Source organism: Telluria sp. ZB4P36, assembly GCF_059685865.1.
Genome location: NZ_JCASIE010000003.1, coordinates 339,737 through 503,181, shown reverse-complemented (window position 1 = coordinate 503,181; position 163,445 = coordinate 339,737). Strand labels below are relative to the sequence as shown.

Below are 163,445 nucleotides of genomic sequence, written 5' to 3'. Positions count from 1 at the left end.
CAGCTTCACGGCTTCTTCCTTGAGTTCCGGGGTGTACGTCTTCTTCAATGTCATCATAAAAGCTCCTGTTGGTGAACTTTACCAAACAAGAGTGTCCGAAAAAATCAGAGTACCTCAAAGGTACCGACTATTGCTTGGAAGGTGGAGGAGAACAGATAGTGTTCTTTCCCGGCAAGCGCGATGAAATGGTTGAAGCTTTGCCTAGAATTAATCGAGAGAATGGCGAGGTGATCGTAGATCATCGTGGCAACCTAGATCGTAGAGTGGAATATATAGACTTGGCAGGTGAGACGGCACCAGCGAAGCTACGGGCAAAAATTACAGATCCGCATATTAAAGGCCCGATTGAAACTGGTTGGGGAGCTACGGATTATACTCATCAGGAGGCCAAAAGAATCCTTTTGACTGTGCCAGCATTGAGATAAGGTTGACTAACTGGAGAGGTGTATGAGAGATTTAAACTTGGAAGCTGCTATCTGGTATTTATTCACTTCGAACAGCTTCTTTAAAGCTGCAGCCCAGGAATGTGAACAAACTATCGAATGGTTTGGAACACTAGCTGTATCTAAAGAAGTTTCGAATTTTGGCCGAAATAATCAGATTTTTGATACGTTCAAGGCGCTTGCTCGTGATTTCTATCGCGGTGCCGAAATGGCGGAACTTGGAGATTACAAGTTTATATGGGAGACAGCACGTTGCTTCAGAGGAGATGTTCGCGGAATGATGGAGCAGCCGCTTCATGGCTGGATGACCAAGGCTGAGTATCATGAGTTTAATGATCAAAGGATAGGTCTATTGATGACTTTTGCTAGGCAGATTTCCAATGCACTTAACAACGCAATGATAAAAGGAGAGAGCTTTTTCGATCCAGATCCGAATTGTCCTGAAAGAGCAAACGACGATGATGGATTTCCGGCGGAAGAGATTATTAAAACGTACAACTTCAACCTCAATCAGTATCAGCCACTTCCATCCTGGGATCTGCCAGACCCGCTGCCGGAATATTCCGTTGACAGATCAGTCACATGCAAGACGGGAGACGAAGTGCCTTGGACCGGCGTGTGGTATCCCGACACGGGACTGGAAAGGCACAGTCTGACTTTTGCCATCAAAGGGTTACGGATGCAACCGGCATTCCATATTGTAAAAACCGAGGAAGAGCTCGAAGCCGAAGGGGCTTACCTACCTAGTGCCGAAACAATTGCCGTTGCCACTACGTGGCATCCCCTTATTCCGTCCACACGTCAGCATGAGCAGAATTCTGAATTGCTTGCGAAAGCAGGTCAGCCCTGTCCGAAGGCAGGGGTTTGGCAGACGCAGGATGTGAACGCATCGGAACGGTTCTATGGATTGGATGAGCCTATGGGCAGTCTTGGCTCTGCCTATGGATTGACCATCTGGCGTTGGCTCAGGGATCGCTGAACCGAAACTACTCACTCGACATCCAGAGAGAACGTATGCGAAACCTGCACTTGGAAGTCACCGATTGGTGCGCGCGTATCCCTTCGTTCACCCAAGCGCCAGTAAATTACCCCGGAGGAAGACCGTGAAAGGCGTGATCCGACTCGGCGACGCTACCAGCCATGGCGGCAAGGTTGTCGCCGCTTCCGGTATGGCACGTGTGCACGGCATCACGGTGGCCCGGCAGGGAGACGCGTGCATGTGCCCAATCAAAGGGCATTCGCCATGCGTGATTGCCGAAGGCGATCCAGCGGTGCTTCTCGACGGCGTCCCGGTGGCCTTCGAAGGACACAAGACCTCGTGTGGCGCAACGCTGGTCTCGTCGGCGGCGACATCGGTCAAGGTGTGAGCAAGGTCATCCGCTGACGCTGCCTGCAGGCGAACAGCCGGGGCAGGGTACCAGCGCATCAGCACTTCGCCGCGAAAACGCCAGGCATAGGTCTGGCCCACCTTCAGCTGCGCCGCATGCTCGCGCAACTCGACCGTGAAGTTGCCCAGCTCAACGCGCCGGACGCGGGCGATGGCGCGCATGCACACCATGGAACCAAGGCGTCGACAGGGCCTGGAACCGTTGCCTGACCGTCTCCGCCGGGTACTTACCGCTGCGTTCAGCGGCCTTCCATCAATGCACGCGCCTTGCCGATGGACGCGTCCAGCCGTGGCTCCGAGACCAGGGCCGCCAACAGCGCGCGAACCAGCACGCAGTCCCCGGCAATCACCTCGTCCGGCATCCCGTTCCCGGCACTAAAAAATTTGCTTTTCATTAAGCACTTGTTCCGGTAATAATCGAACAAGTAATTCAAGCATTAAGTTTCATCATTCGGTCCGCCTGCAAACAGGCACAACACTTACAACGATATCGAGACCCGTCTGAACCCATGAAGCTCTCCGACCTGAAAATTGCGACCCGCCTGTACCTCGGCTACGGCGTCCTCATCGGCATTACCGGCATCGTGGTCGCCATCGCCTACGCCAAGGTCACCGCGCTCGACTCCGCCAACGACGCCAACGTCCACACCTACCGGGTGCTGGCCGAAGTCGATGGCGCCATGGAAGCGCTGGTGAATATCGAAACCGGCGAACGTGGCTATGCCCTGACCGGCCAGGAGGCCTCGCTGCAGCCTTACACGGCCGGCAAGCAGGACTTCCAGCAGCACCTCGAGCGGGCGCTTGCGCTCACCACCGACAACGCGGCACAGCAGGGGCGCCTGACACTGCTCGCGCAGCATCAGCGAAACTGGCTGGCGCAGGCAATCGATCCGGTGATCGCCCAGCGTCGCGCCGCTGTCGACGGCGACCTGTCGCAGGTCGTTGCAACGGTCCAGGCCGGCAAGGGCAAGGCCGGCATGGACGCCATGCGCGCGGTGGTGTCGCAGGTGAGGGCGGCGGAGGAGGAACTGCTGGCGCAGCGCGCGACGAATATCGTCGAGGCCCGCTCGGCCATGCGCCGCACGCTCGTCGGCGGCGGCCTGATCGCCGGCATCCTGGCGGTCTTCATGGCCTACCAGCTGGGCCGCAACATCAGCATCCCGCTGCGCCGCGCGGTCAGCCTGGCCAGCAAAGTGGCGCAAGGCGACCTGACCAGCGACGTCAAGGTCCGCACCAACGACGAAGCCGGCGAACTGATGGCGGCGCTGAAGGACATGAACGCCTCCTTGGTATCGATCGTGTCGAAGGTGCGCGCCGGTACCGGCGCCATCGCGACCGCGGCCGGCGAGATTTCGGCCGGCAACCAGGACCTGTCGAGCCGCACCGAGCAGCAAGCCAGCTCGCTGGAGGAAACCGCGTCCTCGATGGAAGAGCTGACCTCGACCGTCAAGCAGAACGCCGACAACGCGCGCCAGGCCACCCAGCTGGCCGCCAGCGCCGCCGACACCGCCGCGCGCGGCGGCGAGGTGGTGGTGACGATGGGCTCGATCAACGAAGCCTCGCGCAAGATCGCCGACATCATCACCGTCATCGACGGCATCGCCTTCCAGACCAATATCCTGGCGCTGAACGCGGCAGTCGAGGCGGCACGCGCCGGCGAGCAGGGCCGCGGCTTCGCGGTGGTGGCTGGCGAGGTGCGCAATCTGGCGCAGCGCTCGGCCGCGGCGGCGAAAGAGATCAAGGGCCTGATCGGCGACTCGGTGTCGCGGGTGGAAGCCGGTTCGCGCCTGGTGGACCAGGCCGGCCGCACGATGGACGAAGTGGTGTCCAGCGTGAAGCGCGTGTCCGACATCATCGGCGAGATCGCGGCCGCCAGCGAAGAGCAGCGCGACGGCATCGAGCAGGTGAACGGCGCGATCGCGCAAATGGACGAGGTGACGCAACAGAACGCCGCCCTGGTCGAGCAGGCCGCCGCGGCGGCGGCCGCGATGCGCGAGCAGGCCGGCGGGCTGGCGCAACTGGTGGATACCTTCCAGCTGGTGGAGCAGGCCCAGGTGTCGGCACAAGCGGCCGTCCAGCACCGGCCGCGTCCACCGGTCCGTCCGGCACTGCCGCGTGCCGCCAAGGCGCGCCCGCAGGTAGCGGATACAGCCGAGGTGGAATAAGCATCCCGGATGTGTCGCCATTTCCGCCCGATCCCCGGAGCATGCAGAAGACCTTGACCGTCACCCTGCTGCTCGCCATGGGCGTCTATGCGGCTGCCTGCCTGGCGCTGTTTTTCATGCAGCGCTCGCTGATCTATTTTCCGCCGGCGGTTGCCGCCTACACTGCGCCGCAGACCTCGATCCTCGAGGTGGCCGGCGCCTCCGTGAAGGTGTCCGAACGGCCGCTGGCGGGGGAACGGGCCCTGATTTACCTGGGCGGGAACGCCGAGGACGTGACGGCCAGCCTGCCCCTGCTGGACCGCGCCTTCCCGGAGCGCGCGCTGTATTTGCTGCATTACCGGGGCTACACCGGCAGCACCGGCAGCCCGTCCGAGGAGGCGCTGGTGGGCGATGCGCTGGCGCTGTTCGACCGGGTCGCGCGCGAGCACAAGGACATCGTCGTGATCGGGCGCAGCCTCGGCAGCGGCGTGGCGGTGCAGTTGGCCAGCCGGCGGCCGGTCAGCCGGCTGGTCCTGGTGACGCCCTTCGACAGCCTGGCCGGACTCGCCGCCCGCCAGTTTCCGTATTTTCCGGTACGCTGGCTCTTGCGCGACCAGTATGCGTCCGCGCAGCATGCGCCGCGCGTGACGGCGCCCACGCTGCTGGTCGCGGCCGGGCAGGACGAATTCATCCCGGCGGACAGCGCCCGCCGGCTGCTGTCGCACTTCCCCGCGGGCGTGGCGCAGCTGCGCGTCATCGACGGGACCGGGCATAATTCGATTTCCGAGAGTGCCGACTACATTCCCTCGCTGCGATGGGCGAGGTAGACCAAGCAATCACAAGGAGCCTCATGCCAGTCAACCAGATCCTGCGTCATGTCCTTCTGTTCGCGTCATGCCAGGTATCCGCGCATGCCGCCGACCCCGTGCCGGCGCACCTGGCCGGGGTGTGGGGCACTGCCGAGTCCTTACATGCCGGTACGGTTGCCCAATACGAACTGCTGTTGCTGCCCGATGGCTTCGGCTCATTCACCGGTTCGACACCGCCAATGACGATTACCAGCGGCCCGGACAAGGGCAAGCCGGCGCCGGGGCGCGTCATCATGGGCCTGCCGTTGCGGGCGGCGGTCGACGGCGAGGTCCTGAAGCTACAGCCCTTCATCCCGCGCTCGGTCGTGCGCCCTGGCGACAAGCTGCCGGCGCCGGAAGCGATGACGATCACCTGCCGCTACGAGGCCCCGGGACAGACCCTCACCTGCGTCGGCCCGGACCGCCCCGACATCGTGATGAAGCGCTATATCGAGAACGTGCCGGCCGAGACGATGGAGTTGCTCAGGCAAGTACAGGCCGCCGAGGATGGCGCTCAGGGGTGAAAAACAAAAAACCGCGGTCTGACCGCGGTTTTTCCTGGTGGGCGTACTGGGCGCCGGATGAATCTTACTCCTGCCATTCCTTCAGCGCGCTGATGGCCGCCTCGCCATTGCGGATCGCTTTCACGCGGCGCACGACTTCGTTGCGCCAGGCCTCGTCGGCATCCTCGTCGGGACCATCGATATCCTGGAGGAGCATGCGCAACAGGGCGTGCTTGTCATCTGCGCTCAGCAGCTGGATCTTTTCGGCGATCTCGGCAACCAGATTCGACATGATGTTCCTTCGGATAATATTTCTGAAATATTACCTGTAGTTTCAGGGGTTGTCGACTGCAACCATGTTATCCGTCGGTTTTCTGTCGATCAGCTTGTTATCGGGGTCGATTCCGGCCCGCGCCGGGCGTGCACCGACCACCAGCGTGACCGTCTGGCTGGCCCGGTCGACCAGGCGCCGCTCGCGCGCCAGCGGGTTGCCGTTGCGGTCGTCGACGCCGAATTCGATGTAGTCCTTCAGCGGCGCCGGCTTCTCGTCGCCCAGCTCGCCCGCGCGCACCTTGCCGGCATGCGCCTTGATCGTCACCTCGAACTTGCCGTCCGGGCGCCGCCGCACGGTGGCGCTGTCGGCACGGTTCTCGTACAGGACGATGTGCTCGAACAGGTCCTCGATCAGGTAAGCCTTGTCGGGGGGCGCCACCGCGCGCAGCCCGTCGACCAGCGCCAGCACGGTCGGGTAGGGCGCACCCTTCGATCCGTGTTCCTTCAGCAGGCCGCGCAGCACGCCGTTGACGGTGTCTTCGCCCAGCAGGTCGGCCAGCAGGTACAGCGCCAGGCTGCCCTTGCGGTAGTGGACGTAGTCCTGGTGTTCGTTTTGCGCCAGCGGAAGTTCCTTGCGGCGCTCCATGGCGCGGCCCATCAGGTAGGCGTCCAGGTTGTAGCGCAGGAAGCGGCGCATCTTCTGGCCGCCGTTGCTGCGCTTCATGACCATCAGCGCGGTGTACTCGGACAGGCTCTCCGACAGCACGGTGGAACCGCGGGTATCGGCGCCCACCAGCTGGTGGCCCCACCACTGGTGCGCCGCCTCGTGGGCGCTGACGTAGAACGGATAATCGATGTCCTTCGGCGAATCCTCGTCGATGCGGGCGATGAAACCCATGCTTTCCGAGAACGGGATGGTGCCCGGGAAAGCCTGGGCGTAGCTCGCGTAGCGCGGGAACTCGACGATGCGCAGCGCGTTGAACTGGTAGGGCCCGAAACGGCGCGAGGCGTAGTCGAGGCCGGCCTGGGCGCCGCCGATCATGCGCTCGACGTTGACCTCGTGGCCGGGGTGGTAGAACACGTCGATGGTCACGTCCTGCCAGCGGTCGTGCCGCACTTCGTAGCGCGCCGACTGGAAGGCATAGAAGTTGAGGATGGGCTTGTCCATCCGGTAGTGGAAGTAACGCCTGCCGCCGTGCATCCATTCCTTCTCCAGCGTGCCGGGCGCGATCGCCACCTGGTCCGGGCTGGTGCTGACCACCGCATCGAAATTGATCCAGTCGGCGTCCACGCCGACGCCGTTGTTGGCGCGCGCAGCCAGGTCCTCGCGCGCGGCCATCGGGTCTTTCGGCGGCAGGCCGCGGCGCTTGCGGTCGCGGTCATCCTGCAGCTCCACCGAGGGCTGGTAGCCGATGCGCGGCATGACCTCGTTGGTGAAGAAGCTGCCGTTGCCGACGACCGGGGTGTCGCGGCCCAGCCCCAGCCAGCCGCCCGGAGCGTACTTGAGGTGGAATGCGAGCGCCATGCGCGCCCCCGGCGCCAGCGGCTGGGCCAGGCGGTAGCGGTAGAAGCCGAGCTCCGGGTCGGCCGCCACCTGGCGCGCCGCCTGCGAGAAGCGCGCCGACAGCTCGGCCCCGCGCTGCTGGTACAGGACGATGTCCTGGATCGGGCCGCTGCTGCGGTTCTCCAGCTGATAGTAGCCTTTGACGAACAGGGCGCGCGTGCGCGGCCGGATGTCGACCTCCAGGTTGACGTCGGTGATGCGCGGCTGCGGCAGTCTGGCGAAGCGGCGGTAGCGCAGTTCGTAGTCGGCGCGCGCACGTTCCTGGCGGGCGCTGGTCTGGTAGCCGCCCGCATGCAGCTCATAGGCCAGCAGCGCGCCGGTGCCGGCGAAGACCAGCAGGCCGGCGCCGAAGCCGGCCAGCACCGGCCGCGAGAGGTTGCGGCGCGCCAGGCGCAGGCGCTCGCGCCAGCCGGTGTCGACGCCGCGCGCCCACAGCACCCGCGCGGCCACCATCAGCATCAGCGCCAGGCCGCTCCAGTAGAGCTGGAACAGGTACTCGCGCGGCAGGTAGTGGCCGAAGCCGTTCATCGCCGAATAGCTGAAGGACGGGGTGGCCCCGTAGACCAGCATCGGATGGTCGAAGCCGAAGCCGCGCGCGGTGCCGGCGACCAGATAGAGGGCGATCAGGATGAAGTAGGCCAGGTAGCGGTTGTTGACGACCACCTGCATCGCAACCGCCGCCACCGCCAGCAGCGCGTAGTGCGGCAGCAGCACCGTGAACAGGAAGCGCAGGTAGAGGCCGGGCTCCAGCCCGAAGTAGCCCTTGAACAGCTGGATCAGCATCCCGACCAGCATCGCCATCACCAGCAGCAGGGCCTGCAGGCCGACCAGGGCCAGGGTCTTGCCGGCGAGCGGCAGCCAGGTCGGCGCGGGCATGGCGTCGAGCATCTGCGACATGCGGGCCTCGCGTTCGCGCCATACCATCTCGCCGGCGAACAGGGTGGTCACCACCAGCATGTACAGCTCGAACACGTCGCGGATCAGGTCCAGCACCATGTAGGTGACGGGCAGGGTATTGGTGCCGTAGATCGAGCCCAGGTCGAGCGAGCTGGCGGCCAGGATCAGGGCGCCGGCGACCGCGAGGGCCAGGAAATACACGTTCTTGCTCGACTCGCGCAGGTTGTACCAGACCGACTTCCCCAGCAGGAAAGCCAGGCTGCGGCGTTCGAAGTCGGGCGCTTCGCGGGTGTCGACGGCGGCCTGGGACAGCGGCGCCGGCGCAGGTGCATCCGCCAGCTGCTGGCCCTTCTTGTGGCGCGGGTCGAGGTTGCCGGTGGTGTGGAAGCGCCAGTAGCCGAGCAGCAGGACCACCAGCCCGAACCCGACCCAGATCAGGCGGTTCACCAGGTAGACGCCTTCCAGGGTCACCGGGCGCGTGTTGCGCTCGGCGATCGGCCAGTATTCGGTGAGGCGGATCAGGGCCGTGGTGCCGAAGGGATCGATCAGCGCGGCGAGGGTCTTGTAGTCGAGGTCACGCGCCAGCGAGGGCGCGACGATGTAGCCGATCATCATGACGATGCTGGCCACGTAGACCGGCAGCATGCGGCGCGACAGCGCGGCCAGCACGAAGAACAGGGCGCCGAAGATGAAGGTATTCGGCAGCAGGGTGAGCAGCCAGGGCAGCAGGTAGGCCGCCACCCCGTTCGGCCCCAGGCGGTCGGGCTCGATGCCGGGGATGTAGCTGCCGAGCCAGGCGCCCAGCACGATGCTCGACAGGATCACCGCCAGCGTGACGAAGGCCCCGAGGAAGCGTCCCAGCACGTAATCCGCCTTGCGGATCGGCGCGCTGAAGAAGAAATGCTGCATCTCGTATTCGAAGTCCTGCTGCACCGAACGGCCCATCACGGCCGCCACCACGATCACGCCGAAGCAGCCGAGGAAGGAGGCGGTCAGCGCGATCTGGCGCGGCGCATTGATCAGGACCCGGCCGCCGAAGGTGACGATGGCGTCGCGGAAGGCGCCGCCCGCCGCCGCCATCCACAGCATCGCCAGCGCCAGGAACATGCCGAAGTAGATCCAGGTGGACAGCAGCCGCAGCCGCTGGCGCGCTTCGAAGCGGGCGATGGCGAACAAGGACCACATTGCTTAACAATTCCCCGCGGCGGCGTTGAATTTTCCGGCGATGGTGGCGAAGTACACGTCTTCCAGGCTGGCGCGGGCCGGCTCGAAGCCGTCGCCCGGGTCGCTCTCGGCATACACGTGGATCAGGGTGCGACCGGTGAGCAGGCGGGTGGAGATGACCTGGTGGCGCTTCTGGAATACCGGCAGCTCCTGCTTGGTGACGAAGCGCGCCCAGATATAGTCTTCGATTTCGTAGGTGAGATCCTGCGGGTCGCCGCACAGCAGCACGTGGCCCTTGTGGATGATCGCCATGTTGGCGCACAGGTCGGCCACGTCGGACACGATGTGGGTGGACAGGATGACGGTCTTGTCCTCGCCGATCTCGGACAGCAGGTTGTGGAAGCGCACCCGCTCCTGCGGGTCCAGGCCGGCGGTGGGTTCGTCGACGATGATCAGGCGCGGGTCGCCCAGCAGGGCCTGGGCGATGCCGAAGCGCTGGCGCATGCCGCCCGAAAAGCCGCCGAGGCGCTGGTTGCGCACTTCCCAGAGGTTGGTTTGCTGGAGCAGGCCGTCGACCACTTCGCGCCGACGGTGCTTGTGCGACAGGCCCTTGAGCTGGGCGAAATGGTCGAGCAGTTCGTAAGCGGTTACTTTCGGGTAGACGCCGAAATCCTGCGGCAGGTAGCCGAGCATGCGGCGCACCTCGTCCTTTTCGTCCAGCACGTCGATATCATCCAGGAACACCGAACCCGAATCGCATTCCTGCAGGGTGGCCAGGATCCGCATCAACGTCGATTTGCCGGCGCCGTTCGGACCGAGCAACCCGAACATTCCGGCCGGAATGTTCAGGGTGACACGGTCGAGCGCAACCACGCCATTCGCGTAAGTCTTCGACAAATTGCGGATTTTCAATTCCATCAATGCCCCCAAGCGTGCATATAAACCTTTTTCAACACTTGCATTGTATAAAATTGTCTTGGGTTTTGTGGTAACTCTGCGACGCGCGGTCGCTTCGGCCGCCCAGGCTGCATAATTTGATGACAGAACGCATGTCAGGGCGCACTTAATATTTCCGCAAGAAAACATTGCTCCCGTACTCGACGGAAATGTGGATAATGACAGCATGAACAAGGCCATCCAGGACAAGCTGTTGGCGCTGATGCGCGAGGGACGCGACCGCACCGAGTCGACCGACTGGTTCCGGGTGGCGCTGGGATTGTTCTACCTGGCGGCGTTGATGACGGAAGAGACGATCGACTTCAAGAAGGTCGACCGCGAGTTCAACCGCTTCATTTATCACACGCTGGGCAAGGGCCACACCATCACCAGCGTGCTGCAGTTCATGAGCGGCCAGAAGGTGATGCCGACCGTCGAATGCGGGCGCTTCATGGAGGCTTTCCGGCGCCACTGCCCGGAAGTGCCGGCCGCGTCGATCCCCTTCCTGCTCGAGCTGAACCTGGGGGTGGCGAAGAACATCTCCGGGCTGGAACCCAGCGGCCCGCTGGCCGACTGGATCGCGCGCCGGAAAGCCGAGGCGGGGGCAGCGGGCGCCTGAGGTCCGGCGCAGGGCCTATAATGATGTTTTCGGATTTGCATTGATCACATCATGAGCGCCTACCGTTCCAGTTCCCCCCTCGACCAGTTGATCACCGGCTTCGACAAGGCCCTGCGCGTGGTCGGCGGCGTCGCCGCCTCTGCGCGCCCGAATCCGGGCGCGCACGCCACCGACTGCGAACTGAGCGACGACGAGCGCCGCCACAGCGCGGGCCTGATGCGCGTGAACCACGTCGGTGAAGTGTGCGCGCAGGCGCTGTACGATGCGCAGGCGCGTTTCGGCAAGAGCCCGACGATCCGCACCCAGTTCGCGAAGTCGGCGCGCGAGGAAGAAGACCACCTGGCCTGGACGGCGGAGCGCCTGTCCGAGCTGGGATCGCAGCCCAGCCTGCTCAATCCGCTGTGGTATGCCGGCTCGTATGTCCTGGGCAGCATCGCCGCCAAGCTGGGCGATCCGCACAGCCTCGGTTTCGTGGTCGAGACCGAGCGCCAGGTCGAGGCCCACCTGAACCGCCACCTCGACGACCTGCCGCCGCAGGACGCGAAGTCGCGCGCGATCGTGGAGCAGATGCGGGTCGATGAAATCGCGCACGGCGCTTCGGCGCAGGCACTGGGGGCGGCCGATATGCCGGCGCCGGTCAAGATGCTGATGACGGCGATGTCGAAGGTGATGACGACCACCGCCTATCACATCTGACCTGCCAGTTACACTTCGACGATCTCCACCGAGTGGGTGATCTCGGCCGTCTTGGCCAGCATGATCGAGGCCGAGCAGTACTTGTCGTGCGACAGGCTGACCGCGCGCTCCACCGCCGCCGGTTTCAGGTTGCGCCCGGTGACCGTGAAGTGGAAGTTGATCTTGGTGAAGACCTTCGGATCGCTGTCCGCGCGCTCGGCCTGCAGCGTCACGTCGCAGCCGCGCACGTCCTCGCGGCCGCGCTTGAGGATCAGCACCACGTCGTAGGCGGTGCAGCCGCCGGTGCCGACCAGGACCATCTCCATCGGGCGCGGCGCCAGGTTATGGCCGCCGCCTTCGGGCGCGCCGTCCATCGCCACCATGTGGCCGCTGCCGGTTTCGGCGCGAAAACTCATGCCCGAGGGGCCGTTCCAGCTGACTTTCACTTCCATTCGATTTCTCCGCTGAGGATTGACTGCGGAGCATTGTAAGGCAGGCGGGGCGCCTTTGCCGGCGCCCCGGGATTCGACAGGCTTACACAGCGAGCACGTAGCGTTCGCTCTTCATGCGCCAGCTGGCGATGGCTACGACGACCAGCGCCGGAATCGCCGAGCACAGGAAGGTCATGGCGAAGGGCAGCACGCCGATGTCGCCGCCCTTCGACAATTCCTTCACGAGGGTCTGGTTGGACAGCATCGGCACCAGGTACATCCACTGCGCGGTCTTGAGGTCGAGCATGGACACGACCAGTCCCGGCACCAGCGGGGCGATCATCACGAAGCTCAGGACCGTCTGCGCTTCCTTGAAGGTCTTGGCGTTCATCGCCAGGGCCACGTAGAGCGCACCGGCCAGCAGCGACAGCGGCACCGTCACCAGGCATACCAGCGCCAGCTGGCCCCAGCCCAGGCTCCAGGACATGCCGATTTCCTCCAGCGGCAGCCACTTGAGGATCAGGTGGGCCAGCACCAGCTCGAAGGTCACGCCGACGATCGCCAGGATGCTCGCGGCCAGCCATTTGCCGCCCACCAGTTCCCAGGTGCGCGCCGGCTGCGCCATCAGCACCTCGAGCGAGCGGCGTTCGCGCTCGCCGGCGGTGCTGTCCACCGCGGCCGACATGCTCAGCATGAAGGCCGGGAAAAACAGGATGCCGATGATGCTGCCGATTAGCATGGCCGAGCGCGAGGCATTGGTGCCGGTGTCGTAGCGCTGGAGCTGGATCGGCGTCAGCGCCGCGGGCGATACGCCATGGGCCAGCAGGCGCGCGCTGGCGATGTTGGCGCCATAGGCTTCCAGCACGTCTTCCACATCACGCCGCTGGGCATTGCTTTCGGTGGCGGAGTCGAACCAGACCTCGAGCCGGGCCGGGCGCATCGCGTAGTAGCTCTCGGTGAAATCGTCCGGCAGGCGCAGCACCGCCACCGCCTTCTTGGTGCGCAGCAGCTCGCCGATGGCGTCTTCTTCCATCGGCGCGGTTTCCTTGACCGTGATGTTCTTCTGGCCCAGCTGCGCCATCAGGGTCGGGGCCTTGGCGCCGCCGATCACGGCCAGCTCGATGCCTTCGCGCTCGGTCTTGGTGCTCTTGTCGACCAGCTGGTGCAGCATGAAGCCGATCATGACGGGGTAGAGCAGGGTGAACAGGGCGAGCAGGGCCAGGGTGCGCTTCTCGCGCAGCGTCTCGCGCAATTCCTTGCGCAGGACGATCATCAGCTTGGATTTCATGCGATTCCTTCCTCGGTGCCCACCAGGCTGACGAAGGCGTCTTCCAGGTTGGCGATGCCGGTGCGCCGGCACAGTTCTTCGGGCGAGCCCTGGGCCACGGTGTGGCCGCCGGCGATGACGATCACGTCTTCGCACAGCGCGGTCACTTCCTGCATCACGTGGGTCGCCATGATCACGCAGCAGCCGTCGGCGCGCAGCGCGCTCAGGGCGGTGCGCAGCGCGCGCGTGCTCATGACGTCCAGGCCGCGGCTCGGTTCGTCCAGCAGCAGGTGGCGCGGGCGGTGCAGCAGGGTGCGCGCCAGCGCCACCTTGATGCGCTGGCCCTGGGAGAAGCCCTTGCTGCGGCGGTTCAGGATGTCTTCCATGCCGAGCAGCTCGGACACCTCGTCGATGCGCTTGCCGATCGCGGCGCGCTCCATGCCGTTCAGTTCACCGAAGTAGCTGAGGTATTCGCGCGTGCTGAGGCGCTCGTACAGCCCGAACTGGTCCGTCAAGAAGCCGATGCTGCGGCGCACCGCCATCGGATCCTTCTCCGGATCGATGCCGTCGATCGAGATGCTGCCGTGGTCGCGCTTGAGCAGCCCGACCAGGGTGCGCAGCAGGGTGGTCTTGCCGGCGCCGTTGGGGCCGAGCAGCGCGGTGATCTGGCCGTCGCGCGCGGTGAAGCTGACGCCGCCCAGCGCCTGGACGGCGCCGAACTTCTTGCGTACATCGTGGACTTCAATCATGTTCTTTGCCTTATGGTTGCGGGCCGGCGCTGCCGAGCTGGAAGGTCGGGGGCGGAATCTCTTTCAGGCAGGCGGCGTCCAGCTGGTCCTGCGGCTTGTCGAGGAAGCTGCGCAGCAGGCGCGGCGCGCAGCCGAGCTGCGAGACGCCGTGGCCGACGTTGTCGACCACCACGTGCTGGGCGCGCGCCATGTATTTGGCGGCGGTGGCGGCGCGGTGCGGCGGCGTGACCGGATCGAGCGCGCCGGACAGCAGCAGGGCCGGGGTCTCGATGCGGGCCGGTTCCTTGTACGGAATGGCCGGCACGTTCATCACCTTGCACAGGGCGGGCATCTGGTCGGCCAGGTTCTTGGTCAGCATGCCGGCGTCGGACTGCAGCAGCGCCGGCGTCATGCGCGGCACGTCCTCGGCGCAGACCACCGCGAGGTGCAGCAGGATGGCGATGTGGCCCTGGGTGCCGAAGTCGCCGGCCAGGTTCTGGCGCGCGACGAAGGGCTGCCAGCGTCCCTGCGCGGCATTGTGGATCAGGAAGGGCAGGCGGCGGGCGTCGGCCGGCGAATACAGGATGCCGTGCACGGTGCCCAGGAAGCGCGATGCCGTCATGGTGAACTCGACCGGCTGCGCGGTGCGCGGGTCGGGCAGCGACAGCTTGATGCCGCCCGCTTCGAGCTTCGCGACCAGGCCCTCGAATTCGGCGCGCAGCTTCGGGAAGGCCTTGTTGCAGGAAGCGTCTTTGGCGCATTGCTCGAACATCTTGTCGAGCGCGGCCTGGCCGTCGCGGGCGCCGGCCGGAATCACCTGGTCGGGCGCGGCCACGCCGTCCAGCACGAGGCTGCGCACGCTGGCCGGATACAGGCGGGCGTAGGCCTGGCCCAGGCGGGTGCCGTAGGAGCCGCCGAAGACGTTGACGGGGCCATAGCCGAGCGCGCGGCGCACCAGTTCGGTGTCGCGGGCGGCGGCCTCGGTGGTGTAGGCGGCGAATGGGGCCTTGGTGGCGGTGATGCAGGCATGCAGCTCCGCTTCCAGCTGCGTCTCGGTCATGCGCTCGTGTTCCGGCTTGCTCTTGCAGTCGAGCTTGCCGGAGCGGCCGGTGCCGCGCTGGTCGATGAACACGATGTCGCGGGTGGCACGCACCCGGGTGAAGGCGGTCGACAGCAGACCCACCACGTCGCTGCCGGCCTCGCCGGGACCGCCGGCCAGCACGAACAGCGGATCGCCGCGGGTGCCGGCGCGGTGCGCCGGGGCGACGGTCACATGGAGTTTCAGCTTGGCGCCGTCTGGTTTGGCATGGTCCAGCGGGACGTCGAGGCTGACGCAGCGCAGGGCGTCGACGACGCCGGGGAGGTGGCAGCCGCGGGTGGCGGCCGGCTTGGGGCCGGCAGTGGCATTGGCGGGTGCCGCTGCGCTTGCCGCCGCGCTTGTGGTAACTGCGGCCAGCCACAGGGCGGCAACTGGAAGTAACGATCTTGTCTTCACACAATCTCCTCAAAGGATGCACGCATAGTAGATTGGCATCGTTTTGATGGTCAATGCATAGTTGCACGATCGCACCAATTTATGCGAACGGGGAAAATGCGACAGCCTCCGTCACCCGCATTGACGGGCTAGCCTTTGTTCGGCTATCATCGTGGGCTTTCCCTTTGCTCGGGGAAGACAATAAGGCAGAGTCCGCTGCAGCAAGGGCGGAACCACCACAGTGAGCATTTAACCTATTTGGAAGTCATCATGAAAACTTTTTCCGCTAAGGGCCATGAAGTCCAGCGCGACTGGTTGGTGATTGACGCGACGGACTTGGTCCTCGGACGTGTTGCCAGCGAAGTGGCACTCCGACTGCGCGGCAAGCACAAGCCGGAGTTCACTCCGCACGTCGATACCGGCGACTACATCATCGTCGTCAATGCAGGCAAGCTGCGCGTGACCGGCACCAAGGCCACCCAGAAGACCTACTACCGTCACTCGGGCTACCCGGGCGGTATCTACGAAACCAACTTCCTGAAGATGCAACAGCGCTTCCCGGGCCGCGCCCTGGAAAAGGCTGTCAAAGGCATGCTGCCGAAGGGCCCGCTGGGCTATGCAATGATCAAGAAGCTGAAAGTGTACGCGGAAGGTTCGCACCCGCACGCAGCACAGCAACCACAAGCACTGACCCTCTAAGGAACTGACATGATCGGTAACTACAACTACGGCACTGGCCGTCGCAAGAGTGCAGTCGCTCGCGTGTTCATCAAAGCCGGCACCGGCCTGATCGTCGTGAACGGCAAGCCTGCGAACGAATACTTCTCGCGCGAAACCGGCCTGATGGTCATCCGCCAGCCGCTGGAACTGACCGGCAACGTCGAACGTTTCGACATCAAGGTCAACGTGCACGGTGGTGGTGAGTCGGGCCAGGCAGGCGCCGTCCGCCACGGCATCACCCGCGCCCTGATCGACTACGACGCAGGCCTCAAGGGCGACCTGGCACGCGCCGGTTTCGTCACCCGTGATGCCCGTGAAGTCGAGCGTAAGAAAGTCGGCCTGCGTAAAGCACGCCGCGCAAAGCAGTTCTCGAAGCGTTAATTCGTTTCTGCTGCTACCAGCGCCTCCGGGCGCTGGCTGCGAAAGCCGTCCTCCGCAAGGTGGGCGGTTTTTTGCTTTTCAGGCTTCCTCTATTCGATCTGGGTAATCCTGCTGCATATTCTTGTCGAATTCATCATTATTCGCCGATATTCATCTTCCAAGTCGTGCATGAATAGCAAAGAATACGGCTTTCCCAATCACTTCAGGAAAGCCCGTCATGAATTTTGGCGAACGACTCAAGCAACTCCGGACTGAGAAAGGGCTGACCCAGCCCCAGTTCGCACAGATGGCCGGTATCGAGCAGTCCTATCTGTCCAAGCTGGAAAACGACAAGTCGGTGCCATCGGCCGAGATGTTTTCCACCATCCTGTCCGGCCTCGGCATGGACCAGGCGAGCTTCCTGAAAGACGTGGACCAGGACGTGCTGGACACCACGCTGCGCCACATCCCCGCGGTCGCGCAGTTCAGCCAGGGTGCGGCCGTGGTCCGGGTCCGGCAGACCAGGCACTGGCTGTTCGGCGCGGCCGCGGCCTGGCTGCTCGGCTTCGCCATGATGCTGGCGGCAAACGACGGCATCTTTTTCCCGAACAAGCTGTACAAATACACCTCGCCCGGGGTGATCCGCGCCGGCGAGCCCGAGAACGTGTTCGACACGCGCAGGGAGATCCTGCAGCTCAGGATGGCCGCCAGGGTCATCACGCTCGAAGAGATGTCGAAGGAGCTGGCGGAGTTCTACGCCACCCGCCTCGCGCCGACGACGGTGGAACGGGCGGACAGCCGCGGCACGGTGTACTACGAACAGGCCGAAAACGGCCGCCGCCGTTTCGAACTGATCGATACCAGGCATATCCAGGCGCCCGGCAACCGCGTCCTGCAATACCTCGGCGCCATCGTGCTGGTGTCCGGCTTCATCATCCTGTTCATCGAATGGCGCCTGCGCCGCCTCAAAAACAAACCACGTTAATCACCAAGGAGACCCCATGTCGCAGATCCGCACCTTCCTCGCCGGCGCCACCACCATGGCCGCCGCCCTCGCCGCCGTCATGACCCTGAGCGGCGCTGCCGATCCGGCACGCCGCGCCAGTTTCGACGAGATCACCGTCGGCCGCATCAACATCGTCGAACCGGACGGCACCAAGCGCATCATCATCTCCAACAGGGCCCAGTTCCCGGGCGACTTCCAGCAGGGGAAGGAGGGCGCGCGTCCGGACCGCCGCAGCTTCGCCGGCATGTTGTTCGTCAACGAGGAAGGCACGGAAAACGGCGGCCTGATCCAGAAGGGCAGCATCGGCGCGGACGGCAAGATCGTCTCCGGCCTGTCGCTCACCTTCGACCGCTTCCGCCAGGACCAGGCCCTGCAGCTGATCAACAACGACAGCGCCACCCACCAGATGACCGCCCTGAAGATCAACGATGTCCCCTACTACGGCGTCACCTCGATGGGCGACATCAATCGCTTCCGCGAGGAGAGCGGCAAGCTGCCGCGGACGGAACAGCAGGCTTACTGGAAGAAGCTGGAGGAGGAAGGCCGCCTGAGCCAGAACCGCATCTGGCTCGGCAATACCGCCAGCAAGGGATCGGCCCTCCAGCTGAAGGATGCGAAGGGACGGACCCGCATGATGCTGCTGGTCTCGGCGGACGGCAAGGCCGAGATCCAGATGCTGGACGAGCAGGGCAAGGTCAGCAAGTCGATCACGCCCGGCTCGGGCGAGTAGACCTCAGTAGAGCGCGACGCCCTGCCTGAGTGCCTCGCGCTCCACACTGATCATCTTCAGGGCCGGCAGGCGGCCGCCGAGCAGCTGTTGCGTTTCTTTGCGATTGGTGTCCGTCGGCACTGCCAGCACCCGCACCGTCGCGGGATCGATCACGCCCCAGTTCGCGCCATCGTGGCAGCCCGAGCCGCCGCAAAAGGCCTGGAACACCACCAGCGGCCGGCCGTCGCCCGCGCTCACGCACCGGCCGCCGATGAAGTCGATGCCCCGGTAACGCAGGATGGTCTCGAGCCCGTTGCGGGAAACGGTCACCACGCCTTCCGCGCGCTCTTCAGGCACGCGGCTGTCGCGGGCCAGCACCTCGATCCCGGCGTCCGCGCCGCCGCAGGAGAAGCGCTCGGCGGCAAGGGCGGGCGTGGCGCCGATCGACAGGACGGCAAGGCAGAACAGGGCGGTGGTGCGCATGGGGTCTCCGTTTGAAGGTGGTGAAACAAGTCTGCATTCCGTCGCCGGCCTTGCCGGCACACGCATTTTTCACGGCTGTTAAAATGCAGCCTCGTCCTGAAAAGGTCATTATTACATCACGAAGGAACAGAACATGATCAAAGTTGGCATCGTTGGCGGAACCGGATACACGGGCGTGGAATTGCTGCGGCTGTTGGCCGTGCATCCCGACGTGCAGCTGACCGCGATCACTTCGCGCAAGGAAGACGGCCTGCCGGTGGCCGACATGTTCCCCTCGCTGCGCGGCGTCGTCGACCTCGCCTTCTCGAGCCCGGACAAGGCCGACCTGAGCCAGTGCGACGTGGTGTTCTTCGCCACCCCGCACGGCGTCGCCATGGCCCAGGCCCCGGCGCTGCTGGCGGCCGGCGTCAAGGTCATCGACCTGGCGGCCGACTTCCGCCTGAAGGACCGGGCGACGTTTGAACAGTGGTACAAGATCCCGCACACCGCTCCCGAGCTGATCGAGGAAGCCGTGTACGGCCTGCCGGAACTGAACCGCGAAGACATCAGGAAGGCGCGCCTGGTCGCCACTCCTGGCTGCTACCCGACCACCATGCAGCTCGGCTTCTACCCGCTGCTGAAGGCCGGCATCATCGACGCCGGCAACCTGATCGCCGACTGCAAGTCGGGCGTGTCCGGCGCCGGCCGCAAGGCCGAGATCGGCACGCTGTTCTCGGAATCCAGCGACAACTTCAAGGCCTACGGCGTGCACGGCCACCGCCACACGCCGGAAACCTCGGCCCAGCTGGCGCGCTATACCGACCAGAAGGTCGGCCTGATCTTCACGCCCCACCTGGTGCCGATGATCCGCGGCATGCACGCGACCCTGTACGCGCGCCTGACCAGGGACATCGACGACGCGGCCCTGCAGGCCCTGTTCGAGAACGAATACAAGGACAGCCAGTTCGTCGACGTGATGCCTTTCGGCTCGCACCCGGAAACCCGCTCGACCCGCGGCTCGAACATGCTGCGCCTGGCCCTGCACCGTCCGGAAGGCGGCAACACCGTGGTCATCCTGGTGGTGCAGGACAACCTGGTCAAGGGTGCATCCGGCCAGGCCGTGCAGTGCATGAACCTGATGTTCGGCCTCGACGAAGCGACCGGGCTGAAGCAGATCGCCCTGTTGCCGTAATCCTCTTCATCTCCCGCGCGGGCGCCATGCCCGCGCGCTCCCCGTTCGACTCACCCGATCTAGATCAAGGCCGCTCTTGTTGAGCACGGTAAATTGACCGATGCACAGGTTGATTTTTAGCGCCCTAAGGAGAGGTGAAACATGTTCGGTCGACAAGTAAAAAGCGAGATTGACAGCCTGGTCGGCATCTCGGCCCGGATCGAGGGCGACCTGTGCTTCACCGGCGGCCTGCGCATCGACGGCGAGGTGCACGGCAATGTGGTGGCGGCGGACGGCGCCGAGAGCATGCTGATCGTGTCCGAGCACGCGCGGATCGAGGGCGAGGTGCGCTGCGCCAGCCTGGTGGTCAACGGTTACATCGCCGGATCGGTGTATTCGTCGGAACTCCTTGAATTACAGCCGAAAGGCCGCATACATGGTGATGTCCATTACCGTTTGCTCGAGATGCACGGCGGCGCCCTCGTGACGGGGAAACTGACCCACGAACCCGCGGGCGAGCCGGTGTTTCATCTATCCGACGCCGAGGTCGGCTCGGCAGCATGAGTTGCGCCAAGGGTCTATAATGGACACCATAGCGTAATTCACGTATTTCACCAGGAGTGTTTCATGACCGCAGTCGCCGAAGTGCAAGAGCACGACACGATCCCAGTTCCGATCAACTTCACCGACAGCGCCGCACAGAAAGTTGCCCAGCTGATCGAGGAAGAGGGCAATCCCGACCTCAAGCTGCGCGTCTTCGTGCAGGGCGGCGGCTGCTCCGGCTTCCAGTACGGCTTCACCTTTGACGAAATCGTCAACGAAGACGACACCACGATGGAAAAGAACGGCGTCCAGCTGCTGATCGACTCGATGAGCTACCAGTACCTGGTCGGCGCCGAGATCGACTACAAGGACGACCTCGAAGGCGCCCAATTCGTGATCAAGAACCCGAACGCCACCTCGACCTGCGGTTGCGGTTCCTCGTTCTCCGCCTGACCTCCCCAGGCAGCCCGGTGATCCGGGCCGTTCCTTTGATGGGTCCGGTTTCCGGACCCGTTGTCGTTTACGCAGGGTAGAGTGCGCCCAGGATGCGCGGGCCGCGTGCGCCAGTGACGGCCGGCAGGTTGCCGGGCTGGCGTTGCAGGAAGCGGTAGCCCAGCCAGGCAAAGGCCAGCGCCTCGACCCGGTTCGGCGCGATGCCGAGCGCCGCCGTCGATTCCACCCGCGCGCCGCCCAGCGCCGCGCCGATCTCGCCCAGCAGGGTGGCGTTGTAGGCGCCGCCGCCGCACACGTACACCGCATCCACGCCCGCATGTTCGGCGCGGATCGCTTGCGCGATCGTCACGCCCGTCAGGCGGGTCAAGGTCGCCATGACATCGGCCGGTGCCAGCGCGCCGAATCCCTGCAGCTTGGCGTCCAGCCATGCATCGTGGAACAGGTCGCGGCCGGTGCTCTTGGGTGCCGGCTGGCGGAAATAGGGCTCGTCCAGCAGCGCATCCAGCAGCGGCCCGTGCACGCTGCCGCCGGCGGCCCAGGCGCCATCCTCGTCATAGGGCTTGCCCAGATGGCGGCCGATCCACAAATCCATCAGCACATTGCCCGGACCGGTGTCGAAACCGGTGACGCGGCCATCGCCATGCAATACGCTGATGTTGCCGATTCCGCCGATGTTGACGACCACGCGCGCCGTGCCCGGCTTGCCGAAGGCGGCCTCGTGGAAGGCCGGCACCAGCGGCGCACCCTGGCCGCCGGCGGCGATGTCGCGGCTGCGGAAGTCGGCGATGACGTCGATCCCGGTCAGTTCGGCCAGCAGGGCAGGGTTGTTGGTCTGGCGCGTGAAGCCGAGTTCCGGGCGGTGACGGATGGTCTGGCCGTGCACGGCCACCGCCGCGACCGGCCTGCCGGCGGCGGGCAGCAGCTGGCGCACGCAGTCGGCATAGCACAGGGCCAGGCCGTTCGCGGCCAGGGCCTCGCGCTCGAGTTCGTTCTCGCTGGCGGCCTGCAGCGCCATCAGCTCGCTGCGTAGTTCGGCGGGGAAGGGCGTGAAGGCGGCCGCGACGGTGCGGATGCTGCCGCCGGTAAAGTCGGCCAGCACGCCGTCCACGCCGTCAAGGCTGGTGCCGGACATCAGGCCGATGGTCAGGGAAGAGGTGTCGCTCATGTGTTCTCGATCTGGATGGGACAATGCAGTCTAAACGGTCGGGGCAAAAAGCGGAAGCGACGGGTCTGGCCGCCGAATGCGGGAATTGGTGAATTTTCGGAGCGGGACGCCGTGCTATCTTTGCGCCCTCATTATTGCCGCTATCATCATGAAGACAAGATTCCACGTATTTCTCGCCCTGGCACTCTGCGCCTCTTTCGCCGGCGCCCAGACGGCCAAGCAGCCTGCGGTCGTCCGGACCACGGCCACCTACAGCTGCGGCAGCGGCCCGGGAGGCGAATGTCCTTTCCTCCTGTACACCTCCGACTGCTAGGAAGCGGGCGTCAGGAACGGCTATCCCGCGCTGGTCTGCACCCACGAGGTGTTCGCTGAATTCCGCTTGAAAGAGGGCGAATCGAAGACCTTCGACCGGATGCCGCCCGGGGTCAGGCAATGCCAGGCGCGCAACGGCAAGCTGGCTTTCCCCGACTGCATGCGCTAGACAGTCTTACTTCTTGGCGCTGTCATTGTTAGCTATGGATGAGGATTGAACTGCTGAGCTCTCGCATGGTCCAAGCCCTGTCCGCATCGACAGGAACCGGCCATGAAAGCGCCCAGCTTCACTAAATGGTTTGCACAGCTGCCCGCCCTGAACGGGCCACAACGACTGCAAACGCTTGCAGCCCTGCATCCTGCCGCCGGGCTCGACCAGGTAATCGCCCTGATCGGGCAGATTGGCGCGGCTAAACGCCAATGTCCGCGCTGCGCATGCGAACGCTACTATCGGCATGGCCAGGCCAACGGCTTGCAGCGCTACCGTTGCCGGGAATGCAGGCGCACCTTCAACGACCTGAGCGGCACGCCATTGGCGCGGCTGCGGCTGCGCGAAAAATGGCTCGATTACCTTGCCGCAGTGCTCGATTCGAAACCGGTGCGCGCGGCGGCCAAGCAGGTGGAGGTGCACCGCAATACCGCTTTTCGCTGGCGTCACCGCTTCCTGGATCGGGTCAAGCACAACCGGCCACGGTGCCTGAGCGGTGTCGTCGAGGCCGATGAAATGTTCATGCTGGAGTCGCAGAAAGGCGCGCGCAAACTGGAACGGCCGCCGCGCAAACGAGGCGGACGGGCAAGCAGGCGCGGGATCTCACGCGAACTCGACTGCATTCTCGTCGCGCGCGACCGCAGCGGCCAGACCATTGATGCGCTCGCCGGACGCGGCGCCCTGACGGTGGCGCAGCTGGAGCGCCACCTCTTGCCCAAGCTCGACAGGCAAGTCTTGCTGGTCAGCGATGCGAACGCCGCCTACCGTGCTTTTTCCCGCAAACACGCGATCGCCCATCAAGCAGTGAACTTGAGCGCGGGCGAGCGGGTCCGTCGCGGCAGCGCCGGCGCCATCCATGTCCAAAATGTGAATGCCTATCACCAGCGCTTCCGCGAATGGCTTGCGCGTTTTCACGGCGTGGCCTCGCGCTATTTACCGAATTACCTGGGCTGGCGCTGGGCACTCGATGGCGGACGGATTACTTCTGTTGAGCAATTGCTGCGTATCGCAATCAGAGTCATCCATAGATAACGGTGACAGCGCCTACTTCTTTGGCCGCGGCTCCGGATTTTCTTCTGCTGACCAGGGTACCGCGGCAATCTTCCTTGTCCTTGTCGACGAGGGCCTTGCCGAAGGCCTTGATCACGGCTTCGATCTTCTGCCGCTTTCCACCGGGTTTTCCGCGAAGGCATGCGGCGGCAGGCCGGCGAACAGGGCCAGGCACAGCGTAGCGGTGGCGAGAACGGGTGTCATCGGGCCTCTCTATCGTGGTGGCGATGCGTATGGCGCTCACGGACGCGCCGCGAAAAACTGGCTACTGACGCTGTGGCGCGGCATGCCGAGCTGTTCGGGCTTCTTCAGCAGGTAGTCGAAGCCGCCCCGGTCGCCCTTCAGGGCACCGTCCAGGAAGTGCAGGACATAGCGCGCGCTCTGGCCATAGGACTGCGCCACTTCGTCGCGGGTGTAGTCGCCGAAGTCGAGAGGATCGAGGCGTAGGTAGCTGCTGCCAAAATACACGTGCTCCATCGCATACATCGTCAGCAGGTACACGTCGGCGCCCTTCATCTTCTGCAGGATGCTGCCGGACACATCCGGCTTGTGCTTCAGGCCGCGCTCGAAAGGCTGCGGCCGCTGGGCCAGGTAGAGCAGAGGCGTGCGCAACTGTTCCGGCTTCAGGTAGGGGAGCTTGTCCAGCATGGCATGGCGGTAGCGCACCGTGCCGTCCAGGCAGACCAGGGCCTTGATCCGTTCGTCCTGCGCCGCGGCCAGCACGTTCGCCATGCCGCCCCAGGAAAAACCGGCGACCGCCAGGCGGGAAGTATCGGCCTGCGGCAGCGACTGCGCGTAGCCGACCAGGAAACGGATGTCGGCCGCCTGGGCTTCGGCGTGCGCCAGGTCGTCCTTCTGCCAACGCCCGTCGATGCCCAGCGCCGGGCTGGCGATCACGATATAGCCGTGACTGGCAAGGAATTCCATCATCTCGGCATTCTCGAAGACATTGCTGCTCAGGCTGGGCGAGTAGATTACTACCGGATACTTGCCCGGCAGCGCCTTCGCATCGCGCACGGCCCAGCGCACATCCTTGCGCTCTGCGGCGACCTGCCCGGCGGACCTGCCTTCGGTGACGATCTTCAGCCAGTCCGCGAGTACCTTGGTCCGCTCGGCCGGCGTGCGGCTGAAATCGTCGTCCCAGCCCAGTAGTTGCAGGTAATCGTCGTAGCGCATCGGCTGTCCGCCTTGTTGCGCCGGATACCAGATGGCGGTCTGGATCGGACGCGGCTTGCCTTGCGCGGTGGAGGGATAGGAGCGACTCGCATCATGCTGTTGCACGACGCGGAAACCGATGGCCAAGGGGCCGGACTCGTTGTAGAAAGGGAAGGCCTGCTGGGCGAAGGCAGGCAAGCCGACGAGCACGAACAGGACGAATGCGATGAACCTGAGCACGATTGCCTCCTTAGGGTGGCGTTAATGTTCATTAACTCTAGCATTGAAGTGCAATCTAGATGCTGTCTTATAGAAGAAAAAGTGCTATTTGATAGAAATTATTTCTACCGCATATGTGAAGGGGAGAGAAAAAAGCAAACGCCCCGCGGCATGCAAGATGCGGCGGGGCGTTGAAGGGGCGGAAGCGCTTAGCGTGCCGCCATCGCGTTGCCGCTCGGTGCGAGCAGCGAGAAGCGGTGGTTCATCTCGGCGGCGGCCATGCGGAAGCGGGCCAGTTCAGCCTGGCTCAGCGGCTGCTGGGCCAGCGACTTGAACTTCTCCGGATTCTGGGCCTGGCCGGCAACGCGGAACTCATAGTGCAGGTGCGGGCCGGTCGACCAGCCGGTCGAGCCGACGTAGCCGATCACCTGGCCCTGGCTGACCTTGCTGCCCTTGCGCATGCCCGGAGCGAAGCGGCTCATGTGGGCGTAGGCGGTGCTGTAGCCCGACCAGTGCTTCAGGACCACCTGGTTGCCGTAGCCGCCGCTGTTGCCGGCGAAATCGACGGTGCCGTCCGCAGCTGCGCGGATCGGGGTGCCGGTGGTGGCGGCGTAGTCGACGCCCTTGTGCGCCTTCCACTTGCCCGACAGCGGGTGCACGCGCATCGAGAAGCCAGAGGAGATACGCGAGAATTCCAGCGGCGACTTGAGGAAGGCCTTCTTCAGCGCCTTGCCGTCCAGGCTGTAGTAGCCGCCCTGCTTGGTGACCGGGTCTTCGTACCAGACCGACTGGTAGGCCACGCCGCGGTTGACGAATTCGCCTGCCAGGATGCGGCCGGTCTTGACCAGTTCGCCGTCGAGCCAGAAGGTTTCGTACACAACATTGAACCGGTCGCCACGCTTGATGTCCGAACGGAAATCGATGTTGGTCGAGAACATCTCGATCATCTGGCTGACCACCGAGTCCGGCATGCTGCCGCCGTCCACGTTGGAGTCGGTCGCCGAGTACAGCGAGCTCTGGATTTCGCGCGAACGCATTTCGACGCGGCGTTCCAGCTTGGCCGGCGCGTCCAGGGCGACGAACTTGTCGCCCTGGCGCTCGACCGTCACCTGGCGTGCATCGCCACCCTTGGCATCGACGATCGTGGCGCGCAGGGACAGCAGCAGGCCATGTTCATCGGTTTCAGCCTGGATGCGCTTGCCGGTCTTGAGCGACAGCAGGCGGCGGGCGGTTTTATCGGTGCGGACGAACTTCTGGGCATCGGCGTCGTCGACGCCAAGGCGGTTGAAGAGGGAGCCGAGCGAATCGCCTGGGCGGATGCGCTCCTCGTGGATGAATTGCTGCTCGTCTTGCTGGAGGGCGGCGATCTGGTCTGCGAGATTCGGCAGTTCCAGGTTTTGCTCGATCGACTTGACGGGCATGTCTGCCACATCAGGGGAGATCGGGGCCACGCCGATGGCGCCAAAGGCGCACATGCTCATGAACGCAGCGCCGGCGCTGAGAATACGCGCCTTGCGGGTTCGGGGCACCAGCTGAAGCAGGTTTTGACGGGTGATTTTCTGTAAAGGGTTCATGCAATCAGTTAAAATTTGCGGCTGAACTTCCAGGACTCCATTTCTTATGCTTCTGCAAAGTTATCTGCGGGAAACTTAAAATGGATCGTGAATTATACCAAAAGAAGTGGTCCTACAACCGCTTTGGCTAATTTCCTACAAGAATTTATGACTTCTATTGCTTCGTCCGGTAGCGGCGCTCCGGTAAAATCTTCCGCTCCCCTGCCGTTGACGGACAAGGTGCTCGAGGCGCTGGCCATCACCAAGCGCGGTGTCGATGAACTGCTGATCGAAAGCGAATTCGCCCAGAAACTGGCGCGTTCGGAACAGTCGGGCAAGCCGCTGCGCATCAAGCTGGGCCTGGACCCGACCGCGCCCGACCTGCACCTTGGCCATACCGTGGTGCTCAACAAGATGCGCCAGCTGCAAGACCTGGGCCACCAGGTGATTTTCCTGATCGGTGATTTCACCTCGATGATCGGCGACCCTTCGGGCCGTAATGCCACGCGTCCGCCGCTGACTCGCGAGCAGGTCGAGGAAAACGCGATGACGTACTTCCGCCAGGCTTCCTTGGTGCTGGACGCGGCGCGCACGGAGATCCGTTACAACTCGGAATGGTGCGATCCGCTCGGTGCGCGCGGCATGATTCAGCTCGCTTCGCGCTACACCGTGGCCCGGATGATGGAGCGTGATGATTTCACCAAGCGCTACAAGAGTGGGACACCGATTGCGGTGCATGAGTTCCTGTACCCTTTGATGCAGGGCTACGATTCGGTCGCTTTACAGGCAGACCTGGAACTTGGGGGCACCGACCAGAAATTCAACCTCCTTGTTGGGCGTGAACTACAAAAAGATTATGGCCAGGAGCAGCAGTGCATCCTGACCATGCCCCTTCTCGAGGGCCTGGACGGCGTCGAGAAGATGTCGAAATCGAAGAACAACTACATCGGCATCACCGAAGCCCCGAACACCATGTTCGGCAAGCTGATGAGCATTTCGGACGACATGATGTGGAAGTACTACGATCTGCTGTCCTTCCGCTCGATCGCCGACATCGCCCACGTCAAGGCCGAGGTCGCCGGCGGCGCCAACCCCCGTGACGCGAAAGTGGCCTTGGGCAAGGAAATCGTCGCGCGCTTCCACTCGGTCCAGGCCGCCGAGGATGCGCTGGCCGACTTCGTCAACCGTTCCAAGGGCGGCATTCCGGACGAAGTGCCGGAAGTCAGCCTGTCCGGCGCACCGCTGGGCGTGGCCCAGCTGTTGAAGCAGGCCGGCCTGTGTGCCTCGACCTCGGAAGCCATGCGCATGGTCGACCAGGGCGGCGTGCGCATCGACGGCGCCGTGGTCAGCGCCAAGGGTCTGCAGGTCGAGGCCGGCACCTTCGTCATGCAGGTGGGCAAGCGTAAGTTTGCGCGCGTGACCCTGGCATGATTGGTCTGTTGCAGCGCGTCAGCGAGGCCAGCGTGCGCGTCGACGGCGAGACCGTCGGCGCGATTCAAGCGGGCCTGATGGTGCTGGTGTGCGCCGAAAAGGGCGACACCGAGCGCGAAGCCGAGGCCCTGCTGGCCAAGCTGCTGACTTACCGCGTGTTTTCCGACGATGCCGGCAAGATGAACCGCAGCATCACGGACACGGGCGGCGGCCTGCTGCTGGTGCCGCAGTTCACCCTGGCGGCGGACACGAAATCGGGCACGCGTCCGTCCTTTTCGCCGGCGGCGGCGCCGGAAGACGGGCGGCGCCTGTTCGACCATGTCGTGCGACAAGCCCGCGAACGGCATGGCATTGTCGAGACCGGCAAATTCGGCGCGGACATGAAAGTTTCGCTCGTCAACGACGGTCCTGTCACTTTCTGGCTGCAGGTTGATCCTGTCCCAATGGTGCTTGCGCAGCGTTGAAACCCGCGCCGCCATAACAGGTCAATAGCTAGAAGGCTGGGAGGGCATATGCGAATCTGGAGCGACTCATTTACCGAAGGCGGGGTGATCCCGCCGCAATGCGCGTTTGCGGTCATCGATCCCGGCAGCCACGTCAAGCTGTCCAGCAACCGCAATCCTCATATCGCCTGGGACGATGTGCCTACGGGCACCAAGTCCCTGGTGCTGATCTGCCACGACCCCGACGTGCCGTCCGTAGGCGACGACGTCAACCAGGAAGGCAAGACCGTGCCGGACGCACTGCCGCGGGTGGACTTTTTCCACTGGTCATTGATGGACATCCCGGTCGCGCTCAGATCCCTGGACGAGGGTGTGTTTTCCGACATGGTGACGCCACACGGCAAGCCGGGCCCGCTGCTCACCATCAAGAACGGTACCGAGTACCAGCTGCGCCAGGGCATTAACGACTACACCGGCTGGTTCGCGGGCGACCCCGACATGGCGGGCGAGTATTACGGGTATGATGGCCCCTGTCCGCCATGGAACGACGAACGGGTGCATACCTATGTGTTTACACTGTATGCGCTCGACATCCCGCGCCTGCCGCTGGTGGGCCGCTTCACCGGCCCCGAACTGCGCCTGGCGATCCGCGGCCATATCCTGGACGAGGCGCGCACCTTCGGGGTGTATTCGCTGAATCCCGACGTTGCATCCACACTGTCAACCTAGACGCCCCGAGGTTCGGGCGACGAACCTCATGCCTGTAAACGAACACACTGCCACGACTATCCTGTTGATCCGCCATGGCGAGACCGCCTGGAACGCCGAAAAGCGGCTCCAGGGGCATCTCGACATCGCCCTCAACGCCGAGGGCGAGCGCCAGGCCGCGCTGCTGGGCGCGGCGCTCGCCGCCGAGCGGATCGACCACATCGTCTCCAGCGACCTGCAACGCGCGCGCCAGACCGCCGACGCCATCGCCCGCACGCGCGCTGCCCAGGTCGGCACCGATCCTGCCTTGCGCGAACGCTGCTACGGCGGCTTCGAAGGCCTGCTGTACAGCGAGATCGCGGCCCGCTTCCCACTCGAGTTCGCGGCCTGGCAGGCACGCGACGTCGATGCCGTGCTGCCGCCGGGGAAGAACGCCGGCGAGAGCTTCCGCGCCTTCTATGAGCGGACCACCGGCGCGATCGCGGCGCATGCGGCGGCGCATCCGGGCAAGACCATCGCCCTGGTGGCGCACGGCGGGGTGCTCGAATGCGCCTATCGCCAGGCGCTGGGCTTGTCGCTGGAGACGCCGCGCGACTTCAAGGTGTCGAATGCGAGCGTGAACCGGTTCGTGGTGGAGGAGGGGATATTGCGGCTGCTGAGCTGGGGAGAGGTAGCGCACCTTCAGCCGGCCGTGCTGGATGATCTGAGCTGAGCCTCTACCCCCGGCAGGCACCCCTGCCAATATCACACACGCAACAATATCCAAAAATTCTGCCGCTATTTTGAGCAGCGAATGAGGTAAAATACTAGGTTCCCCGAGAAACTTTAGAACTTTTCCGCTGTGCAAATCGGTCCTTACATCCTGCGTAACAATGTCTTCGTCGCCCCCATGGCCGGGGTGACGGACCGCCCGTTCCGCCAGCTGTGCAAGCAGCTGGGCGCCGGTTACGCGGTGTCCGAGATGGCGGCCTCGAACCCGCGCCTGTGGGCCAGCGAAAAGACCTCGCGCCGCACCGACCACACCGGGGAAATGGAGCCGAAGGCGGTGCAGATCGCCGGCGCCGACCCGAAAGACCTGGCCGACTGCGCGAAGTTCAACGTCGAGCGTGGCGCCCAGATCATCGACATCAACATGGGTTGCCCGGTGAAGAAGGTCTGCAACAGCTGGTGCGGTTCGGCCCTGCTGCAGCATGAAGACCTGGTCGAGCGCATCCTGCACGCCGTGGTGGACGCGGTCGACGTTCCCGTCACCCTGAAATTCCGTACCGGCTGGGATCGCCAAAACAGGAACGCGCTGCGCATCGCCCGCATGGCGGAGCAGGCCGGCATCGCCATGCTGACCCTGCACGGCCGCACCCGCGCCGACGGCTACAAGGGCGAGGCCGAATACGACACCATCCGCGCCGTCAAGGCGGCGGTCGGGATCCCGGTGGTCGCCAACGGCGACATCACCACGCCGGAAAAGGCGAAGTTCGTGCTCGACTATACCGGCGCCGACGCCGTCATGATCGGCCGCGCCGCCCAGGGCCGGCCCTGGATCTGCCGCGAGATCGACCATTACCTGCGTACGGGCGAGCATTTGCCGGCGCCGCTGGTCGACGAAGTACGCGGCCTGATGAACGAACACCTGCCGGCGCACTATGCCTTCTATGGCGAATACGTCGGCGTGCGTACCGCCCGTAAACACATCGGCTGGTATGTGCAGGACTTGCCGGGAGGCGAAGAATTCCGCCAGCGCATGAACCTGCTGGAATCGACTGCCGAGCAACTGGCTGCGGTCGACGCCTTTTTCAAATTACAACTCCGGCATGGCGAGCGGTTACAATACCGGCCCGCTCATCCTGCCGATGAGGCGATGGCAGCATAAGCACAAGTAATAGCACCATAAAAAGCAGTCATAAGAACCAGAATAAAACGGGGACACGCCGCGTCAAAAACGCGGCGAGCAATCATTAACCAGGATGAAGCAGCAGAGAACATGAGCAAAGAAAGTATCCAGGAAGTCGTCCAGAAAAGCCTCGAGGACTATTTCAACGATCTGGGCGAGCAGAAACCGACGAACATCTACGACATGATGGTCTTGACGGTGGAAAAGCCGGTCCTTGAAGTGGTCATGACGCGCGCCGACGGCAACCAGTCGCACGCGGCGCAGATGCTGGGCATCAACCGGAATACTTTGCGCAAGAAACTCCAGGAGCACGGGCTCCTCTAAGCTCCTTTGCATGGCGTGGCCGTGCGTCTGGGCGCGGCCGGTTCACCGTCCGTGCGCCCGGCGTCAGAATTCTCAACCACAGGCCTCACCATGATCAAACAAGCACTGATTTCCGTTTCCGACAAAACCGGCGTCCTCGATTTCGCGAAGGCCCTGGCTGGCCTCGGCGTCAACATCCTGTCCACCGGCGGCACCGCCAAACTGCTGCAGGAAAATGGCGTGCAGGTTACTGAAGTCGCCGACTACACCGGTTTCCCGGAAATGCTCGACGGCCGGGTCAAGACCCTGCACCCGAAGGTGCACGGCGGCATCCTGGCGCGCCGCGACCTGCCCGAGCACGTCGCCAAGCTCGACGAGCACGGCATTCCGCAGATCGACATGGTCGTGGTCAACCTCTACCCCTTCCAGCAGACCGTTGCCAAGGACGAGTGCTCGCTGGATGACGCGATCGAGAACATCGACATCGGCGGCCCGACCATGCTGCGCTCGGCTGCCAAGAACCACCGCGACGTGGTGGTGATCTGCGACCCGGCCGACTACGGCCCGGTGCTGGCGGAGATGAAGGGCACCGGTACCCAGGCTGGCCCGGTCAGCTACGAGACCAAGTTCCGCCTCGCCAAGAAAGTGTTCGCCCACACCGCCCAGTACGATGGCGCGATCACCAATTACCTGACCAGCCTGGGCGAAGACCGCCTGCACGCGACCCGCTCGAGCTATCCGCAGACCCTGAACATGAGCTTCGAGAAGGTCCAGGACATGCGCTACGGCGAGAACCCGCACCAGGGCGCCGCCTTCTACCGCGACCTGGTCGCCACCGCGGGCGCACTGGCCAACTACCGCCAGCTGCAGGGCAAGGAACTCTCGTACAACAACATCGCCGATGCCGACGCGGCCTGGGAATGCGTCAAGTCGCTCGGCGGCCTGGGCCAGCCGGCCGGCTGCGTGATCGTCAAGCACGCCAACCCTTGCGGCGTGGCGATCGGCGTCGATGCGCTGGACGCCTACTCGCGCGCACTGCAGACCGACCCGACCTCGGCCTTCGGCGGCATCATCGCCTTCAACGTCGAGGTCGACGGCCGCGCCGCGGAAGCGGTGGCCAAGCTGTTCGTGGAAGTGCTGATCGCGCCGTCGTTTTCAGAAGAAGCACGCCGGGTCATGTCGGCCAAGCAGAACGTGCGCCTGCTCGAGATTCCGCTGGGCGAAGGCCAGAACGCGTATGACCTCAAGCGCGTCGGCGGCGGCGTACTGCTGCAGGCGCCGGACGCCAGGAACGTCGGCCTCGGCGAACTGCGCGTGGTCAGCAAGAAGCAGCCGACCCAGCAGCAACTGCAGGACCTGATGTTCGCCTGGCGCGTGGCCAAGTTCGTCAAGTCGAACGCCATCGTGTTCTGCGCCAACGGCATGACCCTGGGCGTCGGCGCCGGCCAGATGAGCCGCATCGACTCGGCCCGCATCGCCTCGATCAAGGCGCAGAATGCAGGCCTGTCCCTGAGCGGTTCGGCGGTAGCCTCGGATGCCTTCTTCCCCTTCCGCGACGGCCTGGACGTGGTGGTGGATGCGGGCGCGACCTGCGTCATCCACCCGGGCGGCTCGATGCGCGACCAGGAAGTCATCGATGCGGCGGATGAGCGTGGCGTCGTGATGCTGTACACCGGTACCCGTCACTTCCGTCACTAATTGTTGCAGGGTGGACGGCGAGGCCGTCCACCTGACGCGGCGAGCTCCACCACATCACTGTGTTTTTGCACAGTATTTTTCCCACGAACACCCGCCAGCCGTATATCATTCCACAATGATTATTCTCGGCATCGACCCGGGCCTGCGTACGACGGGGTTCGGCGTCATTGAAAAACACGGTACGAAACTGCGCTACATCGCGTCCGGCACCATCAAGACCGGTACCGAGGGCGCGCTGCCGCCGCGGCTCAAGCTCATCCTGAAGGGCGTGGGCGAAATCGTCAGCGCCTACCAGCCCGGCTGCGCGGCCATCGAAAAAGTCTTCGTCAATGTCAATCCACAGTCCACGCTGCTGCTGGGCCAGGCGCGCGGTGCGGCCATCACGGCCCTGGTCGGGGCCGACCTCGACGTCGCCGAGTATACGGCGGTGCAGGTCAAGCAGGCCGTGGTCGGCACCGGCAAGGCCGCCAAGGCCCAGGTGCAGGACATGGTCGCGCGCCTGCTCAAGCTGCCGGGCCTGCCCGGCACCGACGCCGCCGACGCCCTCGGCGTGGCGATCTGCCACGCCCACAGCATCGATACGCTGTCGATGATCGGCGCGCTGTCGCCGGCTACTGCGACACTGCGCATGAAACGCAGCCGCCTCGTCTAAAGAACAAAAGGAACAACGATGATCGGTCGTCTCTCCGGAATCCTGCTCGAAAAAGCGCCGCCGCACGTGCTGGTGGACTGCAATGGCGTCGGCTATGAAGTCGACGTGCCGATGAGCACCTTCTACAACCTGCCGCACACGGGCGAAAAAGTGGTGCTGTTCACCCACCTCATCGTGCGCGAGGATGCGCACCTGCTGTTCGGCTTCGGCAACGCCTCCGAGCGCGCGCTGTTCCGCCAGCTGATCAAGATCACCGGCATCGGCGCACGCATGGCCCTGGCCATCCTGTCGGGCATGTCGGTGGCCGACCTGTCGCAGGCGGTCACGCTGCAGGAAGCCGGCCGCCTGGTGAAGATCCCCGGCATCGGCAAGAAGACCGCCGAGCGCCTGCTGCTGGAACTGAAGGGCAAGCTGGGCGCCGACATCGGCGCGGTCGGCGGCGTCGTGCGCGACGACGCCCAGGTCGACGTGCTCAATGCGCTGGTCGCTTTGGGGTATTCTGACAAGGAAGCGCTCCTCGCCATCAAGAACATGCCGGCGGGTAGCAGCGTTTCCGACGGCATCAAGTTCGCACTCAAGGCCCTGTCCAAAGCATGAGCATCCAGACCGACAATTTCACCGAGCAGCGCGTGATCGACGCGGCCCCGGCCTCGCCCAACGAGGAGGCGATCGAACGCGCCTTGCGGCCGAAGCAGCTGGAGGAGTACGTCGGCCAGGAAAAGATCCGCGACCAGCTCGAAATCTTCATCCACGCCGCCCGCAAGCGCCGCGAAGCGCTCGACCATACGCTGCTGTTCGGCCCGCCGGGTCTCGGCAAGACCACGCTGGCCCACATCATCGCGCGCGAGATGGGTGTCAACCTGCGCCAGACTTCCGGCCCGGTGCTGGAGCGTCCGGGCGACCTCGCCGCTCTTTTGACCAACCTCGAGCCGAACGACGTGCTGTTCATCGACGAGATCCACCGCCTGTCGCCGGTGGTCGAAGAGATCCTGTACCCGGCGCTCGAGGACTACCAGATCGACATCATGATCGGCGAGGGCCCGGCCGCGCGCTCCGTGAAACTCGACCTGCAGCCGTTTACGCTGGTTGGCGCCACCACCCGCGCCGGCATGCTGACCAACCCGCTGCGCGACCGCTTCGGCATCGTCGCCCGCCTCGAGTTCTACAACGTCGAGGAACTGACCAAGATCGTCACCCGCAGCGCCGCGCTGCTCGAAGCGCCGATCAAGGAGGAGGGCGCGCGCGAGGTGGCCAAGCGGGCGCGCGGCACGCCGCGTATCGCCAACCGCCTGCTGCGCCGCGTGCGCGACTATGCGGAAGTGAAGGGCAACGGCGAGATCACGATCGAGATGGCCGACCGCGCCCTCAAGATGCTCGACGTCGACACGGTCGGCTTCGACGTCATGGACCGCAAGCTGCTGGAAGCGGTGCTGTTCAAGTTCAATGGCGGCCCGGTGGGCATCGGCAACCTGGCGGCGGCGATCGGCGAAGCGGCCGACACCATCGAGGACGTGCTCGAACCCTACCTGATCCAGCAGGGCTACCTGCAGCGCACCCCGCGCGGACGGATCGCCACGCCGCTGGCCTACCAGCACTTCGGCGTCACCGCGCCGCGCATCAGCCCGACCGGCGACCTGTGGGACAACCTGCCGCCGGGCTGAAACCGGTCAGGTGACAATTGTCATGACAAACCGATGGCGCCTGCTTCTTGCGGCGCCATCGTCGTTTCCGGATACTGGCTTCACACCAACCCATGCGAGGAACGTATGAAGCCCACCGCCCTGAAAGTCCTGTCCGCCGCCGCCATCCTGCTGCTGGCCGCTTCCGCCAATGCCGCACCGACCCTGGTACAGGACGTGCGCGTCTTCGACGGCGAGCGCGTGCACGAGCGCCGTTCGGTCCTGTTCGACCAGGGCGTCATCGTCGACGCCGATTTCCGCGGCGCCCCGCCGCAGGGTGCGCGCGTGGTCGGCGGGCAGGGACGCACCCTGCTGCCGGGCTTCATCGATGCCCACACCCATGCCTTCCGCTTCCATGAGCTGCCGGTGCTGTTCGGCGTGACCACCCAGATCGACATGTTCACCGACGTCCCGACCATGAAGAAGGCGAAGCTCGAGATGGCGCATGGCGGCAACAGCCGCCGCGCCGACCTGTTCTCGGCCGGCACCCTGGTCACCGCGCCGAACGGCCATGGCACCCAGTTCGGCATCGCCATCCCGACCATCACCAAACCGGAAGAAGCGCAGGCCTTCGTCGACGCCCGCATCGCCGAAGGCTCGGACTTCATCAAGATCGTCATGGAAGGCGGCCATGGCTTCAAGTCGCTCGACCTGGCCACCGCGAAAGCGGTGATCGCCGCGGCGCACAAGCGCGGCAAGCTGGCGGTGGTTCACATCGGCAACGAGAAGGATGCGCGCGCCGTGCTCGAAGCCGGCGCCGACGGCCTGGTGCACCTGTTCCCGGGCGGCTCGGCCGATGCCGAGGGCCTCGCCAGGCTGGCCGCCGGCCGGGGCGCCTTCGTGATCCCGACCTTCGCGGTCCTGGAGAGCATGGCCGCCTACCGCGGCGACGATTTGCTCGCCAACCCGGCCTTCGCCGCCTTGCTCGACAAGGATGGGCAGGCGCCGCTGAAGGCGCGCTACGGTAACGAGGCGAAACCGGCCATGCTGGTCGCTCCGAAGCAGGTGACCGCCGCGATGCTCAAGGCGGGCGTGCCGGTGCTGGCCGGGACCGACGCCGGCAATCCGGGCACCCAGTACGGCATCAGCATGCACCGCGAACTGGCGGCCCTGGTCGAAGCCGGCCTCACGCCATCGCAGGCGCTCACGGCCGCCACCAGCGCACCGGCCAAGGCCTTCAGGTTGGGGCAGCGCGGCCGCATCGAGAAGGGCTACAAGGCCGACCTGCTGCTGGTCGAGGGCAACCCTGCCGCCGACATCCTCGCCACCCGCCGCATCGTCGAGGTGTGGAAGGATGGCGAGAGCGCCAATGGCCTGCGTGAGGGGCAGCGCCTGCAGGTGGCCAAGGCGGCGGTCGAGGCGCAGAAGGGCGGCGGCGTCCAGGCCTTGCCGCTCGACGGCCGCATCAGCCACTTCAGCGAGAAGCGCCTGGCCAGTCCCTTCGGCATGGGCTGGGGACCGTCGACCGACAGCTTCGCCGGCGGCAAGTCCACCGTGAAGCTGGCCCCGCAGCCGGCGCTGCCGGACGGCCAGGTGCCGCTGGCGATCGATGCCAAGGTGGCACCGGGACTGCCGTTTGCCTGGTCCGGCGTGGCCTTCATGCCGGGTGCACAGCCGATGCAACCGGCCAACCTGAGCGGCGCCAAGCTGGTGCGCTTCAAGGTGCGCGGTGACGGCAAGACCTACCAGATGATCGCCATGTCGCAGGGCGTGCAGATGCCGGGCGCGAAAAGCTTCACCGCCGGGCCGGAGTGGACCGAGGTGACGATCCCCTTCAGCGAGCTGAAAGGCATCGATCCGGCGGCCATCGTCATGTTAGGATTCAACGCCGGCCCGCAGCCGGGCGACTACCGCTTCGAGATCGCCGACGTACGCCTGCTGGACCGCTAACCCTTACGATCGATCGCGATGAACAAGATCAGGCAAGTGCTCGCCGGGCCGTGGATCCCGTCCGAGCACGGCAAGATGCCGTACTTCTGGCTCGGCAGCCTCGGCTACCTGGGCTGGAAGTACGTCTACGTGGCGCCCGGCGCGCTGGAGCTGGCCATGCTGGCCTTGACGCTGGCGGCCTTCCTGCCGCTGTACTGCGCCAGTTACTGGGTGAGCGGCTGGCGCACGGTCGGCTGCATGCTGGCGAGCTGCCTGCTCGGCGCAGCCTGGGTGCGCTGGAACGTGGGCGCGGCGAGCTTCTTCATCTTCGCCGCGGCCGCCGCCGCCGGGTTCCGGCAGACGCGGCACGCCATGCTGGCGATCGCCGGCGTGGTCCTGCTTGGATTGCTGGCGTCGCTCCAGGTCGGCCACCCGCAGATGCGCATGATGTTCCTGATGCCGATCCTGACCATCACGCTGCCGGTGGGCGTCGGTGCCGTCATGGATGCGCGCCTGCGCCGCTCGCGCCAGGCGCTGCTGCGCAAGCAGGAAGAGGTCGAGCACATGGCCACCATCGCCGAGCGCGAGCGCATCTCGCGCGACCTGCACGACCTGCTCGGGCATTCGCTGTCGCTGATCGCGCTGAAGGCGGAGCTGGCGCGCAAGCTGGTGCACCGCGATGCCGAGGCCTGCGCGCGCGAGGTCGGCGACATCGAGACCAGCGCGCGCCAGGCCCTGGCCGAAGTGCGCGCCGCCGTGACCGGCTATCGCGAGAAGGGCCTGGCCCATGCGCTGGCGAGCGCGCGCGCCAGCCTGGCCGCGGCCGAGGTCAGGCTGGATGAACAGGTGGAGCGCTTCGACCTGGCCCCGGCCGCCGAGAACGTGGTGGCGCTGGCGCTGCGCGAGGCCGTCACCAACGTGGTGCGCCATGCCGGCGCCACGCGCTGCAGCGTCTCGCTGGCGCTCGAACACGGCGTGGCCGTGCTGCGCATCGCCGACGACGGCCAGGCGCGCAGCGAGGCCGATATCCGGCACGGCAACGGCTTGTGCGGCATGCGTGAACGCGCCGCCTCGGTCGGCGGCAGGCTGGCGGTACGCGCGCGCGCCGGCCTCGAACTCGAACTGCGCGTCCCCACGGGAGTCACTTCATGACGATTCGGATACTGCTGGCCGAAGACCAGAACCTGGTCCTCGGCGCCATGGCCGCGCTGCTGCGGCTCGAGCCCGACTTCGACGTCGTCGGCGCCGCCACCAACGGCAAGGAAGCCCTGGCGCTATGCGAAGAGCTGGCGCCCGACATCGTGCTGACCGACATCGAGATGCCCCTGATGACCGGGCTGGAACTGGCGGCCCAGCTGAAGGAACGGCGCCTGCCGCCGAAAGTCATCGTGGTGACCACCTTCGGGCGCAGCGGCTACCTGCGGCGTGCGCTGGAGGCCGGCGTGCGCGGCTACCTGCTCAAGGATGCGCCGGTGGATGCCCTGGCGGCCGCGATCCGCGCGGTGCACGGCGGCGGACGGGCGATCGCGCCCGAGCTGGCGCTGGAAAGCTGGAGCGGCGGCGCGGATCCGTTGACCGAGCGCGAACGCCAGGTACTGCGCCTGGCGGGGGAGGGGCGCAGCAGCGGCGACATCGCGCGCCAGGTGCACCTGTCGGAAGGGACGGTGCGCAACTACCTGTCCGAGGCGATCAGCAAGCTGAATGCGGCCAACCGGGTCGAGGCCTACCGCATGGCGCGCGACGCCGGCTGGCTGTAGCGCCCCAGGCTGTCAAATCTCCACCTGGGTGCCCAGTTCGATGACCCTGTTGGAGGGAAGCTTGAAGTAATCCGCAGCATCCCGTGCATTCCTCGCCATCGACGCGTAGACACTTTCACGCCAGGGCATCATGCCCGAGCCGGGCGTGGAAATGATGGTCTGCCTGGCGATGAAATACGAGGTTTCCATCGGTTCGAATACCAGGCCATGCGCGCCGCAGGCATGCAGGTCGGCGGGGACATTCCTCTCTTCGATAAATCCGTAAGACAGGTCGACCTGGTAGCAGTCATGACCCAATGGCGAGATCTTGACGCGCTGGTCCGCGGAGACCGTCGGAACGCCAAGCGCGTGCACAGTCAGGAAGATCACCCGCTCATGCAAGACCTTGTTGTGCGTCAGGTTGTGCAGTAATGCATGCGGCACCCCGTCACCTTCCGACCGGAAGAACACGGCGGTGCCGGGCACGCGATGCGGCAGGCTGAGGAACAAGGACTGCAAGAAATCCTCGAGAGGTATCAGATGTGCCCGCAGGTTCTCGAAGACCAGTTCCTTGCCCTTTCGCCAGGTCAGCATCAAGGTGACCAGTACCAGGCTGATGGCCAGCGTGAACCAGCCGCCGCTGACGATCTTCAGGCTGGTGGACGAAAACAGGGTCACGTCGAATACCAGGAAGAATCCGGTGGCGCCGACAGCAGCCATGATCGGGTAGCCCCAGCCGTAATACACGACGAAGAAGGTCAGCAAGGTGGTCGTCAGCATCGTTGCGGTGGCGGCGATGCCATAGGCGGAGGCCAGGTTGGTCGACGAACCGAAGGCGACGACGGCGAACACGACCGCCGCGAACTGCAGCCAATTGATGAGTGGAATATAGATCTGCCCTTTCTCCTGGTGGGAGGTCTGGACGATTTTCATGCGTGGCAGAAAACCAAGGGAGATGGCCTGCTGTGCAACCGAGAAGGCGCCGGAGATCGTCGCCTGCGATGCCACGATCGCGGCCACGGTCGACAGGGCGACCAGCGGGTAGATGCTCCACGCGCCGAGCTGGTTGAAGAAGGGATTGGACACGGCTGCGGGGTTCGACAGCAGCATCGCTCCCTGGCCGAGATAATTCAGCATCAGGGCGGGGAATACCACCGAAAACCAGGCCAGCCTGACGGGCTTGCGGCCGAAGTGGCCCATGTCGGCATACAGGGCTTCTGCACCTGTGAGGGCAAGCACGATGGCGCCCAGGGAAACAAAGGCCCACCAACCGTTGCGGGACAGGTAATCGGCAGCATGAAGCGGGTTCAGTGCGGCGAGAATCCCGGGATTTTCCAGGATGTTCACGACCCCCATGGCGGCCAGGGCCGCGAACCAGACGAGGACGATCGGTCCGAACCACTTCCCGATGCCGCCGGTGCCGCGGCGCTGCGCAAGGTAGAGCACGGTCAACACCACCAGGGCAAGCGGAACGACATAAGGCTTCATGGCCGGGGTTGCCACTTCCAGCCCCTCGATCGACGACAGGACCGTAATTGCGGGCGTAATCACCCCGTCACCGAAAAACAGCCCTGCGCCAACCATGCCCAGCAACATGACGGGATAGTACAGGCGCGCGTGCTTCGACACCGACTTCAGTGCGAGCGCCGTCAGGGCCATGATGCCGCCTTCACCGCCGTTGTCGGCCCTCAGGACCAGCGTGACGTACTTGAGTGAGATGATAATGATGAGGCACCAGAGAATCAGCGAAACGACGCCGAGGATGTTCGCCGGGGTGGCCGCAATCCCATGGGCAGGCGCGAACACTTCCTTCATCGTGTACAGCGGGCTGGTGCCGATGTCGCCATAGACGACACCGATTGCGCCAAGCGTCAGCGCTGCAACGCCGTTGCTTCCAGATGCTTTTTCGCTCATTGTTCTTCTCGATGATACTGGGAGCAATATTGTAACGCCGTTCTTCCAGTCATCTGGCGCTTTGTAATGACAGCGTGTGGAGGATCAGCCGTGGCGCAGCGCCGGCAGCCGTTGCTGGCGCCGTTCGCGGGCGCGCAGGCGGCCCGCACTCGGTCCCTGCAGCATCACGAGGGCCAGTGCGAGCGCCACGATCAGCGTGAAACCGAGCAGCGCGCCGCCCAGCCACAGGGTGGTCGGCTCGGCGCCGCGCCACAGCGTCGCCGCGCCGGCAGCGAAGGGCGCGAGCAGCACCAGGGCGCACAGGCGGGCAAGCGGGGGCGAGCGCTTGATGTGGTGTCCGGCCATGCCGACGAAGAAGAAGCTGGACGTGGCCAGCAGCTGGGCCGCCAGCAGGGCGGCGGAGCGGGACAGCTCGGAGCTCGCGGCGCCGTTCGGGAATAGCAGCATCGGCGGCACGACCAGGACCAGCATGCCGGCCATCAGGCAGGCAAAACGCAAGAAGAGCATTCGGGATTTCCTCGTAACAGTTCGTTGGGGACAAACCTCAATACGAAGAAGATATCCAAATTACAATTATTGCGGCGCGCGAATGAACGCTGCCGGACGGTCAGTCTCAGGCGCCCGGCAGTTCCTGTCCGATCATGATGCGGTGCCCGTCGGCCGTGCGCAGGCCGAATTCGCGCATGCCCCAGGCTTCGTCGCGCAGCGGCTTGACGAATTCGGCGCCGTTCGCCACGGCGCGCGCATGCCAGGCATCGACGTCGGTGACGTCGAGGTAGGCGAAATAGGAATGCTCGCCGGTCTGCGCCGCCGGCATCGCGTCCGGGCAGGCGCCCGCCATGATGCGGCAGCCGTCGCGGATGAACATGCGCCAGCCCGGATCGCCCATCTCGTGGATGGCGAAGCCGAGCACGTCGCGGTAGAAGGCCGCCGAGCGCTCGAGGTCGGGGACGGCCAGCACGTACAGGTGATCGCGGATCATGTGCCGGCCGCCGGGAGGCTTACTGCTCGCGGACCCAGGTCTGCGAACGGCCGAACATCGGTGCGCCGATGTAGCCGCGCACCTCGAGCTTGCTGCCATTGTCCTTCAGCTCGGCCTTGCTCTTGTAGGTCTTGCCCTTGGACGGATCGAGGATCTCGCCGCCTTTGTATTCGTTGCCGTCTTTCTTGAGGCCCGAGAGGATGGTCATGCCGATGAGCGGCTGGTCCTTGCGCGCGCCTTCGCAGGCGGTGCACTTCGGGTTCTGGTCCTGGTCGGCCGGGCGGAACAGCTTCTCGATCTTGCCGGTCAGGATGCCGTTGTCCTCGGTGATGCGTACCAGCGACTTCGGCTTGCCGGTTTCGTCGTCGATCGTTTTCCAGGTGCCGGCGGCCGAGGTGTTCTGTGCCATGGCAGCCGGTACGGCCAGGATCATGGCCATCAGGCTTGCGCCCATCAGTTGTCGCATATAGGTCTCCATTGTTGTGGTCTGACGGAACCAGTGTAGCAAACTGTATTCACGGCTGGGTCATCGAAATCCGAGGAAGTATTCGAATCGTCCGGCTTGCAACAAAAAACGCGGCCGAAGCCGCGTTGTTCGTGGGTGCCGCAGCTTAGGCCGCCGGCAGCTTGGCCAACTGCTCCTGCATCTTGGCCAGCGTGGCCGAGAAGTTCGCCACGCGTTCCTTTTCCTGCTCGACCACCGCGGCCGGGGCGCGGGCGACGAAGCTTTCGTTGGACAGCTTGCCGCTGGCCTTGGCGATCTCGCCCTGCAGGCGCGCGATCTCCTTCGACAGGCGCTCGCGCTCGGCGGCGACGTCGATCTCGACCTTCAGCATCAGCTTGGTGGTGCCGACGATCGACACGGCGGCCGGCGATTCCGGCAGCGCGTCGACGACCTGGACTTCGGCCAGCTTGCCCAGCGACTGGATGTAGGGAGCGAACACCGCCATGCGGGCGCGGTCTTCGGCGTTGCCCGGCTCGACGATCAGCGGCACGCGCACCGACGGCGACAGCGACATCTCGCCGCGCAGGTTGCGGGTGGCGTCGACCAGGGCCTTCAGCTGCTCCATCCAGGTTTCCGCCTCTTCGCTCACCAAGGACAGGTCGGCCAGCGGGTAAGGCTGGACCATGATCGAGTCGCCGGTCTTGCCGGCCAGCGGCGCGATGCTCTGCCACAGCGCTTCGGTCACGAACGGGATGATCGGGTGCGCCAGGCGCAGGATCACTTCCAGCACGCGCAGCAGGGTGTGGCGGGTGGCGCGCTGCTGTGCTTCCGTACCCTGCTGGACCGAGACCTTGGCCAGCTCCAGGTACCAGTCGCAATACTCGTCCCAGACGAACTTGTAGATGGCGCTGGCGATGTTGTCGAAGCGGTAGTCGGCGAAGCCCTTGGCGATCTCGAGCTCGACGCGGTTCATCAGCGAGATGATCCAGCGGTCGGCCGGCGACAGGTCTTCCGGGTTCGGCTGGCTGCAGTCTTTCCCCTCCGTGTTCATCATCACGAAGCGGGTGGCGTTCCACATCTTGTTGCAGAAGTTGCGGTAGCCCTCGCAGCGGCCGAGGTCGAAGTTGATGTTGCGGCCCAGCGAAGCATAGCTCGCCATCGTGAAGCGCACCGCGTCGGTGCCGAAGGCCGGGATCCCTTCCGGGAATTCCTTGCGGGTGGCCTTGGCGATCTTTTCCGCGGCGCGCGGGTCCATCAGGCCGGTGGTGCGCTTGGCGACCAGCGAGTCGATGTCGATGCCGTCGATCAGGTCGATCGGGTCGAGCGTGTTGCCCTTCGACTTGGACATCTTCTGGCCCTGCGAGTCGCGCACCAGGCCGTGCACGTACACGGTCTCGAACGGCACCTTGCCGGTGAAGTGGGTCGTCATCATCACCATGCGGGCGACCCAGAAGAAGATGATGTCGAAGCCGGTCACCAGCACCGAGGACGGCAGGAAGTGCTGCATGTCTTTGGTCTGTTCCGGCCAGCCCATGGTCGAGAAGGGCACCAGGGCCGACGAGAACCAGGTGTCGAGCACGTCGTCGTCGCGGCGCAGCGCGCCCGTGATGCCTTGCGCGGCGGCCTTGGCTTTCGCTTCTTCTTCATCGCGGGCGACCACGATGCGGCCTTCATCGTCGTACCAGGCCGGGATGCGGTGGCCCCACCACAGCTGGCGCGAGATGCACCAGTCCTGGATGTTGCCCAGCCACTGGTTATAGGTGGTGGTCCAGTTCTCGGGCACGAACTTGATCTCGCCGTTCGCGACCTTTTCCAGGGCCACGTCGGTGATCGACTTGCCCGGATTGAAGGTCCCTTCCGGCGCCGGCTTGCTCATGGCGACGAACCACTGGTCGGTCAGCATCGGCTCGATGACGACGCCGGTGCGGTCGCCGCGCGGCACCATCAGCTTGTGCGGCTTGACCTGCTCCAGCAGGCCCTGGGCGTCGAGGTCGGCGACGATCTGCTTGCGCGCGGCGAAGCGGTCCAGGCCCTGGTAGGGGCTCGGGCCGTTCTCGTTGATCTTGGCGTCGAGCGTGAAGATATTGATCGGGGCTAGGTTGGCGCGCTGGCCGACCGCGTAGTCGTTGAAGTCGTGGGCCGGGGTGATCTTGACGCAGCCGGTGCCGAATTCCTTGTCCACGTAGCTGTCCGCGATGACCGGGATCTGGCGGCCGGTCAGGGGCAGGGTGAGCAGCTTGCCGTGCAGGTGGGCGTAGCGCTCGTCGGTCGGGTCCACCGCCACGGCGACGTCGCCCAGCATGGTTTCAGGACGGGTGGTGGCGACGGTCAGGTGGCCCGAGCCGTCCGCCAGCGGGTACTTGATGTACCACATCGAGCCGTCTTCTTCCTGCGAGTCGACTTCCAGGTCGGATACCGCCGTGCCCAGCACCGGGTCCCAGTTGACCAGGCGCTTGCCGCGGTAGATCAGGCCCTGTTCGAACAGGCGCACGAAGACTTCCGAGACGACCTTGGAGCGGGTCTCGTCCATCGTGAAGTACTCGCGCTGCCAGTCGGGCGAGGTACCCATGCGGCGCATCTGGCCGGTGATGGTGTTGCCCGACTGTTCCTTCCACTCCCAGACCTTCTCGACGAAGGCTTCGCGGCCCAGGTCGTGGCGCGAGATCTTCTGGGCGTCGAGCTGGCGCTCCACCACGATCTGGGTGGCGATGCCGGCGTGGTCGGTGCCCGGGATCCAGGCGGTGTTGTAGCCGCGCATGCGGTAATAGCGGGTCAGGCCGTCCATGACGGTCTGGTTGAAGGCGTGACCCATGTGCAGGGTCCCCGTCACGTTCGGCGGCGGCAGCTGGATGCTGAACGACGGCTTGCCGTCTTCCATGCTGGCGGTGAAGTAACCGCGCTGCTCCCATTCGGTGCGCCAGTATTGTTCAATGTCTGCAGGCTCGAAAGACTTGGCTAATTCCATGATGTAGTGGCGTTGGTCGATAGTTAACGTTCGAAAACGACCATTATAGAGTAGGAGTCAGCCGGTGCGTTCGGCCAGGCCCACTGTCAGCCGACTTCGCCCATATGCTGTGGTTATGGATTGATAATCTTTACACATAAATAAACATGGGGCTATAATCCGCTCGCTGCCGACGGGCAGCAAACGCTAGGGGTCCTGCCGGCGCGCAAAGCGCCAGGCGGGTGAGAAATACCCTCTGAACCTGATCTGGATAATGCCAGCGAAGGGAAGCTTCAAAGACATCGGCCGTGTCCGCACGCGCTTGCCGTCTGCGCCTCCTTTGCTGGCTCCTCAACAAGGAGCCACATGAATGCACCACTGAACGCATCACTTCGATTCGACGCCGCGACCGCCATGGTCGACAGCGCCGCCATCGAACCCTTCCCGAACTCGCGCAAGGTCTACATCGAAGGCAGCCGGCCCGACATCCGCGTCCCGATGCGCGAAATCAGCCAGTCGCCCACGCCCGACAGCTTCGGCGGCGAGCCGAACCCACCGCTGTTCGTCTACGACACCTCGGGCCCGTACACGGATCCGACCGCCAGCATCGACGTGCGCCGCGGCCTGGCGACGCCGCGCCTGCCCTGGATCGTCGAGCGCGGCGATACCGAGGAGCTGGCCGGCCCCACCTCCGACTATGGCAAGGCGCGCCTGGCCGATCCGGCGCTCGAGGCACTGCGCTTCGAGCTGCAGCGCACGCCGCGCCGCGCGCGTGCCGGGCGCAACGTCACCCAGATGCACTATGCGCGCCAGGGCATCGTCACGCCCGAGATGGAATTCGTCGCCCTGCGCGAAAACCTGCGCCGCAAGGAATACCTGGCCTCGCTCATCGAGTCGGGCCCGGTGGGCGAGCGCATGGCCGGCCTGCTGGCGCGCCAGCATCCGGGCCAGTCCTTCGGCGCCAGCATCCCCTGCGAGATCACGCCCGAATTCGTGCGCGAAGAGATCGCCCGCGGCCGTGCCATCATCCCGGCCAACATCAACCATCCGGAAAGCGAGCCGATGATCATCGGGCGCAACTTCCTGGTGAAGATCAATGCCAACATCGGCAACTCGGCCGTGACCTCGTCAATCGGCGAGGAAGTGGAGAAGATGACCTGGGCGATCCGCTGGGGCGCCGACAACGTGATGGACCTCTCGACCGGCAAGCACATCCATGAGACGCGCGAGTGGATCATCCGGAACTCGCCGGTGCCGATCGGGACGGTGCCGCTCTACCAGGCGCTGGAAAAGGTCGGCGGCAAGGCCGAGGAACTCACTTGGGAGATCTACCGCGATACCCTGATCGAGCAGGCGGAGCAGGGCGTCGACTACTTCACCATCCACGCCGGCGTGCGCCTGGCCTACGTGCCGATGACGGCCAAACGCCTGACGGGCATCGTGTCGCGCGGCGGTTCCATCATGGCCAAGTGGTGCCTGGCCCACCACAAGGAATCCTTCCTGTACACGCATTTCGAAGACATCTGCGAGATCATGAAGGCCTACGACGTGTCCTTCAGCCTGGGCGACGGCCTGCGCCCGGGCTCGATCTACGACGCCAACGACGAAGCCCAGCTGGCCGAGCTGAAGACGCTCGGCGAACTGACGCAAACCGCATGGAAGCACGACGTGCAGACCATGATCGAAGGGCCCGGCCACGTGCCGCTGCACCTGATCAGGGAAAACATGGACCTGCAGCTGGAGCAGTGCAGCGAAGCGCCGTTCTATACCCTGGGGCCGCTCACCACCGACATCGCGCCGGGCTACGACCACATCACCTCGGGCATCGGCGCCGCCACCATCGGCTGGTACGGCACCGCCATGCTGTGCTACGTCACGCCCAAGGAGCACCTGGGCCTGCCGGACAAGGCGGACGTCAAGGACGGCATCATCACCTACAAGATCGCCGCCCATGCGGCCGACCTGGCCAAGGGCCATCCGGGCGCCCAGATGCGCGACAACGCCTTGTCGAAAGCGCGCTTCGAGTTCCGCTGGGAAGACCAGTTCAACCTCGGCCTCGACCCGGACAAGGCGCGCTCCTTCCACGACGAGACCCTGCCCAAGGATTCCGCCAAGGTGGCCCATTTCTGCTCGATGTGCGGCCCGCACTTCTGCTCGATGAAGATCACGCAGGAAGTCCGCGAGTACGCGGCGCAGGGGATGCAGGAAAAGGCGATCGAGTTCGTGCGCGGCGGCGCGAAACTGTACCGGGAGGTCTGATGACGGAGATTGAACTGAACGGCGCTCCCTACTGCCTGCCGGTCGGGCACTCGCTGCAGGACCTGACCGGCCAGCTCGGCGTCGCGGAACAGGCGGTGGCTGTCGCGGTCAACCGCGAAGTGGTGCCGCGTGCCCAGTGGCCGCATCACCGCTTGCAGGCCCGCGACCGGGTCGACATCGTGCGCGCCATCGGCGGCGGATAAGAAGGAGACAGAACATGAATGCAACGACTGAACAAGACTGCCTCACCATCGCCGGCCGCCGGTACGGCTCGCGCCTGCTGGTCGGCAGCGGCAAGTACCGCGACCTGGCGCAGACGCGCGAGGCGACGCTGGCGGCGGGCGCCGAGATCGTCACGGTGGCGATCCGGCGCGTGAACATCGGCCAGGACCCGAACGCCCCGAGCCTGCTGGATGTGCTGCCGCCCGACGAGTTCACCATCCTGCCGAATACCGCCGGCTGCTACACGGCCAAGGACGCGGTCTACACCCTGCAGATGGCGCGCGAACTGCTGGGCGGGCGCAAGCTCGTCAAGCTGGAAGTGCTGGGCGACGAGAAGACCCTGTTCCCGCAGATGCCCGAGACGATCAAGGCCGCCGAGACCCTGGTGCGCGACGGCTTCGACGTCATGGTCTATTGCAGCGACGACCCGGTGCAGGCGCGCATCCTGCAGGAGATCGGCTGCGTGGCCGTGATGCCCCTGGCCTCGCTGATCGGCTCGGGCATGGGCATCCTCAATCCCTGGAACCTGAAGCTCATCATCGAGAACGCGAGCGTGCCGGTGCTGGTCGATGCCGGCGTCGGCACGGCTTCGGATGCCGCCATCGCGATGGAGCTCGGCTGCGACGGCGTGCTGATGAACACCGCGATCGCCGCGGCGGGCGATCCGGTGCGCATGGCGCGCGCGATGCGGCATGCCGTCATCGCCGGCCGCGAAGCGCACCTGGCCGGCCGCATGCCGAAGCGCTTCGCCGCTTCGCCTTCGTCGCCTCACGAGGGTGTCGTCACCTGATGGTGCCGACCGTTCTCGTGTTCGCCGGGCTCGATCCGGGCGGGGGAGCCGGGCTGGCGGCGGACATCGCCGCCATCGGCGCGCTCGGCGGCCATGCGCTGCCGGTGGCGACCGCGCTGACCGTGCAGGACAACAACCGGGTGCACGAGGTGCAGCCGGTCGACACCGGCCTGATGGTGCGCCAGGCCGATGTCCTGATCGATTCCTTCAGCATCGATGCGGTCAAGATCGGCATTCCCGGCAGCCGCGAGAACGCGGCCGCCATCGCCCGGCTGCTGCGCCAGCTGCGCGCCGCCGACCCGGGCCTGCCGGTGGTGCTCGACCCGGTGCTGGCCAGCGGCCATGGCGATGCGCTCGGCAAGGGCGACGCCGTCGCCGCGCTGGCCGGGCTGCTGCCGCTGGCCACCGTGCTGGTGCCGAACCTGCCGGAAGCGCGGGCGCTGGGCGCCGTGCCCTGCGAGCACGTGCTGGTCACGGGTGGCCACGGCGATGGCGACATCATCATCAACCGCTGGCTGCGCGACGGGGTCGAGCAGCGCGTCTGGCACCTGCCGCGCCTGCCTCACAGCTACCATGGCAGCGGCTGCACCCTGGCCGCCGCCATCGCGGCGCGCCTGGCCCTCGGCGATCCTGTCGGGCAGGCGCTCGAACACGCCCAGGACTACTGCCATCAGGCGCTGGCGCACGCCTTCTGGATCGGGCCGGGGCAGCGTATCCCGCGCCGGATCCTCCATACCCATTGAGCGCACTGAAAGGACCACCTTGAAAAAGCACTTCCTACGCGGCCTGTACCTGGTCACACCCGACTGGGACGATACCGAACGCCTGCTCACGGTCACCGACCTGGCCCTGATGGCCGGCGCCTCGATGGTGCAGTACCGCCACAAGAGCGCCGGCCCGGCCTTGCGGGCGGAGCAGGGCGCGGCCCTGCTGGCGCTGTGCCGCAGCCATGGCCGGCCGCTGGTGATCAACGACCACATCGACCTGTGCCGCGACCTCGATGCCGATGGCGTCCACGTCGGCGGCCTCGACGTGCCTGTGGCGCAGGCCCGCGCCGTGCTCGGGCCGGACAAGATCGTCGGCGCATCGTGCTACGGCGAGCTGAAACTGGCCGAGGCGGCCCAGCAGGCCGGCGCCAGCTACGTGGCCTTCGGCGGCTTCTATCCCTCGCCGGTCAAGAAATACACCTTCGTCACGCCGCCGGAACTGATCGAGGTCTGGCGCGACCGGGTGTCGCTGCCGATGGTGGTGATCGGCGGCATGACGCCGTCGAATGCCGCGCCGCTGGTGCGGCGCGGGGCGGGGATGGTGGCGGCGATCACCAGCGTGTATGCGGCCGAGGACCCGGAAGCCGCGGTGCGCGAGTTCTGCGCGCTGTTCCGGCACGCCTGATCCTACAATAGCGGCGTCATCCATCTCATGCCGCCCCGCCCATGCGACCACCGCGCCTGCTCATCCATACCCGCCGCCACCCGTCGGCCATCCTGCTGCTGGTGCAGCTGCTCGGCATGCTGCTGTATCCCTTCATCGAGAATGCGACGGCCGGGCACACGGCCCTCAACGTGTTCGGCGTGCTGGTGCTGTCGCTGACCATCCGCATGGTGCGGCGCACACCCGGGGAAACCAGGATCAGCGTGGCGCTGGCGGTGCCGATCGTGATCCTGCTGGCGCTGCAGACCTTCTACGACCTGCGCAGCATGCTGCTGCCCTGGTCGTCCGGGCTGGAAGCGCTGTTCTACTTCTACGCCGCCGCCAGCCTGATCTCCTACATGATGGGAGACCGCCAGGCGACCACCGACGAACTGTTCGCCGCCGCCGCCACCTTCACGCTGCTGGCCTGGGGATTCACGCACCTGTACCTGATGGTGCAGGAACTGCAGCCGGGCACCTTCGCCGCCGCCGTCAACACGCAGGCGCCACGCTCGTGGAGCGAGCTGAATTACCTGAGCTTCGCGCTGCTGTCGAGCACCGGGATCGGGGACGTGATTCCGCTCACCGTCCATGCGCGCGCCCTGTGCAGCATCGAAATGCTGGTCGGCGTGATGTACCTGGCGGCCGTGGTGGCGCGCCTGATCGGCTTCACCACCCAGGGCAAGGTTTACCGGCGCCATCCGAACTCGCCGCGCGAGCCCTGGGAAGAAGACTGAGGCTATCCATGGCGGATAAAGTGCGCTCGCGCATACTGGGGTTAAGTCTTTAATAAGAGATCTGCATTAACTTGCTCGCATTCGCAGCCCCGGCATTCCGCCACCGCTGCCTTCAGCCCACGCGAGCATGAACCCGACAATCCGGATCGCCACCAGCACCAGCGCAAGCCGCCGCGTCTTCACCTTCCTGAGAACCGGCGTCGCCGGCCTGCTGGTGCTGGCGCTGGCCTACGTCCTCGCCGCCTCCTTTCCCAAGCCGATGTTCGGTTACCGTGTCGACTACCAGAATTACCAGGTATGGTCGGACAGGCCCATCCCTGACGAGATCAGCCATGTGCTGGACGACGTGACGCGGCGCTTGCGCACTTCGAGCCTGCACGACCGCGACACGCCGGTCGAGATTTTCTTCTGCAACGAGCCCTGGCGCCTGTGGCTCTTCGGCCGGCGCTTCAGTACGCGGATGGGCGGCGCGGCCGACGTCTGGGTGACCCGGCAGGTATTCATCCGCGCCTCCGACATCGCCGCCAACCGCATCCATACGCCGACCGGCGGGCCCTTGGCCGACGCCGCGCAGCGCCCGCTCTCGTACTACATCGCGCACGAGATCACCCACAGCGACGTGTCGCGCCGTTTCGGGCGGACGGTCATGCTGCGCTATCCGGAGTGGCTGCTGGAAGGCTATGCCGACTACGTGGGCAAGGCCGGCGACTTCGATTTCGAGGAGAACCGCGCGCTGTTCGGCGCCGGTGCAGCCGCACTGGATCGCGACAAGAGCGGCCTGTACCGCGAATTCCACCTGAAGGTCGCCTACCTGCTCGACAAGAAGGGCTGGACGCTGGAGCAGGTGTTCGCGAATCCTCCGGACGAGAAGGAACTGGACGCCCGGCTGCGCATGGACCAGTGAGCGCCCGCGCCAGGCATATGTATTAAATTGGGTTCCCGGCGGATTGACCGGGTGTGCCGCAGCATGCGATATTGCTTTTCTTGCCATTTCACTCGAGCTTATCGCATGCGTCCTCAGTTTCCTCACCTTGTTTCCGCCCTCGTTCTCGCCCTGGCCGGCGCCGGCTGCGCCCAAGTCCCCCAGGATGCCGCCATCTCGCCCGAGGTGCTGCGCACGCACGTGGCCTACCTGTCTTCCGACGAGCTGGAAGGCCGCGGCACGCCCTCGCGCGGGCAGGACCTGGCGACCGAGTACATCGCGGCCCAGTTCCGCAAGGCCGGCCTGGAACCGGCCGGCGACGACGGTTTCTACCAGACTGCGACCTGGCAGTACGCCGAGCGCAAGGCGGACGACGTGGCCCTGAGCGTGAGCGCGGGCGGCAGCACCATCACGGTGCCGGCCGGCGGCGCGACCGGCAACTTCCTCGATGCGCTCGCGCTGGCGTCGACGCCGGCCGTGTTCATGCCCTGGAAGGACGCGCTGGAGAACAGCGAAGCCGCCAACGGCAAGGTGCTGGTGGTGCCGGCCGCACCGATGCCGCGCGCCGCGCGCACCCTGCAGGAAAAACTCAAGAGCAAGCCGGCCCTGGTCGTGATGATCGACCGTGAGCGGCGCCACGGCGCCGGCACCGGCGGCTGGCTGGTCGATCCGGAGCAGGCTGCCGTAAAAGGCGCGCCACCCGTGCTGGTCTTGCATGCGCCGGACGCCGCCGCGGCCCTGGAAAAGGGCGGCGCCAGCGTGAGCGCGCGCGTCGCCGCCGCCGCGCTGCGCCCGGTCAAGCTGCGCAACGTGATCGGCGTGCTGCGCGGCGCGGATCCGGCCCTGAAGAACAGCTACGTCCTGATGACGGCGCACCACGACCACGTCGGCATCCGCGACGGCGAGGTCTACAACGGCGCCAACGACGATGCCAGCGGCGTGGTGTCGGTGATCGAGGCCGCGCAGATGCTGGCCGCGCGCAAGGAGCGTCCGCGCCGCAGCATCGTGTTCATGACCTTCTTCGGCGAAGAACTCGGCATGCTCGGTTCGAAATACTATGCGCGCCACCCGGTGTTCCCGCTGAAGGACACGGTGGTGAACATCAACCTCGAGCAGACCGGCCGCACCGACGACAGCGAAGGCAAGCAGCTCAATTCGGTCGCGATGACCGGTTTCGATTTCTCGACGGTGGGCGAGATGCTGAAGAAATCCGCCGAGCAGACCGGCGTCCGCCTGTGGAAGCATGCGGCCTTCAGCGACCAGTTCTTCTCGCGCGCCGACAACCAGTCGCTGGCCGACGTCGGGGTGCCGGCGCACACGCTGTCGGTGGCCTACGGCTTCTCGGATTACCACGGCAAGGACGACACCTGGGACAAGCTGGACTACGACAACATGGCGCGCGTGACGCGCATGCTGGCGCAGGGCGTGTACGACATCGCGAACGATAGCGCCCGCCCGGTCTGGACCAGCGCGCCGAAGGCGGCAGGCTATGCCGCCAAGGGACGCTCGCTGCAGGCCGCGCCATGATCGACGCGGGCACGGACACCCTCGTGATCCGGCGCCTGCGGCCGGACGAAGGCGCGGCTTATCGCGCCATCCGGCTGCGTGCCCTGGCCAATGCGCCGGAAGCCTTCTGCAGTTCGCTGGCGGAAGAGGAGGCGCGTCCGCTGGAGAGCTGGAGCGCGCGCCTGGACAATGCGGCGCGCTCCGGCATCGACTGCCCGCTGGTCGCCGAACGCGATGGCGAACTGCTCGGGATGGTCTGGGCCAAGGTGGATGGGGCCGATCCGGACACGGTCAACCTGTTCCAGATGTGGGTGACGCCGGAGTGCCGCGGACAGGGCGTGGCGCGCGCGCTGCTGGACGGCGCCGTCGACTGGGCCCGGGCGCGCGGGGCACGGACCGTGGGGCTGGGTGTGAACTGCGCGAATGCCGCCGCGGTCGCGCTGTACCGGCGCGCCGGCTTCAGCATCCTCGGCGAGGCCTATCCGATGGCGGGGGAGGCGGGGCGGATGGAATACGCGATGCGCCTGCACTTGGGGCCGGCAGCATAAAAAAGGGACGCCGAAGGCGTCCCTTCTTACATGCAGCGCAAGGCTTAGTTACCGCAGCCCAGCGAAGCGATGCGGTCGCGTGCGGCCTTGGCCTGCACCAGGCCGAAGCCGTACTTGGTGTCGCGGCCGGCGGTGCCCAGGTCGAGCGCGCTCTTGGTGAGCGAGGCGCGCATCTGTGCGGCGGTACAGGTCGGGAAGTAGCTCCACACCAGTGCCGCCACGGCCGACACGTGCGGGGTCGCCATCGAGGTGCCGTCGAAGTAGGCGTAGTTGCTGGCCTTGATGCCGACCGTCGCGTTCTGGCCCAGCTGCAGCTTCATCGCGGCGCCATCGGTATCGGTCGCGGTGACCGACGGGATGGTGGTCACGGTGGTGCCCAGCGTGCCGCCGAAGGCGCCTGGCGCGTTGTTGTACACCACGGCGCCGACGCCGCCGCTGTTCTGGCAGTTCGAGACCTTGGTCGCGAAGTCGACGGTGCCGCGCTGGATCAGGCAGACCTTGCCGGAGACGGCGGTGTTGACCGTGTCGCCGATGCCGAAGTCGGCCAGCGGTGCGGTCGCGGTCAGGACCGGCGAGCCTTCCATCGCGCCCGGGGCATAGGTGCTGGAGCCGACGGTCAGCACGGCTTCCTGGCCGGTGCCCATCGGGACGGTCGACAGGACGCTGACCCCAGGGCCGGCCAGTTCGACCTTGCTGTTGTACTGCGAGAAGGTGGCCCACTGCTTGTTCTCGTCGACCGCGCCGACCATGACCACGCTGGTGTAGCCGGCCGGGTAGGAGACCACGGTGTTGCCGTCGTTGCCGGCAGCGGCGAGACTCAGCACGCCTTTGGAATACAGGCTGTCGAAGGCCTTCTGCTCGGTCATGCTGCGCGCGCCGCCGCCCAGCGACATGCTGATCACGTTGGCGCCGGCGGCGCCGCACTTGTTGGCAGCCGAGGCCAGGGTCGAGGAATAGGCCCAGCCGTTGGCGCCGAACACCTTCACGATGTGCAGCTTGAGCGTCTTGTTGGATGCCACGCCGACGACGCCGGTGCCGGCATTGTTGATGGCGGCGATGGTGCCGGCCACGTGGGTGCCGTGGCTGTTCTCGTCGGTGTACCACCAGCCGGTGCCGGCGTCGTATTCGCCCGTGACGGCGTTGGCCGACAGGTCTTCGTGGTTGCGGTCGTAGCCCGAGTCGATGATGCAGACCTTACGGTTGGCCGCGGCGCTGTCCGACAGCAGGTCGGCCTGCACCTGCTTGATGCCGTAGGGGACCAGCTGGCCGGTGGCGTACGGGGTGCCGGTCGACGGCGAGGTCAGCGCGAACGGCTTGCGGACCACGTCTTCTTCGATGTATTCGACGTTCGGGTTGTTCTCCAGTCCTTTCAGCGCGACTGCCGGGACCTCGATGGCCATGGCGTTCATGCCGAAGATTTCGTGCTTGACCGAGCCCTTGGCCGCGGCGACGCTCGACTTCACCTTGGCAGCGGCGCCCGGCTTGAAGGCGACGATGACGCGGGTGGTGTCGGGAGCTGCGGCCTGCGCGTTGCCGAAGACGCCGGCAGCGACCAGGGCTGCCAGGCAAACGCGAAGGGAGGTTGCGCGAGTGTTTTTGTCTACCATTAATCTTCTCCGTTTGAAAAACAAGTTATGACGCCTTGGCTCTGTAGGCCTCGTGCGCTGTTGTAGCCGCGTTGTGCGCGGTTACATTTAGTGTATTTCAAAAACATCTACGTATGCATACGGAGTGCAACTGTGCGCAGGAAACACTTGATCAAGCACAGTTCGCTACCAATTCTCCATGCACGGCGTCTTTACGGCGTGTTATTTTTAATCCAAACGTCTGCAGTAAACAGAGTTTCCGGACTCTTTCTCTTCCCTCGAAGAGCAGGCCCGTGCCACGCATGCGCCAACTCCTTGCTATCATTCCAAGCTTTACAGCGTTGCAAATCCGTTGTCGTTACGCAACATTCTGGTTCAGGAAGGGAGCACATGAAGACCAAGGCTGCAGTTGCATGGAAGGCGGGCCATCCGCTCACGATCGAAGAAGTCGAACTCGAGGGCCCGAGGGCCGGCGAAGTGCTGGTCGAAGTCAAGGCCACCGGCATCTGCCACACCGACTACTACACGCTGTCGGGCGCGGATCCGGAAGGCCTGTTCCCGGCCATCCTCGGCCATGAGGGCGCGGGTGTGGTGGTGGACGTCGGCCCGGGCGTCACCAGCCTGCGCAAGGACGACCACGTCATCCCGCTGTACACCCCGGAATGCCGCCAGTGCAAGTTCTGCCTATCGCAAAAAACCAACTTGTGCCAGGCGATCCGCTCGACCCAGGGCCGCGGCCTGATGCCCGACGCGACCTCCCGCTTCTCGCTGGACGGCAAGCCGCTGTACCACTACATGGGGACCTCGACCTTCTCGAACTACATCGTGGTGCCGGAAATCGCGCTGGCCAAGGTGCGTTCGGACGCGCCCTTCGACAAGATCTGCTACATCGGCTGCGGCGTCACCACCGGCATCGGCGCCGTGATCTTCACCGCCAAGGTGGAGGCGGGCGCCAACGTGGTCGTGTTCGGCCTGGGCGGCATCGGCCTGAACGTGATCCAGGCGGCGAAGATGGTCGGCGCCGACAAGATCATCGGCGTGGACCTGAACCCGGAACGCGAAGCGATGGCGCGCAAGTTCGGCATGACCCACTTCATCAACCCGACCAAGGTCGAGAACGTGGTCGATACCATCGTCCAGCTGACCGACGGCGGCACCGACTACAGCTTCGAGTGCGTCGGCAACGTCACCACCATGCGCCAGGCGCTCGAGTGCTGCCACAAGGGCTGGGGCCAGTCGATCATCATCGGCGTGGCGGCGGCCGGCCAGGAAATCTCGACCCGTCCGTTCCAGCTGGTGACGGGCCGGGTGTGGAAGGGCTCCGCCTTCGGCGGCGCGCGCGGCCGTACCGACGTGCCGAAGATCGTCGACTGGTACATGGAAAACAAGATCAACATCGACGACCTGATCACCCACCACCTGCCGCTCGAGCGCATCAACGAAGGCTTCGACCTGATGAAGTCGGGCGAGTCGATCCGCTCCGTCGTCGTCTACTGATTCCGCCGGCAGGCCAGCATGGCCTGCAGCCGGGTTTCTTGCGCGGCCTCCGGGCCGCGTCTTCCATTCTGCACCGCGAATGTTGCCGTCTGTCGCAACAGGCTGGCCGGCAAGTCCCCGCACGCCTAGAGTCCAAGCTGGCCGGTAGCATCCGTCCAGAAGTAGAAAAAAAGTTCTAGACAAATTTATCTAGAACTTTTAATCTAGTTGCCAACGATGAGGGAGAGCACCCGATGAACGAACTGGTCGGCACTGTGGCCTCTAGCCTGGCCTGGGCACTGATCGATTTTCTGTGGCAAGGCCTGCTCGTCGGGTGGGCGGCCGCGCTGCTGCTGGCGCTGATGCGCAAGGCGCGGCCGCAGGCACGCTACCTGGTCGCCTGCGCCGCGCTGCTGCTGTGCGCGGCCCTGCCGCTGGCCGGCATGATCGAGCGTATCGCCGCGGCGGATGCCGGCGTGGCCACCAGCGCGCTGCCTCTGGGGGCGGACACGGTAGCAACAGCCGTGTCGGCGCTGCCGGTGGTCGTGATCGATGCCGGCCGTCTTGCGGGTTGGGAGTCGGCCTTGCAGGAACGCCTACCGCTGGTGGTGCTGTTCTGGGCAATCGGCGCAGGCTTTCTGGCCCTGCGCATGGTGTTCGGACTGGCCTGGGTGCGCCGGCGCAGCCGGCCGGGCGCATACCGGCTGGATCCCACGTGGCAGGCGCGGCTCGACGGCATGGCGCGGGCCATGGGCATCGTCCGCAGCGTCACGCTCGGCATCGTCGACGATCTGACCAGCCCGGTGACGGCCGGCTGGTGGCGCCCGGTGGTGCTGGTGCCGGCGGCTCTGGTGTCGGGCATGCCGCCCCAGCTGCTGGAAGCGCTGCTGGCCCACGAGCTGGCCCACGTCCGTCGTTGTGATTACCTGGTGAATTTGATCCAGAGCGCGATCGAGATCCTGCTGTTCTACCACCCGGCCGTGTGGTGGCTGTCGAACCGGATCCGCGAAGAGCGCGAACAGATTGCAGATGATGTAGCCGCAAGCACGCTCGGCGAACCGCGGCGCCTGGCACTTGCATTGTCCGAACTGGACCTGTTCCAGTTCACCCCGCAACTTGCCCCAGCAGCACATGGAGGAAATCTCATGTCCCGTATCAAACGCCTGGTTCGTCCCGAAGCCGAACCATTGAACTGGAAACTCGCCCTGCCTGTACTGGCCGTGCCGATCCTGGGCCTGGCCACCGCCGCGGCCTTCTATTCCTGGTCGACGCCGGTGCAGGCCGCCGCCGAGCAGCCTGCACCTGCGCCGGCGCCGCGTGCCGAGCCGGCACCGCGTCCGGAACCCCGTGTCGACGCGCCGGCCGAGCGCCGCGTAGTACGCAAGGCCGGCAGGGACAATCCCTATGCCGTCGTGCGCGCCAACGACAAGAACACGAGCATGAGCGGCAGCAGCGACGACTGGGACGAGATCAAGGAAGCCAAGCGCCGCATCGGCGGCGACTTCCTGTGGTTCCGCGAAGGCGGCCAGGCGTATTACATCCAGGACCCGAGCGTACTGGCCAGGGTCGACGCGGCCTGGGCGCCGATGAACAAGCTGGGCGCCCAGATGGACGTGCATGGCAGGGAGATGGACGTGCACGGCAAGAAGATGGATGCGCTGGGCAAGGAAATGGACGTGGCGGCGCGCGGCTTCAAGCCGGACGAGACCACGATGCGCGCCATCGAAGGCCGCATGAAGGCGCTGGGCGTAGAGATGGAGACGCTCGGCAAGCAGCTCGCTGCGACCGACAGCATCAAGGAGCGCGAGCGCATCCAGCACCGCATGGGCGAACTCGGCAAGCAGATGTCGGTCGCGGGCAGCGAAATGGGTCGGGTGCACAATGAGCCGGGCATGCGCCAGGCGCAAAAGTCGATGGACGAGATCGGCCGCCGCATGAGCGAGGCCGGCAAGCCGATGGATGCGATCGGCAAGAAGATGGGCGCACTCGGCAAGGAGATGGAGCGCGAGAGCAAGGCGGCCGACCAGACGGTGCGTGCCCTGATCCGCGAAGCGCGCGAGAAGGGCTTGGCGAAGCCGGTGCCGCAAGCGGGTTGAACAAGAAAAAACGGCCTGGCGCTTGACGCGGCAGGCCGTTGTTTTTTACCGCCTGGTCAAAAACCGGCGGCTGCGATCTCAGTGTTGCGCGATCGAGCCACGCCATGCGCCGGTTTCCGAACCGCGCTTCTCCAGCAGTTCCTTGAAGTTATGCAGGTTGCCGCGCAGTTCCATGCGCACGGCGCCCAGGGCGTCGCCGACGGCTTCCAGCGCGCCATCCGGTTCATAGTCCATCTGGACCATGACGCGGCAGCAGGTGTCCGAGATCTTGTGGAAGGTCGCGACGCCGCCGTTCTTCACGCCGGTGACGCTGCGCCATGCGATGCGCTTGTCGGGGATCTGTTCGGTGATCTCGACATCCCACTCTTTCTCTTCGCCGGCGACGTTGGCGCGCCAGTGCAGGTGCTTGTCGTCCAGCTGGCGAATTTCCTTCACGCTCTTCATGAATTGCGGGAAGTCTTCGAACTGGGTCCACTGGTTGTAGGCCGTCTTGACCGGGACGTTGATCTCGATCGATTCCGACACCGACGAGCTGGCGCCGGAGCCGCTACGGTTCGCTTTGAGTTTTTTGGACAGCATCATGCCGCCGACGGCAAGCGCGGCAACGGTAACTACGCGGTTCAGCATAAGAATTCTCCTTTGGTAGCAGCCATGTCGCATGCGCGATGTATCTGGCCCGAAACGTGGCATGCGAAGGCCAATGAATCGATAAATACTGGTCCGGCGGGCCATGCATTGTGTCGCAAGCATCTCGTGAATCTGTCATTAAAATAAGCGAAAAGATAATCGGGCGGCGCGCGGAAGGATGGGCCGCTTATACTGATGAGCTCGTTGTTGGCGGCCAGAAAGGAGACCGAATGGACTTGCAAGGAGGATGTTTCTGCGGTGCAGTTCGCTATCAGGTGACGGGCGACATATTCAACAGCACCCTATGCCATTGCACCGACTGCCGCAGGAGCTCCGGCGCACCGGCAGTGGCCTGGTTCAGCGCCCGCCGCGCCGATTTTCGCTTCACGCAAGGCGCGCCGCTGCGCTTCGCGTCGAGCGAACAGGTGCTGCGCGGTTTCTGTCCGCAGTGCGGCACCACGCTCAGCTTCGAGGATGCACGCTGGCCGGAAGAACTCGACATCGCCAGTGCCAGCCTCGACGATCCGGAACTGGTGCCGCCGGGGGACCACACCTTCGTGCGCAGCCGCCTGGGCTGGATGAAGATGGACGACGGCCTGCCCGAGTACCCGACCACCCGCTCTGCGGGGAAGTAAAGGACAGGTGCGATGACTGTTGCAAAGCTGGATGGGCATACAGTAATCCCGGCGTTATAATGGCCGGATGCAGAATCTCCTCCATAACCTCAATCCCGAACAGCTCGCCGCCGTCACCCTGCCGTCGCAGAGCGCGCTGATCCTGGCCGGCGCCGGTTCCGGCAAGACGCGCGTGCTGACGACCCGCATCGCCTGGCTGATCCAGACCGGGCAGGTGTCGCCCGCCGGCATCATGGCGGTGACCTTCACCAACAAGGCGGCGAAGGAGATGCTGACCCGCCTGTCCTCGATGCTGCCGATTAATACCCGCGGCATGTGGATCGGCACCTTCCACGGCCTGTGCAACCGCCTGCTGCGCACCCACTATAAAGATGCGGCGCTGCCCCAGGTCTTCCAGATCCTCGATTCGCAGGACCAGCTGTCGCTGATCAAGCGCATGCTGAAGGCGCACAATGTCGACGACGAGAAGTACCCGGCCAAGGCGCTGATGTACTTCATCAACAACGCCAAGGAGCAGGGCCTGCGCGCGAACCGTCTCGAGCCGAACGACCCGATCGAGCGCCGCATGATCGAGCTCTACGAGGTGTACGAGGGCCAGTGCCAGCGCGAGGGCGTGGTCGATTTCGCCGAGCTGCTGCTGCGATCGTACGAGCTGCTGGCGCGCAACGGGCCGCTGCGCCACCACTACCAGATGCGCTTCCGCCACATCCTGGTGGACGAGTTCCAGGATACCAACGACCTGCAGTACAACCTGTTGAAGCTGCTGGCCGGGCATGACGAAGAGGGCGGCGGCGCCATCTTTGCCGTGGGCGACGACGACCAGAGCATCTATGCCTTCCGCGGCGCCAACGTCGGCAACATGCAGGCTTTCGAGCGCGAATTCCGCGTCAAGAACCTGATCAAGCTGGAGCAGAACTACCGCTCCTACGGCCACATCCTCGACAGCGCCAACTACCTCATCGCGAACAACACCAAGCGCCTCGGCAAGAACCTGCGGACCGATGCGGGGCAGGGCGAACAGGTGCGCGTGTACGAGGCGGCTTCCGACCTGGAAGAAGCCCAGTGGATCATCGAGGAAGCCAAGAGCCTGATGGCCGACGGCCTCCCGCGCAGCGAGATCGCGATCCTGTACCGCTCCAACGCGCAAAGCCGGGTGATCGAGCACGCGCTGTTCGCGGCCGGCCTGCCCTACACGGTGTACGGCGGCCTGCGCTACTTCCAGCGCGCCGAGGTCAAGCACGCGATCGCCTACCTGCAGCTGATGGACAATCCGCACAACGATTCGGCCTTCCTGCGCGTGGTGAACTTCCCGACCCGCGGCATCGGCGCGCGCTCGATCGAGCAGCTGCAGATGGCGGCCGACTCCTACGGCATCTCGCTGTACGCGGCGGTGCCCTACATGACCGGCAAGGCCGGCACCTCGCTGGGCGCTTTCGTGAAGCTGGTCGAGTCGGCCCGTTTCGAAACCCAGCAGCTGCCGCTGCCGGAGCTGGTGCGCGTGGTGCTGGAACGCAGCGGCCTGCTGCAGCACTACCAGAACGAGAAAGAGGGCGCCGACCGCATCGAGAACCTGGAGCAGATGGTCAACGCCGCCACCCAGTTCGTGCAGGAAGAAGGCTTCGGCCAGGGCGCCCCGGCCCACCTCGGCCCGCAGGCGCTGCCCTCGGTGGGCGAAGCGATCGTCAACCAGGACGGCATCGAGATCCTCGATTCCGATGCGCCGCTGGCCAGCGTGATGTCGCCGCTGTCGGCCTTCCTCACCCACGCTTCGCTGGAAGCGGGCGACGCCCAGGCCCAGGCCGGCCAGGACGCCCTGCAACTGATGACGGTGCACTCGGCCAAGGGCCTGGAATTCGACGCGGTGTTCATCACCGGCCTGGAAGAAGGCCTGTTCCCGCACGAGAGCAGCGCGCGCGAACTCGATGGCGTCGACGAAGAGCGGCGCCTGATGTACGTGGCGATCACGCGCGCGCGCAAGCGCCTGTACATGAGCTTTACCCAGCAGCGCATGCTGCACGGCCAGACCCGCTTCAACATGAAGTCGCGCTTCTTTGACGAGCTGCCGGAGGAATCGATCAAGTGGCTGTCGCCGCGGGTGCAGACCCAGTGGTTCGGCGGCCGCAAGCAGGCCACGGCCTGGGACGACGCCGCCTTCCGCGACGGCTCGGACAACAAGATCGCGCAGCAGATCACGCAGAAGTCGGGCAACGGCTCCGGCTGGCGCGTGGGCGAGTCGGTGGCGCACGCCAAGTTCGGCGAAGGCGTGATCGTGAACATCGAAGGCGGGGCGGGCGCGGCGCGCGCCCAGATCAACTTCGGCGCGGCGGGGATGAAGGTGCTGGACCTGTCGATTGCGAAGCTGGAGCGGGTGGGGCGCTGAACCTGGCGCGCATGAAGAAAGCGGGCCATGCCCGCTTTCTTATTTGCACAACTTATTTGCCCAGATTGACCGACCCGGCCGGCGTACTGTCCACCGGCTTCCCGAAAATCTGCCGGTAGCCCGCATACATCGCACACTGCAGCAGCAGGATGAACAGGAAGATCAGCCACATGATCACCACCCGCGTCATGTTCGAGGCGCCCAGCAGCAGCGTGATCACCATGCAGATCCCGAAAAAGATCGCGAACCAGGCCAGCAGCAGCACGATGAACACGCGGGCGCTGCGCAGCACCGCGAAGAAGCTGTAGAACACCGCCTTGCCCGGCCCCATCTTCTGCCAGTAGGTCAGCGGGGCGGCGAAGCACAGCGACATCAGCGCCGCCACGTCCAGCCCGAAAATCATGAACATCGCCAGGATGTCCGAGCCCGCCACCTGCGGCTGGCCGCCTTCGCGGCCCTGGCGCGCCACTTGCTCCCAGAAGCCCGGATCGACCGCGAAGCGGGTGATCAGGGCCATCAGCAGCGACACGCCCAGGTAGATCAGGCCGACCTTGCACAAATCCTTGACCACCGGCTGGCGGAAGCCTGTCAGCAGTACGCCAGGGGTCACCCGTTCGCCGTTCTCGATCATCAGGCAGGCCTTCATGAAGGCCATCGAGAACGAGGGAATCAAGACCACCGCGATCATCGGGCCGAGCAGGGGCACGGCACTGATGCCGATGCTGATCAGGATGTTCGCGAACAGCAGGGTGGTGAGGGCGGCCGGCTGTTTGCGGAACAGGCCGGCGCCTTGCTTGAGCCAGTGCCAGCCGGTGATTGCGGGGATAGAGTTCATGTAGGCAGTTCGGGCGCGCCGCGTTCGATGCGGGCGCGCAGGATACGTTCAAAATGGGTGGGGTCGTGCGGCGTCAGCAATTCTGCCGCACGCGGAATATGGAGGTCGTACAGGCGCGACAGCCAGAAGCGCAGCGCGCCGGCGCGCAGCATCGGCAGCCAGGCGGCGTGTTCCTGGGGCGTGAACGGACGCACGGCGTGATAGGCCGCGAGCAGGGCCTGCACGCGCGCTTCATCGAGCACGCCCGAGGCGAGATCGACGCACCAGTCGTTGACGGTCACGGCGACGTCGAACAGCCAGGTGTCGACGCCGGCGAAATAGAAGTCGAAGCAGCCGCTCAGGCGCTCGCCTTCGAACATCACGTTATTACGGAACAGGTCGGCGTGCACCGGGCCGCGGGTGAGGGCGGCGTAGGTGGCGGTGGCGGCAAAATCGGTCTGGAAGCGCACTTCGTTGTGCAGCAGCTCCGCTTCCGGCCTGGATACCAGCGGCAGTACGGTGGGCGCCGTCGCCGTGATCCAGTCCAGGCCACGCAGGTTCGGCTGCACCAGCGGAAAGTCGCGCCCGGCCAGGTGCATGTGCGCCAGCATCGTACCGACTTCGGCGCAGTGCGGCGGCTGCGGATCCATCTGCGAGGCCCCGCTCAGGCGGCTGACGATGATCGCCGGCTTGCCGTGCAGGGTGACCACCAGTTCGCCGTCCGCATTCGGCACCGGCGCCGGCACCGGGATGCCGCGCTCGGCCAGGTGACGCATCAGCTGCACGTAGAAGGGCAGTTGCCCGAAGCCGAGGTTCTCGAAAATGGTCAGCACGAATTCCCCACGCTCTGTCGTGAGGAAGAAATTGCTATTGTCGATGCCGGAGGAAATGCCCTGCAGCGCGAGGGCGCGGCCGAGGGGGAACTGCTTGATCCACTGGGAAAGGTCGTCCAGCGAGACCGCGGTGAAAACTGCCATGAGCTAGCAACAAAGGTAAGGGTCGGCCACCGCGGAGGGCAGCGTCGGGATTATTTTTTTTCGACGGGTTCCAGTGGTGGCGGAGGCGGTGCATCGGCGCGCGGGGGCACACCCGGCTTGGCCGGCGCCGGCGACGGGGCCGCAGTCGCCGGATCGGCGGCCTGCTTTTTCGGATTACCGAAGTCGAATTCCATGACCTGCCATTGTGGGGCGCGGATCGCGCTGCTCTGGGTATCGCCGGGTTGGGCGTTTCCTGGTGCAACGTTGGGTTTCATGATGTAGCGGCTCTTGCCGCTTTGCACTTCCACTTCGGTGACCTGTCCGCTGTTGTTCCGCTTTTCGGTGATGCGGGTACGTTCTTTCGGCGGGATGGTGGTGGCCGGCACGTCGCTGCCCGGCTCGATGCGCTCGAGCTGGGGCGGCGTCTGGCCCGGACCTTGTTGCGTGGGCGCCTGCTGCTGGGATTGCGCCGCGGCCAGGCCGGCGTGCGCGATCAGGCACAGCGAAAGGAGTTTCAGGCGGGAAGATGTGCGCAACATGATGGTCACCTTGTGTCGTTTGGTTCATTGTAACAAACCGACACGCTTCCCTGTGAAAAGTGTGCGTATTTGAACCGCAGGGCCCGGCATCTCTTGTGCGTCGGTCAAGCTGATTCTGCGATAATGCCGGACACTTTTGGCGCGGCCGCGCCGGCTCACTTTTTTGTCGCCCTATGGAAAATACCCTGCTGCTCGTTGACGGTTCCAGCTATCTCTACCGCGCCTACCACGCGCTGCCCGACCTGCGCAGCCCGGACGGCTTCCCGACCGGCGCCATGCACGGGATGGTCAACATGCTGCGCCGCCTGCGCGCCGACTATCCGGCGGCCTACATCGCCTGCGTCTTCGACGCCAAGGGCAAGACCTTCCGCGACGACCTCTACCCGGAATACAAGGCCACCCGCGCCTCGATGCCGGAAGACCTCGGCAAGCAGATCGAACCGATCCACGAAGTGGTGCGCTACATGGGCTGGCCGATCCTGATGGTCGACGGCGTCGAGGCCGACGACGTGATCGGCACCCTGGCGGTGCAGGCGACCGCGCGCGGCATGAAGACGATCGTCTCGACCGGCGACAAGGACCTGGCCCAGTTGGTCAACGACAAGGTCATGCTCATCAATACCATGACCAACGACAAGCTCGACGAAGCCGGCGTGATCGCCAAGTTCGGCGTGCCGCCCAACCGCATCATCGACTACCTGACCCTGATCGGCGACACCGTCGACAACGTCCCGGGCGTGAACAAGTGCGGCCCGAAGACGGCCGTGAAGTGGCTGACCCTGCACGGTTCGCTCGACGGCGTCATCGAAAACGCGCACAGCATCACCGGCGCGGTCGGCGAGAACCTGCGCGCCGCGCTCGAGTGGCTGCCCAAGGGCCGCGAGCTGATCACCGTGAAGACCGACTGCGACCTGGTGAACCACGTGGTCTCGTTCGAGGAAACCCTGGTCGGCCGTCCGGAAAACGCGGAAGCCCTGCGCGACTTCTTCCAGCGCTACGGCTTCAAGACCATGCTGCGTGAACTGGGCGGCGGCAATGGGCGTGCCGATGGCGCGGTGGCGCCGGCGCGCGGCGCCGGTCCGGGCGGGGCGCCGCTGAATTCCCCCGAGGGCGCCTCCGGCACCCTGCCGGGCATGGCCATCATCAAGGGCGAGTACGAGACCGTGCTCACCGACGAGCAGCTCGACAAGTGGCTGGCCCTGATCGACGCGGCCGCGCTGACCTCGGTCGATACCGAAACCACCTCGCTGGACCCGATGACGGCCGAGATGGTCGGCATCTCGCTGTCGACCGAGGCCGGCAAGGGCGCCTACATCCCGGTGGCCCACCGCTATGCCGGCGCGCCCGACCAGCTGTCGCGCGAGCACGTGCTGGAGCGGATGCGCCCCTGGCTGGAGAACCCGGCCAAGCCCAAGCTGGGCCAGAACCTGAAGTACGACATGCACATCTTCGAGAACCACGGCGTCAAGCTGAAGGGGATCGTGCACGACACCCTGCTGCAATCCTACGTGTTCGAGTCGCACAAGCCGCACGACATGGATACGATGGCGATGCGCCACCTCGGCTACACCACGATTCCTTTCGTGGACGTGTGTGGCAAGGGCGCCAACATGATCTGCTTCGACCAGGTCGAGCTGGGCCGCGCCACCGAATACGCCGGCGAGGATTCCGACATCACGCTGCGCCTGCACCAGACCATGCTGTCCCACGTCGAAGCCGACAAGGGCCTGACTTACATCTACCGCAACATCGAGATGCCGACCATGGGAGTGCTGCAGAAGATCGAGCGCAACGGCGTGCTGATCGACGCCGAGCTGCTGGGCGTGCAGTCCGGCGAGCTGGGTGCGCGCATGCTGGAGCTGGAGCAGCAGGCCTATGAGCTGGCCGGCGGCCCCTTCAACCTCGGTTCGCCGAAGCAGATCGGCGAGATCTTCTTCGGCAAGCTCGGCCTCCCGGTGATCAAGAAGACCGCCACCGGCGCGCCGTCCACCGACGAAGAGGTGCTGCAGAAGCTGGCCGAGGATTACCCGCTGCCGAAGATCCTGCTCGAGCACCGCGGCATGTCGAAGCTGAAATCGACCTATACCGACAAGCTGCCGAAGATGGTGAATCCGACGACGGGCCGCGTGCACACGAATTATGCGCAGGCGGTGGCGATCACCGGCCGCTTGTCCTCGAACGAGCCGAATTTGCAGAACATCCCGGTGCGGAACGCCGAAGGCCGCCGCATCCGCGAAGCCTTCATCGCGCCGCCGGGCAGCGTGATCGTGTCGGCCGACTATTCGCAGATCGAACTGCGCATCATGGCGCATATCTCGGGCGACCCGGCCATGCTGAAAGCCTTCGCCGAAGGCGAGGACATCCACCGCGCCACCGCGGCCGAGATCTTCGGCATCGCCCCGGATGAGGTGCAGAGCGAGCAGCGCCGCTATGCCAAGGTGATCAACTTCGGCCTGATCTACGGCATGAGCGCCTTCGGCCTGGCCCAGAACCTGGGCATCGAGCGCGGCGCGGCGGCCAGCTACATCGACCGCTATTTCGCCCGCTTCGCCGGCGTCAAGCAGTACATGGACGAGACCCGCCTGCAGGCCAAGGCGCGCGGCTACGTCGAGACCGTGTTCGGGCGCCGCCTGTGGCTCCCCGAGATCAACTCCCCGAACGGCCCGCGCCGCGCGGGCGCCGAACGCGCGGCGATCAACGCGCCGATGCAGGGCACGGCGGCCGACCTGATCAAGCTCGCCATGATCGCGGTGCAGGGCTGGCTGGAAACCGGGAAGCTGGGCACGCGCATGATCATGCAGGTGCATGACGAACTGGTGCTCGAGGTGCCGGAAGCCGAGCTGGAACTGGTGCGCGTGAAGCTGCCGGAGCTGATGGCGGGCGTGGCCACGCTGAACGTGCCGCTGGTGGCCGAGACCGGCGTGGGGCCTAACTGGGAGCGCGCGCACTAAGCGGCAGCGTCACGCGCAGGCAGCTGCCGGCATCGCGCGGCATGCAGCCTGCCTCGCCGCCGTGGTGGCGCGCGATCTGGCGCACCAGGCTGAGGCCCAGGCCGACGCCGCCCGCCGCTTCGCTCGCACCGGGAATGCGGTAGAAGGGCTCGAAGATGCGCTCCCGTTCGCGCTCGGGGATGCCGGGGCCGCCGTCGCAGACATCGAGCCGGAGTTCCGCAGGGCCGCTTGCGGCGAGCCGCACCGTGACGGGAGAACCGGCCCCGTACCGGACCGCATTCTCGAGCAGGTTGCGCACCATGCGGCGCAGCAGCTTCGCGTCGCCCATGACGGTCAACGTGCCGGCGTCCAGTGCGGCGCTCGTGCGGGCGCATTCTTCTGCCAGCAAGCCGGTCAGGTCGACCTCTTCGAAACAAGGCATGGCGGCGCCAGGCGCATCGAGGCGGCTGGCCAGCAGGATCTCCTCGATCAGCGCGTCAAGTTCGCCGACGTTGCGCTGCAATTCGGCGCGCAGGGCGGGTGCCGCCTGCTCCGCCATCAGTTCGACCGCCATCCGGATGCGCGCCAGCGGCGAGCGCAGTTCGTGGGAGGCGTTGGCCAGCAAGGATTTCTGCGATGCGACCAGCGCCTCGATGCGCGCGGCCGAGTCGTTGAAGCTGGCCGCCAGGCCGGCTACTTCATCCTTCCCTTCGACGGCCACGCGGGTCGCGAGCCGTCCCGAACCCCAGGCTTCGACGCTGTCTTGCAGCCGCTCCAGGCGCCCGGTCAGGCGGCGCACGACCGGATAGGCGCACAGGGCCACCGTCAGGGCGATCACGGCCAGCAGCACGACGAAGCCCAGCGCGTGCCGGTTCGGGCCGATGATCGCCAGGCCCGCACGGGACGGATCGAAGTGCAAGTGTGCAAAGCCGAACAGGAAGGCGGCCAACAATAGGCTGGTAAGCAGCGCAAGATAGAAACGCACATACAGGCGGCGCCAGGGCGGGATCGTTCGCGATACGGCCTCAGGCATCGTGCACCTTCGCGAACACATAGCCGGCGCCGCGCACGGTGATGATGCGGCGCGGCTGCTTGACCTCGTCCTCGATCGCCAGGCGCAGGCGGCCGATGTGGACGTCGATCGAACGGTCGAAGGGATCGGTGGCTTGGCCCTTGACCGCCTCGAGGAGCTGGTCGCGCGACAGCACGCGGCCGGCCCGTTCGGCCAGGGCGACCAGCAGGTCGAACTGGTAGGCGGTCAGCGCGCGCGCTTCGCCATCGAGCCGGACGGTGCGCGCCCCGGGATCGATCTCGAGGCGGCCGAAGCGCAGCACCCGGGCTGCCGGCTCGGCCGCCATCGGCGGACGCCGCAGCACGGCGCGCAGCCGCGCCAGCAGTTCGCGCGGCTCGAAGGGCTTGGGAAGATAGTCGTCGGCGCCGATCTCGAGGCCGACGACCCGGTCCAGCGGATCGCCTTTGGCCGTCAGCATGACGATCGGAAGCGCGCACAGGGGCGCGGCCAGCGCCCGGATCCGGCGGCAGACATCGAGGCCGTCGGCATCGGGCAGCATCAGGTCGAGCAGGACCAGCCCGACGTCCTGTTCGCGCTGCAGGATGGCGATGCCCTCCTGCGCGCTCAGGGCATGCCGGACGATGAAGCCGTGCGGCGCAAGATAGGTCGCGACCATCCCGGCCAGGCGTTCATCGTCTTCGATCATCAGGACAGTCTGGACCATGGGGCATCTTACCTTAGAGCATCAGCTGCCTCAAATGCCCGGCGAAGCGAAGGCGCTGTTCGGGCGTGAGGACATCGGCGGCATCCGCGACCGCTTCCACGATGCGCCGGCTGCCGGCATCGACCTGCTGTACATGTCCGGCGCGCAGCTGCTCGAGTGCGGCCCGGTCGACCACGGGCGCCATCAGCAAGGCATGCGCACGCACGTGCATCTGGCGGCGCTGTTTGTGCGCCGGACGCAGGTCGGCCATCGCTTTTTTGGCGATGGCGGCGACCCGGGCTTGCTGGTCCGGCGTGGCGTCGCCGGCCAGCTGCGCCACCATCTTGTCGATATGCGCGTCCATGGCGGCTGGATCCATGGCCATGGGGCCTGCGTGCCCGGGATGATGCAGCCCCGGGGCGGCGCCGGCGAAACTGGCGCCGGCGCCGGCGCCGGCGGCTGCCACGGCGACGGCGACGGCGGCCAGCCAGCGTCTTGCCGGGCGAGATCCGCGCGCGGGGAGAGTATCCGCCTGGTGATCCTTGTGCGATTTCATGAGAGCTCCTCGAGGTTGTGAAGGAACTCCACTCTGGGGCCGGCGTTTGGCGCCAATGTGTGTGGCGGGTAAAGAATTGTAAAGCAGGCCAGGCAACGTGAAAATCATCAGCAGCCGTAGGTCTCAGCCAGCTGTCGGGCGATGCGGGCCATGTGGACGCGCAGCGCCTCCGGCTCGATGACTTCGGCCTCGGCGCCGAAGCGCAGCAGCTCATGCGCGGCGTGGTGGAGGGGGCCGACGGGGAGGGTGACGGTGCGCCATCCATCCTCCTCCGCTTCCGCGATCGTGGCGTGAGCGAGGGCATAGGGCGGCAGGAAGGCCTCCATCATCTTGATTCCCCAGGGCGAGAGCCGCAGGCTGGCCTGCTCCGGATGCTGCTCCAGCTCGAAGCGCCGTGCGTTCTCGGTCCAGTAGGCCGGCAGGTCGAAGTCGTCGGCCGGGCCGATGCGGCCGTCGAGCAGGTCGAGTTCGAGGATGCGCGAGACCCGATAGGTACGCACGCTCGTTCCCTGCCGGGCGACCAGGTACCAGGCACCGCCCTTGAGCACGACGCCGAGCGGGTCCAGTTCATGCTCCTTCTCTGCTTTCCAGCTGCGATAGCGGATGCGGACCGGCCGCTCGCCCCAGACGGCCTCCGCCAGCCGCGGCAGGCAGGCGGGGCGTTCGCTTGCGTCGAACCAGCCGGGTACGTCCAGGTGGAAGCGCAAGCGCATCCGCCCGGCGCCTTCGCGGATCTCGGCGGGGAGCGCGGACAGCAGCTTGTCGCGGGCGCTCGCGCAGGCCGCGCCGAGTCCGAGTTCGGCCGCCTGTCCCGATAAACCGCCGAGGAACAGGGCTTCGGCTTCCAGCGCCGACATGCCGTTCAGGCGCGTTCGATAGCCGTCCAGCAAGCGGTAGCCGCCAAGGTTGCCGCGCTCGCTGTAGATCGGGATCCCGGCCGCGCTCAAGGCATCGACGTCGCGATAAATCGTGCGCAGCGACACGCCGTACTCGTCGGCGAGCGCCCGGGCGGTCGCCTGGCCGCGTGCCTGCAGGGTGGTGAGGATGAAAAGAAGTCGACTGGCGCGCATGGGCCCAGTGTAATCCATACCTGACAGAAGATGTCAGCTTGGCAGGCTTACCATGCTGTGGGTCGACCGCGGATCGGCACACCGACAACCAGGCAACCATCGAGGACCGCCATGACCACACAGCGCAGCATCAGCTTCTTCCATTCGCCGCACACCCGCTCGTCAGCCACCTTCATCCTGCTCGAAGAACTCGGCGCACCCTATGAACTGCGGGTCTTGAACATGAAGGCCGGCGAACAGCGCCAGCCCGCCTTCCTGGCCGTGAACCCCTTGGGGAAAGTACCGACCATCCTGGACGGCGACACCGTCGTGACCGAGCAGGTGGCGATCTTCATCCACCTGGCCGACCGCTTCCCGCAGGCGGGCCTGGCGCCGTCCCTCGCCGATCCGCTGCGCGGCGCCTCCCTGCGCTGGATGGTGTTCTACGCGGCCGCTTACGAGCCGGCGCTGGTGGACCGCTTCATGCAGCGCGAACCGGCGTCACACATGAACACGCCCTACGGGAGTTTCGAGGCCATGATCGGCGTGATCGAAGCCCAGCTCCGGCAAGGGCCCTACCTGCTCGGCGACACCATGTCGGCTGCCGACATCTTGTGGGCATCGGCACTGGGCTGGGGCATGGCATTTGGCGGCGTACCGCACCTGCCCGTGTTTGCGGAGTATGCCGAGAGGCTGGGTGCCCGCCCGGCAGCAAAGCGTGTGGAGGAACGCGACAAGGTACTGGTTGCCGCGCATGAGGCTGCGCTGGCGGCTGCATAAGGCGCTTCACTTCCATCTTTGCAACATATCCGGTCGGACCAAATTTAAAATGGTCCGACCAAATCTGATTCATTTATGCTAACCTGCAAGCTCCACTGCCGAGTTCGGCAACTGGAGCTGAAGCGCTAGCACCACGATCGCTCCCCAGGCCAGCCCACGAGGCCGGCAAGGCCGTGCAGCGAGCATTTTCACGCTTCTCCAAACGACATTCATAGCGAAGAGCGCGCGTTTCCCAGCGGGGCGCCGCGCCGGCGCTCGCCTGTCGACACCATCACCTAGACCGATCAGGACCAAGAAATGAAAACAAAAATCATATTGGAGACACTGGTATTGGCTGCAGCGTTCACGGCAAGTCAGGCGGGCGCCGCACCGATTTCCCTGCAGGGCAGCATGATTACCGCCACCTACAACGGCTCGGCCGAGGGCATGCTGGGGCTGGACCACGGGTTCGCGGCGGAATTGGGCAGCAATACGACCGCTATCGATCCCAGCGACCAGCCAGGCGTCGAGTTCCTCAGCGCCGACTGGCTATTCGGCGTCGACTTCACGACCACCGGCCGGTTCACCGTGATCCTCAACGGGGTCCAGCCGAGCCCCGGCGACTACCGCATGGTCTTCGATTTCGGCGCCGGCCTGGGCCAGCGGATCGGCGGCTTCACGCTGCTGGACACCAGCGGCACCGGCATCTTGCCGGCCTTGTCCGTGCTGAACGACCACAGCATCGCGATCGACCTTTCCTCGGTCACCTGGAACAGCGCGTTCGGCGAGTTCTCCGCGCAGATCGATGCTGCGGCGGCAGTGCCGGAGCCGGGCAGCTTCGGCCTGGCACTGGCCGGCCTGGCCGGTCTTGCGCTCACCCGGCGCCGCAGCGGCACCCAAGGCTAACCCTTTCATCCTGTTCCAGGAGGTTCACATGAAACATCCAGGTTTCAAGGCACCGGCATGCGCCGCTGTCCTGCTGGCGTGCGTCTTCGGCGTGCCCGCAGCCGCGCTCGCCGAACCGGCACGGCAGGTAGCACCGGCAGACGGCTGGGCCGGCCAGGCCGGCGGCACGCTCGGAGGATCGGCAGCCAGCACCGAGCACATCTACACAGTCACCAAGCGCGCCGAACTGCTGGCAGCACTGAACAACGGCGGCGACAACCCCAAGATCATCAAGCTGGTCGGCACCATCGACATGAGCGAGGGCAGGCCCTACACCAGTACGGCCGACCAGGCCGCGCGCGCTGCGATCCGCCTCAAGAACAATACGACCCTGATCGGCGCCGACGCCAATGCGGGCATCGTCAACGGCAGCGTGCTGGTGTCGAACGTCGCCCAGGTCATCATCCGCAACCTCAAGGTGGTCGCGCCCTGCGACGTCGAGCCGGTCTGGGACCCGACCGACGGTGCCACCGGCAACTGGAATGCGGCCTATGATGCCATCGGCGTCTCCGGCTCGCACCATGTCTGGGTCGACCGCGTGAGCTTCACCGACCTGCCGCTGACCGACGACTTCCTGCCGATGGAAAACGGCAAGAAGAAGCAGTGCCACGACGGTGCGCTCGACATCACCAATGGCTCGGACTACGTGACGGTGTCGTACAACGTCTTCGGCCAGCACGACAAGACCACGCTGGTCGGCGGCAGCGATTCGGCCACCAGCGACGAAGGCAATCTGCGCGTCAGCTTCAGCAACAACGTGTACCGCGACGTGGTCCAGCGCTCCCCGCGCGTGCGCTTCGGCCAGGTCCACGTATTCAATAACTACTTCGTCGGCAGCAAGGCCGGGTCGCCATATGCGCACAGCTACAGCATCGGCGCGGGCAAGAACGCCAAGATCCTGTCGACCAACAACGTGTTCGAGATCGCCGGTGCGCCAGGCTGCGACCAGGTCGTCACGAACATGAGCAGCGCAACTCCCGGCGCCTTCAAGGACAGCGGTTCGCTCCTCAACGGCAAGGCGCTGGGCGCCTGTGCGGTCTCGAATGCCGTCACCTGGACCCCGCCGTACGCCTTCACCCCGCGTCCGGTGTCGCTGGTGAAGGCCAACGCACTGGCCCAGGCCGGCGTTGGCAAGATCACGACCACGATCAGCGGTACCGGCAAGGTCAGCGTGGACCAGAACCCGACCCTGGCGTGCCCGGCGACCGGCCTGTATTTCTGCGACGACTTCCAGGACGGGACCAGCGCCAAGTGGAACCTGCTGCCGCTGGCCGGCCCGAACGGCAGCTTCAGCGTCCGCTCCGAGATCGAGGGCGGGACCAACAAGGTGCTGCAATACACGGCCGCGAGTACCGGCGGCGTGCTCGCGCTGGTCAAGCCGGAGGTTTTTGGCGGCGTGCCTTCGGGCGACTACTTCGTCGAAGCACGCATCCGTCCGATGACGAACGGTACGACCGGCAACAAGTTCCTGTATCTCGTCACGCGCTACGTGAATCCGTCCAACTGGTATGCGGCCGGCCTGAATGTGCAGAACAGCACCACCAGCACGCAGGTGGAAATCGCCCGGATGCTGAACAATACCTTGAGCCGTCCGCGCCAGGTGCGCGCGCCGATCGCGATGGATGCGCAGTTCTACACGGTGCGCTTCGAGATGATCGGCAGCACGCTGACGGTTTATCTCGACGGCAAGAACCTCGGCTCGGTGACGGATGCCACGTTCGCGGCGCGCGGCCTGATCGGCCTGTACACCGCCAACAAGTCCTTCATGATCGATGACGTGCGCGTCGGCGATCCAGGCCTGAAGCCGGTGCAGCTGAACGTCGATCCTCCCGGCCTGGCCTGGTCGGCGGAAGTCGGCGACGCACCCTACCAGGTGAAGGTGACGGCGGTGGCCAGCGACGGCCAGCCGGACAGCTTCAGCGCCGAATCGAGCAACCCGGCCGTGGTGACGGCGTCCACCAGCGGCAGCACCGTGACCCTCACAGCAGTGGGCGCGGGCAAGGCCGACATCGTGTTCCGCAGCGGCTCCGCGCCCTCGATCACGCGTACGATCGCCGCCACCATCGCGCCGCAGTTCGTGCAGCCGACCCAGGTGTACCCGATGCAGGGGGCGAGCTTCCCGGCACCGCTGGAGCCGTCGGCGCACGTCGACACCTCGCTCAGGCTGGTCTTCGACAAGCCGCCGACCCTGGGCAGCAGCGGCAGCATCCGCATCTTCCGCAAGCTCGATGATGCGCTGGTCGACGTCATCCGCCTCAGCGGCGAAACCGATGCGCTGGGTTACGCAGGCCAGGCGCTGGTACGCAGGGTCAACACTGCGCCGATCAAGATTGCCGGCAACACGGTGACGATCAAGCCGCACAGCAGCAAGCTGGCCTACGGCACCGAGTACTACGTGGCGATCGCCGATGGCGTGTTCACCGGCACCAGCCTCGGCGGCACACCCTTCGTCGGCCTGGGCAAGGCGGCGGGCTGGACCTTCTCTACCCGAGCCAGCGCGCCGACCGGCAACAGCCTGGCGGTGGATGACGACGGCGAGGCCGACTTCCGCACCGTACAGGGTGCGCTCAACCATGCGATGCAGCACGTCGCGAAGGCGGACCCGGTCACGATACATATCCGGAATGGCCGCTACGAGGAACTCCTGTACCTGAATGGCAAGGACAATGTCACGATCAAGGGCGAAAGCCGCGATGGCGTGATGATCTCCTACACCAACAACGAGACCCTGAACCCGGGAACGGGCGGCAGCCAGCCGGGCACGGCGACCGGTACGCCTTCCGGCGGGCGCGCGCTGATGCTGGTCGAGGCCTCGGACATGCTCAGCCTCGATACCCTGAGCCTGAAGAACACCACCATCCGCTCCAGCAGCATCTCGGGCCAGGCCGAAACCATCTACTTCAACAGCGACGGCCGCCTGGTAGCGAAGAACGCCGGCTTCCACAGCGAGCAGGACACCCTGAACCTGAAGGGCTGGTCCTGGTTCTACCGCAGCCTGGTGGAGGGCAACGTCGACTTCATCTGGGGCAGCAGCCGGGCGGCGCTGTTCGAGGAAAGCGAGATTCGTTCGGTGGGCGACAGCGCCAACGCCGGCAGCGGCGGCTACGTGCTGCAGGCGCGGGTGGCATCCAGCAGCGATATCGGCTACGTGTTCCTCAACAGCGCGCTGACCCATGGCCCCGGTCCGGGGCCGCTGCGCGGCGACGTGCCGAACGGCGCCACCTACCTGGCGCGCAGCCCGGGCGGGACCGCCACCTGGGACAACATCGCCTTCGTCAACTGCAAGATGGACACGCACGTGGCGCCTGTCGGCTGGGCAGGGCAGGGCGTGAACGGGCAGCCGGCGCCGAACCCCGTGGTGGCCCGCGCCGATGCGGGCTGGCGCGAGTACGGCAGCACCGACATGGCCGGCAATCCGCTGAACCTGGGGGCGCGGGTCGGCGGTTACATCCTGAGCGACCTTGACGTGGCGAATCGTTTCGCGTCGCGCGCCCAGGTGTTTGCGGCGTATGGCAACGGGGCGGGGTGGAATCCGCAGCCGTGATGTAAGCTCGCGATATCTTCGGTAGTAAATGGCCGGCGTTCCTGGAAAGCGGGAACGCCGGTGTGCGCGTACACTGAATGGCCGAGATCGATATGAGCGCTGCGAAAAGAACGCTGCCTGAGCCGACGCTGTCCCGTCCGGTCGCCACGAAGCGCCTCCTGCCATTACTGTTGCTACTGGCCGCTTGCGGGCGGCAACTGGGGCCGCCAGTGCCGGGGGCAGGAGCCGATTCAGCCTCCTATCGCGCAGGGGCGACTTCCAGTGACGCCGTCTACGCAGTCGATCCGGATGCCTCGCTCCTGACGGTCACGGTACGCCGCGCGGGCCTGATGGCGCGACTCGGGCACGACCACGTGGTGGCCAGCCGCTTGCTGGCGGGCTATGTCGCGCCTGGCGCCGGCAGCGCAGATATCTCTTTCCGTGTCGACCAGATGACCGTCGATGAGCCGCAACTGCTGCGCGACGCGGGCATTGCCAAACAGCCGTCATCGCAAGCGGTCGAGGGCACGCGCGCGAACATGCTCGGACCGGTGCTCGAGGCGCAGCGCTTTCCATCGGTGACGCTGCATGCGGAGCGGCAGGCAGACGGCAGGCTGCGCGTTGCCGTCACGCTGCATGGCGCCACGCGCTGGCTGGTGCTGCCGGCCACAATCCGGGTCGATGCGGCACAGGTGATCGCGAGTGGGACGGCGCGCCTGAAGCAGACCGATTTCGGCATCACACCCTTTTCCGTAGGCGGCGGGCTGCTATCGGTGCAGGACGAGCTGGAGGTGCGCTACCACATCGTCGCAGAGCGCCGGAGACCATTCGCCGCCCCATAAGGTGGACTGGCCTGCGCTTGCCCCGCATGCTACGCTCGGCGGATGCTACATCGCATCGCATACACGCTGTTGCTAGGGTGCGCCTTGTTGGCCTGGGGCACTGCCTCGATGGCGGCGCAGCCCGGCGGGCCCAGGTTCGAACTGAACGTCGATCGCGTCGATGGCGCCGATGGCGGCAAGGTCTACCAGATCACGTCGAACGGCACGGTGGCGGCAACACCGGCCGCTACCTGGCGTGTTCTCACCGATTACGAGCATTTGGCCAGTTACCTGCCGAACCTGAAAAGCGCTCGCGTCGTGTCTCGCAATGGCGAACGCGCCATCGTCGAACAACTGGGCACCGCCCGCTATCTGTTTTTCAGCCAGACTATCCGCGTGGTGGTGCTGGTGCGCGAACGGGCGCCGGACCGAATCGACATCAGCCTGATCGAGGGCGACATGAAGGTCTACCGCGCCAGCTGGGAGCTGAGTCCTTTGCCGGGCGCCGCCGGCACCAGGATCGTGTACAACGCGACCATCGAACCGAAGTTCGACGTGCCCGGCATCGTGGGGGTAAGCGTAGTAAAGAAGGATATTGCCAAGATGATGGCGGCGCTCTTGTTGCGATTGGATCGGCAGGAGTAGTTGTATGACCCGCCAAGGCTGCTGGGTCCAAGCGTGCGCCCCTCCGGATTTTGCTAGTATAGCAAGCCTGTCCAACACAACCGGAGGGGTGCACATGAAAGATCTCATCAGCGATGCCGAAAGCCTGCTGTCCGCCAGCGCGTTCGACAAGGGCGTCGATCGCCGCGTCTTCCTGAAAGCCGCCGCCGGCAGCGGCTTCGCCGTCGCCGCGCTGCCGGTGGTGGCGCAGACCCAGATCCAGACCAGCGCCGAAGGCCTCGACGCCGGCGACCACATCGTCGTCGTCAACGGCCAGGACGTCCCGGTCTACCGCGCCCAGCCCAAGGACCGCACCAACCTGCCGGTGGTGCTGGTCATCTCCGAGATCTTCGGCGTCCACGAGCATATCAAGGACGTGGTGCGCCGCTTCGCCAAGGCCGGCTACCTGGCCGTGGCCCCGGACCTGTTCGTGCGCCAGGGCGACGCCACCAAGACTCCGATGCCGGCCCTGATGAAGGACATCGTCGCCAAGGTCCCGGATGCGCAGGTGATGACGGACCTCGACACCATCGTCAAGTGGACCAAGCAGCGCGGCGGGAATACCGACAAGCTGGGCATCACCGGCTTCTGCTGGGGCGGGCGCATCACCTGGCTGTACGCGGCCCACAACCCGGACGTGAAGGCCGGCGTGGCCTGGTACGGCCGCCTGGTCGGCGAGACCAATGCGCTGCAGACCAAACACCCGATCGACGTCGCCCAGAACCTGAAGGTGCCGGTGCTCGGCCTGTACGGCGCCAAGGACGGCGGCATCCCGCTGGAGTCGGTGGAGCGCATGCGCAAGGCCCTCGACGCCGGCAACAGCCGCTCGATGATCCACGTCTATCCGAATTCGGGCCACGCCTTCCACGCCGACTACCGCCCGAGCTTCAACGCCGACGACGCCAGGGACGGCTGGAGCAAGGCGCTGGGCTGGTTCTCGAAGCACGGCGTCGCCTGATCTTGCACGGACACAAACCGGGCAGGGTACAATGCTCGGTTTGCCGCTCCGCGTAAGACCAACAAGAGGTTTCAAATCGACCCCATTCTTTCTTCCATCCTGCTGGCGACCGTGATCGCCGGCGTCGCCAGCATCACCGGCGCTGCCGTGTTTTCGTTCACGCTGCTGTCGAAAGTGGTGGAACGGATGGTCAGCCTGTCGGTGGGCATCATGCTGGCCACCTCGCTGCTGCACGCGCTGCCGGAAGCCTTCGAGTCGGGCGCCGACCCGCGCAGCCTGTTCGCCACGCTGCTGGGCGGCCTGCTGGCCTTCTTCGTGCTGGAAAAGCTGGCGATCCTGCGCCACTCGCACCATCACGAAGGCGACGGCCACCACCACGCCCATGGCCATGACGCCCACCAGGCCGGCAAGTCAGGCTGGATGATCCTGCTGGGCGATGCGATGCACAACTTCACCGACGGCATCCTGATCGCCGCGGCCTTCCTCGCCAATCCGGAACTGGGCATCGTCACCGCGCTGGCCATCGTCGCCCACGAGATCCCGCAGGAGATCGGCGACTTCATTGTGCTGCTCAACGCCGGCTTCTCGCGGCTGCGCGCCTATGTCTTCAACCTGTTGTGCAGCCTGATGGCGGTGGCGGGCGGCCTGCTCGGCTACTTCACCCTGGACCAGGCCAGCGGCCTGATTCCCTATGTGCTGGTGTTCGCCTCCTCGGGCTTCATCTACATCGCCGTCAGCGACCTGATGCCGCAGATGCAGCGCCGCGCCACGGTGCGCGAATCGGTGCCCCAGGTCGCCCTGATCGCGCTCGGCGTGGCCATCGTCGTGACGCTGAACCACGCCTACTGAGATTCGCCGCACTGCACGCGTCCGCTTGTTGCGCCTCTAATGATAATGACTTATCATTACCGGAGTGCTCAACCAAGGATGCCTGCCATGCCATTTTTGCGCTTCGTCTTCTGATGAAGACCCTGATCCGGTTCGCCGACTATGCCGGCATGGCGGCGTCGGCCCTGTGCCTGCTGCACTGCCTGGCGATGCCGCTGCTGATCGCGGCCTTTCCTCTGCTGGGCCTGGGTGGCGAGCATCACGCGCTGCACGATGCGCTGCTGTTGGGCGTGACGGTGCCGGTGCTGCTGGCGCTGGTGCCGGGTTACCTGAAGCACCGCGATCCGGTGGCCTTGTCGCTCGGGATCGCGGGACTCGGCGCCTTCCTGGTCGCGGTGTTCACCGTCGGGCCGCAGTGGGGCGAGATAGCGGAGGCGGTGGCGGCGGTGGCCAGCAGCGTGCTGCTGCTGGCGGCGCATTGGCGCAATCACCGCTATTGCAGGGATTGCCGTACGGCGAAATCTACGCGCGGCAGTTGCTGCACAAGCCGTACAAGGTCAGCTCGTGCGATTCCAGCACGAAGCCTTCCGGCGTCAGCTTCTGCATATCCCCCGGGCAGGCGTGCACCTCATACACCTTGTCGCATGCGCGGCAGTGGAAGTGGTGGTGGTGGCCGTGGCCGGCGATCTCGTAGCGGTCGCCGCCGCCCGGCAGCGACACCGTGGTGATCTCGCCGGCCTCCAGCATCGACTTGATATTGCGGTAGATGGTCGCCATGCCGATGCCCGGCACCACGCCCTGGGCGTGTTCGAGGATTTCCTGCGGGGCCAGCGGACGGCCGGCGTCCTCCATGCACTGGTGGATGGCCTTGCGCTGGCGGGTATTGCGTTCCACGGCGGCTTACTTCTTCGCGCGCAGCGATTCGAGTTCGGTGCGCAGCGCGCTGCGCTCGGCGTAGGACTTGTCGAGCTGGGCGCGCAGGGACTTCACTTCCTTTTCGAAGTTGTCGCGTGCCGTGGTGGCGCCGACCAGCTCCATCTCGGCGGCCAGGCGCGCATCCGATTCGCTCGCCTGGGCCGCGACGTTGCGCTCGAGCTGGGCGCGCAGGTCGGCCAATTGCCGGTCCTTGCCGTCGATCGCCAGCTGGTCCTTGGCCTTGCTGACCAGCGCGTCGGTGGCGAGCTTGCGCGCATCGCGCAGTTCGGTGTTCAGGCGCTCGATCTCGGCCGCGTGTTCCGCGGAGGCGGCCAGGGCCTGGTCGCGTGCGGCTTCCAGTTCGGCGCTGGACTCGCGCAGGGCGGCCGCATCGGCCTCCACTTCGGCCAGCGCTTCGCGTACCGGCGCGGCGGCCTGTTCGGCGACCCGCTGCACCCAGCCGCTCAGGGCGGCGGCAACCGCTTCCGGGATCTCCAGCGCCGCGGCGCCCGCGTTCGTGTTTTCGTCGTTCGACATTGCTGCGTTATCTTTCATTGCTGCTTTTTTCATCAGGATGCCTCCTGTGCTCAAGCGTCGCCAGTGGCGACCGGACGATTCGCGTCACCGACCCATTCACTCCACGAACCCGGATATAGCGCCGCACCGGGCAGGCCCGCGACTTCCAGCGCCAGCAGGTTATGGCAGGCGGTCACGCCCGAGCCGCACTGCATGATCGCCCGCTTCGGATCATCGACCAGCAGCGCGAATTCGCCGCGCAGGGTTTCCGCATCCTTGAAGCGGCCGTCAGGCTGCAGGTTGTCCTTGAAGAAGCGGTTGCGGGCGCCCGGGATATGGCCGCCGACCGGGTCGATGGTTTCGTTCTCGCCGCGGAAGCGGTCGCTTGCTCGTGCGTCGATCACGATGCGCTCGCCCTTGTCCACATTCTCCAGGACCTCGGCTACCGTCACGGTCGGCACGAAGGGCGCGCGCACCGCGATGTCGCCGCGCGGCCTGGCGGCGGCCGCGGTGGTGAGCGGCTTGCCGAGCGACTGCCAGGCGGCCATGCCGCCGTCCAGCACCGCCACCGCTTCATGGCCGAGCCAGCGCATCAGCCACCACAGGCGCGCGGCGAACATGCCGCCGTGCGCGTCGTAGGCCACGATTTGCGAGTCGTCCTTGACGCCCCAGCTGCGCAGGGTCTCGATCAGCGCCTCTTTTTCCGGCAACGGGTGGCGGCCGCGGAACACGCCGTCCGGGCCATGCTTGGCGCCCGACAGCTGGGTCTCGATGTCGCCGAAGACCGCGCCCGGCAGGTGGCCGATGGCGAAGCCCTCGCGGCCGGCGGCCGCGTTCATCAGGTCGTGGCGGCAGTCGACCAGCACCCAGTGCGGGTCGTCGATGTGCGCCGCCAGGTCTTGCGCCGAAATCAGTGTCGTATACATTGTGCTCCTCAGGTCTCGCTCGCGATGGGATCGGTGTCCTTGACCACGGCGCCCTTGGCCGTGCTGCGTGTATTGTAGAACGTCGCGGCGATGCCGGACGCGAGGATCACGCCGATGCCCATCCAGACGTGCCAGCCGAAGGCATCGTTCCACAGCGCCAGGCCCCACAGGCTGGAAAACACGATGCCGGTGTACTGCAGGTTGGCCACCACCAGCACCTTGCCGACGCGGTAGGCGCGCGTCATCGCGATCTGGGCCATCAGGCCGAAGATGCCGACGCCCAGCAGCAGGGCGCCGCTGTACAGGGTATGGCTCTGGAACACGGCGCCTTCAGGGCCGTCGCCCGCGAGCGTACCGAGCAGGCCGGCCACGGCGGTGCTCAGCGAGAAGTAGAACACTACGCGGTATTCGGGCTCACCCATCTGGCCGAGCTTGCGCACCTGCATGTAGGCCATGGCCGAGATCACCGACGAGGCCACGCCGGCCAGGCCGCCCAGCCACTGGTTAGCCTCGACCGCGGGCTGCAGCACCAGGGTCACGCCGAAGAAGCTCATGGCGATCGCCAGCACCAGCGGCCATTCGGGCAGCTTGGTGCCGCTCCACCAGCCGTGGGCGAACATCCAGGCCGCGATCCAGATCGGCGCCATGTAGTTGAGGGTGACGGCAGTAGCCAGGGGCAGGCGCGAGATCGCGAAGAACCACAGCCACAGCGAGATGACGCCGACGACGCTGCGCCAGACGTGGGCGCCCGCAAAAGGCGTCTTGAAGGTCCCGCCCTGGTGGCGCACGGCCAGCAGCAGCACCAGGGTGCCGATCAGGCCGCGGTACATCAGGAGTTCGGAGGTGGAGTAGAACTCGGAAGCCAGCTTCACGCCCGCGCCCATGGCGGCGAACGCGAAGCTGGCGAACAGCATCCAGAGGGAAGCCATCCCTTACAGCTCTAGCTTGCTGCGGTACCACTCATGGAAATGCTGCATACCGTCTTCCATCGGCGACTGGTAAGGTCCGACTTCGTTGACGCCGCGGTCCAGCAGGATCTTGCGGCCGGCATCCATGCGCAGCGCGATCTCGTCGTCCTCGACCGCGGTCTCCATGTAGGCGGCGCGCTCGGCTTCGACGAATTCGCGCTCGAACAGCACGATCTCTTCGGGGTAGTAGAACTCGACCACGTTGCGGGTCTTCTGCGGGCCGATCGGCCACAGGGTCGACACCACCAGCACGTTCGGGTACCACTCGACCATGATGTTCGGGTACAGGGTCAGCCAGATGGCGCCGTACTTCGGCGGCTGTCCGTTGTTGAACTTCAGGACCTGTTCCTGCCACTTCTTGTAGGCCGGCGAGCCTGCTTTTTGCAGCGCGCGGTTCACGCCCACGGTCTGGACGCTGTAGTCGCGGCCGAATTCCCACTTCAGGTCCTCGCAGGACACGAAATTGCCCAGGCCCGGGTGGAAGGGCTCGACGTGGTAATCCTCCAGGTAGACCTCGATGAAGGTCTTCCAGTTGTAGTCGCACTCGTGGATCTCGACGTGGTCGAACATGTAGCCGCTGAAATCGAGGTCGCGGGTTGCCTCCATGTTCTTCAGCTTGTCGATGACGTCATAGCCGTTCTGCTCGAACAGCAGGCCGTTCCAGTTCTGCAGCGGCGTCTTCGACAGGTTCAGGCAGGGCGTCTCCGGGAAGTGCGGCGCGCCGATCAGCTGGCCCTTCAGGTCATAGGTCCAGCGGTGCAGCGGGCACACGATGGTGTTCGCATTGCCGCGGCCATTGAACATCAGCGCCTGGCGGTGACGGCAGACGTTGGACAGCACCTCGATGCCGCCCGCGTTGCGGACCAGCATGCGGCCTTCGTTCTCGGATGCAAGTGTCGCGAAATCGCCTACTTCCGGCACCATCAATTCGTGGCCGACGTAGCGCGGCCCTTTGTGAAACAGCTGCTGCAACTCGCGCTGCATCAACGCGTTGTCGAAGTAAACGTTTACCGGAAGCTGCGCGCACGAACGCGCCAGCTTGGCGTGGGTAGCCAGATCGGACATCCCAACCCCCCTTTAATTTAGCACTACCAAAGAAGAGAAAAAGAATCCAAAGACCAGTATCTTAGGAAGAGGAATACGGTATTTCGGACAGAACCGAAGATTATACCGTGGAAACAGGCTCAGGGGTCAGGGGCCGTCGCGCGCCAGTGACGAAACCGTGCAAATAAGCTGTTGAAAAATCAAGGTTTTCATGAAGGGAGGGCGCCAATGCACGACAAAGTTACATGCAGGCAAGTTGCGGATGGTGCAATGTGCACCCCTTGAGGGGAAGGATTGATCTAAAATACGCGATTGGACTGACCCTTGGCGCGCCCTTGCGCCTTTCCCCAAGCGAAACGCTATGTCAAACAATACGAATGCGCCCGAGTCCTTCGAAGGCGCGATGGCCGAGCTTGCGCAGCTCGTGTCGCAGATGGAATCCGGCCAGTTGCCGCTGGAAGCCTCGGTGGCCGCCTATGCGCGCGGCTCCGAGCTGGTGAAATTCTGCGCGGCCCAGCTGGAAAAGGTCGAGTCCCAGGTCAAGGTGCTCGAAGGCGACATGCTCAAGCCTTTCTCGGCCGAAGGCGAGGGCGAGCAATGACGGAACGGAGTTTCAGCGCCTGGATGCAGGACGTGCAGGCGGACGTCGAGCGCGCGCTCGATGCCTTCCTGCCCGCCGGCGGCACGGTGCCGCACAAGCTGCACGAAGCGATGCGCTACACCACGCTGGGCGGCGGCAAGCGGGTGCGCCCGCTGCTGGCCTACGGCAGCGGCGCGCTGTTCGGCGGCGCGCAGCCTGGTCATTCGCAGGCGCTGGCGCGCGTGGCTGCCGCGGTCGAAATGATCCACGTGTACTCGCTGGTCCATGACGACATGCCCTGCATGGACGACGACGACCTGCGCCGCGGCAAGCCGACGGTGCACGTGGCCTACGATGAAGCGACCGCGCTGCTGGTCGGAGACGCCCTGCAAGCCCAGGCCTTCGAGACCCTGGCCGGGATCGATACCCTGCCGCCCGCGCGCCAGGTTCTCATGCTGCGCCTGCTGGCCGAGGCGGCTGGTTCGGCCGGCATGTGCGGCGGCCAGGCGATCGACCTCGACAGCGTCGGGCTGGCGCTCACGCGCGAGGAACTGGAGCGCATGCACCAGCTCAAGACCGGCGCCATGCTGCGCGTCTCGGTGATCCTGGGTGCGCTGTGCGGCAAGGACCTGTCGCCGACCGAACTGGAAGCCCTGGGCGCCTATTCGAAGGCGATCGGCCTGGCTTTCCAGGTGGTCGACGACGTGCTCGATGCGACGGCCGATTCGGCCACGCTGGGCAAGACCGCGGGCAAGGACGCGGCCGACAACAAGCCGACTTATGTGTCGATCCTTGGGCTGGAACCATCGAAGGAACTGGCCGAGCAATTGCGGCGTGAAGCGCACGAAGCGCTGGCGCCATTTGGAGAACAAGCACTGCGGCTGCGCGAACTCGCGGACCTCATCGTGCAGCGGAAGGCATAAATGAACCTGCTAGAGACCATCAACGATCCCGCGGACCTGCGCAAGCTCCCGCGCACGCAACTGACCCCGCTCGCGACCGAACTGCGCCAGTTCCTGCTCGACTCGGTGTCGAAGACCGGCGGCCACCTGTCGTCGAACCTGGGCACGGTGGAACTCACCATCGCGCTGCACTACGTCTTCCACACCCCGCATGACCGCATCGTGTGGGACGTGGGCCACCAGACCTATTCGCACAAGATCCTCACCGGCCGCCGCGAGCGCATGCCCTCGCTGCGCCAGCTGAACGGCCTGTCGGGCTTCCCGAAGCGCGACGAGAGCATCTACGACACCTTCGGCACTGCGCACTCCTCGACCTCGATCTCCGCGGCGCTGGGCATGGCCAAGGCGGCCAAGCTGAAGGGCGAAGACCGCCACGCGATCGCCGTGATCGGCGACGGCTCGATGACCGCCGGCATGGCCTTCGAGGCCCTGAACAACGCCGGCGTCGAGGAAGACTGCAACCTGCTGGTGGTCCTGAACGACAACGACATGTCGATCTCGCCGCCGGTGGGCGCGCTGAACCGCTACCTGGCGCGCCTGATGAGCGGCCAGTTCTACGCCGCCGCCAAGAATGTCGGCCGCAGCGTGCTGCCTGGTCCGGTGCTCGACCTCGCGCGCAAGCTCGAGGAACATGCCAAGGGCATGGTGGTCCCGGCCACGATGTTCGAGGAATTCGGCTTCAACTACATCGGCCCGATCGACGGCCACGACCTGGAATCCCTGATTCCGACCCTGGAGAACATCAAGAAGCTCAAGGGCCCGCAGTTCCTGCACGTGGTGACGAAAAAAGGGCAGGGCTACAAGCTGGCCGAGGCCGAGCCGATCCTGTACCACGGCACCGGCAAGTTCAACCCGACCGAGGGCATCAAAGCCAGTGCGCCGGGCAAGATCACCTACACCGAAGTGTTCGGCAACTGGCTGTGCGACATGGCGGCTCTAGATTCGCGCCTGGTCGGCATCACGCCGGCGATGCGCGAAGGCTCGGGCATGGTGCGCTTCCACCAGCACTACCCGGAGCGCTACTTCGACGTCGGCATCGCCGAGCAGCACTCGGTGACCTTTGCGGGCGGCATCGCGACCGAAGGCCTGAAGCCGGTGGTGGCGATCTACTCGACCTTCCTGCAGCGCGCCTACGACCAGCTGATCCACGACGTGGCCCTGCAGAACCTGGACGTGACCTTCGCGCTCGACCGCGCCGGCCTGGTGGGCGCCGACGGCGCGACCCACGCCGGCAACTACGACCTGGCCTACCTGCGCTGCATCCCGAACATGGTCGTCATGGCCGCCTCGGACGAGAACGAATGCCGCCAGATGCTGACTACCGCTTACCACTATCCGGGCCCGGCGGCGGTGCGCTATCCGCGCGGCGCCGGTGTCGGTGCGGCGATCCAGGAAGAGCTGAGCTCGATCGAGATCGGCAAGGGCGTCGTGCGCCGCGAAGGCAAGGGCATCGCGATCCTGGCCTTCGGTTCGATGGTGGCGCCGAGCATCGCCGCCGGCGAAGAGCTGGGCGCGACGGTCGCCAACATGCGCTTCGTGAAGCCGCTCGACGTGGAACTGCTCAAGCGCCTGGCGAAGGAGCACGACTACCTGGTGACGGTGGAAGAAGGCTGCGTGATGGGCGGCGCAGGCAGCGCCGTGATGGAAGCGCTGGCGGCGGAAGGGATCGCCAAGCCGGTGCTGAACCTGGGCTTGCCGGACAAGTTCATCGACCAAGGGGATCCGGGGGCGCTGCTGGCGTCCGTGGGGCTGGATGCCAAAGGCATTGCGGCGTCGATCCGCCAGCGTTTCGCTGCCGGCGAGCCGCGCCTGGTCGTCAATAACACCTAAACTGTAACGTGGGCGGTTTTCCCGCCCACGTTACGCTCCCCCGAACAAGGCCTCCGCCCGCTGGAACAAAATCCACGAGGTCGCGATGTACTTGTCTCCGCTCCCCGACACATGCCCCTTGTGGGTATGCGTAAACCCCGCCGGCGCAATGATCAGCCGCCCCTTGCGCGCCTCGACCTTGCGCCCCTGGTACAGGAACTCCGTCTCCCCGCCAACCGCCACGTCGTTCAGGTAGAACTGCCACAGCAGCACCCGGTGCAGGGTCTCGCAGCTGGCGTTCTGCGGGTAGATCTCGGAATGCCAGTGGTGGTAGCCGCCGCTCCCCTGCAGGTACTTCTGCAGGTTGATGTTTCCGACCCGGTAGATCGACTGCATCAGTTCCACGACGTTCGGCTTGCCGCACTCGTCGAAGTTCTGCAGCGACAGGGTCACCGGCTCGCCGGTTTGCGGATGCGCCACCTGCGGCGACAGCGCGCCGATCAGCAGCATGCGGTACTTGTCCATGTACTGGGCCAGGTGGCGTGCCATGGTCTGGGTCAGCAGGGCGCCGACGTCGTCCCATTCCGGGTGCCCGTTGATGGTCAGGTCGTAGCTGTCCTTCTTGCTGACGTCGACGCCGTTGCCGGTGCGGCCGCGCGCGACCTTGCCGCTGGCGTCGAAACGCGCGCGGATCGCGTCGCACTGCTGGGCGCTGAGCGCCTCGTCGTAGATGCCGATGAAGTCTTCCATGGGCTCAACCCCGCCTGCGCTCGTGCTGCCACAGCACGTCGCTGCCGCCGGCGAAGCGGTTCAGCACGCGCGCCAGCACGAACATCAGGTCCGACAGGCGGTTCACGTACTGGCGCGGATGCGGCCGGATGGCCTCCGCATGCGACAGCGCCACGATGCTGCGCTCGGCACGGCGGCACACGGTGCGGCAGACGTGGGCCAGCGAAGCCGCGCGCGAACCGGCCGGCAGGATGAATTCCTTCAGCACCGGCAGGTCGGCGTTGTACTTCTCGAGCAGGCCGTCGAGGCGCGCCACGTGCTCGTCCTTGATCATCTCGTAGCCCGGGATGCACAGCTCGCCGCCCAGGTCGAACAGGTCGTGCTGGATCGAGATGAGTTCTTCACGCAGCTCGGCCGGCATGTCTTCGCACAGCAGCAGGCCGACGAAGGAATTCAGCTCGTCCACGTCGCCCAGCGAATGGATGCGGGCGCTGTCCTTGCCGGTGCGGCTGCCGTCGCCCAGGCCGGTGGTGCCGTCGTCGCCCGTGCGGGTGGCGATTTTCGAGAGTCGGTTGCCCATGATGTAGCCTTATGCAATCTGTTAAAAAAACGATAGGGCGAGCATACGACAAAATGCGGCAATTGTGCCTACAATGTGAGCATGAGCGTCTCTACCTCCACCCTCGCCGGACGGCGCGAACAGGTCGCGGCAGCCCTGCGTGCGCGCCTGCCCGAAGGCTGCGTCCTGTCCGACCCCGAAGACACCCGCCCCTACGAGTGCGACGGCCTGGCCGCGTACCGCCAGCTGCCCATGATCGTCGCCTTGCCCACCAGCGAAGAGCAGGTGCTGGCGATCCTGAACGCCTGCCGTGAGCTGGGCGTGCCGATCGTCCCGCGCGGCGCCGGCACCGGCCTGTCCGGCGGCGCCCTGCCGATCGCCGACGGAGTCGTCCTCTCGACCGCACGCCTGAACCGCATCGTGCGCGTCGACGCGTATTCACGCACCGCCGTGGTCCAGCCGGGCGTGCGCAACCTCGCCATCTCCGAAGCGGCGGCCCAGTACGGCCTGTATTACGCGCCCGATCCCTCGTCCCAGATCGCCTGCACCATCGGCGGCAACGTGGCAGAGAACTCCGGCGGCGTGCACTGCCTCAAATACGGCCTGACGGTGCACAACGTGCTGCGCGTGCGCGTGGCCACCATCGAGGGCGAGATCATCGAACTCGGCAGCGAAGCGCTGGACGCGCCGGGCCTGGACCTGCTGGCCGTGTTCATCGGCTCGGAGGGCATGCTCGGCATCGTCCTCGAGGTCACCGTGAAACTGGTGCCGAAACCTGCGGTGGCCCAGGTGGTCATGGCCTCGTTCGCCGACGTCATCACCGCCGGCAACGCGGTGGCCAGCATCATCGCAGCCGGCATCATCCCGGCCGGCCTCGAGATGATGGACCGCACCTCGGTGCGCATGGTCGAGCCTTTCGTGCACGCGGGCTACGATACCGACGCGGCCGCGATCCTGCTGTGCGAGGCCGACGGCACCGCGCTGGAAGTGGCGGAAGAAGTCGAACGCATGAAGGCCGTGTTCGAAGGCGCGGGCGCGACGGCCATCGCGGTGTCGCAGAACGAGGCCGAGCGCATACGCTTCTGGTCCGGCCGCAAGAACGCCTTCCCGGCGGCGGGCCGCATTTCGCCCGACTATTACTGCATGGACGGCACCATCCCGCGCAAGCAGCTGGCGCGGGTCTTGCAAGGCATCGAGGAAATGGAACAGACCTTCGGCCTGCGCTGCTCGAACGTATTCCATGCCGGCGACGGCAATATGCACCCGCTGATCCTGTTCGATGCCAACCAGCCGGGTGAGTTCGACCGCGCCGAAGCCTTCGGCGCCGCGATCCTGGCGCTGTGCGTCGAGGTGGGCGGCACCATCACCGGCGAGCATGGCGTGGGCATGGAGAAGATCAATTCAATGTGCGTGCAGTTCGATCGCAAGGAGCTCGACGCCTTCTTCGCGGTCAAGCGCGCCTTCGATGTGCCGATGCTGCTCAACCCGGACAAGGCGATCCCGACGCCGCACCGCTGCGCCGAATTCGGCAAGATGCACGTGCATGGCGGCGAGCTGCCTTTCCCCGACCTTCCGCGCTTTTAAACCATGCAGTCCATCGAACAATTCCAGGACCGGGTGCGCGGCGCCGCAGCCGACAAACGGCCGCTGCGCATCCGCGGCGGCGGCAGCAAGGACTGGTACGGCCAGCGCCTCGAGGGCGAGATCCTCGATACGCGCGGCTACCGCGGCATCGTCGACTACGAGCCGACCGAGCTGGTTCTCACGGCGCGCTGCGGCACGCCGCTGCGCGAGATCGAAGCCGTGCTGGCGGAACGCAAGCAGATGCTGGCCTTCGAGCCGCCGCATTTCGGCGCAGATGCCACGCTGGGCGGCGCGATTGCCGCCGGCCTGGCCGGCCCGCGCCGCGCGCATAGCGGCGGGGTGCGTGACTTCGTGCTCGGGGCCAAACTACTGGACGGGAAGGGCGACGTGCTGAGCTTCGGCGGCCAGGTGATGAAGAACGTGGCCGGCTACGACGTTTCGCGCATGCTGGCCGGTTCGCTCGGCACCCTCGGCCTGTTGCTGGAAGTCTCGGTCAAGGTATTGCCCCGCCCGTTCGCCGACATTACCCTGTGCCTGGACATGCCCGAGATCGAGGCGATCCGCCGGCTGAACGAGTGGGGCGGCCAGCCGCTGCCGCTATCGGGCAGCTGCTGGTACAAGGGCAGCCTGGCGCTGCGCCTGTCCGGCGCCCAGGCGGCGGTCGACGCTGCCGTGCGCCTGATCGGCGGCGACATCATGGCCAATCCCGATTGCTTCTGGGAAGAGCTGCGCGAGCAGCGCTTGCCCTTCTTCGGCGGCGAGGAGGCGCTGTGGCGCCTGTCCGTGCCCTCCGCGACGAGCGCGATCGTGCTCGGCGGCAGGATGGGCGCAACCCAGCTGATCGAGTGGGGCGGCGCCCAGCGCTGGCTGCGCACCGGTCTAGATGCCGCCACGATCCGCCGCAGCGTGAGCGCGGTGGGCGGCCACGCGACCCTGTTCCGCGGCGGCGACAAGTCAAGCGGCGTGTTCCAGCCGCTGGCGCCCGCCGTCGCGCGCATCCACGAACGCCTGAAGGCTTCCTTCGATCCGGCGAACATCTTCAATCCGGGACGAATGTACTGACATGCAAACCAATCTGGCCGACTTCATCAAGGGCACCCCCGAGGGCGACGAAGCGGAAGCAATCCTGCGCGCCTGCGTGCACTGCGGCTTCTGCACCGCCACCTGCCCGACCTACCAGCTGCTGGGCGACGAGCTCGATGGCCCGCGCGGCCGCATCTACCTGATCAAGCAGGTGCTGGAAGGCGCCGAGCCGACCCGCAAGACCCAGCTCCACCTGGACCGCTGCCTGACCTGCCGCAACTGCGAAACCACCTGTCCCTCGGGGGTGAAATACGGCCGCCTGGTGGACATCGGCCGCCGCGTCGTCGAGGAACGCGTGCCCCGTCCATTGAAGGACCGCGTCAAGCGCAGCACGCTCAAGGAATTCCTGCCGCGCACGGCGCTGTTCAAGCCGGCGTTCAGGGCAGGGCAGCTGGCCCGTCCGGTGCTGTCGAAGGAATTGCAGGACAAGCTGCAGCCGGCGCGCGACGCCGGCGCCTGGCCTGCGCGCGCCCATGCGCGCAAGATGCTGGTGCTTGGCGGCTGTGTGCAGCCGGCGATGGCGCCCAACATCAATGCCGCCACCGCGCGCGTGCTGGACGCCTTCGGGGTGCAGCTGCTGGTGGCGCCGAAGGCCGGCTGCTGCGGCGCGGTGCGCTACCACCTGAACGACCAGCAGGGCGGCCTGGACGACATGCGCCGCAACATCGACGCCTGGTGGCCGTATGTCGAACGCGAAGAGGTGGAAGCGATCGTCATGACCGCCTCCGGCTGCGGCGTCACTGTCAAGGAATACGGCCACCTGCTGGCGCACGACGAGGCTTACGCGGCGAAAGCAGGCCGCATCTCGATGCTGACGCGCGACCTGTCCGAGATCATGCCGGAATTCGAGGAACAGCTGGCAGCGAAGCTGAAGGGGAAGATCGCGAAGCGCGTCGCCTACCACCCGCCGTGCACGCTGCAGCACGGCCAGCAGATCCGTGGCAAGGTCGAGGGCGTGCTGCGTGCGGCGGGCGTCGACGTCAGCCTGTGTGCCGACAGCCACCTGTGCTGCGGCTCGGCCGGCACGTATTCCGTGCTGCACCCGGAGATCGCGCACGCACTGCGCGACCGCAAGCTGGCCAACCTGGAAGCCTGCAAGCCCGACGAAATCGTCTCGGCGAACATCGGCTGCATGAGTCACCTGCAGTCGGGCACCGACACCCCGGTGACGCATTGGATCGAGCTGATCGACCGCGCGCTCGCGTGCTAGCATCCATCCTCGCCTGCCACCAGAGGAACGATCTTGAGTTTCATTTTCCAGCTCATCCGCGACGACGAGGGCCTGCCGCCCATGGCCGTCTTCGAGGATTCCACCACGCCCGGCCTGGTGCCGGTATGGGAAGAGGCCGGCGTCTACGATGCGCTGTACAACAGCGACGGCAAGCTGGCGCGCGACGTCTCGCGCGCCATCTCCTATGGCCTCGACCGCGTCACCGAAGACATGTCGCTGGCCCGGTTGATGCCGCCCGGCGTCTCGCAGGGCGAGGCCATCCGCTTCCTGGAGAACGTCAACCGCGCCTGCATCACGCACGGCGCGGCCTGGATCCGGACCCGCTGATACTGGGCTCTGGTAGTCGAGTTACGTCTTTATGTCTTACTATGTGATGCTCAGCCGGGGAGTGGTAGTTTTCCTACGGCGGACGCCACAACGACAAGGAGACTTCATGCGTATTTACCGGTTCGCTACCATCGTGGCCGCATCCTGCCTGCTGGCCCTCCCGGCGTGGGCGCAACAGATCATCGCCAGCGCCGCTTCTCCGGGCAGTGTCCTCAGCGTGGAAGTGCAGCTCGACGGCATGGGCAAGCTGGCCTACGGCGTCAAGCGCAAAGGCAAGGACATCATTTCCCCCTCGCGCCTCGGCTTCAACCTGGCCAATGCCCTGAAGCTCGACGGCGGCTTCAGCCTGCGCAAGCAGACGGTGAGCGAGCATGACGGCACCTGGGAGCAGCCCTGGGGCGAGCGCCGCTTCGTGCGCAACCGTTACCGCGAACTGCGGGTCGACCTCGAACAGAAGAACCGAGCCGGCCGCCGCCTCAACGTGGTGTTCCGCATCTATGACGACGGCATCGGCTTCCGCTACGAATTCCCGGACCAGCCGCAACTGCGCGAGGCCGAGATCCTTGATGAGCTGACCGAGTTCAGCGTCGCCCAGCCGGCCACCGCCTGGTGGATCCCGGCCGGCGAGCTGCCCGGACTGGAAGAAGAAATCCGCAAGGCGCCGCTCAAGGAAATCGGCATCGCCAACACGCCGCTCACCCTGCGCGTGGACGACGGTACCCACATCGCCTTCCACGAAGCGGCCCTGGTCGACTATGCGAGCATGTGGCTGCGCAAGGTCGACGGCCAGAAGCTGCGCGCCATGCTGGCGCCTTCGCCGAGCGGCCCGGCCGTCGTGCGCAAGGGCGCCTTCACCACGCCATGGCGCACCATGCAGATCGCGGATGACGCGGCCGGCCTCTACATGTCCGACCTGGTCCTGAACCTGAACGAACCCAACAAGCTGGGCGACGTGTCCTGGGTGAAGCCGGCGAAATTCGTCGGCGTCTGGTGGCAGATGCACCTGAACAGCGGCTCCTGGAATGCCGGCCCGAAGCATGCCGCGACCACCGCCAACACCAGGAAATACATCGACTTCGCCGCGCAGAACGGCTTCCGCGGCGTGCTGGTCGAAGGCTGGAACAAGGGCTGGGAGAGCGACTGGGGCCATGGCGGCGCCGACTTCAGCTTCACCCAGCCCTACCCGGACTTCGACCTGCCCGGCCTGGCCGCGTACGCGAAGTCGAAAGGCGTGCGCCTGATCGGCCACCACGAAACCGGCGCCAACATCGTCGCCTACGAAAAGCAGATGGATGCCGCCTACCGGCTGTACGCGAAGCTGGGCGTGGACAGCATCAAGTCGGGCTACGTGCACGAAGCGGGGACCGCGCTGTTCACGGGCCGCGACGGCAAGCCGCGCTACGGCCATTACGATTCGCAGGAGGGTGTGCGCCACTTTGTGAAAGCCGTGACCGAGGCGGCGAAGTACAAGCTCTCCATCGACACCCACGAACCGGTCAAGGACACCGGCCTGCGCCGCACCTACCCGAACTGGCTCACGCGCGAAGGCGCGCGCGGCGTCGAATACAACGCCTGGGGCAACCCGCCCAACAGCGTGGACCACGAGGCCAAGCTGGTGTTCACGCGCATGCTGAGCGGGCCGATGGACTACACCCCGGGCATCCTGAGCCTGGTGGGCGCGGATGGCAAGACCTTCAACTCGACCCAGGCCAAGCAGCTGGCGAACTTCGTCGTGATCTATTCGCCGATCCAGATGGCGGCCGACCTGCCCGAGAACTACGCGAAGTACCCGGCCGCCTTCAAGTTCATCCGTGACGTGCCGACCGACTGGGCCGACACCCGCGTGATCAATGGCGAAGTGGGGCAGTACGCGACCATCGCGCGCAAGAACCGTGCAGGCGACGACTGGTACGTGGGGGCCGTCACCGACGGCGAAGCACGCACGCTGTCGCTGCCGCTCGGCTTCCTCGACAAGGGCAGGCGCTATACCGCCGAGATCTACCGCGACGGCGACGTGGCCGACTACCGCAGCGAGCGCCGCTTCGACCTGGTGACGGAAACGAAGACCGTTACCGCGGAAGACACCCTGCAGCTGCGCCTCGCGCCCGGCGGCGGCCAGGCGATCCGCCTGGTGCCACAGCAGTAGTCCTTACAGCAGCTTTTCGATGTCGCCGGCGATCTCCGCCGGCGCCGTCTGCGGCGCATAGCGCTTGACCACTTCGCCGTCGCGCCCGACCAGGAACTTGGTGAAGTTCCACTTGATCGCCTCTAGGCCCAGCACGCCCGGCTTCTCGCCCTTCAGGTGCTTGAACAGCGGGTGGGCGTCGTCGCCGTTCACTTCGACCTTGGCGAACATCGGGAAGCTCACGCCGTAGTTCTTTTCGCAGAAGGCGCCGATCTCGGCTTCCGTGCCAGGCTCCTGCTTGCCGAACTGGTTGCAGGGGAAGCCCAGCACCGCCAGCCCGCGCTCGCCGTACTGGCGGTGCAGCTCTTCCAGTCCTTTGTACTGCGGCGTGAAGCCGCAGGCACTGGCGGTATTGACGATGAGGAGTACCTTGCCGCGGTAGGCGCCCAGGTCCACCGGCCGACCGTCGAGCGCGCTTGCGCTGAAATCGAATGCGTTCATGTCTGTCGTCCTTCCTGAAAACTGAAAGTGTATGTCATGGCGGCGCAACACGTATGCATGTGCCAACCGCTCAAGACGATGCTTGTTATCTTTTGTTACAAACATTAAGAAGTTAGCATGCGACAATCCCGCTCGCCCATATTGCAGAGCCCGTTTCCATGCCTACTACTTCACACACCGCCCAGCCTTCCCGTCACCCGCGCCTTTCCCTGATCGCTCATCTCGTCGCGGGCACGCTGCTCGTCCCGTTCGCAGCGAGCGCGCAGCAGGCGCCGGTCACCCAGGCAAAGCAGGAAGCCGCGAAGCCCGCGGCGCCGGCGGTGGTGCAGGCTGAGGCAGCACAGGGGCAGGCGACTCCGCCGGCGCAGGCTCCGGCCGTCGAGTCCACCGTGACCGTCAGCGCGACCCGCACCCAGAACCGCATCGACCGCCAGAGCTACGACGTCAAGGCCGATCCGGCCACCTCGAACGACACCGTGGCCGATACCCTGAACAAGGTGCCCTCGGTTGCCGTCGATGGCGAAGGCAACGTGACGCTGCGCGGCCGCAGCGTGCAGATCCTGGTGGACGGCAAGCCCTCGGCGATGATGCAGGGCGAGAACCGCGCCGCCGCGATCAATGCGATTCCGGCAGCCGACCTGGATTCGGTGGAAGTCATCAACAATCCGGGTGCGCAGTTCGGCAACGAAGGCGGTGGCGGATCGGTCATCAACCTGGTGATGCGGCGCGAACGCAGCCCCGGCGGTTTCGCGACCGTGAACGCGAACGTCAGCACCGAGGGCCGCTACCGGACGGGCGTCTTCGGCAACTACACGCAAGGCCGCTACAGCCTGCAGGGCGGCCTGTTCCGCGCGCAGAACAAGATGGAGAACAGCGGCGAGAACCGCCGCGAACGCATCGATCCGGTGACCGGCGCGGTCGCGCGCAGCGAACAACAGTCGAGCGGCCTCAACCGCAGTGACTCGACCAACATGAACGGCCAGGTGACCTACAACCTGGGCGACAAGGACGTGGTGGGCGCCGGCCTGAATTATTCGGAGAACACGAATGAGAACGTGTCGTCGGAGCGCTACCGCAGCACCACGGCCGCCGGCGCCGTCGACAACGAATACCTGCGCCGGGCGCTGAGCGAATCGAAGGGCCGCAACTACGGATTCAACGCGCGCCTCGACCACAAGGGCGATGCGCCGGGCGAGATCTTCAAGCTGGACATGCGCCTGTCCGGCAGCGACCGGGACAGTAGCTCGCGCGCCTCCAACGCCTATACCGTGCGTCCGCCCAGCGTCAGCGTGGTCGGCGACCGCTACGCCAACCTGACCGATACCCGTATTGCCGATATCACTGGCGATTACGAGCTGCCGGGCGAGCGTGGCGTGCTGAAGCTGGGATACAAGGTGGCGCGCAATAGCAGCAGCTTCGACAACGCCCGCTTCAGCATCAACGACGCCGGCGTCGAGAGCGTCAACCGCAACAGCACCAACCGTTTCGAGCTGGACGACACCACCTACGCGCTGTACGGCACCTACCAATGGCGCGTCAACGAGAAGTGGGGCGTGCTGGGTGGCCTGCGCGCGGAGTACGCGGACCTTGACATGCACCAGGTCACTACCGGCGTGCGCGCGAGCAACCACTATTTCGATGCGATCCCCAGCGCCTTCGTCACCTATGGCCTGTCCGACGACACCACGCTGCGGATGAGCTACGCGCGCCGCATCCGCAGGCCTGGCCAGAACGAACTGAACCCTTTCGTGGTCTACCGCGACGAGCTGAACATCTCCTCGGGTAACCCGAACCTGCAGCCGTCCAATACCGATTCGCTGGAACTCGGCGTCGAGACCAAGCTGGGCAAGGTCGACACCAGCGTGCGCCTGTACATGCGCAACGAAAGCGACCTGATCAACGAGCGCCGCATCCTGCTGGCCAACGACGTGCTCCTGACCACGCGCGAGAACGGCGGGACCGCCCGTTCAGGCGGCCTGGAATTCAACTTCAACGGCCGCGCCACCCCGCAGCTGACGGTCAACGTGAGCGGCAATATCGGCTACTCCGAGCAAACCGTGCTGGATAGCGTGAATGACGACAAACGCAGCGCTACCTCGATCAGTGGCCGCGCACGCCTCCAATACACCCCGAACCCGGCAAACACCTTCGCGCTGAACGTGAATGCGCAGGGCAAGACCCTGTTCGGGCAGGGCTACCGCCAGCCGGTGCGCACCGCCAGTTTGAACTACCGCCACAATCTCACGCCGGCCCTCTCCCTGACCGTCAACATCGACGACCTGTTCGACTCGCAGAAGATGGAGATGATCACCGAGACCGACCGCCTGCGCGAGTACAGGATTAACCGCTTTGGCGGCCGCACCGCCTTCATCGGCCTGAGCTACCGCTTCGGCAGCTTCAGCGGCCCGGGCGGACAGCGTCGCCCGATGATGTTCGGCGGTCCTGGCGGTCCAGGCGGTCCTGGCATGCGCGGCCCTGGCGGCTGATAGAGGAGCGTTTCAAGGGCGCCGGACGTACACTTTCAGCGACGCGCCCACGCGCGCCGCGCCTAGCGCTCAGCTTCGAAGACACGCTGCTGGTCGGCGCCGCCCTGTGCCGCATGTCCTTCCGAAAAGCCAGGCTGGTAGGACTCGATTTCGCCGGCGCAGACCTGTCGGGCTGCGATTTCCGTGACGGGATTGAACGTAGCCTGAAGCTTAGCTTGCCTGGCTGCGCTGGAAGGTCGGCTGGAAGGGTGTCGCCGGAGGCGTGCACTGCTCGACCGGTTCCGGCTTGCTTCCATCGTTCTTGCGGAGGTAGCACTCGTCGAAGACCGAGCAATAACATGCGGAGAAGTCCATGTCGTCCATGGCCCGGTGCAGGGCGTCGAACAGGGGATTCGGTGTCGCCGGCTCGCTCCACGACATCATGACGAGCGAGCCGCCCGGCCGCACCAGCGAATTCTGCACATTGCCGCGCGCGTGGAAGCCGTTGCCGCTCGCCTGGGCCGTCGAACAGCAATTGTCGACCAGGTCTTTCAGGTCGCGCACCGGCTTGTTCTTGTAGGTGAACTCCACCCATTCGATACGGGCCGGGCCGATGCCGTTGTTGAGGAACTCGTACTCGAACTTGCGCCTGACCGCGGACTCGACGCCGTCCTGCGGCATGATATGCGTGGAGCGCCCCAGGTCGAGATAGGGATAGCTGTTTGACGCTACCAGCTTTTCCATCGAGTGCGCCGAGTGCAGGCCGAGCCAGAGCGAGACCAGCGACACGATGCCGGCAGCGACGCCGAGCGAGATGTCGAGCCAGCGCAAGCCGGTGCCATGGGGATGGTGGTGGTGGTGACTTTCGTGTTCCATTGCCGCTCCAGGTCCTTGCTAAAACTTGAGATTGTAGCAACGGCAGGGGTGCAGCAATACCTGGACGAGCAGATAATGCCGGGCGCATGAAAAAGGGCGCCGCAGCGCCCTTCGTTCCGATCGTGCCGGCGGCCTCAGACGATGCCCAGGTGATCCATCCCGCTCGAGAAATCACGGTTCTTCGCGTGCTTGCTGTTGAGCTTGATGTTCAGGCGCAGGTCGTTCACCGAATCCGCATTGCGCAGCGCATCTTCATACGAGATCTTGTCCGCCTCGTACAGGTCGAACAGGGCCTGGTCGAAGGTCTGCATGCCCAGCTCGCGCGACTTCTTCATGATCTCCTTGATCTCGTGGACGTCGCCCTTGAAGATCAGGTCCGAGATCAGCGGGGAGTTCAGCAGGATCTCCATCGCCACCACGCGGCCCTTGGCTTCCTTCTTCGGGATCAGGCGTTGCGAGATCAGGCCCTTCATGTTGAGCGACAGGTCCATCAGCAGCTGCTGGCGGCGCTCTTCCGGGAAGAAGTTGATGATGCGGTCGAGCGCCTGGTTGGCGCTGTTGGCGTGCAGGGTGGCCAGGCACAGGTGGCCGGTCTCGGCGAAGGCGATCGCGTGCTCCATGGTCTCGCGGTCGCGGATCTCGCCGATCTGGATCACGTCCGGCGCCTGGCGCAGCGAATTCTTCAGCGCCGCCTCGAAGCTGTCGGTGTCCACGCCCACTTCGCGCTGGGTGATCACGCAGTTACGGTGCGGGTGGACGAATTCGACCGGGTCTTCGATGGTGATGATGTGGCCGTAGCTGTTCTCGTTGCGGTAGCCGACCATCGCGGCCAGCGTGGTCGATTTACCGGACCCCGTGGCGCCGACCATGACGACCAGGCCGCGCTTGGTCATGATCACGTCCTTCAGGGTTTCCGGCAGGTCGAGGTCTTCGAACTTCGGGATGGTGGTGGTGATCACGCGCAGCACCATGCCGACGCAGCCCATCTGCATGAAGGCCGAGACGCGGAAGCGTCCCAGGTCGCCCGGGCTGATCGCGAAGTTCGATTCCTTAGTCAGCTCGAAGCCGGCCGCCTGCTTGTCGTTCATGATGGCGCGCGCCAGGTCGGCGGTATGGGTGCCGCTCAGCGCCTGGCTCGACACCGGCGTCATCTTGCCGTCGATCTTGATCGCCGGCGGGAAGCCGGCAGTGATGAACAGGTCCGAACCGCCCTTGCTGGTCATCAGGCGCAGCAGGTCGAACATGAATTTGGATGCCTGGTCGCGTTCCATCGCTGTCCTTAACCGGGGAAGTTTTCGGGGATCTTGGCAGCGCTGCGGGCGGCGGCGCTGGTGATCACGTTGCGGCGCACCAGGTCGGTCAGGTTCTGGTCGAGCGTCTGCATGCCGACGCTGCTGCCGGTCTGGATGCTCGAGTACATCTGGGCGATCTTCGCTTCGCGGATCAGGTTGCGGATCGCCGGGGTGCCGATCATGATCTCGTGGGCGGCGACGCGGCCCGCGCCGTCCTTGGTCTTGAGCAGGGTCTGCGAGACGACGGCCTGCAGCGATTCCGACAGCATCGCGCGCACCATCTCTTTTTCTTCGGCCGGGAACACGTCGACGATACGGTCGATGGTCTTGGCGGCCGAGGAGGTGTGCAGGGTGCCGAACACCAGGTGGCCGGTCTCCGCCGCCGACAGCGCCAGGCGGATGGTTTCCAGGTCGCGCAGCTCGCCCACCAGGATGCAGTCCGGGTCTTCGCGCAGCGCCGAGCGCAGCGCGTTGTTGAAGGACAGGGTGTGCGGGCCGACTTCGCGCTGGTTGATCAGGCACTTCTTGGAATCGTGCACGAATTCGATCGGGTCCTCGATGGTGAGGATGTGGCCGTATTCGTTCTCGTTGAGGTGGTTGACCATGGCCGCCAGCGTGGTCGACTTGCCCGAGCCGGTCGGGCCGGTCACCAGCACCAGGCCGCGCGGCTTGAGCGCCAGTTCGGCGAAGATCTTCGGCGCGTTCAGCTCTTCCAGCGACAGGATCTTCGATGGAATGGTACGCAGCACCGCGGAAGCGCCGCGCTCCTGGTTGAAGGCGTTGACGCGGAAGCGCGCCAGGCCGGGAATCGCGAACGAGAAGTCGCACTCCAGCACTTCTTCGTACTGCTTGCGCTGGCCGTCGTTCATGATGTCATAGATCATGCCGTGCACGTCCTTGTGCTCCAGCGGCGGCAGGTTAATGCGGCGCACGTCGCCATGCACGCGGATCATCGGCGGCAGGCCGGCCGAGAGGTGCAGGTCCGAAGCCTTGTTCTTGACCGAGAAGGCGAGAAGTTCCGAAATGTCCATTGTCTATATAATCCCTGTGCCGTGAGTGGAGCGCAGGCGATGGACCTCGTCTCGACTCAAAATATTTCCTATAGAAAATCATTATGTCCATAATCGCCGAGAACTTGCAAGCTGTCGAAGCGACAATCGGGGCCGCCTGTACCTCTGCCGGAAGGGCCAGGAACGCGGTGGATTTACTGGCTGTTTCGAAGACCTTCCCTGCGGAAGCGGTGGTCGAAGCGATGGCGGCGGGGCAGCGCGCCTTTGGCGAAAACTATTTGCAGGAAGCGCTCGACAAGATGCATGAAGTGGCGCGCCTGCAACCAGATACGCCGATCACCTGGCATTTCATCGGCCCGATCCAGAGCAACAAGACGCGGCCGATCGCGGCCAGTTTCCAGTGGGTGCACACGGTGGAACGCCTGAAGATCGCCCAGCGCCTGTCCGAGCAGCGTCCACCCGAGCTCGGTCCGCTCGACATCTGCGTGCAGGTGAACATCAGCGGCGAGGCCAGCAAGAGCGGCGCGACCGAGGAAGAATTGCCTGACCTGGCACGCCAGGTCGCCGGCCTGCCGAACCTGCGCCTGCGCGGCCTGATGGCGATTCCCGAAGCGAGCAGCGACCCGGCGCAGCAGCGTGCCGCATTCGCGCGCCTGCGTGTCCTGTTCGACAAGCTGCGCGCAGGCGGCCTGCCGCTCGATACGCTCTCGATGGGCATGTCGGGCGACCTCGCCGCCGCCATCGCGGAAGGCGCGACCATCGTCCGCATCGGCAGCGCCATCTTCGGCGCCCGTCATTACGAGCAATAAAGGAAAAGAATGAAGATTGCATTTATCGGCGGCGGCAACATGGCCACGGCCCTGATCGCCGGCCTGGCCGGCCAACTGACCGGCGCCGGCAGCCTGCACGTGGTGGACCCGAATGCCGAGGCGCTCGAGCGCCTGGCCAGCCAGTACGGCGTGAGCACGGCGGCCGGCATCGATGTCCAGGTGGGGAGTGCCGACGTGGTGGTGCTGGCGGTGAAGCCGCAGCAGATGCGCGAAGTCGCGGCCAGCCTCAAGCCGCTGCTCGGCGCCCAGCCGCTGGTGCTGTCGATCGCGGCGGGAATCCGCATCGCCGACCTGTCGCGCTGGCTGGGCGGCTACACCCGCATCGTGCGCTCGATGCCGAACACGCCGGCCCTGATCGCCATGGGCATCACCGGCATGGTGGCCCAGGACGAGGTGGACGAGGTCCAGCGCCAGGCCGCCGACAAGGTGATGCGCGCGGTCGGCCAGACCGTGTGGTTGAAGGACGAGAACCTGATCGATCCGGTGACGGCGGTGTCGGGCAGCGGCCCGGCCTATGTCTTCTACTTCCTGGAAGCGATGCAGCAGGCGGCGCGCGAGATGGGGCTGGATGCGGAGCAGGGCAGGCAGCTGGCGCTGGCCACCTTCACCGGCGCGGCCCAGCTGGCGGCGCAGTCTGGCGATCCGGTGGACGTGCTGCGCCAGCGCGTGACCTCGAAAGGCGGCACCACGCATGCGGCCATCACCAGCATGGAAGCGGCGGGCGTGAAGGAGGCGATCGTCGCGGCCATGAAGGCGGCGGCTGCGCGCGGCCGCGAGCTGGGCGAGGAACTCGGGAAGGACTGAAGCGATGCCGGCGCGGGCCGGCATCGCCTGCTATCCTTATTTGCGTCCGATCGTCAGCTGCCTGACCGCCTGCTGCTCGCCGTTGTCGACCGCGCGCACCTCCACCGTCCACGGGCCCTTGCCCGACATGGACAGCGCCTTCGCGAACACCAGCGCATCGCCCTGCTGGACGAAGGCCGACTTGTCGAAGCTGTGGATCAGCTTGCCCGTGCTGCTCAGGACCCGCAGGCCCGCCGTGGCCACGCTGGCGATGCCGTTGCCGTCGGCGACCCTGGCATTGATGGTCACCGGCTGGTCGCCGCTCACCTTCGTGGCGCTGGCGCTCAGTTCCGCCGTCGGCGGCACATTGTCCGGCACCGTCACCGCATACTTGCCGGTGTAGGCGGTCGCGAGCAGGTTGACGCGGCCGTCGACGCGCACATGCCATTCGCCCGGCGTCGGGAACTTGACCTCGACCGCGCGGTATTTCTGGACCGTGGTCAGGCCGGCCGACTGGGCCGCGAAACCGGTGCCGGTGGCCGGGTCGACACCCGGCGCGTACAGGCTGACGTACAGGTTGTTCGCTTCCAGGTCCCAGCTGGCGTCGGCGGACAGTTTCATCGCGCCCGGTTCGACCGTGATCTTGTGCAGGCCGTAGCCCACGTTGGTCTGGAAGGAATTGAGTGTCGCCGTGCCGGCATAGCTGCCTTCCATCACGCGCACCGGTCCCGGGTTATAGCGCACCAGGTCGTCCGCCGTGACGGCCGTCGGGATGGCACCGGCATTGACCGCGTCGACGGCCTTGCGGGCGTCGACGAAGCCGGCGCCGGCATCGTGGGTGTCGTAGCCGGCCATGACGCTCTTGTTGGCGGTGACTTCGAGCAGGCGGATCACGTCGAGCGGCGCCAGGCGCGGGCCGCCCTTCGCGTCCTGGGCCTGGTGCACCAGGGCTGCGATGCCGCTGACGTGCGGGGTCGCCATCGAGGTGCCAGACGCGGCGCCGTAGTTGGTGCCGCTGGCGGTCATCGGGTGCACCGGGTTCTGCGCGGAGACGATGTTCTCGCCCGGCGCCACGATGGCCGGGCGGTCGATGCCGAGCGGGCGTGCGGCGTGGTCCCAGGCCGCCTGTTCCTCGGCGCTGGCGGCCAGGAAGAGCTGCAGGTTGGCCAGTGCCAGTTCGCGGTCATGGTTGCCGTCCGGGCGGCCGCGCGAGGAGAAGTCGGCCATGCCGTAGGCCTTGTTGGTGGCGCCGATGCCGAGCGCATAGGGCGCGTTCGAGTAAGGGTTCATCGTGTTCGGGCTGGCGCCGTCGTTGCCGGCCGCGAAAATCGACAGGATGCCCTGTTCGAAGGCCAGGCGCGAGGCCACGTTGGTGGCCTGGTTCGGGTTGAACGGCCCGTAGCTCGAACTGCCCCAGGAGTTGCTGAGCACCCGGATGTCGGCGACGCCGTCGCGCTTGCTGGCAATCACATGGTCGTAGGCTTCCAGCGTGAAGGGCAGGTTGATGCCGGCGCTGGCGCCATAGCTGATGATGGTCGCCTTGGGCGCCATGCCGCGCAGGTTGCCGTCGGAGTCGAACCCGGTGCCGGCGATGGTGCCGATGCAGTGGGTGCCGTGGCCGTATTCGTCGGTGTTCCAGTGCGTGCCGAGGCCGTCGATGTGACGCTCGACGATCGCGGTCTCGACGTCGATGCCGTTCGGCGTCAGCGACACGTAGACCTGGGTCGGATCGTTGCCCAGCGCGCCCGCCACTTCGTAGTTCTTCCTGACGTTCCCGAGGTCCGGGTGCAGGCCGTCGGCGCCGGTGTCGATGATGGCCACGGTCACCCCGCTGCCGTCCAGGCCGAGCACGCGCTGCACTTCCTCGGCCTTGGTCATCACGCGGCCTTCGGCGTTGAACAAGCGCTGGGTGCGGCTCGGCTCGATGAAGCGGACCTCGCCCCAGCCGGCCACCTTGTTGATCTCGTCCTTGGTGAGCAGCATGCGCGCCATCGGCAGCACCTTGTAGGTCTTGAACTTGCGGCCGAGGACGGACAGGCGCTGTGCGCTTTCCTTCTTGTCGAACACGACGATGACATCGTAGTAGACATTGGCGAGCTGCTTGCCCAGTTCTTCTGAGAACAGCCTGTCGATCTTGGCTGCGACGGGGACGGCGGATGTGCCGGGCAGCAGGCTTGTGACGGCCGCATTGGCGACCGGGCCTTGTGCGCCCAGTGCCATGACGAGTGCTGCGACGAGTGCGAAACGACGACGGGATGTACTCACGAATTACTCCTCCTGATCTGTTATTGGTTTTCAGGTGCTTGGGTAGAACACGGCATTTCCGTGTGCCGCCTGATGAGTATTCCGGGAGGAATGTCAATCCGTCAAAGGTGCATGCATACGTTTGTAAATATTTTTTCTGGACGTGCGAAACCGTTGCGTTTGCGCCAATCTTCAATTGTGCGCGCCATGGTTTCTGCTATACGGATGAGCTGCCGGGCGGACCGCCCGGCACCCCTTAATGGATTTCGAAACCCTTCCACCTGAGCACAGGCAGGAGCTTCTGGGCGAACTTGTAGAGCGACACGGCCGCCGTGACGCTGCCGACCGCCCATTTTGGCCTGGTGATGAACAGACCGGCCGCCACGCCGCCCACGATCAGCGCGGTCTTTTTGTGGCGCGCCGCATAGGCCGGGATCAGGCCCAGGGTCTGCGGCGAAGAGAGCATCGCCACTTCCTGGGCCACCAGCGCGCGCTGGTCGGCGCACCTGGCCACCAGCGCCTCGCGGCGCGCAGCCAGTTCCAGGGACTTAGCGGCCATCGGCGTGCTCTCCCTTCAGGGCCGCCGCGTCCTTGCGCAGTTCCGCCAGCGTGGCCGGCAGCATCGGCGGACGCGCGGCCAGGCCGGCGCGCAGCTTGATCGCCGCGAAGGCGGTGCCCAGGGCGAACAGGACCGCCATGCCGCCCACGGCTGCGAGGCGGTGGGTGTCCCAGAACAGCACCAGCACGAACAGGATGACGAGGCCCAGCGTGAACAGCCCCAGCACCGCGGCCGCCAGGGCCCAGGCGAGGTAGCCGATCAGGCGCTGCGCGCCTTCCTGGAGTTCGATGGCGGCCAGCTCGAGGCGCGTGCGCGCCAGGTCGAGCACATTGGCTGCGATCCTCCCGACTGCCGCCGTGATGCTCATCTCAGCGGCGGGCGATCAGCATGCCGATCACGACACCGACGGCGGCGCCCAGGCCCACCGACTTCCATGGGTTCTCGTGCACGTAGTCGTCGGTGACGCGCGCCGCTTCCTTGGTCTTCTCGACCACAGTCTGCTGGTACTCGGACAGGCCTTCCTTGGCCGAGGCCAGGGTCTGCTCGAACTTGGCCTTGGCGGCCTTCAGCTCGTCGCCGGTCAGGTGTCCACCGTTGCGCAGCCACGCTTCGGCGTCCTGGATCACGGTCTTCAGGTCCGACATCAGTTGTTCGCGGGTGCCGGTTTGGGTAGGGATCTTTTCCATCATGGTGGGCCTCGTTAAGTAGGAAGGAATGCTATTTGTGCAATATTACCGCATTGCATAGTCTAGCGCGACACCGCTGAACAGTGCAGCGCCAAGCCAATTGTTGTGCCGGAAAGCCTTGAAACATGCCATGCGGTCGCGGTGGCGGATCAGGGTGTAGTGGTAGAGCGCGATGCCCGCCGCGACCACGATGCCGCCCACGAACCACCAGCGCAGGCCCAGGTACCAGCCGCACACCAGGTCGATCGCCAGCGCCGCGCCGTAGCACAGCATGACGGCGGCCACGTCGAAGCGGCCGAAGGTGATGGCCGAGGTGCGGATGCCGATCTTGAGGTCGTCGTCGCGGTCGACCATGGCGTACTCGGTGTCGTAGGCGACGGCCCAGAACACGTTCGCCACCAGCAGCCACCAGGCCACCGCCGGCACCGTGTTTTGCACGGCGGCGAAGGCCATCGGGATGCCGAAGCCGAAGGCGATCCCGAGATAGGCCTGCGGGATCGCGAAGAAGCGCTTGAAATAAGGGTAGGTGCCGGCCACCACCAGGGCCGCCACCGACAGCTGCCTGGTCAGCGCGTTCAGCGGCAGAATGAGGAGAAAAGACAATAGCGACAGGACCGCCGCCACCATCACCGCTTCCCAGCCGCGGATCTTGCCGCTGGTGAGCGGGCGGTCGACGGTGCGCTTGACGTGCTTGTCGAAGTCGCGGTCGGCGTAGTCGTTGATGGCGCAGCCGGCGGAGCGCATCAGCGCCGTGCCGAGCACGAAGATCGCCAGCACCAGCATATCCGGCACCCCGCCGGACGCCATCCACAGGGCCCACAGGGTAGGCCACAGCAGCAGCAGGATGCCGATCGGCTTGTCGGCCCGGACCAGGCGGAAGTAGAGCGCCAGCTTGTTCATGGATCGTCGCGTCTTGTCAGGCAAGAACTGTTGAGCAGAAGACAGGGATTCTAAAGCCTTTTGGCCGAAGTCGCGGCATCGCGTATCCAGGCTGGAAACTTGCCATTTTGTTGTCATCGAACCGACATTTTTGTTTGTTTAAATGCATCAGTCGTACTTCTCGACCACCACATATCGGAAAGGTTCAGCATGACTGACAAGGATATTTCGCCGGTTCGCCGCAATCTGCTCAAGGGACTGGCCGGCTCTACCGCGCTGCCCTTCATCGGCGCCTTCGCCGCGCTGCAGGCGCAGCAGGCCAGCGCCGCCAACGGCGCCACCACCCTGGTCGACAGCCCCTACGGCCCGATCGCCCCGGCGAACGACATCAGCACCGGCCTGCCGCTGCTGCAGCTGCCGGCCGGCTTCACCTACAAAAGCTTCGGCTGGCGCGGCGACCTGATGACCGACGGCAAGACCTGCCCGGGCGGCCATGACGGCATGGGCGTGGTCCTGTCGCGCAAGCTCGGCCGCAGCACCGAGCTGGTGCTGGTCCGCAACCACGAAATCGGCAGCGCCGCACCCGGCGGCTTCCTGAACGCGCCAGGCGTCTACGACAACGGCACCGTGAGCGGCTCCGCGACCAACAAGTTCGGCGGCGGCACCACCAACTTGCTGTTCCGTGACGGGAACTGGGTCAGCATGACCCCGAGCCTGGGCGGCACCCAGACCAACTGCGCCGGCGGCATCACCCCCTGGGGCACCTGGCTCACCTGCGAGGAAGCCGGTTCGGACGCCGTCAGCGCCTCGGGCAAGAAGCATGGCTACGTGTTCGAAGTTCATCCGGACCCGGCGTTCACCACCGGCCAGCCGATCATCGGCATGGGCCGTTTCGCCCACGAAGCCGCCGCCGTCGATCCGGCCACCGGCATCGTGTACGAGACCGAGGATTCCTCCGGCAAGTCGGGCTTCTACCGCTTCATCCCGGACATCAGGAACGGCGCCCCGGGCAGCCTGGCCATGGGCGGCGTGCTGCAGATGGCCAAGGTCAAGGGCATCAACAACGTCAACCTGGCCACCATGCCGGTCGATGCGACAGTCGAACTGGAGTGGGTGAACATTGCCGACCCGGACGCGAACCGCGGCAGCGCGGCGGGCCTGAGCGGCGTGGTCATCAGCAATGCCGCCGGCCCCTTCGTGCAAGGCTGGGTGCAGGGCGCCGCGCGCATGAACCGTGGCGAAGGCATCTGGTACGCGCAAGGCAAGATGTATGTGATGGACACCGCGGGCGGTGCCGTCCAGCGCGGCACGATCTGGGAGCTCGACCTGGCCACCCAGGTGCTGAAGTGCATTTACTCCAGCCCGAGCCCACTGGTGGGCAATATGGGCGACAACCTGACCGTCAGCCCGCGCAACGCCATCCTGATCTGCGAAGACGCCTCGACCGCCGCTACCGACGCCTTCGGCTTCGGCCAGCGCCTGATGGGCCTGACCGGCCTGGGTAACGCCTATATCTTCGCCAAGAACAACATCAAACTGGGCAGCGCCCAGTTACAGGACGCGGGCAAGCTGGCCTCGCTGGCGGGCGACCACCGCGCCAACGAATTCGCCGGCGCCTGCTTCGATCCGACCGGCCGCTACCTGTTCGTCAACATCCAGACCCCGGGCGTGACATTCGCGATCACCGGTCCCTGGGCCAAGGGCCCGCTGTAAGACTGTCCCAGACCATACGGAGAAACCCATGAAACCCACTAAACTGTTTGGCTTGATTGCCGCCCTGGCGCTGTCCGGCGCCGCCAAGGCCGTCGTCCTGAGCGGCAGCGCCGGCTCGAACGGCGTGACCGACTACAGCGGGAGCGGCCTGGTCTCGTTCGACCTCGACCTGGAAGGCTTCAGCCCGAGCACGCTGAACTTCGTGCTCGAAGCCGGCGACCTGGGAGGCCCGCTGAGCTTCAACGCGCTGGTACGCAACCTCGCCGGCGCGGGCCTGGAGCGCTTCAGCTTCAGCCTGCAGGGCATCGCGTTCGCAGGCGCCGGCAGCGTCACGCCGGCCTTCGGCAGCGTCGGGTCGGTACAGGCGGGCAGCAACGCGGCCGCCATCAGCTTCGCGATGCCGGAATATGCCGAGTTCCAGTTCGGTAATGTGCTGGGCGGCGGCCAGGACTGGCTGCTGGACACCAGCGGCCTGGCCGCCGGCGACAGCTTCAGCATCACCGCCACTGTGCCGGAACCCTCGTCGGCCGCGCTGGTGCTGCCGATGCTGTGCATCGCCGGCCTGATGGCCGCGGCGCGGCGCCGCAAGAAGGACTGAGGCGCAAGCGAGCTTGCCGGTACAATCGGCCTTCCGACAAGCTCTCTATTGAATATGCACATCTGGGTCGATGCCGACGCCTGTCCTGCCGTGATCAAGGACATCCTCTTCCGTGTGGCCGAGCGCCTGCAACTGGAGGTCACGCTCGTGGCCAACCAGCTCATCCGCGTGCCGGGTTCGCGCTATATCCGCGCGCTGCAGGTGCCGGCCGGACCCGACGTGGCCGACGCCGAGATCGTCGCGCGCGTGCACAGCGGCGACATCGTCGTCACCGGCGACATTCCGCTGGCGGCCCAGGTGCTGGAGAAGGGTGGATTGCCGCTCAATCCGCGCGGCGAGTGGTACACCAAGGACACCATCGCCCAGCAGCTGACGATGCGCGCCTTCATGGAAGAGCTGCGCGGCAGCGGGGTGGACACCGGCGGTCCGGCCGCATTCAGCCAGGCCGACCGCCAGAATTTCGCGAATGCCCTCGACCGTGAACTGGCGCGGCGGCGTGCCGGGAGTTGAACTGTCAGGCTCGCTGACTATCGCATAGAGAACGCCGCCCTTGCCTGCACCGACGCGATGCAGGCAAGGGCGGCTTCCATCTGCCTTACTTCTTTGCAGAGCGCCGGCGCGCTGCGGCGAAGCCTGCAAGACCCAGACCCATCAATGCGAAGATGCCAGGCTCCGGCATGTCGACAGGGGGCTTGCCCGGACGCTGGACGATCGTATAGTGGGATACGTCCTTCTTTTGATTTTGATTGAGATCGGTGAACGGAGGATTGGTGAATGGAGTAGTCCAAGTGCCCGTACTAAACAATTCGTTGAACAAGAAACCGATCAGGTTGGTGTTGTTTCCGTCCTTGAACACGATCATGTAATCGAAAGCGGCAAAATTGGCACCAGAAATTGCCCAAGTGCCCAACTGGTCATTGGGGGGATTGACCTGGACTTGTCCCCCGTTGGCAGCCCAATTGCTGGAACCGAAAAAACCGGCCGCATTGATATTCGCGATCGAAGCAATATTGCTCTGATCTTCCGGTGAAATGAATTGGCAGGCGTTCACCGCGGTCACTGCGCCGCTTTTAACTTTCGAGTTGGCATTGGTAGTCGCTACAGCAGTACAGTTGACGAGAACAGCCTGAGCGGCCGACATGCCGAGCAAGGGGGATACAAGCAGAAGTGCCTTCACCAACTTTCTGGAAATCATGATTACTCCTTCGTGGCGAGCTTTATTTATAAGGACGGCCTAGCCCCCAAAGCTAATGCAACTAGCATGCCACTTAGGTAAGTAACTGATTGTTAAATGTATTTACGTTTATGAGAAACTTGGTTGTAAAGTTAATCGACAGTTAGTAGTGAATACTGGAAATTAACTATATGAAATTTATGGGAACTTTGTCGCTCGCCGCCGAGGGTCGAAGGAATTGCCCTGTTCGGCATATTAAGAAATGAACTGATTTTGGTGATTTTCGATAACAAAATCACTGCCGATACAGCATTCAGGCGGCGGCTTCAAGCGCGATCATCTCGACGCCCGGCAAGCTGCACTCGCCGACCGCCTGCGCTACGGCGTCGATCGCCGCGCGCCGCGTGAAGCTCTTACGCCACACGATGACCACCCGGCGCGAGGGCGCCGGATGGGCGAAGGGCACATAGGTCAGCAGGCCATTGGGGTCGTGCATGTCGGCCACCGAAGCGCGCGGCAGCACGGTCAGGCCGATGCCGCTCGCCACCATGTGGCGGATGGTCTCCAGCGAGGAACCTTCGAAGGTGCGCTGCATGCCGTTGCCGGGCGACGAATAGCGCGCCATTTCCGGACACACTTCCAGCACCTGGTCGCGGAAGCAGTGGCCCGCACCCAGCAGCAGCATGGTTTCCAGCTTCAGGTCGTCGGCCGGGATTTCCTTGCGCTTGGCCCAGGGATGGGAGCGCGGCATCGCGACCACGAAGGGCTCGTCATACAGGGTCTGGATCGACATGCCGTGCTCCGGCAAGGGCAGCGCCACGATGGCGGCGTCGAGCTCGCCCTGGCGCAGCAGTTCGAGCAGCTTGTGGGTGTAGTTCTCTTGCAGCACCAGCGGCATCTGGGGCACGTCGTCGATCAGCTTCTTGACCAGCGGCGGCAGGAGGTAGGGGCCGATGGTGTAGATGACGCCGAGACGCAGGGGGCCAGCCAGCGGGTCCTTGTTCTGCTTCGCCAGTTCCTTGATGGCGGCGGTCTGTTCCAGCACGCGTTCGGCCTGGGCCACGATCTGCGCGCCCAGGGGGGTGACCGAGACCTCGGAGCCGCCGCGCTCGAACAGCGTCACCCCGAGCTCGTCCTCGAGCTTCTTGATGGCGACGGAAAGGGTGGGCTGGGCGACGAAACAGGCTTCGGCGGCATGGCCGAAGTGTTTGGCGCGCGCGACGGCGACGATGTATTTCAGCTCGGTCAGTGTCATAGGTTTATCTGGGCCCAGGATGTCACGGCTGTATTGCCGTCCATCCTGACACAATGTTGGCATTTAGTCAGCCAGGATTTCAAAAAATAGAACGATGCGGGATGCATGGCCGGCGAATCTTAGCCTATATAATTGCCGTGCAGGATTTTCACCCGCGTTCTCGAGAGGTAAGCCATGTCGTCCACCTTCGGCCCGGCGGAAGCCCAGGCCTATATCCACAAGCTGCTGACGGTCATGCACCACCAGGGCGGTTCCGACCTGTTCATCTCCAGCGATTTCCCGCCCAGCATGAAGCACCAGGGCGCCATGAAGCCCCTGAGCCAGCAGCGCCTGTCCGGCGAGGTCACGCGCGCCCTTGCTCTGTCGCTGATGAACGAGCGCCAGCGCGCCGAGTTCGAGGCCGAGATGGAATGCAATTTTGCGATCTCGCTGCCCGGCGTGTGCCGCTTCCGCGTCAACGTCTTCGTGCAGCAGCAGAGCGTGGGCATGGTGGTGCGCACCATCGCCTCCGAGATCCCGAACTTCGAGAAGCTCGACCTGCCCGAGGTGCTGAAGGACGTCGTCATGACCAAGCGCGGCCTGGTGCTGGTGGTCGGCGGTACCGGCTCCGGCAAGTCCACCACGCTGGCGGCGATGATCGACTACCGCAACAGCAACTCGGCCGGTCACATCATCACCGTGGAAGACCCGGTCGAGTACGTCCACAAGAACAAGAACTGCCTGGTCACGCACCGCGAGGTCGGCGTGGACACGCATTCCTGGCACAACGCCCTGAAGAACACCTTGCGCCAGGCGCCGGATGTGATCCTGATCGGCGAGATCCGCGACACCGAGACCATGGAGCACGCGATCGCCTTCGCCGAGACCGGCCACCTGTGCCTGGGCACCCTGCACGCGAACAATGCCAACCAGACCCTGGACCGCATCATCAACTTCTTCCCGGAAGAGCGCCGCAACCAGCTGCTGATGGACCTGTCCTCGAACCTGCGCGCGGTGGTCTCGCAGCGCCTGGTCCGTACCGAGGACGGCAAGGGCCGCAAGGCGGCGATCGAGATCCTGCTCAATACGCCGACCATCGGCGAGATGATCCTGAAGGGGAACTTCCAGAGCATCAAGGAGATCATGCACAAGTCGCGCGAGCTCGGCATGTGTACCTTCGACCAGGCCCTGTACGAGCTGTATAACAAGGGCTACATCGGCTACGACGAAGCGATCCGCAACGCCGACTCGGCCAACGGCCTGCGCCTGCAGATCAAGCTGTCGGGCGAGCGCAAGGGCCCCGGCGAAGGGGGAGCCAAAGCCACCGAGCTGTCGATGCAGATCGAGGAAGAACCGGAAGACGACGCACCCACCACCACGTAAAAAGAACCGTATGCCCGCATTCGAAAACAAGATCTGCACGCGCGCCGAACTGGCGCAGCGTATCGCCGCACTGCCCAAGCCGGTGGTGCTCACCAATGGTGTATTCGACATCCTGCACCGCGGCCACGTGACCTACCTCGCGCAGGCGCGCGCGCTGGGCGGCTCGCTGGTGGTGGCGGCGAATACCGACGCTTCCGTGAAGCGCCTCGGCAAGGGCGACGACCGCCCGCACAATACCCTGGCCGACCGCATGGCGGTGCTGGCGGCGCTGGAATCGGTGAGCCTGGTGGTGGACTTCGACGAGGATACCGCGCTCGAGGTGGTGCTCGAAGCCCGTCCGGAAATCTATGCCAAGGGCGGCGACTACGACATGACCAAGATTCCCGAAGGGCAGGCGGTGCTGGCCTATGGCGGACGCGCAGTGGCCATCGACTTCGAGCACGACCGCTCGACCACCAGGCTGGTGGCGAAGATCCGGGGCTGACACCAGGAGAACCGCATGCTGATCGCACAAGTCACCGACCTGCACCTGCATGCGGATGCCGGCCATCCGAACCTGGCGCGCCTCGAGCGCGTGCTCGATCACCTGGCCTCGCTCCAGCCGCGGCCCGAGCTGCTGGTCCTGAGCGGCGACCTGGCCGACGACGGGGCGCTGGAAAGCTACCGCCACCTGCGGAAGGCGCTGGAACGCTGGTCCGGTCCGCTGCGCCTGGCGCTCGGCAACCACGACAGCCGCGCACATTTCCGCGCCGTGTTCGGCGACAGCCATGTTACGGAGGGCTTCGTCCAGGGCTGCGGCGCGCTCGGTGGACTGCAGGTCCTGGTCCTCGACAGCCTGGAGGACGGGCGCCATGGCGGCGCGTTCTGCTCTGCGCGCGCACAGTGGCTGCGGGCGGTGCTGCAGGGCATCGGCGCTGCGCCGGTGCTGGTCTTCATGCATCACCCACCCGTCGACGTCGGCATTCCCTGGATCGATCCGGGGCCGGCGCAGGACTGGATCGCCCGCCTCGACGCCGCCCTGCAGGGTGCGAACCTGGCCGGCATCTGCAGCGGCCATGTCCACCTGGGCGGCGTGTTCCACTGGAAGGGCCGGACGGTGACGACCTGTCCCTCGTCTTCCTCGGACCTGAGCCTGGGTTTCGCGCCGATGCAGCCCGATGCGCCCGATGGACGGCCGCTGGTGGAGCAGGGCGAGCCGGCCTTCGCCCTGCACCGATGGAACGAGGATGGCCTGGCGACGATCTTCGCCCGCTGCCCGCAGCGCGTGCTCGCCACCTGGGACGTGGCGACCCGGCAGATGGTCGTGGACATGTTGCACGAAAAAATTCCTTCATGACGGGATGAGCAGGGCGCGATTCGCTGCGCCGCTTTCCTCCGTCAATCCATACTCCCCATTTCACGCCGAGCCCGGCTGTTCGTCACGCCGCAAGCCTTTACTGGACCGAGTTTACTAGTCAGACGTCTGATGAGTTGCCAGGTTGTTTTTGCGCGTCGTTATGGCGATTGGACGCGCTGCGCCGGCGGCGCAGCGCGTCGTGAATTCGGAAAGGGGGGGGTTAGGCGTGTGCTGCTGCTTCGGCAGCCCGCCGCAGGCGTTCGCGGCTGTTTGCGAGGTGATTGCGCATGGCGGCGCGCGCCGACTCCGGATCGCGCCGGCAAATGGCGTCGACGATATCCTCATGCTCGCGCATGAGCCGTTCGATGAACACGGCCGGCGCATCGCGTGACAGGCGGGCGGTCAGCAGCCGGGTGCGCGGCATGAAATGGCGTCCCAGGTGGTGCAGCGTGTCGTGCAGATAGCGGTTGTTCGAGGCATGTGCGATCGCCAGGTGCAGTGTCGTATCGGTCTCGGCGGTGTCTCCGCCTGCGCGGCAAGTCTCCATGAAATCATGCAAGGCCGCCTTTACCTGCGCCAGCTGGGGCTCGCTGGCCCGCGTCGCCGCCAGGCCGGCTGCCTCGGCCTCGAGCATGATGCGCAGCTCCAGGATTGCCAGGACGTCCTGCATGGTCTCGATCGAGTCTGGGTCGAGTCCCATTCGCTGTGGCGTGGCGCTGACCGCGAAGGTGCCCTTGCCCTGGAATGTCTCGACCATGCCCGCTGCCTGGAGATGGGATACGGCTTCCCGCACGACCGACCGGCTGACGCCCAGCGAGGCAATCAGGTCGGCCTCGGAGGGGATCTTCTCTCCCGGCTTGATGCGGCCATCTTCGATCATCCGGGAGACGTGCATGACGACGTCCTGGGCGCGCGAGGGTGGGCGTTTGAATGGGGTGCTCATCATGTTGATCTACAAAAAAATAATTGTCTGACGACTTGCGTTGTAATTACTGCTTAATTATACTTGGCTGCAAGTCGTCTGATGACTGGTGAGTTAAAACCCAATAATAACTTTGGAGACAACATGCACAACAACCGCCCTGCATTGCCGCGCAGTCTCGCCTTATCGTCCATCGCGCTTGCGGCCATGACCCTGGCCAACCAGTCGATGGCCCAGCAAAACCCCGCCACCGAGCCGGTACAGAAGGTCGAGATCACGGGTTCCACGATCAAGCGCATTGCCAGTGAGAATGCCTTACCCGTGACCAGCGTCAAGCAGGAGGACATGAAGAACAGCGCGCTGACCACGATCGCGGACGTGATGACGTCCATGCCGGTGGGCGCCACCAATGTGCCTTCATCCGCCGGAGCGGGCACCAATGTCAACATGCGCGGTATCGGCATCAACCGTACGCTGGTCGTGCTGAACGGACGGCGCCTCGCCAACGAACCCCTGTCGAATGGTTTCGTGAATGTCGACGTGATACCGATGAGCGCACTGAACCGCGTCGAGATCCTGCGCGACGGCGCTTCCTCGACCTTCGGTACCGACGCCATTGGTGGCGTGGTCAACTTCATTACCAAGCCGACCTTCGAGGGCGTGGAGCTGACCGGGCAGGTGGTGCAGCCGGAGCGCGCCGGCGGCGGACGCGAATTCCGCGTGTCGGTGCTGGGCGGGAAGGGGTCGCTGGCGCAAGATGGATGGAATATCTATGCGACCGTGGACCATCACAAGCGTACCGCGCTCGACTCCGCCGACCGCCCGGAGCTGAGCAGCCCCGAACTGCTGGCCCGCCTGGGCATTGCCCCCAAGGCGAGCAGCGGCACCTATGCGCAGCCGGCCAACGTATTCTCGCCCAGTACCAATATTACCGGCAACCCTTATTACGCCTCCGGCTGCACCGCGCCCTACTCGGTGCCGGCGCTGCGCAACACCTGCGCGCTGAGTGCGAACTATGTGCTGGCGCTGCCGGAAAATGCGCAGACCACCTTCTTCAGCAAGGGCAGCCTGCGCCATGGCGGCGACAAGCTGTTCACCGCCGAACTCCTGTATGCACAGGAGCACATCACCACCCAGAGGGCGCCGACGACGAGCGTCGGCTTCAACGGCGCCGTGATGCGGATCACGCCGGCTAGTCCCTATTATCCGGGCGGCAGCGCGGGCGTTCCCGCGATTGCGGGCCTGAACGGCTCGCCCCTCAATGTCTCGTGGAGCGTGGCCGAACTGGGCCCGGCGATCGCCAGGGACGAGCAGCGCAACCTGCGCCTGCTGCTGACCGACGAAGGCCGCGCGCTGGGCTGGGACTACCGCGCAGGCTTCACCTACGCGCGAGGCGAACGCGATTCCTATTTCGTGCAGGGCTACCTGAACGGGCCCAAGCTCAACGAAGGGGTCCTGAACGGCATTCTCAATCCTTTCGGCGCCCAGGATGCGAAGGGGCGTGACTACCTGAAGAGCATCTCGGTCGACGGCTGGCAGATTCGTCATACCACCAATCTGTATACCGGCGCCGATGCGACCTTCACGCGCGAACTCGGCCAACTGGGCGGCGGTGCGCTCACCCTGGCCACCGGTGCCGAATTCCACCACGAGAACAACCGGGACCGCTCGCTCGACCACGACATCCTGGTGCCCTACCAGAACCGCCTGCCGAGCTATGCGCAGGGCCAGCGCAACGTCGCCGCCGCCTTCGCCGAGGTCGACCTGCCGTTCACCAAGGACCTGGACGTCGGCCTGGCGGTGCGTGCCGACCGCTATTCCGATTTCGGCGGCACCGTGAATCCGAAGCTCAGCGTGCGCTGGCAGCCGGCACGGGCGCTGATGCTGCGCGGTTCGGCCAGCACCGGCTTCCGTGCGCCGACCCTGTTCGACCGCTACGGCTACCGCCTGCCCGGGGCGACGGCCATCAGCAGCGCAAGGTGGGACGATCCGAAGCTGTGCCCCGGCATCCCGGGCCGGGCCGGCACCGGCGTCGCCGTGCCCGGCGCCAACCCACTGATCGTCTGCAATGCCTTTCTGCCGATCCAGCAGGGCAGCAACCCCGAGGTGCAGCCGGAAAAGGCGCGTAACCTGACGCTGGGCACGGTGATCGAACCCATGCGCAACGCCTCGGTCACCATCGACTACTTCGACATCCAGGTTACCGACAGCATCGGCGTGCTGGCGCAAAACGCCATCTTCACGAATCCGGCCAAATACGCCGACTTGTTCGTCCGGAACGCCGACGGCTCGCTTGCCTTCGTCAGGAACACCGCGGCCAACCTGGGCGACCTGCGCACCAGCGGCATCGACCTGGGCTTGCAGTACGTGGTGCCGCGCAGTGCCTGGGGCGACTTTCGTTTCAACCTGGACGGCACGTACGTGACCCGCTTCGAGACCCAGAACGAGAAGGGCGGCGCGTGGATCTCGAACCTCGGCCGGTTCGGCTCGGTCGGTTCGGGCAACGTGAGCGCCAGCCCGACCTACACCTTCCGCTGGAAACACACGGCGCGGCTTTCCTGGAGCCGCGGCGACTGGTTCGCCCAGCTCAGCAACTTTTACAACACCGGCTACCATGACCTGAACAACGTGGCGCCCGAGTATCACCGCGACATCAAACCCTACTCGATCTGGAATTCGATGTTGACCTACAAGGGCATCCGCAACACCACCGTGGCCTTCGGCGTGAGCAACCTGTTCGATACCAATCCGCCGGTAACGAATTCGAACGCGCTGGGCTACGCAAGCAATGTGTCCAGCCCGATCGGACGCGCATACAACCTGCGTGTCACCTACGGGTTCTGAGCGCGGGCGCCCGCAGATTTTTTTGACAAGAGACCGCATATGAAAATTGAACGCGTACAGGGTACCGTATTCGAATACCTGAGCAAGCGCTGCACCGACAGCGCCGGCCATTCCCATCCGGGACCGGAGCAGCGGGCCAGGCTGGCCATGCTGACCATTACCACTGACGACGGCCACCGCGGCCATGCCTTCGGTCCGGTCGAAGTCATCCGGCCGCACATCCTGGAAGCGTTCGCGCGCAAGGTGCTGGTCGGCCAGGATCCATTCGACCGCGAGCGGCTGTGGCAGGACCTGGAGCACTGGCAGCGCGGCAGCGCCGGCCAGCTCACCGATCGTGCGCTGGCGGTGATCGAACAGGCCCTGTGGGACCTGGCCGGGCGTGCGCTGGGCCTACCCGTCTACAAGCTGCTGGGCGCCTACCGCGACAAGGTGCCGGCCTACGGCAGTACCATGTGCGGCGACCAACTGGAAGGAGGGCTTGCCACCCCGGACGACTACGCGGCCTTCGCCGAGCAGCTGGTAGGACGCGGCTACAAGGCCATCAAGCTGCACACCTGGATGCCGCCGGTTTCCTTCGCGCCCAGCGTGTCGATGGACATCAAGGCCTGCGCGGCGGTGCGCGAAGCGGTGGGCCCGGACATCGCACTGATGCTGGACGGCTACCATTGGTATAGCCGCACCGATGCCCTGACCATCGGCCGTGCGCTGGAAAAGCTGAATTTCGCCTGGTTCGAGGAAATGATGAACGAGCAGAGCATCGCCTCCTATGCGTGGCTGGCGGGGCAGCTCGACATCCCGATCGTGGGGCCGGAATCGATCTCGGGCAAGCACCACAGCCGGGCCGACTGGGCCGTCGCCGGCGCCTGCGACATCCTGCGCGCCGGCGTGCCCGGGGTCGGCGGCATCGGCCCGACAATGAAAGTCGCCGCCCTCGCCGAGGCCTTCGGCATGGATTGCGAAGTGCATGGCAACGGCGCGGCGAACCTCGCCGTCACCGCGGCGATCAAGAACTGCCGCTGGTACGAGCGCGGCCTGCTGCATCCCTTCCTCGACTACGACGAGGTGCCGGCCTATCTCAACTCGCTGCCCGACCCGATGGACGCGGACGGTTTCGTCCATCTGTCGCAGCAGCCGGGCCTGGGGGAAGACATCAACTTCGCCTATATCGAGGCCAACACCGTGGCCAGGTACTAGACCATGGCAATCGCAATGACATCGTTCCGCGCTCCGTTACGAGCGTGGCTGGCGCGCGCGGGCTTCGTCTTGCTGGCGGCGGCATCGCATGCGACGCCGGCCGCCACCCCCCGTGACCAGCTGGTCATGGGCATGAACATGAACAACCTGCTGTCGATCGACCCGGCCGGCGCCACCGGCAACGACGTGCTGGGCGTCGTCGCCAACCTCTACGACTACCTGGTCGAACTCGATCCGCACCAGCCGACCCGGCTGGTGCCGGCCCTTGCGCAGCGCTGGGAGATCGCGCCGGACCGCAACAGCATCGTCCTGACGCTGCGCGAGGGCGCGCGCTTCCAGTCGGGCAATCCGCTTGGCGCCGAGGACGCGGCCTGGTCGCTGCGCCGGGTCCTCAAGCTGAACCTGGCGATGGCTTCGCCATGGAAGAGCTACGGCTTCAGCAGGGCGAACGTGGACAGGCTGATCTATGCCAGCGACGCCCGTACGCTGCATATCGTGCTTCCCAAGCCGGGCGACCCGATGATGGTGCTGTACACGCTGGCCACCTCGGTCAGTTCGGCGATCCTCGACCGCCGCGCGGTACTGGCGCACCAGGTGAACGGCGATCTCGGCGCGCGCTGGCTGCTCAACCACGCGGCCGGATCGGGGCCGTTCGCGCTGACCGAATGGCGCGCCAAGGATGCCATGCTGCTCGATCGCTTCGATGGCTACTGGCGTGGCCGGCCCAGGTTGCGCCGGGTGGTGATGCGCCACATCGGCGAATCGCTGTCGCTGCGCTTCATGATCGAGCGGGGCGACCTCGACGTGGCGGCCGGCATGGCGGGGCCCGACATCGAGGCCCTGCGCGAGCACGCCGGCGTGACGGTGCAACCGGTCCTGCGCGGGACCTCGTACTACGTCGCGGTGAGCATGAAGGATGCGCGCTTCGCCGACCGGCGCGTACGTCTTGCGCTGCGCAAGCTGATCGACTACCAGGGCATCAACCGCGCCATCATGCCGAACTACGGCGTCAGCCACCAGCGCCCCGTGATGATCGGCCTGGCCGCGACCTTGCCCGACCCCGGCTACCGCCTGGACCTGCCGGGCGCGCGCAAACTGCTGGCCGAAGCCGGCTACGCGCAAGGATTCAGGACGACGATCCGGGTGCTGTCCGATCCGCCGCTGATCAACATCGCGACCGCCCTGCAGGCGACGCTGGCCCAGGCCGGGATCCACGCCGAGATCCTGTCCGGCACCGGCAACCAGGTGTACGGGGCCATGCGCGACCGCAGGTTCGAGATCATCGTCGGGCGCGGCGGCGGCGGCGTGGAGCCCCATCCGCATGCCAATCTGCGCGCGCTGGTCTACAACCCCGACAACAGCGACGCGGCCAGGCTGACCAACTTCCAGGGATGGCGCACCAGCTTCTTCGATCCCGAGATCAACGGCTTGATCGAACAGGCCGTCGTCGAGCGCGACCCGGCGCGGCAAACCGGGATGTACCAGCGCATCCAGCATCTCTACGACGAGAAGGTCGGCGCCATCCAGCCCCTGGCGCAGATGCTCGAGACGGTCGTGCTGAGCAAGCGCGTCCGCAATTATGTCAACCACCCGTCGGCTACTACCCACCTGCGCAATGTTTACAAAGACTAGTCCCTTGACGCCAGCCGCGGCGAGTCCCCGCCTCGTGCTCTGGCTGTCCCGCGTCGGCGCCCTGCGCGCACGCGCGCTGAGCACCGTGTTGACCTTGTTCGGCCTGCTGATCCTCACCTTCTTCATCGGGCGCGTGATGCCGGTCGATCCGGTGCTGGCCATCGTCGGCCCCGACGCCGACGCGTCGATGTACGAGCAGGTCAAGGCCCAGCTCGGCCTGGACCAGCCGCTGTGGCTGCAGTTCGGGCGCTACCTGGGTGAACTGGTCCACGGCGAACTCGGCACCTCGCTGCTGACCGGGAATCCGGTGGTGGCCGACATCGCCCGGGTGTTCCCGGCCACCCTGGAACTGGCGACGGTGGCGATCCTGATCGGCACGGCGGCCGGCGTGCCGCTTGGCGTGTTCGCCGCCACCCGGCGCGGGCGCTGGGGCGACAACGTGGTGCGGGTGATCGGGCTGACCGGGTATTCGGTGCCGGTGTTCTGGTTCGCGATGATGGGGCTGCTGGTGTTCTATGCCTGGCTGGGCTGGGCAGGCGGCTCGGGCCGGATCGACCTGGAATTCGACGGCGCGGTACGTCCGCTGACCGGCATGCTGCTGATTGACTCGGCCCTGGCGGGAAAGTGGGACGCCTTCGCCAACGCCGCCCGCCACATCCTCCTGCCGGCCTGCATCCTTGGGCTGCACACGATGGCTTATCTGAGCCGCATGACGCGCAGCTTCATGCTCGCCCAGCTGTCGCAGGAATACATTCTGACGGCCAGGGTCAAGGGCTTGCCGGAGTGGCGCGTGGTGTGGCAACACGCGTTCCGCAACATCCTGGTCCAGTTGCTGACGATCGTTGCGCTGGCCTACGGCACGCTCCTCGAGGGCGCCGTGCTGGTCGAAACGGTGTTCGCCTGGCCCGGGTTCGGCCAGTACCTGACCAATAGCCTGCTGCTGGGCGACATGAATGCGGTGATGGGCTGCGTGCTCGTGGTGGGCATCATCTTCGTGGCGCTGAACCTCGCATCGGATTTTCTCTACAACCTCTTTGATCCGCGGATGCGCTGATGAATTCCACCCTGACTCTCCCCGCGACGTCGGCGCAGGCCACGCGGTCACGCCTGCTGCGCGCGGCCCGTCACCTGTTCCACAACCCGATGACGCTGGCCGGCTCCCTGGTCGTGCTGCTGCTCGTCGCCGTGGCCGCGTGCGCGCCCCTGATCGCCCCGTTCGATCCGCAGGCACAGGATCTCGCCGCGACCCTGCAGGCGCCCGGCGGCGGCCATTGGTTCGGCACCGACGAATATGGACGCGATGTCTTCAGCCGTGTCGTCTGGGGCGCCCGTACCACGCTGTATATCGTGCTGCTCGTGACGGCGGTGGTCGGTCCCGTGGGCCTCGCCGTCGGCACCGTGTCCGGCTATTTCGGCGGCGTGGTGGATACCGTCTTCATGCGCGTCACCGACATCTTCATCTCGTTTCCCAGCCTGGTGCTGGCGCTGGCCTTCGTCGCCGCACTCGGACCGGGCCTGGAACATGCGGTCATCGCCATCGCACTCACGGCCTGGCCACCGATCGCGCGCCTGGCGCGCGCCGAAACCAGGACGCTGCGCAACGCCGACTTCGTGTCCGCCGCGCGCCTGCTGGGCGCCTCGCCGGCGCGCATCCTGCTGCGCCACATCGTACCGCTCTGTATTTCCTCCGTCGTGGTGCGCCTGACCATGAACATGGCCGGCGTCATCCTCACCGCGGCCGGCCTGGGTTTTCTCGGCCTCGGCGCCCAGGCGCCGCTGTCGGAGTGGGGAGCGATGATCTCCGCCGGGCGCCGCTACATGATGGAGTGCTGGTGGCTCGTCACCATGCCCGGCGCGGCGATCATGCTGGTCAGCCTGGCATTCAACCTGCTCGGGGATGGATTGCGCGACGTGTTCGATCCACGCAGCTGAAAGGAACAGCCATGAACGAAACCAAACTTGAGGTGCGCGACCTGCGGGTGCGCTTCGCCGGCCGCGACGGCACGGTCGATGCCGTGCGCGACGTGTCGTTCACGCTCGGCCGGGAAAAACTGGCGATCGTCGGCGAGTCCGGCTCCGGCAAGTCGACGGTCGGGCGCAGCCTGCTCAAGCTGCATCCGCCCAGCGCCCGCGTCGAGGCCAGCGTCATGCGCTTCGGCGACACCGACCTGCTGGGCGCGGACGAGCGGACGATGCGCGCCATCCGCGGGCAGCGCATGTCGATGATCATGCAGGATCCGAAATACTCGCTCAATCCCGTGATGCGGGTCGGCGACCAGGTCGCCGAAGCCTTGCGTGCGCACCGGCGCATCGCAGGGCGCGAGGCGCGAGCGCGTGTCGTCGGCATGTTCGAGGCGGTGCGCATTCGCGATCCGGAGCGCGTGTACGACAGCTTTCCGCACGAAATCTCCGGCGGCATGGGCCAGCGCGTGATGATTGCGATGATGCTGATTACCGAGCCTGAAGTCGTCATCGCCGACGAACCCACCTCGGCGCTCGACGTATCGGTCCGAATGCAGGTACTGGAAGTGCTCGATGAATTGATCACCCAGCGTGGACTGGGGCTGGTCTTCATCAGCCACGACCTGAACCTGGTCCGTGCGTTCTGCGACCGGGTCCTGGTGATGTACGCCGGCCGCGTGGTCGAGTCGATTGCCGCGTCCGAGCTCGAGCATGCCCGCCATCCCTACACCCGCGCCCTGTTGTCCGCGGTGCCCGACATGGACCGCCGGCGTGCCAGCTTGCCGGTGTTGCAGCGGGATCCGCGCTGGCTGGCCGCTTAGCCCTATTGGAGAAAAACATGATTGCAATCGAGGGACTCGAGCTGGCGTTCGGTAGCGGCGCCAAGCGCCACCAGGTGCTCCACGACGTGAGTTTTTCCGTGGGCGAAGGCGAAGCATTCGGACTGGTCGGTGAATCGGGGTCGGGCAAGACGACCGTGCTGCGCTGCCTGGCCGGTCTCTACCAGCACTGGCAGGGCGCGATCCGGATCGGCGGCAAGCAGCTGGGGCACAGGATCGACGGTGAACGTGTCCGCCGCACGCAGATGGTATTCCAGGATCCCTACGGTTCCCTGCATCCGCGCCACACCGTCGATGCGACCCTGTCGGAGCCGCTGCACATCCATGGCATCGGCGATGTCGATGGCCGGGTGACCCGTATCCTGGCCAAGGTGGGGCTGGATGCTTCCTTCCGGTGGCGCTATCCGCACCAGATGTCGGGGGGACAGCGCCAGCGGGTTGCGATCGCACGGGCCCTGATCCTCGAGCCGCGCATCCTCCTGCTGGACGAACCCACCTCGGCGCTGGACGTGTCGGTGCAAGCGGAGATCCTCAACCTGCTGGCCGAACTGCGCGCGCGCGATGGCTTGACCTACCTATTGGTCACCCATGACCTGGGGGTAGTGGTGCACCTGTGCGACCGGGTCGGGGTCATGCAACAGGGGCGGATCGTCGATATCCAGCCGCGCGATCGGCTGACCGCGGAAACCGGCCCGCATCCCTATACACGGGCGCTGGTCGCCGCCACCCGCCATTCGATCGCCCCGTCACGCATGCCCGATGGCGTAATGACCTGAAGAAGCTGGTGTCGAACGTGAGCGCCACATGATCCCCAGCAGGCCGGCGGCCAGCATGGCCCAGGTGTGCGGCTCGGGCGCCTGCGACATCATGCTCAGCCTGGTATCGCTGGTCCAGTACAGGTGGCGCTCGGTGGTCATGCCGGGATTGAACTCGTAGGCATAGTGCTGGTCGCCGGTGGTGATCAGGCGGCCGCCGCCGACCCAGCCTTCCGGATCGCTGCCGTAGCTGCCGACACTGAAATAGAGGCCGGCATCCTGCGAGAACGAGAAGCCGGTCGCGCCGCAGGTGTAATACGCATTGCTGGTGGCGGCGCAGGCGATGTAGTCGAGCTCGCCCACGACCAGGGTCAGCAACTCATCTTTTTCCAGCAAGCCGTCGCTGTCGAGGTCATTGCCCCGGAACGAGCCGGAAATGACTGCGTCGGGCAGGAAGCTGTTGGAGACGCTGTCGTAGAAACCGGTGAAGGAAAAGCCCCAGGAAATGGTGTCGCCGGGATCCGCGTGGGCGGCAGTGCAGCACAGGAGCAGGGCGCCGGTGGAAAGAAACTTTTTCATGTGAAACCTCAAGCAAAAAACAGGGGCGCCGATCAAACACTGATGTGACCAGCGTACTCCTGTTCGCCCGATACTGTCGCGCTGCCTTGTAGATTATTCCACATTGTGTCGCAGCTGCGCGACAACAAGTAACATTGCCGTCTAGAAGCTTCCTTAGCTGCCGCCGGCGTAGCCGTTCTGGCGCCAGGCCTCGTAGACGACCACCGCCACCGTGTTGGACAGGTTGAGGCTGCGGTTGTCCGGCATCATCGGCAGGCGGATGCGCTGGGCCGGCGGGAAGCTTTCGCGCAGGGTCGGGTCGAGGCCGCGCGATTCGGCGCCGAAGACGAACACGTCGCCCGGCCGGAAGCCGGCATCGGCGAAGGGCGAGGAGCCGTGCGTCGTCAGGGCGAACATGCGCGCCGGGTCCGGCCTGGCGTCCGCCAGGAAGGCTTCCCAGTTCTTGTGCACCTTCATGGTGGCGTAATCGTGGTAATCCAGCCCCGCGCGGCGCATCTTGGCGTCGTCGAGCGTGAAGCCGAGCGGCTCGATCAGGTGCAGCTGGACGCCGGTGTTGGCGCACAGGCGGATGACATTGCCGGTATTCGGCGGGATCTCTGGTTCGACCAGTACGACGTGGAACAAGCTGTTCTCCTTCTATCTTCATTCATGAGGCGGCGTGCGGGCGAACACGAGGTTCGTGACGCGCGCCGCGCCGGCACGCTTGAGCACGCCGGCTATTTCATCGAGTGTATGGCCGCTGGTCATGACGTCGTCGACCACGCCGACCTGCCGTCCCTCCAGCCCGGGCTGGCCGTCCGCGACGGCGAAGGCGCCGCGCACGTTGCGGCGCCGTTCTCCCGGCGCCACGCCCGACTGCGCGGCCGTGTCGATGCGCCGTTCGAGCAGCCGCGGCGCCAGCGGAATGCCGAGTGCGGCGGACAAGGGCCGTGCCATTTCCAGGGCCTGGTTGTAGCCGCGCTCGACCAGGCGGCGCGGCCCCAGCGGCACCGGGCACAGCAGGTCCGGCAGCCTCCCGTCGCCGCGCGCAAGCAGGGCCGCGCACAGGCGGCCCGCCATCCACGGCGCCAGCGCCAGCCGTGCGCCGAATTTCAGCTGCAGCACCAGGCCGTCGACCGGCGCGGCATAGTCGCAGGCGGTGATGGTCGTGTCGAAGGCCGGCGCATCGGCCAGGCAGGCGCCGCAGCGCCGCGCCGCGTCCTGGATGCCGACCGGATTGGCGCAGCAGGGGCAGCGGGGGTGGCTATCATGCGCGTAGGCTTGCGAGCAGGCCGGGCAGACCGGTTCCCGGCCCAGGGCGCCGCACAGCACGCAGCTGGACGGGAGCAGCGTAGGGAGCAAGTCGGCCCAGCGGGAATGCAGGAGCATCTACTCGAATCCACGGGAGCATGTACACTCCGCCATTATCTCATTTGTCCGTATCACCACCATGGCTTCACCGCAACCTTCCCGGATGAGCGCGCCGATCGACCAGGCCCGCGTCCGCTCCCTGTTCGCCCAGGCCGGCCGCGTCCAGCCCTCGGACTTCCTGCGCCGGGAGATCGCCCAGCGCATGCACGAGCGCCTCCAGCTCGTCAAAATCGTCCCGAAACAGGTGCTCGACGCCGGCTGCGGCGAAGGCAGAGACCTGGCCCTGCTGCAAAAAACCTATCCGGCTGCCCAGATTCTGGGCATGGACGCTGTCCCGGCCATGGCCGCGGCCGCCAAAGCACCGGCTCCGGCAACGCGCTCGCTGAACCAAATGCTCAGCCGTCTGCTGCCGGCCAAGGCCGGTGTGGACATCCTCTGCGGCGACTTCGGCAGCCTGCCCTTCGGGCCGAACTCGCTCGATTTGCTGTGGTCGAATCTCGCGCTGCACTGGCATCCGCAGCCGGACCGCGTGTTCGCGGAATGGCGCCGTGTGTTGCGGGTCGACGGACTTCTGATGTTCTCGTGTTTCGGTCCCGACACCTTCACCGAACTGCGCAGCGCCTTTGCCGCCATGGACGAAACGCCGCATACCTTGCCTTTCGTCGACATGCACGATTTCGGCGACCAGCTGGTGGAGGCGGGCTTTTCCACCCCGGTCATGGACATGGAGCGCATCACGGTCACCTACGACACGGCCTCGGCCTTATTGGCCGACGTGCGCGCCCTCGGCGGCAACCCGCTGGCCACGCGCCGCCGTGGCCTGATCGGGCGCGCCGCCTGGCAGCGCATGCTCGATGCCTTCGAGGCCCAGCGCCGCCCCGACGGCAAGCTCGGGCTCACGTTCGAGGTCATCTACGGCCATGCCTTCCGGCCGGCCCCGAAGACCACCGCCGCAGGGGAGGCGATCGTGCGTTTCCAGCCGCGCAAGCCTTAATAACTCGCGGCAACAACGCCGCCCGATTTTCCTTGAATAAAAATTACTGGTTTGATTATAATCAGTGGCTATTTTTGTCGTCTGGACGAGGAAAACGCTGAAAAAAGCAGCAGTCCGGCGCAAAAAGAGAATGAATTGCAGCATCAGCAGAGCCGCGGGCGCCGCCCGCGAGTAGGTTCCCACCGTATCCGCAGCGCAATTTCGCGGACTGGTATGAACCGTTCTGTGAAACATGTTTCGGAGCGGCGGCAGTTCGTTCATGGAATTGTCGACCGTTAAAAATATTCTATTTTGGGTGGTTGGGGACAACATGACATACGCAACGCGACTTGGGGCCATGCTGTTCGGCCTCGCAGCAACGGCCGGCATCCCAGCATGGGCTGCAGAACCGGAAATCACCGGCCGGCCGGTGGAACACCAGTTGAACATGCAGACCCCGGTGAACGCCGTCGGCGCCGACATCTACGACCTGCACAACTGGATGATGATCGTCTGCATCGTGATCTTCGTTGGCGTGTTCGGCGTCATGTTCTATTCGGTGTTCAAGCACCGCAAGTCGCTCGGCCACAAGCCCGCCACCTTCCACGAATCCACCGCCGTCGAGATCGCGTGGACCATCGTTCCCTTCCTGATCGTCATCGGCATGGCCCTGCCGGCCACCAAGACCGTCATCGCATTGAAGGACACGTCGAACGCCGACATCACCATCAAGGCCACCGGCATGCAGTGGAAGTGGGGCTATGACTACCTGAACGGCGAAGGCGAGGGCATTTCCTTCCTGTCGAACCTGTCCACCCCGCGCGCCCAGATCGGCCTGCCGGGCGAGGAAGCGACCGAGAACAAGGGCGAAAACTACCTGATGGAAGTGGACAACGAGATGGTTGTTCCGGTCGGCAAGAAGATCCGCATGGTGTTCACCGCCAATGACGTGATCCACGCCTGGACCATCCCGGCCTTCGCCATCAAGCAGGACGCGATCCCCGGCTTCGTGCGCGACGGCTGGTTCACGGCCGACAAGATCGGCGTCTACCGCGGCAACTGCGTCGAGCTGTGCGGCAAGGACCACGCCTTCATGCCGATCGTCGTGCGCGTGGTGTCCGCCGAGGACTACACCGCCTGGGTCGCCGGCGAGAAGAAGAAAATGGCCGCCCTGGCCGACGACCCGAACAAGGTCTGGACCATCGATGAACTGAAGACCCGCGGCGAACAGGTCTACAACGCCAACTGCGTGGCCTGCCACCAGGCCAACGGCAAGGGCGTGCCGAACGCCTTCGCCTCGCTGGACGGCTCGCAGGTGGTGCTGGGCGCCAAGGCCCACAACGTCGAGGTGCTGCTCAACGGCCAGGACACCCCGGCCTACCCGGCTGCGATGCCGGCCTGGAAGCAGCTCTCGGACACCGAGATCGCCGCCGTGATTACCTACACCCGCAATACCTGGTCGAACAAGGCTGCGGAAAACATCGTTCAACCGGCCGAAGTGCTGGCTGCACGCAGCAAGTGATTCAGCTCTAGCTTCAGGGAAATCGACATGACTACCAGCACTATCGATCACGCACACGATCACGGCCACGACCACGCGCACGACCATCCGCACGGCTTCCGCCGCTGGCTGTTCGCCACCAACCACAAGGACATCGGCACCCTGTACCTGTGGTTCTCCTTCATCATGCTGCTCTCGGGCGGCGTGCTGGCACTGATGATCCGCACCGAGCTGTACCAGCCGGGCCTGCAGTTCTTCCGTCCGGAGTTCTTCAACCAGCTGACCACCATGCACGGCCTGGTGATGGTGTTCGGCGCGATCATGCCGGCCTTCGTGGGCTTCGCCAACTGGATGATCCCGCTGCAGGTGGGCGCGTCCGACATGGCCTTCGCGCGCATGAACAACTTCTCGTTCTGGCTGCTGCCGCCGGCGGCGATCCTGCTCGCGGGTTCGTTCTTCTCGCCGGGCGGCGCCACCGCCGCCGGCTGGACCCTCTACGCACCGCTGTCGACCCAGATGGGCCCGGGCATGGACATGGCGATCTTCGCGATGCACATCATGGGCGCCTCGTCGATCATGGGTTCGATCAACATCATCGTCACCATCCTGAACATGCGCGCGCCCGGCATGACCCTGATGAAGATGCCGATGTTCTGCTGGACCTGGCTGATCACCGCCTTCCTGCTGATCGCCGTGATGCCGGTGCTGGCAGGCGCGATCACCATGACCCTGACCGACCGCCACTTCGGCACCTCGTTCTTCAACGCGGCCGGCGGCGGTGACCCGGTGATGTACCAGCACATCTTCTGGTTCTTCGGCCACCCCGAGGTCTACATCATGATCCTGCCGGCCTTCGGCATCGTCTCGCAGATCATCCCGGCCTTTGCCCGCAAGCCGCTGTTCGGCTACGCCTCGATGGTGTACGCGACCGCGTCGATCGCGATCCTGTCCTTCATCGTCTGGGCCCACCACATGTTCACCACCGGCATGCCGGTGACCTCGCAGCTGTTCTTCATGTACGCCACCATGCTCATCTCCGTGCCGACCGGCGTGAAGGTGTTCAACTGGGTCGCCACCATGTGGAAGGGCTCGATGACCTTCGAGACCCCGATGCTGTTCGCGGTCGGCTTCATCTTCGTATTCACCATGGGCGGCTTCACCGGCCTGATCCTGGCGGTGACCCCGATCGACATCATCGTCCACGACACCTATTACGTGGTGGCGCACTTCCACTACGTGCTGGTGGCGGGTTCGCTGTTCGCGCTGTTCGCCGGCTTCTACTACTGGGCGCCGAAGTGGACCGGCCACATGTATCCGGAAGGCCGCGGCAAGATGCACTTCTGGCTGTCGCTGATCACCTTTAACGTGACCTTCTTCCCGATGCACTTCCTGGGCCTGGCCGGCATGCCGCGCCGCTATGCGGACTACGCCACCCAGTTCACCGACTTCAACATGATCGTGTCGATCGGCGCCTTCGGCTTCGGTCTGTCGCAGGCCTACTTCCTGTTCGCCGTCGTGCTGCCGACCATCCGCGGCGGCAAGAAGGCGGAAGCCAAGCCATGGGAAGGCGCGGAAGGCCTGGAGTGGACCGTGCCGAGCCCGGCGCCGTTCCACACCTTCGAAACCCCGCCGCTGGTGAAGTAATCATGGCCACGCAAGAGCAAAAGAAGAGCAACCTGAAGACCGCCCTGGTGCTGGGCGGGATCGCGCTGTTCTTCTTCGCGAGCGTCTTCGCGAAATTCACGCTGCTGGGCTGAGATGAACCCGCTGAGCAGCCGCGTCAGCCAAATTCGGCGCCTGAACCGCTCCACCCTGGGAAAACTGGTGGTGGTGGCGGTGATGATGTTCGGTTTCGGTTACGCGCTGGTGCCGATGTACCGCCAGATCTGCGAAGTACTCGGCATTAACGTGCTGACGCAGAAGGGCGAGTTCGTCGAGGCGCCCGTCAATACCCAGGTCGACAAGACGCGCACCATCGTCGTCGAGCTGGACGGCAATGCGCAGGGGCCGTGGCGCTTCCGCCCGACCCAGCGCAGCATCGAAGTGCATCCGGGCGAGCTGGCCACCGTCACCTATGAGGTGGTCAATACGCAGGGCAGGGCGGTCAAGGCGCAGGCGATCCCGAGCTATGCGCCCCATAGCGTCACGCCGCACTTCAAGAAAGTCGAATGCTTCTGCTTCCAGGAGCAGACGCTGCAGGCCAACGAAGCGCGCCAGATGCCGGTGGTCTTCTTCATCGACCCGGCGCTCCCGCGCGACGTGAAGAACATCACGCTCTCGTACACCTTCTTCGAGATCGGCGGTGCGATCAGGACGGCGTCGGCGGCCGGCGCGGTGAAGTAAATGGAAGACAAGCCGCACGAGCGGAAGGCCAGCTTCCTGGCCACGATGAAGGCGGTGTTCTGGTCTTTCTTCGGCGTGCGCAAGCGTCGCGACTATGAACGGGACGCCGCCAACCTGAACCCCATCCACGTGATCATCGCGGGGCTGATCGGGGCGGCGATCTTCATCGGCCTGATCATGCTGGCAGTGCGGTTCGCGGTAGCGCAGTAACAGGTTTTAGCGACATAAGAATCACCCGAAAATTCTAAGAGTCAGATGAGGAGATGAAAATGAGTTCGCCACACACCGTGCCCTATTATTTCGTGCCGGGCCCGTCCCGCTGGCCGATGTTCGCCGGCATTTCACTGCTGGTGACCATGATCGGCGCCTCCGGCTGGGTCAACAGCGCCCCCTGGGGCCCGGCAGTGTGCCTGGCCGGCATTGCCTCCACGCTGGTGGTGCTGTACTTCTGGTTCGGCGACGCTATCCAGGAATCCGAGTCGGGCATGTACAACAAGCGCATCGACACGTCCTACCGCTGGTCGATGAGCTGGTTTATCTTCTCGGAAGTCATGTTCTTCGGCGCCTTCTTCGGCGCGCTGTTCTACGCCCGTGCGGTCACCATGCCCTGGCTGTCCGATCTCGACCACAAGTTCATCTGGCCGGACTATGCGCCGACCTGGGGCAACACCGGTCCGGCAGGCGTGGTCGACCAGTTCCAGACCATGGGCCCGTTCCCGATCCCGACCATCAACACCGCGCTGCTGCTGCTGTCGGGCGTGACCCTGACCATCTCGCACCACGCGCTGCGCGCCGGCCACCGTTCCAAGACCGCGTTCTGGCTGTTCGCCACCATCCTGCTGGGCGCGATCTTCATGGGCTTCCAGGTGTACGAGTACATGCACGCCTATTCGGAACTGAACCTGAAGCTGACCTCGGGCATCTACGGCTCGACCTTCTTCATGCTGACCGGCTTCCACGGCTTCCACGTGACCATGGGCGCGATCATGCTGTCGGTGATCCTGTACCGTGTGCTCAAGGGCCACTTCACGGCGGACAACCACTTCGGCTTCGAAGGCGCGGCCTGGTACTGGCACTTCGTCGACGTCGTGTGGCTGGGGCTGTACGTCGTGGTGTACTGGCTGTAAGCTGAGCGTCGAAGTAACACGTAGCGTGGGCGGCTTTGCCGCCCACGCTACTTTTATCCAGTGGATGCTCAGGTCAGCGAATACCGGTCGGGGCAATCCACCCCATCTTGTAGGCGCCGAGCAGGCAGAGGAAGAGCGTGATGGACAGGCCGACCCGCATCGCCAGCGCATGCACCGTCCGGTTGCTCTGCCCTTTGTCGCGCATCAGGAAGAAAAGGGCCGACGCGAGGCTGGCAAGGATTAGGATGAAGGCAATCGCAACGAACAGTTTCATGGTCGGCCTGATCAAGGTTGAGGCATCATTGTAATGCGCTTCCCCTTCCATTTTCGTCTCATTCCCTTCATCGCCACGTTTCTCATCGCCTTGCTGGGTATTGCCTTGGGTAACTGGCAGCAGGGCAGGGCTGCGCAGAAGCTGGCCGTGCAGGAGAAGCTTGCCGCCCGTGCCAGCCAGGCTCCGGTGGCGCTGCGCGTCGCCATCGCCAGCGCCACCCCACCCCTCGCCGACCCGCTCGAATACCGCCGCGTGCGCGTTACCGGGGAGTTCGTCGCCGGCTGGCCCTTGTTTCTCGCCAACCGTCCAATGGCCGGACGGCCTGGCTACTACCTCGTGATGCCGTTTAAAATCGCGGACTCGACCATGCATGTGCTGGTGATGCGCGGCTGGTTGCCGCGCGAAGCGGAATACGGCAAGCTGCCGGCTTTCGACACGCCCACGGGCACCGTCACCATCGAGGGCGTCGTCGTGGGCTCCGCCGGGCAGGTCATGAACCTGGGCGAGGCCACGCCACTGGCTCCGGGAGCCATCGTCCAGAACATCGACCCGGCTTTGGCGGCCGGCCCCACCGGCATGCTGTTGCATACCTTCTTCGTGCAGCAGACCGGGCCGGACCAGCCGGGCGACGCCCTGTTGCGCGTCTGGCCCTCGCCCTCGAGCGGCATCGACAAGCACCGCGGCTACGCCTTCCAGTGGTATGCGCTGGCGGCCATGGCCGTCCTCTTCTTTGTGATAACAGGATTCCGCAGTGGATCAAGACAACGTGATGCAAGAAAACCTGAAGCAGAAACAAGTGATGCAGGTAAGTGAGTCCCCCAAGGCGAGCGAGCAGAAGCGCAACCGCGGGCGCTGGAAACTGTTCGCCGTGCTGCTGGTCTGCGCGGCGCCGATGATCCTGTCCTACCTGACCTATTACGTCATCAAGCCGACCGGCCGCACCAACTACGGCACCCTGATCGACCCGCGCGAGCGCCCGATCCCGGCCATGGCCAGCACCACGCTCGACGGCCGTCCGGAAACGCTGGAACAGTACAAGGGCAAATGGATCATGCTGAAGGTCGGCGGCGGCGAATGCGCGGAAGCCTGCCAGAAGCAGCTGTTCGCGATGCGCCAATGGCGCCTGATGCAGGGCAAGAACATGAACCGCGTCGAACGCGTCTGGCTCGTCCTTGATGCCCAGCCGCTCGACACGATGACGATTCGCCAGTACGACGGCATGCACCTGCTGCGCGCGCCGAAAGAAGTGGTGTCGCAATGGCTGCCGGCCGAGAAGGGGACGCAGCCAGCCGACCACATCTACCTGATCGACCCGCTCGGCAACCTGATGATGCGCTTCCCGGCCGACCCGGATCCGCGCAAGGTGTACAAGGACATCGCCAAGCTGCTCAAGGCGTCGGCAGTCGGCTGACGCTCAATTCAAGGCCGCATCGGCCAGACATCTACAACATGCAAGCTTCATCTCTGTTACAACTGGCCCTGATGGGCCTGCTGGTGGCCCTCCTGCCGCTGTCGATGGTATGGATGTCCTCAGACGCCAACAAGTTCCGCAAGCTGGTCTGGGTCGCCGTATTCCTGACCTTCGACCTGATCGTGTTCGGCGCCTTCACGCGCCTGACCGACTCCGGCCTCGGCTGCCCGGACTGGCCGGGCTGCTACGGCATGGCCAACCCCTTCCTCGCGCACGAACAGATCGCGGCGGCCGAGGCGGCGATGCCGACCGGGCCGGTCACCGTGGCCAAGGCCTGGATCGAGATGATCCACCGTTACCTGGCGATGGGCATCGGTGTGATCATCATGGCCCTGCTCATCACCGCCACCGTGCAATGGCGCAAGACCAGGGTACAGGCCTTCAAACCGGGCATCCCGCTGGCGCTGTTCGTGTTCGTCTGCATCCAGGGTGCCTTCGGGGCCTGGACCGTCACCCTCAAGCTGCAGCCGGCGATCGTGACGATCCACCTGCTGCTCGGCATGGGACTGCTGGCGCTGCTGGCCTGGCTCGGCGGGCGCGAGGACTTCCTGATGCATCCTCCCGGCCCGGCAGGCGAGGGTGCCGCACTGCGCGGCATCCGCACGCTGGCCATCCTGGCAGCCGTGGTCGTGACGCTGCAGATCGCGCTGGGCGGCTGGGTGAGCACCAACTACGCCACCCTGGCCTGCGATGAATTCCCGCTGTGCGACGGCCGGGTGGTGCCGGAGATGGACTTCGAGCACGGCTTCCACCTGTGGCGCGAACTGGGCAAGACCGCGGCCGGCCACTACCTGCCGTTCCCGGCGCTGGTGGCGATCCACTGGGTGCACCGCAACTTCGCCATCGTTGTCGTCGCCGTGCTCGGCCTGCTGGCATGGCGCGCATGGCGCCATCCTTACCTGGCGAAGCACGCGCGCCGGCTGGCCCTCCTGCTGTTTGTACAGCTGCTGACTGGCATCGCCACCATCTACCTCGACTTCCCGCTTGCCATTGCCGTAATGCATAACGCGGGGGCGGCCCTGATGGTCCTGCTGGTGACCATGTTAAACTACCGGGTGAAGCAGCAACTTGAAGTGAACCGCGCAGCATGAATTGATGACGACCCAGACAGCCCTCCACAAACCCCCGAGCCGCGTTGCCCAGTACTGGGCCCTGACCAAACCACGGGTTACGCAGCTGGCCGTGTTCTGCGCGGTGATCGGGATGTTCCTTGCCACCGACGGTTTCCCGGGCTGGCAAGTGCTGGTCGCCGGCACCGCCGGCATCTGGCTGCTGGCTGGCGCCGCCTTCGCGGTGAACTGCCTGGTGGAGGCCGAGATCGACGCGCGCATGGCGCGCACGGCGCGCCGCGCCACCGCGATGGGCGAGCTCACCAGCACCCAGACGATCATCTTCTCGGCGGTCATCGGCGGCCTCGGCATGTATGTCCTGTACGCCTTCGTCAATCCGCTCACCATGTGGCTGACCTTCGTCACCTTCGTCGGTTACGCCTTCATCTACACCATGCTGCTCAAGCCGGCCACGCCGCAGAACATCGTCATCGGCGGCCTGTCGGGCGCCATGCCGCCGGCCCTGGGCTGGGCGGCGGTTGCCAACGACGTGCCGATGGAAGCCTGGCTGCTGGTGCTCATCATCTTCGTCTGGACCCCGCCGCACTTCTGGGTGCTGGCCATGTACCGCCGCGAGGACTACGCCCGCTCCGGCCTGCCGATGCTGCCGATCACCCACGGCATGCAATACACCGGCCTGCAGGTGTGGCTCTACACCATCGCACTGGCTGCGACCACCTTGCTGCCTTTCGCCGTCGGCATGAGCGGCCTGATCTACCTGGCGGCGGCCGTCGTGCTCAATGGGATGTTCCTGCACCACTCGTGGCGCGTGCACAAGCACTACAGCGACATGGCCGCCCGCAATGCCTTCACCTGGTCGATCATCTACCTGTCGCTGCTGTTTGCCGCACTGCTGGTCGACCATTACTTCAAGTTCTGAGCCATGAAAAAACTGCTGACTGCGCTGATGCTGACCGCGGCGGTGCTGGCCGCCGGCTGTGACAAGCTCTCGACCAAAACGCCGGCCTTCAACAACACCGACGTGACCGGTCTCGATTACGCCAAGGGCTTCTCGCTGACCGACCATACCGGCAAGCCGCGCACGCTGCAGGACTTCAAGGGCAAGCTGGTGGTACTGTTCTTCGGCTATACCCAGTGCCCGGACGTGTGCCCCACCACGATGGCCGAGATGGCCGCCGTGCTGAAGGAACTCGGCCCGTCGGCCAAGGACGTGCAGGTGCTGTTCGTCACCCTCGACCCGGAGCGCGATACCCGGGAACTGCTGGCCGCCTACGTGCCGGCCTTCCACCCGAGCTTTATCGGCCTGTACGGCGACAAGGAAGCCACCGCGCGCACGGCCAAGGAATTCAAGGTGTTCTACGCCAAGACGCCATCCGGCGACGACCCGAAGAACTACACCGTCGACCATACGGCCGGCAGCTACGTGTTCGACCGTGAAGGCAAGCTGCGCCTGTTCGTACGCCACAATGCCGGGCCGGGACCGATCGCGGCCGACCTGCGCCAGTTGCTCTAAGCTTCTCTTCATCGCTGTGCTGTTATGATGGTGTAAAGACCACTCGACAGGGACGGCATGGAACAACGCCAAGGCAGGAACTACACCCGCATCGCCATTGTCGTCCTGCTGACGCTGGGATGTCTCTACGTCCTCAGGCCTTTCCTGGCCGCGATCCTGTTCGCGGCCTGCGTCGTGATTTCCTCCTGGCCGCTCTACCTGCGCCTGCAGCACGCCATGCGCGGTCACCGCACCCTGGCGGCGCTGACCATGACCCTGTCGCTCACGCTGCTCGTCATCATCCCGCTGGCCATGGTCGCCTACAATCTGGTCGACGACGTCGCCAGGGGCTTCACCGAACTGCGCACCGCCATCGAGCACCGCGAGCTGATGCCGCCGGCCTGGGTGCGCGAGCTGCCGCTGGTGGGCGAAACGATCGATACCTACCTGCGCCAGCTGGTGGCCAGCCGCGAGCAGATGATCGCGCTGGCCCAGCGCATGCTCGAGCCGGCGCGGCGCTACCTGATCGCGGGCGGCCTGATGCTCGGCACCGGCGTCGTCCAGCTCAGCCTGGCTGCCTTCGTCAGCTTCTTCTTTTACCGCGACGGCAAGGCCCTGCTCGACGTGGTCGCGGTGACGATGCGCCGGGTGATGGGCGAGGGCGCCGAATCGGTCTCGAACACGGTGAGCCAGACGGTGCGCGGCGTCATGTACGGCCTGCTCGGCACCGCGCTGGCGCAGGCCCTGGTGGCGGCGATCGGCTTCACCATCGCGGGCGTGCCGGCGGTGCCGCTGCTGTCGGTGCTGATCTTCATCTCGTCCCTGATCCCGGTCGGCCCGCCCATCATCTGGGGCGGCGCGGCCTTCTGGCTGTTCCTGCAGCACGAGAGCGGCTGGGCGATCTTCATGGTGATCTGGGGCACGTTCCTGATCAGCGGCGTCGACAACATCGTGCGCCCGATGCTGATCAGCCGCGGCAGCAGCCTGCCTTTCCTGCTGACCCTGCTGGGCGTGCTGGGCGGCGTGATCGCCTTCGGCTTCGTCGGCATGTTCATCGGACCGACCTTGCTGGCGGTCGGTTATTCCCTGATGACCGAATGGACGGGCACGCCGGATCGTGTCGTTCGCCAGGACCAGGTTTCATAAGGCGCTGAAAAGGGCGCTACCCGAAGGCAGCGCCAGTAGTTGCCGGGCGGCGCCGCAGCGCTGTTCGTATGGGGGGCGAATCGGTTGCCAACGGAGCACATCATTTAAAGACTTGCTTACATAACTCGCTCTGCGTATATAATCCATATACGAAACGTATATGGAGAATATGGTGGGCATCGTAAACATCGACGACGAGGTACATGACCAGATCCGCAAGGCGAGCAGCGTGTCCTGCCGCTCGATCAACGCCCAGGCGGCGTATTGGATCAAGATCGGCATGCTGTGCGAAATGAACCCGACGCTGAGTTTCAACGAGATCGTCGCGCGCGAGTTCAAGGCCGCAGGCGTCGCGCCCGATGCGGTCAGGGCGGCGGGTGGCGTGCCCGCGGCGGTAAAGGTATCGGCCGCATGATCAAGCGGCCGGAGGAAATCGCGCTGATGGCCGAATCGGGCAAGCTGCTGGCCGGCGTGTTCGCCCACCTGGACAGCCTGAGCCTGATCGGCATGTCGACCATGCAGGTCAACGACCTGGTCGACCGCTTCATCGTCGACGCGCTCGGGGCGCGCCCGGCCAGCAAGGGGCAGTACGGCTATGCCTACGCGCTGAACGCGTCCCGCAACAGCGTGGTCTGCCACGGCGTGCCGTCCGAGGCCGAGATCCTGCAGGACGGCGACATCGTCAATCTCGACATCACGCTCGAAAAGAACGGCTACATCGCCGACTCCAGCAAGACCTATCTCGTCGGTACGGTCGCTGCCCCCGCCAGGCGGCTGGTGCAGGCGACCTACGAAGCGATGTGGAAGGGGATCAGGGCCGTGCGTCCGGGCGCCCGCCTGGGCGACGTCGGCCATGCGATCGAGCGCCATGCGCGCAAGCACGGCTATTCGGTGGTCCAGGAATACTGCGGGCACGGGATCGGACGCGAGATGCACGAGCCGCCCCAGGTGCTGCACTGGGGCCGGCCGCGGACCGGGCTGGTGCTGCGGGAAGGGATGACCTTCACCATCGAGCCGATGCTCAACCAGGGGCGCAATGCCGTGCGCACCGAAGACGATGGCTGGACGGTCGTTACCTGCGACGGCCAGCTGTCGGCGCAGTTCGAGCACACCGTCGCCGTCACGCGGCAGGGCGTGCGGGTGCTAACCCTGCGTCCCGGCGAGAAGGCGCCGGACTAAGCGTCCAGGGCCGGGCGCCCCATGGCAGCAGCGCCTTAGCGGTCAGGGCCTGGGCCCGCCAGGGCGCTGCGCAGCCGTTCGAAGTCGATCGGCTTGGTGAGATGGTGGTCGAAGCCGGCATCGAGGGCGCGCTGGCGGTCCTTTTCCTGGCCCCAACCGGTGGCGGCGATCAGGCGCATGTTCTGGCCGGCGACCGTCGCGCGCAGGCGGCGCGCCAGCTCGTAGCCGTTCAGGTCGGGCAGGCCGATGTCGAGCAGGGCGACTTCCGGCGCGAACTCCTGGGCCATCGCCAGCGCGGCGCTGGCGCTGTGCGCCGCACGTACTTCGCAGCCGAACAGTTCCAGCGCCATCAGCAGCATCTCGGCGGCGTCAGCGTTGTCGTCCACCACCAGGATGCGGGCCGGCGCGGGCGCGGGCGCGGGCGTCGGCTCGGGCGCCACGACGGCCCGGGCCAGCGGCAGGCGCACCGTGAAGCAGCTGCCCATGCCTTCGCCTTCGCTGTCGGCGGCGATGCTCCCGCCATGCAGTTCCACGATGCCGCGCACTAGCGACAGCCCGATCCCGAGGCCGCCGCGCGAGCGCTCCAGCGCCGGCTCCAGCTGCGAGAACATGTCGAATACCGTCGCCAGCGCATGCCGGGGCAGGCCGATGCCGTTGTCGCGCACCGCCAGCTGCGCCGTGCCGTCGTCGACCGTCAACGAGAGCGCGATGCGCCCGCCGTCCGGCGTGTACTTGGCCGCGTTGGTGAGCAGGTTGACGACCACCTGGTTGATGCGCGTGGGGTCGGCGTCGACCGTGACCGCATGCGGCGGCAGCGTCACCTCGAGACGGTGGCGCGCCTGCTCCATCAGGCCCGTGGTGTCGCACACGGCGGCGCGCGCCAGCGCGGCCAGGTCCACGGTCTCGCGCCGCAGCTCCATCTTGTCCTGGGTGATGCGCGAGACTTCCATCAGGTCGTCGACCAGGTGGGTCAGGTGGTGCAGCTGGCGGTCGAACACCGACAGCAGGCGCGCGTTGGGGCCTTCGGCCAGTCCGGTATGCCGCATCACCTCGAGCGCGCTGCGCAGCGGCGCCAGCGGATTGCGCAGCTCGTGCGACAGCGTGGCCAGGAACTCGTCCTTGCGCCGGTCGGCCGCCGACAGCGCGGCGTTCACGGCCTGCAGCTGCAGTTCGGCGCCGCGGCGCGCTTCGAGCGCTTCCTCGGCGGCCTTGCGCGCGTTGCGCAGTTCGCGTTCATAGGACTGGCGCTCGGTGGCCATGAACAGGGCCCACTGGTCGAAGCTCTTGTCGCCGTCATGGCGGCGCACGATGTTGACCAGCATCGGCAGGCGCGTGCCGTCGCGGTGGCGCAGGTCGATCTGCAGTTCCGCCACCGAGCCGCGCACCTGCAGCACCGGCACACAGTGAGTGTGATGGAACAGGCGTGCGCCGACGGTCATCAGGTCCTGGATGCGCACGATACCGGCCAGTTCGGGCAGCACGAAGCCGAGCCAGCTGCAGGCAGTGGCGTTGGCGCGCAGCAGCAGGCCGTCGGCATCGGCCAGCAGCAGGCCGCAGGGGGCGTCGTCGTACAGCGTATCGGCGTTGCTCAGGGCGCCGGCCATGGTTCAGTCCAGGGTCGCGGCCAGGAACGCGTCGATCGCGCGCGAGCTGGCGGTGGGGGCGCTCATGTGCGGGCAGTGCCCGATGTTGTCGATCACATGGAGTTCGGAGCGGGGCAGGTGGCGCACCAGGTAGTCGCCGGCGCTGCGCGGGGCGATCAGGTCGTCGCTGCACTGCAGGATCAGGGCCGGCGTGGTCGACTGCGGCAGGTCGGCGCGGTGGTCGGACAGGAAGGTGACGCGCGCGAAATGCTTGGCGATGTCGGGATCGTTGCGGCAGAAGCTGTCGGTGAGCTCGTCGCGCAGGGTGGGGCGCCCGGGCGCGCCCATGATGGCGGGCGCCAGGCTGCTCGACCAGCCGAGGTAGTTCGCTTCCATCGTCTCGAGCAGTTCGTCGATGTCGCCGCGCTCGAAGCCGCCGACGTAGCCGGGGTGATTGCTCAGGTCATTGATATAGCAGGCCGAAGGCGCCACCATCACCTGCGCCACGAAGCGCTCGGGCGCCTTGATGGTGGCGAGCATGCCGATCATCGCGCTCACCGAGTGGCCCACGAAGATCACCGGGCCGGTCGCGTAGGCGTCGATGATCTCCAGCAGGTCGTCGGCGTAACCGTGCAGGCTGGCGTAGCGCCCGCGGTCGTAGGCGCTCAGGTCGGAGCGCCCGCTGCCGACCAGGTCGTGGGTCAGGACGCGGAAGCGGTCCTCGAAGGCGGGCGCCAGGAAGCGCCACATGGTCTGGTCGCAGCCGAAGCCATGGGAAAACACCATGGTGGCCCCGCCCCGGCCCGAGATGCGCACGTTGTTGCGGACTTGCAGGGACATCATCGCTCCTCGTGGTTGCTACCGCCGGGGAATCCCGTCAATCACCAGTATGCGTCAAAAATATTGCAGGCGCAACAACTTATTAATGGTCAAACCGATGTAAAAATGGAAACCTTTTCAATCGTGATCATCGTCGCCATCCCCCCGTTCACCCTTCGGATAGACCTTCACCAGCAGGATGCGCGGCCCGTTCATCTTCTTGACCACCACGTCGAAATGCGGGAAGCCGATGCGCTGGCCCTGCTTGGGGATGTCGCCCAGCTTGGCCATCAGCAGGCCGCCGACCGATTCGACGTCGTCCAGGCCCATTTCTTCGTTGTCGATGTCGATCCCGAGCAGGCGTTCGAGCGAGAAGATCGGCAGGCTGGCCTTGCCGATATAGGTGCCGTCGGGCTGGGACATCCAGTCGTTCTCGTTCATCCGGAACTCGTCGCGGATCTCGCCCACCATCGCGCCCAGCAGGTTGTCGAGGGTGATGAAGCCGACCGGGCGCTTGCCCTTTTCGCCGATCAGGGCGAAGTGCGGCGCGCCGCTGCGGAAGCGCCGGAAGATGTCCTGCGCCGGGGTGCGCGCCGAGATCGTCTCGACGGGACGCAGGTGCTGGGTCAGGTCGGTGATGGCGCGGCCGGCCTGCTGGGCGAAGAACAGGTCCTTCAGGTGGATCACGCCCAGCACTTCCTCGCCTTCTTCATCGAAGTAGGGGTAGCGCGAGAAACGGTTGCGGCGCACCGTCTCCATGTTTTCCTCGAGCGTGCGGCTGGCGTACAGGGCGCTGACCTCGTTGATCGGCCGCATCAGGTCGGACACGGCGAGCTGGCTGAAATCGAGCGACTGCGCCAGGATGTTGCGCTCGGCGGTGGTGAATTTCTCGCCCGGCGTGCTGGTGCGCAGGATCATCTTCAGCTCGTCGGTGGAATAGTGGGTCTCGTGGCCGCCGCTGCCTGCCAGGCCGGCGATGCGCAGCACCATGTTGGCGCTGGCGTTGAGCAGGGCGATCGCCGGGTACATCGCCCAGTAGAAGGCGTACAGCGGGATCGCGCACCACAGCGCCACGTCTTCGGGCAGGCGGATCGCGAGCGTCTTCGGCGCCAGTTCGCCCACCACGATGTGCAGGAAGGAGATGACCGAGAACGCGACCACGAAGGAGACGCCGTGGATCAGTTCGGGCGAGGTGACGCCCAGCGCCGCGAACAGCGGTTCGAGCAGGCTCGCGAAGGCCGGCTCGCCGACCCAGCCGAGGCCAAGCGAAGCCAGGGTGATGCCGAGCTGGCAGGCGGAGAGGTAGGCGTCGAGCTTGTTGTGGACCTTGCCGAGGATGCGGCCACGCAGGCCGGTGGTCTTGGCGATGGCGTGGACGCGGGTCTTGCGCAACGTGACGATGCTGAATTCAGCCGCCACGTAGAAGCCGTTCAGCGCCACCAGGAACAGGGCGAGAACGACGAATAAAAGGTTTTCCATTGAGAGTAAGTAGTTAAAAAAAGGCAATAGCCGACACCATTGTACCGTTACCTACCCGAGAGGATCCCCTTGTCCACTGCCGACAGGATGGCTTCCACGGCCGGGTGCTTGATCTTGCGTTCGTTCGAGACGGCATAGAAATGCTCGCGCACCTGGGGTACGCGTCCGACCAGCAGCGCATTGAACTGCTCCTCGATGTCATGGGCCAGCGCGGCCGGGGCGAAGAACAGGCCCAGGCCACGCCGGGCGAAGGTGGTGAGCAGGGCGTTGTCCTCGAACTCGCCGACCACGTCCGGACGCACCCCGCTCAGTTCGAACCATTCGTCGATCTTGCCGCGCAAGGCATTATTGCGGGTCGGCAGCAAGAAGGGCGCGCCGTTCAGCGAGCGCGGGAAATCGCCGCCCCAGTCCTTGAACAATGCCGGGGCGCCGGCCACGATGGTTTCGCTGTCGCTCAGCAGGTGGCTGAACACGCGCAGCGTCGTGCCGGAACGCACCGCGCGGTCGGTCAGCACCACGTCGAGCTTGTGCAGGGCGAGGTCGGCCAGCAGCTCGTCGAATTCGCCTTCGTAGCACACCAGGCGCACCGGGCGCGGCAGCCGGGTGGCGATCTCCAGCAGCCGGTAGGCGGTCAGCTTGGGCAGCGAATCGGATATGCCGACCGTCAGGCGGGTGCGCGAGCTGTCGGCCTCGGCCAGCGCTTCCTGCATCTGTTCGCCCAGCAGGAAAATTTGATCGGCGTAGGATAGCGCGAGCCGTCCGGCCTCGGTCAGGGTCAGGCGCCGGCCCTGCTGGGTGAACAGGGCCTTGCCCATGGACAGCTCGAGCTGCGCCAGCTGGGTGCTGACGGTCTGGATGGCCAGGCCCAGGCGCTCGGCGGCGCGCGTGATGCTGCCTTCCTTGGCGACGACCCAAAAATAATACAAATGGCGATAATTCGGGGGGCTGTGGTTCATCTCTTCTGTTTTTGCGAAGTAATTCTTCGATTATCTTCGCTTTTTCAATAGAGCACCAGCCCCCATACTGCGTCTGTCGATTGAACAAAACCACAACTCAACGCATTATTAACGACACAACTCAACAACAAGGGGAAACATCAACATGAAGCACTTTACCTGGTCATTCGTCGTGACCGCCATCTGCCTGGCGCTGGCCGGCTGGTGGGGATACGATCATGCCGGCATCTCCGGCGCGGTGACGGCAGTCGGCGTGGCGGCCATCCTGTCCGTGATGGAAGTCTCGCTGTCCTTCGACAACGCCGTGGTGAACGCCTCGGTGCTGAAGGGCTGGAATGAATTCTGGCTGAAGCTGTTCCTGGGCCTGGGCATGATCATCGCCGTGTTCGGCATGCGCCTGGTGTTCCCGCTGGTGATCGTCGCCGTCGCGGCCGACCTCGGCATCACCGAGGTGTGGAACCTGGCGCTGAGCGATCCGAAAGCCTTCTCGTCCCACCTGACCAACCACCACGCGGAAGTGGCGGCCTTCGGCGGCATGTTCCTGCTGCTGGTCTTCCTGAACTTCCTGCTGGATGACGAGAAGGAAATCCACTGGCTCGGCAACATCGAGCGCAAGCTCGGCTCGCTCGGCAAGGTGTCCTCGATCTCGGTGCTGGTGTCCCTGGGCGCGCTGCTGGTCGCGATGGGCTGGGTTGCGGAAGCGCAGAAGATGGTCGTGCTGATGGCGGGCCTGTGGGGCATCATCGTGTATATCGGTGTCGACATGATTTCGGGCCTGCTCGAAAAGAGCGAGTCGGATGAGAACAGCAACGTCGGCGACATGGTCAAAAAGGGCGGTATCGGCGGCTTCCTGTACCTTGAAGTGCTGGATGCATCGTTCAGCTTCGACGGCGTGATCGGCGCCTTCGCGATCACCAGCGACGTCGTGATCATCATGCTGGGCCTGGCGATCGGTGCGATGTTCGTGCGTTCGATGACGGTCTACCTGGTGCGCCAGGGTACGCTCGACGAATACGTCTACCTGGAGCACGGCGCGCACTACGCGATCGGTATCCTGGCCGTGATCATGCTGGTGAGCATCCACATGCACGTGCCCGAGCTGATCACCGGCGGCGTGGGCGTGGCCTTCATCCTGGCTTCGCTGTGGAGCTCGATCCAGCACAAGAAACAACACGCGGCATTGCCGGCGTAAGCGGCACGTAACGAATCGCACGGCGAGTGGCAGAACACCAGCTCGCTGTGCTTATACCCCGGTGTTCAAGCAGTAATTTTTAGGAGAGTCACAATCATGGCAATCAGTCTGCAAAAAGGCGGCAACGTCAACCTGTCGAAAGAAGCTCCTGGCCTGACCAATCTGAAGGTCGGCCTCGGTTGGGACACCCGCGCCACCGACGGCGCGGCGTTCGACCTCGACGGCGCGGTGTTCCTGCTGAATTCGTCGGGCAAGGTGCGTTCGGATAGCGACTTCATCTTCTACAACAACCTCAAGTCGGCCGACGGCTCGGTGGTCCACTCGGGCGACAACACCACCGGCGCAGGCGAGGGCGACGACGAAACCGTGTCGATCGACCTGTCCAAGGTGCCGGCCGACGTCGACAAGGTGGTGCTGGCCGTGACCATCCACGACGCCGAGACCCGCCGCCAGAACTTCGGCATGGTCGGCAAGGCCTTCATCCGCTGCATCAACGCCGCCAACAACAGCGAGATCGCCCGCTACGACCTGTCGGAAGACAGCTCCACCGAAGCGGCGATGATCTTCGGCGAGGTGTATCGTAACGGCGCCGACTGGAAGTTCCGCGCCATGGGCCAGGGCTTCAACGGCGGCCTCGGCCCCCTCGCCAAGAACTACGGCGTCAACGTTTAAACAGCCGAAAGGTAGTCACATGCCAGTATTTACCGTGACCGGGGACGTCGATCCCTTCCTGCACGTTTCGATGCGGCGCGGCGAAACCATCTATTGCGAATCGGATGCGATGGTGATGATGGAATCGACGCTCGACCTGAAGGGCAAGATGAAGGGGGGCCTCGGCAGCGCGCTGATGCGCACCTTCGCCAACGGCGAGTCCTTCTTCCAGCAGCACATCGAAGCGACCCGCGGCGATGGCGACTGCCTGCTGTCGCCAACCCTGCCGGGCGCGATGCAGACGGTCGACTGCGGTCCGAACCAGTACATCATCAGCGACGGCGCTTTTGTTGCCGCCACCTCCGGCGTGGACCTCAAGGTGCGGACCCAGAACATCGGCAACGCCCTGTTCGCGCAGAGCGGCGGCTTCTTCGTCACCGAGACGACCGGCAGCGGCCAGGTGGTGGTGTCGGGCTTCGGATCGATGTCGGTGCTGGACGTGGAACCGGGCAAGGATGCGATCATCGACAATGCGCACGTGGTGTGCTGGGACAGCACCCTGCGCTACGAGATCTCGATCACGACCGGCACCAGCGGCGGCTTCCTGGGCAACCTGATCAACAGCCAGACCAGCGGCGAGGGCATGGTATTACGCTTCTCGGGCAAAGGGAAGGTTTACGTATGTTCACGCAACCGGAATGCATTCAAAGCCTGGATGCAGCAGCCGGCGCGCTAAAGGAGAAAACACAATGTCAGTCAATCTGCAAAAAGGCCAGAAGATCTCGCTCGAAAAAGAAGGCGGCGGCGCTCTGTCGCGCGTCACCATGGGCCTGGGCTGGGACGTGGCCAAGTCGAAGGGCTTCTTCGGCTTCGGCGGCGGCCAGGGCCAGGCGGTCGACCTCGACGCCTCGGTCGTGATGTTCGATGAGTCGAACCGCCCGGTCGATACGGTCTGGTTCCGCCAGCTCAAGAGCAAGGACGGCAGCGTCGTCCATACCGGCGACAACCGCACCGGCGCCGGCGACGGCGACGACGAGCAGATCTCGGTCGACCTGTCGCGCGTGCCCGCCAGCGTGAAGTCGCTGGTGTTCACCGTGAACAGCTTCACCGGCCAGAATTTCTCGACCGTGGAAAACGCCTACTGCCGCCTGATCAACGCGGGCAACAACCAGGAAGTGGCGCGCTTCAACCTGTCGGTGCAGGGCTCGCACACGGCCCAGATCATGGCCAAGCTGTACCGCCACAACAACGAGTGGAAGATGCATGCGATCGGCGAAAACGGCTCGGGCCGTACCTTCGACGACCTGATGCCGCTGATCACGCCGCACCTGTGATCATCGCTTGATGTGGGAGAAGAGCCGGGCTTGCCCGGCTCTTTTCTTTACGCCAGCGGCAGCCAGACGGTAAAGGTGGCCCCCTTGCCCGGCCCGTCGCTGTGCGCATGCACTTCGCCGCCGTGCAGCGCGACCATGGTCCGCACCAGCGCCAGCCCGATGCCCAGGCCGCCCTGCGAGCGGTCGGGGGTGCGCTCGGCCTGGGTGAACAGGTCGAACACCTGGGGCAGCAGGCCGGCCTCGATGCCGATGCCGTTATCGCTCACGCACAGGCGCACGCGCGCGCCGTCGCGCGTGGCGCGCAAGGCGATCGCGCCGCGGCTCGGCGTGTACTTGGCGGCATTGTTGAGCAGGTTGGCGATGACCTGGACCAGGCGGGTGGCGTCGCCGTGGACCTGGGCCGCGGCCAGGTCCGGCGCAAGCTCGACTGCCAGCTCGTGCCCGCGCGAGGCGAGCAGGGGGCGCGATTGCTCCACCGCGCTGGCCAGGACCGGCTCGATGCCGACCAGTGTCCGGTCCAGCTTGATCAAGCCGCGCGTCACGCGCGACACGTCGAGCAGGTCGTTCACCAGCGAGGTCATGTGCCGCACCTGGCGGCCGATCACCTCGCTTGACGCGCGGATGCGCTCGGGGCTGGTGGCGATCTTCAGGAGATCGGCCGCGGAAGCGATCGGCGCGAGCGGGTTGCGCAATTCGTGCGCGAGCATGGCCAGGAACTCGTCCTTGCGGCGGTCCTGTTCGCGCAGCGAGCCGTACAGCCGGGCGTTCTCGAAGCCGTTGGCCGCGATCGAGGCCAGCTGCACCAGGATCGCTTCGTCCTGCTCGGTGAAGTCGCCTTCGACCTTGTCCGAGACCTGGATCAGGCCGATGTTCTTTCCCTTGCGATCGACCAGCGGCACCGCCAGCCAGCCGCGCATGGCCGGGTGCTTGCCGGCCTGCTGTCCGAAGCCTTTCCAGGCCGGATGCGCTTCCAGTTCGGCCTGGGTGAGGCGCATCGGCGTATTGGTGCGGCACACCTCGGCATAGATGCCGCTGCCGTCGGTCCTGGCGTCGTAGTTGCTCCAGGCCGCATACTTCTCGGAAAGCGAGACCGCATTGATGGCCTGCGCCAAGTTGTCGCCCTCGTTCAGCGACACGACCGCCTGGTGGACATCCAGGATCGCGCGCACTTCCTGCACCAGCACGTCGGCGATGTCGGGCACCGACAGCACCGTATGCAGGGTGCGCGAGGCGCTCGCCACTTTCGCCAGCAGGGCCGACTGGCGCTGCTCGCGGCCAAGGCGTGCGCTCAGGCCTTCCTGCGCCATCACGGTCTCGTGGATGTCGCGGTTGGCGCCGACCCATTCGCGTACCGACCCGTCGCCGGCGAGCAGGGGAATGCCCTTGACCGCGGTCCAGCGGTAAACCCCGTCCGCGCGGCGCAGGCGGTAGTCGGTCTCGTACAGGGAGCGGGCGGCAACACTCGCAAGCCAGGCGGCGCGTGCCCGCTCGCGGTCGTCCGGATGGACCGCGTCGAGCCAGCCGTAGCCGCGCCATTCCTCGTAGCTCTGGCCCGTAAAGGCGCGCCATGAGGGTGAATCCTCGAGGATCTGCCCGTCCGCCGTACTGGTCCAGACGATCTGCGAGGTGGCCATGGCCAGGGTCCGGAAACGTTCCTCGCGTTCGCGCAGCGCGGTCTCGCTCTCGACGCGTTCGGTGATGTCCTCGTGCATCAGGATGACTTCGATGGTCCTGCCCTGGGCGTCCTTGATGGGGTGGGCGCGCGAGGTGACCCAGCGCGCCCGGCCGGGCTGTCCGAGTGCGGCGGTGTCGTAGCACATGGCCGGCACCGCGACAGCCTCGCCGGCCAGGGCGCGCGCCAGGTAGGGCGCGATGCCAGCCTCGATCAGCTGGGGGTCGCGCACCACGTTGTATTCCTCGCTCAGCACGTAGCGGTACAGCGCGCTGCCCTCACGGATGTGCCACAGCGCTTCCCATGCCTTGTTCACCCGCAGCGTATAGCCGTCCGGGTTCAGGATCTGGATGCTGACCGGCGCCTGCTCGAACAGTTCGCGGAAGCGGAGCTCGGGGTTGGCCTGCAGTTCGGCTGTTTCTGCATTGGGCAGCATGGGTCGATGTTCTTGTCGTGTTGGTGGAAAGCGGAAGGCGGCTACTGCGCCAAACTTGCAATGATGTCATAGATTCTGTCCCACACGAACTATTCGATTCGCATATTCACGTTTTCCTGGTTGACAAGAGAGGTGGAGATGTCTACTGTATTAATCAATTAATACACGTATACGACCCCACATGCCCAGCCAATCCCCCCAGCTGTTCTCGATCACGCCCGGATCGACCGAACCGATCTACCGGCAGCTCGTCGAGCAGGTGCGCCGTCTGGTAGCCGGCGGCCAGATGGCGCCGGGTGACGAGCTGCCTTCGGTGCGCGAGCTGGCCCAGGCGCTGGCGGTCAATCCGATGACCGTGTCCAAGGCCTACGGCATGCTCGAAACCGAGGGGTTGCTGGCGCGCCGGCGCGGGCTCGGCATGCTGGTGGCCGAGCGGCCGGGCAGCGCACGCTCCCCCGCCGAACGTGCCGCGCTGCTGCGCCCGACCCTGGAGCGCGCCGCGCGCGAGGCGCGCGAGCTCGAGCTCGACCCCGACAGCGTCCTCACCCTATTCACCCACATCCTGAAGGAACAATCGTGACCGCACCCATCATCCAGCTACGTGACGTGGCCAAGTACTTCGGCAGCGAAATCGTCCTGAGCGCCCTGAACTGGGAGGTCGGGCAGGGCCAGGTCGTCGGCCTGCTGGGCCGCAATGGCGCCGGCAAATCGACGCTGATGGAATGCATGCTCGGCCTGCGCGAGCTCGACGGCGGCAGCGTGCGCCTGTTCGGCGAAGACGCCCGCGCGCTGTCGGATGCGACCCGCGCCCGCATCGGCTACGTGCCGCAGAAGCACGGCCTGTTCGAGTGGATGACGGCGCTGCAGATGCTGGACTACTTCAAGGCCATGTATCCGCGCTGGAACGCGGTCAAGGTCGACGCCCTGCTCGAGCGCTGGGGCTTCGGTCCGCTCGAGCTGGGCAAGCCGATCGGCCGCCTCTCGGGCGGCCAGCAGCAGCGCCTGTCGATCATCCGCGCGCTGGCGCATGACCCGGAACTGCTGGTGCTGGACGAACCCGTGTCGGCGCTCGATCCGGCCGGGCGGCGCGCCTTCCTGGCCGAACTGGTCGACGGCGTCATCGAACGCGGCACCACGGTGCTGTTCTCGACCCACATCCTGACCGACCTGGAGCGGGTGGCGCTGGATGTCGCCTTCCTCAAGGGCGGCCGCATCGCCTTGCAGGGCCAGCTCGACGATCTGCTGGAAGGGGCGTGCAACACGACCGTCGGCCGCCGCGCCGAGCCGCTCAGCCTGGAAGACCTGTTCATCGAGGTGACCCAATGAAGCCCCGCCTGCGCGAATACCGGATGCTGTGGCGCGCCGCGGTGACGCATGCCAGTCCACGCGTGTCGGCCATCATCCGCTGGGGCGTCTCGCTGATAGCGCTCGTGATCGGCGCTGCGGTGGCCCACAAGGACGGTGCGCGGGCGGCGCTGGCCTGGTTCTGGTGCGCGGCGTCCGTCTTCCTCCTGCTGTACTGGGCCTGGCGCTTCCTGCCCGGCGCTGTCAAGCTCAATGCGCCGGCCAACGCGCAATTGGTCCCGCGGATGCGGGGCCGCCTGGTCGAGCTGTCATGCCTGGTCTGCTTCGTGGGCATTGCCGGCATCGCCAGCGCGCCCTATGCCGACGCATCCAGCCTGGGCGGCTGGCTGTTCTTGGTCGTCGTCCTCCTCGTCGGTACCGGCCTGGGCGCGGCGGGTCACACGGCCGGCAGCGCAATCATCATGGCAGTGTGTTTCGGCTCGGTCTTCGTCGAGCAGGTGCCGGCGGGCTTGGTCGCGCTGATGTCGCATCCGCTGGTGGTCGTGCTGTCGCTGCCGCTGTACGCTGCCGTGATCGCCGTGGCGTCCGCTGCGATGTTCCCGCAGGCGGGCGAGCGCCACTGGAACATGCTGGCGCGGCGTGCACGCTGGGCGGCCGCGGCCGGCAAGTCGGACCCCCTGGTCCGGCAACTGGCCGGCAAGCGCGCCATGAACTGGTATGCCGCCTCGCTGCGCCGTGCCGGCGCGCGCCGCGACGGCAAGCGCCTGATGCTGCATGCGCTCGGGCCGACCCATCACCTGGGCGAGATCGTGTTTGCGCTGGCGACCATAGTGCTGGTATTGCTCGCGGTTGGCGTATTCACTACCTGGCGTGTCGACGCCGGGGTGACGAAGGGGATAGGCTGGGTGTTCGCCTGCATGCTGCTGATACTGCCGCTGATGCACAGCTTACGGCTTGGGAAGCTGTCCGGCAGCCACGCCAACGAACAGGCCCTTGTGCGTCTGGCCCCGGCAGTCCCGGCACCGGCCGGGGTCTTCAATGTCTGGCTCGGCCGGTCCCTGCTGCTGCAGGCGCTCGCGGCCTGGTTCCTCACTACCGTCGCTGCCTTGCTGCTGGTGGCACTGGCGGGCGGTGACAGCGGGACGCTGCTGAACATGGCCAGCCTGTGCTGCATGATTCTGCCGACGGTGGCCGTCCCGCTGCGCGACCACGCTAGCCGGACGCAAAGTGCCGGCGCGGCGGCGACGCTGCTGCTGGTCTCGGTCGTGGAAAGCCTGATCGTCGGCGGCGTGGTGAACGCCTTCACCTCGATGCCGACCTTGTGGACCGCCGCCCTGTTCAGCGTCGGCTACACCGTGTACGCCGTCGTGCGCGGACTGCGCACCATGCAGCATGCGCCCTGCGCCTTCCCGGCAGGGCGCATGGATTGACGCTGCCTCAGCCGGACACCGGCGCCGCCGCCTCGGCCGTCCCTTTGCGGCCCAGCACCAGCAGGCCGAAGGCGGTGGCGAACACGTACATGCTGACCGAGTAGATCGCCGCCGGCAGCATCAGCTGGAAGTCGCCCAGCACCGACACCGCGACGAAGATCGCCAGCGTCGAATTATGGATGCCGATCTCGTAGCCGATCGCGATCGCGTTCGGCTTGTCCAGGCCCAGCAGGCGCGGCACGTAGTAGCCCAGGCCCAGGCTGGCGATGTTGAAGAGGATCACGGCCAGGCCGATCGAGGCGAAGGAGGTGCTGATCGCGGTCCATTCCTTGGCGATGGCGATCACGGCAAGCAGGGCCAGCACGGCCATCGAGAAGCGCTTCATCGGCTTGTCCATGCGCGCGGCGAAACCGGGCGCGCGGCTTTTCACGAACATGCCGATCGCGACCGGGATCAGGACGATGACGATTACCTCGACCACCTTGGCGGTCTGCATCGGCACCACCTGGCCGCTCTTGGCGAAGGCGCCGATCGCGAAGTTGGCGATCAGGGGCAGGCTGACGATCGACAGCACCGTGTTGATGGCGGTGAGCGAGATGTTCATCGCCACGTTGCCGCCGAACAGGTGGCTGAACAGGTTGGCCGACACGCCGCCGGGCGAGGCCGCCAGCAGCATCAGGCCGACCGCGTAGACCGGCGCCACGCTCAGGCCGACGATCAGCCCGTAGCAGATGGCCGGCAGCACCACGGCCTGCAGGACCAGGGCCAGGATCACGGCCTTCGGGTGGCCGAGCAGGCGGCGGAAGTCGCCCAGGGTGAGGGACAGGCCGAGCCCGAACATGATCAACGCCAGCGCGCCGATCAACAGGGTGGGCAAGAGGGTGATGAAGTTGCTCATGCGTCGTCTCCGTTATTGTCGTTGTCGCGGTCACGCATGCCTGTCCTGGCATGCCGCGCCGTCATGACAGTGTAGTGCTTGCCGAGTTGGAGACGTGAAAAACCAGCTCCTTGCGCGCGAAGGACAGGATGCCGCGGCCGCCATGCTTGGACGCATAGAGCGCATCGTCGGCGGCCCGCATCAGGCCTTCGAGGTCGGTGCCGTGCAGGGGGAAGCTCGAGGCGCCGAGGCTGGCACTGACCGCGTTGGCGGCCAGGCCCTGGTGCAGGGCCGGGTACAGGCAGTCGATCAGGCGCCGCCCGATGCTGGTGACCTGGTTGCGCGTGAACTCGCCTTCCATCAGCACCACGAATTCATCGCCGCCCACACGCGCCAGGAATTCGCCGCCGCGCAGGACCGACTGGAAGCGGATCGCCACTTCCTTCAGCACCTCGTCGCCTATCGCGTGGCCGTAGCCGTCGTTGACATCCTTGAAGCGGTCGAGGTCGATGGCGAGCAGGGTGAAGGGCTTGCCGCTGCGCTGGCTGCGCGCCACCAGGCGCTGCGCCCAGCGGTCGAAGAAGCGCCGGTTCGGCAGGCCGGTGAGGGCGTCGTGCGAGGCTTCCACGGCCAGGCGCTTGGCCAGCTCGTTGTTGCGGCGCGCGGCCGCGGACAGCGAACGCCAGGCGTGGACGGTCATGGCCACCACGGTCGACAGCATCAGCACCAGGATCAGCGCGGCGCGCAGCAGGCGGTCGTTGAAGCCGTCCATGACCGCGTCCCTGGCCACGCGCAGCCGGGCCACTTCTTCCTGGATGAGCTGCCGGGCTTCCTGCATCTTGGCCCGGCCGAAGCCTTCGCGCACGATGTTGACGGCGGCGGCCGTGTCGCCGCGCTTCTTCAGCTGCACGGTGCGCTCGAGCTCGTCCAGCTTGCTCTCGGCGACCTGCGCCAGCGTACGCAGCCTGGCCAGGAAGTGCGGATCGTGGTAGCCGGACTGTTCCGCCTGGGCCAGGCTGTCCCTGACGCTGCCGCGTCCGAGGTGATAGGGCTCGAGGTAGGCTGCATCCCCGGTGATCAGGAAACCGCGCTGCCCGGTCTCGGCATTGAGCAGGTGCAGCAGCACATTGCGGACCTGGATGCGTGCCACATCGTTCTGCTTGAGCTGGCTCATCGCCTTGCGCAGGTCGACGACTTCGCGCACGAAGAAGATGCTCATCGCCGTGATGATGGCGAGCGCGAGCACCAGGGTGAGGGCGCTGCGGCGGATCGGCAGGGCGGGAACAACGTAGGACGTGGGCATAACGATAACAATAGTGCTGATAAGCATATGTTATCGCAATGTAAGATAATTCCTACATGAACTTGTCTTTTCACTAAGGAAAGATATTGAACATGTGCCAAACGCCCAACAGGCGCTTTGCCTCAATGTCCCCGGCGCTGTACCAGCGCGGTGCCGACGCCATGGCGCTTGCCCTCGCTGACGGCGGTGACGCTGCCGTCCGGGTTGAACACCAGCGCATTGGCGGCCCCGATTTCTTCCGGCGCCGCTTCCCAGCGGTGGCCGAGGCGCTCCAGGGCGCGGGCCGCTGCGCTGCCGGGGAAGCCCGGCTCGATCGAACTGGCGTCGCCGTTGCGCTCCGAGATGCGCGGCGCGTCCACGGCCTGGTCCATCGGCATGCCGAGGTCGATGTGGTTGAAGATCGTCTGCAGCACCGTCGTGATGATGGTCGCGCCGCCCGGGCTGCCGATCGTGAAGGCCGGCTTGCCGTCCTTGAGTGCGATGGTCGGCGCCATGCTCGAGCGCGGGCGCTTGCCGGCTTCCGGCACGTTCGGGTGCGGACCGCTGAAGTCGAAATCGGTCATCTCGTTATTCAGCAGGAAGCCGTAGCCGGGCACCACGATGCCGCTGCCGCCCCAGGATTCGATGGTGAAGGTATAGGACACGACGTTGCCGTCCTTGTCCGAGACCGTCAGGTGGGTGGTATGGGCGCTCTCGCGCTGCATCTGTACCGATGGCGGCCGTAGCGGCACGCTCTGGTCGTCCTGGTAGCGGTAGGGGTCGCCCGTCGGCGCACTGCCCGCGGCCTGCGTGCCGATCAGCTTGCGGCGCTGGGCCGCATAGTCCTTCGACAGGATGCCGGCGACCGGCGCGTCGATGTATTCGGGGTCGGCGAGGTAGGCATTGCGGTCGGCGAAGGCCAGGCGGCTGGCCTCGATGTAGAGGTGCTCGGCCTGGGCGCGCGGCATCTTCTTGAGGTCGTAGCCCTCGAGGATGTTGAGCGCCGCGGCGACGGTGGCGCCGCCGCTGCTGGGCAGGGCCATGCCGTAGATCTCGTAGCCGCGGTAGGTGCTGCGCAGCGGTTGGCGGATACGCGCCTCGTAGTCGGCCAGGTCGGCCATGCGCATGCGGCCGGCGCGCGCGCTCTTGCCCGGGGCGAGGGGAGGGCGGTTGACGGCGTCGACGATGGCGCGCGCGATCGGTCCTTCATAAAAGGCTTCCACGCCGCCCGCGGCGATCTCGCGGTAGGCCCTGGCCATGCCCGGATTCCGGATCAGGGCGCCCGGCTGCACGGCCTTGCCATTGCGCAGGTAGAGCGCGGCGGTCGGCGCATACAGCTGAAATTTTCTTTCATTTTGAGCCGTCAGATGACTGAATATTTCAGTCACCCGGAAGCCCTTGTCGGCCACCTCGATGGCCGGGGCCAGCACCTGCTTGAAGCGCATGCTGCCGTAGCGCGCGAGCGCTTCGTGCCAGCCGCGCACGGTGCCCGGCACGCCGACCGCGGCGCCGCTGGCCGCCGCCGTCTCGGCATCGAGCGGCTTGCCCTGGTCGAGGAAGACCTGGGGCGTGAAGCTGGCGGGCGCGGTCTCGCGGTGGTCGATGCTGATGACGCGCTTGTCCCTGGCCAGGTAGATCAGCATGAAGCCCCCGCCGCCGATGCCGCAGCTGAAGGGATCGGTCACGCCCAGGGTGGCCGCGGCGGCGACCGCCGCATCGACGGCGTTGCCGCCCTGGTTCAGGATGGTCATGGCCGATTGCGAGGCCTGCTCGCTGATGGTGGCGACCGCGCCGCCGGTGCCGGTGGCCACCGGCGTCTTCGCCAGGGCGGGCGCCGGGTGCAGGACAATGGACAAGCTTAGCCCGCAAGCGAGCAGGGTCGCCCTCATGTGCGGCGGCGCGCTTATTGCGCGTACATGTTGAAGGTCACAGGATAGGCCGCCGGTGCGGAAGGTGTGCCACCTGCGGCCATGCCGCGCGGCGGCGGCGGGGTCAGGTGATCGAGCTCGATGCGCGAGCCGCGCAGCGCCGGCGACATGTAGCCGGGCCGCCCCTGCACCAGGTAGAAGCCCTGCGCCACGCCGCCGATGCGCATCGTGAAGCGGTAGGCCAGCTGGCCCGGCCAGATGCAGCGCGCATTGTCCGGGCAGCGGCTGTCTTCCGCGCCTTCGTAGGTGATGCTCAGGCGCTGGCCCAGGGGCAGCACCTGGCGTTCGGTCAGGGTGTAGCGGGCCTCGGGCAGGCGTTCGGGGGCGGCGCAGCCGGCCAGGGTGGTGGCAAGCGCGAGCGGGGCGCAGCCCAGGGTGAAGACACGGAGCAGGGTGTGCATGCGATGTCCATCCGTTTGTTTTTTGGAATGCCCATCATAGCAAACCTGTCCCGCCCAGCCGCGCACACGCACAGGGAGATGTCACCGCGATGTTATTCACGCGGTCATAAACCCGTCACATTCGCGGAATAGACTCTGCCGCGTGGTCCAAAACACTTTCTTTCAACCAGGAATAGGAATAACAAGCCAATGTTCAAGAAGATCCTCGCCGCAGCTGCCACCACGCTCCTGATGTCGACCTCGTTCGCCGCTGACATGACCGGCGCCGGCGCGACCTTCCCCTACCCGATCTACGCCAAGTGGGCCGAGTCGTACAAGGCAGCCACCGGCAACGGCCTGAACTACCAGTCGGTCGGCTCGGGCGCCGGCATCAAGCAGATCAAGGCCAAGACCGTCGACTTCGGCGCCTCGGACATGCCGCTGAAAGCCGAAGACCTGGAAGAAGCAGGCCTGATGCAGTTCCCGGCAATCATGGGCGGCGTGGTCGCCGTGGTCAACGTCGACGGCGTGGCCCCGGGCCAGCTGAAGCTGACCGGCCCGGTGCTGGCCGACATCTACCTGGGCAAGATCACCAAGTGGAACGCGCAGCCGATCGCCGCGCTGAACCCGGGCGTGAAGCTGCCGGATGCCGACATCACCGTCGTGCACCGCGCCGACTCCTCGGGCACTTCCTTCCTGTTCACCGACTACCTGTCGAAGACCAGCGCCGACTGGAAAGCCAACGTCGGCGCCGGCACCACCGTCAAGTGGGCCGTGGGCGTGGGCGGCAAGGGCAACGAAGGCGTGGCCGCCAACGTGCAGCGCATCAAGGGCGCGATCGGCTATGTCGAGTGGGCCTACGCCAAGAAGAACAAGCTGTCGCACACCCAGCTGAAGAACAAGGACGGCAGCTTCCTGCAGCCGGACGACGACGCCTTCAAGGCCGCCGCCGCGGGCGCCGAGTGGACCAAGGCCCCGGGCTTCGGCGTGGTGCTGACCGACCAGGCGGGCAAGCAGAGCTGGCCGATCACCGGCGTCTCGTACATCCTGATGCACAAGACCCAGGCCGATGGCGCCAAGGGCAGCGAAGTCGTGAAGTTCTTCGACTGGGCCTTCAAGAACGGCGCCCCGGCTGCCGCCGAGCTGGACTACGTGCCGATGCCGGCATCGGTGGTCAAGCTGGTCCAGGCCAACTGGAAGGCCAACCTGAAGGATGCATCGGGCAAGGCGATCTACTGATCTCCTGATTCCCCCACGATTCCGGCAGCCTGGCTGCCGGATTTTCTTTGGATCTCCCAATGACAACGGCTAACACGATCGTGCTGGTGGTCGACGACAAGCCGGCCATCGCCGAGCTGCTCAAGTATTCGCTGCACGAAGACGAGTGGATCTGGCACAGCGTGCCGAGCCTGGCGCAGGCCTGGGATTTCATCGGGCGCGAACGCCCCGAACTGCTGCTGCAGGAATCGATGCTGCGCCAGGAAGGCGGCATGCGCCTGCTGGCGCGCCTGCGCAGCGCCAGCTGCCTGCGCGAGCGGCCGGTGATCCTGCTCGCCGCCGAATGCCTCGACAGCGAACGCGCCGCGCCGCCGGCGCCGCCCGTCCCCGAATTCACTCCCCGGCCGCCGCCCGAGGAAGCGCCCGACGAGCGCCTGCTGCGCTCCGGCCGCCTGGTGCTCGATCCGCTCAGCTGCAGCGTCCGGGTCGGCAACCACAAGGTCGAGGTGCGCCAGGCCGAATACCGGCTGCTGCGTTTCCTGCTGTGCCATCCGGGCCAGGTGTTCTCGCGCGCCCAGCTGCTCGCCCACCTGTGGGAAGCCCACGACACGCTCGACCAGCGCACCGTCGACGTCCACGTGCTGCGCCTGCGCAAGGCACTGGGACGCGCCAAATCCCTGATCAAGACCGTGCGCGGCGCCGGCTACATGCTGTCCCCGACCTGAGCTGCCCATGTCATGGTCGTGACATGTTTGCCAAGTAGACTGCTTGCAACTTAGTTTCGCCGGCCGCCTGCATGAGCATTCACCTTCCTTCCCGCACCAACCGCTATCTCGTCTTCATCTGGCCCGCCCTGGCCGCGCTGCTGTGCACGGCGTTGTGGATCGTCACCAGCCTGCGCGCCGATGCCGAGCACGAACGCGCCCAGGCCCAGGTGCGCAAGGACGCCAGTGCCTATGCCGAAGCCTACGAGCAGTACATCACGCGTTCGGTCGGCCAGATGGACCAGATCACGATGCAGCTCAAGTTCAGCTGGGAGAAGGGGCGTGACCCCGGCCTGCTCGACGAGCTGCGGCGCGACGGCATGTTCACCGACGCCGCCTTCAGCGTGGTCGCCATCGTCGACCGCGACGGCATGGTGCGGGCCTCGACCCGCAAGGAGCTGCTCGGCTCCGACCTGTCCGCGGGACCGTATCTGGTCCAGCACCGCAACCACATCTCGACCGCGCTGCGGATCGGCGCCGCCCCGCCGCAATTCACCGAACACGCCGACCAGGTGCTGTTCACGCGCCGCCTCGACACCCGCGACGACGAATTCGACGGCATCGTGCTGATGGCGGTCGACGCGCGCTATTTCACCTCCTTCGTCAGCCCGGCAACGCTGGGCGCGGGCGGCGTGGTGGCGCTGGCCGGCAGCGAAAGCCGCCTGCGCGTGGAACAGCGCAGCGACGGCGCCGACTTCCTCGACCGCCGCGACAGGCTGCTGCCGGCCCGCGAGGCACTGTGGACGGGCGAGCGCGGCGTGCGCAAGGTGGATGGAAAGGCCGGCTTCGCCGACGGCCGGACACGCGTGCTGGGCTGGCGCCATTCGCATGCCTATCCCCTGGTGGCCCTGGTCGGGCTGTCGCAGGAGACCGCGCTGGCGGCGGCCCAGGCTTCCTGGACCGCGAGCCGCGACCGCGCCATCGCCATTTCCGCCTGCCTGCTGCTGCTGGGCGCCGCCGGCGCGGTGCTGGCGCGCCGCGCCCTGCTGCGCGAGCGCGAGCAGGAAGAAGTGCAGCGCGCCTACCGCACCGCGACCGAAAGCGGCAACGACGGTTTCTACATGGCGGCCGCGGTGCGCTCGCGCGAGGGCGAGATCACGGACTTCCGCATCGTCGACTGCAACGAGCGCGGCGCCTTCTTCTACGGGATGACGCGCGCCGCACTGGTGGGCAGCAGCCTGTCCCGGATCGACAGCGGCCTGTTCGGCGAAGCCCTGCTCGACACCTACCGCAAGGCGATGGAGACCGGCTTCCACGAGGACGACCGCAAGATGCCGAGCGATAACCGCCTGAACATCAGCTGGGGACGGCGGCGCCTGGTGCGGGTCGGGAACGGGCTCGCGGTGACGCTGCAGGACATCAGCGAGCGCAAGGCCCACGAGAACCAGCTCGAGCGCCTGGCCAACGAAGACGTGCTGACCGGCCTGGCCACGCGCCACGCTTTCCTCGCCGCGATGCCGGCCATCCTGGCGCAGGCGCGCGCCAATGAAGCAGGCCTGGCCCTGCTGTTCATCGACCTCGACGAATTCAAGCACGTCAACGACACCCACGGCCACGCGAGCGGCGACCAGCTGCTGAAGTCGGCGGCAGGGCGCCTGCTGTCGCTGCTGCGCCCGAGCGACCAGGTGGCGCGCTTCGGCGGCGACGAGTTCCTGGTGCTGCTGCATCCCTGCGAGGGCGAGCGCCAGGCATCCTCGGTGGCGGCGCGCATCGTCGAAGCCTTCAGCGTACCCTTCCTGATCGGCGACGAGCTGCACGCGGTCGGCGCCTCGATCGGCATCAGCATGTTCCCGCGCGACGGCCAGGATGCCGAGACCCTGGTGCGCCACAGCGACATCGCGATGTACGCCGGGAAGAACGAGGGCAAGGGCCAGTACCGCTTCTTCGATCCGGCGCTGTCGAACCAGCTGAACTCGCGGGTGCGCCTGAAGCAGCGCATGCTGGAAGCGATCGAGCGCGACCAGTTCACGCTGTACTACCAGCCGCGCGTCGATGCGCGCAGCGGCGAGCTGCTCAGCATGGAAGCGCTGATCCGCTGGCAGCATCCGGAACTGGGCCTGGTGCCCCCTGGCGAGTTCATCCCGCTGGCCGAGAGCACCGGCCTGATTCGCAGCATCGGCGAGCTCGTGATCGACAAGGCCTGCGCCCAGCTCGCGGCCTGGCGCGACGCCGGCGCCGGCCTGGTGCCGGTGTCGATCAACGTCTCGCCCAAGCAGTTCCTGCGCGGCGGCGTGCAGCGCCACCTGAGCAGCGCCATGGCGCGCCACCGCGTGCCGGCCAGCCTGATCGAAGTCGAGATCACCGAGTCGGCCATGATGGGCGACCACGACGAGATCCTGGCCGAACTGGCTGCGCTGCGCGCGCTCGGGGTCAAGCTGCACGTGGACGATTTCGGCACCGGCTACTCCTCGCTGTCGCAGCTGCAGCGTCTCAGGATGGACGTGCTGAAGGTCGACCGCGCCTTCACCATGGAGCTCGGCAACTCGAAGGAGGGCAAGGTCTTCTTCCAGGCGATCGTGTCGATGGCGCATGCGCTCGGCATGTCGGTGGTGGCCGAGGGCGTCGAGACCGAAGAGCAGCTCGAGATCCTGCGTGGACTGGATTGCAACGAGGTGCAGGGTTACTACATCGCGCGTCCGGTGCCGGCGGCCGGCATGGAGGCGATGATGCGGCAGCGCTTCCTGCTCGACCTGGCCGCTGCCGCCTGAGCAGGCGCCGGATATGCTATTGTCTCGGGCTCGACTGAAAGACCCGCATGACCTTCACCGCCCTCATCTTCCTCGCCCTTGCCATGTCGACCGACGCCTTTGCCGCGGCGATCGCCAAGGGCGCCGCCCTCCGCAATCCCGGCCTGCCGCAGGCCCTGCGCATCGGCCTGCTGTTCGGCTGCATCGAAACCATCACCCCCATCATCGGCTGGGGCCTCGGCTCGCTGGCCGCCGACGCCATCCGCCAGTGGGACCACTGGATCGCCTTCGTCCTGCTGCTGGGACTGGGCGGGCGCATGATCTGGCTGTCCTTCGGCGCCGACGAGGATGAAGAATCCGGCGGCTCGCAGAACCTGCTGGTGCTGGTGCTGACCGCGGTGGCGACCAGCATCGACGCGATGGCGGTCGGGGTCGGGCTGGCCTTCGTCGACGTCTCGATCATGCATGCGGCCGTGGCGATCGGTATCGCCACCACGACCATGGTGACCATCGGCGTGCTGCTGGGCCGGCGCCTGGGCGCGGCCGTGGGCCGCAACGCGGAGCGGATCGGCGGGGTGGTGCTGGTGCTGGTGGGGACAACCATTCTCATCGAGCACCTGCAGCACTGAGCTAGCGTGCCGGGCGCGGCTGGCGGCGGCGGTCGCGCTGCCGGTAATGGTCCGGCGAGCACAGCACCCTGAGCGCCACCGTCCGCGGCACCCCGACCTGTTCCATGAACAGCAGGGCAGGGTGGACGCCATAGCGGGCGCACAACTTCAGCCCCTCGTCGACCTGGTTCGCCGTCACGACATCGGTACGTGCATCGTTTCTGGATTGCTCAGCCATGTGCTCCTCCATGCGAGCGAAGGATGCTAGCAGAGCTGTAAATGCACTTAAAGTAAATTCTTAAGAGTTCGCAGTAAGTTGATGTTTTAGTAGCTTATCTGCAAAAATTGCAAGTCTGGTATTGCGCTCTGTTGAGACAAAAGTTAATGCCAGACTGCAAGCGTTCAGCCGGCCATGCGATTGAATACTTCGCGCACGGCCAGTCCACCGCCGCCGATGAGCAGGCTGAAGTACAGGATGGTGACGACGTTGCTGATATGGCCCAGCAGGACGCTGACGCCGTCGCGCTGCAGCAGGCCGATGGCCAGGAACAGCAGGGCCACGGCGGGGAAGGTATTGCTGAACGGGATCAGGCCGAAAGGCATCATCAGCAGCACCGCGCCCAGGATCAGGCCGGCATTGTTGAGATGCTGGATCGGACCGTTGGCCACCAGCCACTGGATACGATTGGGCTTGCTCACCCGCTCGATCCGGTACAGCCAGGGCAGTGCCTTGCGCAGCACCGGGCGCAGCTTGGCTGTCGAGATCGTCCGGTGCTTCAGTTTTGCCGGCACCCAGAGTTCGCGGCCGAACAGGCGGCTGATGCCGATCAGGAGGATCGCCGCGCCGAAGACGGTGCTCACACCCGGGATCGATACCGGAATCAGGAAGACCAGCGTGAGCAGGGCGGTCAGGATCAGCAGGCCTTCGTTGCCGACCTGGTGGATGAGTTCACTCAAGGTGATGCCGCCAGGCGGCAGGGAGCGGACCAGGCCGCGGAGCTTCTTGAAAACCGGTTCGCCTTGCATGGGTTCTTTCATCTTGTGCTGCCGTCTGGCCGAAACGCAAGAGTATAGTGCAAGACAGCGCGCCCCCGTGGCGTCAACGCCCGGAAGTGCGCAAAACCCCACATCTCAGCCGCGCCGCGCCGCCTCGATCGCCGCCACGTCGATCTTCCGCATCGTCATCATCGCCTCGAACACGCGCTTGGCGACGGCCGGATCGGGATCGGCGATACCCTCGGTGAGCGCGCGCGGCGTGATCTGCCACGACAGGCCCCATCGATCCTTGCACCAGCCGCAGGCGCTTTCTTGACCGCCATTGCCGACGATCGCATTCCACAGGCGGTCGGTCTCTTCCTGGTCGTCGGTGGCAATCTGGAAGGAAAAGGCTTCGCAGTGCTGGAAGGCCGGCCCGCCGTTCAGGCCGATGCAGGGGATGCCGGCCACGGTGAAGCCGACGGTCAGCACGTCGCCCTGCTTGCCGGCGGGATAATCGCCCGGCGCCCGGAAGACCTGGCCGACTTCGCTGTCGGGGAAGGTTTTCGCGTAGAACTGCGCCGCTTCCAGCGCCGATCCGTTGAACCAGAGGCAAACCGTATTCTTGCTAACCATGGCCATGGCACTCTCCGTTAGTGGAAACGCAATCGGAACATCGCCTGCCAGCATAGCGCATTCGCGCGGCTGGTCGCAGGAATCAGTCGAGGTCGGCCGCATCGTGGCGTTCCGGCACCTGCTCGTCCGGATTTCCGCGCACGCGGTTGACCTTGCGGCCGCGGATGACGGCCGGACGGGTCGCGATCTCGTCGGCCCAGCGGCGTACGTTCCTGTATTCATGCACGGACAGGAATTCGCCTGCTTCATACAACTCG

At 65.5% G+C, this 163,445-nt stretch carries 163 protein-coding genes, 2 pseudogenes and 1 riboswitch (1 of these 166 cut by a window edge); of the genes and pseudogenes, 102 read left to right on the top strand and 63 right to left on the bottom strand.

Annotated elements, in window-relative coordinates:
* Window positions 1-68 precede the first annotated feature (68 nt).
* The 3 genes from AC56LK_RS07580 to AC56LK_RS07570 all read left to right on the top strand — a co-directional run bounded on the left by AC56LK_RS07580 (window position 69) and on the right by AC56LK_RS07570 (window position 1,810).
* Window positions 69-425, top strand: a complete 357-nt coding sequence (locus AC56LK_RS07580) for a hypothetical protein (protein WP_497183944.1) — start codon at window positions 69-71, stop codon at window positions 423-425.
* A gap of 22 nt (window positions 426-447) precedes the next feature.
* Window positions 448-1,422, top strand: coding sequence for a hypothetical protein (locus AC56LK_RS07575; RefSeq protein WP_497183943.1), 975 nt, complete (start codon window positions 448-450; stop codon window positions 1,420-1,422).
* Window positions 1,423-1,546: 124 nt separating this feature from the next.
* Window positions 1,547-1,810, top strand: coding sequence for a PAAR domain-containing protein (locus AC56LK_RS07570; protein ID WP_497183942.1), 264 nt, complete (start codon window positions 1,547-1,549; stop codon window positions 1,808-1,810).
* 259 nt (window positions 1,811-2,069) lie between these two features.
* On the opposite strand, the gene AC56LK_RS07565 is transcribed toward AC56LK_RS07570, so the two are convergent.
* Entirely contained in the window at window positions 2,070-2,264 is a 195-nt protein-coding gene (locus AC56LK_RS07565; RefSeq protein WP_497183941.1) for a hypothetical protein, read from the bottom strand.
* 75 nt (window positions 2,265-2,339) lie between these two features.
* Here AC56LK_RS07565 and AC56LK_RS07560 point away from each other — a divergent pair, with 75 nt between their 5' ends.
* Genes AC56LK_RS07560 through AC56LK_RS07550 form a run of 3 tightly spaced genes read left to right on the top strand, consistent with a single transcriptional unit; the run spans window position 2,340 to window position 5,346 of the window.
* Window positions 2,340-3,995 carry a methyl-accepting chemotaxis protein gene (locus AC56LK_RS07560; RefSeq protein WP_497183940.1) on the top strand — a complete coding sequence of 552 codons (1,656 nt, stop codon included), beginning with the start codon at window positions 2,340-2,342 and terminating at the stop codon, window positions 3,993-3,995.
* 41 nt (window positions 3,996-4,036) lie between these two features.
* Window positions 4,037-4,801 carry an alpha/beta hydrolase gene (locus AC56LK_RS07555; RefSeq protein WP_497183939.1) on the top strand — a complete coding sequence of 255 codons (765 nt, stop codon included), beginning with the start codon at window positions 4,037-4,039 and terminating at the stop codon, window positions 4,799-4,801.
* A 23-nt stretch (window positions 4,802-4,824) separates the two neighbouring features.
* Window positions 4,825-5,346, top strand: a complete 522-nt coding sequence (locus tag AC56LK_RS07550) for a hypothetical protein (protein WP_497183938.1) — start codon at window positions 4,825-4,827, stop codon at window positions 5,344-5,346.
* Window positions 5,347-5,410: 64 nt separating this feature from the next.
* Here the strand turns inward: AC56LK_RS07550 and AC56LK_RS07545 are convergent, their stop codons facing one another.
* The 3 genes from AC56LK_RS07545 to AC56LK_RS07535 are packed head-to-tail and all read right to left on the bottom strand — an operon-like array spanning window position 5,411 to window position 10,141.
* A complete protein-coding gene (locus AC56LK_RS07545; RefSeq protein ID WP_497183937.1) occupies window positions 5,411-5,617 on the bottom strand; it encodes an addiction module protein in 207 nt (68 codons plus the stop codon).
* 42 nt (window positions 5,618-5,659) lie between these two features.
* The gene (locus AC56LK_RS07540) at window positions 5,660-9,244 is read right to left on the bottom strand and encodes an ABC transporter permease/M1 family aminopeptidase (RefSeq protein WP_497183936.1); all 3,585 of its coding nucleotides are present in this window, start codon (window positions 9,242-9,244) and stop codon (window positions 5,660-5,662) included.
* A gap of 3 nt (window positions 9,245-9,247) precedes the next feature.
* The gene (locus AC56LK_RS07535) at window positions 9,248-10,141 is read right to left on the bottom strand and encodes an ABC transporter ATP-binding protein (RefSeq protein ID WP_436107551.1); all 894 of its coding nucleotides are present in this window, start codon (window positions 10,139-10,141) and stop codon (window positions 9,248-9,250) included.
* 205 nt (window positions 10,142-10,346) lie between these two features.
* Between AC56LK_RS07535 and AC56LK_RS07530 the strand changes: the two genes are divergently transcribed.
* The gene (locus tag AC56LK_RS07530; RefSeq protein ID WP_497183935.1) at window positions 10,347-10,778 is read left to right on the top strand and encodes a hypothetical protein; all 432 of its coding nucleotides are present in this window, start codon (window positions 10,347-10,349) and stop codon (window positions 10,776-10,778) included.
* A 51-nt stretch (window positions 10,779-10,829) separates the two neighbouring features.
* Entirely contained in the window at window positions 10,830-11,474 is a 645-nt protein-coding gene (coq7, locus tag AC56LK_RS07525) for a 2-polyprenyl-3-methyl-6-methoxy-1,4-benzoquinone monooxygenase (protein ID WP_497183934.1), read from the top strand.
* Between the two features lie 8 nt (window positions 11,475-11,482).
* Here the strand turns inward: coq7 and AC56LK_RS07520 are convergent, their stop codons facing one another.
* From AC56LK_RS07520 to AC56LK_RS07505, 4 genes are all read right to left on the bottom strand, one after another.
* The gene (locus tag AC56LK_RS07520; protein WP_497183933.1) at window positions 11,483-11,905 is read right to left on the bottom strand and encodes an OsmC family protein; all 423 of its coding nucleotides are present in this window, start codon (window positions 11,903-11,905) and stop codon (window positions 11,483-11,485) included.
* Between the two features lie 82 nt (window positions 11,906-11,987).
* Window positions 11,988-13,172, bottom strand: coding sequence for an ABC transporter permease (locus AC56LK_RS07515; protein ID WP_497183932.1), 1,185 nt, complete (start codon window positions 13,170-13,172; stop codon window positions 11,988-11,990).
* Window positions 13,169-13,900, bottom strand: a complete 732-nt coding sequence (locus AC56LK_RS07510) for an ABC transporter ATP-binding protein (protein WP_497183931.1) — start codon at window positions 13,898-13,900, stop codon at window positions 13,169-13,171. The genes AC56LK_RS07515 and AC56LK_RS07510 overlap by 4 nt, the downstream gene beginning before the upstream one ends.
* 10 nt (window positions 13,901-13,910) lie before the next feature.
* On the bottom strand, window positions 13,911-15,374 hold the full coding sequence (locus tag AC56LK_RS07505; protein WP_497183930.1) for an alpha/beta hydrolase: 1,464 nt from the start codon (window positions 15,372-15,374) through the stop codon (window positions 13,911-13,913).
* A 249-nt stretch (window positions 15,375-15,623) separates the two neighbouring features.
* Between AC56LK_RS07505 and rplM the strand changes: the two genes are divergently transcribed.
* The 4 genes from rplM (at window position 15,624) to AC56LK_RS07485 (ending at window position 18,169) form a co-directional block, all read left to right on the top strand.
* Entirely contained in the window at window positions 15,624-16,052 is a 429-nt protein-coding gene (rplM, locus tag AC56LK_RS07500) for a 50S ribosomal protein L13 (protein WP_224946249.1), read from the top strand.
* Window positions 16,053-16,061: 9 nt separating this feature from the next.
* Complete coding sequence (gene rpsI / locus AC56LK_RS07495) at window positions 16,062-16,454, top strand: 30S ribosomal protein S9 (protein ID WP_027865814.1); 393 nt, start codon at window positions 16,062-16,064, stop codon at window positions 16,452-16,454.
* 217 nt (window positions 16,455-16,671) lie between these two features.
* Window positions 16,672-17,418 carry a helix-turn-helix domain-containing protein gene (locus AC56LK_RS07490; protein ID WP_497183929.1) on the top strand — a complete coding sequence of 249 codons (747 nt, stop codon included), beginning with the start codon at window positions 16,672-16,674 and terminating at the stop codon, window positions 17,416-17,418.
* Window positions 17,419-17,434: 16 nt separating this feature from the next.
* On the top strand, window positions 17,435-18,169 hold the full coding sequence (locus AC56LK_RS07485; RefSeq protein WP_497183928.1) for a hypothetical protein: 735 nt from the start codon (window positions 17,435-17,437) through the stop codon (window positions 18,167-18,169).
* A gap of 3 nt (window positions 18,170-18,172) precedes the next feature.
* On the opposite strand, the gene AC56LK_RS07480 is transcribed toward AC56LK_RS07485, so the two are convergent.
* Window positions 18,173-18,631 (bottom strand): hypothetical protein, encoded by a 459-nt coding sequence (locus AC56LK_RS07480; protein ID WP_497183927.1) that lies wholly within the window; start codon window positions 18,629-18,631, stop codon window positions 18,173-18,175.
* A gap of 133 nt (window positions 18,632-18,764) precedes the next feature.
* On the opposite strand from AC56LK_RS07480, the gene argC reads away from it, so the two are divergent.
* The 3 genes from argC (at window position 18,765) to erpA (ending at window position 20,777) form a co-directional block, all read left to right on the top strand.
* Entirely contained in the window at window positions 18,765-19,802 is a 1,038-nt protein-coding gene (gene argC / locus AC56LK_RS07475) for an N-acetyl-gamma-glutamyl-phosphate reductase (RefSeq protein ID WP_497183926.1), read from the top strand.
* 141 nt (window positions 19,803-19,943) lie between these two features.
* On the top strand, window positions 19,944-20,345 hold the full coding sequence (locus AC56LK_RS07470) for a bactofilin family protein (protein WP_497183925.1): 402 nt from the start codon (window positions 19,944-19,946) through the stop codon (window positions 20,343-20,345).
* Between the two features lie 63 nt (window positions 20,346-20,408).
* Window positions 20,409-20,777, top strand: coding sequence for an iron-sulfur cluster insertion protein ErpA (gene erpA / locus AC56LK_RS07465; protein ID WP_227799879.1), 369 nt, complete (start codon window positions 20,409-20,411; stop codon window positions 20,775-20,777).
* A 67-nt stretch (window positions 20,778-20,844) separates the two neighbouring features.
* Here erpA and AC56LK_RS07460 read toward each other — a convergent pair whose 3' ends face one another.
* Entirely contained in the window at window positions 20,845-21,942 is a 1,098-nt protein-coding gene (locus AC56LK_RS07460) for an anhydro-N-acetylmuramic acid kinase (protein WP_497183924.1), read from the bottom strand.
* Window positions 21,943-22,525: 583 nt separating this feature from the next.
* On the opposite strand from AC56LK_RS07460, the gene AC56LK_RS07455 reads away from it, so the two are divergent.
* Complete coding sequence (locus AC56LK_RS07455) at window positions 22,526-23,494, top strand: IS1595 family transposase (protein ID WP_497183923.1); 969 nt, start codon at window positions 22,526-22,528, stop codon at window positions 23,492-23,494.
* Here the strand turns inward: AC56LK_RS07455 and AC56LK_RS07450 are convergent.
* The 3 genes from AC56LK_RS07450 to AC56LK_RS07440 form a co-directional block, all read right to left on the bottom strand.
* Window positions 23,481-23,609, bottom strand: a complete 129-nt coding sequence (locus AC56LK_RS07450; RefSeq protein ID WP_497183922.1) for a hypothetical protein — start codon at window positions 23,607-23,609, stop codon at window positions 23,481-23,483. The two genes, AC56LK_RS07455 and AC56LK_RS07450, sit on opposite strands and share 14 nt — an antisense overlap.
* 143 nt (window positions 23,610-23,752) lie before the next feature.
* Window positions 23,753-24,907, bottom strand: a complete 1,155-nt coding sequence (locus AC56LK_RS07445) for a dienelactone hydrolase family protein (protein ID WP_497183921.1) — start codon at window positions 24,905-24,907, stop codon at window positions 23,753-23,755.
* A gap of 188 nt (window positions 24,908-25,095) precedes the next feature.
* A complete protein-coding gene (locus AC56LK_RS07440) occupies window positions 25,096-26,460 on the bottom strand; it encodes a M23 family metallopeptidase (RefSeq protein ID WP_497183920.1) in 1,365 nt (454 codons plus the stop codon).
* Window positions 26,461-26,607: 147 nt separating this feature from the next.
* Here AC56LK_RS07440 and tyrS point away from each other — a divergent pair, with 147 nt between their 5' ends.
* From tyrS to AC56LK_RS07375, 13 genes are all read left to right on the top strand, one after another.
* Window positions 26,608-27,870 carry a tyrosine--tRNA ligase gene (gene tyrS, locus AC56LK_RS07435; protein WP_497183919.1) on the top strand — a complete coding sequence of 421 codons (1,263 nt, stop codon included), beginning with the start codon at window positions 26,608-26,610 and terminating at the stop codon, window positions 27,868-27,870.
* Window positions 27,867-28,334, top strand: a complete 468-nt coding sequence (gene dtd, locus AC56LK_RS07430; protein WP_497183918.1) for a D-aminoacyl-tRNA deacylase — start codon at window positions 27,867-27,869, stop codon at window positions 28,332-28,334. The genes tyrS and dtd overlap by 4 nt, the downstream gene beginning before the upstream one ends.
* A gap of 48 nt (window positions 28,335-28,382) precedes the next feature.
* Window positions 28,383-29,042 carry a YbhB/YbcL family Raf kinase inhibitor-like protein gene (locus AC56LK_RS07425; RefSeq protein WP_497183917.1) on the top strand — a complete coding sequence of 220 codons (660 nt, stop codon included), beginning with the start codon at window positions 28,383-28,385 and terminating at the stop codon, window positions 29,040-29,042.
* Between the two features lie 28 nt (window positions 29,043-29,070).
* Entirely contained in the window at window positions 29,071-29,733 is a 663-nt protein-coding gene (locus tag AC56LK_RS07420) for a histidine phosphatase family protein (protein ID WP_497183916.1), read from the top strand.
* 129 nt (window positions 29,734-29,862) lie between these two features.
* Window positions 29,863-30,888, top strand: coding sequence for a tRNA dihydrouridine synthase DusB (dusB, locus tag AC56LK_RS07415; RefSeq protein WP_497183915.1), 1,026 nt, complete (start codon window positions 29,863-29,865; stop codon window positions 30,886-30,888).
* Window positions 30,889-30,999: 111 nt separating this feature from the next.
* Window positions 31,000-31,233, top strand: a complete 234-nt coding sequence (locus AC56LK_RS07410; RefSeq protein ID WP_027865797.1) for a helix-turn-helix domain-containing protein — start codon at window positions 31,000-31,002, stop codon at window positions 31,231-31,233.
* Between the two features lie 90 nt (window positions 31,234-31,323).
* Window positions 31,324-32,910, top strand: a complete 1,587-nt coding sequence (gene purH / locus AC56LK_RS07405) for a bifunctional phosphoribosylaminoimidazolecarboxamide formyltransferase/IMP cyclohydrolase (RefSeq protein ID WP_497183914.1) — start codon at window positions 31,324-31,326, stop codon at window positions 32,908-32,910.
* A gap of 115 nt (window positions 32,911-33,025) precedes the next feature.
* On the top strand, window positions 33,026-33,562 hold the full coding sequence (gene ruvC, locus AC56LK_RS07400; RefSeq protein ID WP_497183913.1) for a crossover junction endodeoxyribonuclease RuvC: 537 nt from the start codon (window positions 33,026-33,028) through the stop codon (window positions 33,560-33,562).
* An 18-nt stretch (window positions 33,563-33,580) separates the two neighbouring features.
* Complete coding sequence (ruvA, locus tag AC56LK_RS07395; protein WP_497183912.1) at window positions 33,581-34,159, top strand: Holliday junction branch migration protein RuvA; 579 nt, start codon at window positions 33,581-33,583, stop codon at window positions 34,157-34,159.
* Entirely contained in the window at window positions 34,156-35,223 is a 1,068-nt protein-coding gene (gene ruvB / locus AC56LK_RS07390) for a Holliday junction branch migration DNA helicase RuvB (protein WP_497183911.1), read from the top strand. Before ruvA ends, ruvB begins: the two co-directional genes overlap by 4 nt.
* A gap of 105 nt (window positions 35,224-35,328) precedes the next feature.
* Complete coding sequence (locus tag AC56LK_RS07385; RefSeq protein WP_497183910.1) at window positions 35,329-37,131, top strand: CIA30 family protein; 1,803 nt, start codon at window positions 35,329-35,331, stop codon at window positions 37,129-37,131.
* 18 nt (window positions 37,132-37,149) lie between these two features.
* Window positions 37,150-38,262 (top strand): sensor histidine kinase, encoded by a 1,113-nt coding sequence (locus tag AC56LK_RS07380; RefSeq protein ID WP_497183909.1) that lies wholly within the window; start codon window positions 37,150-37,152, stop codon window positions 38,260-38,262.
* Entirely contained in the window at window positions 38,259-38,867 is a 609-nt protein-coding gene (locus AC56LK_RS07375; protein WP_497183908.1) for a response regulator transcription factor, read from the top strand. The genes AC56LK_RS07380 and AC56LK_RS07375 overlap by 4 nt, the downstream gene beginning before the upstream one ends.
* Window positions 38,868-38,879: 12 nt before the next feature.
* Here AC56LK_RS07375 and AC56LK_RS07370 read toward each other — a convergent pair whose 3' ends face one another.
* The 5 genes from AC56LK_RS07370 to AC56LK_RS07350 all read right to left on the bottom strand — a co-directional run bounded on the left by AC56LK_RS07370 (window position 38,880) and on the right by AC56LK_RS07350 (window position 45,152).
* Window positions 38,880-40,760, bottom strand: coding sequence for a potassium transporter Kup (locus AC56LK_RS07370; RefSeq protein WP_497183907.1), 1,881 nt, complete (start codon window positions 40,758-40,760; stop codon window positions 38,880-38,882).
* An 84-nt stretch (window positions 40,761-40,844) separates the two neighbouring features.
* The gene (locus tag AC56LK_RS07365; RefSeq protein WP_497183906.1) at window positions 40,845-41,267 is read right to left on the bottom strand and encodes a hypothetical protein; all 423 of its coding nucleotides are present in this window, start codon (window positions 41,265-41,267) and stop codon (window positions 40,845-40,847) included.
* Window positions 41,268-41,373: 106 nt separating this feature from the next.
* The gene (locus AC56LK_RS07360; protein ID WP_497183905.1) at window positions 41,374-41,742 is read right to left on the bottom strand and encodes a VOC family protein; all 369 of its coding nucleotides are present in this window, start codon (window positions 41,740-41,742) and stop codon (window positions 41,374-41,376) included.
* A gap of 19 nt (window positions 41,743-41,761) precedes the next feature.
* Window positions 41,762-42,208: a DUF2147 domain-containing protein gene (locus AC56LK_RS07355; RefSeq protein WP_497183904.1), complete on the bottom strand. Its 447-nt coding sequence runs from the start codon at window positions 42,206-42,208 to the stop codon at window positions 41,762-41,764.
* 145 nt (window positions 42,209-42,353) lie between these two features.
* Window positions 42,354-45,152, bottom strand: a complete 2,799-nt coding sequence (locus AC56LK_RS07350; protein ID WP_497183903.1) for a valine--tRNA ligase — start codon at window positions 45,150-45,152, stop codon at window positions 42,354-42,356.
* Window positions 45,153-45,330: 178 nt separating this feature from the next.
* Window positions 45,331-45,437, top strand: a riboswitch (TPP riboswitch).
* A 60-nt stretch (window positions 45,438-45,497) separates the two neighbouring features.
* Between AC56LK_RS07350 and thiC the strand changes: the two genes are divergently transcribed.
* From thiC to AC56LK_RS07305, 9 genes are all read left to right on the top strand, one after another.
* Window positions 45,498-47,390, top strand: a complete 1,893-nt coding sequence (gene thiC, locus AC56LK_RS07345) for a phosphomethylpyrimidine synthase ThiC (protein WP_497183902.1) — start codon at window positions 45,498-45,500, stop codon at window positions 47,388-47,390.
* A complete protein-coding gene (gene thiS / locus AC56LK_RS07340) occupies window positions 47,390-47,593 on the top strand; it encodes a sulfur carrier protein ThiS (RefSeq protein ID WP_497183901.1) in 204 nt (67 codons plus the stop codon). The genes thiC and thiS overlap by 1 nt, the downstream gene beginning before the upstream one ends.
* A gap of 14 nt (window positions 47,594-47,607) precedes the next feature.
* On the top strand, window positions 47,608-48,402 hold the full coding sequence (locus tag AC56LK_RS07335; RefSeq protein WP_497183900.1) for a thiazole synthase: 795 nt from the start codon (window positions 47,608-47,610) through the stop codon (window positions 48,400-48,402).
* Window positions 48,402-49,145, top strand: coding sequence for a bifunctional hydroxymethylpyrimidine kinase/phosphomethylpyrimidine kinase (gene thiD / locus AC56LK_RS07330; RefSeq protein ID WP_497183899.1), 744 nt, complete (start codon window positions 48,402-48,404; stop codon window positions 49,143-49,145). Before AC56LK_RS07335 ends, thiD begins: the two co-directional genes overlap by 1 nt.
* A gap of 19 nt (window positions 49,146-49,164) precedes the next feature.
* Window positions 49,165-49,794 (top strand): thiamine phosphate synthase, encoded by a 630-nt coding sequence (gene thiE, locus AC56LK_RS07325; protein WP_497183898.1) that lies wholly within the window; start codon window positions 49,165-49,167, stop codon window positions 49,792-49,794.
* A gap of 41 nt (window positions 49,795-49,835) precedes the next feature.
* Window positions 49,836-50,549 (top strand): ion channel, encoded by a 714-nt coding sequence (locus AC56LK_RS07320; RefSeq protein WP_497183897.1) that lies wholly within the window; start codon window positions 49,836-49,838, stop codon window positions 50,547-50,549.
* Between the two features lie 127 nt (window positions 50,550-50,676).
* Window positions 50,677-51,453, top strand: coding sequence for a hypothetical protein (locus AC56LK_RS07315; RefSeq protein WP_497183896.1), 777 nt, complete (start codon window positions 50,677-50,679; stop codon window positions 51,451-51,453).
* A 105-nt stretch (window positions 51,454-51,558) separates the two neighbouring features.
* Window positions 51,559-52,998, top strand: a complete 1,440-nt coding sequence (locus tag AC56LK_RS07310) for a M28 family metallopeptidase (protein ID WP_497183895.1) — start codon at window positions 51,559-51,561, stop codon at window positions 52,996-52,998.
* Window positions 52,995-53,525, top strand: a complete 531-nt coding sequence (locus AC56LK_RS07305; protein WP_497183894.1) for a GNAT family N-acetyltransferase — start codon at window positions 52,995-52,997, stop codon at window positions 53,523-53,525. The genes AC56LK_RS07310 and AC56LK_RS07305 overlap by 4 nt, the downstream gene beginning before the upstream one ends.
* A gap of 44 nt (window positions 53,526-53,569) precedes the next feature.
* Here the strand turns inward: AC56LK_RS07305 and AC56LK_RS07300 are convergent, their stop codons facing one another.
* Window positions 53,570-55,132, bottom strand: coding sequence for a S8 family serine peptidase (locus AC56LK_RS07300; RefSeq protein ID WP_497183893.1), 1,563 nt, complete (start codon window positions 55,130-55,132; stop codon window positions 53,570-53,572).
* A 369-nt stretch (window positions 55,133-55,501) separates the two neighbouring features.
* Here AC56LK_RS07300 and AC56LK_RS07295 point away from each other — a divergent pair, with 369 nt between their 5' ends.
* Together AC56LK_RS07295 and AC56LK_RS07290 are read left to right on the top strand one after the other, a co-directional pair.
* The gene (locus tag AC56LK_RS07295) at window positions 55,502-56,608 is read left to right on the top strand and encodes an S-(hydroxymethyl)glutathione dehydrogenase/class III alcohol dehydrogenase (protein WP_497183892.1); all 1,107 of its coding nucleotides are present in this window, start codon (window positions 55,502-55,504) and stop codon (window positions 56,606-56,608) included.
* 233 nt (window positions 56,609-56,841) lie between these two features.
* A complete protein-coding gene (locus tag AC56LK_RS07290; RefSeq protein ID WP_497183891.1) occupies window positions 56,842-58,683 on the top strand; it encodes a M56 family metallopeptidase in 1,842 nt (613 codons plus the stop codon).
* Between the two features lie 78 nt (window positions 58,684-58,761).
* Here AC56LK_RS07290 and AC56LK_RS07285 read toward each other — a convergent pair whose 3' ends face one another.
* On the bottom strand, window positions 58,762-59,310 hold the full coding sequence (locus tag AC56LK_RS07285; RefSeq protein ID WP_497183890.1) for an SRPBCC family protein: 549 nt from the start codon (window positions 59,308-59,310) through the stop codon (window positions 58,762-58,764).
* Between the two features lie 230 nt (window positions 59,311-59,540).
* On the opposite strand from AC56LK_RS07285, the gene AC56LK_RS07280 reads away from it, so the two are divergent.
* Window positions 59,541-59,945, top strand: a complete 405-nt coding sequence (locus AC56LK_RS07280; RefSeq protein WP_497183889.1) for a GFA family protein — start codon at window positions 59,541-59,543, stop codon at window positions 59,943-59,945.
* 67 nt (window positions 59,946-60,012) lie between these two features.
* Window positions 60,013-62,325 carry a UvrD-helicase domain-containing protein gene (locus AC56LK_RS07275; RefSeq protein WP_497183888.1) on the top strand — a complete coding sequence of 771 codons (2,313 nt, stop codon included), beginning with the start codon at window positions 60,013-60,015 and terminating at the stop codon, window positions 62,323-62,325.
* 52 nt (window positions 62,326-62,377) lie between these two features.
* Here the strand turns inward: AC56LK_RS07275 and AC56LK_RS07270 are convergent, their stop codons facing one another.
* From AC56LK_RS07270 to AC56LK_RS07260, 3 genes are read right to left on the bottom strand one after another with little or no spacing between them, the layout of a single operon-like run.
* Entirely contained in the window at window positions 62,378-63,160 is a 783-nt protein-coding gene (locus AC56LK_RS07270) for a BPSS1780 family membrane protein (protein WP_497183887.1), read from the bottom strand.
* Complete coding sequence (locus tag AC56LK_RS07265) at window positions 63,157-64,116, bottom strand: homoserine kinase (protein ID WP_497183886.1); 960 nt, start codon at window positions 64,114-64,116, stop codon at window positions 63,157-63,159. Before AC56LK_RS07265 ends, AC56LK_RS07270 begins: the two co-directional genes overlap by 4 nt.
* 50 nt (window positions 64,117-64,166) lie before the next feature.
* Entirely contained in the window at window positions 64,167-64,655 is a 489-nt protein-coding gene (locus tag AC56LK_RS07260) for a hypothetical protein (protein ID WP_497183885.1), read from the bottom strand.
* A 173-nt stretch (window positions 64,656-64,828) separates the two neighbouring features.
* On the opposite strand from AC56LK_RS07260, the gene polA reads away from it, so the two are divergent.
* The gene (gene polA, locus AC56LK_RS07255; RefSeq protein ID WP_497183884.1) at window positions 64,829-67,606 is read left to right on the top strand and encodes a DNA polymerase I; all 2,778 of its coding nucleotides are present in this window, start codon (window positions 64,829-64,831) and stop codon (window positions 67,604-67,606) included.
* On the opposite strand, the gene AC56LK_RS07250 is transcribed toward polA, so the two are convergent.
* The 4 genes from AC56LK_RS07250 to AC56LK_RS07235 form a co-directional block, all read right to left on the bottom strand.
* Complete coding sequence (locus AC56LK_RS07250) at window positions 67,584-68,618, bottom strand: sensor histidine kinase (RefSeq protein ID WP_497183883.1); 1,035 nt, start codon at window positions 68,616-68,618, stop codon at window positions 67,584-67,586. The two genes, polA and AC56LK_RS07250, sit on opposite strands and share 23 nt — an antisense overlap.
* Window positions 68,611-69,321 carry a response regulator gene (locus tag AC56LK_RS07245; protein ID WP_497183882.1) on the bottom strand — a complete coding sequence of 237 codons (711 nt, stop codon included), beginning with the start codon at window positions 69,319-69,321 and terminating at the stop codon, window positions 68,611-68,613. Before AC56LK_RS07245 ends, AC56LK_RS07250 begins: the two co-directional genes overlap by 8 nt.
* Before the next feature lie 13 nt (window positions 69,322-69,334).
* On the bottom strand, window positions 69,335-69,856 hold the full coding sequence (locus AC56LK_RS07240; protein WP_497183881.1) for a periplasmic heavy metal sensor: 522 nt from the start codon (window positions 69,854-69,856) through the stop codon (window positions 69,335-69,337).
* A 107-nt stretch (window positions 69,857-69,963) separates the two neighbouring features.
* On the bottom strand, window positions 69,964-70,926 hold the full coding sequence (locus tag AC56LK_RS07235) for a helix-turn-helix transcriptional regulator (protein WP_497183880.1): 963 nt from the start codon (window positions 70,924-70,926) through the stop codon (window positions 69,964-69,966).
* Between the two features lie 111 nt (window positions 70,927-71,037).
* Here AC56LK_RS07235 and AC56LK_RS07230 point away from each other — a divergent pair, with 111 nt between their 5' ends.
* The 8 genes and pseudogenes from AC56LK_RS07230 to AC56LK_RS07195 form a co-directional block, all read left to right on the top strand.
* The gene (locus AC56LK_RS07230; protein WP_497183879.1) at window positions 71,038-71,685 is read left to right on the top strand and encodes a glutathione S-transferase family protein; all 648 of its coding nucleotides are present in this window, start codon (window positions 71,038-71,040) and stop codon (window positions 71,683-71,685) included.
* A 297-nt stretch (window positions 71,686-71,982) separates the two neighbouring features.
* Window positions 71,983-72,570, top strand: coding sequence for a PEP-CTERM sorting domain-containing protein (locus AC56LK_RS07225; protein WP_497183878.1), 588 nt, complete (start codon window positions 71,983-71,985; stop codon window positions 72,568-72,570).
* 28 nt (window positions 72,571-72,598) lie between these two features.
* Window positions 72,599-76,153, top strand: a complete 3,555-nt coding sequence (locus tag AC56LK_RS07220) for a pectinesterase family protein (protein ID WP_497183877.1) — start codon at window positions 72,599-72,601, stop codon at window positions 76,151-76,153.
* Between the two features lie 77 nt (window positions 76,154-76,230).
* Window positions 76,231-76,974 carry a YceI family protein gene (locus AC56LK_RS07215; protein ID WP_497183876.1) on the top strand — a complete coding sequence of 248 codons (744 nt, stop codon included), beginning with the start codon at window positions 76,231-76,233 and terminating at the stop codon, window positions 76,972-76,974.
* A gap of 84 nt (window positions 76,975-77,058) precedes the next feature.
* Window positions 77,059-77,598: an SRPBCC family protein gene (locus tag AC56LK_RS07210; RefSeq protein WP_497183875.1), complete on the top strand. Its 540-nt coding sequence runs from the start codon at window positions 77,059-77,061 to the stop codon at window positions 77,596-77,598.
* 94 nt (window positions 77,599-77,692) lie between these two features.
* Window positions 77,693-78,574 (top strand): dienelactone hydrolase family protein, encoded by an 882-nt coding sequence (locus tag AC56LK_RS07205; protein ID WP_497183874.1) that lies wholly within the window; start codon window positions 77,693-77,695, stop codon window positions 78,572-78,574.
* A gap of 111 nt (window positions 78,575-78,685) precedes the next feature.
* Window positions 78,686-79,423 (top strand): ZIP family metal transporter, encoded by a 738-nt coding sequence (locus tag AC56LK_RS07200; RefSeq protein WP_497183873.1) that lies wholly within the window; start codon window positions 78,686-78,688, stop codon window positions 79,421-79,423.
* A gap of 113 nt (window positions 79,424-79,536) precedes the next feature.
* Window positions 79,537-79,836, top strand: a pseudogene (locus AC56LK_RS07195) (MerC domain-containing protein); the annotation flags it as partial.
* Window positions 79,837-79,924: 88 nt separating this feature from the next.
* Here the strand turns inward: AC56LK_RS07195 and AC56LK_RS07190 are convergent.
* Genes AC56LK_RS07190 through AC56LK_RS07170 form a run of 5 tightly spaced genes read right to left on the bottom strand, consistent with a single transcriptional unit; the run spans window position 79,925 to window position 83,792 of the window.
* Complete coding sequence (locus AC56LK_RS07190; RefSeq protein ID WP_497183872.1) at window positions 79,925-80,296, bottom strand: Fur family transcriptional regulator; 372 nt, start codon at window positions 80,294-80,296, stop codon at window positions 79,925-79,927.
* A 6-nt stretch (window positions 80,297-80,302) separates the two neighbouring features.
* Window positions 80,303-80,887: a DNA-binding protein gene (locus AC56LK_RS07185; protein ID WP_497183871.1), complete on the bottom strand. Its 585-nt coding sequence runs from the start codon at window positions 80,885-80,887 to the stop codon at window positions 80,303-80,305.
* Between the two features lie 17 nt (window positions 80,888-80,904).
* Window positions 80,905-81,759: a sulfurtransferase gene (locus AC56LK_RS07180; protein ID WP_497183870.1), complete on the bottom strand. Its 855-nt coding sequence runs from the start codon at window positions 81,757-81,759 to the stop codon at window positions 80,905-80,907.
* An 8-nt stretch (window positions 81,760-81,767) separates the two neighbouring features.
* Window positions 81,768-82,688, bottom strand: a complete 921-nt coding sequence (locus AC56LK_RS07175; RefSeq protein WP_497183869.1) for a DMT family transporter — start codon at window positions 82,686-82,688, stop codon at window positions 81,768-81,770.
* 3 nt (window positions 82,689-82,691) lie between these two features.
* A complete protein-coding gene (locus AC56LK_RS07170) occupies window positions 82,692-83,792 on the bottom strand; it encodes an aromatic ring-hydroxylating oxygenase subunit alpha (protein ID WP_497183868.1) in 1,101 nt (366 codons plus the stop codon).
* A gap of 340 nt (window positions 83,793-84,132) precedes the next feature.
* On the opposite strand from AC56LK_RS07170, the gene AC56LK_RS07165 reads away from it, so the two are divergent.
* From AC56LK_RS07165 to dxs, 3 genes are read left to right on the top strand one after another with little or no spacing between them, the layout of a single operon-like run.
* Window positions 84,133-84,372 (top strand): exodeoxyribonuclease VII small subunit, encoded by a 240-nt coding sequence (locus AC56LK_RS07165; protein WP_497183867.1) that lies wholly within the window; start codon window positions 84,133-84,135, stop codon window positions 84,370-84,372.
* Window positions 84,369-85,274: a polyprenyl synthetase family protein gene (locus AC56LK_RS07160; protein ID WP_497183866.1), complete on the top strand. Its 906-nt coding sequence runs from the start codon at window positions 84,369-84,371 to the stop codon at window positions 85,272-85,274. Before AC56LK_RS07165 ends, AC56LK_RS07160 begins: the two co-directional genes overlap by 4 nt.
* Complete coding sequence (gene dxs / locus AC56LK_RS07155; protein WP_497183865.1) at window positions 85,275-87,143, top strand: 1-deoxy-D-xylulose-5-phosphate synthase; 1,869 nt, start codon at window positions 85,275-85,277, stop codon at window positions 87,141-87,143.
* Between the two features lie 30 nt (window positions 87,144-87,173).
* On the opposite strand, the gene AC56LK_RS07150 is transcribed toward dxs, so the two are convergent.
* On the bottom strand, window positions 87,174-87,872 hold the full coding sequence (locus AC56LK_RS07150) for a 2OG-Fe(II) oxygenase (RefSeq protein ID WP_497183864.1): 699 nt from the start codon (window positions 87,870-87,872) through the stop codon (window positions 87,174-87,176).
* Window positions 87,873-87,876: 4 nt separating this feature from the next.
* Window positions 87,877-88,431, bottom strand: a complete 555-nt coding sequence (locus AC56LK_RS07145; RefSeq protein WP_497183863.1) for a cob(I)yrinic acid a,c-diamide adenosyltransferase — start codon at window positions 88,429-88,431, stop codon at window positions 87,877-87,879.
* An 81-nt stretch (window positions 88,432-88,512) separates the two neighbouring features.
* On the opposite strand from AC56LK_RS07145, the gene AC56LK_RS07140 reads away from it, so the two are divergent.
* The 5 genes from AC56LK_RS07140 (at window position 88,513) to AC56LK_RS07120 (ending at window position 94,781) form a co-directional block, all read left to right on the top strand.
* Window positions 88,513-89,994 (top strand): FAD-linked oxidase C-terminal domain-containing protein, encoded by a 1,482-nt coding sequence (locus AC56LK_RS07140; RefSeq protein WP_497183862.1) that lies wholly within the window; start codon window positions 88,513-88,515, stop codon window positions 89,992-89,994.
* A gap of 3 nt (window positions 89,995-89,997) precedes the next feature.
* Window positions 89,998-91,056 (top strand): glycolate oxidase subunit GlcE, encoded by a 1,059-nt coding sequence (gene glcE / locus AC56LK_RS07135; RefSeq protein ID WP_497183861.1) that lies wholly within the window; start codon window positions 89,998-90,000, stop codon window positions 91,054-91,056.
* Between the two features lies 1 nt (window position 91,057).
* On the top strand, window positions 91,058-92,287 hold the full coding sequence (gene glcF, locus AC56LK_RS07130; protein WP_497183860.1) for a glycolate oxidase subunit GlcF: 1,230 nt from the start codon (window positions 91,058-91,060) through the stop codon (window positions 92,285-92,287).
* 33 nt (window positions 92,288-92,320) lie between these two features.
* Window positions 92,321-92,635 (top strand): hypothetical protein, encoded by a 315-nt coding sequence (locus tag AC56LK_RS07125; protein ID WP_497183859.1) that lies wholly within the window; start codon window positions 92,321-92,323, stop codon window positions 92,633-92,635.
* Window positions 92,636-92,741: 106 nt separating this feature from the next.
* Window positions 92,742-94,781 (top strand): glycoside hydrolase family 97 protein, encoded by a 2,040-nt coding sequence (locus AC56LK_RS07120; protein ID WP_497183858.1) that lies wholly within the window; start codon window positions 92,742-92,744, stop codon window positions 94,779-94,781.
* A 3-nt stretch (window positions 94,782-94,784) separates the two neighbouring features.
* On the opposite strand, the gene AC56LK_RS07115 is transcribed toward AC56LK_RS07120, so the two are convergent.
* Window positions 94,785-95,261 carry a glutathione peroxidase gene (locus AC56LK_RS07115; RefSeq protein WP_497183857.1) on the bottom strand — a complete coding sequence of 159 codons (477 nt, stop codon included), beginning with the start codon at window positions 95,259-95,261 and terminating at the stop codon, window positions 94,785-94,787.
* 158 nt (window positions 95,262-95,419) lie between these two features.
* Between AC56LK_RS07115 and AC56LK_RS07110 the strand changes: the two genes are divergently transcribed.
* Together AC56LK_RS07110 and AC56LK_RS07105 are read left to right on the top strand one after the other, a co-directional pair.
* The gene (locus AC56LK_RS07110) at window positions 95,420-97,747 is read left to right on the top strand and encodes a TonB-dependent receptor domain-containing protein (protein ID WP_497183856.1); all 2,328 of its coding nucleotides are present in this window, start codon (window positions 95,420-95,422) and stop codon (window positions 97,745-97,747) included.
* Window positions 97,744-97,923: pseudogene (locus AC56LK_RS07105) on the top strand (pentapeptide repeat-containing protein); the annotation flags it as partial. The gene AC56LK_RS07110 and the pseudogene AC56LK_RS07105, both read left to right, overlap by 4 nt.
* 34 nt (window positions 97,924-97,957) lie before the next feature.
* Here AC56LK_RS07105 and AC56LK_RS07100 read toward each other — a convergent pair.
* From AC56LK_RS07100 to AC56LK_RS07090, 3 genes are all read right to left on the bottom strand, one after another.
* The gene (locus tag AC56LK_RS07100) at window positions 97,958-98,602 is read right to left on the bottom strand and encodes a hypothetical protein (protein ID WP_497183855.1); all 645 of its coding nucleotides are present in this window, start codon (window positions 98,600-98,602) and stop codon (window positions 97,958-97,960) included.
* Between the two features lie 134 nt (window positions 98,603-98,736).
* Entirely contained in the window at window positions 98,737-99,873 is a 1,137-nt protein-coding gene (locus AC56LK_RS07095) for a PilT/PilU family type 4a pilus ATPase (protein WP_497183854.1), read from the bottom strand.
* 8 nt (window positions 99,874-99,881) lie between these two features.
* Window positions 99,882-100,925 (bottom strand): type IV pilus twitching motility protein PilT, encoded by a 1,044-nt coding sequence (locus AC56LK_RS07090; RefSeq protein WP_497183853.1) that lies wholly within the window; start codon window positions 100,923-100,925, stop codon window positions 99,882-99,884.
* An 83-nt stretch (window positions 100,926-101,008) separates the two neighbouring features.
* On the opposite strand from AC56LK_RS07090, the gene AC56LK_RS07085 reads away from it, so the two are divergent.
* Both AC56LK_RS07085 and proC read left to right on the top strand, forming a co-directional pair.
* Window positions 101,009-101,713, top strand: coding sequence for a YggS family pyridoxal phosphate-dependent enzyme (locus tag AC56LK_RS07085; RefSeq protein WP_497183852.1), 705 nt, complete (start codon window positions 101,009-101,011; stop codon window positions 101,711-101,713).
* Between the two features lie 9 nt (window positions 101,714-101,722).
* Complete coding sequence (gene proC, locus AC56LK_RS07080; RefSeq protein WP_497183851.1) at window positions 101,723-102,538, top strand: pyrroline-5-carboxylate reductase; 816 nt, start codon at window positions 101,723-101,725, stop codon at window positions 102,536-102,538.
* Window positions 102,539-102,574: 36 nt separating this feature from the next.
* Here proC and AC56LK_RS07075 read toward each other — a convergent pair whose 3' ends face one another.
* The 5 genes from AC56LK_RS07075 to ubiA form a co-directional block, all read right to left on the bottom strand.
* Window positions 102,575-104,782, bottom strand: a complete 2,208-nt coding sequence (locus AC56LK_RS07075) for a S8 family serine peptidase (RefSeq protein WP_497183850.1) — start codon at window positions 104,780-104,782, stop codon at window positions 102,575-102,577.
* A gap of 235 nt (window positions 104,783-105,017) precedes the next feature.
* Complete coding sequence (locus AC56LK_RS07070) at window positions 105,018-105,320, bottom strand: hypothetical protein (RefSeq protein ID WP_497183849.1); 303 nt, start codon at window positions 105,318-105,320, stop codon at window positions 105,018-105,020.
* On the bottom strand, window positions 105,310-105,687 hold the full coding sequence (locus AC56LK_RS07065) for a phage holin family protein (RefSeq protein WP_497183848.1): 378 nt from the start codon (window positions 105,685-105,687) through the stop codon (window positions 105,310-105,312). Before AC56LK_RS07065 ends, AC56LK_RS07070 begins: the two co-directional genes overlap by 11 nt.
* A gap of 1 nt (window position 105,688) precedes the next feature.
* Entirely contained in the window at window positions 105,689-106,009 is a 321-nt protein-coding gene (locus AC56LK_RS07060; protein WP_436107459.1) for an ElaB/YgaM/YqjD family protein, read from the bottom strand.
* Between the two features lie 42 nt (window positions 106,010-106,051).
* Complete coding sequence (gene ubiA / locus AC56LK_RS07055; RefSeq protein WP_497183847.1) at window positions 106,052-106,906, bottom strand: 4-hydroxybenzoate octaprenyltransferase; 855 nt, start codon at window positions 106,904-106,906, stop codon at window positions 106,052-106,054.
* A gap of 189 nt (window positions 106,907-107,095) precedes the next feature.
* Here ubiA and AC56LK_RS07050 point away from each other — a divergent pair, with 189 nt between their 5' ends.
* The 3 genes from AC56LK_RS07050 to AC56LK_RS07040 are packed head-to-tail and all read left to right on the top strand — an operon-like array spanning window position 107,096 to window position 109,706.
* Window positions 107,096-108,598, top strand: a complete 1,503-nt coding sequence (locus AC56LK_RS07050; protein WP_497183846.1) for a PhoX family protein — start codon at window positions 107,096-107,098, stop codon at window positions 108,596-108,598.
* Between the two features lie 28 nt (window positions 108,599-108,626).
* Entirely contained in the window at window positions 108,627-109,196 is a 570-nt protein-coding gene (locus AC56LK_RS07045) for a PEP-CTERM sorting domain-containing protein (RefSeq protein WP_497183845.1), read from the top strand.
* Between the two features lie 54 nt (window positions 109,197-109,250).
* A complete protein-coding gene (locus tag AC56LK_RS07040) occupies window positions 109,251-109,706 on the top strand; it encodes a YaiI/YqxD family protein (protein WP_497183954.1) in 456 nt (151 codons plus the stop codon).
* Between the two features lie 85 nt (window positions 109,707-109,791).
* On the opposite strand, the gene AC56LK_RS07035 is transcribed toward AC56LK_RS07040, so the two are convergent.
* Both AC56LK_RS07035 and AC56LK_RS07030 read right to left on the bottom strand, forming a co-directional pair.
* On the bottom strand, window positions 109,792-110,391 hold the full coding sequence (locus AC56LK_RS07035) for a PEP-CTERM sorting domain-containing protein (protein ID WP_497183844.1): 600 nt from the start codon (window positions 110,389-110,391) through the stop codon (window positions 109,792-109,794).
* A gap of 292 nt (window positions 110,392-110,683) precedes the next feature.
* Window positions 110,684-111,625 carry a hydrogen peroxide-inducible genes activator gene (locus AC56LK_RS07030; RefSeq protein WP_497183843.1) on the bottom strand — a complete coding sequence of 314 codons (942 nt, stop codon included), beginning with the start codon at window positions 111,623-111,625 and terminating at the stop codon, window positions 110,684-110,686.
* Between the two features lie 174 nt (window positions 111,626-111,799).
* On the opposite strand from AC56LK_RS07030, the gene AC56LK_RS07025 reads away from it, so the two are divergent.
* The 3 genes from AC56LK_RS07025 to AC56LK_RS07015 are packed head-to-tail and all read left to right on the top strand — an operon-like array spanning window position 111,800 to window position 114,323.
* Window positions 111,800-112,987, top strand: coding sequence for a PilT/PilU family type 4a pilus ATPase (locus AC56LK_RS07025; protein WP_497183842.1), 1,188 nt, complete (start codon window positions 111,800-111,802; stop codon window positions 112,985-112,987).
* 10 nt (window positions 112,988-112,997) lie between these two features.
* Window positions 112,998-113,471, top strand: a complete 474-nt coding sequence (locus AC56LK_RS07020) for an adenylyltransferase/cytidyltransferase family protein (RefSeq protein ID WP_497183841.1) — start codon at window positions 112,998-113,000, stop codon at window positions 113,469-113,471.
* Window positions 113,472-113,486: 15 nt separating this feature from the next.
* Window positions 113,487-114,323: a metallophosphoesterase gene (locus AC56LK_RS07015; protein ID WP_497183840.1), complete on the top strand. Its 837-nt coding sequence runs from the start codon at window positions 113,487-113,489 to the stop codon at window positions 114,321-114,323.
* Between the two features lie 220 nt (window positions 114,324-114,543).
* On the opposite strand, the gene AC56LK_RS07010 is transcribed toward AC56LK_RS07015, so the two are convergent.
* Window positions 114,544-115,269, bottom strand: coding sequence for a FadR/GntR family transcriptional regulator (locus AC56LK_RS07010; RefSeq protein WP_497183839.1), 726 nt, complete (start codon window positions 115,267-115,269; stop codon window positions 114,544-114,546).
* A 120-nt stretch (window positions 115,270-115,389) separates the two neighbouring features.
* On the opposite strand from AC56LK_RS07010, the gene AC56LK_RS07005 reads away from it, so the two are divergent.
* The 7 genes from AC56LK_RS07005 to AC56LK_RS06975 are packed head-to-tail and all read left to right on the top strand — an operon-like array spanning window position 115,390 to window position 124,492.
* Window positions 115,390-118,089 carry a TonB-dependent receptor gene (locus tag AC56LK_RS07005; RefSeq protein ID WP_497183838.1) on the top strand — a complete coding sequence of 900 codons (2,700 nt, stop codon included), beginning with the start codon at window positions 115,390-115,392 and terminating at the stop codon, window positions 118,087-118,089.
* 39 nt (window positions 118,090-118,128) lie between these two features.
* The gene (locus AC56LK_RS07000; RefSeq protein WP_497183837.1) at window positions 118,129-119,283 is read left to right on the top strand and encodes a mandelate racemase family protein; all 1,155 of its coding nucleotides are present in this window, start codon (window positions 118,129-118,131) and stop codon (window positions 119,281-119,283) included.
* 15 nt (window positions 119,284-119,298) lie between these two features.
* Window positions 119,299-120,915: an ABC transporter substrate-binding protein gene (locus AC56LK_RS06995; protein ID WP_497183836.1), complete on the top strand. Its 1,617-nt coding sequence runs from the start codon at window positions 119,299-119,301 to the stop codon at window positions 120,913-120,915.
* Window positions 120,899-121,969, top strand: coding sequence for an ABC transporter permease (locus AC56LK_RS06990; protein WP_497183835.1), 1,071 nt, complete (start codon window positions 120,899-120,901; stop codon window positions 121,967-121,969). Before AC56LK_RS06995 ends, AC56LK_RS06990 begins: the two co-directional genes overlap by 17 nt.
* Window positions 121,969-122,847, top strand: a complete 879-nt coding sequence (locus AC56LK_RS06985) for an ABC transporter permease (protein WP_497183834.1) — start codon at window positions 121,969-121,971, stop codon at window positions 122,845-122,847. Before AC56LK_RS06990 ends, AC56LK_RS06985 begins: the two co-directional genes overlap by 1 nt.
* Before the next feature lie 11 nt (window positions 122,848-122,858).
* Entirely contained in the window at window positions 122,859-123,698 is an 840-nt protein-coding gene (locus tag AC56LK_RS06980; RefSeq protein WP_497183833.1) for an ABC transporter ATP-binding protein, read from the top strand.
* A 17-nt stretch (window positions 123,699-123,715) separates the two neighbouring features.
* Window positions 123,716-124,492, top strand: a complete 777-nt coding sequence (locus AC56LK_RS06975; RefSeq protein WP_497183832.1) for an ABC transporter ATP-binding protein — start codon at window positions 123,716-123,718, stop codon at window positions 124,490-124,492.
* Here the strand turns inward: AC56LK_RS06975 and AC56LK_RS06970 are convergent.
* The 3 genes from AC56LK_RS06970 to AC56LK_RS06960 form a co-directional block, all read right to left on the bottom strand.
* The gene (locus AC56LK_RS06970; RefSeq protein WP_497183831.1) at window positions 124,463-125,050 is read right to left on the bottom strand and encodes a PEP-CTERM sorting domain-containing protein; all 588 of its coding nucleotides are present in this window, start codon (window positions 125,048-125,050) and stop codon (window positions 124,463-124,465) included. The two genes, AC56LK_RS06975 and AC56LK_RS06970, sit on opposite strands and share 30 nt — an antisense overlap.
* A gap of 153 nt (window positions 125,051-125,203) precedes the next feature.
* Window positions 125,204-125,674, bottom strand: a complete 471-nt coding sequence (trmL, locus tag AC56LK_RS06965) for a tRNA (uridine(34)/cytosine(34)/5-carboxymethylaminomethyluridine(34)-2'-O)-methyltransferase TrmL (protein ID WP_497183830.1) — start codon at window positions 125,672-125,674, stop codon at window positions 125,204-125,206.
* Window positions 125,675-125,692: 18 nt separating this feature from the next.
* Entirely contained in the window at window positions 125,693-126,418 is a 726-nt protein-coding gene (locus tag AC56LK_RS06960; RefSeq protein ID WP_497183829.1) for a double zinc ribbon domain-containing protein, read from the bottom strand.
* An 85-nt stretch (window positions 126,419-126,503) separates the two neighbouring features.
* Here AC56LK_RS06960 and AC56LK_RS06955 point away from each other — a divergent pair, with 85 nt between their 5' ends.
* The 7 genes from AC56LK_RS06955 (at window position 126,504) to AC56LK_RS06925 (ending at window position 132,344) form a co-directional block, all read left to right on the top strand.
* The gene (locus AC56LK_RS06955) at window positions 126,504-127,394 is read left to right on the top strand and encodes a methyltransferase domain-containing protein (RefSeq protein WP_497183828.1); all 891 of its coding nucleotides are present in this window, start codon (window positions 126,504-126,506) and stop codon (window positions 127,392-127,394) included.
* A gap of 310 nt (window positions 127,395-127,704) precedes the next feature.
* A complete protein-coding gene (coxB, locus tag AC56LK_RS06950; protein WP_497183827.1) occupies window positions 127,705-128,895 on the top strand; it encodes a cytochrome c oxidase subunit II in 1,191 nt (396 codons plus the stop codon).
* A 27-nt stretch (window positions 128,896-128,922) separates the two neighbouring features.
* A complete protein-coding gene (gene ctaD / locus AC56LK_RS06945; RefSeq protein ID WP_497183826.1) occupies window positions 128,923-130,518 on the top strand; it encodes a cytochrome c oxidase subunit I in 1,596 nt (531 codons plus the stop codon).
* A gap of 2 nt (window positions 130,519-130,520) precedes the next feature.
* Complete coding sequence (locus AC56LK_RS06940; protein WP_497183825.1) at window positions 130,521-130,631, top strand: cytochrome oxidase small assembly protein; 111 nt, start codon at window positions 130,521-130,523, stop codon at window positions 130,629-130,631.
* 1 nt (window position 130,632) lies between these two features.
* Window positions 130,633-131,217, top strand: coding sequence for a cytochrome c oxidase assembly protein (locus AC56LK_RS06935; protein WP_497183824.1), 585 nt, complete (start codon window positions 130,633-130,635; stop codon window positions 131,215-131,217).
* Window positions 131,218-131,427 (top strand): DUF2970 domain-containing protein, encoded by a 210-nt coding sequence (locus tag AC56LK_RS06930; protein WP_497183823.1) that lies wholly within the window; start codon window positions 131,218-131,220, stop codon window positions 131,425-131,427.
* A 59-nt stretch (window positions 131,428-131,486) separates the two neighbouring features.
* Entirely contained in the window at window positions 131,487-132,344 is an 858-nt protein-coding gene (locus AC56LK_RS06925; protein WP_497183822.1) for a cytochrome c oxidase subunit 3, read from the top strand.
* Between the two features lie 73 nt (window positions 132,345-132,417).
* Here AC56LK_RS06925 and AC56LK_RS06920 read toward each other — a convergent pair whose 3' ends face one another.
* Window positions 132,418-132,618: a twin transmembrane helix small protein gene (locus tag AC56LK_RS06920; protein ID WP_497175810.1), complete on the bottom strand. Its 201-nt coding sequence runs from the start codon at window positions 132,616-132,618 to the stop codon at window positions 132,418-132,420.
* A gap of 33 nt (window positions 132,619-132,651) precedes the next feature.
* On the opposite strand from AC56LK_RS06920, the gene AC56LK_RS06915 reads away from it, so the two are divergent.
* The 8 genes from AC56LK_RS06915 to map all read left to right on the top strand — a co-directional run bounded on the left by AC56LK_RS06915 (window position 132,652) and on the right by map (window position 138,976).
* Entirely contained in the window at window positions 132,652-133,431 is a 780-nt protein-coding gene (locus AC56LK_RS06915; protein ID WP_497183821.1) for an SURF1 family protein, read from the top strand.
* Window positions 133,418-134,029, top strand: a complete 612-nt coding sequence (locus AC56LK_RS06910) for an SCO family protein (protein ID WP_497183820.1) — start codon at window positions 133,418-133,420, stop codon at window positions 134,027-134,029. Before AC56LK_RS06915 ends, AC56LK_RS06910 begins: the two co-directional genes overlap by 14 nt.
* Before the next feature lie 38 nt (window positions 134,030-134,067).
* On the top strand, window positions 134,068-135,180 hold the full coding sequence (locus AC56LK_RS06905; RefSeq protein WP_497183819.1) for a COX15/CtaA family protein: 1,113 nt from the start codon (window positions 134,068-134,070) through the stop codon (window positions 135,178-135,180).
* Between the two features lie 4 nt (window positions 135,181-135,184).
* On the top strand, window positions 135,185-136,078 hold the full coding sequence (gene cyoE, locus AC56LK_RS06900; protein WP_497183818.1) for a heme o synthase: 894 nt from the start codon (window positions 135,185-135,187) through the stop codon (window positions 136,076-136,078).
* Window positions 136,079-136,081: 3 nt separating this feature from the next.
* Window positions 136,082-136,672, top strand: coding sequence for an SCO family protein (locus tag AC56LK_RS06895; protein WP_497183817.1), 591 nt, complete (start codon window positions 136,082-136,084; stop codon window positions 136,670-136,672).
* Window positions 136,673-136,729: 57 nt separating this feature from the next.
* Complete coding sequence (locus tag AC56LK_RS06890; RefSeq protein WP_497183816.1) at window positions 136,730-137,797, top strand: AI-2E family transporter; 1,068 nt, start codon at window positions 136,730-136,732, stop codon at window positions 137,795-137,797.
* A gap of 172 nt (window positions 137,798-137,969) precedes the next feature.
* Entirely contained in the window at window positions 137,970-138,212 is a 243-nt protein-coding gene (locus tag AC56LK_RS06885; protein ID WP_497183953.1) for a ParD-like family protein, read from the top strand.
* Entirely contained in the window at window positions 138,209-138,976 is a 768-nt protein-coding gene (gene map / locus AC56LK_RS06880; protein ID WP_497183815.1) for a type I methionyl aminopeptidase, read from the top strand. The genes AC56LK_RS06885 and map overlap by 4 nt, the downstream gene beginning before the upstream one ends.
* A gap of 35 nt (window positions 138,977-139,011) precedes the next feature.
* Here map and AC56LK_RS06875 read toward each other — a convergent pair whose 3' ends face one another.
* From AC56LK_RS06875 to AC56LK_RS06860, 4 genes are all read right to left on the bottom strand, one after another.
* Window positions 139,012-140,580: a hybrid sensor histidine kinase/response regulator gene (locus AC56LK_RS06875; protein ID WP_497183814.1), complete on the bottom strand. Its 1,569-nt coding sequence runs from the start codon at window positions 140,578-140,580 to the stop codon at window positions 139,012-139,014.
* A 3-nt stretch (window positions 140,581-140,583) separates the two neighbouring features.
* Window positions 140,584-141,399 (bottom strand): alpha/beta fold hydrolase, encoded by an 816-nt coding sequence (locus AC56LK_RS06870; RefSeq protein WP_497183813.1) that lies wholly within the window; start codon window positions 141,397-141,399, stop codon window positions 140,584-140,586.
* A gap of 117 nt (window positions 141,400-141,516) precedes the next feature.
* Window positions 141,517-142,857 carry a hemolysin family protein gene (locus AC56LK_RS06865; protein WP_497183812.1) on the bottom strand — a complete coding sequence of 447 codons (1,341 nt, stop codon included), beginning with the start codon at window positions 142,855-142,857 and terminating at the stop codon, window positions 141,517-141,519.
* Window positions 142,858-142,904: 47 nt separating this feature from the next.
* Entirely contained in the window at window positions 142,905-143,813 is a 909-nt protein-coding gene (locus AC56LK_RS06860) for a LysR family transcriptional regulator (RefSeq protein WP_497183811.1), read from the bottom strand.
* A gap of 145 nt (window positions 143,814-143,958) precedes the next feature.
* Here AC56LK_RS06860 and AC56LK_RS06855 point away from each other — a divergent pair, with 145 nt between their 5' ends.
* The 4 genes from AC56LK_RS06855 to AC56LK_RS06840 all read left to right on the top strand — a co-directional run bounded on the left by AC56LK_RS06855 (window position 143,959) and on the right by AC56LK_RS06840 (window position 146,990).
* A complete protein-coding gene (locus AC56LK_RS06855; RefSeq protein ID WP_497183810.1) occupies window positions 143,959-145,005 on the top strand; it encodes a DUF475 domain-containing protein in 1,047 nt (348 codons plus the stop codon).
* 96 nt (window positions 145,006-145,101) lie between these two features.
* The gene (locus AC56LK_RS06850; protein ID WP_497183809.1) at window positions 145,102-145,677 is read left to right on the top strand and encodes a TerD family protein; all 576 of its coding nucleotides are present in this window, start codon (window positions 145,102-145,104) and stop codon (window positions 145,675-145,677) included.
* Window positions 145,678-145,696: 19 nt separating this feature from the next.
* On the top strand, window positions 145,697-146,392 hold the full coding sequence (locus AC56LK_RS06845) for a TIGR00266 family protein (RefSeq protein WP_436107418.1): 696 nt from the start codon (window positions 145,697-145,699) through the stop codon (window positions 146,390-146,392).
* Window positions 146,393-146,405: 13 nt separating this feature from the next.
* Window positions 146,406-146,990, top strand: coding sequence for a TerD family protein (locus AC56LK_RS06840; protein WP_497183808.1), 585 nt, complete (start codon window positions 146,406-146,408; stop codon window positions 146,988-146,990).
* A gap of 47 nt (window positions 146,991-147,037) precedes the next feature.
* Here the strand turns inward: AC56LK_RS06840 and AC56LK_RS06835 are convergent, their stop codons facing one another.
* Entirely contained in the window at window positions 147,038-149,098 is a 2,061-nt protein-coding gene (locus tag AC56LK_RS06835) for a PAS domain-containing sensor histidine kinase (RefSeq protein ID WP_497183807.1), read from the bottom strand.
* Window positions 149,099-149,279: 181 nt separating this feature from the next.
* Between AC56LK_RS06835 and AC56LK_RS06830 the strand changes: the two genes are divergently transcribed.
* Genes AC56LK_RS06830 through AC56LK_RS06820 form a run of 3 tightly spaced genes read left to right on the top strand, consistent with a single transcriptional unit; the run spans window position 149,280 to window position 151,833 of the window.
* Entirely contained in the window at window positions 149,280-149,678 is a 399-nt protein-coding gene (locus tag AC56LK_RS06830) for a GntR family transcriptional regulator (RefSeq protein ID WP_497183806.1), read from the top strand.
* Window positions 149,675-150,424 carry an ABC transporter ATP-binding protein gene (locus tag AC56LK_RS06825; protein ID WP_497183805.1) on the top strand — a complete coding sequence of 250 codons (750 nt, stop codon included), beginning with the start codon at window positions 149,675-149,677 and terminating at the stop codon, window positions 150,422-150,424. Before AC56LK_RS06830 ends, AC56LK_RS06825 begins: the two co-directional genes overlap by 4 nt.
* The gene (locus AC56LK_RS06820) at window positions 150,421-151,833 is read left to right on the top strand and encodes a hypothetical protein (protein ID WP_497183804.1); all 1,413 of its coding nucleotides are present in this window, start codon (window positions 150,421-150,423) and stop codon (window positions 151,831-151,833) included. The genes AC56LK_RS06825 and AC56LK_RS06820 overlap by 4 nt, the downstream gene beginning before the upstream one ends.
* A gap of 7 nt (window positions 151,834-151,840) precedes the next feature.
* Here AC56LK_RS06820 and AC56LK_RS06815 read toward each other — a convergent pair whose 3' ends face one another.
* The 4 genes from AC56LK_RS06815 to AC56LK_RS06800 form a co-directional block, all read right to left on the bottom strand.
* Window positions 151,841-152,731: a bile acid:sodium symporter family protein gene (locus AC56LK_RS06815; protein ID WP_497183803.1), complete on the bottom strand. Its 891-nt coding sequence runs from the start codon at window positions 152,729-152,731 to the stop codon at window positions 151,841-151,843.
* Window positions 152,732-152,792: 61 nt separating this feature from the next.
* Entirely contained in the window at window positions 152,793-154,013 is a 1,221-nt protein-coding gene (locus AC56LK_RS06810) for a diguanylate cyclase domain-containing protein (RefSeq protein WP_497183802.1), read from the bottom strand.
* Between the two features lie 122 nt (window positions 154,014-154,135).
* Window positions 154,136-155,848 (bottom strand): gamma-glutamyltransferase, encoded by a 1,713-nt coding sequence (ggt, locus tag AC56LK_RS06805; RefSeq protein ID WP_497183801.1) that lies wholly within the window; start codon window positions 155,846-155,848, stop codon window positions 154,136-154,138.
* A gap of 47 nt (window positions 155,849-155,895) precedes the next feature.
* On the bottom strand, window positions 155,896-156,321 hold the full coding sequence (locus AC56LK_RS06800; protein WP_497183800.1) for a hypothetical protein: 426 nt from the start codon (window positions 156,319-156,321) through the stop codon (window positions 155,896-155,898).
* A gap of 189 nt (window positions 156,322-156,510) precedes the next feature.
* Between AC56LK_RS06800 and pstS the strand changes: the two genes are divergently transcribed.
* From pstS to AC56LK_RS06780, 4 genes are all read left to right on the top strand, one after another.
* Window positions 156,511-157,539: a phosphate ABC transporter substrate-binding protein PstS gene (gene pstS / locus AC56LK_RS06795; protein ID WP_497183799.1), complete on the top strand. Its 1,029-nt coding sequence runs from the start codon at window positions 156,511-156,513 to the stop codon at window positions 157,537-157,539.
* Window positions 157,540-157,598: 59 nt separating this feature from the next.
* On the top strand, window positions 157,599-158,243 hold the full coding sequence (locus tag AC56LK_RS06790; RefSeq protein WP_497183798.1) for a winged helix-turn-helix transcriptional regulator: 645 nt from the start codon (window positions 157,599-157,601) through the stop codon (window positions 158,241-158,243).
* 71 nt (window positions 158,244-158,314) lie between these two features.
* Window positions 158,315-160,990 carry a bifunctional diguanylate cyclase/phosphodiesterase gene (locus AC56LK_RS06785; RefSeq protein WP_497183797.1) on the top strand — a complete coding sequence of 892 codons (2,676 nt, stop codon included), beginning with the start codon at window positions 158,315-158,317 and terminating at the stop codon, window positions 160,988-160,990.
* 47 nt (window positions 160,991-161,037) lie between these two features.
* Window positions 161,038-161,598 (top strand): manganese efflux pump MntP, encoded by a 561-nt coding sequence (locus AC56LK_RS06780; RefSeq protein WP_436107405.1) that lies wholly within the window; start codon window positions 161,038-161,040, stop codon window positions 161,596-161,598.
* Window position 161,599: 1 nt separating this feature from the next.
* Here AC56LK_RS06780 and AC56LK_RS06775 read toward each other — a convergent pair whose 3' ends face one another.
* The 4 genes from AC56LK_RS06775 to yghU all read right to left on the bottom strand — a co-directional run.
* Window positions 161,600-161,815, bottom strand: coding sequence for a hypothetical protein (locus tag AC56LK_RS06775; protein ID WP_497183796.1), 216 nt, complete (start codon window positions 161,813-161,815; stop codon window positions 161,600-161,602).
* A gap of 164 nt (window positions 161,816-161,979) precedes the next feature.
* On the bottom strand, window positions 161,980-162,615 hold the full coding sequence (locus tag AC56LK_RS06770; protein ID WP_497183795.1) for an exopolysaccharide biosynthesis protein: 636 nt from the start codon (window positions 162,613-162,615) through the stop codon (window positions 161,980-161,982).
* A gap of 93 nt (window positions 162,616-162,708) precedes the next feature.
* Window positions 162,709-163,188 (bottom strand): VOC family protein, encoded by a 480-nt coding sequence (locus AC56LK_RS06765; RefSeq protein ID WP_497183952.1) that lies wholly within the window; start codon window positions 163,186-163,188, stop codon window positions 162,709-162,711.
* 82 nt (window positions 163,189-163,270) lie between these two features.
* Window positions 163,271-163,445 carry the end of a glutathione-dependent disulfide-bond oxidoreductase gene (gene yghU / locus AC56LK_RS06760; RefSeq protein ID WP_497183794.1) on the bottom strand. The gene runs 662 nt beyond the window's last position, so the window shows 175 of its 837 coding nt (coding positions 663-837); its start codon lies off the right edge, out of view — the gene reads right to left on this strand; its stop codon occupies window positions 163,271-163,273.

Coding starts and splice junctions, on each gene's coding strand:
- erpA (WP_227799879.1), top strand. CDS start 20,409: ATGACCGCAGTCGCCGAAGTGCAAGAGCACGACACGATCCCAGTTCCG.
- AC56LK_RS07375 (WP_497183908.1), top strand. CDS start 38,259: ATGACGATTCGGATACTGCTGGCCGAAGACCAGAACCTGGTCCTCGGC.
- AC56LK_RS07110 (WP_497183856.1), top strand. CDS start 95,420: ATGCCTACTACTTCACACACCGCCCAGCCTTCCCGTCACCCGCGCCTT.
- AC56LK_RS07270 (WP_497183887.1), bottom strand. CDS start 63,160: ATGAACTCTATCCCCGCAATCACCGGCTGGCACTGGCTCAAGCAAGGC.
- AC56LK_RS06905 (WP_497183819.1), top strand. CDS start 134,068: ATGCAAGCTTCATCTCTGTTACAACTGGCCCTGATGGGCCTGCTGGTG.
- AC56LK_RS07095 (WP_497183854.1), bottom strand. CDS start 99,873: ATGGAACGCGACCAGGCATCCAAATTCATGTTCGACCTGCTGCGCCTG.
- AC56LK_RS07535 (WP_436107551.1), bottom strand. CDS start 10,141: ATGGAATTGAAAATCCGCAATTTGTCGAAGACTTACGCGAATGGCGTG.
- AC56LK_RS06895 (WP_497183817.1), top strand. CDS start 136,082: ATGAAAAAACTGCTGACTGCGCTGATGCTGACCGCGGCGGTGCTGGCC.
- thiC (WP_497183902.1), top strand. CDS start 45,498: ATGAATGCACCACTGAACGCATCACTTCGATTCGACGCCGCGACCGCC.
- AC56LK_RS07030 (WP_497183843.1), bottom strand. CDS start 111,625: ATGACACTGACCGAGCTGAAATACATCGTCGCCGTCGCGCGCGCCAAA.
- AC56LK_RS06835 (WP_497183807.1), bottom strand. CDS start 149,098: ATGCTGCCCAATGCAGAAACAGCCGAACTGCAGGCCAACCCCGAGCTC.
- ubiA (WP_497183847.1), bottom strand. CDS start 106,906: ATGAACAAGCTGGCGCTCTACTTCCGCCTGGTCCGGGCCGACAAGCCG.
- AC56LK_RS07225 (WP_497183878.1), top strand. CDS start 71,983: ATGAAAACAAAAATCATATTGGAGACACTGGTATTGGCTGCAGCGTTC.
- AC56LK_RS06970 (WP_497183831.1), bottom strand. CDS start 125,050: ATGAAAAAGTTTCTTTCCACCGGCGCCCTGCTCCTGTGCTGCACTGCC.
- AC56LK_RS07085 (WP_497183852.1), top strand. CDS start 101,009: ATGTCCATAATCGCCGAGAACTTGCAAGCTGTCGAAGCGACAATCGGG.
- AC56LK_RS06765 (WP_497183952.1), bottom strand. CDS start 163,188: ATGGTTAGCAAGAATACGGTTTGCCTCTGGTTCAACGGATCGGCGCTG.
- AC56LK_RS07290 (WP_497183891.1), top strand. CDS start 56,842: ATGAACGAACTGGTCGGCACTGTGGCCTCTAGCCTGGCCTGGGCACTG.
- AC56LK_RS07365 (WP_497183906.1), bottom strand. CDS start 41,267: ATGCTCTTCTTGCGTTTTGCCTGCCTGATGGCCGGCATGCTGGTCCTG.
- AC56LK_RS06820 (WP_497183804.1), top strand. CDS start 150,421: ATGAAGCCCCGCCTGCGCGAATACCGGATGCTGTGGCGCGCCGCGGTG.
- AC56LK_RS07170 (WP_497183868.1), bottom strand. CDS start 83,792: ATGTCCGATCTGGCTACCCACGCCAAGCTGGCGCGTTCGTGCGCGCAG.
- AC56LK_RS07515 (WP_497183932.1), bottom strand. CDS start 13,172: ATGAAATCCAAGCTGATGATCGTCCTGCGCAAGGAATTGCGCGAGACG.
- AC56LK_RS07165 (WP_497183867.1), top strand. CDS start 84,133: ATGTCAAACAATACGAATGCGCCCGAGTCCTTCGAAGGCGCGATGGCC.
- AC56LK_RS07205 (WP_497183874.1), top strand. CDS start 77,693: ATGAAAGATCTCATCAGCGATGCCGAAAGCCTGCTGTCCGCCAGCGCG.
- AC56LK_RS07350 (WP_497183903.1), bottom strand. CDS start 45,152: ATGGAATTAGCCAAGTCTTTCGAGCCTGCAGACATTGAACAATACTGG.
- AC56LK_RS06810 (WP_497183802.1), bottom strand. CDS start 154,013: ATGCCCACGTCCTACGTTGTTCCCGCCCTGCCGATCCGCCGCAGCGCC.
- AC56LK_RS07380 (WP_497183909.1), top strand. CDS start 37,150: ATGAACAAGATCAGGCAAGTGCTCGCCGGGCCGTGGATCCCGTCCGAG.
- AC56LK_RS07215 (WP_497183876.1), top strand. CDS start 76,231: ATGGCCGAGATCGATATGAGCGCTGCGAAAAGAACGCTGCCTGAGCCG.
- AC56LK_RS06915 (WP_497183821.1), top strand. CDS start 132,652: ATGCGCTTCCCCTTCCATTTTCGTCTCATTCCCTTCATCGCCACGTTT.
- AC56LK_RS07010 (WP_497183839.1), bottom strand. CDS start 115,269: ATGATGAGCACCCCATTCAAACGCCCACCCTCGCGCGCCCAGGACGTC.
- thiS (WP_497183901.1), top strand. CDS start 47,390: ATGACGGAGATTGAACTGAACGGCGCTCCCTACTGCCTGCCGGTCGGG.
- AC56LK_RS07315 (WP_497183896.1), top strand. CDS start 50,677: ATGAACCCGACAATCCGGATCGCCACCAGCACCAGCGCAAGCCGCCGC.
- AC56LK_RS07065 (WP_497183848.1), bottom strand. CDS start 105,687: ATGAGCATCACGGCGGCAGTCGGGAGGATCGCAGCCAATGTGCTCGAC.
- AC56LK_RS07560 (WP_497183940.1), top strand. CDS start 2,340: ATGAAGCTCTCCGACCTGAAAATTGCGACCCGCCTGTACCTCGGCTAC.
- AC56LK_RS07150 (WP_497183864.1), bottom strand. CDS start 87,872: ATGGAAGACTTCATCGGCATCTACGACGAGGCGCTCAGCGCCCAGCAG.
- AC56LK_RS06925 (WP_497183822.1), top strand. CDS start 131,487: ATGAGTTCGCCACACACCGTGCCCTATTATTTCGTGCCGGGCCCGTCC.
- AC56LK_RS07160 (WP_497183866.1), top strand. CDS start 84,369: ATGACGGAACGGAGTTTCAGCGCCTGGATGCAGGACGTGCAGGCGGAC.
- AC56LK_RS07540 (WP_497183936.1), bottom strand. CDS start 9,244: ATGTGGTCCTTGTTCGCCATCGCCCGCTTCGAAGCGCGCCAGCGGCTG.
- AC56LK_RS07425 (WP_497183917.1), top strand. CDS start 28,383: ATGCGAATCTGGAGCGACTCATTTACCGAAGGCGGGGTGATCCCGCCG.
- AC56LK_RS07180 (WP_497183870.1), bottom strand. CDS start 81,759: ATGTATACGACACTGATTTCGGCGCAAGACCTGGCGGCGCACATCGAC.
- AC56LK_RS07385 (WP_497183910.1), top strand. CDS start 35,329: ATGAAGCCCACCGCCCTGAAAGTCCTGTCCGCCGCCGCCATCCTGCTG.
- AC56LK_RS06910 (WP_497183820.1), top strand. CDS start 133,418: ATGCAGGTAAGTGAGTCCCCCAAGGCGAGCGAGCAGAAGCGCAACCGC.
- AC56LK_RS06855 (WP_497183810.1), top strand. CDS start 143,959: ATGAAGCACTTTACCTGGTCATTCGTCGTGACCGCCATCTGCCTGGCG.
- AC56LK_RS07230 (WP_497183879.1), top strand. CDS start 71,038: ATGACCACACAGCGCAGCATCAGCTTCTTCCATTCGCCGCACACCCGC.
- tyrS (WP_497183919.1), top strand. CDS start 26,608: ATGACTTCTATTGCTTCGTCCGGTAGCGGCGCTCCGGTAAAATCTTCC.
- AC56LK_RS07455 (WP_497183923.1), top strand. CDS start 22,526: ATGAAAGCGCCCAGCTTCACTAAATGGTTTGCACAGCTGCCCGCCCTG.
- AC56LK_RS06860 (WP_497183811.1), bottom strand. CDS start 143,813: ATGAACCACAGCCCCCCGAATTATCGCCATTTGTATTATTTTTGGGTC.
- AC56LK_RS06875 (WP_497183814.1), bottom strand. CDS start 140,580: ATGGCCGGCGCCCTGAGCAACGCCGATACGCTGTACGACGACGCCCCC.
- AC56LK_RS07370 (WP_497183907.1), bottom strand. CDS start 40,760: ATGAGCGAAAAAGCATCTGGAAGCAACGGCGTTGCAGCGCTGACGCTT.
- AC56LK_RS06840 (WP_497183808.1), top strand. CDS start 146,406: ATGTCAGTCAATCTGCAAAAAGGCCAGAAGATCTCGCTCGAAAAAGAA.
- AC56LK_RS07530 (WP_497183935.1), top strand. CDS start 10,347: ATGAACAAGGCCATCCAGGACAAGCTGTTGGCGCTGATGCGCGAGGGA.
- AC56LK_RS07490 (WP_497183929.1), top strand. CDS start 16,672: ATGAATTTTGGCGAACGACTCAAGCAACTCCGGACTGAGAAAGGGCTG.
- AC56LK_RS07090 (WP_497183853.1), bottom strand. CDS start 100,925: ATGGACATTTCGGAACTTCTCGCCTTCTCGGTCAAGAACAAGGCTTCG.
- ruvC (WP_497183913.1), top strand. CDS start 33,026: ATGATTATTCTCGGCATCGACCCGGGCCTGCGTACGACGGGGTTCGGC.
- AC56LK_RS07310 (WP_497183895.1), top strand. CDS start 51,559: ATGCGTCCTCAGTTTCCTCACCTTGTTTCCGCCCTCGTTCTCGCCCTG.
- AC56LK_RS07355 (WP_497183904.1), bottom strand. CDS start 42,208: ATGCGACAACTGATGGGCGCAAGCCTGATGGCCATGATCCTGGCCGTA.
- glcF (WP_497183860.1), top strand. CDS start 91,058: ATGCAAACCAATCTGGCCGACTTCATCAAGGGCACCCCCGAGGGCGAC.
- AC56LK_RS06990 (WP_497183835.1), top strand. CDS start 120,899: ATGTTTACAAAGACTAGTCCCTTGACGCCAGCCGCGGCGAGTCCCCGC.
- proC (WP_497183851.1), top strand. CDS start 101,723: ATGAAGATTGCATTTATCGGCGGCGGCAACATGGCCACGGCCCTGATC.
- AC56LK_RS07360 (WP_497183905.1), bottom strand. CDS start 41,742: ATGATCCGCGATCACCTGTACGTGCTGGCCGTCCCCGACCTCGAGCGC.
- AC56LK_RS07335 (WP_497183900.1), top strand. CDS start 47,608: ATGAATGCAACGACTGAACAAGACTGCCTCACCATCGCCGGCCGCCGG.
- pstS (WP_497183799.1), top strand. CDS start 156,511: ATGTTCAAGAAGATCCTCGCCGCAGCTGCCACCACGCTCCTGATGTCG.
- AC56LK_RS07550 (WP_497183938.1), top strand. CDS start 4,825: ATGCCAGTCAACCAGATCCTGCGTCATGTCCTTCTGTTCGCGTCATGC.
- AC56LK_RS07050 (WP_497183846.1), top strand. CDS start 107,096: ATGACTGACAAGGATATTTCGCCGGTTCGCCGCAATCTGCTCAAGGGA.
- AC56LK_RS06935 (WP_497183824.1), top strand. CDS start 130,633: ATGAACCCGCTGAGCAGCCGCGTCAGCCAAATTCGGCGCCTGAACCGC.
- coxB (WP_497183827.1), top strand. CDS start 127,705: ATGACATACGCAACGCGACTTGGGGCCATGCTGTTCGGCCTCGCAGCA.
- AC56LK_RS06865 (WP_497183812.1), bottom strand. CDS start 142,857: ATGGAAAACCTTTTATTCGTCGTTCTCGCCCTGTTCCTGGTGGCGCTG.
- ruvB (WP_497183911.1), top strand. CDS start 34,156: ATGAGCATCCAGACCGACAATTTCACCGAGCAGCGCGTGATCGACGCG.
- AC56LK_RS07175 (WP_497183869.1), bottom strand. CDS start 82,688: ATGGCTTCCCTCTGGATGCTGTTCGCCAGCTTCGCGTTCGCCGCCATG.
- AC56LK_RS07070 (WP_497183849.1), bottom strand. CDS start 105,320: ATGGCCGCTAAGTCCCTGGAACTGGCTGCGCGCCGCGAGGCGCTGGTG.
- AC56LK_RS07520 (WP_497183933.1), bottom strand. CDS start 11,905: ATGGAAGTGAAAGTCAGCTGGAACGGCCCCTCGGGCATGAGTTTTCGC.
- AC56LK_RS07145 (WP_497183863.1), bottom strand. CDS start 88,431: ATGGGCAACCGACTCTCGAAAATCGCCACCCGCACGGGCGACGACGGC.
- AC56LK_RS06850 (WP_497183809.1), top strand. CDS start 145,102: ATGGCAATCAGTCTGCAAAAAGGCGGCAACGTCAACCTGTCGAAAGAA.
- AC56LK_RS07575 (WP_497183943.1), top strand. CDS start 448: ATGAGAGATTTAAACTTGGAAGCTGCTATCTGGTATTTATTCACTTCG.
- AC56LK_RS07265 (WP_497183886.1), bottom strand. CDS start 64,116: ATGGCAGTTTTCACCGCGGTCTCGCTGGACGACCTTTCCCAGTGGATC.
- AC56LK_RS07410 (WP_027865797.1), top strand. CDS start 31,000: ATGAGCAAAGAAAGTATCCAGGAAGTCGTCCAGAAAAGCCTCGAGGAC.
- AC56LK_RS06955 (WP_497183828.1), top strand. CDS start 126,504: ATGAGCGCGCCGATCGACCAGGCCCGCGTCCGCTCCCTGTTCGCCCAG.
- AC56LK_RS07275 (WP_497183888.1), top strand. CDS start 60,013: ATGCAGAATCTCCTCCATAACCTCAATCCCGAACAGCTCGCCGCCGTC.
- AC56LK_RS06980 (WP_497183833.1), top strand. CDS start 122,859: ATGAACGAAACCAAACTTGAGGTGCGCGACCTGCGGGTGCGCTTCGCC.
- AC56LK_RS07260 (WP_497183885.1), bottom strand. CDS start 64,655: ATGTTGCGCACATCTTCCCGCCTGAAACTCCTTTCGCTGTGCCTGATC.
- AC56LK_RS07480 (WP_497183927.1), bottom strand. CDS start 18,631: ATGCGCACCACCGCCCTGTTCTGCCTTGCCGTCCTGTCGATCGGCGCC.
- AC56LK_RS06930 (WP_497183823.1), top strand. CDS start 131,218: ATGGAAGACAAGCCGCACGAGCGGAAGGCCAGCTTCCTGGCCACGATG.
- thiD (WP_497183899.1), top strand. CDS start 48,402: ATGGTGCCGACCGTTCTCGTGTTCGCCGGGCTCGATCCGGGCGGGGGA.
- AC56LK_RS06790 (WP_497183798.1), top strand. CDS start 157,599: ATGACAACGGCTAACACGATCGTGCTGGTGGTCGACGACAAGCCGGCC.
- AC56LK_RS07440 (WP_497183920.1), bottom strand. CDS start 26,460: ATGAACCCTTTACAGAAAATCACCCGTCAAAACCTGCTTCAGCTGGTG.
- AC56LK_RS07185 (WP_497183871.1), bottom strand. CDS start 80,887: ATGAAAAAAGCAGCAATGAAAGATAACGCAGCAATGTCGAACGACGAA.
- AC56LK_RS07420 (WP_497183916.1), top strand. CDS start 29,071: ATGCCTGTAAACGAACACACTGCCACGACTATCCTGTTGATCCGCCAT.
- AC56LK_RS07035 (WP_497183844.1), bottom strand. CDS start 110,391: ATGATTTCCAGAAAGTTGGTGAAGGCACTTCTGCTTGTATCCCCCTTG.
- AC56LK_RS06960 (WP_497183829.1), bottom strand. CDS start 126,418: ATGCTCCTGCATTCCCGCTGGGCCGACTTGCTCCCTACGCTGCTCCCG.
- AC56LK_RS07020 (WP_497183841.1), top strand. CDS start 112,998: ATGCCCGCATTCGAAAACAAGATCTGCACGCGCGCCGAACTGGCGCAG.
- AC56LK_RS07305 (WP_497183894.1), top strand. CDS start 52,995: ATGATCGACGCGGGCACGGACACCCTCGTGATCCGGCGCCTGCGGCCG.
- AC56LK_RS06815 (WP_497183803.1), bottom strand. CDS start 152,731: ATGAGCAACTTCATCACCCTCTTGCCCACCCTGTTGATCGGCGCGCTG.
- AC56LK_RS07250 (WP_497183883.1), bottom strand. CDS start 68,618: ATGCCTGAGGCCGTATCGCGAACGATCCCGCCCTGGCGCCGCCTGTAT.
- AC56LK_RS06800 (WP_497183800.1), bottom strand. CDS start 156,321: ATGCACACCCTGCTCCGTGTCTTCACCCTGGGCTGCGCCCCGCTCGCG.
- AC56LK_RS06870 (WP_497183813.1), bottom strand. CDS start 141,399: ATGTCCCTGCAAGTCCGCAACAACGTGCGCATCTCGGGCCGGGGCGGG.
- AC56LK_RS07295 (WP_497183892.1), top strand. CDS start 55,502: ATGAAGACCAAGGCTGCAGTTGCATGGAAGGCGGGCCATCCGCTCACG.
- glcE (WP_497183861.1), top strand. CDS start 89,998: ATGCAGTCCATCGAACAATTCCAGGACCGGGTGCGCGGCGCCGCAGCC.
- AC56LK_RS07000 (WP_497183837.1), top strand. CDS start 118,129: ATGAAAATTGAACGCGTACAGGGTACCGTATTCGAATACCTGAGCAAG.
- map (WP_497183815.1), top strand. CDS start 138,209: ATGATCAAGCGGCCGGAGGAAATCGCGCTGATGGCCGAATCGGGCAAG.
- AC56LK_RS06830 (WP_497183806.1), top strand. CDS start 149,280: ATGCCCAGCCAATCCCCCCAGCTGTTCTCGATCACGCCCGGATCGACC.
- AC56LK_RS07485 (WP_497183928.1), top strand. CDS start 17,435: ATGTCGCAGATCCGCACCTTCCTCGCCGGCGCCACCACCATGGCCGCC.
- argC (WP_497183926.1), top strand. CDS start 18,765: ATGATCAAAGTTGGCATCGTTGGCGGAACCGGATACACGGGCGTGGAA.
- AC56LK_RS07510 (WP_497183931.1), bottom strand. CDS start 13,900: ATGATTGAAGTCCACGATGTACGCAAGAAGTTCGGCGCCGTCCAGGCG.
- AC56LK_RS06920 (WP_497175810.1), bottom strand. CDS start 132,618: ATGAAACTGTTCGTTGCGATTGCCTTCATCCTAATCCTTGCCAGCCTC.
- AC56LK_RS06770 (WP_497183795.1), bottom strand. CDS start 162,615: ATGAAAGAACCCATGCAAGGCGAACCGGTTTTCAAGAAGCTCCGCGGC.
- ctaD (WP_497183826.1), top strand. CDS start 128,923: ATGACTACCAGCACTATCGATCACGCACACGATCACGGCCACGACCAC.
- AC56LK_RS07280 (WP_497183889.1), top strand. CDS start 59,541: ATGGACTTGCAAGGAGGATGTTTCTGCGGTGCAGTTCGCTATCAGGTG.
- AC56LK_RS07285 (WP_497183890.1), bottom strand. CDS start 59,310: ATGCTGAACCGCGTAGTTACCGTTGCCGCGCTTGCCGTCGGCGGCATG.
- AC56LK_RS07060 (WP_436107459.1), bottom strand. CDS start 106,009: ATGATGGAAAAGATCCCTACCCAAACCGGCACCCGCGAACAACTGATG.
- coq7 (WP_497183934.1), top strand. CDS start 10,830: ATGAGCGCCTACCGTTCCAGTTCCCCCCTCGACCAGTTGATCACCGGC.
- AC56LK_RS07235 (WP_497183880.1), bottom strand. CDS start 70,926: ATGCGCGCCAGTCGACTTCTTTTCATCCTCACCACCCTGCAGGCACGC.
- AC56LK_RS07140 (WP_497183862.1), top strand. CDS start 88,513: ATGAGCGTCTCTACCTCCACCCTCGCCGGACGGCGCGAACAGGTCGCG.
- AC56LK_RS06985 (WP_497183834.1), top strand. CDS start 121,969: ATGAATTCCACCCTGACTCTCCCCGCGACGTCGGCGCAGGCCACGCGG.
- AC56LK_RS06780 (WP_436107405.1), top strand. CDS start 161,038: ATGACCTTCACCGCCCTCATCTTCCTCGCCCTTGCCATGTCGACCGAC.
- polA (WP_497183884.1), top strand. CDS start 64,829: ATGGAAAATACCCTGCTGCTCGTTGACGGTTCCAGCTATCTCTACCGC.
- AC56LK_RS06785 (WP_497183797.1), top strand. CDS start 158,315: ATGAGCATTCACCTTCCTTCCCGCACCAACCGCTATCTCGTCTTCATC.
- rplM (WP_224946249.1), top strand. CDS start 15,624: ATGAAAACTTTTTCCGCTAAGGGCCATGAAGTCCAGCGCGACTGGTTG.
- AC56LK_RS07025 (WP_497183842.1), top strand. CDS start 111,800: ATGTCGTCCACCTTCGGCCCGGCGGAAGCCCAGGCCTATATCCACAAG.
- AC56LK_RS06845 (WP_436107418.1), top strand. CDS start 145,697: ATGCCAGTATTTACCGTGACCGGGGACGTCGATCCCTTCCTGCACGTT.
- AC56LK_RS07220 (WP_497183877.1), top strand. CDS start 72,599: ATGAAACATCCAGGTTTCAAGGCACCGGCATGCGCCGCTGTCCTGCTG.
- purH (WP_497183914.1), top strand. CDS start 31,324: ATGATCAAACAAGCACTGATTTCCGTTTCCGACAAAACCGGCGTCCTC.
- AC56LK_RS07240 (WP_497183881.1), bottom strand. CDS start 69,856: ATGAAATCGCACAAGGATCACCAGGCGGATACTCTCCCCGCGCGCGGA.
- AC56LK_RS07005 (WP_497183838.1), top strand. CDS start 115,390: ATGCACAACAACCGCCCTGCATTGCCGCGCAGTCTCGCCTTATCGTCC.
- AC56LK_RS06890 (WP_497183816.1), top strand. CDS start 136,730: ATGGAACAACGCCAAGGCAGGAACTACACCCGCATCGCCATTGTCGTC.
- AC56LK_RS07545 (WP_497183937.1), bottom strand. CDS start 5,617: ATGTCGAATCTGGTTGCCGAGATCGCCGAAAAGATCCAGCTGCTGAGC.
- AC56LK_RS07040 (WP_497183954.1), top strand. CDS start 109,251: ATGCACATCTGGGTCGATGCCGACGCCTGTCCTGCCGTGATCAAGGAC.
- AC56LK_RS07015 (WP_497183840.1), top strand. CDS start 113,487: ATGCTGATCGCACAAGTCACCGACCTGCACCTGCATGCGGATGCCGGC.
- AC56LK_RS07100 (WP_497183855.1), bottom strand. CDS start 98,602: ATGGAACACGAAAGTCACCACCACCACCATCCCCATGGCACCGGCTTG.
- AC56LK_RS07045 (WP_497183845.1), top strand. CDS start 108,627: ATGAAACCCACTAAACTGTTTGGCTTGATTGCCGCCCTGGCGCTGTCC.
- rpsI (WP_027865814.1), top strand. CDS start 16,062: ATGATCGGTAACTACAACTACGGCACTGGCCGTCGCAAGAGTGCAGTC.
- AC56LK_RS07245 (WP_497183882.1), bottom strand. CDS start 69,321: ATGGTCCAGACTGTCCTGATGATCGAAGACGATGAACGCCTGGCCGGG.
- AC56LK_RS06995 (WP_497183836.1), top strand. CDS start 119,299: ATGACATCGTTCCGCGCTCCGTTACGAGCGTGGCTGGCGCGCGCGGGC.
- AC56LK_RS06940 (WP_497183825.1), top strand. CDS start 130,521: ATGGCCACGCAAGAGCAAAAGAAGAGCAACCTGAAGACCGCCCTGGTG.
- AC56LK_RS07460 (WP_497183924.1), bottom strand. CDS start 21,942: ATGAGCGACACCTCTTCCCTGACCATCGGCCTGATGTCCGGCACCAGC.
- AC56LK_RS06775 (WP_497183796.1), bottom strand. CDS start 161,815: ATGGCTGAGCAATCCAGAAACGATGCACGTACCGATGTCGTGACGGCG.
- AC56LK_RS07555 (WP_497183939.1), top strand. CDS start 4,037: ATGCAGAAGACCTTGACCGTCACCCTGCTGCTCGCCATGGGCGTCTAT.
- AC56LK_RS07320 (WP_497183897.1), top strand. CDS start 49,836: ATGCGACCACCGCGCCTGCTCATCCATACCCGCCGCCACCCGTCGGCC.
- AC56LK_RS07470 (WP_497183925.1), top strand. CDS start 19,944: ATGTTCGGTCGACAAGTAAAAAGCGAGATTGACAGCCTGGTCGGCATC.
- ruvA (WP_497183912.1), top strand. CDS start 33,581: ATGATCGGTCGTCTCTCCGGAATCCTGCTCGAAAAAGCGCCGCCGCAC.
- dtd (WP_497183918.1), top strand. CDS start 27,867: ATGATTGGTCTGTTGCAGCGCGTCAGCGAGGCCAGCGTGCGCGTCGAC.
- AC56LK_RS07115 (WP_497183857.1), bottom strand. CDS start 95,261: ATGAACGCATTCGATTTCAGCGCAAGCGCGCTCGACGGTCGGCCGGTG.
- AC56LK_RS07300 (WP_497183893.1), bottom strand. CDS start 55,132: ATGGTAGACAAAAACACTCGCGCAACCTCCCTTCGCGTTTGCCTGGCA.
- dxs (WP_497183865.1), top strand. CDS start 85,275: ATGAACCTGCTAGAGACCATCAACGATCCCGCGGACCTGCGCAAGCTC.
- AC56LK_RS06975 (WP_497183832.1), top strand. CDS start 123,716: ATGATTGCAATCGAGGGACTCGAGCTGGCGTTCGGTAGCGGCGCCAAG.
- AC56LK_RS07120 (WP_497183858.1), top strand. CDS start 92,742: ATGCGTATTTACCGGTTCGCTACCATCGTGGCCGCATCCTGCCTGCTG.
- cyoE (WP_497183818.1), top strand. CDS start 135,185: ATGACGACCCAGACAGCCCTCCACAAACCCCCGAGCCGCGTTGCCCAG.